Origin of the sequence: Sphingomonas lacunae, from assembly GCF_012979535.1 — a bacterium.
GTDB lineage: Bacteria > Pseudomonadota > Alphaproteobacteria > Sphingomonadales > Sphingomonadaceae > Sphingopyxis > Sphingopyxis lacunae.
Window position 1 is genome coordinate 1,484,173 of the sequence record NZ_CP053015.1, and the last position, 219,763, is coordinate 1,703,935.

The window sequence follows — 219,763 nt, forward strand, 5'->3', positions numbered from 1 at the left end:
GCGACGGGCAGATCGAAAATGTCTTCCCTGGCGGGCGCGACGGCAATTCGGTCGACAGCCTGCAAGGACGGGTGACACTGGTCGTCCAACCCAGCGACACCGTTGATGTGACGTTGCGTGCCTATGGCGGGCGTGACCGGGGGACGCAGGCGGCCCCGCATGGCATCCTCGCTTTCCGCACCGGGCTCGGCTTTTGGCAGACCAATGAAAGCCGGATGGGCGACAACAACACCGAAGCCTGGGGTTTTTCCGGAACGGTCGGTATCGATCTGTCTGACAGCCTGCGGATTACCTCAATAACCAGCTATGACGGCGGCAACCAGGATTTGCAGCAGGCTGCTGACGGCGCCCCGATCGATGTGCTCGATATCACTTGGCAGTCGCAATATCGCCAGTTCAGCCAGGAACTGCGTGCCAATTATGAAAGCGATGCGCTGAGCTTTGTCGGCGGGTTCTTCTATGGCTGGGACCGCAACATAACCGACAACCGCTTCAACCTGCCGCTGCCGCCAGCGGGCGGATTCTTCCAGCATTACCGGCAGGAGCGCAAATCCTACGCCATCTTTGGCCAGGCCGACATCGCCATTGCCGAGCGTTTGGTGCTGACGCTCGGCGCGCGCTACACGACCGACAAGTCGAGCTATGATGATGGCTTTGCCTATCTGTTCGTCGGTGCGGTTGGCACGCCGGACACACCGATTGCCACGACGGTGCCGTGCGTCACGCCGGCGGGGACCTGCGCCTATAATCCGGCGCTGCGCTATGCGATTGCCGACACCAATCATGCGCTGACCGGGCGGGTGGCGTTGAGCTATACCTTCGAGAATGATGTGCTGCTGTATGCCAGCTACAACCGGGGATATCGCGCCGGGGCGGTGAACGGCGGCGGTTACACCTCATCGGGCGGCATCAACTATATCGAGCCGGAACGGGTGAACGCCTATGAAATCGGGTTGAAGGGCAGGGCTGCGGACAATCGCATCACCTTTGCTGCCTCTGCGTTTTACTATGACTATTCAAACCAGCAGTTGCAGGACACGCGGCCGGGACCGGTCTCCTTCCTGGTCAACACACCGTCATCAACCGTATATGGCTTTGAGGTTGAATCGACCTTGCGGCTCGACCCGTCATTCCGGGTCAATGCCGCGCTTGGCCTGCTCCATTCGGAGTATAAGGGCTTGAACCTGCAAGGCGCCAACCTGTCGGGGAACCAGCTGCCCTTCGCGCCGACCGCGACGGTGCAGCTCGGCTTTGACTGGGACATGGCAGAGATTGGCGGCGGCGACCTGACCCTGTCGCCCAACTTGGCCTATTCAAGCCGGCAATATTTCTCGCCGTTCAATGACACCAATGTCGTCGGCTCGCCGCAGGTGAACAGCGAACTGCAACAGGGTGCCAATGCCAAGGTCAATGTCGCGCTCGGCTGGAGCAACGACAGCATCACGGTGCGCGCCTTTGCCAACAACCTGTTGGAGCGCAAGACCTATGCCTATGGTCTGGACTTGCGCGGGGCGGGTTTCCCGTACAACTTCCTCGTGCCGGCGCCGCCGCGCACCTATGGGGTGTCGGTCCGCTTCGGTTTCTGAGGCGGGGAGGATAGGGATGGGTGATGCGGCGCGCGAGGGCGGGTGCCTGTGCGGGGCGGTGCGGTACAGTATCAGCGGTGAGCCGCTGGTGACGGCGGTGTGCCACTGTACCCACTGCCAGAAGCAGGGCGGCAGCGCCTTTTCCGTGGTCGCGGTGGTGACGGATGCGCAGTATAGCCAAAGCGGCGAAACGCGCGTCTATGCTGACCGGGGCGACAGCGGCAAGGGCGTCGAGCGCCACTTTTGCGGCAATTGCGGCTCACCCATCGTCTCGCTGGTCGAGGCCATGCCGGGGCTGACGATGGTCAAGGCGGGGACGCTTGACGACCCCAGAGGTCTGACTCCGACACAGGAGGTGTGGTGCGGCAGCGCTTGGGATGCGGTTCCGCCCTTTGCCGGAACGACACGGGTTGTCGGGGCCAGCTGACAAACGTGGGGGAGGGGAAGTGATGACGCAGGTCTGGGACAACAAGGCGATCATCAGCGACGTGTTCGGTCGCCCGCCCGAGATAGAGTTGGAGTCCGTCGGGGACGGCTGGTCCCTGTGCCGTTGGCGGCAATTTGTCGGCAGCTATTCGGTGCCGGCGCTGCCCGACCCCATGTTCATCGTCCACATCGCCGGCAAGCCGCAGGTTAAAACGTGGATGCGCGACGGATGGAGCGAGACCAGTTCGATCCCCGGCTGTGCCACGGTGCATCCGGCGGGCACTGGGACAAGCTGGCTGGTCGATGGCGAGCTTGATGTGGTGACGCTGAGCGTCTCGTCCGACCTGTTGCGCAGCGGCAGCCAGCAGGAATTGTTCCGCCAGATGCGCTTTGCCTTTGCCGACCCGCTTGGCGTGGCGCTGACGCGGCAGATACTTGCCGAACTGTATGCGCCCGACAATGATGGCCGGCGCGATTATGTGGCAGCGATGGTCAATGCGTTAAAGGCGCATATCCTCGCCGGGCCGCCAGTGGGCGAAGCGGTCAGCGACATACCGACATCTGATTTCTCGGCTTATCGGCTGCACAAGGTTATCAACGCGGTCCAGGCCAAGCCCGAGGCGGACATGAGCCTGGAGGAGATGGCGGCGATGGCGGGGATCACCCCATCGCATTTCTGTCGCGTGTTCAAGAAAGCGACGGGCATCACCCCGCATCAATATGTGCTCAAGGCCCGACTGGATCGGGCGCAGCAGATGCTGGTGCAGAGCGAGATGAGCCTGGCGCAGGTCGCCGAGGCGATGGGTTTCACCAGCCAGAGCCATTTCAGCCGCGCCTTCCGCAGTTATGCCGGGACAAGTCCGCGCGAATATCGCCAGCGCCGTTGGGGCACGGCCTGATTGGCCGAAAGCTGGCGCGCTTTTTGACTGCATTTGATCGAGCCTTTGCCTGACAGACCGGGCGCGCAATGGTGAGGTAACGATAGGCCAAAGTTGCGGAGAGAAACAATGAACGCGCCGATAACCCCGACTGTCGATGCCCCGATGATCCCGCCCGAACTGGTGGCCCCCGCCTTTGCGCCATCAACCTTTGCGGATCGCGACGCGGTCCACGCGCTGTTCACCCGGTTGCGGCGCGACTATCCACTTAATCAGGTCGAGGTGCCGGGCTATGACCCGCACTGGATCGTCACCAAATATGCCGACCTGCGCGAGATCGCGCGGCAGGATGATATCTTCCATGGTGGCGACCGGTCAAAGACGCTGATCAGCCAGGCTGGTGAGGAACTGGTCAAACAGTATACCGGCGGCCAGTCGAACATCTTCCGCTCGCTGGTCCAGCTCGACCCGCCGGAGCACAAGAAGTATCGCGATGTTGCCGCTGACAGCTTTTCGCTGGCCAGCATGAAGGCATTGAAGCCAATGGTTGATGGCATCGCCCGCGATTATGCCGAGCGATTCTTTGCCCATGCGCCGGAAGTCGATTTTGCTGGCGAGATAGCCTTTCACTATCCGCTGAAAGTGGTGCTCGACCTGATCGGTGTGCCAGAGGCCGACCATCCCAAGATGCTCGAACTGACACAGTGGCTGTTCACCTGGGCCGACCCTGATCTCAGGCGGCCGGGGTCGAACCTTGAGGACCCGACCGAGATCACCAAGACCTGGGGTATCGTGTTCGACGAATTCGAGAAATATTACACGCCGATCATCGAGGACCGCCGGCGCTGCCCGGCGCATGACCTCGCCACGGTCCTCGCCAATGGCAAGGTCGATGGCGGGCCGCTGGAGCATCGGGCGCTCATTTCCTATTTCATCATCGCCTCGACCGCCGGGCATGACACGACGGCCGCGACGACCGGCACGGGTATGTGGCAATTGGCCGAACGGCCCGACATATTGGCGATGCTCAAGGCGGATCCGGCGCTGATCCCTGGCTTTGTCGAGGAGACCATCCGCTGGGCAACGCCGGTTCAGCAGTTCGTCCGTTCGGCAACGCAGGATTATCAGATCAAGGGCCGGACGATCAAAAAGGGGGATCTTGTGTATCTCTCCTACCTTTCGGCCAATCGTGATGAAGAGGCGTTCGAGGATCCCTTCACTTTCAACCCGCTGCGCTCGCCCAACCGGCATGTCGGTTTCGGCTTTGGCGGGCACACCTGCCTTGGCATTCACCTCGCACGGATGGAAATGATCAGTTTCTGGCAACAGGTGATCCCGCGGTTGAAGTCAGTGACGCTGACCGGCACACCGCGCATGGCCGAATCCGAATTTGTCTGCGGGCCGAAATCGGTGCCGATCCGATTTGAGGTCGAACCGGACTGACCTGACGCGGATAGCAATTGCGGGCAACGTCGCCGTGCACCAGCCTGTCGCCAGATGAGAGGGAGAATTGCCATGACCCAAGCCCGCGCCGCCATTGCCCATCAGCCCGGGGGCGACTTCACCGTCGAGCCGATCGAGGTCGACGCACCGCGCGCGGGGGAGGTGCGCGTGGCGATCAAGGGTGTCGGCCTGTGCCACACCGACCTGGTGTTCCGCGACCAGTTGGCTCCCTTTGCGCTGCCCGGCGTGCTCGGCCACGAGGGCGCGGGTATTGTCGAGGCGATTGGTGAAGGTGTCGAGGGGCTGGTGGTCGGCGACGAGGTGGTCGTCGGCTTTTCAAGTTGCGGTGCCTGCCCGCGCTGTGACGAGCATCTGCCCAGCTATTGCCAGAATTTTGTCCCGCTCAACTATGCCGGGATGCGGCTGGAGGATGGCTCGACCGCCTATGCCAAGGATGGTGAGCGGCTGACGTCGCACTTCTTTGGCCAGTCCTCCTTTTCGACCCTCACCGTCACACGCGCCAGCAATGTGGTGAAGGTCGATACGTCAAAGGTCGCGCTGGAATTGCTCGGGCCGCTGGGCTGCGGTTTTCAGACAGGCGCGGGCGGCGTCATGCGCTCGCTGAAGGCCCATGCCGGATCAAGCATCGCTGTGTTCGGCGGTGGCCCCGTCGGTCTGGCGGCGGTGATGGGTGCTGTTATCCAGGGCTGCTCGACGATCATCCTTGTCGAGCCGATTGCCGCACGGCGCGACATCGCGCTTGAACTGGGCGCAACGCATGTCATCGACCCGGCGGCGACGGCGGACCTGACCGCGGCGTTGCGCGAAATCGTGCCTCTCGGCCTCGACTTTGCCTTTGACACATCGGGCGTGGTGCCGGTGATCGAGGCCGGATTGGCTGCGCTGGGTGCGCATGGCGCGATCGGCCTGGTCGGCGTTCCGGCCAAGGCGGAAGCGGCGATCAGCGTCAACATTGCCGCCCTCATGACGCCCGGCCTCAGGATCATCGGCATCATCGAGGGCGACAGCGTGCCGCAGGATTTCATCCCCGAACTGATCGCCCATCATGCTGCCGGTCGTTTTCCCTTTGATCGCTTGATCAAGACGTTCCCGCTTGAGCGGATCAATGAGGCGATTGCTGCGCAGGCGCGGGGCGAATGCATCAAGGTGGTGCTGATCCCCTGATGCCGGATGGTGTGGCTTACTGATGGGCGAGCAACCATAGGGTGGGGGGCGTTGCGAGTGCAAGCAGAGTCCCCAGTGGTAAGCGCATCAGTCGCCAGTCGTGCGTCACGCCATGATCGCGATTGACCGAGCGGGTCACAGCGACTGCCAGTCCGGCCAGTGCGGCGAACAACAGCAGCATCGGCAAGGCGGCCCAGCCCAGCCATGCACCAAGCGCGGCAAGCATGGGCGCATCCCCGCCTCCCAGTCCATCACGTCCACGCAGCATCTTGTATCCCGCGCCGATCAGCCAGAGTAGAGCAAAGCCACTGGCGCAGCCAATCAGCCGGTCGGTCAACGCGGCGTCTATGCCGAGTGATGCCGTGGCAATGCCACCGAACAGCAGGCCGGCCAAGGCTGTGGTGGCGCTCAGCCTATGGGGCAACCAGAAATGGCGGGCGTCAAACAGGGCGAGTGTCAACAGCAGAAGACCGAGCAGAAAGAGGGCGGCGCCTCCTCCGTTCGGGGCGTGCCATAGGCAAAGGCCGCCGATGATCCCGGCCAAGGCCTCTGTCGCCGGATGAAGTGGATCAATCCGCCCCTGACATGTGCGGCAGCGCCCGCGCTGCATCGCCCAGCTGACCAACGGCACAAGATCGCCAATGGCGAGCGTCCGGCCACACCCGTCACAGGCGGAGCGTCCGGTCACGGATTGGGCCCGGCCAGCGCGAATGACCCAGGTCGCAATGAAGCTGCCCCAGACCGCACCCAACAAGGTGCCAGCCATGGCCGCTGTGACTGGAGCAAAGGCTGTCAGAACCGCCCCCGGAAGACACGATGCCAGCCTTCCGCCGTGCTGCTGAAACCAGCAGCGGATAAGGCTGTCGCTGTCATGGGGTCGCTGGCGGCGATACCGAAGCGGGCTTCATAGCGACCAGTGCCATCAATCGTCAGCGTAAGTCTCTCCATCCCTGACTGGCCAGCGAGCGGAATGACCAACGACCGGCCTTGGCAACGGGCACTGCCCGACAGGCCATTGCGCAGATCGAGGCCGGCAATGCGCCCCGCAAGCATCAATTGCACCTTGCCACTGGCAAGGCGGCAGTGGCCATCCCGGAAAAGCACGGAAAATTTATCAAGCTGCACTGATTCGACCGGGAGGCCTCCCAATGCTGTGCCAGTGATGCCGATGGTACCGCTGAGTTGGTCAATCGCGCGCCGCCCGGACGACAGTTCCAGGCTGCCCGCCAATGGCCCGGTGCCACCATTCCCTGCTCTCTCGACAACAAAGTGGGCCCGGCCAAGCAGCAGGGGCAAAGCAGAAAGGCCGGTGTCGACTGTTCCGAGGTGGAAAGGGCCGAGCCGTGACTGTTCGAGGCGGCCTGACCAAATCGTGCCGCTGGCCATTCGGGCCGTCAACCCTGCATCTTCCAGCCCGATGAGACTGACTGCCAAACGCAGCGGCAGGCACATGATGAACGCCAGGATCATTGCCGTGAGGGTCCATAGGTGGAGTCTGCTCATTGTGCCCGCCGGATGCTGGCTGTCATCGCCACGGTGCCGTCGGCATTAGGCCGCAGGGACAGGTCGGTGACTGTAAGGCCCATGCTTTCCAGTCGGGTCAACCATGTGACCAGCGACGATGACTGGGCACTGGCGATGGCGATGGTCGCCGCGGCGTCACCGGCGGGCTCGTTGCGGGACAACGTCAAGCCCTGCTCGGCAGCACCCTGAGCGAGCACGAGTGTCACGGAGATGGCATTGGCGGAGCTGTTGATGGGAGCGGCGCGCGGTCCGGCAGCTTGCAGTTTCCTGATTTCTTTAACCCGGGCTGCAATGACGGCATGTCGTTCAAGTGCAATGGCATGCGTTTCACGTGCGGCAACCAGGGCGGATGTGAGCGGTGCGTAAACGGCAATCCAGCCGACCACAGCCGCGGACAAAGCCAGGGCAATGCCTACCAGCCAGCGTTCGCGCAATGAAAGCCCGCCCCACCATTGGCGCAATCGGACCGTCATCGAACGCTCCTGATCGTTATATCCCCCATGGTGCGTCCATCGGTGCCACTGCGCGGGGTGGCAGTGATTGTGTATCCGGCGGCCTGAAGCGCGAGAAGCACGGTGTTGATATCCTCTGTTCGGGGTGCGGCCAATGTTGCTGACAATGTCCCGTCCGGGCTCCAGGCCAGATTGGTGAGTGCGACGGTGGGCGCTGGTTCCATTGCGGCGACCAAAGCAGCATAGGTGGCCGAGAAGCGCGCGGTGCCGCCACCGAGGTTCGCCAGTCGTTCATCAAGTTGCGGGATGGCCTGAGCCAGCGGAAGGGGTTCGGTCAGGACATTCGCGGCTTGAGCGGTGGCGCGGCGATCCAGAGCAGCGGTATCCCATTTTAGCCGCCCCAGCATCGCGAGGGGGATGGCAATGCTGGCGAGCAGGATGAGGCCAAACAACAGAATAGCCCGGCTTAATGTGAAAGCATCGATCAAGGCGGGCGGGGCCTTGGCCCATTTGCCGCAAAGCAGATCCAGAGGAATGGCCTCGGACAAGTCCTGCATGGCCCGTTCAATGGTGTCAGCGGGGGTATCAATGATCCGCGCGCTATCTTCCACGAGTTGGCTGACAAGCGCAGGATCCGCAACGAATGCTGTGTTATCTGACCGCAGAATTGGCTGATCACCGAGCGTCGCACGAACGAACGAGCCGGGTCGGTCCACCGGTGGTGATGGCAGCAGAAGGGCGGCGGGAACCACATGGTCTGCAACAAGACCGTAGCTTGCGAGCCAGTCCCGCCATCGCGACATGAGGCTGTGGCTGGTGATGGCGATGAGGTGGCTGTTTGCGGAAAAGGATGTGGTGTGGCTTGTGGCTATGTGCAGATCGACTGCCGGAGTTATGCTCTTTTCCGCGGCAAGGAGACGCGCGGTGGCGTCTGCCTGTCGTGCGGTGAGACCAGGAAAATTGGCGCCTTGGAGGGTGACATCAGCAACGGGCGCAAGTGCGACCAGCATGGTCTGGCCATTCGTTGAATCCCCAGTCGCAGCATGCAGGTCATCAAGCGTGTTGCCTGACGCAATCACCTGGCCATCAAGCATATGCCACCAATGGCTGCGGTGGTGCACAGGTTCACCCGGCGCGGCAAGGCTTGCTGCCGGTGGCAAGGTAACGATCAAGACATCTTGTGCGCTCACGGGCACTCCCACTTCATTGATCGATTCCTTCAAGGCGCCGGATGACTTTGGGCGGGGTCTCAGGGGCGCCCGCGTCGATCAGGCTTTCACTGACGGTCATGTTGTTGCCGATTCTGACCCGTGTTTGCAGGCGGAACCAGCGGGTAACGAGTTTGACCTGGGCGGCTGCTTCACCGCCCGGTTGTTGCCCGGCGAGAGCAGGGCCTGCCCAGAAACGATTGAGGCTGCCATAGCCGCCGGTCGGTCGGCTGGCGAGATGAGCGCGCGCCTGAGCCGGGGTCAGCCGTGTGGGCATCAGCATCATCAGCAGCGGTGCCTGTTCCGGCAACAGCGTGTTGACGTTGACCGGCGACAGCTCGCTGGTTGGCAATGCGCAGACCCACGGACGCAGGCGTGACCAGTTTTGTTTGGTCACGCCAGCAACGGCACGCAGTTCAGCCGCGTCGCTCATCGCACGGTCTGCCGTGCGATAAGGCGTGGCGCTGACAGCATAGGCGGCGTCTTCGGCGCCGAGAGCAACGGCGTTCTGATCGGCGTCGATCCAGTCGGCTGCGCTGGCGGCAATGCGGTCCGCCTGGGCGCGATCTATCGAGACGGCCTGCATCAGGGCGATGAACTGTTCAAGGGCAAGCGCGCGCTGGGCACTGCCGCCGACAGTGGAATCGGCGACAAGGCTGTTGAGGTTGAAGCAGTTGCCGCCATCAGTCAGCGTCAGTTCGGCACTGCCACCGCCTGGGAGAGGCAGGATGAAGGGCTTGCCGAGCCAGTCTCCCTCGAGTGTGACCTGTGACTTGCCCTTGACGAGTTGATCAATGCGCCTGAGTGCGAGGGCTTCGGCAGCGAGATGATAGTGGCGCGCCTGTTCGATAGCGCTGGCACTTGCAGCGAGGCGGGTGGCGAGGGTGAGGCGCTCGATCGCGGTGGCCGAGATGACGGCCATGACCGCGACCAGTAGCAGGACGGTGAGCAGGGCGGCGCCTTGCTCGCGGTGAGGCGCGGTGTGGCTCATGTCTGCCCTCCCGCAATCCCCTCTGGAGCGAGGCCATCGGGCGCGACGAGGAAGCGCATGGTGAGCGGTGCGGCATTGCTGCGCTGGACGGTCAGTTCGACCGCCAGCGGCAGGCGCGCGGCGTCACCCGCGGCCCAACTGTCTGACCAGCCGCCATCAGGCCCGCGATAGCGCAGGGCGAGGCTGGTGACGTTGCGCAGCAGCACGGCCGTTTCGCCTTCGCCGGCGCCGTCGAGGGCGGCGCTGGTGCGACGGACGAGGGTGTTTGTGTCGAGGGTGTAGCTGACGCGGGCGAGGGCGGGGCCGCTGTCATCGCCCGCGCTGGCTTGGACGAAGGCAAGGCTGGTGGCGGTACCGGCGAGGGCGGGGCGCAACTGGCCCTGCTCGTCACGGCTGGGGCGGGGCTGGGCAGTGGCGAGTTCGCGTCCGAGCAGGGCGCGCAGCCGGTTGAGGCCGCCGCTGTCATCGAGGCGCGTGCTGATGACCGACTGGGTGTCGATGCTGGCGCGCAGGAGGAGGACGCCGGCAGTTGAGAGCAGCGCGAAAATGGCGAGCGCGACGAGCATTTCGACGAGCGTGAAGCCCTGTTGTAGAGGGCGAGTTAGAGCCACTTTCCGGGGGGTGGGCATCAGCCGGTTACCCGGACGGTGGTGAGGCGGGCGGGGGTGCCGTCGGGGGCGGTGACGCGGATCTCGATGCGCAGGACCGAAGGGTCTGCTGTGGCCGTAACCTGTTGATTTATTGTCCAAACAATGCCGCCATTGGTGATACTGGAGCGGGACTGGCCGATGGTTGGCGGAGCCGGATCGGTGAGGGCGTCGGCGGCGGCGTTGGCGGCGACGATGCGCGCGATCAAGCGCGTGTCGAGATCGGTGGTCGAGCGTACGGTGAAGGCATCAAGCCGGACCAGGGCAAGCGCGGCGATCGACAATATGGCGAGCGCGACGAGCATTTCGAGCAGGGTGAAACCCGACTGGTCCGTGGCATGGTGGTTGGTCATCGCACACTGACCTCCCCGCTGGCACTGACGATGACGCTCGCGCTGGTGCCGCCACTGGTGAAATCAATGCGCAAGGGCGCACTGGGCAAGCCGACCCGGTCAAAGGCGAGGCGGCCCTGACTGGCGCCATTGATGCTGACCGCCGTGCCGCTGGCCCAGTCATCCCGGGCAAGACGGCCATCCTCTAGCGGTTGCCATTGGCCACCGCTGCGCCGTTCAAAGCCATAGCCCGAAGCGGTGACCCACAGGCCATGCGGGCGAGCATCAATGACCGCCGTGTCGCGCAGCGCCGCGATCCGGGCGGCAAAGCGCGTCGCCTGCCCCATCGCTCCGCCGCCTGACGGGGGCATCGACAGGATCACGGCGGTCGCGGCAAGACCAACCAGCGCCAGCACAACCATCAGCTCGACCAGCGTGAAGCCGGCTTCGCGGGTCAGGGGAAGGCGATCAGTTCGAGCCACCGTAAATGTCGGCCTTGTCATCGCTGCCACCCGGCGCGCCGTCGGCACCCAGCGAATAGATGCTGAACGGGGCACCATTCCGGCCCGGGACCTCAAGCTGATAGGGACGACCCCATGGGTCATCGGGGAGGTCGCGGACATAGCCGCCTGACCGGTAACGAGTGGGATCGGTGAGGCTGGCCGGCGGAGTGCGCAGCGCGGCGATGCCGTCGGCAGCGGTCGGGTAGCTGAGATTGTCGAGCCGGTACATCTCCATCGCCTGTTCGAGCGTGGCGATGTCCGCCTTGGCCTTGGTCACCATCGCCTTGTCCTGACTGGGCAGGACATTGATCAGCACGATGGTGGTGAGCAGGCCGAGGATGAACAGCACGACCATCAGTTCGGTGAGGGTGAAGCCCTGTTCATCGCGGGGCCGCTTTGGCAGCGGTCGGCGGGTGAGGAGGCGGATGAGGGAAGGCAGCATGGATCAGGGTCCGGTCATTTGCTGGAGTTGCAGGATGGGAAGCAGGATCGAGAGGATGATGAGCGCGACGATGACGCCCATGATGACGATGATCAGCGGTTCGAGAAGCGCCATCGCGGTCGAGGTGAAGCGGTCGAATTCGCGTTCAAGATAGTCGGCGGCGCGTTCGAGCATCGTGTCGAGCTGTCCCGCGCTCTCGCCACTGGCGGCAAGATAGACGAGCAGCGGCGGGAAGACATTCGCGCTGCGCATGGCGGCCGAAAGGCTGCCACCGCCGCGCACCTGTTCGACAATGTCGGCGGTGGCAGCGGCGAGGACGCTGTTGCGGATGGTCGGGATGGTCAGGCGCAGTCCCTCGATCAGCGGCAGGCGGCTGGCCACCATCGTCGAGAGCGTGCGGGCAAAGCGGGCGGCGTGCAGATCCCGCAGCAGCCGCCCGAGCAGGGGCAGGCGCAACAGCCAGCCGTCAAAGGCGCGACGCGGGCCAGGTTTCCGGAGCAAGGCCCAGCCGCCGGCAGCGACAAGGCCGAGAGCAATCAATACTGCCCACCACCAATTGGCGGCAAAGGACGAGAGGGCGATGACGATGCGGGTGAGCAGCGGGAGTTGCTGGCCGACCGTGTCAAACTGTTCGACCACCTTTGGCACCACCCAGATCATCAGCGCGGCGATGACCGACAGGGCGACGAGCGCAAGAACGACGGGATAGGCGAGCGCGGAGATCAGCTTTCCCCGCACTTCGGCCTGCCGTTCGAGCAGGGCGGAGAGGCGGGTGAGGATGGTCGGCAGCGAGCCCGAGCTTTCACCGGCGCTGACCATGGCGCGGTAGAGGGCGGGGAAGCTTTTGGGTTCTCGCGCCATGGCGTCGGCGAGGCGGCGTCCTTCGACAATGCCTGCATGGACATTGCCGATGATGGTGCGGACATGTGCCGTCTCGGACTGGCGCGAGGCGGTGCGCAGGGCTTCCTCAAGCGGAGTGACCTCGGTCAGGGTGGCGAGTTGGCGGGTGAACAGTGTCAGCTCACGCTGGCTGATGCGGTTGCGGGTCAGGGTGAGGAGGGACTGGCCCTTGATCGGAGCTGTGCCGGGGGTGCATTCGACGACGAACAGGCGGCGCTGGACCAGCTTGGCCTCGGCAGCGGCGCGATCCTCGGCGCTGATGTGGCCGCGTTTTTCCTTTCCAGCGGGGTCAATGGCGAGATAGCGGAAATCAGCCATGGCTCATCCCGCCTCGCCCTCTTCGCGGCGCGAAATGCGGATGGCTTCCTCGACCGTCGTTTCGCCCTGCTGCACAAGCGCGCGGGCGGCGCTGGTCAGCGTCGGGCCGGATAGAAAGGCGTGGGCGGCGATGGCGCTTTCGTCGGCGCTCTCGTTGATCAGGCGACGGATGGTCTCATCAACCTGCACCGCCTCATAGACGCCGATGCGGCCGCGATAGCCGCTGTTGGAGCAGGCGGGGCAGCCAGTGGCGGTGAAGATGGCGGTGCCGGGGGCGATGCCGACCATGCCGGCGATGCTGGCGTCGGCGGGCACGGCACGGCGGCAATCGGGACAGAGGCGGCGGACGAGGCGCTGGGCAACGACGGCGCGCAGCGAGGAGGCGATCAGGAAGGGCTCGACCTTCATGTCGCGCAGCCGGGTGATCGCGCCGACCGCGTCATTGGTGTGGACGGTCGACAGGACGAGGTGGCCGGTGAGCGAGGCCTGCACGGCGATGTCGGCCGTCTCCCGGTCGCGTATTTCGCCGACCATGACAACATCGGGGTCCTGCCGCAGGATGGCGCGCAGACCGGCGGCAAAGGTCAGGCCGACCTTTGGATTGACCTGTGTCTGGCCGATGCCGTCGACCGCATATTCGACCGGGTCCTCGACGGTGAGGATGTTGCGGCTGCCGTCGTTGAGCCGTTTCAGGGCGGCATAGAGGGTGGTTGTCTTGCCCGATCCGGTCGGGCCGGTGACGAGGATGATGCCATTGGGTTCGGCGAGCGCGGTGGTGAGGATGCGTTCTGCCTCGCCCGACAGGCCGAGCCGGTCAAAGTCGATGCCCGCCGTATCCTTGTCGAGCAGGCGCAGCACCACGCGCTCCCCTGCGCGGCTGGGCAGGGTGGAGACACGGACATCGAGGCTCTTGCCGCCCAGCGTCAGGCCGATGCGGCCGTCCTGCGGCACGCGGCGTTCGGCAATGTCGAGCCGGGCCATGACCTTGATACGGCTGACAACGACGGGTGCGACATGGGCCGGCATCCGCAGCACTTCGCGCAGCAGGCCGTCTATCCGCATGCGGACGACAAGGCCGCTTTCATAGGGTTCGATGTGAATGTCGCTGACGCCCTGACGCGCGGCGTCGGCGATGATGCCGTTGATCAGGCGGATGGCGGGGGCATCATCCGCGCTGTCGAGCAGATCCTCGGCGGTTGGCAGGTCGGTGGCGAGCAGATCAAGGCTGCCTTCCCCTGCGGCAATGGCTCCGGCCATGGCGGCGCGGCTGTCCATCGCATAATGATCGGCCAGCAATTCGTCGAAGCGGCTGGCGCTGACCAGATCGACGGCAAAGGCGTGGGTGAGGTGGCGGCGGACCTCAATCAGCACGCGTGGGTCGCTGCCCTCTCGCAGGGCGACGACAGGTGCACCGTCGCGTTCCCCGGCCAGCAGCACGCCCTGTTTCAAGGCAAAGGCATAAGGGATGGGTTCGACGACCATGGTCACTGTGCCCGTCACTGGCCCTGCGGTTCGGATGAGGGCTGAGGTGGGGGTGGTGCGAGGTCGCTCGGTGGAACGGCTGTGCTGGCCATTGGCGCATCGGGCGCGCGCCATTCGGTGAGCGGACCGCCGCTGACCGTGACATCGTCGGCGCGCGGTTGGACGGCGGGCGGGGTGGTGCCCAGATAGTCGCGAACGAGCAGGTCGATCTCCGGTTCCGCTTCCGGATCACGCGCCAATTGCTCGGCGCGGATGAAATTGTAGCGGCGCGCGGTCATCGCCGCATTGTCGGCAGCATTTTCAAGAATGGTCGGGCGGATGAAGACCATCAGATTGGTGCGGGCGTGGCTGCGCGAGCGGGAGCGGAACAGTTCACCGAGCAGCGGAATGTCCGAGAGCAGGGGAACCCGCTCAAGCGTGCGGCGCTCATCATCATTGAGCAGGCCGCCGATGGCGACAATCTGGCCATTGTCGGCTGTCATTACCGTGTCAAACCGCCGCTTGTTGAGGACGAGGTCACTCGAACGGCTGGAGACGGGCCCGGCGACACTGGACACTTCCTGAGAAATGTAGAGGGTGACCTCGCCGGAGGCGTTGATCTGGGGCGTGACCTCCAGCTTGATGCCGACTTCCTCACGCTGGACGGTGCGGAAGGCATTGTCGAAATTGTTGGACAGGCGCTCGCCGGTGGTCACCGGCACTTCCTGACCGACGAGGAAGCTCGCCGGGCTGTTGTCGAGGGTGACGATGTGCGGCGTGGCGAGCAGGTTTGAGGCAGTGTCCGACTGGACCGCGTTGATGATCGCGCCGAACACCGTGTTGCGGCCGACATCCCCGGCGAAGCCGGCAAAGCCGCCGGTCGCGGTGAGCAGGCTTTGCGCCGCTGCTTCGGAGACGGCGCTCCCGAACGGGTTGGTCGAGGTGGTGGTAACGACATTGCCGTTGATTGTCGTCGTGTCGCGGGAGAGTTCATAGCCGGCGACGGCAGCCCCGATGCTGAGGATATTGGGGTTGGCGTTGCTGTAGTTGGTCGCGACGAAGGGTGTGTTCTGGCCGCCAAGAAGGAATTGCACGCCAAGCTGGCGGGCGGCGTCATTGCCGATTTCGACGACGATGGCCTCCACCAGAACCTGGCGGCGGCGGATGTCGAGCTGGCGAATCAACTCGCCCAACTGCCGCTGCACATCGGCATTGGCAGCGACAATGATGGCATTGGCGCCTTCGTAGCGGGTGACGATGGCTGGCCCTCGCTGGACGATGCTGCCGCGACCGCCGGCGGTTGTGGTGGCCGGAGCCGAGGGGGCCGGGGCCGGGGCGGCGTTGCCATTGCCTTCACCTGCCGATGATGGTGCTGCGGGCGGAGGCACCGGGTCGCTGCCGCCGCCGACCAGTTGCTGGAGCGTCGGCAACAGACGGGCAGCATCGGCATGGTTGAGCCAATAGACGCGCACTTCAGCCGAGGAGGCGGAACGCTGGTCAAGCTCGTTGGCGAGGGCGGCAAAGCGTTCGACGGCGGCAGCGTCGCCACGGATCGCGATGCTGTTCGAACTGTCAAAGGCGGCGACAGTGACCGCGCCGGTAGCCGGAGCACCATTGGCGCCGGCCTGTCCCGCGCCAAGTTGCTGCAGCGAGGCGGCGATTTCCCGCGCGCCGGCATTGCGCAGGTGAACGAGGCGCGTGGCGCTGGCGTCGCGGTCAATCGAGGCGACGAGGGCGCGGATGCGGCGGACATTGTCGGCAAAATCGACGACCACCAGGCTGTTGGCGTTGCGGTTGGCGGTGACCGACCCTTGCGCGCTGACCAGCGGGCGCAGCGTTTCGATCGCTTGTGTCGCGTCGATATGACGCAGGCGGACGACTTCGGTCACCAGCTGGTTGGCGGCGGCGCCGGCGGTGCCGAGGCGGCTCGGCTGGGCAGCGGCGCCATCGACCGGCTGGATGCGATAGCTGCCGTTGGGCAGGGGTATGGCGATCATGCCATTGGCGCGCAGGGTGGAAAGGAAAATCTCGAAATATTCGGCGCGGTTGAGCGGGCGTTCGGTGACAACGGTGACGCGCCCCTGCACCCGGCCATCGACGACGAAGGTGCGGCCGGTGACGCGTGCTGCATCGGCAATGAAGGCGCGGATGTCGGCATCGCGGACGTTGAGGACATGCTGGGCAAGGACCGGTTGGGCCGCCATGAGGACAATGGCACTGCCGAACAGGGCGTGGCGAAGGAAGGCGTGGCCGGTCATGGGTTTCCGTTCGGGATGGTGATGGCGATGGGCACGGTGCCCGCGCCGCGTTCGACATCAAGGCTGAGGCGGGCGCCGGGGGCAAGCTGGGCGGAGATGGCGGAGATATCTGCCGCAGAGGTGATCGGGCGACCATTGACCGCGCGGATCACATCTCCGGCACGTAAACCGGCGGCGGCAAAGGTGGTGCCATCACCCTGTTGCGCGACGCTGATCCCGGTGACGCGGTTGCCGATGGTGCGCGGGCTGAGCGCGAGACCGGACCGCAGGGCAGCGGCGCTGAGCGGGGCCCCGGCTTGGGGCGCGGGGATGGCGGTGGTGGGTGTGCCTGCGGGACTGTCGGCGCTGGCGGGGGCAGAGGCTGTGGCTTGGCCCTGGTCGAGGTAGAGCAGCTCGATCTTGCCGCCATTGTCGATGGCGACATGGTCGAAATGCACGGACCTCAGGCGAACGCCGGGCTGGATGTCCTCGCCGACACCGATGCTTTTCTGAATCCCATCACCGCCGGCAATGATCGCCGATCCGCCCCCGCCGTCAATGCGGACGCCGAACAGTTGCAGTTGCAGCGAGGTGACGGTGGTGCTTCCCGCTTCGGTTGGTGCAACGCTGCGGTAAAAGGGGTCGACGCGGGCGAACAGGTCCGCCTTGGCATCGGCGGGCATGTCGACGGGCTGGCGGGGTTGCCATGCGCCGACAGGTGTCGCGGGGGTAATCAAGACAAAGACCAGACGCGCGCATTGGATAATCAGCACCAGCGACAGGGCCGCGATAAGCCAGCCGCCGGGGCTGGCCCGCAGCGAACCGAGCCGCTGGCGCAGGCGCTGGTTGATGGTCATCACCATGGCCGCCGTTCATTCCCCTTGAGAGCGCGGATACGTCATGCGAGTCGCCGCTATGACAGTCGCGTGACTATATGGTGACACTCACAATACGGAAATATGACAGGTCCCGGCGATTGGCACCAAAACAAGCCCCTTCCGGCACCGGCGTGACGGAAGGGGCAGGATTCCCTGGGGGAGGGGCCGGGAAGTTCAGAATTTGAGCGTGGCACCAAGGGAGACGCTTGTCCCGAGCCGGTAACGGTTGAACCAGATGCGGTTGGCGCCGGACTGTTGATATTCCTCATAGCGGCGGCCGGTCAGGTTGCGGGCCTCCAGCTTTACGTCGAGTTCGCGGCCGAACAGGGTGAAGCCCTGACGTGCGACAAAGTCGATCTGGATGCCGGGATGTTCCTGGATGTCCGGCTGACCCGAGGGACCGCGACTGGTGACGCGGGGACTCGAATAGGTGATCAGGATCGTCTGCTGCGAATTGGTTTCGGTGTCCTCAAGGCCAAATTGCAGGTTGACCAGATGGTCCGACTGGCCGGTGAGCGGGGAGCCGTCAAAGAAGAAATCCGAAGCATCCAGCGTCTGGCCGTTGATTACCGTGGTGTCATTGGCTGCAACGCTGATGTCTGATTGGGTATAGGTGTAGTTGGCGATGAGCACGGCCCGGCGATTGGCCCAGAAATCCCCACCCCATGTATCGAGCGGAAAATATTTCTGCAGTTCGAACTCGACACCATAGAGGCTGGCGGTGGGCGCGTTGGCATAGCTGGTGTTGACGGTGTTGCTGTCCTGCGAGGTGTAGGCCTCGATCGGATTATCGATCCGCTTCCAGAAGGCGGCGGCGGTGATGCGCTGTTCGCGGGCGAAATAATATTCGTAGCGCGCCTCTGCATTCCACAGCCGGCTGTCGGTCAACGAAGGGTTGCCGCGATAGAGGCGGTTCGATTCCGGGTCCTGATAGACTTGCGCGACCAGTTCGCGGAATTGGGGCCGGGCGATGGTGCGCGAGGCATTGACCCGCAATTGCATGTCCTCTGCCATTTCCCAGGTCAGGGTGACGGCAGGCAGCCAATAGTCGTTGGCGAGGTTGGTCGCGGCGATGGCGCTGCCGCCGCTGCCGAACAGGTCGATGGGCACGACTGTCTGGGTCGCGTCTTCGTAGCGGACGCCCAGATTGACGTTGAGGCTTTCGACGACCGGCGCCTGGATTTGCGCATAGCCGGCATGGGTGGTCAGGGCAGCGTCAAAGGCTGCGGTGCCGTCCTGCGCCGAGGTTTCGAGGAGGGTGATGCCGAACTGCTGGATGGTGGCATCCGACAAGAGATAGTCGGGACGCAATTGCTGGACGGCGACCGGCAGGTTGGCGGCGCGATACTGGAAGGCACGACGGATGGCGATGCGCTGGGTATCGCTGTAGCCATAGCCGACGCTGAGCGTGGTCTGGGGCGCCAGTTCATAAGAAAGGTCAATTCCGCCTGACCACAGGGTTTCATTGAGGTCGGAAAAGGCGATGGTCGCCCCGCCCTTGTTGCCGCCGAGGTCGTTGACAAAGCGGTCACCGGTCGGGTCCTGTGCCAACGGCAGGTTGGTGCGGACATAGGTGAAGGTCCGTTCATAGGGCGCCTCACGCTGCGATTTGGCATAGCTGCCGCGCAGATCGAGGCTGAACGGGCCGAATTCAAACTCACCGACAATCTGGCTGTCGATCAGCTGGCGCTCATACCAGGCAGTGTCCTGCACCATGATGTCGCGATCAACCTGGTTCTGGTCGGTGCCGGTGGCGAGACGAGCTTGTTTGAGCGTGTCGCGAATGTAGAGATTGGTCCAGCGCAGACGATGCTCGCCAAATTCCGCGCCCAATCCGAGCAGGCCGTTCACGACAACGCGATTGTCAGTGATGACCCGGCGATAATCGGTCTGCGGGTCGCCCGACAGGTCGAGTTCCAGCGAGGTTTGCTGAAGTGTGTCGCGGGTGCGCCACTTGTTCGAGATTCCGGCGGTGGCGATGATGCCAAAGCGGCTGTCGCCGATGTCGAACGAAGTGCCGCCCGTCAGCGTTCCCGACCAGTTGACCGGCATGTTGTTATTGGTCTGCAGCAGCGAGGTGCGGCTGTTGACTAGGCTCATGGCCAGGGTCTGGAGATCGGTCCGGCTGAAATCAGCGCCTTCGATGATCGGCTTGCCGCTGGCGAAAGCGGCGGCAAGGCCTGCGGGGACATCGCGCGTGCCATCGTCAAAGCCGGTCCAGTCGGTCGGGCTGCCATAATAGACATAGCCGAGCTGCCCGGTGGTTTCGCTGTCACCACCCAGGCTGCCGCCGATTGACAGGAAGCTTTCGTCGGGGATGGCACGGGTAGTGAGATTGACCACGCCACCGCCGAATTCGGCTGGGAAATTCACCGAGTAGCTTTTCTGGACCAGCGTCGAGGCGATAATGTTGGTCGGGAAAATGTCGAGCGGCACGACGCGCTTCAGCGGTTCGGGGCTGGGCAGCGGCGAACCGTTGAGCAGGGCCAGCGAATAGCGGTCACCCAAACCGCGGACATAGACATAGCCGCCACGGGCGACCGACAGGCCGGTTACCCGGCCGAGTGCGCCGGCAATGTCGCCTTCACCGGTACGGGCGATGTCTGCGGTCGACAGGACCGAGACAACTTCAGGTGTGGCGCGCAGTGGATTGGGGGTGAAGCGACCGCGCACGATAATGTCCGCGCCGTCAAAGCCCGGCACCGAGACGTCCGCTTCTTGGCCGCCTTCGCTGGATTCCGGCGCTGCGTCACCGTCCAAGGATTCGACGGGTGATTCCGTCGGCCCTGTCTGGGCATGGGCGGCGGGCGCCACCAGCGCGGTTGACAGCAGGAGCAGGTGCAGCAGGGATTGCGGCTTCATGGGATAGTCCCCCTTTGGACTGGAACAGATATGCAAAGGGGCGGAGGGCCGGACCGACCCTCCGCCTGATACGGGTCAGTGGCGGATCAGGTCGGGATCAGCGTGCAAGCGCGGCTGGCCGAGCCGAAGTTGGCCGTCGACGAGTTGCAGGTCCAACCGGTGTACCAGGTATCGTTGGCGTCCCTGACCGCACCGATATAGCTGGTGGTGTCAAAGAAGGCGTTCAGGGAACGGGCGTTGAACGGGGTGATGCCGGTTTCGGTTGCGCCGTTGATGAACAGGCTGACCAGCGACGGCGTGTAGCCGAAACTGTTGTTGGTGCCGGCGGTGAACAGCGTCTGCACATCGGCGTTGGTCACGCCGCCCGATCCGGTGAAGGGCGAGCTGCCGCACTGCATCTGGACCGAGTTGAATTTGGGCGCACCCAGTTCATCCAGAGCAGCGTCAACGGTCGCACGGGTTGTTGTGGCGCTGTTGAGGCGAAGGCAGCTGAGCCCCGGAGCGATGACAATACCGTTCGACATGTTGTAATCGGCGCCGCCACGGATCAGCATGGCGGTGGCGTTGGCACCAGAGGTCGAACGCTGGATGAAGGTGAAGTTGGACAGGTTGACGGCCTGACGCGGGACCGCTTCCTCATTACCGTTCGAGTCGGCTTCGATGATCGAGTCACCGACGGCACCGCCAGCGCGCTGAACGGCGATGACATACTGGATATTGCCCTTGTAACCGACATCGGTGTCGAGATTGTCATCCTCCGCACCGGTGATGACCAGCCGCTTCATGTTGACCCGGCCACCGAACACTTCGATGCCGTCGTCCGAGCTGTTGTGGATCTGGATATTGTCGATCTGGGTGCCGCTGCCGACGCCTGAGGGAGTCAGGCCTTGCAGTTCGGAGTTGGCTGAAAGGATGAAGCCCGAATAGCGGATCTGGACATAGCTCATGCGGCCCGAATTGTCGGCTGGCTGTGCACCGCCGTAGAGCGCGTTCGACGTGCCTTCTGTGTCGCGTTCGCACGCGACAGTGCCGGGAGCAGCCCCGGGCGCGAGGCAGTCGGTGATCGGCGCTCGGCCGAGCAGGACGACACCGCCCCACAGCTGGGACGTTTGGTCGTCGGCCGAGCCAACGACATTGCCGCGACCGGTAAAGACGATCGGCTGGGTCGGCGTGCCGACGGCGTCGATCCGGTTGCCGCGATTGACGACAAGATAGGAAACGCCGGTTGCGCCGAACACGGTAACACCCGGATCAATGGTCAGCGTGACGACAGTGTTGGTGCTGGACGCGCCCTGATCGGTGCCGACATCGACCCGGCCGGGCAGCGAGTAGATGACCCCGGCGACCTTGGGGATGGCGGTGGTGGCGGTGAATCGCGCCGGGAAGCCGCAATTGCGCCATTCGCCCTGCGGGCCGCTGATCGTGCCGAGGTTGGTGAGCTGATCGGGGCCGGCGATGGTGGGGCATGCGGCCGTCGGGGTGACGGTGGTCGGCGTTGGCGTGGGTGTCGGAGCCGGGGCTGGGGCCGGAGCCGGTGCCGGCAGAACGATGGTGCCTTCGCCCGGCGAGGCAATGTCGTCGGCACCGCAGGCGGTCAGCGTCAGCGCGGCGACACCGGCGAGCAGGGCGGCGCGTCCCCGGCTGGATGATATAAGGGCGAAGTGTGCCATGGGATGTCTTGCTCCGGACATGGGTTCTGGGAACCGGGACGAATGGATCGCGCCGAATCCGGAGCAGGAAAATGCACCCCCGATTCGCCGCCGGGGCAGCGTCTATGGGGCGGGCATGACAGGGCCGTGCCACTTTGGTGACAGATGCGCGTCACCGGTGTGACGACTGTGTGACAGGCCGGGCGTCTATGCCCGGTCGGGCGTGGATTCAGCCGTTGAGCTGGTTGCGGCCGTGATCGACGCTTTGCGTGACTTCACCGGCCATTGCGGCATCGGCGGTGCGCACACTGTCCCACAATCTGAAGGTCGAGGAGGCGCGATCGGGCGTCAGGCTGACCTTCATATAGCCGCGACGTGATGTATCGACCCATTTGAGGCTTGGGTTCGCATGCCGCAGCGCGTTCGCCACCCGGTCTGGCGAGACCGGGGTGTAGGATTCAAAGCCGCCCGAGGTCACGCTTTGCCCGGCGAATTCGACACCGGCCGGGCGTCCATCATGGGCGAGGTCGAACGCCCAGCCATTGTGGCTGTCGCCCGAAAGGGTGACGAGATTGGCCCCGGCGGATTGCGCCGCAGAGAGCAGGCGGGCGCGGGCTGCGGGATAGCCGTCCCACGCGTCGAGGTTGAAGGGCAAGCCAGCGGCGGCAGCGGCGGCGCCTGCTTCCACCCGGCGCAGGACATAGGCGGGGGCGTTGGCGGGGAACCAACTGGCGGTATCCTGTGGCTGATAGATACTGCCCATGATCACCTGTTGCGCCAGCACCTGCCAGCGGGTGCCGTTGCGGGCGGAATGGGCGAGGGTGCGGGCCAGCCAGGCTTCCTGTACCATGCCCAACAATGTCCGGTCCGCAGCATTCCACACCGTGTCCCGGAAGCGGGCAAGGGCGGCGCCCCGTTCCGCCTCGCTGAGCAGCTCGGGGTGCATTTCAAGCTGCTGCATCCGCCCGGTGACGCGGGTTTCGGGCATGGCGATGGTAGCGAGGGTGCCGATTTCGTAGCTGCGGTAAGGCGTGTCGCTGACCGGCATCCATTCGTGCCATGCCTGAAGCGCAGCGGCTTTGCGCGTCTGCCAGTCGCCCTCGCTGTCGGGACTGTGGTTTTCGGCACCGCCTGACCAGGCGTCATTGGCAAATTCATGGTCGTCGGGCTGGGCGAGCATCGGCAGGCATTGATGGATGCGTTGCAGCGCGGGGTCGGCGCGGTAGCTGGCATAGCGCAGGCGATAGTCGGCGAGCTGGATAATCTCGGTTTCGGGCAGGAACCCGCGCCCGGCCACATGGCGTTCGCGCAGCGGATAGGTGCCCATCGCATATTCGTAGAGATAGTCGCCAAGGTGGATGGCAAGATCAATGTCGCCCGCCATCGCGGCATGGGCATAGGCATTGAAGAAGCCGAAGCCGAGGTTGGAGCAGGAAAAGACGCCAAGGTTGAATTGCGCGACATCGCCCTCTGGCAGGGTGCGGGTGCGGCCGATGGCGCTGCTGCTGCCGTCCGGCGCAATGAAGCGGTAATAGTACCAGCGGCCGGGCGCCAGGCCGGTGACCGTCAGCTTCGCGGTATGATCGCGCGCCTCGCTGGCGGTGATGTTGCCGCCGGCGACGGGGCGGGTGAAGTCCTGCGTTTCGGACAGTTCGGCGATCAGGCGGCTTTCCGGGCCGCTGCCGATATAGCGTGTCCACAGCAGGATGGATGAGGACGTTGGCTCGCCACTGGCGACACCATGGGTGAAACCGCGCGCTTGGCGGAGCGATTGGGCCGCTCCGGGGACAGCGAGCGCGCCAAGGCCGAGCGTTGAGAATTGCAGCAGCAGACGGCGATCGGGGCGCCATGACTGCCCCCGGTTGGGGTTGCTCATCGTCTCTCTCCCTGTGTGATGACGCGCCCCTATAGTCGGGGTCTGTGTCCGTTCAATGTCTTAGCCCAATGCCCCCAGTGCCAGCAATCCTGCCATGAAGAGGATGAGATTGATGCCGGCAACGGTGACAAGAATGGTCGCGCGCACCAATGCGCCGATACGCGAGCTGCGATAGGTGCCGCGCAACTGCCGGTACATGTGGAACGGCGGATAGAGCAGCAGCAGGAAGGGGATGAACGGTGCCCCCACGCCCATTGCGCCCAGCACGCGGCTGAACACCAGCAGGAGCAGCATGAAGCTGAGCGAAAAGGTGACGAACACCAGATGATCATACATGCCGAAGCGGCGGCTGAACGGATAGAGCAGCCACAGGAAGGGAGCGGACAGCGGGATCAGCGCCCAGGCATATTTATAGGCGTTGCTTTGCAGCTTGTAGAGCATCAGCGCCGGATCGGCATTGGCCTGATCGATCATCTGGTCGATGAAAGGAGCGCCGGTCCTGATATCGGCAAAGGAGACGTTCTCTGGCCGTTGCGCCTCCCCTTTGGCATTGACGCCAAATCCGAAGGTTTGCGTCATCCCCTCGGCAACGCGTTTTTTCGCAGCAAGCTCGCGCTCCAGCTCATCGGTTGGCTGACCGGCGGAGCGGGCCTCGGCGAGGTGCCGTTCGCTGGAAGCAATCTCAGCCGCCATATTCTTGGTGACTTCGTACACGGCGCTCTGTCGCTGGGTGACGGTGAGGGTGCCCCCGTCTATAGCTGCTTCGTTGGGGTTGCCTAACCCGCTGCCCATTGCGCTGAAAATCGCAAAGGTCAGAAACACCGCGAACAGGAACAGCGCAAGCGGCGAGAAGAAACGGGCGCGCTCGCCATTGATGTAGCGGCGGGTCAGCTCACCGGGCCGCCAGAACAGTAGCGGCAGCGTGTGCCACAGCTTCCCCTCGAAATGGAGGACACCGTGGAGGACGTCATGGACGAAACCCATCGCCGTGCGGTGGACATGGCCGCGCTGGCCGCAGCGGTTGCAAAAGGGGCCGGTGAGGAAGGTGCCGCAGTTGAGGCAGCGTTCACCGCCGCCGCTGTCGGCCTCACCCCTATCCGGTTCGACCGCGCGCGCGGCGAGGCCGCCGGTCAACACATCCCCAATGGCTTCGATGTCCCCACTCATGCCCGTTTGATAGCATCGCGCGGCCAGCGGGCAAGCGGGCAAGCGGGCATCGGGGCGGGCTTTGCCCTTTGTCCGCACCAGTGGTATCGGCGCATCATCATGACGGATACGACCCAGCTGATCGCCGAAATGGGCCATGCCGCTCGCGCCGCCGCCCGGACATTGGCCGCCACGCCAACGCCGGCCAAGGCTGCCGCGCTGAGGGCCGCTGCCGCCGAACTGCGGGCGCGATCGGCGAAGATATTGGCCGCCAATGCCGAGGATATGGCGGCGGGCGCGGCGCGGGGACTGTCCGGCGCGATGCTCGACCGGCTGCGGCTCGACGAGGGGCGGTTGGCGGGCATTGCCGATGCGGTCGAGGCCGTGGCTGGGCTCACCGATCCGGTCGGACAGATGATTGATGAGACACGGCGGCCCAACGGCCTGACGCTGCAACGGGTGCGCGTGCCGCTGGGTGTTGTCGGCATCATCTACGAAAGCCGCCCCAATGTGACGGCGGATGCGGCAGCGCTCGGCCTGATGGCGGGCAATGCCGTGATCCTGCGCGGCGGCAGCGAGGCGGTGCACAGCAACCGCGCGATCCATGCGGCGATGGCCGATGGCATGCTCTCCGCCGGGCTGCCCGCCGATGCGGTGCAACTGGTGCCGACACAGGACCGGGGCGCGGTTGGCGCGATGCTGGGTGCGCAGGGCCTGATTGACATCATCATCCCGCGCGGCGGCAAGAGCCTTGTCGCCCGGGTGCAGGAGGAGGCGCGGGTGCCGGTGCTCGCCCACCTCGACGGGATCAACCACAGCTATGTCGACGGCGCAGCGGACCCGGCCAAGGCCGAGGCGCTGGTGGTCAACGCCAAGATGCGGCGCACGGGCGTGTGCGGCGCGACCGAGACGGTGCTGATCGACCGCGCCTACCCTGAGCCGCTGACCCTCGTCACCGCGCTGCTAAATGCCGGATGCGAAGTGCGTGGTGACACGCATGTACAGCGGCTCGACGCAAGGGTGCTGCCGGCCGATGATGCCGACTGGGACACGGAATATCTCGACGCCATTGTCTCCGCGAAGATTGTTGACGGGGTCGGCGGGGCCATCGACCATATCGCCACCCACGCCAGCCACCACACCGACGCGATCATCACCGAGGATGCGGACGCGGCCGAACGCTTCCTTGCCGAAGTCGATAGCGCCATCGTCATGTGGAACGCCTCCACCCAGTTTGCCGACGGCGGTGAGTTCGGATTGGGCGCGGAAATCGGCATCTCGACCGGGCGGATGCATGCGCGCGGGCCGGTCGCGCTCGAAGGGCTGACGACCTACAAATGGCTGGTGCGCGGGACCGGGCAGGTGCGGGGGTGATCCGCAACAGGGCTGGCAATTGAATCACATGTATACAAATGATACATTGCGTTCATGAGCTCGCCCGCACCCCGCAAACCGTCGAATAAATCGGTGGTCATCACCGCCCGTATCGATCCTGAAACCGCCGCCTTGCTGGACAAGGTGGGGGCGGCGCAGGGGCGGAGCCGGTCTTGGCTGGTGGCGCAGGCGGTCAAGAAGATGGCCGAGGAAGAAGCGGCCTATCTGGCGTTCATCCAGGAGGGGCTCGACGACATTGCTGCTGGGCGGACGGTGCCGCATGAAGAGGTGATGGCGTGGCTGCATGATCGTTATGGCGAGGCGCTTGAGCGGGCAGAACCCATGGGCAGCAAGGCGGCGTGAGGCGGCTGATCTGGTCGGAGGTTGCCCGTAAAGGACTGGCGACCATCCTTGACCCCTTTGTTGACGAACGGCCCGACCTGATCGCCAATGCGATTGTGCAGATTGGCCGGCTCGAAAAACTGTTGATCGATACGCCGGGAATTGGCGCGCCGCTGGATGAGGTGGGCTTGCGCAAATTGCGTGTCGGGCGGACATCCATCCTGCTGATCTATCGCATCGATGGCCCTGTCATCACCGTGGTTCAGGTCCACCACGCCGCCAGTGACTGGAAAGTGCCATGATCACCACGGGGCTTCTCGGCGGCAGTTTCAATCCGGCGCATGGCGGGCACCGCTCAATCAGCCTGCTCGCCATGGCGGCGCTGGGGCTCGACGAGCTTTGGTGGCTGGTATCCCCCGGCAATCCGCTGAAATCCAAGGCGGGAATGGCGCCACTGCCGGCGCGGCTGGCGTCGGCGCAGCGCATGGCGCGGGCGAGCCGGATACGGGCGACGGCGATCGAGCGCGAACTGGGCACGCGCTATACGGTCGATACGCTGAAGGCGCTGGTGCGTTGTTACCCCAACCGGCGGTTCATCTGGCTGATGGGGGCGGACAATCTGGTGCAGTTTCACCAGTGGCGGCAGTGGCGGGAGATCGCCCGGCTGATGCCGATTGCGGTTATCGCGCGTCCGGGCTATGATGGGGGTGCCCGCGCGGCTGTCGCGATGGGTTGGCTGCGGGCCCACGTCCGACCGCCAGGCCAGAAAAGACACTGGACGAAATGGAGCCCACCGGCGCTCGTGTTCCTGCGCTTTCCGCCTGATCCACGTTCTGCCACCCGGCTTCGTCTGGCTGACCCCGACTGGTTTTCAAAGGTGCCGACGCGCAGCCTGCGCGATTCGGTTACCCGCCATCCTGTCCTTTGAGGAATGACTTTGACTTCGACCACCCCGGCTTCGGCCACCGCTTCTGCCACAAGCCCTGAAAGTCAGGCATTGCACGCGCTGGTCATGCACCAGCTTGATGAGGATCAGGCACAAGAGGTCGTGTCGATCCCGCTTGCCGGTATCAGCAGCATTGCCGACCATATGGTGATCGCATCGGGCCGCTCGTCGCGGCATGTCGCGGCGATGGCGGAAAAGATCGTCACCCGCATCAAGCAGGAAGGGCTGGGCTTGCCCCGGCTCGAAGGGCTGCCGACTGCTGACTGGGTGCTGATCGACGCGGGCGATGTGATTGTCCACCTGTTCCGCCCGGAAGTGCGCAGCTTTTACAATCTTGAGCGGATGTGGGGCGGTGAGAGCCTGAACGCTCCGGCCGCGGCGCCCACTCCGCATTGATTTCCGCGCGGCCCTGACCCGCCATGCGCATCCGCCTGTTCGTGCGCGGCCGTATCGGCCAGAGCCCGGAGGCCGAGCTGGTGCAACGCTATCTTAAGCGTGTGCCATGGGACGTGGACGTCACCGAATGGCCCGACAAGGGTGGCCCTGGCTTTCCGCCGGCGGACGGGCATGTGCGGACCATATTGCTCGATGAAAAGGGCAAGGACATGGACAGCACCGCCTTTGCCGCGCGGATCGGCGGCTGGCGGGATGATGGGGTGCGCGAATTGCGCTTTGGTATCGGCGCGGCGGATGGTTTTGATGATGCCGAGCGAGCCTCGGCGGACCTGTTGATCGCCTTTGGCCGGATGACCTGGCCGCACATGATGGCGCGCGCCATGCTCGCCGAACAATTGTGGCGGGCGGCTTCCATTCTTTCCGGCCATCCCTATCACCGTGCAGGATGAGGATGCGCATGCGCCTTGGACTGATGCTGTTGCCGGTGGCGATTGCGGGCGGCCTGCTGGCGGCGCCGGCGCTGACCCGGCCGGCCGATGTTTTGGTCGATCAGGTGACTGCCGAGCGCAACGCTCTGGCAGAGGCGCAGCGGCAGGCGGCCGAGGCGGAAGCGCGGGCGGCCCGCATGAGCGCGCAGGCCGAGCAGGCCAAGAGTGAGGCTGAACGCGAACGGCTGGCGCTCGCCGCCCTGGGTTTGCGCATCCAGTCGGCTGAGGCGGATTTGGCGGCGGTCCGGTCACAGGTGGCGATCCTAGCCACCCTGGAACGGCGGCAGTCGGCGCGTCTGGCCGCCCAGCAAAGGCCGGTGGCGGAACTTGTCGCCTCGTTGCAATTGCTGACCCGCCGTCCCCCGGTCACTGTGTTCGCACAGCCGGGTGCCGCACGCGATCTGGTCCATATGCGTGCCCTGATTGACACGATGCTGCCTGAAATCAGGAGGCGCACCGCCGGACTTCGCAACGAGATTGCCCGGTCACGCCAGCTGAAGGTGGCACGGCAGCGGGCAGCGGAATCGCTGGCATCGGTGCAGGCGCGTCTGGCCGAACGGCGCACGGCGCTGGCCCGCAGCGAGGCGCAGCAGCGGATCAGGGCTACAACATTGGCAAGCAGCGCTGGCCTTGAAAGCGACCGGGCGCTGGCATTGGGCGATGAGGCCCGCGACATCGGCGATTTGCTGGGCCAGCTGGAGGACGCCGGCGATGTGCGCGACCGGCTGGTCCGGCTGCAAGGCCCCGTGCCCCGGCCCGGCACCGTGCGCAATGGTGGGACGACTGGCGGCGCCGTGCCAGCGGTGGCAGGCAACCCGGCCTATCGCTTGCCAGTGCTAGGCACGGTGGCCAGCGGGCTGGGCGAAGTATCAGCGGAGGGCACGCGTTCCCGCGGGCTGACCATAAGGACCGCGCCCGGCGCGCAAGTTGTTGCGCCTGCCGCAGGGCGGATTGCCTATGCCGGTGAATTCCGCAGCTATGGCCGGATTATCATCATCGATCATGGCGGTGGCTGGACCAGCCTGATCACCAACATGATCGCCCTGTCGGGACAGGTCGGGGAACGGGTCGAACAAGGCGCGCCGATTGGTCGTGCGGGGGTCAACCGGCCAACAATCACCGTCGAATTGCGCCGGTCAGGGCAACCGGTAGATATTGCCACTCTGGTATCCTGACCACGCGTTGCCCGATTGCCCACCGCGGGGCAGTCAGCGTTGCTTCATAAAAGCATGGTTAAGCGGCCTTTGCATTGATGGTCGATCCTCCTAATATCTTCGACAGCCGCCGGTTGAACCGGTGCCAGTTCGCCAAGCGAGACAATAGAGCCATGGTTGCAGCACGTCGTTCCACCACCGCCCGGCCAACCCTGTACCGGCTCGCCCGGCCGATTGCCGCCATGGGCCTGCTGATTGCCGTGCCGATGACGACATCGGCGATGGCGACAGTCGAAAGCCAGACCCGCAACGAGCTGGCCCGGTTCATGGGCGTGTTCCAGCAGGTGAAGGCCAATTATGTTGAGCCGGTGAGCGACGATGCGCTGATCGATGGCGCGATTTCTGGCATGTTGACCAGCCTGGACCCGCACTCGGGCTATCTGGATGTACGTGACTTTGCCAATTTGCGCACCCAGACAGATGGTGAATATGGTGGGCTGGGCCTGTCGGTGACGATGGAGGATGGCGCGGTCAAGGTTATCGCGCCAATGGCGGGGACGCCGGGTGACCGTGCGGGTATCAAGGCAGGCGATTACATCACCCATATCGACGGGGTGCTGATCGTGGGGTTCGAACTGGACGAGGCGGTGGAGAAAATGCGCGGCCGACCAGGCACCGACGTGCGCCTGACGGTGGTGCGCCCCGGTCGTGACGAGCCGATGCAACTGAACCTGACGCGCGAGGAAATCCAGGTCCGGCCTGTAACCTGGGAGGTGCGTGACAATGTCGGCGTTCTGACGCTGAGCACCTTTTCCGCGCGTGCCGCCGAGGAATTGCGCAGCGCCATGGTATCGGTCGAACGATCGCTCGGCCGCCGTCCGGCCGGCTGGATTCTCGACTTGCGGTCCAATCCTGGCGGTCTGCTGGATGAAGCGGTCAACGTCTCTGACCTGTTCCTCGAACGCGGGGAAATCGTCTCACAGCGCGGTCGTCGCGCGGGCGATGTCGAACGCTATTCCGCCCATGCCGGTGATGCGGCGGGTGGCTTGCCGGTGATTGTGCTGATTGATGCCGGTTCGGCATCGGCCAGCGAAATTGTCGCCGGTGCCTTGCAGGACCAGCATCGGGCGCTGATCATGGGTGAAACCAGTTTCGGCAAGGGATCGGTGCAGACGGTCGTGCCACTGAGCGATACCACGGCGCTGCGCCTGACTACCGCGCGCTATTACACGCCGTCGGGCCGGTCGGTGCAGGAAGGCGGCATAGTACCCGACATTCGTGTTCCCCAGATTTCGGATCCCGATTATCGCAGCCGTCCGGTGTTCCGGGAGGCGGACCTGCGCCGCCACCTGGTCAATGAAACGGCAATCGACAATCGCGCGGTAGAGGAAGATACCAACCCTGATCCGCGGTTCAGCCAGACCGCCGAACAGGTGCGGGCACAGGGCATCGAGGATTTTCAGCTGCACTATGCGCTGCAGACGGTGACGCGCCTTGCCAATAATCCGCGCTTGGCCGCCGGGATGCGTCGCTCTGCCGGCCCGGCTGGCCGTGGCACACCGGTTCGCACCAATCGCTGAACGGAATGGCTTTGCCGATGACCGCTTCTTCCCTGCGCCCAGCCGCTTTGCTCGCGTTTCTGATCCCGGCCATTGCACTGACAGGGGCATTGACCAGTCAATATGTCTTTGGCCTCTACCCGTGTGAAATGTGCCATTGGCAGCGATGGCCGCACTATGCCGCGCTGGTGCCCGCACTCGCGGCGATTTTGCTGCCGCTGCAGCCGGGCGCGAAGCGCGGACTGATCCTGATCGCTGCCCTGCTGATTGCGGCCAGTGGCGCCATTGGTGCCTATCACGCTGGTGTCGAATATGGATTCTGGCCGGGTTTTTCGACCTGCACCGCAGGCGTCGGCACCAGCCTGGAGGCGATCTGGAACGCGCCGGTCATTCGCTGCGATGTTCCCGCCTTTACCCTGTTCGGCATCTCGATGGCGGGCTATAACGCCATCGCGTCGCTGGGTGGCGCCGCTTTGGTGGCGGTGCTGCTCAAGCGGGCAAGCAGCCAAGGATGACTCCAATGCAAGCGCACCGTCCCCCTTCCGAACGTGCCCGTGCCGCCATGGTGCGGGTTGATCAGGCCGGGGAATTTGGCGCAACCCGTATCTATGCCGGGCAACTGGCGATATTGGGTGATCGGGGACCGGGGGCGCGGTCCATTGCCCATATGGCGGCGCAGGAAGAACGGCATCTGCAATGGTTCAACGAGGCGATGGCCCGCCGTGGCGTCCGCCCGACTGCCTTGCAGCCGGTTTGGAATGTCGCGGGTTTTGCTTTGGGCGCGGTGACCGCAGCGATCAGCCCTGAAGCGGCGATGGCCTGTACCGTCGCGGTCGAGACCGAAATTGACCGCCATTATGCACAGCAGTTGGAGGAACTGGGGGATTGTGACCCCGAACTGGCCGACGCGATCAGGGATTTCCAAGCCGAGGAACTGGAGCACAAGCAGCATGCTCTGGATGCGGGTGCAGAACGGGCGCCGGCCTATCCGCTGATGTCGGCGTTGATCCGCGCGGGATGCCGGGTTGCCATCGGCCTGTCGCAGCGTATTTGACTTTTTTCGATCGGCGGGCACCGTTCAGGCTCCCGCAATGTGGCCAAGGACAGAGGATGACCATGACCAAGCTTTTGTTCCTCGCCACCGCTGCGGGAATGTCGATCCTGTCGGCACCTGCCCTTGCCCAGAACAGCAGTGCCGGGCCCGCTGCCGGAGGCGGTGAGCGTGTCAATCAGGTGATTGTCTATGGCGATGACCCGTGCCCGCAGGCAGAGGGGGATGAGATCGTCGTCTGTGGCCGGATGGCCGAGGATGAACGCTATCGCATCCCCGAACCATTGCGCGGCAATCCCAATGATCCCCGCCGCGAAAGCTGGACTGCACGGGTCCAGTCGGTTGAGCGCATCGGTCGTACCGGCACCGACAGCTGCACGCCAGTCGGCCTCGGCGGCTTTACCGGCTGCGTTGACCAGATGGTGAACAATGCCATGGCGGAACGCCGACAGGCCGCCGGGATGGACTGGACCAACGCGGTGGCCGAGGAGCGTCGCCGCCGGATGGAAGGCTTTGACGCCGAAGCCAATGAGGTCGAGGCGCAGATTGCCCGCGACGAAGCGGCGCGCATAGCCCGTGAACAGGCCGCCGCCGAGGCAGCGGAACGCGCCGAGGAAGAGGCCGCTGGCGTTGACAATTCGCCACTGCCGATGCCGCAAAGCGCTCCCCGCCCGCCACAGGGATGAGGCCAGCGATCAGCCGGCCGGTGCTGCCTGCTGGCTGGCGATCCAGTCGTTGATCTGGGTTTCAAGCACGTCAAGCGGCACTGCACCCTGTCCCAGCAGGACATCATGGAAGGCGCGCTGGTCAAAGCGGGGACCGAGCTCCTGTTCAGCGCGGTCGCGCAAAGCACGGATGCGCAATTCGCCGACCTTGTAGCCCAGCGCCTGTCCCGGCCAGCTGATGTAGCGGTTCACCTCTGCATCAATGTTGGCGTTGGTCAGCGCGCTGTTGTCGCGCATGAAGGCGACCGCCTGTTCCTTGGTCCAACCGCGCGCATGAATGCCGGTGTCGACGACCAGGCGGCATGCGCGCCACATTTCATAGGACAGGCGGCCCATGTTGGTTTCCGGCGTGTCGTAGAGGCCCTGTTCAATCCCCAGCCGTTCGGCATAGAGCGCCCAGCCTTCGACAAAGGCGGTAAAACCGGTGAAATTGCGCCGCCACATCGGCAGGTCGAGTTCCTGCTGCAATGAAATCTGATGGTGGTGACCGGGTACCGCCTCGTGCATCGAAAGGGCGGGGATTTCCCAGAAGGGCCGTTGATCCAGTTTGGACGTGTTCACATAATAGGTGCCGGCAATGCCCGCCGCGGGTGACCCTTGCGAATAATAGGCCGTGGTCGTGCCCTCTGCCGTTTCCGCCGGGATCTGGCGCAATGTGTAGGGCAGTCTTGGCAAACGGCCGAACAGGCGGGGCATGAAACCGTCAATGCGGCGGGTGACGAGCGCGACGCGCATCATCAGTTCCTCCGGCGTGCGGGCAAACCAGCGCGGGTTGGTCCGCATGTCGGCGATCATCGCCTCTCGGCTGGCAAAACCGGCCTGGGCGGCAACCTGTTCCATCTCGCTGCGGATACGAGCCACTTCGGACAGACCCAACTGATGGATTTCATCCGCCGACATGTCGGTCGTGGTTTCCGCGCGGATCCGGAAAGCGTAATAGGCGCTGCCCCCAGGTTGGCTGGAAATGCTGGCCGAAGCTGTGCAGCGGGGCAGATAGTCATTGACGAAATAGTCGCGGTGATCGCGCAGTGCGGGGTTGATGCCGTCACTGATGATGGCGCGGGCTTCGGTTTGCAAGGCCGCCCAATCGGCCTCACTGATCGCTGCCGGCCGGTTCCCGGCAAAGGGCTGATAATAGCGCGACTGCACCGGGTCCGGGGCTATCAGCCCGCTGATCGACCGTTCGGTTGAGCCGAGCACGACGCAGGGGAGGACATGGCCTGCCGCCACTGCCTGTCGCGTGATCCGCAGCGCCTCCCGGTTGATCGCCGGATATTGGCGTAGCCGCGCGAGATAGCTGCGATAATCGGCAAGGGTGGCAAAAGGCATCGAATCGGAGAGGCTGGCAAAGCTTTGATGCCAGCCGGCATAGGTGGTGAACAGCATCATGCGTTGGCCGTGGCGATTGCCCTCGACCACTTCCGACAGCATCCGCCGCATGATCGCCTGATTGACCCGGTTCACCGGGGAAAGGCCTGGCGTGGCAATGGCATTAAGGCGGTCCAGCAGGGCCTGTGCCTCGGCCGCCCGCCGATCCGCGCCGGCAAGGCTGATGTCGGTCACCCGGTCATCGAACCTGCGATCACCCAGCACCGTTGCATATTCCGGATTTTCCCGGAGCAGCCAGTTTTCATAATCCTGCTGCAGCGCGGTGTAATCTTCGTCTGGCGCCGCAAATGCCGGTGCCGCGCCGAACAGCATCAGCGGGGCAATTGTGAAACTCAGCCGGCGGCTGAGCGACAAGGATGAACGGGCCATGTTTCTCTCTTTGCAAAATGCTCTGGCACAGGATGGTTCGGCCCGGGGGCCAGGATGACAGGTTAGCAGAGACAGGCTGGTCGGCAAGCATGGCGCGCTGATGGCCAGACCCGGCCCGAGCACCGGTTCGAGTGGTTGATTCGTGCCATTTTGCCAAGCCGCGACTCGGCGGTGAGATTAGCCTTGTTATTGGCAAGTAACGACCTGCGAAGAGGCTTTTGCAAAACAAATTGCCGTGGCGGCGTGAGTCAATTTTGTTACATCCAAGGCATTTGCGCTGAAACGTGCAATTTTAGAGGCGAAATGTGTACGGCGTTAAGGGAGTCAAATTGACCGCTGCGCCGCAACATGGATTCCTGTTGCAAAGGTCAGAACCGGTGAGGGGTCGCCACCATGGCAAGCGTTTTTCCGCATTCGCGGACACATATCGGCATGGAGCCGTTAGTCGGGGCGGATCGCCTGGCCAGACACATGTCGTGGCACGCTTCGGGCGCCCTTCTGACCTTTGCCGGACTGCAGATCTGGGGTGTGTTGCTGCTCATTGATGGCGCACTTGGTCGATTGTTGCCCTTTGCCGCGCTCGCTGTCCTGCTGCTGGTGGCAGTGCCTTTTTCGCGACGGATTGAGAAGCGCTGGCATCATTTTGCCAATACTGCGCTGCCCTGTTCCGGCCTGTTGCTCCGGTTCCGCAAGGATCGGTCGCGGCTCTGGCGGCTGGCGGTGCTTGTCCCGGTTCTGTGGCTGGGTGCCTTTGCCATGGTAACCCGCACCCTGATGGTCTGAGCTTCGCTTTGACCTTGGGCGGGGCTGGTCCTATCTGCCGGGCATGAACGCTCCAGATTCTGATCCCCGCGATACACTTCCCCATCTGATCGACCGTGCCGCCGATGCAGTCGCGCGTGCCCGCTCCGCTGGCGCCGATGCCGCCGAGGCGGTGGTCCGTTCGGTCCGGTCCAGCGGCGTTTCTGTCCGGCTCGGCGCGTTGGAGGATGTGGAGCGGTCGGAAGACAGCGACCTTTCGTTGCGCCTTTATGTGGGTCAAAAATCAGCAAGTGTTTCCACAGCCGATGTGAGCCCGGCTGCGCTTGATGCGCTGGTGGAGCGGGCGGTCGCCATGGCGCGGGCAGCACCGGACAATCCCTGGGCGGGCTTGGCACCCGACGAATTGTTGCTTCGCGACGATCCGCCGGATCTTGATCTGTTTGATCCGGCCGGTGAGCCTTCACCCGAGGGGATGCGGGCACTTGCACAGGAAGCGGAAGACGCCGCCCGATCCGTCCCCGGCGTCACCAATAGCGAGGGCGGTTCTGCCAGTGCCAATGTCGCGGTGCATGTGCTGGCCACCAGCCAGGGCTTTGCCCGCGGCTATGCTGCGACAGGATACAGCCTGTCAGCCAGCGTGCTGGCAGGCGACGGTGACATGATGCAGCGCGACTATGACTGGCATAGTGCCCGGCATTTCGCCGATTGCGAAGCGGCGGACATGATTGGCCGGCGTGCCGGTGAACGGGCGGTGGCCAGGATCAATCCCGGCAGCCTGCCAAGTGGCCGTATGCCAGTGCTGTTCGATCCCCGGGTGGCGGGCTCGTTGATCGGCCATCTGATCAGCGGCATGTCCGGCCCGGCCATCGCCCGGGGCAAGAGCTTCCTTATCGGTCGTGAGGGGGCGCAACTGTTCCCTGCCGGTATCATCGTGGAGGATGACCCGCTGCGTCCGCGTGGCTTGCGGTCCCACGCCTTTGACAGCGAAGGGCTGCCGACACGGTCGAGTCGGATGGTCGATGCCGGTGTGATCGCGCCCTGGCTGTGCGATACGGCATCTGCCCGCCAGCTGGGTCGACAGCCGACCGGCCATGCCGCCGGCCATGGTGGGGTGACAACCGGTAATCTCAGCCTGCTGCCCGGACCGCGCAGTCGCGCCGAGCTGATGGCGGACATCAAGGATGGCGTTCTCGTTACCGAATTGATCGGTCAGGGTGTCGACCTGATGACTGGCGATTACAGCCGGGGCGCGTCCGGCTGGCGGATCATCAATGGCGAGATTGCCACACCGGTGGCGGGATTCACAATCGCCGGCAATCTGATCGACATGTTCGCGGATCTGAGCGCGGCCAACGATGTCGACCGGCGTCATGCCACGCATGTGCCCACGTTGAGGACGGATAGTCTGACGGTGGCTGGTGACTGATAGGGGCGTTCCCGATCCCGCCATTCCGACAGAGGCGATCATTTCCGCCGCCCGCGAAGTGGGGGATGCGGCGCTCGGTCAATGGCGCCATCTGAGGGGTGGCGGCGATCTGGACCAGTGGAGCAAGGCTGATCAGAGCCTGGTGTGCGAGGTCGATATAGAAACCGACCGCCGGTTGAAGGCGATGCTCGGTGCCATTGATCCGGAGGCCGGCTGGCTCTCCGAAGAGACCGCCGACCGTTCCGACCGGCTGGCGCGGGACCGCATCTGGTGCGTCGACCCCATTGATGGCACGCGGGATTTCCTGCGCGGGCGTGAAGGATGGGCTGTATCGATTGCGCTGATCGACCGGGGTGCGCCGGTATTCGGTGTGCTGTATGCCCCGGCTCGCGACGAGCTTTGGATGGCGCAATCTGGCCGGGGGGCGAGCCGCAACGGCGCGCCGGTACAGGCGGGGGACCGGGCCATCCTGACGGGTGCGCGCGTGCCGGCCGCACAATTGCCCAAGGTCGATATGGACCTGACCATGGTGCACCAGCCAAACAGTATCGCGCTGCGCATGGCGATGGTCGCGGCGGACGAGGCTGATCTCGTGGCAACGCTGCGTTGGGGATTCGAGTGGGACATTGCCGCCGCAGCGCTGATTGTCCACGAAGCCGGGGCGCGGGTGACTGATGCATTCGGCCAGCATCTCCGCTTCAATACCCCGCGTGCCCAGGCCTTTGGTGTCATCGCCAGCACGCCGGGCATCCATGGTGCGGTCGTCGACCGGTTGAGCGAGCGGGCGCGTTCCTTGGCCGGTTAGCGTGTAACAGGCCTCCGTGAATGGTCATCATCTGGATGGCCGGCGACCATAACCAGCTTCCGTCAGATGGCGCCAGCCATGCCGGCCAGTTTGGCGATCGTGTTCATGTTCCTCGCAGTGCCTTCGGTCTCGGCGGGAATGCGCAAGCGGGAACGCGCCATTCCATCGGGGTAGGCAACAAAAATCTCCCGCTGTCCGAGACTGACCCTTTCTGTTCCGAGCCCGGTCACGCCGGCCAGCGGATCGGCAGGCAGCGGCCTGTCGACAAACAGCGCCACCACCTGGTTGGGCGGCATTTCCTGAAAGGGATTGCGCTTGACCACGGCTGCCATGTCAGCCGCCTCGCGCACCAGCACCCTAATCTCGTGCCCGGCATGCACATGGAGCCGTGCGGCCAAATCGAGCCGCACCTGGTCTTCGGTGCCGCCACTGCGAAACACCACATTGCCGCTGGCGATGTAGGTGCGGACATTGGTGAACCCCGCCGCCTCGCACAGGCTCTTGAGATCCGCCATGGCCAGCTTGCCTGTCCCGCCGACATTGACCGCGCGCAGCAGTGCGACATAGCTTGTCATCATTCATCCCCTGCTGAACCGCATCACCGTGACGTCGGATCTGGCGGTGACCCGTAAAAGGCAGGATGATAGACGACTTCCCCCCGCGGCGTTTCCCCTTGCCAGGTCAGATGCTGGAAATTGGGGTTGGCCTCTCCGGCATAGGTCAGGCCGGGGTCATGGGCAAAGCCGAACCGGCCATAATAGGACGGATAGCCTAGCAGGACGCAGCCATCAGCGCCCAGCGCCTGTAGTCGGGACAACCCCTCACGGATCAGCGCGCTGCCGATGCCAAGCGATTGCAGGGGCGGTTTGACCGATACGGGCCCAAGGTCAAACCAATTGCCGGGCTGGCCATCAATCCTGACCCTGGAAAAGGCGATGTGTCCGACAATTTCGTCGCCGCGTACCGCAACAAGCGACAGGAACAGCGCACCGTCCGCCCGCAGCGCGTTGATCAAGTCCTGCTCGTCCCCGGCGCTATAGGGCATGGTGGCAAAGGCATCGCGCGTCAGCGTATAAATGGCATCGACATCGCCGGGCTGCTCGTCTCTGATCCGCATTGTATGTCCCCATCCTCTTCGGGCGATGTACAGCATAACTGATTCCACTCAACCACAGCCCATCCGGGTTCCCCCTGCTTGACCGCAAACGCGCTTTGCCCTAACAGCAGCGCATCTCGGAACCACGGACCGGTCGACAGCAGGCTGAAAGCCACGCTGACGGCCCGTTTTTGCGTTACGGGCAGGGGCATTGTCGCCCCGAATCACTCGCTTTGAGATGGGATGGTTGCCAGCCGTCCCGTGGAGCAAGGAGAAGTTACCACATGGCACGTATCGCGGGCGTCAACCTGCCCACCAACAAGCGCGTTATCATCGCACTGCAATATATCCACGGTATCGGTCCCAAGTTCGCTGCTGACATCGTCGGCAAGGTCGGCATTGAATCGCACCGCCGCATTCAGGACCTGAGCGACGCCGAAGTGCTGCAGATCCGTGAGACCATCGACGCCACCTATACGGTGGAAGGCGATCTTCGTCGCGAAACCGCGATGAACATCAAGCGCCTGATGGATCTGGGCTGCTATCGCGGCCTGCGTCACCGCAAGGGCCTGCCGGTCCGCGGTCAGCGCACCCACACCAACGCCCGTACCCGCAAGGGCAAGGCCAAGCCGATCGCCGGCAAGAAGAAGTAAGCGTTAGCGCGCCTTCCGGCGCAGCACGCTTGCCCTTTCAACATTTCAGGCAGGGATATCCATCATGGCCCGCGAACCCCAGCGCATCCGTAGGCGCGAACGCAAGAACATCTCGTCGGGCGTTGCTCACGTCAACGCCACCTTCAACAACACCCTCGTCACCATCACCGACGCTCAGGGCAATGCCATCAGCTGGTCGTCGGCCGGCATGATGGGCTTCAAGGGATCGCGCAAGTCGACCCCTTATGCTGCCCAGGTCGCCGCCGAAGACGCCGGCCGCAAGGCTGCCGAACATGGCGTGCGCACCCTTGAAGTCGAAGTGAAGGGCCCGGGTGCCGGTCGTGAATCGGCGCTCCGCGCGCTGCAGGCTGCCGGTTTCCAGATCACCTCGATCCGTGACGTTACGCCGATCCCGCACAATGGTGTGCGTCCGGCCAAGCGTCGTCGCGTCTGACGTTTTCACGGCTCCGCGCGCGGCTGGCGGGCCGCGCGGTAACGGAGCCGGCGTGACCGGGGTGGGGCGATGCTCCTCCCGCGAAACGCCCGCTTCCGTCGATATTCGAACCCATAGGGGAATGCGATGACTGTCAACAGCAAGAACTGGCAGGAACTCAAGAAGCCGACCGGCCTCGAAGTGAAGCCCGGTTCGGACGCGCGCCGCAAGGCCACGTTCGTTGCCGAGCCGCTTGAGCGTGGTTTTGGCCTCACCCTCGGCAACGCGCTGCGTCGCGTTTTGCTCTCCTCGCTGCAGGGTGCAGCGATCACCTCGATCAAGATCGAGAACGTCCTCCACGAATTCTCCAGCCTCGCTGGCGTTCGGGAAGACGTGACTGATATCGTCCTCAACGTGAAGCAGATCGCGCTTAAGATGGAAGGTGAAGGCCCGAAGCGGCTTCAGCTTTCGGCTACCGGCCCGGCCACTGTCACGGCAGGTGACATTTCGGTCACCGGCGACATTTCGGTGATGAACCCGGAACTGGTCATCTGCCATCTCGACGATGGCGCGACGCTCAACATGGAACTGACTGCCGATACCGGCAAGGGTTATGTCCCGGCGTCGAACAACCGTCCGGCCGACGCGCCGATCGGCCTGATCCCGGTCGACTCGCTCTATTCGCCGGTCCGCCAGGTTGCCTACAAGGTCGACAATGCGCGTATCGGTCAGGAACTGGACTATGACAAGCTGTCGCTGACGGTGGAAACCGACGCGACCGTCAGCCCTGAAGATGCCGTCGCCTATGCCGCGCGTATCCTGCAGGACCAGCTGGCCGTGTTCGTCCACTTCACCGACGCTGCTGTCGAAAGCCCGCGCATCGGCCTTGCTGCGGCTCCGGCTTCTTCGGACGAAACCGATACCAACCAGCTCAACCGCTTCCTGCTCAAGAAGGTGGACGAACTGGAACTGTCGGTCCGTTCGGCCAACTGCCTCAAGAACGACAACATCATCTATATCGGCGATCTGGTGCAAAAGACCGAAGCCGAGATGCTGCGCACGCCGAACTTCGGCCGCAAGTCGCTCAACGAGATCAAGGAAGTTCTCTCCTCGATGGGTCTGCGCCTCGGCATGGACATCCCCGGCTGGCCGCCGGAGAACATTGAGGAAATGGCCAAGAAGCTCGAGCAGGAAATGCTGGGTTGATGAATCAGCGTTGCCCCGGATCCGATCCGGGGTAACGGCTCAGGGAAAGGGGCGGGCCCTTTAATCCGCCTGGACCGGGGTACCTTGCACGGCCCCCGTACGAACGAAGGATAGAATCATGCGTCATAAAGTAGGCGGCCGGAAGCTGCAGCGTACCTCGGCCCATCGCATTGCGATGTTCCGCAACATGTCGGCCTCGCTCATCAAGCATGAGCAGATCACCACAACCGTTGCCAAGGCCAAGGAACTGCGTCCCTATGTCGAGAAGCTGGTGACCCTTGCCAAGCGCGGTGGCCTCGCCAACCGTCGTCTTGCCATGGCCCGTCTGGGTGACGAGACGCAGCTCAAGAAGCTGTTTGACGTGCTGGCAGACCGTTATGCCGGTCGCAACGGCGGTTACACCCGCATCGTAAAGGCCGGTTTCCGCGCGTCGGACGCCGCTGCCATGGCGATCATCGAATTTGTCGACCGCGACGAAAGCGCCAAGGGTCAGGATTCGGGCCCGGTGCAGACCGAAGAGGATTTCGCTGACGCGGCCTGAGCCGGACAGCGTTTCGACCGAAACAGCAAGGGGTCGGACAGCAATGTCCGGCCCCTTTTGCTTGACGGTTTCTGATCACCGCGCCAGCAATGGCCCATGATCCCGATTGTCCTTCGCCTCGCGCCTATCACCCTTTTGGTCATGCCCCTGTCAGCAATGGCGCAACAGGCACCATCCGCGCCTAATGCATTACCCACGCCTACACCCCAACAGGAGAGTCTCGCCGCAGGCTATGTGGCCCTCACGACGTGTAGCGCCGTCTTCACCGCCCGGCGAATGGGAGCCGAAAGAACACTGGAGAGCATTCGCGAAAACGAGCTTCGGGGCGTTTACCCGGACATCGACAGAATCGTTCAAACACAATCCACCTTCGACGATGGAGTGTCCTTTTCGGCTGGATGGGACCGGAACATGCCAGCTCGCCGTGCCGTACTGGATCTTAGAACCGATGGCTGCACGCTGGAACCTGTCGGTTCTGGTGTTGCGAGCCGTGACCATGTTCACCACGCCCCAGGTAGGACTGAGGTTGTTTTTCGTCCGGTTCGCCTCCATGCCCCTTGGCCGTTGGGTGACCGCGATGCGCTTGCCCGACCCGCGCGCGGAGCCGAGACAGATCGGCTCGACGGCGCGATACGGGCTGCCTTTGATGGCGGCTTTGGCCAGTCAACGAACACCACCGCAGTGGTGATTGTGCAAAACGGGCGGATAATCAGGGAACAGTATAAAGACGGGTTCGGTATACATGTTCCCCAACGCACATGGTCCGTGGCGAAGAGTATCGCCGCGACCATAGTAGGCTCAGCGGCCCATCGAGGCGAGGCAGATGTTGCCGCGCCCGCTGCGATCGCAAATTGGCAGCGGGACAATGACCCTCGCCGCGCCATCACGCTTGACCAGTTGTTACGCATGGCCTCCGGCCTGACCAGCGATACCGCTGGCAACCGTACCGATGCCATTTATTTCGGCGGTACAACGGTCGATGAACAGGCGCCCGGATGGCCCCTGATCGCACCGCCGGGTTCGACCTTCCGCTATGCGAACAATGACACGTTGCTGGCCGTGCTGGCGATCAGCCCGACCTTTGCCCAACACCCGCCGCGGGTATTTTTTGAGAGCATCAACATGCATGCCACAGTCGCCGAGACGGATTGGCGCGGCAATTATGTGCTGTCGTCGCAGGTGTGGAGCACCGCGCGTGATCTGGCGCGCTTTGGCATGCTCTATCTGAATGATGGCGTGTGGAACGGCCAGCGCATCCTGCCCGAAGGGTGGCGGACCTATGTGACGACGCCGAGCGGGCCACAGCCGCCGGGTGAGTTCGGCTATGGCGCATCCTTCTGGCTGCTCAACCGCAGCGAGGGCGTGCCGCCGGACACGTTCGCTGCCTTTGGCAATCGCGGCCAATATGTGGTGATCGTGCCGAGCCGAAACATCGTCATCGTCCGGCGTGGCGAGGACCCTGCCGGCGCTCGGTTCGACATCGCCGCCTTCACCCGCGAGCTGTTGGCAGCCCTTGAATGAGGCAGTTGAAGCCCGTCCCAAGCCGGTGCTATCGCTCCGCCAAACATATAAGGGTCGGTGATGACGGAATTTTGCACCCAATGCGGCGCGGCTCGAATTGCGGGCAATCGTTTTTGTGCGCACTGTGGCAAGGCGTTCGCCACAGCGGCCACGCCTAGCCCCGCTGCGGCTTCGCCAGCGACTCCTGCCTCGCCCTATGTCCCGCCGCCCATCCCGTTCCAGGCTCAGCCTGTTCATCAGCCATCCCCGGTCAATCGAAACCAGTTGTTGATCGGTGGCGTGGCGCTGGCCGCGCTCTTGGTGGCCGGCATTGCCTGGTGGGCCTTTTCGGATCTGCAAGTCAATGGCATCCAGCCCAAGGCCAAGGCAGCGGTGGACAAGGGTGCGGTCGCAACAGCGCCGGTGGCTAGCGCCGAGGCGCCCTATGCCGATGATTTCCTCTCGCCCGCTGACGAGCCGATGGTGACGCGCGGGCCGGTTGCCCTGTTGCCTCTCCCCGGCCAGAGTGCCGGTGCGCCGCTGCGTTCCATGCCGGAAAATGCCGCGCTGACCGGTCGCTGGGTACGCGGCACTGACGGTACATCCCGCTGGTTCCGCGTCAATGGCGGTGGCTATTTGCCAGCGGCTGCTGTGGTGGCTGCGCCGGCGACAGCCCCTGTGGTCCGTCCGTTTGACATGAACGCAGCCTTTGGTGCGCCGCTACGCAGCTATTTTGAAGTGGCGGAACGCGAGCACCGCCGGGCGCTGGAAATCGCGCAGAAAAAGGGTGGCGATGAGACCGCTGCCAGCGGTTTTGCCACCGTGCCCTCTCGATCGCTTGTTGGCGTTACCGTGACCGGTGTCGGCGCGCACTGGGAAGCGTCCACCGTCATGTTCCGCGAAAATGTCGGCACGGTCGCCGCCGCGCTGCGCCGTGCCGGCTGGCAGGTCGCCCGCGACGGGACGATTAATGTTGGCCCTGATGTCGCAGAAAGCTGTTCGATCAGTTCCGCGTCGCAGTGGCCCGAATTCGCCACCTATGGCGCCACCGTTCTGAGTTGCGGCGTCTAGCGTCGCTGGGAACCGCGCGAACCATCCTGACTCCGTTCAAGTCCGCCGCTGTCGCCACCCTCGATGCTGGTGGGCGATGGTGACTTGACTTTGCGCCGTCCATGACAGATATTTCTGTTATGACAGAAATAACGGAACAAGAAGATCGAGTCGCGCCGATGCCGCCAGCGGTGGCGGAGTTTGTCCTCCAGTGGGGCGAACTCGGCAAGCAATGGGGCGTCAGCCGGTCGGTCGCGCAAATTCATGCGCTGCTGTATCTGGCCGACGCGCCGATGACGGCGGAGGCCATTGCCGCGCAACTGGCCATGGCGCGTTCCAATGTTTCGACATCCTTGAGGGAATTGCTCGACTGGAAGCTGATCCGCCGGGTGCCGGTGCTGGGCGACCGACGCGAGCATTTCGCGGCGGAGCAGGATATCTGGGCGATGGTCACCTGCATCGCTGCCGGCCGCAAGGCGCGGGAGATTGATCCAGCCGAGGCGGCGTTGAAGCAATGCACCGCGATGGCCGGAGACGATCCGGCGATCAGCGCGGGTGCGCGGGAGCGGCTCGACACGATGCTCGACTTCGTCACGACGATGAGCCGCTGGCACGATCAGATGCTGGGCGTGCCAAAGCCGGCGCTGATGGCGCTGATCAGGATGGGCGATGGTGTGACCCGCCTGCTGGGGCTGGCGGGGCGCAAAAAGGAGTAGGGACCATGGGCTGGGGCAGCGAAAGGGCTGTGGTGCTGGGCGAAGCGGGCGCGATGGTGGATGCCGAGGGCGTGCCGATCCATCCCCGCCCTGATCGTCATCCGTGTTTCGCCCGTTTCCCCGAGGCCCCCGGCCCACGCGACATCCGCTTTCGCATCCTTGTCGGCAGCGCCGGCTGGAGCCGATTGCCCGAGGCGGTGCGGCTGCGCTTTTCCAAACGGACGCGTGGCGGGCAGGTGGCGCTTTATCGCGGGAAGGTCATCGAAACGCGGCTGTCCCGCGCCGGCTGGTGGCTGGCGCAATTGCTCCGCCCGCTTGGTACCCCGCTGCCATTGCGACAGGAGTCCGGCGTCCCCGCAATGGTCTGCGTCAGCGAGGATGAACGCAGCGGTGGTCAGATCTGGTCCCGCCTCTATGGCAGCCATGACCGCCTGCCGCAGGTGATCCACAGCGTCAAAAGCTTTGCCGGACCTACGGGGCTTGAGGAACGGATCGGATGGGGCATCGCCATGGCGCTGACGGTCGAGGCGCGCGCCGATGGCCTTGTTTTCAGCAGCGATCATTATGCCTGGTACGGATTTGGCCGCCGCTGGCGCTTGCCGGCATGGGCGACGCCGGGGCAGACGGTGGTGACGCACCGCGACATGGGACAGGACAGCGAGGGCAGGGGCTGCTTTGCCTTTGACCTCGAGGTGCGCCATCCGCTCCTCGGCGAATTGCTCCACCAGCATGCGGTGTTTGCCGACCAGTGACGCCGCTCACCGTCCTCATCATTGGTGCGACAGGTGTGTTTGGCAGCCGGCTGGTCGAGCGGGCGGCGCGCGAGCCCGGTATCCGCTTGATCCTCGCCGGGCGGACGCGGTCCAGCCTTGAGGAACTGGCGCGGCGGGTTGCCCCCGGTGCGGCGATCCGCCCGCTCGACCGTGATGCCCTGACCGCCGCTGACCTTGCCGGCGCGGACGTCGTGGTCGATGCCGCCGGTCCCTTTCAAGCCTCGCACGACCGGGTGATCCGTGCCGCCATCGCCGCGCGCATCCCCTATGTCGACCTCGCCGACGGGCGGGACTTTGTTGCTGCCATCGGCGTGCATGATGCGGCGGCGCGCGCGGCGGGCATATCGGTGATCAGTGGGGCCAGCTCGGTCCCCGCCCTCTCGCATGCGGTAATCGACACGCTGACGGCGGGGTGGCAGGGGATCGAGGCGATCCGCGTCGGCATTTTCCCCGGCAATCGCGCGCCGCGTGGGCTGGCCGTGGTGCAGGCGATCCTCAGCTGGGCAGGCAAGCCGATGCGCGGCTGGCGCGATGGCCGTTGGCAGGCGCTGCCCGGCTGGGGGGAAACGCAGCGCTGGACCATGCCCGACGGCACGCGGCGCTGGGCGAGCCTGTGCGACACGCCCGATCAGGACCTGCTCGTCAGCCATTATGCGCCGCGCCGGACGGCTGACTTTTTCGCGGGGCTTGAACTCGCCGTGCTGCACCTCGGCCTCAGCGCGGCGAGCCTGCCCGTGCGCTGGCGCCTGATTGCCAGCCTGCGCCCGCTGGCCCGTCCGCTGCGCTGGTTTGCCGACTGGTTCGTGCCGCTGGGCAGCGACCGGGGGTATATGGACGTGCATGTCAGAGGAGAAGATGCGACGGGCACGTCCGTCACTGCGCGATGGACGTTGCGGGCAGAGGGCAATCGCGGGCCGTTTGTGCCGACGCTCGCGACGCTGGCCCTGCTGCGCCGTCACCGCGACGGCCAAGCGCCTGCACCGGGGGCACGCGCCTGCATCAACGAACTGGCGCTGAGCGATTTCACCGGGGATTTTGCCGAGCTGGGCATCGAAACGGCGGTTTCTGACCTTGCTTCACGCCAAACTGCTCCCTAGTTTCCCCGGCAACCAATGACTGTTTTCCCCGGAGATGATGATGCCTCGTTCGCGCCGCGCGCCTTTTCGCGCCCTGATGCTGCTTGCCGGTTCGGCGCTTGCGTTTGTGCCTTCGCTGACATTGGCTGAAGAGGTGAGTGGCACGCCGGCCAGCACCGCGCCGGACGTTCCGGTGGTGACCGGAGCGGTTGGCGACCCGACGGCCGCGGCAACGGCGACGATGACCGCGATCAACTATCCGCTGACTCGGCGGGAGGATTTGGTCGAGGAACAATTTGGTGTGCCGGTCGCTGATCCCTATCGCTGGCTGGAGGGCGATGTGCGGACCACGCCAGAAGTGGCGCAATGGGTCGAAGCACAGAATGCGACGACCGACGCCTATCTGGCAACGCTGCCTGGCCGTAGCGCTTTTGCCAGCCGCATGGCCCAGCTCTATCGCTATGACCGGCTCGGCCTGCCGGAAAAGCGGGGCGACCGCTATTTCTTCACCCGCAACAACGGGCAGCAAAACCAGTCGGTACTGATGGTGCGCGATGGCCGGGATGGCGTGGGCCGGGTGCTGATCGATCCGAACAGCTGGGCGGCGGATGGCGCCACGGCGCTTGCCGAATGGGAACCCAGCCCGGATGGGTCGCGCCTTATCTATACGGTGCAGGATGGCGGCACTGACTGGCGCATTGTCCGCGTGCTGGATGTCGCGACCGGCGAACAGCTGGGTGACGAACTGCGCTGGGTGAAGTTTTCAGGCCTTGCTTGGGCGCGCGACGGATCGGGATTTTATTATTCGCGCTTCCCCGCACCCGAAGGCGGCATTTTCCAGACGACCAACACCAACCAGGCGCTTTATTTCCACCGCATCGGCACGCCGCAGTCCGAAGACCGACTGGTCTATTCCACGCCTGATCACCCCAATTATGGCCACAGCGGTGAAGTGACTGATGATGGCCGCTATCTGGTTATCACCACGGCGGAGGGAACTGACGAACGCTATGAGATAACGCTGTTCGACCTCGCCCATCCTGACCGGCCGCCGGTCAAGCTGGTCAGCGGTCTGGAAAATGACTGGAGCTTGGTCGGCAATGACGGCAGCCGGCTGTTTTTCCGTACCAACAAGGATGCACCGCGCGGCCGCATCGTCGCGCTCGACGCCCAGGCGCGGATCGCACCGGTGGAAATTGTTGCCCAGCGGGATGCGACGCTGCAAAATGGTCGTCGCGTCGGCAATCGCATCATCCTGTCTTATCTGGGCGATGCCAGTTCACAGGCGGAGATGGTCGATCTGCAAGGTCGTCCGGTAGCGCGGCTGACGCTGGAGGCGATTGGCACCGCTTCGGGCTTTGGCGGAACCGCCAATGACAGCGAGACATTCTACGCCTTCACCAGCTTTGCGACACCAACGACCATCTATCGGCTCGATACCTCCACCGGCCGGACCGAGGTGTTTGCCCGTCCTGAGGTCAGCTTCAACCCGGCGGATTACAGCATTGAACAGCGCTTCTACACCTCGCGCGACGGCACCCGCGTACCGATGTTCGTGGTGATGAAGCGCGGGATCGACCGGACTGGCGGGTCACCCACCATCCTCTATGGCTATGGCGGCTTCAACAATGCTGTGACGCCCAATTTCTCCGCCACCCGCATGGCCTGGCTCGATGCGGGTGGTGTCTATGCCGTCGCCAATCTGCGCGGCGGCAGTGAATATGGTTCGGCCTGGCATGATGCGGGACGCCTGCTCAACAAGCAGAATGTGTTCGATGATTTTATCGCTGCGGGCGAATATCTGATCAGCGAAGGCATCACGGGTCGCGGGGAGCTGGCGATTGAGGGCCGTTCCAACGGCGGCCTGCTGGTCGGCGCGGTGGTCAACCAGCGGCCTGACCTGTTCGCCGCCGCGCTGCCGGGTGTCGGCGTGATGGACATGCTGCGCTTCGATCGCTTCACGGCTGGCCGCTATTGGGTGGATGATTATGGCTATCCCAACCGGGAGCCTGATTTCCGCAATCTCTATGGCTATTCGCCTTACCACAATGTGCGCAGTGGATTGGATTATCCGGCGATCCTTGTCACCACCGCCGACACCGATGATCGCGTCGTCCCCGGCCACAGCTTCAAATATACCGCGATGCTCCAAGCCAGCGACATTGGCGACCGTCCGCATCTGATCCGCATTGAAACCCGCGCCGGGCATGGGTCGGGCAAGCCGGTTGACAAGATTGTCGCCGAATTTGCTGACATGTACGCCTTTGTTGCCCATTGGACAGGGCTGGATACCGCTGGCCTGTCCGCATCTGCGCTCGCTGCCGCAGCCGCGAATCCGGCCGGGGAGACTGTCGCTCCGCCCAACCAGTGATTCCCACCTGTCATGTCTGATGCTTGAAATCGCGGCACAGAGCCGCGATGACGGCGCCACATGAGAGGGAGAATGTCATGACTGCCGCCGCCGCATCACCAGAGCGTCACCTCGAACAGCCGTTCGGGGACTATACGGCGATCATGGCCGAATGGGCGGCGATCAAGCCTGACGAGCCCGCATTGTCCGATGATCATGGCACGATCAGCTGGGCCGAGATGATGGACCGTGTCGATCGCATGGCGGCGGCGATGCAGCGCGATGGTCTGCAACGTGGACAAGCGGTGGCGATTCTTGGCACCACCGGCATTCCCTATGCGTTGGCCTATCTGGGGGCAATCCGCGCCGGAGGCTGTGCCGCGCCGCTGACCACCAGTGCGACGCCGACGCAACTCGCCGCGATGATGGCGGACTCCGGCGCGATGCACCTGTTCATTGACGCTGCCAAGGCGGATGATCTGGCTGATCAGCCGCTGCCCGCCATGACCCGCATCATGCTCGACGGCGCGCGCGACGGCGCGCCCGGCCTTGACGAGTGGATGGCGCCCGCAGGGTCGAAGCCTGCGCATCGCGCACCCGAAGAGCGCGACCCCTTCAACATCATCTATTCGAGCGGAACGACCGGCACGCCCAAGGGCATTGTCCACAGCCATATCATGCGCTGGCGACAGGCGGCGGGCGGGTTCAAATCCATCTATGGCCCGGAATCGCGCTCGCTGCTCTCCACCCCGCTCTATTCCAACACGACGCTGGCGGTGTTCCTGCCGACGATGGTGTGGGGCGGCCATGCCCGGCTGATGGGCAAATTTGACGCCAAGCGCTGGCTCGAACTCGCCTCGGCCAATCGCATCACCCACACCATGCTGGTGCCGGTGCAATATCAGCGCCTGCTGCGGCATGATGGTTTCGACAAACATGACTTGTCGTCGATGGAACAGAAATTCTGCACCAGCGCGCCTTTCTCGGCGGAGCTGAAGGGCGAAGCGGTGCGGCGCTTCCCCGGGACGCTCAACGAGATATACGGTATGACCGAGGGCGGCGTCGTCTGCATGCTGATGGCGCACAAATTCCCCGACAAGCTGCACACCGTCGGCCAGCCGTTGCCTGGGCATGAGCTGATCGTGTTGGGCGATGATGACCAGCCGGTGGCGCCGGGGGAAAAGGGCGTGCTGTGCGGCCGCTCGCCAACAATGATGCTTGGCTACAAGAACCAGCCGGAAAAAACGCGCGAGATGGAATGGCGTGATGCCGAGGGCAATTTGTGGCTCAAGACCGGCGACATCGGCATTGTCGATGCCGACGGCTTTGTCGAAATTGTCGGTCGCGCCAAAGACATGATCATCTCGGGCGGGTTCAACATCTATCCGGTCGACCTCGAAGCGGTGCTGCTGGAGGAGCCGGAGGTGGCTGAGGCCGCCGTGGTCGGGGTGCCGTCGGAGCAATGGGGTGAGACACCGGTCGGCTTCATCGTCACGGCGGCGGGACAAGAGGTGGATGCCAATGTAATCCTCGCCCGCGTCAACGCCCGCCTCGGCAAGACGCAGCGCCTGTCCGCGCTCCACCTTATCGACGAAATGCCGCGCAGCCACATCGGCAAATTGCTCAAGACCGAACTCAGGGAGCGATTGGGCTTTTAGGGCCGTCCCTTCCGGCCGACCGAAGAGCGAATTTCCTTAACCGCCGCTGTCAGCCCGGTTCAGCAACGCCCAAGAGCGAATCGTCTAGACCCTCAACCATGGAGCCGCCCCCCTTTCTGGCTCCATCCGAAATGAGGAGTAGAGACAATGGCGAACACTGTTGCAAAAACCGCGAAGGCAGCGATGGGTTCGCTGCTGGCTGGCTCGATCCTGCTGACGGCGGTGCCTGCTGCGGCCCAGTATCGCGGTCATGATCGCTATGACCGCCGCCATGATGGCATCAGCGCTGGCGAGGTGATTGCCGGGGCGGTTGTTCTTGGCGGGCTGGCCGCCATCCTGTCGTCTGGCAATGACCGTCGCCTGGGTGACCGTTATTATGACCGTGGCGGTGACCGCTATCAGGATGGCTATCACGGTGGTTATGACTGGCAGCGGACAGGTGGTTCGCGCGGTGCCATCGAACGCTGCGTCAGCGCAGTTGAACGGCGCGGCGGCCGGCGTGATGACATCGACGTCACCCGCATCACCGACGTTGACCGCATCCGTGGCGGCTATCGCATCGAAGGCCGCGTCGCGGTCGACTATCGCGATGGCTGGCGGGACCGGGGCCGTTGGGACCGTGACGGGCGCGGTGGCCGCTGGGATCGCGGCGGACGCTGGAACAACAATGGCTATGATGATCGCGGCAGCTTCGCCTGCACCGTCCGCTATGGCCGTGTCGATGATGTGAGGCTGCGCGGCATCTGACAGAGCAGCCACGCAGGCCAGCAAGAGGCCGCCGGAGGGAGAGCTCCGGCGGCCTTTCCTTGTGCCTCCCCTTTTCTTTTCGGGCGCGCTTCTTTATCGGCCCGTCATGAGCATCCAGCCGTCCGACTCCATCCTCATCGTCGATTTCGGGTCACAGGTGACCCAGCTGATTGCCCGGCGCGTTCGCGAAGCCGGTGTCTATTCCGAAATCGCTCCGTTCAACGCTGCCGAGGCCGCCTTTGAGCGGATGAAGCCCAAGGGCATCATCCTGTCCGGCTCGCCCGCCAGCGTTCCCGCCGAGGGCAGCCCGCGCGCGCCGCAATGCCTGTTTGACAGCGGCCTTCCGATCCTTGGCATCTGCTATGGCCAGCAGGTCATGAGCCACCAGCTCGGGGGCACCGTCCAGCCGGGTGACAGCGGCGAATTTGGCCGCGCCTTCATCGAAGTGTCGGATGATTGCCTATTGTTCGATGGGCTTTGGGACAAGGGGTCACGCCACCAGGTGTGGATGAGCCATGGCGACAAGGTCACCGCCTTCGCCCCCGGCTTCCGCGTCGTCGCGACGACCGAGGGCGCACCCTTCGCGATGATCGCCGATGATGATCGCAAATATTATGGCACCCAGTTTCACCCCGAAGTGGTCCACACGCCCGATGGCGCCAAGCTGATCGCCAATTTCGTGCACAAGGTCTGCGGCCTCGCCGGTGACTGGACCATGGCCGAATTTCGCGCGACCAAGGTCGCCGAAATCCGTGAGCAGGTCGGCTCGGGCCGCGTCATTTGCGGCCTGTCAGGCGGGGTCGACAGCTCGGTCGCCGCGATCCTCATCCATGAAGCGATCGGTGATCAGCTGACCTGCGTGTTCGTTGACCATGGACTGCTCCGCCTCAATGAGCGTGAGCAGGTCGAAAAGCTGTTCCGCGACCATTACAAGATCCCGCTGGTGGTGGTCGATGCCGAGGCGCGCTTCATGGCCGGCCTCGCCGGAGTCACTGACCCCGAGAAAAAGCGCAAGTTCATCGGTGGTGAATTCATCGCCGTGTTCGAGGAAGAGGCGAAGAAGCTTGGCGGCGCCGATTTCCTCGCGCAGGGCACCCTCTACCCTGATGTGATCGAGAGCGTCTCCTTCACCGGCGGCCCCAGCGTGACGATCAAGAGCCATCATAATGTCGGCGGCCTGCCCGAACGCATGAATATGAAGCTGGTCGAGCCACTGCGCGAACTGTTCAAGGATGAGGTCCGCCTGCTCGGCAAGGAACTCGGCCTCAACGACCTGTTCGTCGGCCGCCACCCCTTCCCCGGACCGGGTCTCGCCATCCGCATTCCGGGCGAAGTGACCAAGGAACGCTGCGACATCCTGCGCAAGGCCGATGCCGTCTATCTCGACGAAATCCGCAATGCGGGTCTCTATGACGCGATCTGGCAGGCATTCGCCGTGCTGCTCCCCGTCCGCACCGTTGGCGTGATGGGCGATGGCCGCACATATGACAGCGTCTGCGCGCTGCGCGCCGTCACCTCAACCGACGGCATGACCGCCGACATCTACCCCTTCGACGCCGCCTTCCTCTCCCGCTGCGCCACGCGCATCATCAACGAGGTCAAGGGCATCAACCGCGTGGTCTATGACTATACGTCAAAGCCGCCGGGGACGATTGAGTGGGAGTAGAATTTGTTTCTAAGTAACTGATATTCAACAGTTATTTAGTTACACAAAACTTCCGTGACGCAGAAAAAATCGTTGCTTTCCAGTCCCAGTCTCGCTCAACCTGCACAAAAACCTACACAAACGTGTCACTACTCTCAAACGTAGGCGACGTTGATGTTTGGCTGAATATGGCTGAGGCTGGCTTATGTCACATCGTGCAAAGGAAAATGACAATCGCATCTGGTTGTTCGACAAGGTCTTGATCGAACGACGGGGCGAATACTGGCACTTCAGAATGTGGCTCGACGGCGAAGGCAAATATGCCCGCGAGAGCTTGAAAACGAAAGTGCTGGAGACGGCAAAAAAGCGTGCAGAGGAACGCTACATTCAGCTTCGCGCTGATCAGATGGTCGGCAAACGCTACTTCTCGATCACGGCTGAAGAGGGCGTAAAGCTCTATCTGGAAAGCAAGCAGAAAGAGGTCGAGCTGAAGACGATCACGAAGGGTCGCTATGGCACGGTTTCAACGCATCTCAAGCACTGGCTCGATTACATCAAGCGGGACACGAGGCTCAAGGAGCTGGATGCAAACGCTGCGGAAGGCTACTTCGCATATCGCATGAAGAGCAGGAAAACGGGCGTCTCGCATACAACGCTGGCGAACGAGCAATGCACGATCAATTCGATGATGGCGTTTCTCTTCCGCAAGAAGGAATCTCTGGTCGAAGCTTTCGAGTTTCCCAAGCTCAGCAAGTATGAAATCGATAACGAGGCTGTCAGGCGCGCAACGCTGACGAACAAGGAATACAGCGCGCTTACGGTGAAAATGCGATCCTACGTTGATCGCAATGCCAACAATCTCGACGACGAAGAATATCTGACACGGGAACTGGCAAGGCACTATGTCTTGATCGCAGCAAACGCTGGGCTTCGCACAGGTGAGCAGCAGCAGCTACGCTGGTGCGATGTGAAACTGCTCGATCACGAGCAGGGCGTTGGCATGCAGTCAAAGCTCTTGGCTGAAATCTATGTTCGCAAGGAAACCAGCAAGGTTCGCAAGGATCGCAAGCTCTATTGCAGGGGCGGTTTCTACTTCCAAAGATGGAAAGAAATCGTGCAGCCGAAATCGGAAACCGATCTGATCTTCAGTCTCGATGGGAAAACGCGCATCTCAAACCGAACGATCCTCTACCACTTCCATCGCATGGTGAAGCTTGCGGGTATCGAGAATCACGAAGAGCGCGGCATCGTGCCATACAGCTTGCGGCACTTCATGATCACGCAGCGGGTATTGAGCGGGCTGTCGTTTCAGCAGGTGGCGGAAATGTGCGGCACGAGCGACACCGAGATCCGTAAAACCTACTACCATCTGATCGATGATCGTAGGCTTGCGAATGCTGTGGCTGACTACAAGCGCGACAAAGATGGACGCATCGTTCCGATCTAAATATGTCTCGGTTTAATCAAGTGAGATCGTACAAAATGCCAAAATTTTATGATCAGCAAAGGGAACTGCAATCAATATCATTTCTGTAGCATAAGCCACATCAAAGACCCCCGCAGCTCAGCCTCACAGATATTTTCGCTTATAACTTCCCCGACCAAATCAAAATCATCATTTCTGATATCATTGAAAAAGATATTGAAATAAATGTCCAACTCACGTTCGGCATCATAAAAATATCGATACGTAACAAAAAATTCGATGTTTAATTTTATCTTGTTTTCAAGATATGCATCAGCTTTGACGACATTGTTTTTTATATACTTCGCAATGAACATGTTTCCGTGATCATTATTGCTATATAGAAATGTCGATGCCAGTTTTGAATTCGAAATAATAATGAAACTATGGTGTGTAGTTCCTAAATCGTCATCTTCCGCCTCGAGGTCCTTTATAGTCTCGACGACATAATGCTTGATGTCTGGAAGTTTGTCCCGAATGCCAGACGCGTTCAGGATCCACAGGGCGAGATCGTCTCCCAAACTTTGAGTTTCAGCAGTCATGCCTTGAGTCCTCTCGTTGCATGCTGGGTTTCAGCACAAGGATAGGCCCCGATCAATCGACCACCCAACAGATAAAGTTGCATCGATTCGTAGCGCATTGTCAGACCAGTTCCAGCTCGGCTGCGTCAGCGTTTACGATCTCTTGGCATCGCTGGCTGAGTGCGAGAAACTGATCAGCGACATGGGCATGGGCTGGCGATTGACGGATGAACTGACTGGCTTGCTGTAATCTGCTGGCACAGATGGCAACGACACCCAGTGTCGGCTCTGTTTGCTTGAAACGCAGACCACGAAGATAGCTTTCGCATTGCCCAAGCCAGTCTATGCTGAAATCTGCTTCGGTGCTGACGATGCCCTTGTGCTTCAAAAAATCATAAATCTCCATAATTAGATGTTTTTTCATCGTTTTCCTCTTCCTGTGCTAAATAAACATGTCGATATGCTGCGAGAGAGGAATGCAGTGTATTTATCTGCACATAGGGGCCTCGTAAAAAGCGAGGAGATTGCCAGCTTGCTGTAGCCGTCGGATCTCGCTGCCCTTTCACGCTTTAGCAGAGGCTGTGACAAAAACAGTATCGAGCGCATCTCTCTGCGCAAGATGCAGGAGCAGGATCGGGGCTGTGGCGACATGGCGACCTGCATGTGTCATGATCGTAATTAGCTGGCGGTCATGACATTGCGTTGTGAAATCCATCGCGCGTTTGAGGTGACAGCATAACCCCACCTCCCAAACTCTGGTGCGCGCGCAGCTAGTGGCGACACCCATGCGAACGCTGGGGAGCTATGATGGGGCGTAAGCCCCATTGTGGCTCAACCAATCGAATGCCCCCAAACGAATATGAAGATAATTGCGATGAGGGTTGCGCAGAAACCCGAAATCGCAAGCGTTGATGCGACAGCAGAGACGCTGATCAGTGCCGATAAGAAATAGCTGAAAGTTTATGAAAAACAGTCAGGTCACTGGAAGCCAAAGATAATAATCTGGTACGAAATCGGTAGGACCAAGTCACTGATTAATTTATAGTTCTCTCGTCACATAAGTTTATGAGAGACAGGCAAAAATGGCAAAAGCGAAGGTTCTCACGAAGGACGAAATCAAGCGTGTGATGCGTATCGCGGAGACAGGGAATAACGGTCTTCGTGACCGTGTCGCATTGTCGCTCAGCATCATGGCGGGAATGCGTGTCGGGGAAATCGCTGCGCTGACGATCGGCGATGTGCGTGGTCTCGATGGTAAGGCTGTCTCAGTCATCAATCTCAGCAAGCATCAGACGAAGGGAAATCGTGCACGGCGCGTGTTCGTCTCTGACGAGCTGCGAAAGCTCCTGACCCAGTATCTTTCTGTCATTGTCGATCTGGACGACAGCAGGGCGCTCATTCGTAGCTCACGCACTGGTGGGCACTTCAGCAACGTCAGTTTGAGCCTTCGCTTCAAAGCGATCTACAAGGCAGCAGGCATCAAGACGAGCAGTCATTCAGGGCGCAGGACGTTTGCCACGAGGCTGAACGCAGCAGGTATCGGTATGCGCACGATTCAGAACGCTCTGGGACATGCCAGCATTCAGACCACGGCTCTCTACTGCGATGTCAGTGATGATCAGCTGGCGAATGCGGTCAACGCGATCTGACGGGGAGCATGGACATGTATCACAATCGGCAGTGGGTCGTGATGGTGCGCTACAAGGACGAGCCTGGGGCTGGCATCGCGAAGCAGATCATCACGGCATCGAGCGAGATTGAGGCGTTGGCGATGGCGAGGGGGATCTACGGGAACCTGCTCGTGCCGAATGCGGTCGTTCCTGCGGGAAGCCAAACCTGCTTGTCGTCACTGGGATGAAAACACCAGCATAGACGTGAGGGATGCCACCATAAGCCACAAGGGGGAGCGACCGCCACATTGTCCTTACCCCCTTCACCAGCTAAGAGACTTAGAAGTTGCTGCAAGCGATTGGAACATCGCTGGAGCTTAATGCATTGGATATATTGTGCAAAATATAAGCTTGATGTCTGGCGACCATCTAGGAAAGAGCCAAAATGCCCACCTTCTCGCTGAAGCGCGCGATGCAGCAAGTTCGCTTGAAGCAGATTTTAGCACGCGCCTTCAAGTGAACCGCGACTTAAAGCGATCCTTGGTCAGCTTTCAAGCAAACAAGGCGGAACCGATCTATCGGTGGTTCAAATATCGAGAGGGCTTTTCCAAGTCACTCATTGAATACATAATTGATCACTCAGGCTTAGAAAATCCAGCTCGGGTGCTGGATCCATTCGCAGGCACTGGTGCAACGTGCTTTGTTGCAACCCAATACGGATTTGATGCAATAGGGATTGAGCTACTCCCAGTTGGTAGTCATTTTATACGTTTGCGAAACGAAATTGATAAAATCCCAAGTGCAAAAATCATCGAATGGTTGGATGACATAAGTGAAGGAAAACCGTGGGATCAGCACAATGATGCGACGCCATTCGAACATTTAAACATTACTGCAGGTGCTTTTTCGAACGATACTGAGATTGAACTTTCAAAGTATCGCACATGGTGCGCGGCTCACAATCACCCTAAATCGCTTTTTCTCGATTTTATAGCTTACAGCTTACTTGAGGATATCAGCTATACGAGGAAGGACGGTCAATATCTTCGTTGGGATCACAGATCACCTCGCGTGAAATTGCGAGGGAATTTTGATAAAGGAAAGATATACGAATTCGCTGAGGCCATTCATAAGAAGGCTTCATCTATCCGCATGGACCTCACCGATGAATCCATGGACCTTTTTGATTTGCAAAGGGGCGATAATTTTCGCGGAAACTTCCATCTGTTTGAGGGTAGCAACTTTGAGGTCATGGAAAAGATCGACAAAGAATCGATTGATCTTGTTATTACCTCGCCGCCTTATTGCAATCGCTATGATTATACCCGCACATACGCACTCGAACTGGCATACCTTGGCTGTGACGAAGCTAAAGTCAGGCAGTTACGCCAACAACTGTTGAGCTGCACTGTTGAAAATCGCCCAAAAGATCTGAAAGGGGTTGTAAATAGCGAAGCGTTGGATCGCGCGACCAAAGCGTTTAATAGCAATTCTAGTCTGCAAAAAGCTTTAGCGTTTCTCGAAGCAGAGGCTGCCGTTGGCAATTTGAATAATAACGGAATCGTCAAGATGGTTCGTGGTTATTTTTTCGAAATGGCAGTCCACATTTCACAATTAGCGCAAGTGATGAAGCCGAGTGGCCTCGTTTACATGGTGAATGACAACGTTAGATATAATGGACTCGACATACCAGTCGACTGCATCCTTTCAGATTTTGCCGAAAAAATGGGGTTCATTTGCAAGAAGATTTGGGTTTTGCCAATGGGAAAGGGTAATAGCTCTCAGCAGATGAAAGCACACGGTCGGTCCGAATTGAGGAAATGCGTTTATATTTGGGAGCGGCAAGACTCATAACCCAACAAGGACTTGTGTTAGTTCATTAACCTGCATTTTGTTGTGTAAGTTTGCTGCAGCGGCGAGTGAGCCATCCTGCAGTTGGCCATAAATTTCATCAGCCATTGACTGCTCGATAGCGGCTCCGACAAAAAACAAAGCAGGTGCAGCGCATTTTCTTTCTGCAAATGCTTGGCGAACTCGCTCAAGTGCAGATCTTGCAGTCTTCCAATGCTCATCTGCCCCAGCGGGGTCGATACCACCCTTAAGTTCACCACACGCCAAGATCGATCGAGGTTGCTCCAGTACAGAAGGATCGAAGCGACCAGAGTTTAGCAAAATGAAGTCAATGTTTTTATTTATAAATTTTGGTTTTCGATCAAAAATGAGCGTCCTGGCTTCCCACATGATCGACGTGATTTTACCATTGCCGTTGCGATCTGCGTGCCAACGAATTTGAGCGCGCTCAAGGTAGCTGCAGATATGATCTGATAATTCATTTTGCGCGCGCTGCCCAATAACATTTCTCATTGAGCCACCGAGGGCGTCGCCGCAAGTTAGAAGGTAGCGACGCTCAAGTTCAGCGAGATATTCTGGTTCTTTTAATCGTGGCAATTCGATTGTCGCGCTGATTATTTGGGAGCACAAAGCGGGGCCAAGCTGGCGAGACCCCTTTGCAGAGAGAGCGCAAGCGCCAAGCGCAAACTGATAAAGCCGTTGGTCAGCCTCTATATCAGCCACAGAATTGATTCGATTGGCAAATCTCGAAAAATGATCGGCAATGGCGTGAAATTCGTTTGCCCTCCTACCTTTTTCTTGAGCTTGCCAACGGAAACCCTCGACTGTGTCGCGACGGGTCGTAACAAGCGACTGGGGATTGGGTACGGTTTGCACGATGCCTCCGCGAACGATGTTGGAGGCTTGATGCTGGCACAGTTCCTCTTGATGGTCCACAGGAAAGACCTAAGAAAGCAGTATGTTCGGCTTAGGCCTCTTACGTTTTCAGAAACGCGAGGAAATCGTCTATCACCGCTTCCGTCGGCCTGCATCCTGCAAGCTTCTCGTTCGTCACACCGACGATCTGCTCAGCATCTGGTGACATTGGCGTTGAAGGCCTTGCCCACTCATCAAACTCGTCATCCTCGTCCCAGCGATTCACAGCGTAAAAATGGATGATATCGCCCTTTTCAGGCGTGAGTGCGCTCATCTCGAAACGGATGATCATATCGCGTTCGATACCGCGAATGCCCTGCTTCACCAGATCTGAGCCACCGAGCATATACAGCTCGAATAAGCTGTCATGACGCCTGCGCCTGCTATCTTGAAGATCTGGCCTCATGACGTGAGCGCCTTCGCAGCCTGACGAAACCTTCGCTCTTCCGTGTCGCGTCCATAGATATGATGACGCAGCTGGTTCTTCTGGGACTTCAGGGGAAGCGACGTGTCGGGAAGTGGTCTTGCGACCTGCTTTGCCCCTGTCTGCCCCATTGAGCGCCCCTGTGTCGCCTGTTTGGATTTCTGAGTGCGATTGACACGAGGCTGCTTGGGACGCTTCACAGGGGCTTTAGAGGGGAGGCTCTGCGCTGCTGGCTGCGACACGTGACCTTTTTCCTGTCGCTGAGCCTGCATCCAGTTTCGGCCATCGAGCTGATCGGTCAGGTCAGACTGCGCTGACGATAACAGCTCGATGCCCTGCTTGATCGCTCCATTGCCTCCCTGCGCTGCCTGCTTTGTCACCATCGCAATCCAGCGCCTCATCTCTTCTCGTGCATCCATCGTGATAAATCCTCTTCCGAGTGTATTTATCACGATGGATCACAGGTCAGGCCTCTGACATTATGCTGCTTCGTCCTTCAGAACATTCATGGGAATCATGAACTTCTTCTGGGCGGCTCCATTATCGTTGGCGGCCTTACGATGATTGGTAAGCAGCATGTTGAGGCGCTTAGAGTTATAGACGTATGCCATTCCCTTGTCATGGGGATGGGGCAAAACTACGCCGAAGCCAAGCTCCTCATGAAACCGCTTCAAACGCTCAGCGCGCTCAGCAGTGACGTGGATGTAGGCAAGGTCGTGATAGTCGCGGAGATGCGCGATCAAGGCCGCGGCAGCGCCATTATGCCTATACTCCTTCTCGATCAGCATCTCCTCGAGCGAGCAAACACGGCAGTTCCTGATGCTCAGCACATTCCTTTCTTTAACCGCAATCCGTGCATATCCGACAGAAGCATCCTGATTTTCAATACGAATGTATTTTGAGCGATAACTACACATCATTTGGCGAACTTGGGCATCATAAGGCTGAATATTACCATCGTATTCCTCACGGAACCTGAGGTTCCAGTAGTCCTTCTCTTTTTGGCTGGTGATGATCTTAAATTCCCACTGCATGATATTTCTCCTCTGCCTGTCCGATTACGCCGCCAGCGCGATGCCGCTGACGATCACGTCAGCGACACGCTCACATTCTTCCGCAGTCTTGCAGCCTGCGAACTCACGCACATTCTCGATGTTGATCAGCGTGTAGATCGCGCCAGCATTGTCTTCGCGTTCGCTTGCGAACAGTTCGAAGATCGCATCGACCTGACCACAATGTGCGCAAACGTTGATGCCGATGAATGCGTCAGCATTGAAGCTATGAATGCCAAGATCACAGCACGAGAGCGTTGCGATCAAGTTATCCTCATGTTGCTCGCCGTAGTAAACAAACAGAGGGATTTGGGTATGATTATTAATATGAAACATTTTCATTGACTTTCTTCGTTATTTGGTTACGGTTGTTTTGCATTGCACGACTGCTTTGCTAAGTTCACACTATTCAAAAATCGCACTGGATTCATCAAACGTGTCGGCCTAGAGCGGTGTCGTTAAGGCGCTTGGAGGTCGCATGTTTGAGAAGATGCTCTACGGCGGTAAGTCGCTGTATTTCCGCTACGCTCCGCCACTGACCGATCTTGATGCGATCTCTGACGACGAGCTGCCCAATGCGCCGTACGTTGGTGCACCGAAGCACAAACGCAGCGTCTATTTCTATTGGTGGGCATTTCTGCGCGAGAACGAGGATTACATAGCTTGCTGTGATGCAGGCGGCACTGGCTCGATGCAGCAGCTTTACGCAGACTTCGGCGATGTTCGCGGTGACTCGTTCATGGACTGGTGGCGGGCGGGTGGACGGCTGCTGTTTTGCGAACCGCCAGAAGAGCCCATCTCCACCTACCTATCGCCGCCGACTGATCAGATTTCGCAAGATCGCGTTTTGCTCAGTGTCCCTGTCACGGGCGATTTGGAGCGCACGATGGCTGAAATGCGAAAGATTCTGAGGGAGGCGTTTGAATACGAAAGACGGCGCAGAATTAGGGAGGAAGGCGCCGTCGATGCATTCAGCCGAGCGAATTATCCCGTGTTTAAAAAGCCCGTTCTGACTGCGCTTCATGAGAGGTTGGTCGTGCATCAAGCGAGAAAAGAAAACCCGAATGCTTCGCTCTACGAGATTGGCAAAATGACAGGCGTTGCTCAAAGAACGGCGGGCGTTGAGGGCGGCGCGGAGCACAGGAACGTTGTGGGAGCAAGCGTAAGCCGCTCATTGAAAGAAGCCAAAGCTCTGATCTACAATGTCGGTAGCGGGCGGTTTCCCGATACGACGCCGCCGCCAAAGGTGAGCACGGAAAGCATGGCTAAATCGGCCTGATACTGCTGAGCTTCGGTGTGACACATTCAGACGAAAAGCGGCTCGAAAAATTACAAGGTTTGCTGGCGCGTCTGAGGCGTGGCGAAAACGTGCAAAACCGTCAGCTTCAAACATGGCTCGGTGAGCAAGGTTTCAAGGTATTCGAGGATACTTGGTCCAACGTGGTTGAGCTTCGCAACACGCTGACATCCAAGCCAGGTGAGTTGATCGAGTATGAGATGCTGCTGAAGAAGGCGATCATGCTCTACAATCGCGGCGAAGCGGCAAGTCTGAAAGGGCAAGCTTCAGCGCGCAGGTTTCATGCAAAGGCGCAGGCAGCGTTCGAGAAGGCACTGCTCAGGCTGGAAGAGATGATGGGTCAAGATCCGTCGTTGCAGATGTGGCTCGACAGGCACTGCGACTTCACCGCTCAGGGAACCTTGTCTCTCGACCCAATTGGAATGCCACGTGTGATCACCAGTCGCAGTCCAGATAATCAGAGCAGTGTTGGCTCGAAGCTGCGCAGCAAGCGCGATTGCAAGATCGCGGCAGTCGAAGCGGAAATTGAACGTATCAGGAATCCGCGAGAGGAATCAGATGACGAACTGATCGCGCAAAAACTACAGAGATTGCGGCAGATGGCAGGAAAACGGTAGGAATATCAATGTGAAGGATGCAGAATCGCGTTCTCGAAACAGGAGAACATTATGTCGGTTATCGCATCTCTCAAGCTTGTCGAGTTCAAGCCTGAAACCTCTCAAGGGCGCATCTTCATGCGTCGTCGCAAGCTCGCTGACAAAATCGACCAGCAGATCAATCTCGCATCTGATCCAGCCTATGCCCCCACGAAGATCGTCACCGTCACTGACAGTGAAGGCAATCAGCAACGCAAGGAAGTCGCTAAGCGCATCAAGCGTTGGTGGGTCGCAAACAGCGACGGCACGGTTCAGCTTACTGTGCGCTATGGCAGCAAGCCCCTTGAGCTTGCGAAGGGCAAGAACGCGATTCAGTGCAGCGATACCAACGAAATCAGCATGGTGCTGGGTAAGGTGAAAGAAGCTGTGCTGAACGGTGAGCTTGACGCTATGCTGGAGACTGTGACTGTGGTGGGACGTAAGGCTAAGAGGGCGTAGAGATTCGTTGGGATTGTGCAGGTTGAAACTGACGCAATGTGTAACGTAAGCGACCTCAAGCTCTGAATTATCCAAGATATTGAAATATAAAGATAAAAAGTCCTTGCACGCAGTTACACAAAAGACTGAAATCCTTATAAGTGATTGGTTGTAAATGGAAATATCGACGGCGCTCTATCGAGTGGGAGTGAGCGGGTTTTGAGCGGAAGCGGGCGAGCGGAGGCATTGTTTGGCATCCGGGCCGTTCTGCTCGGGCTTATCGCGGCCGCTCTGCTCGCCCTGCTGCTGATCTTTGCTATCGCGGGAGCATGTTCCGGTTGGGTTGCGTTCCGTGTTGCCAGCACCGCCGGACAGCGGGCACGGGACCCAAAGCCAAACTCTCTTGGTTGAACAGCCGCATTTTCAGCAGCGCGCGGATTAATCCACCTCCACAAACTTCCCCGCGTCCCGGTCCTTCCTCACCTTCAGCCCGTCGAACACCTCGCCGCTCATGGCGATCCACACGCCCGGCGCCGCAACCTGCGCCGTGGCAAAGGCTAGCCCCAGGTTGAAGCTGGCGTCGCTCTCGGCAAAGCGGGCGGGGGACAGGGCGCCGGTCAGGACGATGGTCTTGCCCGGCACCTCCTGCGCCAGCACTTTCGCCGTCTCTGTCATCGTGTCGGTGCCATGGGTGACGATGATCCGCGTCTCCGCCGCCTCACGCGCAGTCGCGGCGATCAGCGCACGGTCAGCGTCGGTCAGCTCCAGGCTGTCCTTGCGCATGAGCTCAACGATGCGGAAGGGCAGGGCGACCCGGGCTTCCTTGAGCAGGCTGCCGATGGCACTATCGGCAATCTGATATTCGGACAGCGCATCAAAATAGCTTTTGTCGATGGTGCCGCCGGTGGTCAGGATGAGGATCGATCGGGTCATGCCCCGCTCATAGCGGCTGGGCGGGGGGAGTGAAAGCAATGCAGCCAGAGATTGAGATGGCCACCGCCGCGGATGCGACGGATGTCATCGCCCTGTGGCACAGCTGCGGCCTGACCCGCCCTTGGAATGATCCGCAGGCCGATTTCGATCTCGCCCTGACAACGCCGACCAGTACCATTCTGACTGCCCGCAACCCAATGGCGATTGTCGGCACAGTCATGGTCGGCTTCGATGGCCACAGGGGTTGGGTCTATTATCTGGCAGTGGACCCTTCGCTGCGCCGTTCCGGTCTGGGCCGGCACCTGATGGCCGCAGCGGAGGCATGGTTGCGCCGGGCCGGCTCCCCCAAGATCCAGTTGATGGTCCGTGGCGACAATCAGGCTGCCGTCGGATTCTATCAGGCGCTTGGCTATCAGATACAGGATGTTCTCACCATTGGACGACGACTGGATGGTGGCAACAACTGATGTAGCGTCAATCATACCATGTTGATCGAGCGTGTTTTGGTTCGTTAAGCTGGCATTATTCATGTCAATTGGCGGGTAGGGCGATGAATACATCCATTTTGGACTGATTAATCCAATACAGTCGTTATGAACTCAACTTTGCATTTATCTGCATTTTGCCTTAATTGTCGTTGCGGTCGCACAATAACGGCAGGCAAGGCAGTATATCTTGGACCATTTGGCTCATGTCCATGAAGAAGGGGCGGCGGACATCCCAATTGAGGATGCCCGCAGGGCGGCGTTGATTCGCCGCTTCATGGCCTTCCGTCGACAGCGCAATACTGTCTTTCCCGAAGCATCGGGGACGGATGCCAACTGGCTGATCCTGGTCGAACTCTATCTGGCGGCGCTGGAACGGCGGCGGGAGAGTATTTCCAGCCTGTGCGTGGCCTCGGGGGCACCGGCAACCACGGCATTGCGCTATATCCGGACGCTCACCGACGCTGGCATTGTTGTGCGTGATCCCGATCCGGAGGATGGCCGGCGTGTCTTTGTCAACATGCAGCCGGCCAGTGTCGCACAGATGAAGCAGCTGTTTGACGGCCTCGAACAGCAACTGGTGGCTCTTCTTTCGGCATGATGGGTTTGGATGTGATGCGCGCTGACTGGTCTTGTCGGGATGAATGACGCATAACGCAGTCTCTTGTGCCAAAGGGGCTGACATGACGCTGATGCTTTTCGGAATTCCCAATTGTGACACTGTTAAAAAGGCGCGTATCTGGCTGGATGCCAAGGGCAGCGCTTATCAGTTCCACGACTATAAAAAGGCCGGGATTGATGCCGCCACGCTCACCGGCTGGGCCCGTGAAGCGGGATGGGAGGTGCTCCTGAATCGGGCCGGGACCACGTTCCGCAAATTGCCCGATGAAGCGAAGGCTGGTCTGGATGAGGCCAAGGCAATTGCCCTGATGGTCGAACAGCCGAGCATGATCAAACGACCGGTCGTCACCGGGGCGGGACGCTTGCTGGTCGGCTTCAAACCGGCCGAATGGGAGGCAGTACTTGGTTGATGCGCAGCCCTGTCATCGTCAGGTCACAGGGCGGCGGCATGCAGCATTTCATGCGCCATGCCATCTTTCTCCTTGCCGCTCTGCTGTTTGGACTGCCTGCCATGGCTGATGCCCATGCCACACGGTCGGGTGAGCCACCGATCATCATCGCCCATCGCGGTGCCTCGGGCGAGCGGCCCGAACATACGCTGGCTGCCTATGACCGCGCGATCGAACAGGGCGCCGACTATGTCGAGCCCGATCTGGTGCTGACCCGCGACGGGGTGCTTGTGGCGCGCCACGAGAATGAGATCAGCGGTACCACCGATGTCGCCGACCATCCCGAATTCGCCGGTCGCCGCATGACCAAGATCATCGATGGCATAGAGGTGACCGGCTGGTTCACCGAGGATTTCACCCTCGCCGAACTGCGCACCCTTCGCGCCCGCGAACGCCTGCCGCAATTGCGCGACGCGAACACCGCCTTTGACGGTCTCTACCCGATCCCGACCTTTGAGGAGGTCATCCGCCTCGTCCGCGCGCGGGAGGTGGAGATGGGGCGCACCATCGGCATCTATCCCGAGACCAAGCACCCCAGCTATTTCGCCAGCATTGGCCTTCCGCATGAGGCGCCATTGCTCGAACTCCTGGCCCGTTATGGCTATGACAGCGCCGATGATGCGCTGTTCATCCAAAGCTTTGAGGTGGGGAATCTGATCGCGCTCAATGGCAAGACCAATGTCCGGCTGATCCAGCTGGTCGATGCCAGCGGCCACCCGGCAGACCGGCCTGACATGAGCTACGAGCGGATGATGACGGCGGATGGCCTGACAGTCGTTGCCGCCTATGCCGATGGTATCGGTCCGCCCAAGGACATGCTGATTGCCCGCAATGCTGATGGCTCGCTGGGTGCTTCAACCGGACTGGTTGCGCGCGCGCATGCCGCGGGGCTCGACGTCCATCCCTGGACCTTCCGCCGCGAGAATTATTTCCTGCCCGCGAATTTGCGCAGTGGGGAAGATCCGCGTGCCGCTGGGGACCTCGCTGCCGAAATTCGCGCCTTCATTGCCGAAGGGGTCGATGGCCTGTTCACTGACAATCCGCTGGTGGGAGCGGCGGTAGTCCGCCCGGATGCTGGCGGATTGCATTGATCTTGTCGGACCCTGCTGACACAGTGGGGCCACTGCACAGCGAGGAACCGCAAACATGACACAGCTTCGCCCTCTTGGCTCCAGCGGTTTTTCGACGCCTGCACTTGTGCTCGGCGGCAATGTCTTTGGCTGGACAGCGGATGAGGATGCGAGCTTTGCCGTGCTCGACGCGTTCATGGCCGCTGGTGGCCGGATGGTCGACACCGCTGATGTCTATTCAGCCTGGGTGCCGGGCCACAAGGGGGGCGAATCCGAAGGGGTGATCGGCCGCTGGATTGCGGCGCGCGGCAGGCACCCCAATCTGCTGATCTCGACCAAGGTCGGCCTGTTGCCGGGCAAGGGAGGCAAGGGGCTGGCGCCCGAAAGGATCGCCGCTGCCTGTGAGGAATCGCTCAACCGGCTCGGGGTCGATTGCATCGACCTCTATTTCTCGCACAAGGATGACCCCGACACGCCGCTCGACGAGGTGATGGGTGCCTTTGCCGAACTGGTCAGCGCCGGCAAGGTCAAGGCGCTCGGTGCGTCCCAGATCGGCGCCGAACGGTTGAGTGAGGCACTGGCCGCGTCGGACCGGCTTGGCCTGCCACGCTACAGCGTCATCCAGCCCGAACTGAACTTGATCCGCCGCGCGGATTATGAGGGGCCTTTGCAGGCACTGGCGATGGAGCAGAACCTCGGCGTCATTCCCTACTACGGCCTCGCCTCCGGATTCCTTACCGGCAAATATCGCTCGCCCGACGACTTGGGCAAAAGCCCGCGTGGCGGAGGCATGGCCAAGTTGCTCGAAGGCAAGGGCGCGACGGTGCTTGCGGCGATGGATGCGGTCGCCGCCGAAACCGGTGCCACGCTCGCCCAGATTGCTCTGGCGTGGAACGCCGCCCAGCCGGGCGTCACCGCGCCGATCGCCAGCGCGACATCGGTAGCGCAGTTGACCGAGCTGCTGGGCAGCCTGTCGCTGACCTTGACAGATGAGCAGCTCGCCAGCCTCGACGCTGCGTCGCGCTAATCGCCTTCCCACCGGAACACCTCTTCGAGCGGCTTGCCGAAGACGTGGGCGATGCGGAACGCAACTTCCAGACTGGGGGAATATTTGCCCTGTTCGATGGCGGCGATGGTCTGGCGGGTGACGCCGACCCGGTCCCCCAGATCGCCCTGCGTCATTTCGCCTGCCAGGAAGCGCAGCGTGCGAATGTCGTTGGTGAAGGGCAGCGCCATGCTCAGCCTCTCCTGTACAGCCAGAGCTGCGCGCCGACGCGCACCAGCTCGGCCGAGACCACGACGGCCAGCACCAGATTGAGCAACAATGCCCCGCTCCAGCCCCAGAAGACGGCGACCAGCAGGCCATAGACGCCCAGCACCAGCGGATAATAGGCCGCATGGGTGCCGCGGCGGTGGATGTCGCGCTCGCGCTCATCCTCTTTGAGGCTCGCTTCACGCGGGAAACGGATCGCCAGAAAGGCGGCCACCGCGCTCATGATCGCAATGATGATGATCGTCACGGGCACCAACATTCCCGCCACCGCGCCGATGCCTGCCCGGCTGTTCACAAGGCCCCATGGGTAGCTCAGGAAATACCAGCCAAAGGCACCGGCAATGCCGATGAACGCGGCCCAGTGGATCTTTTCGCGGAAGGACATATCAGACTCCATGTTCGATTTGCTCATCAGTATGTAAAATATATTTTACATTGAGTCAAGTACAACGGACATTGCCTCTCCGCCGCTTGCGGCAAATCCCTCGCGGGCTTGGGCTTTTGCGCCTGAGCCGCTATGCCTCTTGTCCATGTCCACGACCTATACGCTCGATACCTCGACCAGCCGCGCCAACCCGACACCGGCGCCGATGAAGCGGCTCACCGTGCCCGCCATCCAGCGGCGCAAGGCCGATGGCGTCACGGCCGAACCGCTGGTGATGCTCACCGCCTACACCGTGCGCATGGCGCAGCTGCTCGATCCGCACTGTGATTTGCTGCTGGTCGGTGATTCGCTGGGGCAGGTGATCTATGGCTTGCCGTCGACCGTGCCGGTCAGTCTCGACATGATGTGCGCCCATGGTGCTGCGGTGGTGCGCGGCAGTTATCACAGCGTGGTCGTCGTCGACATGCCCTTCGGCAGCTATGAGGCGAGCCCGGAAAAGGCGTTCGAGAGCGCCGCGCGTATCCTCAAGGAAACCGGTTGCGCCGCGGTCAAGCTCGAGGGTGGACAGGCGATGGCGCCGACCATCCGCTTCCTCACCGAACGCGGCATCCCGGTGATGGCGCATGTCGGCCTGACGCCACAGGCGGTCAATGCACTGGGAGGCTATGGCGCGCGGGGCCGCAACGATGCCGAAAAGGACAAGATTCTTGCCGATGCCCATGCCGTCGCCGATGCGGGTGCCTTTGCCGTGGTGGCTGAGGGCGTGCTCGAACCCATCGCCATCGCGATGACACAGGCGGTTGCCATCCCCGTCATTGGCATTGGCGCCTCGGCGCAATGCGATGGCCAGGTGTTGGTGACCGAGGACATGCTCGGCCTGTTTGACCGGGTGCCCCGCTTCGTCAAACGCTTTGCCGACATGGCCTCTTTTGTTGATGCGGCGGTGCAGGATTATGCCGCCGGAGTCAGGGACCGTTCATTCCCGACAGCCGATCAAACCTATCAGCCCAAGGGTTGAGCCGAAAGGCTTGGCCTTTGTGGCGGGCGCGGCTAAGGAAATTTGCCCGCCCTTACCCCAAGAGCGAATGAAGAGGACGCACCGTGGCGCTGCCGCCCAGCAATCCCGACACTTTCATGCAGGAAGTCGATGACGCGGTCCGCGCGGACCGGCTGCAAAGCTTTGTCCGCAGCTATGGGCGCGGGCTGATCGCGCTCGTCATCGTCGCGTTTCTGGCTCTTGCCGGTTGGCTCTGGTGGCAAAATGATCAGGCAAGCAAGGCAGGCGAAACCGGCCGCAATTTCTCCATGGCCCTCGAAACATTGGGGCAGGGTCGGCCCAAGGCGGCTGCGGAGCAGTTCCAGCCGATCGTCAATGATGGCTCGCCGACCTATCGCGCGCTGGCCCTGATGGCGCAGGCCAATGCCGCGCTGGCCGAAAATGATGCCCGCACCGCTGCGGCCAAGTTCGGGCTGGTCGCCAACGACAGTGGCATTGACCAGCCGATCCGCGATGCCGCGCTGTTGCGTCAGACGCTGGTTGAATTTGACCAGATGGATCCAGCTGCGGTTGTTGCCCGCCTGCGCAATCTCGTCTCGCAGCCCGGTCCTGCCTTTGCAAGCGCCGCTGAACTCACCGCGCTGGCCGAAATGAAGCGCGGCAATGACCGTGCGGCCGGCCAGCTCTACAAGCGTATCACCGAAGCACCCGATGTGCCGGAATCGCTCAAATCGCGCGCGCTTCAGATGGTCAGCCTGCTCGGAGCGGACGCAGCCCGCCCGGCAGCCGCGACACCTGCCGCCGCCGCTGCCACTACCAAGACCGGGGAATGACAATGCAGACCAAGGCATGGAAAATCGCCGGAACGGCCGCGTTCACCGCCGTGATGCTCAGCGGTTGCAGCATATTTGAAGGCGATGGCGGGCCGACCACGCCGACCGTCGGCAATCGTGTGCCGATTCTCGCCAACCAGTCCGACCTCGCGGTCGATCCGACGATTGCCGGGTTGCAGATCATCCTGCCCGCGCCGGTGCCCAATGCTGACTGGACCCAGCCCGGCGGCAATTCTGCCAAGGCCATGAGCCATGTCGCGCTGCCTGCCGAACTCACCACCGCCTGGACGGCCCAGATCCGTGGCGGCAATCTGCGTGCGCGTCTGGCGGCGGCGCCAGTGGTTGCCGGTGGCACCTTGTTCGCCATTGATACCGAAGCGACCGTGCATGCGTTCAATGCCGCCACCGGTCAGCGCCTCTGGTCGACCCAGGTCGGTGATACTGAACGGGATGGCCAGCGTGCCCGTTTTGGTGGCGGTGTCAGCGCCGAAGCCGGCACGGTCTACGCCGCCAGCGGTCTGGGCGATGTCGCGGCCATTGATGCCGCCACCGGCGCCGTCCGCTGGACAGTGCATCCCGCTGGTCCGCTGCGCGGCGCCCCGACTGTCGCCTTTGGCAACATCTATGTGATGGGCCAGGATAATCAGCTGTTTGCCCTGCGCACCAGCGACGGTAACGTCGAATGGCAGGAAGCTGGATCGCTCGCCCCCGGCAGCGTGTTTGGCGTTGCCGCACCGGCAGCGGGTCAGGGGACCATCGTCGCTGGCTATTCGTCGGGCGAACTCAATGCGTACCGGTATGAAAATGGCCGCTCCCTGTGGGGTGATGCACTGGCCCGCACCAGCATTTCCATGTCGGTGTCGACCCTGACCGATATTGATGCCGATCCGGTGATTGATCGCGGCAGGGTTTTCGCCATTGGTCAGGGCGGTCGCATGGCCGCTTATGAACTGGTCACCGGCCAGCGCATCTGGGAAATGAACCTCACCGGCATCTCGACCCCTTGGGTGGCGGGTGAATGGGTGTTCGTGTTGACCGATGATTCCCGCATTTTCGCCATTACCCGGGCGACTGGCAAGGTTCGCTGGATTGGCCAGCTGCCCCGCTGGCGTGATGAGGAAGACCGGGAAGGGATGATCCGCTGGACCGGCCCGGTCCTGGCTGGCGGCCGCCTGATCGCCGTTTCGACCGACGGCCGCATGGCCCAGATCAATCCCGAGGACGGCAGCGTCCAGTCGCTGACTGACATCAGCGGCCCGACCCGTCTGGCCCCGGTTGTCGCCAATGGCATGCTCTATGTGATGGACGATAATGGTCGCATCACCGCCATGCGATGAACGCGCCGGCTGACCTGCCTGTCGTTGTCATCGTCGGGCGGCCCAATGTGGGCAAATCGACCCTGTTCAACCGGCTGGTCGGCAAAAAGCTGGCGCTGGTGGATGACCGTCCCGGTGTGACGCGGGACCGGCGCGAAGGCGTCGGCCATCTGCTGGGCTTGCAATTCCGGATTGTCGATACCGCGGGTTTCGAGGAGGATGATCCGGCAAGTCTGCCCGGTCGGATGCGCGCCCAGACAGAGGCGGCGGTGCATATGGCCGATGTCGCCCTGTTCCTGATTGACGCCCGTGTCGGGGTGACCCCGGTCGATGCCGAAATCGCCCGCTGGCTGCGTGACAGTGATACGCCGATTGTCGTTGTCGCCAACAAGGCTGAGGGCAAGGTTGGCGCGGCAGGCGTGAGCGAGGCCTATAGCCTGGGGCTGGGCGAACCATTTGGCCTGTCCGCTGAACATGGTGAGGGCATCGTCGACCTGTTCGACGCCCTTCGACCCCATGTCGAACAGCCCGAAGAGGAAAGCGATGTCCCCGCCGGCAAGCGGCGCGGCAAGTCGCAACGCGCTACGACCAAGGCGAAACAGGTCGCGGCCGACCTCGCCGGAGAGGCCTTGCGGGCTGATCTGGTCATTCCCGATGGCGAGGATGATGGCGAGGAAATCGTCTGGCAGGGTGAGGAGCTGGACCCGGAATCGCCGCTCAAACTGGCGATTGTCGGTCGTCCCAACGCCGGCAAGTCGACTCTGGTCAACCGTATCCTCGGCGAGGAGCGGATGATCACCGGCCCCGAAGCGGGGCTGACTCGCGATTCCATCTCGATCGACTGGATGTGGACCGCGCCCGATGGTGCGCGTCGCCCGGTCCGCCTGATTGATACGGCCGGTCTGCGCAAGCGGGCCAAGGTGCAGGACAAGCTGGAAAAACTGTCGGTCGCCGATACGCTGCATTCGGTCGCCTTTGCTGAAGTTGTCGTGCTGATGCTCGACGCCACGCTGGGGCTGGAGGCGCAGGACCTGCGTATCGCTGACCGGGTGATCGACGAAGGGCGTGCGCTGATCATCGCGCTCAACAAATGGGACGTGGCAGAGGATGGCAGCGCCCTCTATCAGGGTATCCGCGCCGCGCTCGACGAGGGACTGGCCCAGGTCAAGGGCGTCCCCCTGATCACTGTTTCCGCCGCGACCGGCAAGGGGCTCGACCAGTTGCTCGCCATTGCCTTTGACATTCGCGAACAATGGTCGCGGCGCGTGCCGACCGGTGAACTCAACCGCTGGTTCGAACGGGCGACAGAGGCCAATCCTCCGCCCGCGCACAAGGGTCAGCGGATCAAGCTGCGCTATATCACCCAGGCCCGCAACCGCCCGCCCAGCTTTGTGGCCTTTGGCAGCAGGGTCGACATGCTTCCGGAAAGCTATCGCCGCTATTTGGTCAACGGGATCCGCCGCGAACTTGGCTTCGGCGCGGTGCCGGTCCGGCTGACGCTGCGCGCCTCGCGCAATCCCTTTGGTGCGGCATTGCGCAAATCGGCTCATAGCGCCCCGCGCAAGGCCGAAACGAGAGGGGCAGGGGGTGGCACCGGCAAATCGGGTCGCGCCGCGGCTCCCCGGGCAGCTCCCGGCCTGCGTGCTGTGACACCTATCGGCCAGGTCCGCCGTCCCGCCAGGCCAGGGGGTAAACCTGGTGGCAAGCCGGGTCGCAAGGGCTGACGGACATCTGTTCCATTTTGACGCCACTTGACCGCTTTCCGGCCTGTTTGGACCGGTTTGGCGGCATTGGGTAACATTGTCTTTACCCGGTGACTCCTACGGTTGTGACAGGGACCGATGCAGTCTGCCGGAAATCCGGGGCTGGCAGACGATTGTCAAAGAGACTGACATGGCCAACATGGATTTGCACATTGTCGACTGGGCATCGCTCGCCGAAACCCGCGCGCAGCTCGGCGCCTCTTTCATCCGCATCCTCGGATATTTCCGGGAAGATGGACTGCGCTCAATCGAACTGATTGAATCCGCGATGCGCGCCTCTGATGCTCCGGCGATGGTGATGCCATCGCACAAGCTCAAAAGCGAAGCGCGCCAATTTGGCGGGGAACGGCTTGGCCAGTTGGCCGAGGACATTGAAATGTTCGCCCGCCAATGCGTCGAAACCCACGAAACGCCAGAGGATTATGTTGACCGTGTGGTGCTGCTGCGCCCGTTGTTCAACAGCATGATGGACGCGATCGACGCGGAAACCAGTCCGTTGGTGCAACGCCACAAAGGCTTTGGCACCGCTCGCCGCGTCGCCTGACTTCATCCTTGGTCGGGCAGGACTAATGTGTCCGCCGCAATGGCTGCACCTTCCCGCGGGCCAGGGTGCGCCACAGCCACTCCATCGGTCCAAACCGGAAATGGTCGAGCCAGGGCTTGGACCACAGCAGCATGATCACCCAGACGGCGATCACCGCGCCATAGGTCTGAACCCGTGACCATTCACCAAATTGGCCGAGGCCCCAGCCGTAAAACAATGCTGTCATCAACAAGGATGTGCCCAGATAGTTGGTGAAGGCGGCCCGCCCGGCAGCGGCCACGCGGATGATGAGGGGCGAAGAGGCAAAGCGTTGCGCCAGCGCCATGAACAGAGCGGCATAGCCAATGCTCATCGGCACATCGAATGGCACGGAAAAACCGAAGGTTGTGCCCATGACAATGGCCGGCTCAAGGTCTACGGAAAATTGCAGTGCGAGCAGTGCGATCCCCCCGATCATGCCGATGCTCAGGCCCACAGTTGCCCATTTGGTCAGCCGTTCGATCGACCATTGGCCCTGCAGCAGGCCGTTTTTGAATAGGGCCATACCAATCAGCATCAGCCCCAATGTCTCTGCAAAATACATCGGCATCAGGATCAGTGGCTGAAACAGCATCTCATCCAGCTTTACGGCGAGGATGGTGGCATAGTCGCTGCGATAGAGCTCATAATCTTCGCGACCAAAGGCGCTATAGGGCGCGAAATCCGCAGCAAATTTTCCATAGGCGGTAGCTAGATCGGCCGGAGCACCGGGCCACGACCCCATGTGCAGCATGATCATCGCGATCGACATCATGATGCTGTTGAGCGCGATCAACAGGATGCCCCAGATGGTCAACGCCTTCACCGACAGGTCGCGGAAAAGATAAAGCACCAGGCCGCAACAGGCATAAAGGAACAGGATGTCGCCGACCCACAGGAAAAAGAAATGGGCTAGGCCAAAAAGTGCCAGCACCACCATGCGGGCATAATGGGTCTGGGCCGCGCTGCGTCCGCCAGCTTCGGCCGCCTGGATCACCAACAGCGTCGACGCGCCAAACATGATCGAGAACAGGCCGCGCATCTTGCTGTCAAACAGGACGAAGGCGATGGCCCAACTCCACAGGTCCGCCCCGGAATCGCCGCCCCAGTGGCGCGGCGTGATATAGGCGTTTTCCGGCATGGCAAAACTGATGATGTTCATCAGCAAAATGCCCATCACCGCGAATCCGCGTGTCGCGTCCAGTCCGGCGATACGGCTGGCCGGCGGACTGTCTGCAAATACGGCCGCCGTATCCGTTGCTGTCGTCATGCCCCACCCCTTCCAGCTGTATCAGTGGAATAATGCACCAAATCAGGGGGGATGCCAACACTCTATCGTGATGCGGGTCTCAGTGCGACGATCAGTCCTGCCATGGCGAGGATCGCGCCGGCAACAGACAGGCCGGACCAGACATACCCCTCGGCCAGTGTCGACAGGCCCATGGCGATGACCGGGATGAGCACGCTTGACCAGGCCGCCGGGCCGGCGCCGACATCGCGGATGATGCCGAAATACAGCGGAAAGCAGATGACGCTGCCGAACAGGCCCAGATAGAGAATGCCCGCGCTGTAGGTCCAGCGCGGGTCGAACGTCGGTGCGCCGACCGTCGCTATGGCAAACAGGCCGTTGGCCAGCGTGCCCCACAGCATCGCCCAGGCTATCAGCGCAAAGGAGGACTGCGCCTTGGCGAGCGGGGTTGCCTGCATCACATTGGCGGCGGAAGCGCTCATCACACCGGCAAGGGTCAGGACGGTGCCCAGGATGACGGTGCCGGTGTCCGCCTTGATCGCACTCGCTTCATGCACCAGCAACAGGATGATGCCGACCACGGCAATCGCCCCTCCGGTCAGGAAGCGCCGGTCGACTTCGGTCTTGAGGAACAGGCGGGAGAGGATGGTGTTGGGCACGATCAGAAGGGCAAAGATCACCGCCACGACGCCTGATGTCAGATAATGTTCGGCGCGATAGACGAAATTGAAATTGAGCATGAACTGCGCGAAGCCGACTGCCGCCGCGAACAGCATTGCCTTGGGCTCCAGTCCCATCCGTTCCCGCCGGATGGCGAGCAACAGGAACATGGCGATGCTCGCCACGGCAAAGCGGTAGGTGACCGACCAGCTCGCCGGCACCGTGCCCAGCTGGTCGCGGATGACCAGCCAGGTCGATCCCCAGATCAGCGTGACGATGGTGAAGGGGATCAGAACGCGCGGGGACAGCAAGGTCAGCGGCGCGGGCTGGGCCGGCGCGTCTTCGGCAGGGGCCATGGTCACAGCGCGCGGATCGCGTCAGCCAGCGGCTGGACGTCGCCGACGGCATGCTGCCAGCTTGTCACCAGTCGCGCCGCCCCTTCACCCCAGTCATAGAAATCAAAGCCGGCGGCGCGCAAAGTCGCTGCCTCTTCAGCGGTCAGTCGGAGGAATATCTCGTTGGCTTCAACCGGGTGCAGCAGCCGCTCCCCCGCCGCCTGCGCGATGATCGCCGCGGCGCGGTTGGCACTGCGCGCATTGTCGAGCCACAGCCCACCCTCGATCATCGCCAATATCTGTGCCGCCAGATAGCGACCCTTGGACTGGAGGTGCCCGGACCGCTTGCGCATTTCCTTGACGCCCGCCGGCATGCCATTGAAAAACACCAGCGCCTCGGCGTTCATCCCGCCATTTTTGACGCAACCGAACGACAGCACATCAACGCCCGCGCGCCATGTGACATCGGCCGGCGTGCAGCCAACATGTGCCACCGCATTGGCAAAGCGGGCCCCGTCCATGTGCAGCGCCAGCCCATGCCGCCGCGCGCATTCGCCCACAGTCGCAACCTCGTCCGGCGTCCAGGCGAGGCCATATTCACTCGCATTGGTGATGCTGATCGCCGCCGGTTGCACCTGGTGCACGTCCTTGCGGATCGCCCCCATGCGCGCATCGATGGTGGCGGCGTCGATCTTCGCGCCAGCACCGGGCAACAGCATCAGCTTGGCGCCGCCATTGAACAGCGCCGGCGCGCCGCACTCGTCAACCTCGATATGCGCTTCCTCATGGCACAGCACCGCCTGCCAGGGCCGCACATGGGCGGCGAGCGCGATGCTGTTGGCCGCCGTCCCCGTCGCCACCCACATCGCCTCGACCGGCTTGCCGAACAGGTCGGAAAATGCCGAATCGAGCCGCGCCGACAGCGCATCGCCGTCATAGGCGGTGTCGACCGCGTTGGCCGCTGCCAGCGCCTCCATCACCTGCGGGTGAACGGGCGCGGCATTGTCAGAGAAGAAGCGCTGGATCGTCACCGGTCCCGCGCAGCCAGCAGCCGCAAGCGCAGCGCATTCAATCGGATGAAGCCCGCCGCGTCCTTCTGGTCATAGGCGCCGGCATCATCCTCGAACGTCACATGGCGCTCCGAATAGAGGCTGTTGGGGGACTTGCGGCCGACCACGCTGGCGCTGCCCTTGTAGAGCTTGAGCCGCACCGTGCCGCTGACCTTCTCCTGGCTGAGGTCGATGGCGGCCTGCAGCATTTCGCGCTCGGGCGCGAACCAAAAGCCATTGTAGATCAGCTCGGCATATTTGGGCATCAGCTCGTCCTTGAGGTGCGCCGCACCCCGGTCGAGCGTGATCTGTTCAATGCCGCGATGCGCGCGGGCGTAAATCTCCCCGCCCGGCGTCTCGTACATGCCGCGCGACTTCATGCCGACAAAGCGGTTCTCGACGAGGTCGAGCCGGCCGATGCCATGCTTGCGGCCCAGCTCGTTGAGCGCCGCCAGCAGCGTGGCGGGCGACATGGCGACGCCGTTCAGCGCGACGCCGTCACCACGCTCGAAATCGATGGTGATATATTCGGGCGCGTCGGGCGCATCCTCGGGGTTGACCGTGCGCGAATAGACATAGTCGGGCGTTTCTTCCCACGGATCCTCAAGCACCTTGCCCTCGGACGAGGTGTGCAACAGGTTCGCGTCGGTCGAGAAGGGGCTTTCGCCACGCTTGTCCTTGGGCACGGGGATCTGGTGCTTTTCCGCCCAGTCGATCAGCGCGGTGCGGCTGGTCAAATCCCATTCGCGCCAGGGGGCGATGACCTTGATGTCGGGCGCGAGCGCGGCCACGCCCAGCTCGAAACGCACCTGGTCATTGCCCTTTCCGGTCGCGCCATGCGCCACGGCATCGGCGCCGGTTTCGCGGGCGATCTCGACCAGACGCTTGGAAATCAGAGGACGGGCGATTGACGTGCCGAGCAGATAATCGCCCTCATAACGGGCATTGGCGCGCATCATCGGAAAGACGAAATCGCGGACAAACTCCTCGCGCACATCGTCGATATAGATGTGCTCGGGCTTCACGCCCATCATCACCGCCTTCTCGCGCGCCGGTTCCAGTTCCCCTTCCTGGCCCAGGTCGGCGGTAAAGGTGACGACCTCGCAACCATAGGTCACCTGCAACCATTTCAGGATCACGCTCGTGTCGAGCCCCCCCGAATAGGCCAATACCACCCGCTTCACGTCGCTCATCGTCTTCATCCACCCCGAAAGGAAAGTCGCGCGCCGCCTATCAGGCGAGCGCGCGGCGGGCAAGGCACAGCTTGACCTGCGGCTGCCATCGCCGCATCCTCTTGCCACCTGCCATCATGGGGTGCAGCGATCATGGCCAACAAGACTGCCAAAACCCTGCCGACCGCTGCTGACGTGTCGGCGTTCATTGCCGCAGTCCCGGATGAGCGCCGCCGTTCGGAAGCCGGTGTGATCGACACATTGCTGCGCCGGATCACCGGGGAGGCGCCCTCGATGTGGGGGCCGACGATCATCGGCTATGGCAGCTATGATTACACCTATGACAGCGGCCATTCCGGTACCTCGTGCCGCATCGGCTTTTCGCCGCGCAAGGCCCAGCTGGTCGTCTATCTCATCCCCGTGTTCGAGGGATCGGACAAGGCCGAAGCCGACAGGCTGCTGGACTGCTTGGGCCCGCACAGCATGGGCAAGTCCTGCCTCTATATCCGTCGTCTCGACAAGATCGACCTGACGGCTCTGGAACAGCTGCTCGCCCTCAGCTGGCGGCTGATGGGCGAGCGCTATCCGACCAGACCGGCTTAGCCTTCCGCGGCGAACTTCGCCTGATAGGTCTTGCGCAGGCCGACCCGGTCGAGCTTGCCCGTGCCGAGCACCGGCAGCGGCTCATCGACCAGCCAGATGCGGGCCGGCACCTTGAACGCTGCAAGGGTGGCGTTCAGATGCTCGCGCAGCGCCTCTTCGGTTGATGGCTCGTCGGGCTTGAAGCGGACGACCGCGCCGACAATCTCGCCGAACCGCTCGTCGGGCAGGCCGAACACCGAACATTCGGCGACCGGCGCATGGGCATAGATGGCGCTTTCCACTTCCGGGCAGCTGATATTCTCGCCGCCACGGATGATAATGTCCTTCTTGCGATCAACGATGAACAGATAACCGTCCTCGTCAAGATAACCCAGGTCGCCGGTGCGGAAGCGGCCGTCATCGGTAAAGGCGGCCTTGGTCGCCGCCTCATTGTTCCAATAGCCTTCGAAATTGGCGATGGTGCGGATCGACACCTCACCGACCTGTCCCTGCGGCAGGACATTGCCGGCATCATCGATGATGGCAAGGTCCACCAGCGGCAGGCTGGCGGGGCCGGTGCTGTCGGGCTTGGCGATATAATTGTCGTTGAGGTTGCCGCAGCCGACGCCATTGGTCTCGGTCAGACCATAGCCGAGCAGCGGCATGCCGCCACCCATGCCATCGGCCAGCCGCTTGACGTGATCGCGCGGGCGTGGCGCACCACCAGCGGCAAAGCTTTTGCAGCTCGACAGGTCATATTTGTCGCGGTTGGGGTGGATCAGCATTTCATAGCTCATCAGCGGCACGCCGACGAAATAGGTGATCTTTTCCTTTTCGATCAGCCGCATCGCCTCTTCGGCATCCCATTTGGGCATCATCACCAGCTTGCGGCCAATGGCAAAGCTCTGGAGGAATACCGGCACCTCGCCCGTCACATGGAACAGGGGAACGTTGAGCAGCGTGGAGGCTTGACCCTCGGGTGCGTTGCCGACCGATGTCAGTACATGGACGATGGTGGCGGTCTGCACGATATAGTTGAACGTGCCCTGCACCACCGCCTGATGGGTTGACCAGGCTCCCTTCGACTGGCCGGTCGAGCCCGACGTGAACAATATGGTGGCGACATCATCGCCCATCACCATTGGTAGCTGGGTCGCGTCCGATCCGCCTTTGGCGGTCAGCGGGGCAATGGCCTCGGCAATTGGCTTGCCAATGTCGAGCGTCACCACCTGGGCACCATGCGCGATTCCGCTCTCGGCGAGGCGGCGCGCGCGCGGCTCATCCGCCAGAACCAGCGAACAACCGACATCGGTGACCCCGGCGGCCAACTCGCCGCCCTGCCACCAGCCGTTGAGCAGCGTGGCGACACCGCCCGCCATCACAACGCCCATATAGGTCACGACCCAGGATGGCGCGTTGCGCATGGCAATGCCGATGCGGTCGCCTTTCTTGACGCCAAAGCCATCTACCAGCGCGCGGGCGACATCGGTCGCGCGGGCATAGGTTTCGGCAAAGCTAAGCCGCTCCTCGCCATCGACCAGAAAGTCTGCGCTGCCATGCAGGTTACAGAAATAGGCAAAGTAAAAGGGCAGGCTTGGCGGCGCATTGCTGATCACCGGCATGGTGACACCGCGTTTTTCCACGGTGCCGAGCTGGAACATTTTTCCGTCACCAACGACGGCGTCCAGTCCGGCGGCGATCATCTGGTCCAGGGGGGTTGGCATGATAGAATCTCTCCGCTTGGTCTAGTTGTATCCGCCGTATATGAGGATCAAAACCACTGGGGAAAAGACCTTGCTCGTTTCGCTTGCAGCTGACGCTACGGCTTATGTGAATTTTGCCGATCTTGGCCTGTCACCGGTCGCCTTTTCGCCGTTCGGGCTGGACATTCGCTGGTACAGCCTCGCCTATATCGTCGGGATATTTGCCGGTTATTGGCTGGTTCGCAAAATGTGCCGGCAACCCGGTGCACCGATGACCGACCGGCATATCGACGACCTGCTGTTCTACGCCATGCTCGGCGTGATTGTCGGCGGGCGGATAGGCTATGTGCTGTTCTACAACCTGTCCGAATATCTTGCCGACCCGCTCGCCGTGTTCCGCCTCTGGGATGGCGGCATGTCGTTCCACGGCGGCGCTGCCGGCGTCACGCTGGCGATCTGGTGGATCGCCCGCCGCGACCGGCTCAGCTTCCTGCGCGTCTGCGACTATGTCGCGGTGGTCGTGCCGATTGGCATGTTGCTTGGCCGGCTCGCGAACTTCGTCAATGGCGAACTGTGGGGCCGGGTAAGCGATGTGCCCTGGGCGATGATCTTCCCTGATGCCCTGACCGCTGATCCGCGTCACCCCAGCCAGCTCTATCAGGCGGGGCTGGAAGGGCTGTTGATGCTGGTGATCCTCAGCTATCTCTTCTGGCGCACCCATGCCCGCTATTATCCCGGTCGTTTGGTCGGTGTCTTTGCCGTTGGCCTTGGTCTGGCGCGCTTCATCGTCGAATTCGTCCGTGAACCCGATGCGCAATTGGCCGAATTCACGGCCACCACTGGCCTTTCTATGGGCCAGTGGCTGACCATTCCGCTGATCCTGCTTGGCCTCTGGCTGGTCTGGACGTCAAAGGGCCGCCGTCAGCGCATCGAACCCATTGCCGGTCCTGACAGCGTCGCCTGATCCATGGTTGCGGCAACGCACGCGGCGCGCGGGCCCCTATCCCGCCGCCTCGAAAGGCTGATTGCCCAAGGCGGATCGATCCCGGTCAGCCTGTTCATGGCCTATGCCAACGCCCATTATTATGCGACGCGCGATCCTCTCGGCGCCGACGGGGACTTCATCACCGCGCCGGAAATCAGCCAGATGTTCGGCGAACTCATCGGCCTTTGGTGCGCTGATCTGTGGATGCGCGCCGGCCAGCCCGATGCCGCTTGGGTCGAGCTGGGGCCGGGACGCGGCACGCTGGCCAGCGACGCCTTGCGTTCAATGCGTCGCTTCGGGCTCGACCCGGCGGTGCATCTGGTCGAAACCAGCCCGGTGCTGCGCGATCAACAGGCGGCAAGGGTGCCGGCAGCGGTTTTTCACGATGATGTGTCGAGCTTGCCGGCTGACCGGCCGTTGATCATCGTCGCCAATGAATTTTTCGATGCCTTGCCGATCCGGCAGCTGGTGCGCTCGCGCGAGGGCTGGCGCGAGCGGGTGGTAACGATGGACGGCGGGCGCTTTGTTCCCGCCATCGGCCAGCAGCCGATGGACGCTGCCGTGCCGTCGCTGCTCCGCATGCAGCCGCCGGGGACGATCCTTGAAAGCTGCCCTGCCGGGTCTGCGATCATGGCGGACCTTGCCGGGACACTGGCGCGGCAGGGTGGGGCCTTGCTGGTCATCGACTATGGTTATCCCGCCACTGCGCCCGGCGACACATTACAGGCGGTCAAGGGGCACAATCATGTCGATCCCTTCGCCGATCTGGGGGAGGTCGATCTGACGGCTCATGTCGATTTCGGCGCATTGGCTGCCGTGGCGCGCGGGGTTGGCCTGCGGGTGTCCGGGCCGGTGGGGCAGGGGCCATTCCTGCGTGCGCTTGGGCTGGATCAGCGCGCCAATGCGTTGATGGCTGGACAGCCGGACCGGCGCGATGCCATTGCGTCCCAGCGCGACAGGCTGGCGGAGGATGAACAAATGGGTCAATTGTTCAAGGTGATGGCAGCCGCTGCTCCCGGCTGGCCGGTGCCGGAGGGGTTTGCCGGATGACGATGGTTGCGGATTTTTCGGTTGCCGAACCGGTGCTGGCTGATGCGGAGGCACTGTCCGCCATGGCGCAGGCCAGCTTTTGCGATACTTTTGCCTATCGCAATTATCCGGCGGATGATCTTGCCGGATTTCTCGCCACGGCGATGGGGCCGGAGCGTTATGCGGCACAAATCGCCGATCCTGCCTACGGCTTGCGGATTGTCCGCAATTTATCCAATGAAATCATTGGCTTCATCAAAATGGGGCCGAATGACCTGCCCCTGGTCGATGGTGATCAAAATGATGCGGTCCGCGAACTCCACCAACTTTACCTTCTGCCTGCGGCAAAAGGTACGGGAATGGCTGATTTCCTCATGAATTGGGGTGTTGAATGGGCCCGGGCAGAGGGCGCAAGGTCGCTCTATCTCAGCGTCTACTTCGAAAATATCCGCGCCCAGAAATTCTACGCCCGCCACGGCTTTGTCGAAATCGGAAAAAATCCCTTCTGGGTTGGCCAAACCTGCGATGACGACCGCGTCTGGCGCCGCCCGCTATGACCGAATCCGTCCCCCTCTGGCGCTCCGCCGCGCTCGATGGCATCCCCCACGGCTTCGCAGGTCGCCGAGGCGGCATCTCGACCGGTGCCTTCGCCAGTCTCAATGTGGGCACCGGGTCCGGTGAGGATGAGGCCATCGTGATGGAAAACCGCCGCCGCGCCGCCGCCGCTGTGCTCCCCGGCGCCGACCTCGCCACCGTTTATCAGGTGCATGGCCGCACCTGCATCACCACCGATCACGCCTGGCCGATGGACGAGCGTCCGCACGCGGATGCGCTCGTCACCGCCACGCCCGGCCTCATCCTCGGCATATTGACCGCCGACTGCGTCCCGGTGCTTTTCGCCGATCGCACCGCGCGCGTCGTCGGTGCGGCCCACGCCGGCTGGAAGGGCGCGCTGGCTGGCGTCACCGACGCTACAATCGACGCCATGGAGGCGTTGGGAGCGGATCCGAGCTACATCATCGCGGCAATCGGCCCCAGTATCGCACGTGCCTCTTATGAGGTCGACGTACCGCTACGCGATGCCGTCTGCGCTGACGATCCGTCGAATGAACGATTCTTCACCGACGGACTCCGCCCCGATCGCTGGCAGTTCGATTTGCCTGCCTATGTGGCATCACGCCTTGCCAACCGCGGTATTCGCCGGGTCGACATGCTCGGGCTGGATACTTATGCAGGGAACACTGATTTCTTCAGCTTCCGCCGCGCAACCCATGGCGGAGAGCCGGCGTACGGACGTCAGCTCAGCATGATTGGGCTAGCAGGATGAACGCCAAACTCGCGGGCTTGCTGGGCGGTATTGCGGTCTTTGCATCGATGCTGCTGCTGCCAGCGCCGGACGGCATGTCGGCCACTGCATGGATGGTGGCTGCGCTGACGATTTTGATGGCGATATGGTGGATGACAGAAGCTGTGCCGCTGACAGTCACTGCTTTGCTGCCTTTCCTCATGGTGCCGCTGTTCGGGATTATGCCGGCTGGCGCAATAGCCAAGGAATATTACTCACCAATCCTCTTTCTTATCCTGGGTGGGGCTTTCATCGCCCTGGCAATTGAAAGGGTCGGACTGCATCGCCGCTTGGCGCTGGCGTTGCTTGCGCGCGCCGGTGGCACGGCATGGGGTCTTTTGTTTGCGTTCATGATGGCTACCGCCATTCTGTCTATGTTCATTTCGAATACGTCGACCGCGCTGATCATGATGCCTATTGCCATTGCGGTGCTGGCGGCGGCGAAGACAGCTGAGGGCGAGACCTCTGGCATGGCTGGCGCCTTGGCCATGGGCATTGCCTTTGCCGCGTCGATTGGCGGATTGGGCACCTTGGTCGGATCACCCACCAATGCCATCGCCGCTGGACTCATCGAAAAGGCTCTTAACCTCCAGATCAACTTTGCCTTGTGGGCGGCCTATGGTGTCCCGATCGTTCTGTTGGCGATCCCGCTTGCCATGGTGATACTGATCCGCGTCCAACGATTGCCAAGGGATGGTTTCGATGTCGCAAGTGCCAAGGCAGCCATTGGTCATGCCGGCACATGGACTGTCGCGGAAAAGCGATTGGTGCCCGTCTTCCTTCTCGTCTTTACTTCCTGGGTTGCGCAGCCCTGGGTCGAGCCTCTTCTGCCCGCAGGGGCATTGACCGACGGTACGATTGCAGTTGCGGGAGCGATGCTGCTCTTTGTGGTGCCCGATGGAACCGGCCGTCCGCTTCTGGTTTGGAAGGAAGCTGATCGAGCCCCGTGGGGAGTGATCATGATGTTCGGTGGCGGTTTGGCTCTGGCTGCGGCCATTACCGAGTCTGGTCTGGCGGCGTGGCTGGGAGACGTGCTGGCCCCCCTCCGCCATGTTAATCCTATCGTGATAGCCTTGATCTTGTGCGGTTTGGTTGTGCTTATCACCGAATTTGCTTCCAATGTGGCGACGGCCAGTGGCGTCATGCCAGTGGTTGCGGCCCTGATCGGAGCGACAGGCGTAGATCCTCTTGTTCTTGCAATGCCCGCAGCATTGGCTGCCAGCTGGGGCTTCATGCTGCCGTCGGGCACGGGGCCAAACGCCATCGCTTGGGCGAGTGGCCACATAGCTTTGCCACGGATGTTGAAAGCTGGCTTGTGGCTTGATTTTGCTGGCATCCCCCTCATCGTTGGCGTCTGCTGGGCAGTTACCGCTATCCTGCGTTGATTCCATTGTGTGCATGCACGATGGTTTCGCATTAGCTGGCTCGGCAGGGCTTTCGAATCCCGACGCGATTTCATTCTTGGCGCTGTCCTTCACAGTGGTAACCGACGAGCGATCGGTGACCCTTGGCATGAGCGGACATCGGGTTATCAGGGCCGGTCCTGACGATCTGACCGTTGGCTTCGCCCCGCCAAACGATCATGTCTGCCACACAATAAGCGCTTGCCGAGAGCTGCCATTTTCCCCACTCTGGCTGTGGCATGACGATGGTGGCAGACTTTGCTGTAGAAAAAGCTGAAGGCCGAACAACCTTGCGTTTGTTCGGTCGCTACACGCTTGCGCGAATTGGTGGCGTCCATGACCGTCTGATGGCTGATGTCGGCGGAGATCGCAGCATAGCGGAAATCGACCTTTCGGCGATTGAGCGTATCGATACGGTTGGCGCCTGGGTTGTGGGCCGACTGGTTGCCTCGACAGGTGCCCGAGTTGTGGGCGCCAGTCCCGAGGCCAGGCTGCTGATCGAAGCAGTGGAGAGAGCCGACCAACCGGTTACGATCAGGCCTGATAGGGTGCATCCCTTTGTCCGAGTTGTTTCCGACATAGGCGGTAGCGTTCGTGGCAATTTGGCTGAGTTGGCTGGTTTGCTGGCACTCTTTGGCGGAACAATTTTGTCAGGCCTTGCTCTGCTGCGGCATCCTGGCCGTATTCGCTGGAGCGCTGTTGTTACCCGCTTCGAGGCTGTAGGGCTGCATGCCCTCGGCATTGTCGGATTGATGAGTTTTCTGATCGGCATCGTCATTGCGCAACAGGGGGCAACCCAGTTGCGCCAGTTCGGCATGGAGATATTCACCATCAATCTGGTGGGTCGTGCCTCGATCAGGGAGCTTGGTCTTTTGATGACCGCTATCATGGTTGCCGGACGTTCTGGCTCAGCCTTTGCTGCCCAGATTGGTACCATGAAGCTCACCGAAGAAGTCGATGCAATGCGCACCATCGGCGTTTCGCCAATGGAAGCTCTGGTGCTGCCGAGAGTGATTGCAACAACTCTGATGATGCCATTGCTGGGCTTTTATGCCTCAATCGCCGCGATATTGGGCGGCGGGTTGTTCTGCTGGATCGGTCTCGAGATTCCACCGCTTACATATGTGCAGCGCCTGCGTGAGATCATTCCCATGACAGATTTGTGGGCGATGCTGATCAAGGCTCCTGTGTTCGGGATGATCGTGGCTGTGACGGGTTGCTATCATGGACTTCAGGTCAAAGGAAATGCGGAGCAGGTTGGGCGGCGGACTACAGCCGCTGTTGTTCAAGGCATATTCCTAGTCATCGTACTTGATGCCTTCTTCGCTGTGTTTTTCACTTCGATCGGTTGGGAATGATGACTGGCCTCCATAGAGTTTCGGAAGCTGCCCCTGATGTGACGAATCAGGATGGCTTGCATGCTCCGGAAACGGATGACGGTCTGGCTATTAAAGTGCGTGGTCTTCGCAACGCCTTTGGCGCGCAGGTCATTCATGATCAGCTCGATTTGGACGTACGTAGAGGCGAGATTTTGGGGGTCGTTGGTGGCTCGGGTACCGGCAAATCGGTTTTGATGCGCTCGATCATCGGACTGCAAGTGCCCGAACACGGTGAGATTACGGTTTTCGGAACGTCGACACTCGATTTGTCGGACGATGCCGCGACAAGGGACGTCAGAAGGCGATGGGGAGTGTTGTTTCAAGGCGGCGCTCTTTTTTCAACTCTGACCGTTGCGGAGAATGTTCAGGTTCCGATCCGGGAATTTTATCCCGAACTCGGTCAGCAGTTGCTGGATGACATTTCTGCTTACAAGGTGGTTCTGGCCGGCCTACCTGCTAATGCCGGTCCAAAATATCCTTCGGAGCTCTCTGGAGGCATGGTCAAGCGCGCGGCGCTTGCAAGGGCGCTCGCCCTCGATCCGGCCTTGCTTTTCCTTGATGAACCGACGGCCGGTCTGGATCCCATCAGTGCCGCGGCTTTTGATGAACTGATCCGCGACTTGGCGGACACATTGGGACTGACGGTTCTGCTCATTACCCATGATCTGGATACCTTGCACAGCGTGTGCGACAGGGTCGCCGTCCTTGCTGATCGCCGGGTGATCGCGATCGGCACGATTGACCAGTTGGTTGCCACCGATCATCCTTGGATACAGGAGTATTTCATGGGGCCGCGCGGCAGGGCAGCGCAATTGGCGGACACCAGAAGGTCTGCCGGCAATTCGCCGGATATTCAGGCGAGCGGAGGCTGACACCAATGGAAACACGTTCGAACAATTTCCTTGTTGGCGTCGTCACGCTGATCCTGTTGCTGGCCGTCGCAGGTTTTACCGTGTGGTTGGCCAATGCTGGCGGGCGTGACCGCGTCGAGTATGACATTTTTTTCAAGCAGTCGGTTGAGGGCCTCAACAAGGGTTCCGCTGTACTCTTTTCTGGTGTGCCGGCGGGGCAGGTGACGGAGATAGCCCTCTGGCAGCCCGATCCGCAATTTGTCCGGGTGCGCATAGAAGTTGATGACAAGATTCCGATCTTACAGGGTACCACCGCCTCGATCAGTGGCGTTGGCTTCACAGGTGTTTCCCAAATTGCCCTTGATGGTGCTGTCAAGGATGCGCCACCAATTACCGAGGATGGGCCGGCGGGGCGACCGGTCATCCCGACCAAGTTGGCGGGGCTGGGCGAATTATTGAATTCGGCGCCTATGCTGTTGCAGCGCCTGTCGACGCTGACCGAACGGCTTACAGAACTGGCCGATGACCGAAACCAACAGAGTTTGGCGAATATTCTCGACAATATCGAAGCCGCGTCGGGAACCTTGGCACGCAATGGCCCGCAACTCGAGCAGGCGCTGGCGGAAGCGCGGCTTGCGGTGCAGCAGGCCGGCATAGCTGCGCAGCAAGTCGGGCAACTGGCCGCCACGACGGATGGTTTGTTGAATGAGCAAGGACGACCGATGATTGCGGACTTGCGGCGTGCTGTGACCGCTGCCGAACGCTCGATCACCACACTTGACGCTGCGATCAATGACGCTCGGCCAGGTTTGCAGGCGTTCAGCAGCCGGACCATTCCGGAAGCCAATGCGCTGATCCGCGATCTGCGGCGCAGTGCGACGACATTGTCTGCCGTGGCCGATCGGCTCGACCAGCAAGGCGCTGGAGGCATCCTCTCGCCGCAGCTGCCTGATTATGAAGAAGGGGATGATCGCCCATGAGTCATTTTGCCAAAAGCCTGATCGTGCTGCCCGGAGCGGCGCTGTTGCTGGCGGGATGCCTGAACCTGGGTGGCAATGTTCCTCCGCGATTGCTGAACCTGACCGCTACTTCGGCACCGGCCAACGACGCGGCGCGGAGCGGGACGGCGCAGTCGGCACTCACGGTTGTCATTCCGGCGGTGCCGCAAAAGCTGAGGACGGCGCGAGTGCCAGTCGAGACGGGCGGGTCGGCCGTGGCGTATCTCAAGGATGCGCAATGGGTCGAGCCGCCGGCGCGGTTGTTCCAGCGGCTGTTGTCGGAGACGCTGTCGGCGACGCAGAACCGGCTGGTGCTGACCGAGACTGAACTGATCAGTGCACCGGGGGAGTTGCTGAGCGGCGACCTGCTCAACTTTGGTGTGGATGCGGACCGCAATGAGGCGGTGGTGACCTATCAGGCGCTGCGGTTGACCAATGACGGTGCGACCATCTCGCAAAGGCGATTTGAGGCGCGGGAGTCGGTGGGGGAATTGACGCCGGGTAATGCCGGAGCGGCGCTCAACCGGGCGGCGAACCGGGTCGCGGGTGACGTAGCGGTTTGGATGGCGCAGTAGAGGGCGAGATAGAGCGACCAATCGCCATCGATGAAAATATAAGTCATTGAAATATAAACAATAAAGTCCGCGCACTGGAAACGCGCACGCGCCGGAAAGCGGGGTTGCCTTTGGTGCCGCATGCAGGGAATTTTGAGGGAGTTGGTCATGGATTTGAACGGTCGCATCGCCTGGGTCACCGGCGCGTCTTCGGGCATTGGCAAGGCACTGGCGGTGGCGCTGGCCGCGGAAGGGGCGTCGCTGATCCTCTCGGGCCGACGTGCCGACGCGCTGGAGGACACGGCCAACGCGGTGCGCGACGCGGGCGGCGGCGAGAGCCTGATCCTGCCGTTCGACACGACCGATCTTGCCGCGCTGCCCGCTGTGGTCGCCAAGGCGGCGGGGTGGCGCGGCGGCATCGACGTGCTGGTCAACAATGCCGGGATCAGCCAGCGCAGCCTGGCGGTCGATACCGAGACGGGCGTCTATGACAAGGTGATCGCCACCGATTTGATGGCGCCGATCCACCTGACCCAGCATTGCCTGCCACACCTGACCGCCCAGCGCGAAGGTGGGGCAGGGGCGATGGTCGTGGCGATCTCCTCGGTCGCCGGGAGGGCCGGCGTGCCGTTGCGTACCGCCTATTGCGCGGCGAAGCATGGCATCATCGGTTATATGGACGCACTCAGGGCCGAAGCGGAGATCGCGCATGGCCTGAGGGTGCTCAACGTGTTGCCGGGCTCGATTGCCACCGATGTCGCCCGCAACGCGCTGACCGCCGGGGGCGACAAGCAGGGCCATAGCGACCCGCAGATCGACAATGGCATTCCGGCGGAAGAGTGCGCCGCGGCGATTGTTGCCGCGATGAAGGCCGATCAGCGCGAACTGATCTTTGCCCAGGGCGTTGAGGCAGAGATTGCCCGATTGCGCCACGATGACCCGGAGACGCTGTTTGGCATGACGGCGAAACTGGGCGCACGGATTGCCGGGGTTGAGGGGTAAGGCAACACGGCCCTGACGGAGACAAACATGGCGCAGCGTGTCGTCCGTATGGGAACGGTCTTGCTGGCATTAGCCGTTGCCGGTTGCGCCGATGATTCCGCGCCAAAGGGTTATGAAGCATTCGAACGCGACGTCTCGCAGAACCGCCTTGGCAGCCAGCCGGACACATGGATAGAGATAAAGAACCTCTCAGGCGAATGGGAGAAAACCGGCCTGATTTTTGGATATGTGAATGATTACGAGGAATGCCAAAAGGCCATCGCGGGGTTGAAGGCGGAGAATTACGCCCGGGAGTATCGTTGTAGTCCTGCGAACTAAGGCCCCTCCGCCAGTCACTGCGTGCCTGCCACCTCCCCATCGCAAGTCGATGGGGAGAATAACGCTTTAGGGGTTTGGAACCGGCGCGACCGCGCGGCTGAAGTGGCGGTAGATGGCTTCGGGCTTGCGGCTGGCCGCGTTGCGCCATGTAGGCGCGTCTTCAAGATTGGTGGCTGTGCCCTGGGGGGTCAGGATGAGGACGGTCGGTGTCCCTTCGAGCGGGGGCAGGCCAAAGCGGCGGGCGATGTCGAGGTTGCGGTCCCGGTGGCCGACATCGACCCAGACCAGTTCATACCGGGCATCAAGCATGGTGGCGAAGCGAGGCGTGTCGAACAGGTCCCACAGCGCCATGCTGTCATGGCACCAGTCACCGCCCATGATCAGGAGGACATGCCTGCCCGACGCCCGCGCCGCGGCGAGAGCGGCGTTGACGTCGGCTGTGGCAGCGCGGCTGGGGTCATAAGCCGGGGCACCACCCACAGCTTCGGCAGGGTCTATAGCAGCAGCCTCCACAGCGGCCTGTTCAGGTGCGCTCGGCGTGGCGCCGGCACTGGCAGGGGCGGCGAGTGCAAAAAGCGTTGTCGCCGTCCACTGCCGCAGCTTCACTTTTTGAAGCCTCCGCCAGAGCCATCGATGCTGAGCATCTGGCCCGAGCAATAGGGGTTTGCGGGGGAAACGAACCAGAGCACGGCGGCGGCGACATCATCGGGCGTGGGCACCCGGCCAAAGGGGAAGCCCTTGTCGAGTTCGTGAATGTCGGCGACGCCGGTGACCGCGCGGGCGAGCCGTTCACCCATGTCGGTGACGGTCAGCGCCGGTTTGACGATGTTGACGCGAACGCCGTTGGGCATTTCCTCCTTCGCCAGCGTGAGGGCGAGCGATTCCATCGCCGCCTTGCCCATATTATAGGGCGCGCCATTGGCGGCATGACCATCCGTGGCGACCGAAGAGATCATGATGATGTCTGACCGCGCCGCCTTGCGCAGGTGCGGCAGGGCATAGTGACTGACATAATGCGGGGCGAGGGCGTGGACCGCCATGACGCGTTGCAATTCGGCAGGGTCGGTATCGGCAACACTGCGGCCCGATGAGGCAATGCCGGCATTGTTGACGAGAATGTCGAGCACGCCAAAATCCCGGATGACCTCTCCGATCATCGCTTCGCAGGCCTCGGCCTCACCGACGCTGGCCGAATAGATTTCGGCCTTGCGGCCCATGCCGCGGATCTCGGCGGCGACCGCCTGGGCGGCATCCTCGTCACGGCGATAGTTGATCGCGACGTCGGCGCCGGCGCGGGCGAGGGCAAGCGCGATGCCACGGCCAATGCCGCGTGATCCGCCGGTGACAAGGGCAGTGCGCCCGGAGAGGTCAATGCTGTTCATGGGCGTGAGTTTTGGCGCGGGGGTGGGCTTTGTCCAGCGTGAAGTGGGGGCAGCTGGCGGGAGTGACAGGGTGCCCCTCCATCACCCTCCGGTAGGCCCCCTTCCCATCGCACGTCGATGGCGACGGTTGCGCCCGTCCACCCACCCCGCTGCGACTAATTCGTTTCGCTCATAAGTCTCGCGCCCCTCCCGCCAGCGGGAGGGGGGAAGGAGGAGGGAGGTCTTTGCGCATCTTCGGCCAGCGGGAGGGGGCATTCCTTTCCCGCTGGCGGGAGAGGATAGGGGAGGTTGGCGGTTTGCCGCCTACCGGACCTAGGTGAGGGTGGCAGAGCGACGCTGGAGTTCCGCGAGCAGCACCGTCAGCACCCCCTCGATATTGCCCATGACCTCATTGTTCCAGAAGCGCACGACACGATAGCCTTGGTCCTCCAACCAGGCCGTGCGGGCTGCGTCGGTTTCCTCTGTGTGCTGGCCACCATCGACCTCGACGATAAGTCTGGCAGAGATGCAGAGGAAATCAGCGATATAGGGGCCTATGCTGGCCTGCCTTCTGAATTTGTAGCCTGACAATTGCCGGTTGCTGATGGACCGCCAGAGGCACCGCTCAGCCTCGGTGCTGTCGCGGCGGAAGCGAGCGGCATGAGGGTTGGTCTGACGGGTGATGGGCATGGCGCGATGATGTCTTTGGGGGACGACAGGTCAAGCCGAGGTTGGTTCATTGTGGTGACGGTTGCGCCCGTCCACCCACCCCGCTGCGACTAATTCGTTTCGCTCATAAGTCTCGCCCCCCTCCCGCCAGCGGGAGGGGGGAAGGAGGGGGAGGCCTTGCGCGTCTCCCGCCAGCGGGAGGGGCGGCTCCCCCACCATTATCAGCTTGCGCGCACAGGCTGTGCCAATAGGTTGGCGGGCATGACTGACTGGACACCGGAAATCGAGGAACTCCACCTGCGCCAGCAAATGGCCGAGCGCATGGGCGGGGAGGAGAAGGTTGCGCGACAGCACAGCCGGGGCAAGATGGATGCGCGGGCGCGGCTGGCCGCCATCGTCGATCCGGGCAGTTTTCGCGAGATTGGCAAGATTGCCGGGCGGGGCAGCTATGATGCCGATGGCAATCTGGTGGACCTCGCCGCGTCGAACTTCATCTTTGGCCGGGCCAATGTGAACGGTCGCCCGGTGGTGGCGTCGGCCGATGACTTCACCGTGCGCGGCGGGGCGGCGGATGCGGCGTTGCACCGCAAATTCATCCAGTGTGAGGCGATGGCGCATGAAATGGGCCTGCCGCTGATCCGCATGATCGATGGCACGGGTGGCGGCGGATCGGTCAAGACGCTCGAGGAAACGGGCTATACCTATGTCCCCGCCGTGCCGGGCTGGGGTGACATCATCGCCAATCTCGACACGGTGCCGGTGGTGGCGCTTGCACTGGGGCCGACCGCCGGGCTGGGCGCGGCGCGGGTGGTCGCGAGCCATTATTCGATCATGGTCAAGGGCCTGTCGCAACTGTTTGCCGCCGGGCCTGCAGTGGCGGCGGCGATTGGCGACACGCTCGACCGCGAGCAGCTTGGCGGGGTCGAAGTCCATGCGCGCAATGGCGTGGTGGACGAGGAAGTCGCCAGTGAGGCCGAAGCGTTCGCGGCGGCGCGGCGGTTCCTCTCCTACCTGCCCGACAATGTGAACCGGTTGGCACAGCGGACCCAGCCGACCGACCGGGTCGGGCGGCGCGACCAGTCCTTGCTCGCCGCCGTGCCGCGCGATGCCAAGCAGGTCTATTCGATGCGGCGCATATTGGAGAGCGTTGTCGACAAGGGATCGCTGTTCATCATGGGCGCGCGCTGGGGGCGGGCGGCGATCACCGCCTTTGCCCGGCTCGATGGCTGGCCGGTGGCGGTGCTGGCGAGCGACCCGAGCTATCTCGGCGGATCATGGGATGCGCGGACCAGCGAGAAGGCCGAACGCTTCGTCAAGCTGGCCGACCAGTTCCGCCTGCCCATCGTCCATCTGGTCGACAATCCCGGTTTCATGATCGGCGGGGAGGCCGAGCGGACGGGGACGATCCGCTATGGCGTTCAGGCGATGAACGCGATTTACCGGGCAAAAGTGCCGCTGGCGTCGGTCATCATCCGCCGCGCCTATGGCATCGCCGGCAGCGCGATGAGCAATGCCGAACGGTTCCAGTACCGCTTTGCCTGGCCGAGCGGGGACTGGGGCAGCCTGCCGATCGAGGGTGGGGTCGAGGTCGCCTACAAGAGCGAGCTGGCAGCGGCCGAGGACCCGGCGGCGCATCTGGAGGCTATCCGCGCGCGATTGAACAAGGTGCGCAGCCCGTTCCGCACGGCCGAGAAGTTCGGCGTCGAGGACATCATCGACCCGCGCGACACGCGGCCCTTGCTGTGCGAATTTGCCGAGCTGGCGTGGCGCAAGCTGGGGGCGTGACGCCCTCTTGCCTCAGGCGGCGGCGAGGCCGGTGAGGGCATCCCCGTCAACGCGCATGACCGTCCATTCGTCCATCAGCCGGGCGCCGAGTTTCTTGTAAAAGCCGATGGCGGGTTCGTTCCAGTCGAGCACGCTCCATTCGAGGCGGGCGCAATCGCGCTCGACCGCGATGGCAGCGAGTCGGCTGAGCAGCGCCTTGCCGAGGCCCGAGCCGCGCGCGGCAGGGCGAACGAACAGATCCTCGAGATAGACGCCCGGCTTCCCCTCAAAGGTCGAGAAATTGTGGAAGAAGAGGGCGAACCCCTGCGGCTCTCCGTCAATCTCCCCGATGATGACTTCGGCATAGGGGCGGGCACCGAACAGCTTCTCCCCCATCACCGCTTCATCAAAGCGTACCTCGTCGGCCAGCTTCTCATAGTCGGCGAGGTCGCGGATGAATTGCGCGATGAGCGACAGGTCGGCGCGGCTTGCGGGGCGGATCGAGAGGGTCATGCGCTGATCAGCTGTGCTTGCCGTGGGTCACGTCCATGCTGACGGCGCGGCCAGCGTCGATCTCCGCCGCCTTGGCTTCGACGAGGCTGACGATATGGGCGATCATGTCGTCATCCTGGACATGATGGTCGGTCACGCCTGACAGATAGACCATATGCTTGCCATTGCCGCCGCCGGTGATGCCGATGTCGGTCTCCCGCGCCTCGCCGGGTCCATTGACAACGCAGCCAAGGACCGAGAGCGACATGGGGGTGCGGATGTGGCTGAGCGCGTCTTCAAGCTTTTCGACCGTGCGGATCACGTCAAAACCCTGTCGCGCGCAGCTGGGGCAGGAGACAATGCGGACACCGCGGGTACGCAGGCCGAGGGCCTTGAGGATGTCGTAACCGACGCGCACTTCCTGTTCGGGCTCTGCCGAGAGGGAGACTCGGATGGTATCGCCGATGCCGAACCACAACAGGCTGCCGAGGCCGATGGCCGACTTGACCGTGCCCGAGATCAGCCCGCCGGCTTCGGTGATGCCAAGGTGCAGCGGGCAATCGACCGCTTCGGCAAGCTGTTGGTAAGCGGCGACGGCGAGGAAGACGTCCGACGCCTTTACCGCGACCTTGTACTCGTGAAAATCATGGTCCTGCAGCAGCTTGATATGGTCGAGCGCGGATTCGACCAGCGCCTCGGGGCAAGGCTCGCCATATTTTTCGAGCAGGTCCTTTTCGAGGCTGCCGGCGTTGACACCGATGCGGATGGCGCAACCATTCGCCTTGGCCGCGCGGACGACTTCGGCGACACGCTCGCTGCTGCCGATATTGCCGGGATTGATGCGGAGACAGGCGGCACCAGCGTCGGCAGCCTCAAGCGCACGCTTGTAGTGGAAATGGATGTCGGCGACGATCGGAACGGTCGATGCGCGGACAATCTGTTTGAAGCCGGCGGTCGCTTCCTCGGTCGGGCAGGAGACACGGATGATATCCGCCCCGGCTTCCTCACAGCGGCGAATCTGCTCGACGGTGGCCTTGACGTCCTCGGTCGGCGTGTTGGTCATCGTCTGCACCGTGATCGGCGCATTGCCGCCAACGGGCACATTGCCAACCATGATCTGGCGCGAGGGACGGCGGATGATATCGCGCCAGGGACGAATGGACATGAGGCCTCTCTGAGCAGGGTGGCAACCGGGGGGAATGATGGCGCCGCTATACCGCCCCCTGTTGCGCCGATGCAACATGATGCGCCGCTTTGACACGCATGAACTGCTTTTTTCCTTGTGCGCCGCAGCATGGCTGTGCACAAAGCCGTTGACGCGAATGACTTTCCGGCGGGGCGCAGCCCGGCGACAGAGAAAAGCGGCGCGCGCAGGTGGGACGGAACGCAACAACCTGAAGGGGTTCAATAATGCGCACGTCCATGAAGGGTCTGGTGGCCCTCGCTCTCCTTTCGTCTTCCGTTCCTGCTTTCGCGCAGGACGAAGCTCCGCCCAGCGACATCACCGTTACCGGCAGCGTCACTGTTGTCAGCGACTATCGTTTCCGCGGCATCTCCCAGACTGACGAGGATTTTGCCGTGCAGGGCGGCATCACCGTCTCGCACGCGTCGGGCGTCTATGCCGGTATCTGGGGTTCGAGCATCAGCGATTATGTGGCCGCCGGCGGCGATCAGGAAATCGACTTCTCGCTGGGTTACAGCACCGAAGTGGCTCCCGGCACGGTGATCGATGTCGGTGCCATCTATTATTACTATCCCGGCGCCGAATCGGTGATTCCGGGATACAACTCGGACTTCCTGGAAACCTATGCCAGCGTGAAGCACAGCTTCGGTCCGGCATCGGCCAAGCTGCTGGTCGCCTATGCCCCCAAGCAGAGCGCGCTTAGCATCGGCGCCGGCAAGGAAGATAATCTGTACATCGGTACCGACCTGTCGATCGGCATTCCCGATACGCCGGTCAGCCTGTCGGCCCACTTTGGCCACAGCTTTGGCCCCAGCTATCTGACCATCGGTAGCGAGTATAGCGACTGGAGCATCGGCGCATCCTATGCGGCCGGGCCGGTGACCTTCGGTGTCAGCTATGTTGATGCCAGCGGTGGTGCCTTTGTCTCCCCGTCAGGTCGCGACATCGCCGATGGCGCGCTGTTGTTCAGCGTCGGCGCCAGCTTCTGAGCTGAACGGGACCAGACCCGCCGCGGCTAACCGCGGCGGTCATGCGGCAGGCGGCGCTTCCGGGGGGATGCGCTGCCTGTTGTGTTTGCAAACATCAGCACTCACCCATAGGCCCGGACAAAGAACACCGCTGTCGTCGCCGCCGTCACCGCCAGCGTCCACCAGCGGATGGCAAGCGCGGGCAGGCGGTTGCCGATCTTGGCCCCTGCCCAGCCGCCGATCAGCGCGCCGAGCAGCATCGGCACGCACCAGCGCCAGTCCACCATGCCGAGCCCGATGAAGATCAGCGCGGCGGCGGTGTTGGCGATGCCGAGCATCAGCGTGCGCGGCGCCATCAGCCGGTGCGGCGGCAGATGGGCGAGCAGACCATAGGTCGCCGTCGTCATGATGCCGACCCCGCCGCCGAAATAGCCGCCATAAAGGCCGAGCAGCGCCTGCGCGACGAGCAGCGTCCGCGCGCCGATGCTGACCCGCTCATGCAGCCATCCCGCAACCGACTTGCCAAAGGCGATGGCGAGAAAGGCGATCAGCAACAGCCAGGGGATAATGATGTCAAAAGTGTGCGTCGGCGTCGCCACCAGCAACAACGACCCGCCCAGCCCACCGGCAAAGGTGATCAGCCCCAGCGTGCGGATCGACACGCCGCCCAGCGGCTTCAGATCATGGCGAAACCCCCAGGCAGCGGAAAGCGCCCCCGGCTGCAACGCGACATTGCTGGTCGCATTGGCCGTGGTCGACGGCAGCCCCAGCGCAATCAGCGCCGGTAGTGTCGCAAAGGTCCCACCCCCTGCCAAGGCATTCATCGCCCCGCCCAGAAATCCGGCGCCCGCAGCGAGGGCAAGCGTGGCAGGGGTGAGCGCGGCAAAGTCCATCGCGCGGCGTTAGGGGATTTTGGGTGGTGTGGCGAGGGGGTGCTAACCAACTGGCAAGGCGCGTGAGGCTATTGATGGCGAGACGGCGGATGTGATGGGGCGCATGTGGACAAGATGATGGATCATGGCGGACTGCGCCTGTCGGGCAGGGTACTGCTGCTGTCTGCCACGCCTTTTGTCCTGCCGCTGCTGCTGACCTTTGCCCTGGCCCTGACCATCGGCGAAAGCTGGCCACGTCAGATCGCGCCGGGATCTGGCCTCAAACTGGCGGGGCTGCTGGCAACGGCGGGGGTAACGGCGCTGGTCGCGCTGTGGGTGGGCCGGGGATTGCCGACACCGATGCGGCGCTTTGTCGCGCTGTTCGCGATGGTCACCGGCCTGATGGGCTGGCCGGTGTGGAGCGTCGGAATCCTGCCCAGCCTCAACGGCGCACAACTCGGCCCGCGCCAGACGGTGACAATGGCCGTGGAAGGGCTTGAAACCTCGCGCCGCACCAAATCCAACGTGATCGATCATTGGGCCAGATTGCGCCCGATCGAACCCGATGCGCCAGTGGCGGCGGGCCGTTACTTCATTGACGAGGCAAGCCACGTACGCTGGACAGCGACACGCGCCACCACGGTGAAGTTGGAGGTGGCAAGCGGTGCCTTGGGCGCGGTGGTGGTGACGGGGACGGAGTGAAGATCGGCGTTGGGGCTTCTATCGTTCAGCCCAGCGCGGCCTGTTTTTCCTCGGCGAGGCGGTCGAGTTCGGCGCGGCTCATCTTTTGCGCCTGCGTTTTCAACTGGCCGCAGGCGGCGGCAATGTCCCGCCCGCGCGGGGTGCGGACCGGGGCGCTGATGCCGGCGTTGAATATGATGTCGCTGAACCGCTGGATGCGCTCGGGCGTCGAGCATTCGTACAGCGCGCCGGGCCAGGGGTTGAAGGGGATCAGGTTGACCTTGGCCGGCAGGCGGTACTGGCGGATCAGGCGGACCAGTTCCTGTGCATCCTCGTCGCTGTCATTCTTGTCCTTGAGCATGACATATTCGAAGGTGATGCGCCGGGCATTGTTGGCGCCGGGGTAGGCGGCACAGGCGCCGAGCAACTCGTCGATGCCATATTTGCGGTTGATCGGCACGATCTCGTCGCGAATCTCCTTGCTCACCGCGTGCAGGCTGACGGCGAGGTTGACGCCGATTTCCTCGCCCGCGCGGGCCATCATCGGCACGACGCCGCTGGTCGACAGGGTGATGCGCCGCTTGGACAGGGCGAGGCCGTCGCCGTCCATGACGATCTTCATCGCGTCACGCACATTGTCGAAATTGTAGAGCGGTTCGCCCATGCCCATCAGCACGATATTGGTCAGCAGGCGGCCATCGGGGGTATAGTGGGGGGCGTCGTCATCCTCGGCCTCGTCAGCCTCCGGGCTGGCGCTGGCCATGCTGCCCTTGGGCCATTCGCCGAGCGAATCGCGGGCGAGCATCACCTGCCCAACTATCTCCCCGGCGGTGAGATTACGGACGAGGCGCATCGTGCCGGTGTGACAGAAACGGCAGTTCAGGGTGCAGCCGACCTGGCTGGAGATGCACAGCGTGCCACGATCGGCATCAGGGATGAACACCATCTCGAACTCATGCCCGTCGGCAGTGGCGAGCAGCCATTTGCGGGTGCCGTCGGACGAGACCTGAGCGGTGACGATGTCGGGACGGCCGACAACGAAGCGCTCGGCAAGCCAGGGACGCATCGCCTTGGCAATGTCGGTCATCGCGTCAAAGCTGTCGACGCCGCGATGATATATCCAGTGCCAGATCTGCTTGGCGCGCAGTTTCGCCTGTTTGGTATCGAGCCCCGCATCGGCCAGCACCTGGCGGATCGTGTCCCGCGGCAGGCCGACGAGGTCGATGCGGCCGTCCGGGCGGACAGGCACATCGCGGGCGACGGGGACAGGATCAATGGCGCCGGCGATCGGCATCAGGGGCGTGGCAATGGTGGACATGCGCCGCCACATAGCGTGAAATGCGGCAACTTGCCATCCATCTGCGCAGCCTATCTGGCCGCGCCATCACGCCACCCCGGAGTTTCCGCATGATCGACCGACTGTTTACCCGAATCGCCAGCCGCACCGCCCAATTTGCCGGGCAACCGCTGGCGTTCATCGTCGCGCTCAGCGTGATCATCCTGTGGGGGGTGACCGGTCCGCTGTTCGGCTATTCCGATACCTGGCAGCTGGTGATCAACACATCGACGACGATCATCACCTTTCTGATGGTATTTGTTATCCAGAACAGCCAGAATCGGGATGCGGCGGCATTGCAGGCGAAGCTGGACGAGTTGATCCGCGCGGTTGCCCATGCGCGCAACGAGTTCATAGGAATCGAGCATTTGTCCGATCATGAGGTGGAGGGCATTCGTGCCGCGCTGGAAAAGGAGGTGGCAGTGGCGGCTGACCAGATAGACCAGCGCCACCGTCGCCGGTCGACCTTGCAACGTCTGGCAAAGCGGCTGTGACCGCTGACGATCCGGGAAGGAAAGGGCCAAACCATGTGTGATGATCTGACAGAGAGCGACAACAGCCTGTTTTTTGCGCGGCGCGATGTCGCCAAGCTGGGGGCCGGAGCCGGACTCGCCGCGATGCTTGGCAGCTATGCGACGGCGGCCATGGGTGCGGAGACGACTCCTGTTGTCGCAGAAACGCCGGCGCTGCCGGTGACATCCGCCATGGTCGAGATTCCGACCCTCGATGGCACCGCAGACGCCTTTTTCGTCCACCCGGACAGCGGGCGGCATCCGGCCGTCATTCTGTGGCCGGATATTGCCGGGTTGCGTCCCGCCTATCAACAGATGGCTAATCGACTGGCGTCGGCTGGCTATGCCGTACTGGCGGTCAACCAATATTATCGTCGCGCCCGTTCACCGGTTTTGTCGAGCTTTGCCGAATGGCGTTCAGAGGCCGGACGTGCCCGGTTGCAACCGATGATCAATGACCTGATCCCGTGGGCGACGATGCGCGACGCCGACAGCTTTGTCAGCTGGCTCGATGCCCAGCCCAGCGTTGATGTGCGACGCGAAATCGGCAGTGCCGGCTATTGCATGGGTGGACCACATGCTTTTCGTACCGCTGCCGCAAGTGCCGGCCGGGTCGGGGCCATCGCGTCCTTCCATGGCGGTGGGCTGGTGACCGATGCTGGCGACAGTCCGCACCGGCTGATGGACCGGTTCACGGCTATCATGCTGATCGCCATTGCCCAGAATGACCATGACCGACGGCCTGGCGACAAGGACGCGCTGATCGCCGCGATGGAAGCGAATGACCGCCCCGGCGAGGTAGAGGTCTATCCCGCGCAGCATGGCTGGTGCACCATCGATTCACCGGTGTTTGATCCGGTTCAGGCCGAGCGGGCGTGGAGCCGCATGCTGGCGATGTTCGGCGAACGGTTGCAGGGACGAACCGAAGCAGCCTGAAGAGCGGAACGGCAGCTCAGGCGGGCGTCAGCAAACTAGCGACGGGCGCAGCCGAGCGCGGCGGCGTCGATCGCGGTGGCGGCGCCGCGCAGGCGCCAACTGGCGGTCATGGTTCCGCCGCGCTGGCCAATGGCGGTGACAGACATGGCGGTCGAGCTGCGCATCGCGGCGACGATGGCGGCGTCCATGCGGGCGTCGCGCGCCCAGGCACCTGCGCCGCGCGGGCTGAGCAGGAATCGCTGGCTGCCGATGGTCAGCGCGGGGGCGCGGCGGGTGTCGAGCGGGCGAGGGAAACGCAGGAAAATCTGGCTGCGGACGCGGTCGGCGGGCCAAAAGCCGATGGTGGCATAGCCGCCGGCTATGGTGGCGGATTCGGGCTCGGCAATGGCGTAGCAGCGCGGCGTTTCGGGATCGCGGAAGGCGCCCCAGTCGCCGAAGACGCCGAGTGAATCGCGGGCGAGGGCGGGGGTGGCGGGGAGCGCGGCGGTGAGGGTGGTGAGGGCGGCGAAAGTGAAGGCGAGATAGAGCCTCATTCCACCTCTCCATGGGGGTCCAGCCGGATCAGGGTTTCGCCGACATTACCGTTGTTATTCAATGCGTTACAGTCAATCAGAACGAAGCTGCCCTGCGGAATCCCCGGCGCCGCGGGCGCACCGAACCGTGCGTCGGTTTCCCGCCCCAAAAGCAGGCCGCGCAGCACCCGGCTCGACATGCCGTGCATGACGACGAGCCGGTCAACATCATCGCCGCCCACCGCGCCCAGCCAGTCGCTGAGCCGCGCCGCGACATCGCCATAGCTTTCCCCACCGGGCCCGACCCGGGTGAACAGGCCGGTGTCGGGACAGATGAAACTGCCATGCTCCACCGCCAGATCGGGGTAGTAGAGGCCCGACCAGTCCCCCACGTCAATTTCCTCCAGCCGCCGGTCGGCGCGGACGCTGTGCCAATCGGCGCCGGGCAGATGTTCGGCCATCACCGCGAGGGTTTGCAGCGCGCGGCCGGCGCTCGACGCGTGCAGCTCAAGCGGGGCATCGGCGGCGCGGCGGCCGGCGGCGGCTTCCTCTGCCAGCCAGCGGGCGAGCGCGGCGCCCATCGCATCCGCCTGGGCAAAGCCGGTGCGGGTCAGCGGCGTGTGCACCTGTCCCTGCCCCTGCATCCGCCGGGCCGCGTTGAACACGGTTTCACCATGGCGGGCGATGAACAGGCGGCCGCGCACAGGCGGCAAAGACGGGAGGGCATGGGGCGGCGCGCTGGTCATCGAGAGGTTCATCCGCGCGACTTATCCCCCAAAATCGGCCCCGCACAACAAAATCCGTTCCACCATGGTGACGGATAGTCCCGCGCGCCTTGCGACTCGCGCGCGAGCCGTTAAGGATAGTCCGCCACGGATGGGGGGAATCGGCCACGCGCCGGACGGCATTCGGCACCATCGCCGGAACCGCTTTCTCCCCGCACACACAGGTGACGGGTCGCACCCGTCAGGCATGAAGAGACGGACACAAACGGCATGCAGGCGAAAATTGAACGGGCGGTCTTGTTGCGGTGCCTGGGCCACATCCAGTCAGTGGTCGAACGGCGCAACACCATCCCCATCCTGTCCAACGTGCTGATCGAGGCGATCGGCACTTCGGTCATCCGGGTGATGGCGACCGACCTCGACATGCAGATTGTCGAAACGATCGATGCCAAGGTGGAAGTGCCCGGCGCGACGACCGTGTCGGCCCACCTGCTGTTCGAAATCGCCCGCAAGCTGCCCGAAGGCAGCGAAGTCGCGCTGAGCGCCGCCGACGGCGAAATGCTGGTCCGCGCCGGCCGTTACCAGTCCAAGCTGAAGACGCTGCCGCGCGATGACTTCCCGGTTATTGCCGAAGGCGACCTGCCGACCAGTTTCGAACTGGACGCCAAGGATATCGTCAGGATCATCGAAAAGACGCGCTTTGCCATCTCGACCGAGGAAACGCGTTATTATCTCAACGGCATTTTCCTGCATGTCTCGGACGAGGGCGAGGGCCTGCTGCGCGCCGCAGCGACCGATGGCCACCGCCTCGCCCGCTATACGCTGCCCCGGCCCGCCGGTGCGGAATCCATGCCCGACGTGATCGTGCCGCGCAAATGCGTGGGTGAGCTGCACAAGCTGCTCCAGGAAGTGGGCGATGCGCGGGTGCAGGTGGAACTTTCCCCCAGCAAGATCCGCTTCACGCTGGGCAGCGCGGTGCTGACCAGCAAGCTGATCGACGGCACCTTCCCCGATTACAGCCGCGTCATCCCGACGCAGAATGACAAGATACTGAAGGTGGATCCCAAGGCGTTCGGCCAGGGCGTTGACCGTGTGGCGACCATCGCCACCGACAAGACGCGCGCGGTGAAAATGGCGCTCGACAATGACCGCGTCACCCTCTCCGTCACCAGCCCCGAAAATGGCACGGCGAGCGAGGAAGTCTCCGGCGGATACAGCAGCGCGCCGATCGAAATCGGCTTCAACGCCCGTTACCTCAAAGACATCATCGACCAGATCGACGGCGACAGCGTGGAACTCCACCTGGCCGACGCCAGCGCGCCGACGCTGATCAAGGAAAATGACAAGTCACCGGCACTGTATGTACTGATGCCGATGCGGGTTTGATCCAAACTAAACTGTGCAATTGTTTGGCCCGGCGAGGTTGCTCGCCGGGCCGTTTTTTTTTGCCGAAACTGGTCCGGTCCGTCCACTCTTGCCTAATACATAACACAACGATATTGTTGTGTTATGTCGCCGCTGATCCTATCGCCATCTGGAGCCCCCCAACACATACTTCCCCCGGGCCTACACCGAATGGCGCTCCGGGAATTCAGAGCCCAGTTCGTTACAAATGCTTGTAGATCATGGATTTACGATGGTTTTATAAATGCTTGCCGCTCTCTCCACCAAGCTGGATGCAAGCGCATTTTTGTCGGAGGGAGTTTCGTGACAAGCAAGGAAGAGCCGGGGGATTTTGACGCCTGTTGGGATCCCGTCGGGGTTCTGCCTAGCTTAGATCGGATCATCTATGACGAGTCCTGCAGGGTAGAGCGTCGGCAAATATACAGAGGGGACTTGCTGATCGGCGGCGTGGATAGTGTCCACTATAAATTTTTGGCGCGAGACAAAATAACAGGAGAGGAGCGAGGAATGGTAGGCATTCAGCTACGAGCAGTGGATTTGCTAAACTCATGATAAGGAACGAGCGGGAATATAAAATATCTAAGTCTGCCATGAGCATGTATCAGCAGGCTCTGGATGATTTTGATTTAATAAAATCCATTCAAGAGGGTATTTCTCCAGTTATTGTCAAGGCTCAACGGGATTCATATATACAGCAAATCGAAGAACTCAGCAAGGAATTGAATGAGTACGAACAACTCAAGTCTCGTCATTTCAATGAATTGGAGTTCGAATCGATCTATGATATTGGTAAGGCGCTCATTCAAGCGCGCATTTCCAAGCGCTTCACGCAAAGTGCTCTAGCCAATGCTGCAGGTCTTCGAGAGCAACAAATACAAAAATACGAAAAAGAATTTTACGAGTCGGCTAGTTTACGCCGTCTTTCGGAAATCGCTGTTGCATTGGGACTTTCTGTTAACGGGAAATTCCAGTTATCCTCTGTATATGACCAAAGAGCGATGCTGCCTGAAGGGTTGAGCCTTGAGGATTTTCCCATTGCAGAAATGAATAGCAAGGGATGGTTCAACGAAAAGCTAAATTTACGCCGCCTAGATAAGCAAGAGCGACAGCAGGCGATATCTGAATTTATTCAGTCTGCACCGAGAGAGATGACAGCTGTTTTGCATCGCAAGACTAGCGGAAGAATGACGACAGAACGATTGGCAGCTCTGCTGGCATGGCAAGCTCGTATTCTGACACTGGCTCGTGCGCGGGTGCATCTTGCGAATCGATTCACCGTACTGCCCGCAGATATATGCGGCCGGATTGCGCAATTAAGCAGTCAAAACAATGGGATAATTGATGCTATAGAATTGCTTCTCAGCTATGGCATCATCGTAGTTTTTGCGCCTCATCTTCAAAAAACCAAAATAGACGGCGCCGCTATGTCACTCGATGGTCAGTATGGTGTCATCGGTATGAGTCTCCGTCATGACCGCGTTGATAATTTCTGGTTCGTGTTGTTGCATGAGCTTGGACATTTGGTGAGACATTGGGATAAGGTTATTGCTGAGGCGATGATCGATGAGTCATCAGCTTCTGGATCAGAAGATCGACTTGAAAAGGAAGCAGATGAATTTGCTGAGAATGCCATTTTACCAACAGTAATTTGGCGTTCATCACTAGTAAGATTCACGACAAAGGTGGCGGACGTTAAGAGTTTCGCAGCACGACACAATTTGCATCCTGCTCTAATTGCCGGCCGGATACGTAGGGAGCGAGGATACAATGAGTTTTCCGGACTTTTAGGTTCCGGAGAAGTTAGAGCGGTATTGGCGCAACATCAACTTTGGGATAGCTGAAATGAGAGTCGCAAGCGCTGTCTATATGCCCCAGCTGAAGTGGAAAGCAGGTGAACGCTGGAGTTTGGCATCGCTTCCTGAGCGACGCAGAGAATTTGTGATACCTGCTTTCACGATACCGCCTGCTGGGAGCTTCGACATAGAAGCGAAGAAGGTTGAGACTGTAACTGAGTATATATGCGGTTTCGGTAAGAAACTTTTTGAGGCTTGGGGTAAGAGATTAGTATTTATCGATGCGTCGTTGATCGATGATGATCGCCATTGCGAAGGGTTTCATGTTCATCCTTTGACCGAGTTAATCAATCGTGCGGCGCTATTTGGCGCAAGGGCTGCACCTATATTTTCACTTAATAGCACTCCTGCCTATATGGCTGCAGTTTCCCGTTTCGTTAAGCAAAACGAGATTTCGATAGTATGTCTAAAGGTTTCACTTTTTGATTTAGAGACCATAGAGACCAGCTCAGCTCTAGAGCAAATTGTAGAGAATATTGGAAGTGTATCGGCTAATTCCATTCTTTTAATAGATGCATCGTCTTTGGCACAGATAGATTCAAGTGACCTACAAGATATAGCTTCCTATCACCTAGCTCGTCTCGTTGATGAAAAGAAGTGGGCGAAAGTTTTTTGGGGAGCCACTTCATTCCCGGATCAACTAAAATTGAAGGCAGGGGAGACGGGCGTATTTCCTAGGAGTGATTGGCGATTATATAGAGAGATGCAGGACACTTTGCTCAATCATGGGTTGGAGCTTGGGTTTTCTGACTATGCGTTGGAATTTCCTGGTCAATACGGGCCATCCAAAGGGCGAACGGTCGCCCATTTGCGTTACTCGGATGAGAATAATTATTATGTTTTCAAAGGCCCTCGTGTTGCCGATGAAAGTTATAAGGCCATTTTTGGAGTGGCACAGAGATTGGTTAAGTCTGATATCTTTAAGGGCGAGGATTTCAGTCTCGGTGACGCATATATTGCTGAACTTGCGAAAGCGAGCGGGCGCACTGGTGGTGCTAGCAACTGGAGATGGTGTGCCACGGATCATCATTTCAAGATGATCCTTGATGAGTTAGTTGGATCTGATCGGTTGGCGGCGGTTCCTGAGGAAGACGCTCAGTTGGCATTGTTTCCAGTTTGATTACCGCCGCACAACCCGCCAGATCACATTCCCCACATCATCCGCGACCAGCAGCGCGCCGTCCCTGGCGGGCTGGGCGTCGGCGGGGCGACCCATGGCTTCGCCCTGGGCGTTGAGGAAGCCGGTGAGGATATCGATGGGCAGGGCGTCCATCGGCTTGTTGTCGGGGCCAAAGGCGACGAACACCACCTTGTACCCCGCCGCGGGGACGCGGTTCCAGCTGCCGTGGAGCGCGGCGAAGGTGCCGTTGCCATAGCGGGCGCCCAGGCGGGTGGCGGTGGCGGGGGTGGCAAAGCTGATCCCCAGCGGGGCGACGTGGGTGCCGAGCGCATAGTCCGGGCGGCGGACATATTGGCGGCGATCATCGATATCGGCTTCCTTCACCCGATCATCGACAAAGCCGCCCCAATAATACCAGGGCCAGCCATAGAAATCGCCCAGATCGACGCGGGTCAGATAATCGGGCACCATGTCCGACCCCAGCATGTCGCGTTCATTGACCGAGGCCCACAGTTGCCCCGTGCCGGGCTGTATGGCGAGGCCGGAGGGATTGCGCAGGCCGGTGGCAAAGGGCCGCTTATATTTGATGCGAGGCCGCACTTCGAGCACGGCGGCGCGATTTTGCTCCCACGCCATGCCGCCTTCGGCGATATTGCTGTTCGATCCGACGCCGACATAGAGGATGCCATCGGGCCCGGCGACCAGCGTCTTGGTCCAGTGGCTGTTGGACCCGGCAGCGGGCAGATCAACGATCTTTTCCCCCGGCGCGGTGATGCTGGTGGCGCCGGGCGTATAGGGATAGGCCATCAACGCATCGGTATTGGCGACGTAGAGCGTGCTCCCCACCAGCGCCATGCCATAGGGCGAATTGAGCCCGGTGAGGAAGGCGGTGCGCACTTCGGCCACGCCATCGCCATCCGCATCACGGAGCAGGGTGATGCGGTTGGCCGAGGGGACGCCCGCGCCCGCCTTGCCCATGATCTGTTTTCCGATCCAGCCGGCGATGCCGCCCTGTTTGCGGCGGGTGATGTTGGTTTCCGCCACCAGCACATCGCCATTGGGCAGGACATAGATGTTGCGCGGATGTTCAAGATCGCGCGCAAAGGCGGCGACGCTGAGGCCGGGGGCGGCGACCGGGGTCTTGCCCGCGGGCCAGCCGACGGCGGTCGCGATCCTTACCGTGGGGAAGGCCTCTGGCCGGGGTGTCGAGAGGGTCGGCACGCGCCCGGTCAGCTCCGCATTGGACAGGCGGGCCTGATCGGGCCGGCTCATCACCCACAGGGTGACACCGGCGAGGAGCAGGAGGGCGAGCAGGGTGAGGAGGATCTTGCGCAACATGAGGCGACGGTAAGGGCGCGCGGCGCGCTGTGCAATGGGGGAGTGTGGTGGGGTGGCGAAGGGCACCTCCGTCCGCCCGCAGGGTGCCGGGTTTTTCAGGGTTAGCCGGGCGTTTACCCTGCCTCTTGGCGGGATCGTTCATCCCCTCGCGCTAGGAGGGGGCATGGACGCACCCACCTTTGCCAGTCGCCAGCAGCCCATTGATGTTGCTGGACATTCCCCCATCCTCAGCGGCCGAAAGGCGGTCGAGGCGGCGCAGGCGCTGACCCGCGAATTCGGCGAGGATGCGGCGATGGCTGCGGCGCTGAGGGCGGCACAGAGCCGGGCGCGCGACAATGCCGTCACCTATTGCCACTGGCGCGAGGTCGAGCGGCTGCTCGGCTGGATGAACGGTGACGACAGCGCCGTCCGGGGCGCGACCCGCCACTGACGGCGGTCGGGGCGCGGCAGGTGGCAGGCTGCGCGCGACCTCTCCCGTCAGGCGGGAGAGGGGCGGCGCCGGTCAGTTGCCGCCGCTGGCGACAATATCCACATCGACGATGCCGCCGGCTTCATTGCGCAGCATGATGACATAGGCGAAATCGCCCTTGGTCCCGCCGAGATAATGTTCGCTGCCCCGCAACAGATGTTCGGCGCTGTACCCGTCACGCGTGGCGCGGGTGTAATAATAATCGAGCACCGCCTGCATCGGCACGCGGGTGCGGAAATTGACGACGCGGACGTTGCAGGTGCCGTTGGCGACACCGGCCGCTTCGACCAGATTGGCGCGCGGATAGACGGGGAAGGTCGCCGGCATGCGGTTGGCCCATTCGGCGCCATAGCGGATGTCGGCAGCGCAGCCATTGCCCGCCTGTTCACGGGCGAGGCCGCCCAGCGTGGCGGGGCGGGCGGCGGCGCGGCTGCAATTGGTGTCGCACGTATCCTCCCACCGGCCCGGCGCCGGGGTGGACAGCAAGGTGCCGACCTGGGTGCGGACGTCGTTGACCGCGTCCTGCGGCGACCCGCCAGCCCGCGCGGCAGGCACGCCGCCGGTCACAGGCTGTGCACCGACGGTGGCAGCAGCGGCATTGGACCGGCCGGCCAGCGCGGGATCGACCATGATCTGGTCTTCGATCGCACCGCGCACGGCGGGATCATTCGAGGTCAGGCCATCATCCTGCACCGCAAGCTGTGCGCGCTCGGCATTGTCGCGGCAGGCGCCGAGGGAAAGGCTCAACAGGACGGCGGTACCGGCCAGCATGAGGCGAGGTGACATGGCTAACACTCCCAGAACGGTCCCCATGACGGGGGAGCGTGGGCGGACTCTGACCCATCTGCCATGCCCAAAACAAGGTGAAAGACTGGTTAAGGGCGGCGGATTTCTGTGCAGTTTCGGGACTCATGCCACAGTCAGACGTGCCAGCTTGCCAAGCAGGCGGTGCGCAGCCATGATGCCGCCATGCTCAACATCATTTCGATCATCATCGGCTCCATCGCCCTCTTGCTGGGGATCTTGGCCTTTTTTCCGTTCCTTGGCTGGGCCTATTGGCTGATCATCCCGCTGGCACTTGTCGGCCTGGCGTTCGGTCAATTGTCGAGCAGCCGCGGCGGCCGCAACCTCAACCTGATTGTCGTCATCATCGGCGTGGTCCGCCTGTTCATGGGCGGCGGCATCATCTGATCAGGCCATGACGCCATCAGCCGCGCCGGATGCGCAGCGCGGCTTTTGGGCTGCGTTAGGCGCCTATGCCTGGTGGGGGAGCCTGCCGCTCTATTTCCGGTCGCTGCATGGCGTGCCGTCGATGGAAGTGGTGGCGCACCGGGTGGTCTGGTCGTTGCTGCTGGTGATGGGTATATTGCTGATCCGCCGCAGCCTCTCCGAACTGATCACCGTGTTCCGCAGCCGCACGCTGTTGCTGCCGCTGGTGGCGAGCGCCCTGCTGATCGCGGGCAATTGGCTGATCTATGTCTGGGCGGTCAATGCCGGGCATGTCGTGGCGGCGAGCCTGGGCTATTATCTGATCCCGATGCTCAATGTGCTGATGGGCTATGCGTTGCTCGGCGAACGGCTGAGCCGGGTGCAGTGGCTTGCGGTTGCGTTTGCCGGAGCCGGGGTGGCGGTGCTGGCCGCGGGGGCGCTCACGTCGCTGTGGATCGGCGTAAGCCTGGCACTGACCTTTGGCATTTACGGGTTGATCCGCAAGCTGATCCCTACGGGGCCGTTGGTCGGTCTGGCGGCGGAAACGGTGCTCTTGGCGCCTGTGGCCCTTGCCGCGCTGTTGTGGTGGCAATGGCAGGGCAATCTTGCCTTTGGTCAGGCCGGCCCCGCGACAAACTGGCTGTTGGTGGCGAGCGGGATCATCACCACCGTGCCCTTGCTGATGTTCGCCTATGGCGCGCAGCGGCTGACGCTGGTGACACTGGGTCTGCTGCAATATGTCGGGCCAACGATCCAGCTGGCGATCGGCCTGTTTCTGTTCAACGAGCCATTGACGCTCGCCCACACAATCGCCTTTCCGCTTATCTGGTGCGGTCTGGCGCTCTATAGCTGGGCCTCGTTGCGCCAACGCCGTCCCGCCCAGCCGGCCTGAGCGCCGGGCGTGCGCCGGGTCAGGCCGGATGCCGGCAGCGCCGCGGCGCGAAAAACGATGCAATGTTTACTTTTCGTTCCCCTGCCTGCCGCTGCTTGTGCTAGAGGGATTTGATCATGCCCCCGTTGAGCAATTGCCCCCATCCCCGCTGTTTCGCCTGTCTCCATGGCTGAGCCATTGCCCTATCCCGCGCTCCACGCGAGCCATGCCGGCATCTGGCTGGCGAGCCCCGATGGGGAGACGCGGACATTGGGCCGGGGCGAGGCGATCCGGCTGGTTGCCGACACGCCCGCCATAGTGCTCGGCGCGCCGATTGTCGGACAGCGATTGGGCTATCCCGACCTTTCGGGGCTCGATCTGCTTGAACTTTTTGCCTTTGTGCATCCCGCCCGCTTTGCCGTGCCGACGCCACGCGGGCTGGCGACGGCGTTGCAGATTGGCGTGGCCGAAGTACGTGATCCTGATGTGCCGCGCCTGTTGCTGGCCTGTGCCGGTAAATTACTGGCGATGCTGACCGACCCTGACTGGCCGGAACGGGGCGGCGCATGGGATGTGGCGCAGGGACTGGCGCGGGCCCGCTGGCCATGGTCGGCCGAGGTCAGCGCGCGGCTGCCGACGCCGAAGGCGGCAGAGCCAGGTCTGTTTGCCCGGCTGCCCGAATGGGAAGAGAGCGCGCCCCGCCCTCAGCCACGCCCCATTGTCATCCCGCCCGCTGCAGCCGCCGAGCGGCTGGCCGACCTGACGGGGCATGGCGCGGAACAGCGGCCCGGCCAGCGGGCCATGGCCGAAGCTGTGGCCGACATTTTCAAACCGCGTGCCAAGGGCGGATCGCCGGCGATGCTTTTGGCCGAGGCGGGGACCGGCATCGGCAAGACGCTGGCCTATCTGGCACCCGCGGCCGAATGGAGCGAGGCGTCGGGCGGCGCCGTTCATATTTCCACCTATACCAAGGCATTGCAGCGCCAACTCGCGCGCGAGACGCGGCGGCTCTACGCCAGCGATAAGGAACATCGTGCCAAGGTGGCGGTGCGCAAGGGGCGGGAAAACTACCTGTGCCTGCTCAATCTGGAAGATGCGCTGCAAGGCGGATTTTCCGGGCGCGCGGCGATTTTTGCACGGCTGGCCTCTCGCTGGGCCGCCTATACGCGCGACGGCGACATGGTTGGGGGTGATCTGCCCGGCTGGCTGCCCACTCTGTTCCGCAGGGCAGGCGCAACCGCGCTGACCGACCGGCGCGGCGAATGTGTCTATGCCGGATGTCCGCACTGGCGCCGATGCTTCATCGAGCGATCGGCGCGGGCGGCACGCGAGGCCGACATTGTCATCGCCAACCATGCGCTGGTGATGGTCAACGCCGCACGGGGACGGGAAGGGGAGAGCCCGCCGACGCGGATCATCTTTGACGAAGGCCATCATGTGTTTGATGCGGCGGATTCCATCTTTGCTGCCGCGTTGACTGGGCAGGAAGCGATCGAGCTGAGGCGATGGGTGATCGGGCCGGAGGGCAAGACCAAGGGCCGTCGCCGCGGTCTCGCCGCGCGGCTGGGCGATGTCGCCAGCTATGATGACGCCGGCGGTGAGGCGATTGAGGCGGCCCGGCTGGCGGCACTGGCACTGCCGGGAGAGGGCTGGCTGCAACGGCTGACCGAAGGGTGCCCGGAGGGGCCGGTCGAGCATTTGCTCGCGGCCGTCAGGGCGCTGGTATACGCCCGCGATGCAGCCAGTGACAGTAGCGGTGCCGATGCCGGCTATGGTCTGGAGACCGAACTGGCGGAACCTGATGGGCCATTGGTGGCGGCCGCGGCAGAGGCGGCACTGGCGCTGGACCGATTGCTGCGCCCGCTGACCTTGCTGGGTCAGCGGATGGAGGCTTTGCTCGATGAACCGCCAGACTGGCTTGATGGCCAGGCACGCGCGCGGGTCGAGGGTGCGCTGTCGAGTCTGGGTTGGCGGCGTGACACGGTGCGCGCCTGGATGCAGTTGGTCGCGCGGATCGGCGGACCGGCTGATCCGGCCTTTATCGACTGGCTGGCGGTTGACAGGATTGACGGGCGCGAGGTGGACATTGGCCTGCATCGGCGGTGGCTGGACCCGAGCCGGCCACTGGCGGAGACGGTGCTGGCGCCGGCTCATGGTGTTCTGGTGACGTCAGCGACGCTGGCCCTTGGCGATTGGGACCGAGCCGACCAGCGCAGCGGTGCGTTGCATCTGCCGCAACCGCCACAGCATTTCCTCGCCGAAAGTCCGTTCGATTATGCCCGTTCTGCGGAGGTGCTGATTGTCACCGACATAAAGCGGGGCGACATGGCGGCGCTGGCCAACGCCTATGCCCGGCTGATCAGTGCGTCACAGGGCGGGACATTGGGCCTGTTCACCGCGATCCGACGGCTGCGTGCCGTGCATGCTCGCATCGCCGACCATCTTGCCCGGTCGGGCCTGCCCATCCATGCCCAGCATGTCGACCCGATCGATACGGGCACATTGGTCGATATTTTCCGTGACGATCCGCGCGCCTCGCTGCTCGGCACCGATGCGTTGCGCGATGGTGTGGACGTGCCGGGAGACTCGTTGCGGCTGGTGGTGATGGAGGGCGTACCCTGGGTCAAGCCATCTGTGCTGCACGCCGCGCGGCGCATGGCACATCAGGCGGTAACCGGGAGGGGAACGCTGTATGACGATGATCTGGTCCGCACCCGACTGGCGCAGGCTTTTGGCCGTCTGATCCGGCGGGCTGGTGATCGCGGTCAATTTGTCCTCTTGTCCGGGGCTGTGCCATCCCGCTTCCTCAGCGCCTTTCCCAGCGGTACGCCGATCCACCGGGTCACGCTGGATGATGCGATCCGTCGGGTTGCCGCTTCGCGCGCCGGTGATGCCAGTGCCGCCTTTTCCCGGCAGCCGCTTTCGGGCATGAGCAATCAGCAGGACGCCTGAATTTGAGTCGGCGCCTGATCGGGAGAGCAACAGAGTGCAACAGGACCAGCAGCCCCAATGAAAACGCTCAGCCTGTTGCGCCATGCCAAATCCGGATGGGATGACCCGGTAGCCCGCGATTTCGACCGTCCGCTCAACGAACGCGGCCGCCGAGCCGCCGAAGCCATTGGCGTCCATGCCCGTCGGCTGGGACTGGCGGTGGATGCCATTGTTGCCTCGCCTGCGGTGCGGGTGGTGGAGACGCTGGACGTGTTCATCCCGGTAGCCGGGCTCGACGATGTCGAGCCGCACTGGGACCGGCGGATTTATCTGGCGTCATCAGTGACGCTGATCGACTGTTTGCGCGATTGCCCGGTCGAGGCGCAGCATGTGCTGATGGCGGGGCATAACCCAGGCCTGGAGGATCTGATCCTCGATCTGGTGCCCGATAATGGCACGTCGCCGTTGCGTGACGAGGTGGAAATCAAGTTTCCAACCGCCGCGCTGGCGACGATCGAACTCGACATTGATGATTGGTCGTCGGTCGACAGCCGCTGTGGCCGGCTGGTGCATTTGTGCCGCCCGCGCGATCTCGATCCCGCATTGGGTCCTGAAGAGGATTGAGCAGCCGCTGGCCGGAGCCAGCGACCAGTCAGGCGTTGCGTTCCAGCGAATCGTGCAGCCGGTCGCGAATGTCGCGCAATCGGGCCAGCGAAATGGCGCCGTCGCCCCGCGCCCCGTTGGCCATGCTGGCATAGACGGGATCGGAGGCAGGGGCCACTTTTGTGCCGGTAGTGCGCTTGCGGCCCGTTGCCGCACGGGCAGCTCCGTCGAGCGTATAGCCCTCATCATTGATCAGCCGAGCCATTTCGCTGATCAGCGCCACATCTTCTGCGCGGTAATAGCGGCGGTCTCCGGCCCGCCGCACTGGCCGCAGCGCGGAAACCTGACGCTCCCAGTAGCGCAGGACATGGGCGGCAATCCCGGTTTCCTCTACCACTTCGCCAATGGTGCGCAGCGCGTTCGCCGCCTTGCGTCTGGAATTTGTTGTCCCATTCATGGCCGGCTCAGGACTGTCGGGCGATACGGTCGCGTACTGACTGACTCGCTCGGAAGCCCAGCACCCGGCGTGGAGTTATCGGCACTTCGACCCCGGTCTTGGGATTGCGGCCAATGCGTTCGCGTTTGTCGCGCAGGACAAAGGTGCCGAAGCCGGTCAACTTGACCTGCTCTCCGTTTGCCAATGCAGCGGTGATATGCTCAAGGATCGATTCCACCATGCGTGAAGAATCCGCACGGGAAAGCCCAACACCACGATTGATGGCATCAGCCAATTCGGCCCTGGTCAGTGTCGATAAAGTCATATGCGCCCGGTCCCCATTTTTGGCAATTCTGGTATGACAGAGCGAATGGCTAATGACATCTTGACCATTCTGCAAGATGATTGCGTGATGACGCCGCAAATTGCGGTGTTTTTGGATAAAATCGACATGTTAGGGCAACTGATCCGTCAATTCAGCTCAGGTTAAGCGCCAAGACATGCAGTTGATTTGAACTATTGCTGGGGATGGTGCCGGGATAGTCAAAGACCATTGTTCCCGCTCACTTTTTTCAAAGGCGGATGACGCTGGCACCCCAAGTGAAACCGCCGCCCATTGCTTCCAGCACGATCAGTTGACCGGGACGGATACGCCCGTCGCGCACCGCGCAATCGAGAGCGAGGGGGACCGAGGCCGCTGACGTATTGGCGTGCTGGTCAACGGTCATGACAACGCGGTCCGGTGACAGGCCCAATTTCTTTGCCGTGGCATCAATGATGCGCCGATTGGCCTGATGCGGCACCACCCAGTCGACATCATCAGGCGCAACACCGGCGGCATCGAGCGTTTCGGTCAGGACGCTGGCAAGGTTGGTCACCGCATGGCGGAACACTTCGCGCCCCTGCATCCGGATGAAGCCAACGGTCTGGGTGGTCGACGGACCGCCGTCAACATAGAGCATGGGGCCGTGGCGGCCATCAGCATGGAGTTTCGAGGCAAGCACACCCTTGCTTCCGTCACCTTCCTCGGCAGACAGGACAATCGCGCCGGCGCCATCGCCGAACAGGACGCAGGTGGTGCGATCCTCCCAGTCGAGGATGCGGCTCATCGTTTCCGCACCGATCACCAGCGCGTGGCGGGCAACACCATTTTTGATCATGCTGTCGGCAACGCTGACGGCATAGAGAAAGCCGGAACAAACCGCTGCAACGTCAAACGCGACGCAATCGTCGATGCCAAGCAGGGCCTGAACCTTGGTGGCAGTGGCGGGAAAAGTGTTGTCGGGCGTTGTCGTTGCCAGCACGATCAGGCCGATATCACCGGCGGCGATGCCAGCGGCAGACAGGGCGGCCCGGGCGGCGTCGGTCGCCAAGGTGGCAGTGGTTTCCCCCTGTCCGGCAATATGACGTTGGCGGATGCCGGTGCGTTCAATGATCCATTCGTCGGTTGTGTCGACTTTCTGGGCGAGGTCGGCATTGGTTACACAGCGCGCCGGCAGGGCGCTGCCGGTTCCCTTTATCACCGACTGAAGAGTCATTGGGCATCCTCTATGGACGCGGCCGGGGCTGCGCTGTCCGCCTTTGTGGCCGATTCAAGCTTGCGCAGCTCGGCAAGGTCAGCCTGCACCTGGCCGACAATATCCTGTTCGACCAGTTCGGCGCAGACGTGGATGGCATTGGCGACACCCACCGCATTGGCGCTGCCATGGCTTTTCAGCACCACGCCATTGAGCCCGAGGAAGACCGCTCCATTATGGTTGTTGGGATCAAGATGATGCTTGAGCAGCTCGGTCGCAGGGCGGGAGATGAGGAAGCCGAATTTGGAACGCAGAGAGCTGGTGAATGCCCGGCGCAGCAGATCGGTGACAAAACGGGCCGTGCCTTCGATCGTCTTGAGAGCGATATTGCCTGAAAAGCCGTCGTGCACGACCACATCGACATCACCACGCGACAGCTTGTCGCCTTCGATATACCCTTTGAACTCCAGCGGGAGCCCCTGGGTGGCGCGAAGGATCGCCGCGGCCTCGCGGACCGATTCGATGCCCTTTTGATCTTCGGTGCCGATGTTGAGCAGGGCAACCCGGGGGCGCTGGACGCCCAGGGCGGTGCGCGAATAGGCTGCGCCCATCAGGGCGAACTGGACAAGGTTATTGGCGTCGCATTCGGTGTTGGCGCCCAGATCGAGCATCACCACATCATTGTCACCGAGGGAGGGCAGCATCGCCGCGAGTGCCGGACGGTCTATCCCGGGCATGGTGCGCAGCGCCAGCTTCGCCATCGCCATCAGCGCGCCGGTATTGCCCGAGGACACAGCGCCGCCGGCCCGGCCCTGTTTCACCGCGTCAATCGCCAATCCCATAGAGCTGCCGCGCGCCTTGCGCAGTGCCTGGCTGGGCTTGTCGTCACCGGAAACGACCTGATCGGTATGAATGATCTCACTGATCGGGCGCAGTTCGGGGTGTTCGTCAATGCGACGCGCGATGCGCTCTTCGTCGCCGACAAACAGAAAACGCAGGTGCGGATGGCGCTGAAAAGCGATGGCCGCACCGGCGACCATTACGCGCACACCTTCATCCCCGCCCATCGCATCTATGGCGATCCGCGGTTCAGTTGCCACCTTTGCGGTCCTTTCGCTTCAGGCTGACCGGCAGGGCGCCAGTCTCAGGCGCCGACCGCGACCACTTCGCGGCCATTATAATGGCCACATGCCGTGCACAGATGGTGCGGACGCTTCAGTTCACCGCAGTTCGAGCATTCCTGGAAAGCCTCAACGGCGATCGAGTCGTGGCTGCGGCGCATGCCGCGCTTCGACGGAGAGGTCTTTCGCTTGGGGACGGCCATGGGATTACCTGTCTAGAATCTGTTCAAATAAGGTCGGCGGCCCTTAACGTGCCCAAGCCTACTTGGCAAATCCGCCGTCACCGTCTCCCCGTCTCTATCGGGGGCGGCGCCGGTCATTGTTGCGCAACAGGAGGGAATCGCAAAAGCCGATTGCCCGCTCCATTACCGATTTCCCGCGACTTTGCAAGTGCGGAGCCGAGGCGGTCGTTGACCATTGCCGGCCGTGGCCGGGTAACACAGGGCCCTTGGACAGGCATTGCCTCCCTCCGCACTTTGCCCCATGATCGCTGAAACAAAAGGCAGACAGGGGGAGAGACATCATGACATTACCTGCGATCACGCTGATTTTCGCCGCTGCGGCGGTGCTCGTCAATTTCTGGCTGGGCATGCGCTGTGGCCAGGTCCGCATGGCGGAAAAGATCAATCATGGCGATGGCGGCAATACCCTGTTGCATCGACGGATGCGGGCCCAGCTCAATTTCGCCGAAAACACGCCCGGAATCCTGATCCTGTTCGCGGCGCTGGAACTGTGCGGTGCCAACACCACCGTGCTGATGGTCGTTGCCCCGCTCTATATCGTTGCGCGCATCTGTCATGGGCTCGGCATGGATGCTGACAGCAGCAAACTCAGGACGATCGGAGTTGTCGTCACCATGCTCGTGGCGCTGGGTCTTGCCGGCTATGGTGTCTATCTCGGCTATGGATTGCTCAATGCCGGTGACATGCCCGCCGCTATGGGCGCTGCTGTCTGAGCCGACAGCCTCAGCTCAGTGCATAATCGCTCACGAACGCATTGACCTTTCGTTCGTGGGCGAATGTGCTGGTCGGGCCATGACCGGGAATGAAGGTCGTGTCGCCGCCGAGCGGCCACAGCCGTTGGGTGATGGCGTCGATCAGCTGCTGATGGTTACCCATCGGGAAATCGGTCCGGCCGATCGACCCCTGGAACAGCACATCGCCGACAATCGCCAGCTTTGAAGGGCCATGGTAAAACACAACATGGCCCGGCGTGTGGCCGGGGCAATGGATGACGTCGAGCACCAGATCGCCGACGGTCACCGTATCACCCTGATCCAGCCAGCGGTCGGGTTCAAAGACGGCGCCATTGACGCCATAGCGTTGCCCGTCCTCATCCAGCCGGGCGATCCAGAAACGGTCGGCCTCGTGCGGGCCCTCGATCGGCACGCCCATTTCCTTGGCCAAGGTCCCGGCTTCGCCGCAATGGTCGATATGGCCGTGGGTGATTAGGATTTTTTCCAGCTCGACCCCGGTCTTGGCCAGTGCGTCCTTCAAACGGAACAGATCGCCGCCCGGATCAACCAGCGCCGCCTTGTTGGTTTTGGTGCACCACAACAGGGTGCAATTCTGTTGCAGCGGCGTCACCGGAATCATAACGGCGCGCATCGGCGGCAGGGGCTGGGCGGTTTGGTTCTGATCAGTCATGCCAGACAAATGGCGCGGCCCGGCCCGCCATGCAAGCTGTCGATCAGCGCAGGCGCATCACATCATCGCGGATTGTTACTTCGGACAATTGCGCGAGATAGCTTTGCCCGAGCAGCGACTGGCCGAGCAGGCCCGCCGGCACGACGGCACCGGCAATATTGCGCCTTTCTATGCCATTGACCGACAGGCGGTCGATGGTCACTGGTGCCATCTTGACCTCGCCACCCGCGGTTCGGGCGGTGGCGGTGAAATCGGACGGGGACAGGTAGATGCCGACGGTGCGTGCATCGGCCTCTGTCAAGACGACCAGACTGGCCCCCGAATCGACCAGCATCGTCAAAGGTCGGCCGTTGACCGTCGCATTGGCACGGAAATGCGAGTCAGCATCGCGCCGCAATTCTACCAGTGCCAGTGGTGTTGTCGACGCCCTGTCCGGCCTTGCTGGATGAGCGGCGCCTCCGCTGGAGACGGTTCGGGCATCACCGTCATCGTTCATTAGTGCAGCGACATGGGTCGCATCCTGGCGGGCCAGCAGCTGCACAGCCCAAAGGGCCGCCGAAAAGCCGAAAAAGGCAATGAGGAACGCGCGCGTGACCATGGCGCTGCATAGCATCGGCGCCCTACCATCGGGTTAAGTGTCAGGGTTCGTCGGCGCCGGATTGCGATTGGAAGGTGCCAAAGCTGGCGCGTGCATCTTCACCCCGTCCGTTCAGGTGGATGCGGGTGCAGGCATAGGGACGACCGGCCATATTGTCGGCATCCTTGCTGTCGATCGGCCACAGCCCTGTGGCGCCGGGGCGCGCTGAAAAACAGGCGATGGCGTCCGCACCGGTTGCCCGCGTTTGTTGATCGTGCCAGCCAGCATCGGCCCACAGGGGCGGTTTCCAGCCGAATATTTCCATGCTGATCGTCCCGGCACCGGCACCGGCACCGGCACCGGCGCGAAACGGCGCGAAAGGGCTGTTTTCCGTGTCGAGGATCAGCGCCAGCGACGCATCGACACTGCGTGCAGCGAGGCGACCATCGGGGCCGCCGCCATGCATAGCGACAAGCAACGGTCTGTTTCCGGAGCGGATTGCATCGAGGAACCGGTTGGCTTCTGCTGTCATCCGTGATCGAACCTCGCCTTCACCCAATGGGGCAAGGTTGCCGAGGTCTTCACCCGCGCTGGCCGGCAGCAGTCGGCGCAGACGCGCCGGGCCCAGCGGTTCGACCGCCGTTGCCGTCAGAAAACGTCCAAGGGCATAGTGGCAATATCCTGTCATCATGACGATGACATTGCTGTCCCGCGCCTGAAGCGCCGCCTGCGCGCTCGCGCAATCGCCGATGCGCCCGGTCACCCGCACGCGTGTGGGTTCTGCAAAGTCTGCTGAGGCGTAGAAACCCAGAGCGGCGCCGCTGCTTGTCGGATCATTGGCAATCCGTTCCAGCCGGTATCGTGCGCGGTCATCCTCCACCAGCACGCGGCCAATGGCGATACCTTCCATCGTGACACACGCACCATCAAGCGAGCCGGAGGTGGCTTCGGCAAAGGTTGCTGCCTGTGTCGACGACGCGTCACAACCGGCCGGAGAAGCGGCCTGGGCCGTGGCGAGCGTGGCGAAGAGCAGCAACGACATGCAGCAAGGCTAAGCCCGGCTTCATTGCCTGTCGATGAATGGGATGGAGCGGGCGGTCGGGCCTAAACCTCCACCTCCCCCATCCATTCACGGCGGCCATGGGCGGGAATGTCGGTCACGCGCCAATGCTCGACGCTCAGGCCAAGTTCGGGATAGGCCGCCATTTGACGCTTGGGGTCGGTATCGACCAGTGGCAGGACAACGATCCGCCGGTTGACCTTTTGCCGCCAGTTCATCCGCGCTGTATTTTCCTGCCCGACATAGCAACCCTTGGAAAAACTGACGCCATGCAGTTCGGCGGCATTGCATTCGAGCCACAATGTCTCGCCGCTGCCCAGTTCGGCGACACCCTCTGCCACTCCAAGCGCCAGACGATGGGCGCGCCAGCCTTGCGACGCGTCGTCGCCGGCGGGCTCGGCCAGCCAGCGCTTGCCCAGGGCGGCGAGGCGCGGGTCTGCGGTGCCAGCATCCCCGGTTGCCGACCAATGCACGGCAAGACGCGGTTCGGGTGACAGGGCGATCGGGCGGCGCAGGCGATAAAGGGTCAGCCGCTTCATCAGCGGTTCTGCCGCCGCGGCTTCGCAATCTATCAACAGGTCATCGCCGCCTGCGGGGTCGGACCAGACAAGGAAATCGAACAGGCATTTGCCCTGGGGGGTCAACAGCGCGGTCCAGACGGGGAGCGGTCCGGTGACATCATTGGTCACCAAAGCCTGCAAAAATCCGCGCACATCCTCCCCCGACAGGCGGATCAGGGCGCGGTCCAGGAGCATGGTCTCGGTCATCCGCAACAGATAGGATGGAAACCGCCCCATGTCATCGGGTAGCGAGCGCCAAAGCATTCGGCCCAAGCTTGTCGAAGGACCGCTTTTCCTCCTAGGGGGGAGGTGACTTCATCCCGTGACGAAAGCCCAGCCATGAACCGCCTGACGATCCGCCGCCCCGATGACTGGCATGTCCATTTGCGCGATGGGGCGATGCTTGCCTCGGTCGCGCCGGCCACCGCCCGCCAGTTTGGGCGGGCAATTGTCATGCCCAACCTGTCGCCGCCGGTGACGACGGCCGCTGCCGCTGCCGCCTATCGGACCCGTATCCTGGCCGCTGTGCCCGAAGGGGTCAGCTTCATGCCGCTGATGACCTGTTACCTCGTCGATCATATCGACCCGGAGGAACTGGCGCAGGGCCATGGTGAGGGGATTTTCACCGCCGCCAAACTCTATCCTGCCCATGCCACTACGGGCAGCGCGCATGGCGTGACCAACGTTGCGCACATTTACCCTGCGCTCGAACGGATGCAGGCGATCGGCATGCCTTTGCTGATCCATGGTGAGGTGACAGACAATCATGTCGATATTTTCGACCGGGAAGCCGTGTTCATCGAACGGACGCTGAAGGGCATAGTCCGCGACTTTCCCGAGCTGCGCATCGTCTTTGAACATATCACCACGGCGGAAGCGGTGGATTTTGTCGATGCTGCCGGGCCGAACATCGCCGCGACGATCACGCCGCAGCATCTCCATATCAACCGCAATGCGATGTTTGCAGGAGGACTTCGTCCGCATGCCTATTGCCTGCCGGTTGCCAAGCGTGAGAAACACCGGCTGGCGCTGCGCAAGGCGGCGACGTCGGGCAGTGGCAAATATTTCCTCGGCACCGACAGCGCGCCGCATGCCCAATCGGCGAAGGAAAGTGCCTGTGGCTGCGCCGGTATCTATAACGCCCCCTTTGCGCTCGAAAGTTACCTGGCAGTGTTCGAGGAGGAAGGGGCAATTGACCGGTTCGAAGGCTTTGCCAGCCTCAACGGCCCGGCCTTTTACCGCCTGCCACTCAACGAGGGCACGGTCACGCTGGTGCGTGAGGATCATGTCGTGCCTGACGCGCTGGAGGCAGGGGGACAGCCGATCATCCCGTTCCATGCCGGAGAGACTTTGCACTGGCGCATGGTGGAGTGAGCCCGCCAGCCGGCAGGTTGGGCCGGGCGCGATGATTTTCTTGCAATGCAGCATGAACGGCGCAAAGGACGCGGCATGACTGATACTGCCGCACTGCAAGCCGCCGCCCTCAAGTCCAAGGCCTGGCCTTTCGAGGAAGCCCGCAAGATTGCCAAGCGTTACCCGAACGGGAAACGCGATGCATCCGGCGCGCTGGTGCCGGTGCTGTTCGAAACCGGCTATGGCCCGTCGGGTCTGCCGCATATCGGCACGTTCAACGAAGTGCTGCGCACAACCATGGTGCGCCGCGCCTATGAGGCGCTGACCGGCGGGCATCCAACGCGGCTGGTGGCGTTCAGCGACGACATGGACGGCCTCAGGAAGGTGCCCGACAATGTACCGCAGCAGGATGTTCTTGCCGCGCAACTGGGCAAGCCGCTGACCGCGATCAGCGATCCGTTCGGCGAGTATCAGAGCTTCGCGCACCACAACAACGCCATGCTGTGCCGCTTCCTCGACCAGTTCGGTTTCGAGTATGAGTTTGTCAGCTCGACCGAGCAGTATAGGTCCGGGGCGTTCGACCAGGCGCTGAAGGGCGTGTTGCGCCATTATCAGGCAATCATGGACATCATGCTGCCAACACTGCGCGCTGAGCGGGCGGCGACCTATTCTCCTGTCCTGCCGATCAGCCCGACCAGCGGCATCGTGCTGCAGGTGCCGGTGGAGGTGGTCGATGCAGAGGCGGGTATCGTCCGTTTCGAGGATGAGGGGCGGACCATCGAACATTGCATCCTCTCGGGCGGCGCCAAGCTGCAATGGAAAGTCGACTGGGCGATGCGCTGGGTCGCGCTCGGTGTCGATTATGAAATGTATGGCAAGGACCTGACCGACAGCGGCGTCCAGTCTGGCAAGATTGCCCGCGTGCTCGGCGGGCAAAAGCCCGAGGGGCTGATCTATGAGATGTTCCTCGACGAAAAGGGCGAGAAAATCTCAAAGTCCAAGGGCAATGGCCTCTCGCTTGAGCAGTGGCTGACCTATGGCACGCAGGAGAGCCTGGCTTTCTATGCGTTCCGCGAGCCCAAGTCGGCCAAGCAGTTGCACGTCGGCGTGATCCCCCGCGCGGTCGATGAATATGAGCAGTTCCGCGCCAGCTATGCCGCGCAGGATCTCGACAAGCAGCTCGGCAATCCGGTGCACCATATCCACAATGGCGCGGTGCCGGATGTCGCGCCACCAGTGACATTCGGCCTGTTGCTCAATCTGGTCGGCGTGCTCGGCGGTGATGCCACGGCGGAACAGGTTTGGGCCTATCTCGGCAACTATGTCGAAGGAGCCAGCGCGGCGACACATCCGGCGCTCAATGCGTTGATCGGCCACGCGCTTGCCTATAACCGCGACTATGTCGCCCCGACGCTCAAGCGGCGCGCACCGGCAGGTGGCGAGGTCGGCGCATTGCAGGCACTCGACGCCGCGCTCGGGCAGCTGGGCGAAGGCGCCAACGCCGAGGACATCCAGAATGCCGTCTATGAGATTGGCAAGGATGAGGCGCATGGCTTTGCGTCTTTGCGCGACTGGTTCAAGGCGCTCTATGAAATCCTGCTCGGCAGTGAACAGGGCCCGCGCATGGGCAGTTTTATTGCGCTTTACGGTGTTGCCAATACGCGCAAGCTGATTGCGGAAGCGCTGGGCTGATGGAGGCTAGTGCGCCGTCACCACACGGCGCATGACTTGCGCATAGCCATCAGCCAGCGTCATCCTCTCCCCATAGCCACGATCGATGAGAAGCTGGTGGACGCGAGGGAGGTTGTAACAGGGCACGCCCATGAACAGGTGATGTTCGGCGTGGAAGTTGACGTAATAAGGCGCGACCAGCGCCCGCTCGGTCCAGCTCGCCAAGGTGGTGCGGGCGTGGGTGAAGGGGTCGGCGCTGCCGGTCGTGGTGCAGGCATGTTCGGCGATATTGCGGATGCGCAGGGCAAGCTGGAATGTCGTCGCCAGTGCCGCTAGCCACAACAGGAACGGCGTCCAGCCCCACAGGGCGAGTGACAGGGCGAGCAGGATCGCCTGCACGACGAGGAAGCGCCCGACGGTTTTGGTCACCGCCATCGCGCCCGCCGCGCTTGCCTCGGCAGGACCGTTGATCCCGGCCGCACCCTGGCGGTTGAAGGGCGTGCCGGCGGTGGCATCTTTTTTGGCGGCCGTCTCGCCACCTTCGCCGCGCAGCATTGCCTTAAGGCCGATGATCGCGATGCCGAATTGCGCCATACGCTGCTTGAAAAAGGTTTGCCCGGTCATGTCGCGCAGCACCTTGCGCCAAAGGCTGGCAGCGGTGGTCGGGAAAGGCTTGCTGAGCCCGAGATCGGGGTCCTCGGGCTGTTGGGTGTAGCGGTGGTGGGTGAGGTGATAGGCGCGATAGCTTTTGAGGTCGCTGCCAACCGCGGCACCTGTCAGCCATTCGCCAGCGAAATTGTTGAGCCGGCGATTGGGATGGGTGCATCCATGCGCCGCATCATGCATCAATATGGCAAGGCCGAGCTGCCGGCCGCCAAGGAGAAAGATGGCGGGAATGAAGGCGAGCCAGTGGCCCACCCACAGCGTCGCGGCAATAATCAGCGCGACACAGATCCAGCCGTGAGCGATCAGCGCAAGACCGCGCCACCGGGACACATGGGTGAGCGCGCGCCATTCCTGGGCTGAGAAAATGTCGGTTGGTCTGACAGCGGCAACAGCGGGCATGGCAGGATGCTAGCCGGGAGGTCGCCATGAAGCAATTGCACAGATGCGACATTGACCACGCGTTGTTGTTGCGGTTTGCAGGCAAAGTGGCATGATATGGCAAGGCTAATGGGGTCAGCTACATGTCATCTCTCGGGAACGAAACGGCGGTGGCGCCGCCAATCGCTGCCGCGTCGCGTCACTTTGCCGCCTTTATAAGCTATTCCCATGATGATGAGGCGATCGCCCGCTGGCTACAGGGCAAGCTGGAAACCTATCGCTTGCCGCGCGGGCTGCGGCCGTCGGGCAGTGCGGATGTGGGTCAGCCCATGGGCAGGGACGGCGACCGGCTGGGCGCCATCTTTCGCGACCGGGAGGATTTTGCCGCCGCCACCAGCCTGTCCGACGCGATCCGGCAGGCGCTGGCGGATTCGCAGGCACTGATCGTCCTGTGTTCACCGGCTGCTCGGGCATCGGCCTGGGTCAATGCGGAGATCGAGCTGTTCCGGCAAGTGCATCCTGACCGGCCAGTGCTGGCGGCAATTGTTGATGGCGAACCAGATGAAGCGATGCCGGCCGCCCTGTTGGCCGATGGGCGTGAGCCATTGGCAGCCGATTTGCGCAAGGTTGGCGATGGACGACGGGTGGGCCTGCTGAAGATTGTGGCGGCGCTGTGGAGCTTGCCGCTCGGTGCGCTGATCGACCGGGATTCGCGACGACGGCTGCGCACCGTGATAGCGGTCACGGTCGCCGGCGTGATCGCCATGGCAAGCATGGCAACTATGACCGCCTTTGCCATCCAGTCCCGAAACGATGCCCAGCGCCAGCGCGCTGAGGCAGAGGGGCTGGTCGAATATATGCTGACCGATCTGCGCACCCGGTTGCGCGGGGTGGGCAGCTTGTCGGTGATGAGCGCGGTCAATGATCGGGCGCTGGATTATTATCGCAACCAGGGGGATCTGGACGCCCTGCCTGACGATAGCCTGGAACGGCGTGCCCGCGTGTTGCAGGCGATGGGCGAGGACGAGATGCGCCGAGACCGGCTGGATGTGGCGCAAGAGAGGGTGCAGGCTGCCTTTGCCTCGACCGAGGCGCTGATGCGGCGTGATCCCAGCAATCCCGACCGGGTTTTTGCCCATGCGCAGAGCGAGTTCTGGATGGGGGAACTGGCCCGGCGACAGGGTGACGAGGCGGAGGGTGCGCGCCGGATGCGCAACTATGCCGTTCTGGCAGGTCGGCTGCGCGCCATTGATCCAGACCATGTGCGGGCCTTGCGCGAAGTCGGCTATGCCAACGGTAATCTGTGTTCACTGGCCGTGCGCTCGCCCGAGCCGGTGGTCAGCAACAATTGCGCCATAGCGCTGGAAGCCATGCGGGAGGTGCGGGCGCTGCGCACCGAAGATCCGCAGGCGCAGGTTGACCTCATCAACCGGCTGACCTGGCATGGCGAATATGAGCATCGGGCCGGCCGGATCGAGCGCGCCAATGGTGCCTGGGCCGAAGCGCTGACCCTTTCGCGGCAGCTTGTTGAGCGCAATCCGGGAAATCGCGATTCGCTGGATATGCTGGTCGCTGTGTTGCTGACGTCCAGCAAATTCAGACTGGAAAGCGACCCGGCTGAATCGCGGCAGCAGCTCGCCGAAGCCGAATCCATCATCAATGATCTGAGCCGGTTCGACCCTAGCAATGAACGCTGGCGCCGGCTGCGCAAGGATGTTGCAGAGCTGCGGTCCCGGTAGGGCGCGCAGAAATTATGGGGAACAGAGCATGAGCAGGATGTCTGTCGAGTTGACCAAACAATGGCCCGGTGCCCAGCCGCAGCTTGCATGGATTTTCAGCGTGGGTGAAACTGCGGGAAAGGCGCTGAACATCGTCTATAAAAATGCCCGCAGCGTGACCGGCGCAATCAATATGCCAGCCGAACTGGCTGCGGGCGCCGGCAACAAGGCGCCTGTCTATGCGAGTTCCCCAAACCGCAATCCGACACCGACCGCGCTCAGCCTCAAGGCCAATCAGGACCTTATTCTGGGTTTTGTGCTGGATGCGAAAATGGGCGCGATATTTGCCGATGCGCCATTTTCCGGCGGCTACAGGGGGGCTGAGAACGATTATTATTCTGTCACCCGTGTGTCGGATACGACGGCCTATCTGGTGATCAAGGGATCGTCATTTGGTGCAGGTGACTATAGCAAGCCGTTCAATATTCACCTGGTGGCAAAGGGGACCCAGGGCAACAATGTCGCCTATGTGACTCCTTTGATCATTGATCCTGACACGCGTTGGCCGGATGGTTGGGGTCCGCCGTGATCCCGCAGGCCCGTTCCAGACTCATGACCATAGCCATTGTCCGTGTTGCATGACTGACCTGTCCCTTATCCGCCGACTGGCCCGCGTTGGTGCGGTCGAGCGGGCGTGGGCGCTGTTGGTCGATGCGGGACTGGACAGGGTGTTGGGTGATGCGCGTGTGTTGACCTTGAAGGGTCGCCTGCTCAAGGACCGGGCAATGGCCATGTCCGCGCCTGAAGAACGGCATGAACGCGATGAATTGTTGCGCGCGGCCGCCGAAGCTTATGCCGCCGCCGCTGCCTTGACCGGGGACAGCTACCCCCGGATCAATGCGGCGGCGCTGGCCCATCTGCGCGGGGACAGGGCCGGTGCTGCGGGGCAGGCGACTGAGTTGCTGGGCCTGATCGATACCGGCCACCATGGCGGCGAGACACCCTATTGGCTGGAGGCTACACGCGCCGAAGCCTATTTGCTGAGTGGCCAAGTGCCAGCAGCCGAGGCAAGTCTGGCCAAAGCGGTTGCGCTGGCCCCGCGGGCGCGGGAGGACCGCGCCATAACCCTGCGTCAATTCCGCCGGCTGTTACAGGCAGGGGGTGGCGATTGCAGCTGGCTGGACCGGTTTGCCCTGCCGCCGGTGATGCATTTCCGCGGGCCAATGGCGGTTGCGGACGATCCGGGCGCTGCCGATGTGGCGGCAGCGGTGGCCGACATAGGTCCGGGCGTGGCGATCGGCGCGCTGGCCGCGGGCACGGACATTATCGCTGCGGAAGCGGCGGTCGCGGAAGGCGCGGAGCTGCATATCGTCCTGCCCAGTGAGATTGAGGCGTTTCGCCATGGATCGGTTCTGCCGTTTGACGGCGATTGGAATGCGCGGTTCGATGCTCTGCTCGATCAGGCGGCCAGTATCGAATGGCTGGAAGAAGAAGGCGGATTGACCGACGCCGCCGTGCGCATGGCCGATGATATGGCGATGGGCCTCGCAGGGATTGAGGCGCAGGCGGCCGATGACGAGCCCGTATTGTTGCGGGCCAGATGGGCCGGTGCGGATGCTGTTCCCAATCTGGGTGCCCCACATCGTCAGGTTCTCGTCGACCTGCCTCGTCCAGACAACATGCCGACATGCGCATTGCCGCCGCCGATGGAGCCGGTTGTAGCAGTGGCACGGGCAGGTGATGGCATGATCGAGTCCCGTTCCATCAACGATTTGGCCCAATTGCGTGGTGAATTGGCGGCAGGCGATAGCATTGATGTTGTCGTGACCACTGCCTTGCCCCTCGATCCCGCGCCGCCACGCATCGCGGCGATGCAGCAGTTGGACAATGACATGACCGTGCTGGCTTCGCGCCCGGCAGCCCTGTTGCTGTGGGCCCATTGTCCCGGCAGCCGCCCGGTCCTGGCGGGCAGCGCCATGGCGACGACTGGCGCATTCGAACTTTACGACATGCTGGTTTGATGCGTCAGGTGGCGGTTTGGCGCTTCGTCAGACAACCAGTTCTTCGAGCATCCGGGGGGACTGAATGACCAGCCGTCCGGCTTCGCGCCGGATGATGCCGCGACGTTCAAGGTTGGAAATGGCGCGGGACGCAGTTTCGCGGGTGGTTTGCACGCTGACCGCCAGAGCCGCGACAATCGGTGCGGGCTCAATGACATGGTCCGGACCAGCCATTTCGAGCAGTCGGGCATGGATACGCCCGACCGCCGTCAGGCTGATGCGTGCCGCGAGCCTGTCGAGCAATGTGCCCGACTGTCGGGCATAACTGCGAGCCACGGCCAGCGCGAAGTCACTGTCCGCCAGACCCAACCTTTCGATCTGACTCGTCCCGACCGTGAGCAGGCGGGTTATGCCATGAGTGGTCAATGATGCGCTCATCGCCCGTGGACGGCGTCCGAAATGGCCGATCAGATCGCCAGGCGGGTGGGTCGCCACGACGGTGTTGCGCCCTTCCGGAGACAGGACCTCACACCGGACATTACCATCGAGAATCAACCAGTTGCTGTCGGCCTCGTCCCCCTGGTGAACCAAGGTCACAGCATGGGGGGCAATGCGGGGCTGACCCATGGCATAGAGTGATTGCGCGGCGCGCAGACTGCATTCCAGCGCGCTTGCTATCGCGGCGATGTCATCGCCGGTCTCTGTATGCGGTCCCTGCATGGCCGCCATGCTAAACGGTCGGCGGATGCGTGCAAGCTGCTATTATGTGCATCCGCCGCTTGTCTCCGACTGCGGTCAGGCGGGGTTGCCCGCCTTTACCTCAGCAATCCAACGGTCGATCTTTTCTTCCAGGATCGGCAGCGGCAACGAACCGGTCATCAACACCTGGGCATGGAATGCACGGATGTCAAAACGGTCACCCAGTTCGGTTTCCGCCTTGCGCCGCAAACGCTGGATGGTCAGCGCGCCGACCTTGTAGGCCAAGGCCTGGCTGGGGATGGCGATATAGCGTTCCACCTCTGCTGTCGCATCGGTGCGGCCCATGTCACTGTTGGCGAGCATGTAGTCGATGGCCTGTTCGCGGGTCCAACCCTTGGCATGGATGCCGGTGTCGACAACCAGACGCATGGCGCGCAGCATTTCATCCGACAGGGTGCCAAAACGCTGATAGGGGTCATCATAAAGGCCCATGTCGAAACCCAGCGTTTCGGCATAGAGGGCCCAGCCTTCGACATAGGCGGTATTGCCGCCGAAGCGCATGAAGGGCGGCAGGGCTTCATTCTCTTGCGCTAGGCTGATCTGGAAATGGTGACCGGGCGCACCTTCGTGGAGATAGAGGGTGGTGATACCCGGCGTGGTCCGGCTCGGCAGGTCATAGGCGTTGAAGTAGAAAATTCCGGGACGGCTGCCATCAGGGGTTCCGGACTGATAGCTGCCGCCCGCTTCGAACCGCTCGCGGAACGGCTCATAAGGACGGATTTCGAGGCCGGCGCGCGGCAGGCTAGAGAAGAAACGGCCAATCTGGGCGTCGACCAGGCGGCCAACATCATAATAGCGCTGGGTCAGCGATTCGCGGGAGGATTCCTTGAACTGCGGATCGGTGCGCAGATGCTGGAAAAATTCCTGGAGCGTGCCAGTGAAGCCGACCTGCGCGCGGATACGCTCCATTTCGCCATGGATACGGGCGACTTCGCTGAGACCGAGCTGGTGGACCTCCTCCGGTTCAAGCGGCAGGGTGGTGGTCTGTTCGATCATCTGGCGATAGAGCGCCTCCCCACCGCGCATCGAGCTGAGGCCCACTTCGGTCCGCGCCTGAGCGACATAATCGTCCCGGAGGAAGTCGCGGAGGCGAGTCAGCGCCGGAAAAATCTCGGTGGTCAGTGAACGGCGCAGCTTTTCAGTCTGTTCGGCGCGCTGTTCGGGCGTGAAACTTTCCGGGAAATTGGTCGCCGGTCCCCAATAGGGGGATTCTTCGAGCGGCTGCTCCAACTGTGTATTGAGCTGGCTGATGACATTGTCGATGGTCATGCGCGTTTCCACGACGCCCGACGCCAGACCTTCACGGAAGCGACCGACCGACCGGTCAATAAGCGTCGCGAATTGGGTGTGGCGCTTCAGATTATTCTCATAATCCTCGACGGTGCGAAACGGCGCCGCGCCGCGTCCGCTGGCAAAGGTCGGATAGAAAGTGTGGAAACCGAAGAAGTGGTTGATCGGCCGGACCACATTGAGCGCCAATATCTCCGGCTGGAGGCTGCGCAATGTGTCGCGCTGTGTATAGGCGAACACGTCATAGGCCAGCTGGTCGGTCGGGTTGAGCGCCGCCCGGTCAATCCTCTGCAAGGCCGCAAGGTCCGCCTCTGCCGCTGCCCGTTCGCCGTTGAAATAGGCGTCGGTGATATTGTCGCCCAACTGGTCGGCATAGCGCATGTCACCGCGGAACAGCGCGCCCAGCGGGTTGCGGCGCATGCTGGCCTCATCGCTGTCGCGGAACAATTGCCACAAGGCGTCATGCGCCGGATTCGGTGCTTCGGCCGTTGCAGCAGCCGGTGCGGGCGTCCCGGCCGGCGTGGTCGAATGTGCGAGCGCGGGTGAGGTAAAGGCCAGGGCAATCAGCGGGAGAGAGGCAGCGATACGGCGCATTGGGAAGGACTCCATCGATTGTGTATTGTTACAATAATACAGTAAGGGCGGTTCGCGCAAGGACCAATTGACCGGCCTGAGGATCAGGGAATCACGCGGCCGCGCACCATCACCCAGCGCACTTGTTCCAGAGTGCGCACGTCCGTCAGCGGATTGCCGTCGACCGCAATCATGTCCGCCGAAAAGCCGCGGGCGATGCGACCGATCTCTCGTTCCATGCGCAAGGTCCGGGCGGCAACGGTGGTGGCGCTGGCCAATGCTTCACGCGGGGTCATGCCGGCATCGACCATCAGCTGGAATTCCTGAGCATTCTGGCCATGCGGAAAGACCCCGGCATCGGTGCCAAAGGCGATCGGCACATTATACCGGCGGGCGAGCCGGACATTGTCGCCCAGATGATCGAGGGTCTCACGGATCTTGGACTCGACGACCGGTGTATAGATGCCGCGACCCAGACCATCGCGAACGCCGGTCAAGGCGCGCAGCGTCGGGACCAGCGCCGTGCCGCGCTGTTGCATGACGCGGATTGCGGCTTCATCAACAAATGTGCCATGGTCGATCGTGTCGATCCCAGCCGCTGCCGCTGCTTCCACACCGCGCGCGCCATGGGCATGGGCCATGACTTGCAGGCCCAGGCTGTGCGCTGTGGTGGCAATCGAGGTCATTTCCTCGGTGGTAAAATGGGCTTCGAGCCCACGGGCCTGTTGCGACAGGACGCCGCCCGTCGCGGTGATCTTGATCACGTCCGATCCTGCGCGCGACGCTTCCCGCACCCGCTCGGCGCATTCGACCGCGCCGGTGCAGGTGAAGTTGGTGGCAAGCGCGTGCAGCACTTCCTCGCGAAAGCCGGTGACGTCGCCATGCCCGCCGACGATTGACAGGGCCGGGCCGGCAGCGACGATGCGTGGTCCCGGAATCACCCCTTCGGCGGTACCCCGCCGCAGGACGAAACCGACGTTGGCGGCCGATCCGGCCTCGCGCACGGTGGTGAAGCCGGCGCGGACCGTGGTCAGCGCATTGCGGGTGCCGACAACCACGCCCCATTCATCCGGATCGACCGCTTCGCGCCAGAATTCGCCACCCGGATCGCTCGACAGATGGACGTGCATGTCAATCAGGCCGGGCAACACCGTCTTGTCGAGCAGGTTAATCACCGTCGCCCCTTCGGGTGCCGGGCGGACACCGGGAACAATATCGGTAATGCGGCCATCGACGACAGTGATGGTCGCCGGGCCGAACATGTCGGATTCCGCCGTGGCAATTAGTCGGCCGGCATGGATGACCTGTGTGTCGGCGAGGGCGGGAGCGGCAAGAAACAGGGCGACTGCTGTGAGGGCGGCGCGAAGCTGGCGCATGAAAGGATCTTTCCCGGTTGATCAACTGGCTGCGGACGTTGCAGTGGTAACCAGCCGTACGCAAGGCCGATTTGGGCCAGAGAGGCTGTTGAGCCACAAAAAGACGGGGCGGGCCCTTGCCGGACCCGCCCCGCCTGGTGCCCTGCCGTGATCAGGGGTTCACCAGAAGAAATTTTCGATCACATCAACGACCTGTCCGGTGGTGATATCGACCAGCAGCGCGTCGTCATAATAGCGCACCCAGCGATAGGGCCCGTAAACGTCAGGCAGGCGATAATACCAGGGATCGTTGATCCAAAATTGTTCGGCATAAAACAGCGGCCACAGGTTGAATCCTATGTGCAGTCGGCGGTAGCTCCAGTCCCGATAGGGCGAATAATAGCGGGGCAGCCGGTAGAAGCTGGAATAGCGCGTGCGGTGCGATTGCCAGTCGTAGCGGCGGTCATTGCGCCAGCTGCGATCCCAGTTGCCATGGCCCCGGTTGCCATAGCGCCCGGCATAGCGATCATTGTCGCGGCGGTCCCAGCGGCGGTTGTTGTCATAGCGGTTGCCGTCGCGGCGGTCCCAGCGGTTGCGATCCCAACGGTCGTCATTCCGCCGGTCCCAGCGGTTATCGTCATAGCGCCGGCCATTGTCATAGCGATTGCCGCCATTGGTGCGTTCGGCATTGCGGATCACTCGCTGCCCATAACCAGTGCTGGTCGTTTCGGTGCGGCGGTTGGAATTCCAGTCCCCGGCGCGGTTGCCGCCGCGGCGCTCATAACCTCGGGTGGCATCACCCTGGCGATAGCGATCACGGCCCTGCCAGCGGCCACTGTCTGCCGGGGCGGGGCTTGCCGTGGTCGTCGTTGAGCTCACTGGCGGCTGCCAGCGGTTACCGTCACCACGGCGACCGCCCCAGTCACCGCGCGTCGCGGGGCGCTCGGTGCTGCGCTCGACAGGGCGTTCCGCGCGCGGCTGGCGCCAGCCGCCCGCATCATTGTTGACCCGGGCGCGGTAGCCGCCGCCGCGGGCATCGCCGGCGCTTTCGGCGCGACCGCGCCAGCCACCGCCATTGCCGTCCCCCCTGCCGCGCCAACCGCCGGCTGACGGCGCGCTCGGAGTCGGCGAGGGTGTGGGAGACGCGGTCGGGCCGCCCCAGCCACCGCCATCATTGGAGCGGCCGCCGCCACCGCCGCGACCACCCCAGCCGCCGCCGTCACCGCGACCTCGACGCTGGAAATCGCCGCTGTTGGTGGATGGCATGGCTGGCGTGCTGCGCACGGTGGATGCGGGCAGGTCGACGGAATGGATGCCACCGGAAGTAGCGGCAATGGCTGCTGCCCTTGCCTGGGCGCGAACCTGATCACCAAGGCTGTCCTGCGCCTGGACAGCGGAAAGGGGCGTAAGGGCAGTGGCTACGATGAGCAGGGTGCCGAACCAGCGACTCGTCATCTTTTCAATCCTCCGCCGGACTGCTCGACGCGAATCATGCGCGGCTCTGCCGGATCATGAGGAAGGGTTTACGAGTCGTTATCTGACACTGGGCTGAACCGTTTCGGCAGCAGACAGTCAGCTTTGCCGGATCCGCCTCAAAGCCTGAGTCCTGCGGTTTCGGGCAGGCCGGCCATGATGTTGAGATTTTGCACACATGCGCCACTTGCGCCCTTGCCAAGGTTGTCGAGCAAGGCGACGAGGCGCAACTGGCTGCCGTCGGCAGAGGTGAAGACGCGCAGGTCCAGACGGTCCGTCGGGTTGCTGCCCTGACGCAACAGCAATTCGCCGTCGGGTGCATCGGTGCCGACGCTGACCAGCGGTGACCCGGCATAATGGGCGCAGAGCGCGGCCATAATTTCATCCGCCGGGGCGATACGCGGGTCGGCGGCGCGCGAAAGCGGCAGTTCGACGGCCATGCCGCGATGCGCCGGAATTACGGCTGGAGCAAAGACTGGCGCGTGGGTCAGACCGGCATGCTGGGTCATTTCGGGGACATGTTTGTGGCCCATGGCAAAGCCATAGCCACGCCAGGCAATGCCCTGATCCTCCTCAAAGCGGGCGATCAGCGCCTTGCCTCCACCCGAATACCCCGACACGGCGTGAACGACATAGGGATAGTCGGCCGGCAACAGGCCAGCGGCGATCAACGGCGCGGCAAAGGCGAGAAAGCCGGTGGGGTAGCAACCCGGGTTGCTGACATATTTGGCTGCTGCGATGGCCTCCCGCTGACCGGTCGCCATTTCGGCAAAGCCATATGTCCAGCCCGCCGCAACACGATGCGCGCTTGACGCGTCAATCAGGCGCACGGCGCTGCCTTCGGCAAGGGCCGCCGCTTCCCTGGCAGCATCATCGGGCAGGCAAAGGATGGCGAAGTCAGCACCGCGCAGCGCATCGGCGCGGGCCGTGCTATCCTTGCGCCGATCTTCGGCGAGGGTGATCAATTCAATGTCGGCCCGACCGCCAAGCCTTTCCGCTATTTCCAGCCCGGTGGTGCCGACCGCCCCGTCAATGAACAGACTGACGCTCATGCCCGGTCACGCCCGGCAGGGGAAAGTTCGGCCGCTTCGACATAGCCGACGACATGACCATCGACGGCATAGCCCCATGCCCAACCGCCGGTAATGTCGAGCAGGGCAAAGCGATCCCCCGCCTTCAGCCGCTGGCGTTCTTCCGCATCGCTGTCGGCGGACGCGCGCAGGATAGTGTCGGCCGAAGCCAGCCAGTCAGCAGGCTTGGCATAATGGGGCGCAAAATGATGCTCGGCCTCAGCCAGATCGGCGAGGTCGGGACGGATGGCCTGGCGGGTCGGATCGTAGGGGCGGGAATGGCCCGACAGGTGGAAGCGGACGCGCTCAGCCGGTTTGGGCGTGTTGGTCGGCCTCTCCGAGCAGTTGGTTGAATCGTTCAAGAAATTCTGTCCCCACCGGCGTGATCTCAACGAAGATATTGCGACCGTCACGCCGGTCACGTTTGCGCTGCAGATAGCCGAGGGCAGTGAGTTTGTTCAAGGCGCGAGTGACAACCGGTTTGGAGACGCCCATCCGCTCCGCCAAACCGCGCACCGTGTGGGGACCGGGTGCCAGTCCGACGCTTAGCATGATGCCCATCTGGCGATTCGTGAGATCAGGCAATTCCGACCTGACAATACCAATCAGGCAAGACATCCATGCAACGCTGTTCATAACCTGCGACTTTCCCGGATTGCTCATTTTAGCGGGCGGCATAGCGCCACCCAACCGCCCTAACGCTTGAACGGGCGGCTGGTTGCATCACCGAGATGAAAATTTGTCTTTGTGAATCAATTCACTTTGAAGCGCTGTTCGAGCATGCCCCATGCTGCGCGAAGGCCCAGTGCCGCGCCGCCCTTGGCCCTGCCCGGTTTGGCGGAGGGCCGCCAGGCGAATGTGTCGAAGTGCGCCCAGGCGATGTCCTTTGGCACGAAACGGCGCAGGAACAGCGCGGCTGTGATGCTTCCGGCAAAGCCGCCTGCGGGCGAATTGGTCATGTCGGCCGTGTCGGATTTCAGCATTTCGTCATAACCGTCCCAAAGCGGCAGGCGCCACAGTGGGTCGTCGCGCTCCTTGCCCGCTGAAATCATGGCATCGGCCAGAGCATCGTCATTGGCGAACAGGGCGGGCAGATCAGGGCCGAGCGCAACCCGGGCCGCACCGGTCAAGGTGGCAAAATCGATGATCAGTTCGGGGTTGCCCTCGACCGCCTTGGTAAGGGCATCGCCCAATATCAGCCGCCCTTCGGCATCGGTATTGTCAATCTCGACGGTCAGGCCCTTGCGGCTGGTGAGAATGTCGCCGGGTCGCATGGCATCGCCGGCGATACTGTTTTCAACAGCCGCCACCAGCAGGTGCAACCGGACCGGCAGACCGGTTTCCATGACCAGGCTGGCGAGCGCGAGGGCGTGGGCGGCGCCCCCCATGTCCTTTTTCATCAGCGCCATGCTGTTGCCCGGCTTGATGTTGAGTCCGCCGCTGTCAAACGTCACGCCCTTGCCAACGATGGCAACAGGCGGGTGGGCGGGATTGCCCCAGACCAGTTCAATCAGACGGGGCGCGCGGTTGCGCCCCGCAGCGCGACCGACCGCGGCGATCATGGGATAGCCTTGTTCGAGGGCATCGCCCTTGGTGACGGTCAGGTCTGCCTTGTGCTTGCGGGCGAGATCGGCGCTGGCCTGTTCCAGTTCGGCGGGGCCCAGATCAGCGGCGGTCGTGTTCACCAGATCGCGAACCATGCACACTGCCGTTGCTTCCCGCAGCGCGGCGGCCATGCGCACCGGGTCGGTCGTCAACAGGACACGGGGGGCCTCGGCTTCGGTCTTGGGCTTGTAGCGGATGTAGCGATACTGGCCGGTCAACCAGCCGAACATGGCGACGCCCGGGTCGCCGCTGGCGAGGCGATAGGTGCCCGCCGGCAGGACAGCCGCCAGTTTGGCAAGGCACCAGCTGGAGAAATTGCCGGCGTTGGCGGTTACGGTAACGACCGACCAGTCGTCAGCGCCGTCCCCCGGCAGTATCGCGTGGGCATAGCCTTCCAGCTTCATGCCCTGTGCGCTGATGGCGGTGCGCGCCCGCTCAGGCTGTGCGGCGAGCCAGCTTTCATAGCTGTGCTTGTCGACGACATGGATGGTGCGGGCTGGCTGCCCCTTGTCGGGTTGCAGCATGGGAGAGAAATCAGTCATGCCACAGCTTTAGGCGTGGATGGCAGGGCGGGAAAGGGGGTACGCGCCCCTATTCCGCCGCCTCCGCCATGGCCGGAGCCGCTGCGACACTGGCCTTGCGAAATGTTAGGAACCCGTCCGTGATCGAGCTGGTGCGCATGTCGATCCTGTCAGCCAGATAATCCTGATTGAGCCGCCAGGGGAGCTGGTCGGCATTTTTCGGCATGATCGAAAGCGAGCGCTGGATATAGCCTGATGAGAAATCAAAGACATTGTCCTCGATCAGCTGTTCGGGATGGTCGAGTACCGGCAGGGCAATGTCGCTGCCCGTCGCCGACATGTGGTTGAGCACACGGCACACCCATTCGGACACAATATCCGCACGCAGGGTCCAGCTGGCATTGAGATAGCCGAACACCGCCGCATAATTGGGAATGTTCGAGAACATGCAGCTCTTGTAATAGAAATGCTGGTTCCATTGCACCGGTTCACCGTCGACGCTGACAGCGATCTTGCCAGCCAGGGTCAGGTTGAGGCCTGTGGCGGTGATGATGACATCGGCATCAAGATGCTTGCCCGATTTGAGCAGGATGCCCGTTTCGTCAAAGCAGTCGATATGGTCGGTGACCACCGCCGCCTTGTCGTCGCGGATGGCATTGAAGAAATCGCCATCGGGTACCAGGCACAACCGCTGGTCCCAAGGGTCATACGGAGGGGTGAAGGCGGCTTCGTCATATTTCTCGCCCAGCGCTTCCTTCAGCTTGCCGGTCAGGAAATCCTTGACCTTTTGCGGCTGGGTCTGGGCGCGCTTGAACACGATGTTCTGCATGTGGATGTTCTTGAAGCGGGTGAGCGCATAGGCCCAGCTTTCCGGCAGTATCTTGCGCAGGAAATTGGCGATGCCGTCGCGTGCCGGGCGTATGGCGTACCAGGTCGGTGTGCGCTGCAACATTGTCACATGGGCGGCGGCACCTGGGTCCCCCGGCTTGACCATTGACGGAACGATGGTGACCGCGGTCGCGCCCGAACCGATGACGACAACCTTTTTGCCCGCATAGTCAAAATCCTTGGGCCAGAATTGCGGGTGGATGATCTCTCCCTTGAATGTCTCGCGTCCCTTGAAACCGGCGTCATAGGGATTGTCATAATCATAATAGCCCGAACCCTGGTAGAGGAAGCGGGCGCGCATCACCTGCCGTTCGCCGGTCGCGCTTTCGGTGGTCACGGTCCACATCGCATCGGCACTGTTCCAGTCGGCGGTCAGCACCTTCCGGTTCAGGCGGATGTGGCGGCGGATATCCCGTTCATCGACAATGCGGTTGAGATAGTCGAGAATCGCTGGACCGTCGGCAATCGACTTTTCATGCTTCCATGGTTCGAAAATGAAGCCGAGTGTGTGCATGTCGCTGTCCGAACGGATACCGGGATAGCGGAACAAATCCCATGTGCCGCCCAGATTTTCCCGCCGGTCAACCAGTGCAAAGCTGCGGTCAGGGCACTTTTGCTGCAAATGCACGGCCATGCCGATGCCGGAAATCCCCGCGCCGACGATCAGCACGTCGACGTCGGCGGCGTTGGTGGATGCTGGCGCAATCGGCGTCACAGCGTTCATTGCAGACTCTCCCGGCTCTGATTTAGGGGGCACACACTAGTGACAGCGATGTAAATTGCAACGGGGCTGCGATCCTCGACTTTCCTTCATTGGCGTGTCCCTTCATCTGGGCTAAGGGGCGTGTCACAAAAGAGTCACGCAATTGTCATCTGCGCTCATCGGCGGCAGGCAAGGGCGCCGGAAAGGACAGTGTCATTCGCCAGATCGCCGCCTTGCCCTATCGCACCGAGGGGACCGGAATCGATGCGCCGGTCAGCATCCTGCTCGTCACGTCGCGCGGAACAGGTCGCTGGGTGATTCCCAAAGGGAACAGCATTGCCGGACTGGCGCCGCACGTCGCCGCTGCCCAGGAGGCCGAGGAGGAAGCAGGGGTGATCGGGTCGGCTTGCCCGACACCGATCGGCACCTATCGCTATCGCAAACAGCGCGGCAATGGCGCATCGCTGTGGGTGGATGTCAGCGTCTTTCCCTTTGCCGTCACGCGGGAGCTCGACACATGGAAAGAAGCGCATGAACGTGAACGGCGCTGGTTCAAGCTGTCCGAAGCCGCTTCCAAGGTGGACGAGGACGACCTCAAGGACCTGATCCGCTCATTCGGGGCATCGGAATTCAATGCTGCGGCGCGACGCACGGGGGTGCTTGACCGCGTGGCCAAAAATACGGGGGTAAGTGGGATGTTCGCATGGTTTCAGCGGCTGTTGCCAGCGCAGGGCAATTTTTTCGAGCTGTTCGAGGCGCATGCCGTTACCCTGGTCACCGGTTCAGATGCCCTCGCGCGGCTGTTGCAGGGCGGTGGCGGGATGGGCGACCATATCCGCGAAATTGTCGAGCGTGAGCATGAGGCCGACAATATCACCCGTGAAGTGTTGCAGGCTGTGCGCCGTACCTTTCTGACCCCGTTTGACCGCAGCGCCATCATCAGCCTGATCAGCGCGATGGACGACGCCATCGACCAGATGCAGCAAACCGCCGGAGCGGTGGATCTTTACGAGGTCAAGGAATTTGACCAGGAAATGAAGGATATGGCGGCGATCATCCGCGATGCCGCGCGTCTGACCGCAGAGGCGATGCCGCTATTGCGTTCGATCGCCAAAAATGGCCCGCGCCTGCATGAACTGACCGAACGGCTGGTCCGCATGGAGGGGCATGCCGACGAAATTCATGCCGCCGGTCTCAAGCGCCTGTTCAGGGAACATGGAGAGAGCAACACGCTGACTTTCATCATCAAGCGGGAGATCTACCAGCATCTCGAACGGGTTGTTGACCGGCTGGAGGATGTTGCCAACGAAATTGACGGCCTCGTCATCGACCACGCCTGATCCGGCGGGAGACGATCCATGCATGAACTCGCTTTTCCGCTGCTCGTCGGGCTGATCATCCTCGCCCTGATGTTCGATTTTCTCAACGGTTTGCATGACGCTGCCAATTCGATTGCCACCGTGGTCGCAACCCGGCTGCTGTCGCCCGTATGGGCGGTCATCTTTGCCGCCTTTTTCAATTTTGCCGCCTATTTCCTGTCGATCATCTTCCCCAGCCTGCACAAGGTTGCCGAGACCATTGGCAAGGGGATCATCGACAAGGATCTGGTAACCCCGGCGGTTGTGTTCGGTGCGCTGGTGGGGGCGATGTTCTGGAACATCGTCACCTGGCTGAAAGGTATTCCTTCTTCTTCGAGTCATGCGCTGATTGGCGGAATCGTTGGTGCCGGCGTTGCCCATGCCGGGCTCAGCGGCATCCAGTGGACCGGCCTCAACAAGACGGTTGTCGCCATCTTCCTCTCACCAATGCTTGGCATGATGCTGGCAATGCTGGTCATGCTGTTGTCGAGCTGGGCGCTCAAGCGGGCGACGGCGCGCGGAGCGGAACGCAGCTTCCGCTTCATGCACCTCTTTTCCTCCGCCGCCTATTCGCTGAGCCACGGCCTCAATGATGCGCAGAAGACGATGGGGATCATCACTGTGCTGCTCTATTCGACCGGCTATCTGGCGGGCGAATTCCATGTGCCGCACTGGGTGGCGATCAGCTGTTACATCGCCATTGCGTTGGGAACACTGTCCGGCGGGTGGAAGATCATTGAAACCATGGGCAGCCGCATCACCAAGCTGTCCCACCATCAGGGCTTTGCTGCATCGACCGGCGGCTCGATCATGGTGTTCACGGCCTCTTTGCTGGGCATTCCCGTGTCAACGACCCACACTATCACCGGCAGCATTATCGGCGCCGGAGCCGCCCGTCGTGCCAGCGCGGTGCGCTGGGGCGTCGCGGGCAATGTCGTGACCGCATGGTTCATCACCCTGCCGGCCAGCGCCACGGTTGGCGCGCTATTCTACTGGCTCACGACCTTTTTCTGACGAACGACTCTGAGGATGATCAGCGGCGCGGGCTGATGATCGGGCTAATATTGGTCAGTTCGAACGTGCCGTCGAGCTTTTTCCAAACGGTGGCACGAACCCGGCTGTTGTCGGACAGGGTCAGGTCGATCCTGTAGTTGATGCCCGCCACTACCTGTTGCTGGACCGCGTCTATACTGGTCAGCGTGACGCCAGGCTGGTTCATCGCAGTCACGGCAAATTGGGCAGCTTCGCGGGCATCTGGCGTGACCTCCCCGGTGGACCATCCACCCACTACGGCAGGCCCCTGTGGTTCCGGCTGGCCTGGAGTGCCTGCGGCATTGCCGTCCGCGCTGGCGGTGCAGGCGCCCAACAGTGTCGCAGCGGCGGCGGTGATCAGGATGGAGATGTTTCTCATGGCCGTGGTCCTTCGTCCATCAACGGGTTCAGTTGGTTTCGGGGGGCGCGAAAATTTCGTCACCAGGCTGGATCGGAAGATCGATGGGCGCCTCAACCTCCGGGCGGACGACCGATTCCTCTTCGCTGATCCGCCGGTTGCGTGAAACCACCCCGCTGCCACCGCCGACATAGCGATAATGCCAGGGTTCGAAGGAAACGCCCTGCGGGTTTCCTTCGGGGAAGGAGAGGTGGAAACCAAAGCGTCGTGCATTTTCCTTCAGCCAGCGGCCAACCGGATCATTTTTGAAACATTGTTCCAGGTTGCAGTTGCCATTGCGGCTGCCAAAATCGATCGCGAGACCGGTGGAATGCTCGCTGAAACCGGGCGGCGCGACCCAGCGCGCCTGCCCGGCATAGCCGCGCGAGGCGATGCGGTCAGCATTGCAGAACAGGGCAGCCTGTCGCTCGATCGAGCGATAACAGGAAATGCCCATCATGGCCCGCGCCACCGCCGGGTCATCGGCGCGCGCCGCCGCCAGCATCCGCGAGAGCGCACCCGCCGCAGAGGCGTGGATCAAGGAACAATTGCCGCCACCAAAGCCTGCTGGCGTCGCCACCAGAGAACTGCGGGGCGCTTCATCGCTGCGCAAATGACCGAACAATGTGCCGCCTGACGGCAGCTGGTCGCGCAAAGTGGCATAGTTGGATCGGCACAGTTTGACGGCATCAGCCTCCCCCCCGTCGGTCAGCGCCAACAGGCCATCAGCTGAAGACGGCGCCTCCCCGCCGGGTTTACCGGCAAGATCGCCGTTTACGCCATCACCGATGGGCACGGCAGCGACAGTGCCGTCCGGCAGATAATCTTGTGCATCGACGACGATCGCCGGTCCGGGCTGCCAACGTTCGGCAAGCAGCAGATAAGCCGCCGTGCCCAATCCTGAGATGAGGGCAACGACTAACAGGATTTTGAATGCGCGCATGGTTGGCCTTGCAACAGGGGTGTTCGGGGCGCCCTGTCCCGGGTGCTGGTCCGCCTGAATGGTTTAGCAGGAGATATAGCTGCTCAACACCCACCCAATGGGATAACGACCATCGATCGGTTGGATGTGGACCCAGATATAGCCCGCACGGTCATATTGCTGGTCAAACGCCTGGAAACGCGAACCACGCGGCATGGCACCGATAACTGCGCCGGCTGGCGCATTGCGGATGCGGAGATTGCCGGAATTGGTGATGACTGAACAATATGTGCCATTGGGCAGCGGCGGCCGCACTGATGCTGTCGCTGCGGTTTCCGGTCCGGGCGGGCCGTCGCTCAGATTGATCGCGCTGACATAGCCGCGGCCATCGGCCAGTTTGAACCAGTAGCTGTCGCCGCTGAGGCCACGATGCATGGTGCCGCGTACTTGCTGGCCCCGGCTCAACGTGCCGACGACCCGGCTGTCCGGGCCCTGGGCCGTGGCAATGTTGCGGATATTGGTCTGGCTGGTGACATATTTCAGCACCTCTGCGCCCACAGCCTCGGTAGCTACGGCCTCGGCGGGTGCCCCCGCGGCTGTGGCCTCCGGTGCAGCCTCCGCCTTGTCACGGGTCATGAACAGATAGGCGACGGCCACGCCGAGCAACAGCACAACCGCCCCGGCAATGATCCATGGCAGGTTGGTCCCGCCGGGTGGTGCAACACCAGCGGCGGGATATTGCACGGGCGGAACATAGGGTGAGGGCGCGGGGCCAGCAGCGGGAGGAGGCGCGACTTGTGCCACCGAAGCACCGCAGCTGCCACAAAACTGTGCATTGGCTGCAAGTGCAGCGCCACAGCCGTTACAGAATTTCGCCATCCTTATTCCCCCCGGAGATCAAGAGAGCCTTGCCATGCCCTGCGTACAAGGCATGCCCTCGATAGCACCGCTATGCGGAGGGGCAAGAGGCTGGAAGGGCTTTTGCTCGCAATTTGGCGTCATCCGGCTCGCATCGGCCCGGTCAGTAGTTGACCTTGATGTCAAGGTAGCGGCCGGTGCTGCCGCTGCCATAAATGGACACTTCGACCAGACTGCCTCCGGTGACAATGGCCCGCGCGGCCGCCGGACTGATACGGCCCTGCATCACCATGCGCTCCATGGTTGCCCGGTTGTTGGCACTGGCAAAGAAGCTGTCCCCGCTGTCGCCAGAATGGCGAATACCAAAGCGGTGCACATTGGCGCGATCCTGGCGAAGAATCTGCCAGGGCTGGCTGAGCCGCACACCATCGCTGGCAAACAGGTCCTCGCGACCGATATAGGCGGTATAGCTGCCGATCAGGCGGTCTGCGCCGCTGTTGGTCGTGCCCGAGCTGATTGTTGCGGCGACCGGTGCGGGGGCCGGCAACGGGGCGGAGGAAAGTGGCGGGCTCACCTCGGTCGCTGGCACCGCAGGAGGTGCTGCGGATGCAGTCTGTGGTGCGGCGGCAGCAGGGGCGGACGGTGCGTCGGCTGCAACTTGTGCAGGTGTGGAAGCTTCTTCACCTTGTTTCAGCATCAATATGTAGCCGCTGGCAATACCAAGCAGCAGCACGGCGAGAATGGCGATGACCCAGGGGAGAGATGATCCGCGTCCGCCGGGCACGGCCCCGCTGCTGCTTTGCGCCGAACCGCAGCCACCGCAAAAACCCGCGCCATCCTGAATCGCCGCGCCGCAATTCCGGCAAAATCCTGTCATCTGGCGTCCCCCCTGAAGAATGTCCGTTTGGGATAAAATGCGCCGCGTTATCGGCCAATGATTTTATTGCGCTGGTCCTGCTGCCACTTGCGGTTAACGCTTCCCTAATCGCTATAATGCTATAGCATTGATTTATGGAGCGGAACGAACGATCGACCATATTCCGCCTGATTGTGACAGGTATTCTCGTCGTCGGCGGATCGGTCGCCGCGTCAACGGCGGCAACGCATTTCAGCTTCGCCATCAACGGGACCATTACCTATCGCGACTCGATGCTCGTGTCGCTGATCGTTCCCTTGCTCGTCGCCCCGCCAGCCTATTGCTATGTGGCCTGGCTCAGCTGGAAACTCCAGAGGGCCAACCTCGCACTCGACCATCTGGCGCGGCGGGACGTACTGACCAGCCTGCTTAATCGGCGGGCCTTTGTCGAGATGGCCGAAGCGCGACTGGCGGACGGCTTAAGCCATATGCTGGTTATGGCTGATATCGACCATTTCAAGCGGATCAATGACAGCATGGGCCATGCCGCTGGGGACCTTGCCCTGCAGCACACTGCCAAGTTGCTCGACAGCATGGCGCCAAAGGGTTCGCTTGTTGCCCGACTCGGCGGAGAAGAGTTTGCCATCCTCTTGCCCCATGGAGCGGGCGATGACGCAGCGATGCTGGTGATTGTCGAGGCGATCCGCGAGAGGCTGGAACAGGTGCCGTTCATCGCCGCTGGCGGGCTCACCCGGATAACCGCCAGTTTCGGCGTGGCCAGGTCAAGGCCGGATGAGCGGCTCGACGGCATTTTGTGCCGGGCTGACAAGGCGCTGTATGACGCCAAAAATGCCGGCCGCAACAGGCTGGCCATGGCTGGCTAGTCAGACCGCCGCAGTCTCAGCAAAAGGGCGGCGAAGCCGATGGTGAACAGCGCGTCCCCCGCCAGTATGGGGATCGTCCCGGCCGGGGTGACGCCCGCTGCAAGATCGGGTCCGAGCAGGGCGATGATGCCCAGCTTGCCCACCATGCCGGCCCACAGCATTGGTGCGAACCGGCGCGGGTCCGTAGCGGTGATGGCATAGACCAGGCCGAAACAGGCGACCAACAGGCTGACGATCCGGTCGTTCACCGCCGCGCTCATGACCAGGCCGGGCACGCCGATCAACAGGTTATAGGCAGCCGCAGCGGCCAGCATCCATTGCCAGCCGCGCGCCGGGCCCGGTCTGCTGGCGTCGTTCATGGCACGCCTCCGCCCGGTGTCTCCGCAGTGGCCGGCGCATGGGCAAAGAACATCAGCATCACCAGACGTGCGGTTTCCGGGTCGGTGCCGAACCCAGGCGCCGCATCATGGAACAGCCAGGGGCTGAACAACAGCAACCGATTGTAACGCATCGGAATGGTGAACAGCTTTTCCCACGCAGAACGGCGATTGGTGTCGCGGTTGACAACATCCTCGATCAGCCGGTTGATATCGCCATATCCCGCTGCGCGGATGCCCGGCATGTCCATCGGCACCCGGTCCAGTCCGGTGCGCTTGTGGCGGAAAAAATCCGTCCCGCCGGCACAATGTTCGGGCTTGGTAAGATAGAGGATGCCGGAATAGGCGGCCGGGTCGATGTGCACGCCGGTCTGGCCGCGATCCCCCTTCATCGTCACCCGGCATTGCGCATGGTTGGTACCCGGCGCGGGGACAAGCGGCATTCCCGCCAGCGTCGAAACCTGCGCCTCCAGCCCCGGGATAGTGAGCGGCCGGTCGGACAGGATGCCGGGATAATTGCCATGCTTGGTCGCCGGGTCATAGGCGAGCTTCAGCGCGGCGGCACGGGCAACATCGGGGTTGGCCAGAAAGTCGTCGATGATGATCAGGCTGGGCGGCATGGAGGCCTTGTGGCCTTGAAGCCCGTTTCAGGCAAGCGGTCGCAACGGTCAGTCAGTGCAGGCCTGCTGTCCGCAAGCCATCATCCCCCAGCATATCGGGCGCAATTTTCCGGCGACATGGTCAGCGCAACGGCTGTGCCGCCGCCAGGCAACATGTAACGGACGCTGACGGCAATGCCGTTCCGTTCGATGTCGGTATTGGAATAGGTGCTGCACACCTGCTCCATCATCTGGTCGCGTGTCGCCGTCCCGATGGAGATTTTTTCCCCGCCGGATGTCACATTGACGACGACATCAATGGTCTTGGCCTCCGCGTCGGTGCGGGTAGGGCCCATTTCTGCGTAAAAGCCGTTGCTGCCACGCGGAAGCGTTTTTTCCAGGCCGCTGGCCATGCCCTTGGCTGTCGCATCGAGCCAGACTTGCCGCTCCTCGGGAGAGGCGGCGGCATAGTCAAACGGGGCGCAGGCGCCGAGCATCAGCAATATGAGTGCGAGCGGCACCGCCAGGGGTTTGGCGAGGGCGGACTTGCCTCCGGTCAGGATACCGCCGGCAATTGTATTTCGCACCGGTACAATCTGATCAGATGGCATGGCTTTGGTACCTGGGGTTGTTCAGCGGGACAGCTTTTCGCAAAACATGGTTAATAATTGGCTGGGGCGCTGCCGGAGGCATGACGGATGATGGCATGAAGGCGCCCGCCACCGTTGCAGTCCGGCGACGTTCCATCTTGCATCGTTCAGCCGGATTATTGCCCGTTGCAATGGGAACGGTGATTTGCTGGCTCTGCGCACGTGCTGATTGGGACTGCCCAGCGGTGAGCGTCGCTGCTAGACGACGGGGCGCATGACACAGTTCGCCTCGCTGCCCTGGGCAGCCATCCTTTTCTCCGCGCTGGCGATGACGCTCATCGTCGCGTTGCGCTATCTCGCCACGTCGGGCCTGTTTGCCTGGATCACGGGGCGGGTGCGGCCAGGCCTGTATGCCGGGCAGGACGCGCAGATCAGGAATGAAGTGCGCTGGAGCCTTGCTTCGGCCGCCATCTATGGCCTGCCCGCCGGTGTGGTCGCTTGGGGGTGGCAGAACCGGGGTTGGACCCGTATCTACACCGACTGGTCGGATTGGCCGCTGTGGTATGCACCGCTGTCGCTGATGCTCTATCTTTTGCTGCACGACACATGGTTTTACTGGACGCACCGCTGGATGCACGGACCGCGCGGCCTGCGCTGGGGCCATGCGTTGCATCATGCCAGCAAGCCTCCGACCGCCTGGGCTGCGATGAGCTTTCATCCTTGGGAGGCGCTGTCGGGCGCGCTGGTCATCCCGTTGCTGACCTTTGTCATTCCCATTCATGTCGGCATTCTCGGCCTCGTACTTACCATCATGACGGTGATGGGCATCGCCAATCATATGGGCTGGGAAATGTTCTCCCGGCGTATCGTTCATGGACCGTTGGGGAAGTGGCTGATAACAGCAAGCCATCATGAACGGCATCACCGGGAGTATCGCTGCAATTATGGGCTCTATTTCCGCCATTGGGACCGGTTGTGCGGCACTGATCGCGATCCTGTCGATTTCAGCCCCCGTCCATAGCCAGCCTGCGGCAGCGGCAGGGACCGTGGAAATCAGCATCACCAACCTGCGCTCGACGCGCGGCAATGTGCTGATCTGCCTGACCACCAACGCCCGCCGTTTTCCGGATTGCCGGGGTGATGCGGGCGCACGATCGGTGACGATACCGGCCAGTGTGCCCACCGCGCGGGTCACAGGTCTGGCTCCGGGCACATGGGCGATTGCCGTCATTCATGATGAGAATGCCAATGGCCGCATTGACACCACGCTGGGGATACCGCGCGAAGGTGTGGGATCGTCGCGCAATGCCCCTATCCGCATGGGGCCGCCACGCTTTGCCGATGCTTCCTTCGCCATAACGACCGGCAGTGTCAGCCAGTCAATCCGGATGCGCTATTTGCTCTGATCCCTGCTGCCGGTTTCGGCAGCCTCTCGCGCCTTGTCCAGTTCGCGGTAAATGCCACGGACGAGCGCCACATTGACGATGCACAATAGCCCCAACAGCCCCAGCACGGCGGCGGCCGATATGGCGGCTACGTGGGCTGCTTCGGGACCGAAGCGCGCCAGCACCATCGCTCCCACGCTCAGCACCAACATCATCCAGCCGGCCCTGCGTGCCCGTTCGATCAGAGGTGGTTCGGGCTTGCGCGGTCCACGATGGGCAGGGGGCAATTCAGCGGTCATGTCCAAGCCATAGCCGCTCGAACCCGCTTGGCAAATGGCGGCGCTGCCCGGATCGGGCCGGCCAGCGATTCTTCGTCCTTGCTTTGATTAGGGTCAAAGACCTAATCTCTGCTCCAAGCCCAAAAGGGCAGGAAAGGACTATTGGAGAGGATGAGTCGAAATGGCGGAAGTTATGGAAAGGGCTGCGGCTGAATCGGCGGGCGGCGTTACCCATGTCGATGTGTTGATTGTCGGAGCCGGCATATCCGGCATCGGTTCGGCCTATCATCTCCAGGACCAGTGCCCCGGCAAAAGCTATGCCATCATTGAATGCAAGGACACGTTCGGCGGCACGTGGGAAACCCACAAATATCCCGGCGTCCGTTCGGATTCTGACCTCTACACCTTTGGATACCGCTTCAAACCCTGGGTTGGCACGCCAATCGCCTCGGCGGAAGAGATCCTCAGATATATGGGGGAGGTGATCGAGGAAAATGGCATCGGTCAGCACATCCGCTACGGCCATCTGATCACCGCCTGCAAATGGTCCAGCGCCGACAATCTTTGGACAGTCGAGGCCACCCGCAAGGCCGATGGCGCCAAGACACTGTTCACTGCCAACTTCCTGTGGATGTGCCAGGGCTATTATGACCATGAAAAGCCCTACATTCCCGACTGGGCCGGCCTGTCGGATTACAAGGGCCTGTTCGTCCACGCCCAGAAATGGGACCCGGCGACCGATTACACGGGCAAGCGTGTGCTGGTGATCGGCTCGGGCGCCACCGCTGCCACGGTCGTCCCCGCTTTTGCCGAAAAGGCGGCGCATGTGACGATGCTGCAACGTTCGCCCACCTATTTCTTCTGCTCGGAAAACAAGAATGAGCTCGCTGACAAGCTGCGCGCCGGCGGCATCGACGAACCAACGATCCACCGCGTCGTCCGCGCCCAGATCATGCATGATCAGGCGGCGATGACCCAACGCTGCATAGACGAGCCTGATCAGGTGTTCGAGGAGCTGAAGGAGTTGGTGCGCGCCTTTACCGGCAAGCCCGATTTCCAGTTTGAACCACACTTCACACCCAGATACCGCCCTTGGCAACAGCGCCTCGCCTTCTGTCCCAATGGCGACATTTTCCAGGCCGCGGTTGCTGGCAAGCTGACCGTGGTGACCGATACCATCGACCGCTTCACCGAAACCGGCGTGTTGACCAGCTCCGGCGAATTGCTTGAAGCCGACATCATCGTCGCCTGTACCGGCTTCCGCCTTTCGGTGATGGGAGACATTCCGTTCAGCGTCGATGGCAAGCCGGTCAATTGGGCCGATACCGTTACCTATCGCGGCATGATGTTTACCGGTGTGCCCAACATGGCCTGGGTGATGGGCTATTTCCGCGCCAGCTGGACACTGCGGGTCGATATGCAGGGCGATTTCATCTGTGCGTTGCTTAACGCCATGGATGCCAAGGGTGCCAAGCGGATCGACGTGCGCTTGCGGCCCGAGGATGAAGGTATGGAAATCCTGCCCTGGATCGAAGCCGACAACTTCAACCCCGGCTATCTGATGCGCGGGATCGACCAGATGCCCCGGCGTGGCGACAAGCCTGAATGGCGGCACAATCAGGATTATTGGAAGGAACGTGGCGAGTTCCCCAACATTGACCTCAACGGCAGTGAATTTGTCTATGATGGCAAGGTCGCCAACGAAGTGAGAGTGGCAGAGGCAGCCGAATAGGACGGCCTGATTGGTCCCGTTGTTTGTTCAACGGGACCGCGGGTCATTATCGACAAGCGCTGCGGTTCAGCTGCCCGGCCACCATGGATTGGCGGGCATATCGCTCGACGCCTTGCCCGGAAACCGGGGGAGGCGCTTTTCGAGGAAGGCAGCGACGCCTTCGTGCACGTCTGCACCCTGACCCAGCGCGATGTTCATCGCTGCATCGACGCCCAACGCGCCGGCTGCGGTCTGCTGTGCCGAAAACTCCCACAACATCCGCCGGGTCAGGGCGGTTGCCACCGGGGCGGTGTTCTCGGCAATCTCCGTCGCCAGCGCACGTGCCCGCTCCTCAAGTTGCTCGACCGGCACCAATTCGCTGACCAGCCCGGCTGCCAGCGCCTCGCTTGCCGGGACCAGCGCGCCGGTCAGGCACCATCGCAGAGCGGTCGGCAGGCCGACAATCCGCGGCAGGAACCATGCCGATCCCGCCTCCGGCACCAGCCCGCGACGGGTAAAGACACAGCCGAACTTGGCCGTGTCCGCTGCAATACGTATGTCGCACGGCAGTGTCAGCGTGAGGCCGACGCCTGCCGCTGAGCCGTTGAATGCAACGATTGACGGCTTGCGGCATCGCTGCATTGCGCCGATGAAATCACTGTCGGCGCGGTCGCCGTCGCGTGAACCGAAATTCTTTGCGCCTTCGCCGCTTTGTGTGTCAAACGCCCCTGCTCCCGCCGAAACATCGGCCCCGGCGCAAAAGACGCGACCCTTGGCTGTCAGGATCACCACCCGGATGCCATCGTCCTGATCGGCCAGTGCGAAACCGCGCACCAGTTCGGCACCCATTTGCGCCGTATAGGCGTTCATCGCTTCAGGTCGGTGGATGCGCAGCCACAGGATCGGTCCGTCGGCCTCGACCTCCAGTTGCTCAAAACCTGACATGGTCATGCCGCCACCATGCGCACCGGCATATGGACAAATCCGTGCAGGAAGGGGCTGGGCAGCCGCTCGGGCGGGCCTTGCATCTCCACCCGAATGCCGCGCTCGACAATCTCCTCGATCAATGTCGCCAACTGGATTTCCGCCAGCCGCGCGCCCACGCAGCGGTGAATGCCATGACCAAAGGCAACATGTCGCCGGGCATTGTCCCGACCAACGTCGAACCGTTCAGCATCGGCAAAAACCCGTTCGTCCCGGTTGCCGGAAATGTACCACATGATTACCTTCTCCCCCTTGGCGATGGGCTGTCCGCCCAGCACCGTATCGGAGACGGCGGTGCGCCGCATGTGCGTGACCGGCGACTGCCAGCGGATGATTTCCTGCGCGGCATTGGGGATCAGTGACCGGTCGGCACGCAGTCGGTCCAGTTCAGCAGGATACAGGTTGGTCGCCTCAACAAAGCCGCTCATCGAATTGCGCGTCGTGTCGTTACCGCCCACAATCAACAGCGCAATGTTGGCGAGCCGTTCCATCGGGTTGAGATTGCCCATGGCCTGACTGTGTACCATGCGCGAAAGCAGATCGTCGGTGGGCGGCATTGCCCGCCGCTTGGCAAACTCCTCGTCAAACCGGGCCAGCATCTGCCCCATTTGTGCCATCCATTCGGCGCGATATTCCTCTGTCGCTGTTTCCGGTGAAACATTGCTGCCATAGTCCGACCAGCGTTTCAGGTCGTGGCGTTCTTCCCAAGGGAAATCAAACAGGATGCACAGCATGCCGATGGTGAGCGGTATCGAAACCTGTTCAACCCAGTCGAACGTCTCACCCGCCGGCAATGCGTCGAACAGCTCGCGCGTCCGCTGTTTCACCACCTTTTCCTGTGCCGCCATCTGGCTGGGGTTGAAAGCGGGCGCGATCACTTTGCGCTGATCGGTATGCACCGGCGGGTCGGCGGCGATGAAGTTGGGAAGGTTTGATTGCGGCGGTGGATCGGCAATGACGATGTTGCCATTGTCCCAGGATGAGGAAAACACGGCGTGGTTCAGCTCCACTTCCTGGATCAGATCATGCGTGACCACCGACCAATAGCCGCCATAAGGACTGTCGGGGCACCAGCTGACCGGCATGTCCTGCCGCAACATGGCAAAGGGTTCCCGCCACCTGTCCTCGGTGTAGAGGGCAATATCACTCACATCCACCGGGCTGATCGCCCGCTCTGCAGTTCTCGCCATCGTCATTCTCCCCGATTTCAGGCCGCTTCACTTTGGCGCGACGGAACGGGCAATCTGTTGCCTTGCGCTGCCGCTCGTTTCGCTCCCTTGACCAGTTCCTTTTTCAGGGCGCGCACATAGTGGTCAAAATCCAACTGGATCGTATGACGTCGGGCGGCATAATAATGGCCGGTGTAATAGTCTTCGTCAGCGACAATGACCCGTTCCATTTCCGCGGTTGAAGGCGGAGCATATTGGCCGGTCAGATAGGCGGCCACCAGTTTGGATTGTTGTTCGGCAAAGTTGACCAGCGTGGGCAGAGGCTGGGCCAGCCCCATGTAAAACAGGTCAGGCACTCCCGGCTTCATGATCCGTTTGAACAGCGCCGGAGGACGATTGTCCTCGTCAGCACAGAAGGATGGCTCGTCAAAGAAGGGGAATTTGATGTCATAGCCTGTCGCCCAGACGATGACGTCAATCTCTTCGCGGCTGCCGTCAGTGAACACAACGCCATTGCCGTCGAGCCGTTCGATCCCTGGTTTCATGGTGAGGTCGCCTGATCCCGCGCGCAGCAGGAATTCGCCCGAGACGGTGCCATGACTTTCGAATGGACCGATTTCGGGTTCGGGCAGGCCATAGTCGCTCATCTTGCCAACCAGATTTTTGACCATCCGCGCGCCGAGCCACTGGCGCAATCCTTTAGGCATCCAGGCGGGGGCGGGATTCTTGTCGAGCGGCTGGCCGCGATAATATTTGGGGAAAATCCAGACGCCGCGCCGGGTCGAGACGAACAGTTTTTGCGCCATGGGCCGCTGCGACAGTTCGGACGCGATGTCCATCGCGCTGTTGCCCATGCCTACGACCAACACCCGCTTGCCGATGCAGTCGACCGGTTCGAACGGGCTGCGATAATGGTGGCTGTGCAGCTGAGGGCCATCGAATGTTCCGGGATAGTCCGGAATGCGGGCCGCCCAGTGATGACCATTGGCGACAGCGAGCGCATCATAGAAGAGCGTCTCTCCGCTTGAGAGCGTTACATCCCAGCCACCGCCATCGCGTCGTTGAGCCTTCTCGACCCTTGTGTTGAAGCGGATGCTTTCACGAAGTCCGAAATGGTCGACATAATCATGGAAATACTGGAGCAACTGTGCGTGGTGCGGGTAATCCGGCCACTCTGCCGGAACCGGATAGTCCTCGAACGCGAGCCGCCATTTCGATGTGTCGATGTGCAGGCTCTGGTAACAGGATGAGAGGCCGTTGGGGTTGTTGTAATACCAGTTGCCTCCGATGTTGTCCGACGCCTCATAGACGTCGAAGGGGATGCCATGATCCTTGAGTCTTTTGGCGGTGGTGAAACCGGAACAGCCTGCGCCAATGATGCAAACGCGTGGCAAACCCATGCTCGCTCTCTCCTTTATTCCGTTTCTCTTCTCCAAACGGATAAGGCCATGGATGCGGCCCCGAGTCCAGCGCGGCTGAACGGGCCTCTCACGGTTGACAGGAACCCGCGGGAGCAGCCGCCTCGCCGCTCTTGCATTCAGCGAAACAATCGTCACAACCGTGACAGCGCACCGGGGCAAGGGAGAACGGAGCGATGCTGTCACTGATCTATGTCAGCCGCATGATGATGCGGTCGAACGAACAGGCTGTCGCCGAACTCGCCCGGCGGGCAGAGCTCGCCAACAGCCGCCTTGGCATCACCGGCCTGCTGCTCTGGAACAGCTTGCATTTCATGCAGTTGCTGGAGGGTGAGGGGCAGCATGTCATGGATGTGATGACCCGGATTGCCAACGATCCACGCCATACGGACATCGTCTATCTGCGCACTGAGGAGCGCGCGACTCGCGAATGCCCGGACTGGGGCATGCAGGCGCAGTTAAGCCCGCTGACCGGCGCCGGGGCGCTGAGCGGATTTGCCGAGGCTCTGCCTGCAACGCTGGCGACCGACACGCGGATATTGTTCACCAGCTTTGCCAGCGCGTTGCGACCCGCCATGGCCTAGTGCCCTCTTGCCCCGCTGATGGTGCAGGCCTATCTCTGCCCCATCCCCGGGGAGCGAGCTTTCGCTGAGAGGGGCGGTTAGCATCGCCCGACCCGTAGAACCTGAACCCGTTAGCACGGGCGGAGGGAGTGGTCTGGTCCGGCGCGCAGCGCCCGTTCCCCGCCATCCACCCCTCGCCCATCGAGGAGAGACATGATGGCCGACGCACCCGCCCGCACCGAGATTGACCGCAAGGCTGGCGATCAGCGCGGCACCACGCCGGGCATTACCACCGGCCCAATCCGCGGCAGCCGCAAGATCCATGTGCCCGCACCCGGCAACCCGGCGGTCAAGGTCGCCATGCGCGAGATCATGCTCGAGCCGTCCTGCGGCGAGCCACCGCTGCGCGTGTATGACCCGTCGGGGCCGTACACCGACGCCAACGCCACGATCGACATTCGCGCCGGCCTGCCCGAACTGCGGCGCGACTGGATTCGGAGCCGTGGTGACGTCGAGGAAGTCGACCAGCGCGAGGTGCGCCCCGAGGACAATGGCCAGCTTGGCCCGGACCGGTCGGGCGGTGTGGATCCTTTCCCCAATGTCCGCAAGAAGGTGCTGCGCGCCAAGCCGGGGATGAATGTCAGCCAGATGCATTATGCGCGGCGCGGGATCATCACGCCGGAGATGGAATATGTCGCGGTGCGCGAAAATCTCGGTCGCGAAATGCTCCGCGAATATGCCCGCGACGGCGAAAGTTTTGGCGCATCGATCCCCGATTATGTGACCCCCGAATTTGTCCGTGACGAAATCGCGCGCGGCCGTGCGATCATCCCCAACAACATCAACCACCCAGAAAGCGAGCCGATGGCGATCGGTCGCAATTTCCTCGTCAAGATTAACGCGAACATCGGCAACAGCGCTGTGGCGTCCGATGTGGCGAACGAGGTCGACAAGATGGTCTGGGCGATCCGCTGGGGCGCCGACACGGTGATGGACCTTTCCACCGGCCGCAACATCCATGACACGCGCGAATGGATCGTCCGCAACTCGCCCGTCCCCATCGGCACTGTCCCCATCTATCAGGCACTGGAAAAGGTTGGCGGCATTGCCGAGGAACTGACCTGGGAAATTTTCCGCGACACGCTGATCGAACAGGCCGAGCAGGGCGTCGATTATTTCACCATCCACGCCGGTGTCCGCCTGCCTTATGTGCCGCTCGCGGCGAAGCGGGTAACCGGCATTGTCAGCCGCGGCGGCAGCATCATGGCGAAATGGTGCCTGGCGCATCACAAGGAATCGTTCCTCTATGAACGGTTCGACGAAATCACCGAGATCATGAAGGCCTATGACATCGCCTATTCGCTGGGCGATGGCCTGCGCCCCGGATCGATTGCCGATGCCAATGACGAGGCGCAATTTGCCGAGCTCTACACGCTGGGCGAGCTGACCCACCGCGCGTGGAAGGAAGATGTGCAGGTGATGATCGAAGGGCCGGGGCATGTGCCCATGCACAAGATCAAGGAGAATATGGACAAGCAGCTCGAAGTCTGTGGCGAGGCACCTTTCTATACATTGGGGCCGCTGACCACCGACATTGCGCCGGGCTATGACCATATCACCAGCGGAATCGGCGCGGCGATGATCGGCTGGTACGGCACGGCCATGCTTTGCTATGTCACGCCCAAGGAGCATCTGGGCCTGCCCGACCGGGATGACGTCAAGGTCGGCGTCGTCACGTACAAGCTCGCTGCCCACGCGGCGGACCTTGCCAAGGGCCACCCGGCGGCGAAAATGCGCGACGACGCCCTGTCCCGCGCCCGGTTCGAATTCCGCTGGCGCGACCAGTTCAACCTGAGCCTCGACCCCGATACGGCTGAGCAGTACCACGACCAGACGTTGCCGGCGGAAGGCGCGAAGAGCGCGCATTTCTGTTCCATGTGCGGCCCCAAATTCTGTTCGATGAAGATCAGCCAGGAAGTGCGCGACTTTGCCAAGTTGCAGAACCAGAGCGCCGACCAGTTCGTCGCGGCGGACGAAGCGGAAAAGGGCATGGCGGAAATGAGCAAGGCCTATGACGAGGCAGGACGCGAACTCTATCTCGGCGCCGGTGGCCGGGAGCATGACTGAGGGCACGAGCAGACCGGGCGGGCCGTCCGTTCCCCCGCCCGGCACCCCGCGCCGTATCCCGCGCTATCCGCTGATCCTTGGCGGAGCAGGGCTGTTGCCGCAATTCGCCGCAGTGCTGGCGGCGGTGTTCGGCGGGGCGGACTGGCGATATGCCGCGCTTGCCATCGGTTATGGCTATGCCGCGCTGATCTTCAGCTTCCTTGGCGGGCTGTGGTGGGGCATTGCCGCGACCGCCCAGGCGCGCGGAGAAACAGCGCCCGGCTGGCTGTGGGTCGCCGCCGTTGCTCCCAGCCTGATCGCGCTTCTGACCTATCTGCCATGGGTGTTTGGCGACCCCTGGCCGGGACCGTCGCTGATCGTGCTGGGCATCGCCATCGCCGCCAGCGCGATGATCGACCGCGCATTGGTGGCCCGCCACCCTGGCTGGTGCCCGCCATGGTGGATGCCACTGCGTTACAACCTGTCGTTCGGACTGGGTTCGGCCACGCTGGCGCTCGGCGCGGTCGCGCACAGTTGACCCGCCAAAGGTAACACAGGGTAACACCCACGTCGGCGCAAAAGCTCCCGCCGACAGGTTGACACTGGTTGACACTCCAGCGGGAGGATTCAACGGCCGCCTGCGGGTTTCAGGGCCTGTTTCGGACTGTAAACTTAATGGAGTGAGGTGAAGGATCCCTACACGTCTGGGAGCTGGGAACAACGGCCCAGCGTGTTCCCCATCACGCGGTCCGCGCTGACGGCAGTGCATAATGTCCGCCTCCAGCAGGGAGTAACTGACATGTTGCAAGGATGTGTATTGGCCGCGCTTTCCGCCGTGGGAATTGTGGTGACTTGGGCAATCGCCATCGCAATCGGAATGATAATGCTGCCCACGACTGGGCCAGCAACGTTGATCGCCGCGCTGATCGCGGCGGGAATTATCACCGCCTTTACAGTGCCCCAGTTGATGCGCGGCCTTCGCGATTGCCCGCGGCGGCAGCGGCGCTGAATTCGTCGTTGCTGGGCGCGGCACGACGAGAGCGGCCCCAGATCAAGTCCGGGGCGACGCTGCGCCTTAGAGGGGGATTACCCCCTCACCACCCCCACGGCGTGGGCGGTGTCGCTACCTCCCGGCTCAGATCAAACTCTACCCGGAACAGGCGGGCGTTGGGGCCGGCGGGGCGGCTGAGCTCGTAGACGAAACGGGGGTTGGGATCAGTCGGGGCGCTGACTTCCACCGCCCAGACATTGGTCACGGATCGATCTAGCCCGTTGGCGCGGAAACTGGAGATGCTTTCTGCATCGACCGGGAAGGCCTGGCGGGTTGGGCTGCCCGGTGTGGCGGTGTCTCCGCCATAGAGGGTCACGGCGTCGCTGCTGCCATCCTGGTGCCGGTGATCATGCTTGAGCCGTAGCCCGGTGGCTGTGCGGGTGATGATCCAGGTACGGCTGTGATCAGTGCCGACGTGAAAGGGGATTTCGACGCGGGTCCCGGTACAGCTGCGCACATGCATGACCATCGGCTGGCCGGCCATGTCATCATCTGCGCCGGCGGGCGCGCTGCCGACGATCCGTCCGGCAAAGGATTTGCCACAGAGCACATTGAGCCGCGCCATGAAGGCGGCCTGTGGATCGGCCGCCGTTTCTGCGGCGGGGGTGGCCGGCGTGGGGATGATGGCGCAGCCGGCGAGCAACAAAGCGAGCGGGGCGGCGAGCAGGGTGATGCGCGTGTGGGTGCGGTTCATCCGCCGGGCATAGCGCGCTGTGCGGTGGCTGGCAAAGGGGAGGGAGAAAGGGGGGAGCGGGCGCTCCCTTTGCCCATGGGCCAGACAAGACTGCCCCCTCCCCATCGCTGATGGACGGGGAGGGGGCAGGGAGGTCTTTGCTATGCGTGGGTTACGCCAGCGCGGCCTTGAGGTCCTCCACCAGATCGGTCTTTTCCCAGGGGAAGAGATCGGCTTCAGGCTTGCGACCGAAGTGGCCGTAGGCAGCGGTCTTGCGGTAGATCGGCTTGTTGAGGCCGAGGTGGGTGCGGATGCCGCGCGGCGTGAGGCCGCCAAGCTTTTCAATGCGCATGATCGCCGCTTCGATGAGGTCATCACCGACGGTGCCGGTTTCATGCGTATCGACATAGAGCGACAGCGGCTTGGACACGCCGATGGCATAGGCCAGCTGGATCGTGCAGCGGGTGGCGAGACCGGCGGCGACGATATTCTTGGCGAGATAGCGGGTGATGTAGGCCGCCGAGCGGTCAACCTTGGTCGGGTCCTTGCCCGAGAAGGCGCCGCCGCCGTGCGGAGCCGCGCCGCCGTAGGTATCAACGATGATCTTGCGCCCGGTCAGGCCTGCGTCGCCATCAGGCCCGCCGATTTCAAAGCTCCCGGTCGGGTTGATGTGATATTCGGTTTCACGCAGAAGCACTGGCGGAATGACGTCGGCAACGACGCGCTTCACATAGGCGTGCAGTTCGGCTTCCTTGGCGCCCTCGTCATAGCCCGGAGCGTGCTGGGTCGAGACGACGACAGCGGTCGCGGCGACCGGCAGGCTGCCTTCGTAACGCAGGGTCACCTGGCTCTTGGCATCGGGCTCAAGGAACGGTGCCGCGCCCGAGTGGCGGTCAGCCGCCATGCGCTCAAGGATCTTGTGGCTGTAATAAAGGGTGGCGGGCATCAGGTCCGGGGTTTCGTCGGTGGCGTAACCGAACATGATCCCCTGGTCCCCGGCGCCTTCATCCTTGTTGTCGCCGGCATCGACGCCCTGGGCGATATGTTCCGACTGGCCGTGCAGGCGGTTGATGAATTCGAACTTTTCCCAGTGGAAGCCGTCCTGCTCATAACCGATTTCCTTGACCGTGCGGCGGACGGTGGCTTCGATTTCTTCCTGCGCGCCGGATGCCCACTGGCCATTTTCATAGACGCCCTTGCAGCGGATTTCGCCGGCGAGGACGACCAGCTGGGTCGTGGTGAGGGTTTCGCAGGCGATGCGGGCTTCCGGATCCTTGGAGAGGAACAGGTCGACGATGGCGTCGCTGATCTGGTCCGAGACCTTGTCAGGATGGCCTTCGGAGACGGATTCGGAGGTGAAGAGATAGTTTGAACGCATGGTTTTCCCAGTCAATGTTGCTGTGTCTGCGTATAAAGAAATCTTTATGTGCGGTTTCGCACTAGCGTTTTGCAGGGCGGCGGGCAAGCGGCATGAGACCAAATGCGAGCAGGAGCGCGGCAAAGGCGAGCGGCAGGGCATTGCCCCAGCGGGCGAAGGGCGTTGGGCGGTGCGCGGCGGGCACAAAGCCGTCGATACGGCCGGCGCGGTGCATCGGGATGGAGTCGATGATGCGGCCATCGGCGTCGATGATCGCGCTGATGCCGGTGGGAGTTGAGCGGATGACCGGCAGCCCTTCCTCTATGGCGCGCATGCGGGCCTGCGCCAGATGCTGTGGCGGGCCCCAGCTGCCGAACCAGGCGTCGTTGGACGGGTTGAACAGGAAGGCAGGGCGGTTGGCGCGATCCACCACCTGGCCGGAGAAGATGATTTCGTAGCAGATTTGCACCCCGACCTTGCCGAAGCGGCCCAGATCAAGCGTGCGGGGGCCGGGGCCGGGCCAGAAATCGACCGCGCCGGGGGCAAGGCGGGAGAGGCCGAGCGGTTCGAGGATGCTCCGCATCGGCAGATATTCGCCATAGGGGACGAGGTGCGCCTTGTCATAGCGCGGGCCAAGCTGTTGCCGGGCATTGAGGGTGAAGACGCTGTTGCGTGCACCGGCGACATCGGTGCGGGCGGCGTTGCTTTCCAGCCGGACGGCGCCGGTCAGCAGCAGATCATCGGGGCCGAGCAGCGCCGCGAGGCGGGCGCGCACGAAGCTGGCAGGCTCTATATACCAGTCGAGCGGATAGCCGCTTTCGAGATAATCGGGGACGGCTGCTTCGGGCCAGAGCAGGAGGCGCGGCGCGGCATCGGCGGATTGCGGAGGGGAGAGGCCGGCGAGTTTGGTGAAATTGGCGCGGCGTTGCTCCATGTCCCACTTGTCGCCCTGATCAATGTTGGGCTGGACGATGGTGATGGGTGGGCCGTCCAAGTTGGGGGTCGAGTCGGCTGGACGGCCGACATCCAGATAGACGAGCAGGCCAACACCTGTAATCAGGACAGCAACACCCACCTGTGCGGCCAATTGCTGGCGAACGGGCGGTTCAGGAAGCGGATTGCGCCTGTTCCATGGGAACTCCAAAAACTGCGCCCGCAGTCCACCCGCAATGAGAATAACTATTCCGGACCAACCATAGCTGCCAAGCAGGGGTAGAATTAGTTCAGAAAAGTGGGCGTGGTTATCCGACAGCCAGATCGCACTCAGCGGGTTCCACGCAAAGCCGGTGAAGACCCAGCTGCGCAGCCATTCGGTGATGATCCATGTGGCGGCGAAGAGGAGGGTGAGGGTTAGGGTGGCGTTGTGGGCAGCGCTGCGGCGCTCCACCAATTTGACTAGCCACCATGCGCTGGCGGCGGCGAGGGCGGGGTAAACCGCGAGATACAGTGACAGCAGGATGACCGCGATCCAGCCGAGCCAGGCGGGCATCGCGGCCTGATAGGTGAAGGCGGTGGCGATCCAGTTGTTGCCCAGCGCGAAATGGCCGACGCCAAACAACCAGCCGAGCAGCAAGGCGCGGCGGGTGGTGGTGGCGCCGCTGATCAAGTGGAGGAGCAACGCCAGCGCGATCAATGTCACCGGCCACAGGCCAAGCGGGGCAAAGCCGGTGGCGCTGGCGAGACCGGCGAGGAGCGCGGCAAGGCGGGGGAAGCGGGTGAGGGTGCTGGCCATCGGCCGCGGGAATAGCAAAGCGGGTGGGGGTGCGCTATCGGGGATTGAGTATCCCATGGAGTTGCCCCGATGACCCTGCGTCCGTTTCACCTTGCCATCCCTGTGACCGATCTTGCCGCAGCGCGGCGATTTTACGGCGAGGTACTGGGGTGCCCCGAGGGGCGGTCGTCAGACCATTGGGTGGATTTTGACTTTCAGGGACATCAGCTTGTTGTCCACTATGTGGAAGGCGCAGGTGATGCCGGCAGCAATCCGGTCGACGGCCACGACATTCCGGTGCCGCATTTCGGTATTGTCCTGACGATGGCGGGGTTTGACGCGCTGGCGGGCCGGATTGCGGCGGCGGGGGTGGCCTTTGTCCATCCGCCGATGCTGCGTTTTGCCGGATTGCCGGGTGAACAAAAGACGATGTTCCTGCGCGATCCTTCGGGCAATGCCCTGGAGTTCAAGGCCTTTGCCGACGACGCGATGCTGTTTGCGGTGTGAGTTTGGGCGGCGCTTGGCGGGACTCACCTGCTCCAAGCTGCAGTAGCGGGCAGGTCCGTAACCATCGTTATCCTCTCCCGCAGGCGGGAGAGGAGGGTTAGACGCGCAGATCAGCGTGGGTGGCGGAGCTGCACTGGTCGGAGGTGGCGGCGCCGGTGCCCGACAGGGCGGCAAAGGCTATGAATCCGCCGACGACCGCAACGGCAAAGGCCGCCGACAGCCAGGCCAGATATTTTTCAATGAACGCCTTGATCGGGGCGCCAAATTTCCAGAACAGGAAGCCGACCAGCATGAACTGGAAGGCGCGGCTGGCGATGCTGGCGAGGATGAAGGTGACGAGGTTCATCTGGATGAACCCGGCGGTCAGCGTCAGCAGCTTGAACGGGATGGGGGTCGCACCCTTGAGCAGGATGATTTCTGCGCCATAGGCGTTGAGATAACAGGCGGCCCTGGGGAAACTGTCCCACAGGCCGAGTGCCTGGAGCAGGGCAACGCCGATGGTTTCGTAAGCAAAATAGCCGATGGCATAGCCGAACAGGCCACCAAGCACCGAGGCGAGTGTGCAGATCACGCCGAAGCGCAGCGCCCGCTGTGGCTGGGCAAGGCACATCAGGCCAAGCAGCGGGTGCGGCGGTATGGGAAAGAAGCTCGATTCCATGAAGGAAAAGGCGAACAACCAGCGGGTCGCGTGGGGATGCGCGGCCTTGGCCATCATCCAGTCATAGAGACGTCTGAGCATGGGCGCGGGGCGTAGCGGCTGCGGCGGGTGAGGGCAAGGGTGGGGGCCATCGCCTGCAAGGGCAGGGGGTTTGGGTCGAGGCATGATTGCGCGGGCACCACCCCCATCCAGCGGTGACAGAGGCAGCGCGCTTCCAAGTCTCCGCGTCCTTCCTCCATCCAAGGGGGAGGAGACGTAGAACCAAATAGGTAAAAACATATTGACATCGTAACGCTGATGTGGCACATTGTGGTCATAGTCGAAAAATGCGAGTCGCGAAGCAGGCCGGTTCCCGAAGGGGAGGCGGTCTTTTTTGCGTGCGGTGGCAGGAGGTGGCGATGGTGGGCGGCAAGCGGGTCAAGGCGGCGAAGGGCAGGAACAAGCGAGGCACGGGCCAGGAGCCGGCGACGATCCTGGTCGGTGGCAAGCCCGGCCAGACAGCGCAATTGCGCGCGGCGCGTGGTGACCGGTTTGACGAGGACAAGCAGGCCGCCTTTTTCGCCCATCTGACTGAGACATGCAATGTGACCGGGGCGACCAAGGCGGCGGGCGTCTGTTTGCAGACAGTCTATGCCAAGCGGCGGCGGGACCCGGATTTCGCGCGACGATGGGACCAGGCCAAGGCTGATGCGGTGGCCGATCTGGAAATGCGGGCGCTGGCGCAGGGGCGGTTCGGGCGTGAGGTGGTGGTCGAGCAGCGGGCGTCGGAGGACGGGCAAGTGCTGACCCGGCGGACACGGCATGACGAAGCATCGCTGACGCTGCAACGCATAGGCCGAAGCGGGCTGGTGCGGATTGGCAGTGAGGATGCCGAGCGCGAAGCGGAAGCCATGGCTGAACGGCAAGCGCGGGTTGAGGCGGCGGTGCAGCTGTTGTCCGCAGGGGTGCGTGAGATTTTGAAAGAGGCGGATCGTGACTGACCTGTCGAGCCGATATGGTTCGCAATCCAGTGTCAAGGCCCGGCTCGACGCCTTGTCAAACCGCCAGCGTGAGCGGTTGCGCACGCTGATCGGCGAGGATGCCTGGGCGATGGTCGAGCGCCATTGGGATGTGGTGTCCCGCCGCGAGCAGCGACCGCCGGAGGGCGATTGGAGTATCTGGCTGATCATGGCCGGACGCGGATTTGGCAAGACTCGGGCTGGGGCGGAATGGATTGACGGACTGGCGCGCGCCTATCCCGGTTGCCAGATCGCACTGGTCGGGGCGACGCAGCAGGATGTGCGTGATGTGATGATCGAGGGCCCGGCGGGCCTGCTCAACATTGCCGAGCGCGGCGAGCGGCCGCTGTGGCAACCGGGGCTGAAGCGGCTGGTGTGGCCGGGCGGGAGCCTGGCGCGCTGCTTTTCGGCCGCCGAACCCGAAGGTCTGCGGGGACCGCAGCATCATTTTGGCTGGGCCGATGAAGTGGCGCGGTGGGGAACGACGGTCGGCGATGGCGGTGACCGGGCGGTGAAGGCGTGGAGCAATCTGATGCTCGGTCTGCGCATGGGCGAGCGACCAAGGGTGGTGGCGACGACCACGCCGCGCATGGTGCCGGTGTTGCAGACGATATTGAACAGCGCGGGGTTGGTGACAAGCGGCGGGGCGACGCATGATAATGCAGCGAACCTGTCCGCCGACTGGCTGAGGGCGATGGACGAAGCCTATGGCGAGACGGCGCTGGGCCGGCAGGAGCTGGGCGGCGAACTGATCGAGGCGGTGGCCGGTGCGCTGTGGGACCGGCGGCAGATAGAGGAGGCGCGTGGTTCGGCCATCCGGCCGGGCGATGCAGAGGCGCTGGCGGCGGTGGATGTGGTGCGCATTGTCATCGGCGTCGATCCGCCGGCGGGCAGCCGGGGCGATGCCTGTGGCATCATCGTAGCGGGGCGCTGTGGCGACGGGCGCTGTGTGGTGTTTGATGACCGCAGTGTCGAAAATCTGCCGCCCGATGGCTGGGCAGGTGCGGTGGCAGAGGCGGCGCGTGACTGGGGCGCCGACCGGGTGGTCGCCGAGGCGAACAATGGCGGCGAGATGGTGCGCAGCGTGTTGCAGGCGGCGGACGCGGGGCTGCCGGTGCAGCTGGTCCACGCCAGCCGCAACAAGGCGGCGCGGGCCGAGCCGGTGGCGGTGCATTATGCCAATGGCCGGGTGCGGCACCTGGGGCGCTTCCCCAAGCTGGAGGACGAGATGTGCGCGCTGGGCGCCGGCGGCGATTATGCCGGGCCGGGCCGATCCCCCGACCGGGCGGATGCGCTGGTCTGGGCGCTGTGGGCGCTGATGGGCAGCGCAGAGCCGCGGGTGCGTGGGGTGTGAGGGCCGCCCCTCCGTTACGGGCCTTCTCCGGCTTCCCCTATCGCAAGCGATAGCGCAGGCGCGCCACCTCCCCATCGCAGGTCGATAGGGAGGATCGTTTGAAGTGCGCGGGCCCATCGCAAGTCGATGGTGAGGAGAAGCTTTTTTATCCGCCATGTACCCGGCTTGACCGGGAACCCATGGCCGGGGCTCGCCTTATGCCGCCCGCGTCGATTGCGGAGAAACGCGTTGGACCATGGGCCCCCGGTCAAGCCGGGGGCACGGAGTGTCGGGGCCGTGTGCATTTGTCTGAAACTGCATGATTTGGTTCTTTCGGAGATAGATCATGAACCTTTTTGGTATCAAGTCCCGCCGGACTCCGGCGCGGGCGGTTTTGGCGCGGACGGCTTCCTGGATCGGCGGGGCGGGTGTGGGTGCCTTGCCGCGCAGTTGGGAGGAGCAGGTGCGCGCCGCCTATTGCGCCAATCCGGTGGCGCAGCGGGTGTGCCGGATCGTCGCCGAAGCTGTCGGCGGGGCGCCGCTGGTGGCGGATGATACGCCGGGGGGCGCTGCGGCGCTGGCGCTGATCGGTGCGCAAAGCGGCGGGCAGGCGTTGCTGGCAACGGTGGCGACGCAGATGCTGCTGCATGGCAATGCCTATATCCAGCTGATCGCCAGTGACGAAAGTGGGCCGCTGAGTGAGCTGTTCGCGCTGCGGCCCGAGCGGGTGGTGGTCGAGACCGATGGGCGCGGCTGGCCGCTGGCCTTTGCCTATCGCGCCGGATCGCAGACGATACGCCTTCCGGCCGAAGACGGGCGGGGACGAGTGCTGGTGGCGCATGTGAAGGCGGTTCACCCGCTCGACGACCATTATGGGCTGGGCAATCTGAGCGCGGCGGCGCGGGCGGTGGCGGTGCATAATGCGGCGGCGGTATGGAACCAGGCGCTGCTCGACAATGCGGCGCGGCCATCAGGTGCGCTGGTCTATGATCCGGGTGAGCGGGGCGCGGCTTTGTCACCTGAGCAGTTTGACCGGCTGAAGGCCGAGATGGAGGCGCAGTTCCAGGGCAGCGCCAATGCGGGGCGGCCAATGCTGCTTGAAGGCGGATTGAGCTGGCAGGCGATGAGCCTGTCCCCCGCCGACATGGACTTCATCGCGCTGAAAGACAGTGCGGCGCGCGACATCGCGCTGGCCTTTGGCGTGCCGCCGATGCTCGCCGGGCTGAGCGGTGATGCGACCTATGCCAATTATCGCGAAGCGAGCCGGGCGCTGTGGCGGCTGACGGTGCTGCCGCTGGCTGGGACGATCCTCGGCGCGATCAATCAGGCGCTGGCGAGCTGGGGCATGGACGCGGGGCTGCGGGTCGATCCCGACCGGGTGACCGCCCTGTCAGAGGACCGCGAGCGGCTGTGGGCGCGGGTGAGCGCCGCGGATTTCCTAAACGATGCGGAGAAGCGGGCGATGCTGGGCCTGAGCGCCGTGACAGATGATCGAGGAGCAGCGGCATGAGCGGTGACGAGGATGTGCTGGCGCGGCTGGTGCGGCTGGCTGACGAACGTGGCGGTGACCTGACCAACGTCCGCGCGCTGATCGAGCAGGCGAGCGAGGCCGGGGCGGAACGGGCGATGATGCGCATCGGCCTGTCGGACGAAAGCGCGCGCGACGACATTGCCGAGCTGCGGCAGCTGTTGGCGGCCTGGCGCGACGCCAAGCGCAGCGCCTGGAAAGCGGTGGTTGATTGGGTGGTGCGCGGATTCCTTGCCATCCTGTTGATCGGCATCGCGGTCAAGATGGGTTTTGGCGCGTGGCTCAAATGAGCGGCACATATGAACCATTTCGGTTTGCGGGCTATGCCGCGCTGTTTGGCGTGCGCGACCGGGGCGGCGATGTGATCCGCCCGGGGGCCTTTGCCAGCCTGGGATCAGGGGCGGTGCCACTGTTGTGGCAGCATGACCCGGCGCGGCGGATTGGCACGGTCGAGACGCTGGCCGAGGATGCCCGGGGCCTCCGCGTGGTGGCGCGGATCGAGGGTGAGGGAGCGACGGCGCGCGAAGTGGCGGCGATGCTGCGCGAAGGCGCGGTGGACGGGCTGTCGTTCGGATACCGGGTCAAGGCGTCGCGGGCAGGACTGCCGGGGCGCGACGGGCTGGCGACGCGGGTGCTGGAGGCGATTGAGCTGGTCGAGGTGAGTGTGGTGGCGCAGCCGATGCAGCCGGGGGCGCGGGTGATAGCTGTGGGGTGATTGGTGTGAGCCGGCGGCGCGGCTCGCTGTCGCTCGCACCCACCCCAACCCCTCCCTTGGAAGGGAGGGACTGTTGGCAGGGCGGTCCTTTGGGCCGCCTTTTTCGTTTCAACCGAGGAGTATGGGCATGTTGGAAGTGAAAGCGGACGGATTTGACGCGGCCTTTGAGGCGGCGGAAACCGGAGATGCGCTGGCGGCGCTGACGGCGGAGGTCGCGGGGCTCAAGGCGCGGGTCGAGGCGGGGGCGTTGCGGGCGGCGCGCTTGCCGCTTGATGGCGTGAAGGGCGCGGCGGACGCAGTGGATCCGGCGCGCACGGCCTTTGTCGAGCGCTATCTGCGGCGCGGGTTGGAGGCCGGGGTCGAGATGAAGAGCGTGACCGGTACGCCGAACAGCGATGGCGGCTTTGCCGTACCGCGCGAGATTGACGCGATGATCGACCGGACGCTGAAGAGCGTGTCGCCGATCCGTGCCATCGCCAATGTGGTGACGACGGGCACGGCGGGCTATCGCAAGCTGATCGCGGTGGGTGGCACGCCTTCGGGCTGGGTGGCCGAAACAGCGGCGCGGCCGATGACCAATACGCCGGCGTTCAACGAGGTGGTGCCGCCTTCGGGCCATCTCTATGCCAATCCGGCGGCGAGCCAGGCGATGCTCGACGATGCGATGTTCGATGTCGAGGCCTGGTTGGCTGATGAGGTGGCGCGCGAATTCGCCCGCGCCGAGGGTGCGGCGTTCGTCACCGGCAATGGCACCAACCAGCCCAAGGGTTTCACCACCTATCCGGTGACGGCAGAGGCTGACGCGGTGCGCGCCTATGGCACGGTGCAATATGTCGCGGCGGGTGCGGCGGGCAATTTTGCCGCGGCGAGCCCGCAGGACCGGCTGGTCGACCTCGTCCATGCGCTGAGGGCGCCCTATCGCCAGGGCGCGGTGTTCGTCATGGCGAGCGACACGCTGGCGCGCATCCGCAAGATGAAGACGAGCGACGGGGCTTTCATCTGGTCCCCCGGCCTGACGGTTGGCCAGCCGGGGACGCTGCTCGGTTTCCCCGTGGTCGAGGCCGAGGACATGCCGGCGGTGGCGGCGGACAGCCTGTCGATCGCCTTTGGCAATTTCCAGGCGGCCTATGTGATCGCCGATCGCGGCGAAACATCGGTTCTGCGCGACCCCTATTCGAACAAGCCGTTCGTGCATTTCTATGCGACGAAGCGGGTCGGCGGCGCGCTGGTCAATTCGGAAGCGATCAAGCTGATGCGGTTCAGCGCGACGTAATTGTCCGGCCTTGCCGTCCGAAGTCGGACGCGCGTTCTTAGGCCCTTTGGGCCGGGTGCGCTTTCCCGTCCGCAGGCGAACGCGCGGGCTTGTGCACGATGGACAGCATTGTTCGGGGCGTGGTCTGGCGACCGCGCCCTTTTTCTTTGGATGATGAGCAAGAGGAGGGGGCTGTGGCGGTTCCGCAATATGTCTTTGCTGATCTGGTGCGTGAAAGCTGCACGGCGACGGGAACGGGCCCGCTGGTGCTCGGCGGAGCCTTGCCGGGACACCGCCGCTTTGCCGATGCGGTGCCGGTGGGTGCCAGCTTTTGTTACGCCGTGGCGGGGATCACCGACCCGGCGCAATGGGAAAATGGCATTGGCCAGATCGACGGGCAGGGGCGGCTGGTTCGGCTGACCATATCCGCTTCGTCGGCAGGCGGGGCGCGGGTGGATTTTGCCGCAGGACTGAAGAGCGTGGCACTGACCGTGGGCGCCAACTGGTTTGCCGAGGCCAGCGTACCGCCGGAGATTGGGGAGGTGACAGGCCTTCAGGCGGCGCTCAATGGCAAGCAGGCGGCGGGCAATTATGCGCTGAGTGCACATAGCCACGTTTTGGGCGATGTGACGGGATTGCAAGCCGCGCTCGACAGCCGGCAGCCGGTTTCAACCGGGCACGGCAGCGCTACGTTGATCGACGCGGCGGACCAGATCACGGTGCGACGCGGAAGCGGCTGGGTCAATGTGCCGGGATCGGCGGTGCTGGCGCGGGACGCCAATGGCAATGTCGCGCTGGGCACTGGAGGAGCTGCGGCACAATCGCGGATCGATGTGCAGTCCGCGGCTGGTATCTGGCACCAGATACGCCTGAGCGCCGGCCAGCCGTCAAGTGCCTGCTACATGGGCGCGGTCAACATGGCTGTCGGGTCTTGGATGTTCGACGCGGCCTATTATGGCACCAGCTTGCAATGGATGCCGGTTCATACGGTCGCTTCGGGGATCCGCATGGTCGCCGGTGAAGTGCTGTTATGCGGCAACAGTGGCCTGACTGTGGGCGCATTATATGTGCCGACAACGCTGATGGCGGCAGGGGCCGCTTCGGTCAGGCCGGGGACCGACAACGTCCGGTCACTCGGGACGGCGGGAGCGCGCTGGACACAGTTGTTTGCTGCCACGGGGACGATCGCGACATCGGATCGCGAAACCAAGCGGGATATCGAGGCCATCCCTGACGACTGGCTCGACGCATGGAGCGGGGTCGATTGGCGGCGGTTCCGCTTTGTCGATGGGCAACGCTGGCACACCGGACTGGTAGCGCAGGAGGTCCATGAAGCGTTTGCCCGGCTTGGGTTGGATGCCACGGGCATCGGCCTGATCTGCATTGATGAGGATGGCGAAGGCGGGCGCATCTGGGGCCTGCGCTATAATGAATGTTTTGCCATCGAGGCGGCTTGGCAGCGGCGCGAACTGGCGAGGGTGCATGCGGCCATCCAAGCGCCGCGTCGCCGCCGCCATGCTGTCAGGGCGAAGCGGGATTCCGCCGCCGGAACGGAGACCGGCGCATGATCGGCAGCGGGGCAATCGGGTCGCGCAGTATCGGCCAGGCGGCATTGCCCGATTTCGCAACCGAATGGGGAGGTCCCCGACCGGCCGGGGCCGGGACGCGGGCAGGTGGCCGCCGCGGGATCAGGCGGGAGACCGCCGTTGTGCGACCGCGCCGCTGACACCGCCGGTCAGGGTGGAACAGTGCACGATATGAGGAGCAGGGTATGAGCCTGATGATCAAGGATCCGGGCGGCCGGATCGACTATGCCTTTGACTGGGCAGCGGCCTATCTCGACGGGCAGGTGATCGCCGCGAGCAGTTGGAGTGTCGAACCGGTCGAGGATGGCGGGGTGACTGTGGAGGCCCATGCGTTCGATGCGGTTCGGACCAGTGCCCGCTTGTCCGGCGGACGCGAAGGCGTCTGTTACCGGGTGACCAACCGGGTGACCTTGTCCGACGGCCAGGCCGACGAGCGCAGCATGACATTGCGGGTGGAGCAACGCTGATGGCGGTGGTGGAGACAGAGCCGCTGCCGCTGGCGGCGGGGCTCGACGAGGCGCGCGAATTTGCGCGGCTCGGCGCGGGCATTGATGATGTGGTGCTGGCGGCACTGCTGCGTAGTGCGACGGGCATTTGCGAGCAGTTCACCGGCGTGGCGCTGGTCAGCCGGGCGGTGAACGAGACAGTGAATATCCGGGTGGGCGAGTGGCAAAGATTGGCGCGGGCGCCGGTCAGCGCGATCACCGCGGTGGTTGGCGTGCCGGCGGAGGGTGCGGCCTTTGCCCTGCCGGTGGGCAACCATGCCATCGACATCGATCCGCAGGGAGATGGCTGGGTGCGGGTGAGCGAACCCGGCATCGCCGGGCGGATGCGCGTGACCTATCAGGCCGGGCTGGCGGCGAATGCGGGGCTGGTGCCCGAGCCGTTGCGGCAGGGCATTGTCATGCTCGCCGCCCATCTGATGCGCGAACGGGACAGGGACGTGCCGGGCGAACCGCCGGCGGCGGTGGCGGCGTTGTGGCGCCCCTGGCGGCGGATGCGCCTGTCATGAGCGGGCGGCTGTGGGACCAGATCAAGGCCAGAGCCTTGCGTCTGGCAGCGCGCGCGGCCGAGCGCGAGGCGCGGCGGATCGCGAGGCGGTTGGAGCAGCGGTGGAGGCAGGGAATTCCGCCGGTCGAGATCGACGTGACGCCGGAGCCCGAAGGTGCCGCCGTGACGGTGAGCGGCCCCGGACTGGCGCTTCAGGCCGAGAGCGATCCGGCGCTGCGCTTTGCCGGGCGCGATGGCGCGGGAGGGGCAGGCGATGAGCATTGAGGCGGCATGGCGCGAGGCGGTGCGGGCGGCTTTGGCGGCGGATACCCTCTGGGCGGCGACGGTCAACCGGATCGGCGACGGAGAGAGCGAGGGCGCGCCGGTGCCGAGCGCATGGATTGGCGACTGTATCGGGAGTGATTGGGGCGCCAAGGCATTGCCGGGGCGTGAACTGCGGCTGGGCCTGACCATCCTTGATCGCGGTGAAGGTGAGCGGATCGCCGCGCTGTCGGCAGCGGCAGAGGCGGCTCTGATGGCAATGCCGCGCGGGTTGACCGGGAGCGATGGCGGGGCGTGGGACAGCAGCGGGCCGTTGGTGACGCGGGTGCGGATGACCCGGCGGCGCGATGGCACGCGGGTGGCGATGATCGACGTGCGGCTGAGGGCCTGGAGGGTGTGAATTGGGCCGCCCCTTAGTTGCCCCCGACTTGATCGGGGGCCCATGGCCCGATGCCGGCGCTTGGCTTGTCGGTTGGTGGTGTGGATTTCCCTGACGTTTGTTCGGGTGGTTGGGGCGGACCATGGGTTCCCGGTCGAGCCGGGGACAGCAGAGCTTTTGAGTCTGATCCTCGCCATTTCGGGGAGGAATTGATCCTCGGATGACTTTCAAAAAGGAGACCAATGATGCCGATGGAAAAGGGCAGTGCCTTTCTGTTGAAGATTGGCAATGGGGCGACCCCGGTCGTCTATGCGACGGTGGCCGGCCTCAGGACGACGCAGCTTTCAATCAATGGCGATGCGGTGAACATCACCAGCAAGGACTCAGGCGGCTGGCGCGAACTGTTGTCGGGCGCGGGGACGCGATCGGTCAGCGTTGCGGCAGCGGGGATATTCACCGGGTCGTCGGCTGAAGTGCGGGTGCAGGCCAATGCGCTGGCCGGGCTGATTGACGATTATGAACTGGCGTTCGAGAGCGGGACGCGGATGCGCGGCAAGTTCCTCGTCACGCGGCTCGACCATGCCGGCGATTATAATGGCGAGCGCAACTATACGCTGAGCCTGGAATCGAGCGGGCCGGTGGTGGCGCTGTGAGTGCGAATGAAGCGCGTGGCGAGGCGGCGATTGGTGGCTTTGTCCTGCGACCAAGCTTTGCCGCGCTGGTGGCGGCAGAGCAGGAATTGGGACCATTGTTCGCGCTGGTCGAGCGGGCGGCCGAGGGGCGGCTGACGCTGGGCGAGACGGTCGCGTTGTTTTGGCATTGCCTCAGCGACCGGCCCGAAGCCTTGAGCCGGGAAGCCTTTGGTGAGGCGATGGCGGCAGCGGGGTTGGCGGCAATGGCACCGGTGCTGCGTGTCCTGCTCGGGCAGATATTGAAGGGGCGGTGAGCATGGCGCGCTTTGCCGAGGTGGCGGCGCGGTTGGCTGGTGTGGTGGCGGTGCTGCTTGGCTGGCGGCCGGAGGAGTTCTGGCGGGCCACCCCTGAGGAACTGGCGGGCGTGCTGGCAGCGCTGGCAGGGGATGAGGCTGCGCCGGTGGATGGCGCGGTGGTCGAGCGACTGAGGGGGATGTTTCCGGACGGGTGATTGCCCCTCCGTCACGGACTTCGTCTGGCTTCTCCTATCGCAAGCGATAGCGCAGGCGCGCCACCTCCCCATCGCAAGTCGATGGGGAGGATCAGCAAGGAACAGCAAGGATCAGGACATGGCTGATGAGATTGACACGCTGGTGATCGGCGTGCGGGCGGATGTGCGGGCTTTTTCGGCCGATGTGGCGGCGATGCGGGCGGGGCTGGACGGGCCGCTCGCCGATGGTGCGGAGCGGGCCGGGCGGGCGATCGAGGGGGCGCTGTTGAGGGCGGTCAGGACCGGCAAGTTCGGTTTCGACGACCTGAGGCGGGTGGCGCTGTCAACAATGGCGGAGATTGCGCGCAGCGCGCTGAGTGCAGGCGTTGGTTCGTTGTTCGGTGGCGGTGACGGCAAGGCGGGCGGCGGCTTGCTCAACCTGGCGTCGAGCCTGATCCCCGCGCTCTTGGGGGCGCCGGGGCGGGCGACCGGTGGACCGGTGGCACCGGGCCAGGCCTATCGCGTCGGCGAGCGCGGGCCGGAATGGTTCGTGCCGACATCGGCAGGTCGGGTCGAGACGGGCGCGGTCGGCGGGGATCGGCATGTCAGGATCACTGTCAATGTTGGTGGCGGCGCGGGTGCCGACCCGCAGCGGATGGCGGCGAGCGGCCGGCAGATCGCGCAGGCGGTGCGGCGCGCGATCGAAGCGGCGGGAGACTGAGCATGGGCTGGTGTCTTTCGCCGCCGCTTGGCGGACATGAGGAGCATCGCGAGCGTTCGACGATCAAGCGGTTCGATGCGCGCTTCTGGACCGTCGATTTCCCGCGACCGATGATGGGATCTGTGGTCAGCGATGGCGCGGAGGCGCTGCGCGTTGATCTGGCGTTTACCGGAAAGGACAATCTGGCGGGGCTGATCTGGGAGGCGGAGGACCGCTGGGATCATCCGCTTTTGGCCTATGAAACGCGGCGCGATTTCCGGCGGTGCGTTCTCCGGTTCCGTTGGCGGTCGGGTGGGGTCAAGCCGCTCGATGCAGTGTGGGGGCCGGTGCTGACCATCGAAGGGCGCGACGAGAGCGGCGCGGCCCGGGCCTGGTTTGTGCGGCTTTGGAATTATGCGGTGGGCTCGCCGGGCGATGCGGTGGTGACGCTCGACTTCGGTGCGATCAATGGCGGATTCCTGTTGCCGGGCGAGGCAGACCCGGTGTGGGCGGGCGATGTCGACCGGATGATGATCTCGCTCGTGCCGCCCGATTATGACGGCAGCGCCGGCGATTATGCAGCGATGGCGGATGGCTGGGTCGAACTGACCGGGATGCAGTGCGATGGTTCCGGATCGGTGCTGGCGATCGGCGATGCGATGTTGCCCGAACATAGCCTGTCGATGGCGACGGCCTATGACGACGCCTATAACCAGACGCCCGCGCGGCTGCTGCGGCAGGTCGAGGCGCTGGGGTACAGGGGGCCGCTGTTGCACTATGTCGGCATGAGCCATTTCATGCGGCTGACGCAGGTGGGCGGCGACTGGTTGGTGAGCGTCAGCGGCGGGGCGCTGTGCGGGCCGGCACTGGCCTGGCATGAGGCTCTGGTGGCCGAGGCGCTGGCGCAGGGGCGAGCGGTCATCTGGTCACTCTCCTATGAGCTGTTCGCTGACTATTGCCCACAGGCGTGGATGCAACGGGCGGCGGACGGCGGTCCGGCGCTGACAGGGTGGGTGCCACCATCGGCGCTGCTGTCCCCCGCCAATGCCGAGGCGATGGGCTGGCTGGCACTGGTGGCGCGGGTGCTGGTCGGCATTGCCAAGGGCGCGGGCATGGCGGTGCATTTTCAGGTGGGTGAACCCTGGTGGTGGGTGACGGCGGACCGGCGGCCTTGCCTCTATGACAGCGCGGCGACGAGTGCGCTGGGCAGCGCTAGTGTGGCGATCCCCGATCTGGGGGCAGCGCTGAACGCGGCGCAGAAGGCGATGCTCGACGCGGCTGGGGCGTTGCTGGCTCAGTCGACCGCGGCGCTGTGCGCCGCGGTGCGTGACGAGGCGGGGGACGATGGTGCGACGACTTATCTTCTCGCCTATCTGCCGACATTACTCGACCCGATGATGCCCGAAGCGCGGCGGATGATGATGCCGACGGGGTGGGCCAAGCCGGCGTTCGATGTACTGCAGTTGGAGGATTATGACTGGGCATCACGCGGGCAAGTGGGGGCGAGCGTGGCCGGGATCGCGCTGGCCGAGGCGCGGCTGGGCTATCCTGCGGCGGAGCAGCACTATCTGGCGGGATTTGTCCTGACTGCGGCGGACCGTGCGCAGTGGGAAGCGATTGATGCCGCCGCGATGCGCAGCGTTGCGCGGGGCGTGGCTGCGACCTTCATCTGGGCGCTGCCGCAGGTGGCGCGCGACGGATTTCTGCATTTTGAGGAAGGAGAAGGCGCGGTGGACGCTTTCGATGATGTCGATTTCCCTCTGGCGCTGGGCCGCGAGGCAAGCGTGGTGGCGGAATTTTCCACCGCCATCGTGACGGGCCAGTCGGGCGCGGAACAGCGGGCGCCCGACTGGGACAACGCGCGGCTGCGCTATGATGCCGGGCCGGGGATCCGCAGCGAGGCGGATGTAAGGGTGCTGGTTGATTTCTATCGTGCCCGCCGGGGGCCGGCGGTGGGATTCCGTTTCCGCGATCCGTTTGACGCCAGTTCGGCGGTCGACGGCGGGGCTCCGGGCATGGCGGACCAGACGATCGGGACGGGCGACGGGGTGCGGACCGATTTTCCGTTGACCAAAAGCTATGGCAACGGAGCGGGTGCAGCCCGGCGGCGGATTACCCGGCCAGTCGTGGACAGTGTGCTGGTGAGCGTCAATGGCGTTGCGGCGAGCGGCTGGACGCTGGGGCCATTGGGGATGGTGAGCTTTGCCGTGCCGCCAGCCAGTGGCGCCGAGATCCGCGCGGGCTTCCTCTTTGATGTGCCGGTTCGCTTTGCCGAGGACCGACTGGAAGTCTCCCGCGCAACATGGCTGGCCGGAGAGATTGCCACTGTGCCCCTGATAGAGGTGCGTGAGGGATGAGCCGGGCGATAGTGGCCGCGCCGGACTGGCTGACTGGCGAGGTGGCGACCATTGCCTGGCTATGGCGGATTGTCCGGCGCGATGGTGTGATGCTGGGCCTGACGACGCACGATTCGCCAATCCGCCGGGATGGCCTGACTTATCAGCCGTCACCGGGGATTCGGCCATCTGCGATCCGGCAGCGTCGCGGCCTGGCGGCAGACAGTTTCACGATTGAGGGTGCGCTGAACAGTGCGGCGATCAGTGAGGCGACGCTGGCCAGCGGGCGATGGGATGGCGCGCGGCTGACGCTGGCCGTTGTGGATTGGCAGAAGCCGGCAGTCGCAGAGAGTGTTGTTGCCGAAGGCATGTTGGGCAGCGTGACCAGTGATGGCGCACGATTCAGCGCGGAGCTGGGCGCGCGCGACATCTGGCTCGATGGCCCGCTGGTACCTGAAACCAGTGCAGAGTGCCGCGCCGAACTGGGCGATGTCCAATGCCGGGTGGCGCTGGCCCCGCGTACCCACAGGGCGGTAGTGACGGCGCGCAGCGGTGATTTGGTGACGCTGGCAGACGCGGTCGGTGGCTGGAACTGGGCCAACGGCCTTTTTCCCTTTGGCTGGTTGCGCTGGCTGGATGGACCGGGGCGCGGATTGTGGTCGGCGATCATCGACCAGAACGGGGCAGTGCTGACCGTGGCGGAGGTGCCAGACGGGGCGGGACAGGCGGGGCAGCAGGTCGAACTGACCGAGGGTTGCGACAAGCGGGCAGCGACTTGTGCCGCGCGTTTTGCCAATATCGCCAATTTCCGCGGCGAACCTCATCTGCCTGGGATGGATCTGCTGACGCGCTTTCCAGGAGGTTGAGATGGAGAGTGCAGCGCAGCGCGGCGAGCGCATCTGGGCCGAGGCTTTGGCGCTGGTCGGCACAGGATTTCGCTTGCATGGCCGCGACCCGGCATCAGGCGTGGACTGTGTGGGGCTGGCTGTGCTGGCATTTGGACGTGCGGCTGTGCCGACCGGGCCGGTACCAGACCGTTACGGACTGAGAGGCGGGGACGCGAAGGTCCTGCATGAATGGCTGAAGTCGGCGGGGCTTGAGGAGGTCGCGGCCTGGACCACCGGCGACCTGTTGCTGAGCGCGATGGGTCCCGATCAATGGCATGTGATGATTGGCGGACGCGGCAAGCTGGATGGCGGTGACGCGGTGATCCACGCGCATGCCGGTTTACGGCGGGTGGTGATGATGCCGGGTAACCCGCCTGGCAGGCTGACCGGATGCTGGCGGGCGCGGGATTGAAAACAGGAGCGGGACAATGGCGACTTTGGTGCTGACGACCGTGGGCACGATGATCGGCGGCCCAATTGGCGGAACGATCGGTGCATTGATTGGCCAGGCCGTTGACGGGCGACTGCTGGCCCCAAAGGGTCTACAAGGCCCAAGATTGAGCGATTTGCGGGTGCAGACGTCAAGCTATGGTACACCGATTCCGCGCCTTTACGGCCGGATGCGGGTGGCCGGGACAGTGATCTGGGCGACCGACCTGGTCGAGCATCGCCATCGCCAGGGTGGCAAGGGACGCCCGACCACAACCAGCTATAGTTACAGTGCTTCTTTTGCTGTGGCGCTGTCTTCACGCCCTGTGCGCACCGTCGGGCGGATATGGGCTGAGGGCACGATATTCCGGGGCGCAGCGGGTGATTTCAAATCCGGCTGCACTTTCCGCCTGTACAATGGCGACGAGGATCAGGCGGTCGATCCACTGATCGCTGCAGCCGAAGGAGCCGGACAATGCCCGGCCTTTCGCGGCATTGCCTATGTGGTGTTCGAGGACATGGACCTTTCTCCCTTTGGCAACCGTATACCGTCGCTGAATTTCGAGGTTGAGGCAGATGAGGGTGACAGCCAGGCCCTTTCGCTTGCTGGGCCGTTGGCCGATGTGCTCTCCCAGACCGAGGCGGTTGCAACGCTGCCGCCGATTGGCGGGGCTGTCCTGTCCGCGCAGAGCAGGCGCGCCGCAATCGAGCCACTTGCCAGGCTTGCGCAGGTGGACCGGTCTTTGGCCGGCCAGGGCTGGCTGCTGGGTGAGCGGGCGGACGCGCCCTTGTTGCAGCTTGGTCAGGCGGCCAGCGAACGGGGGCAGGCGCGGGCAACGCGCACACTGGGTGACGGCGGGGTGATGCCGCGTCAAATCGGCTTGTCGGTGTTTGACCCTTTGCGTGACTGGCAATTGGGAATGCAGATGACGCGCGTTCCGGGAGGGCTGGGCCCAGCGGAGACAATGGGGTTGCCTTTGGCGATGGAGGCGCCGTTGGCCAAGGCGCTGAACGCGAGGTTGGCGCGTGATGCAGCACGGCAAGTGCGGCAATCCGAGTGGCCGGGTGGCTTTGCGGCTCTGGTGGCGCAGCCGGGCGCGGCCGTTGTCACGGAAGATGGTGTGCAAGGCAGGGTGGCCGAACGGCACATTGAGGGTGCAGGCGTGCGCCTGACGATCGAGACCGAACGCAGTGATGGCGCCGGGTCCATGGCGGCAGATGGCGGCCGGGTGCTGGCGTCTCCGGACCTGTTGATTGGTGCAAGCCGGGCTTGGTTGTTCGACCTGCCTCTGATCGATGGAATGCCGAGCGATGCGGCGAGCCGAACAGTGGTCGCCGCAGCCGGTGAAGGACCAGGCTGGCGACAGGCAGCGGTGAGCCTGGCACCGGCCGCTGCAGCCCCGCCCGAACCACTGGGTAGCGTGGTGGCGATGCGTGTGCTGGGCGAGGTGGTGATGATCAGCGGCGTCGGGCAGCCTTGGCTGTTCGATCGCGCGGGTTCGGTGACGGTGACGCTTCTGCGTGATGACATGGTTCTGAACAATGCCGATGATGCCGCGATGCTGGCTGGCGCCAATCTGGCCGTGGCAGGCAACGAGGTCTTCCAGTTCGGACGGGCCGAACCCTTGGGCGAGCGGCAGTGGCGATTGAGCCATTTGCTGCGCGGGCGCTGGGGCACGGAAGATGCCATGGCCGAAGCATCAGTGGGGCGGGGCTTTGCCTTGCTTGCCGACCCGGCCTTGCTGCCATTGCCGGCGCTCACGCAGTCGGGCGGCCATGTTCTGGTTGAAGGACAGGGTGACCCACAGCCCCTGATGCTGCCGATTGGCCGGGTCGGCCGATCGTTGCGGCCGCTTTCTCCCGTACACGTCGTGGCACGGTGGCAGGGCGACGGACAATTGTTGCTGAGTTGGACAAGAAGAAGCCGCGCTGGATCAGCGTGGATCGACCTGATCGATACAGCGATGGATGAGCCCACCGAGCGCTATCGCGTGACGGTAACGCCGGCACAGGGCGACGCGATGGTGCGGGAATGCTTTGCCGCCAGCCTGATGGTCGATGCTTCGACTGTGGCCAATTGGCGAGCTGTATCGGGAGGGGAATCCTGTCTGACGGTGACGATCATGCAGGTCGGAGCGGTTGGCCTTTCCCCGCCGCTGGTGGCGGTGGTGCCACTGTAGGCGGATGGGCGAGCCGTCCGGGACAATGAGGAGCGAATCGATGAACGAAGCCAGCGTACGACTGGGGCTGCCGTTGATGGCTGCGGGCCAGGCGCAGAAGGAAGTGACTCACAATGAGGCGCTGATGCTGATCGACAGTCTCATTGCCCCTGTCAGTGAGGCGCCGCCGCAGAATGAACCACCAGTTTCTCCCAATGCGGGACAATGCTGGCTAGTCGGCGGGGCGCCGACAGGTGAGTGGACCGGGCAGGCACACCGGCTTGCAGCATGGAGCCAATCGGGGTGGCGATTCGCGGACCTGCCGGTGGGCGCGCAGGTGCGATTGGCCGCAAATGGCCAAAGTTGGGTACGGATTCCAGCAGGTTGGCAATCGCCGCCGACTGTTACGCTTGGCAATAGTGGCAATGTTGTCGACAACGAGTGCCGCGCAGCAACAAGTGCAATCCTCGCCGCACTTGTTTCAGCCGGGCTGATTGTTGGCGGATAATTGCTGCAAGCCGATAAAATTTCAGGGCGTTCCTTTTGTGTTGCGCAAGTGCAACAGGCCGAAAAAACCCGGCTTGCACGGCAACCTTTGAGGCGGTAAGGCTTTTTGAGAGCGTTCTACCGTTCATTTGAGAAGGGGATTACCAATGAGGAAGCTTGCCGTAGCTATGGCACTCGCTTCTACCGCCTTGGCTTCGCCCGCGCTGGCGCGCGACGATGCCTGGTACGTGGGAGTTGAAGGCGGCGTTATGATTGTCGAAGACGTTGCTCTCGACATCGGCGCCACCGAAAATGCAGGTCAGATCAACCACGACATCGGTTATGATTTTGGCGGCGTCGTTGGCTATGATTTTGGCGGTTTCCGCGCTGAAGTCGAAGTCAGCTACCGCTCGGCCGATGCCGATTCGATCGAAGTCGGCGCACCTGGCATTCCGGGACCTCGCGCTGCCTTCTTCACCGGTCTTTCGCCGAACGACGGTGAAGCATCGGCTCTGAGCTTCATGGTCAACGGCCTGTTTGACATGGGCGATGACGATGGCCTGCAGGGCTTTGTCGGTGGTGGCGTCGGCGTGGCCCGCACCAAGATCATGAATCTCTATGCCAACCCCGCCTGGTTGAACGATTCGGATACCGGGTTCGCCTGGCAGGCTCTGGCCGGTGTTCGCACGCCGTTGACCAACAACATCGACGTTGGCGTCACCTATCGCTATTTCAATGCTGACGGCGTTGATCTGGTTGATAGCCGTGGCCGCGACATCAACACGCGTCTGCGCACCCACTCGCTGCTCGGCACGCTGACCTACAACTTCGGCGAACCGGCTGCACCGCCGCCTCCGCCGCCGCCGCCGCCCCCGCCTCCCCCGCCTCCGCCTCCGCCTCCGCCTCCGCCTCCGCCGCCTCCGGCGCCGGTGTGCAACGCGGGTCCGTACATTGTCTTCTTCGACTGGGATCGGGACAATATCACGGCTGAAGCGGCTCAGACGCTGGACAACGCTGTATCGGCTTATGCCAACTGCGGTAACACGCAGGTCATGGTTGCCGGTCACGCTGACCGTTCGGGTGCTGCCACCTACAACGTCGGCCTGTCGAACCGTCGCGCCACCAACGTCGGCAACTATCTTGCTGCTCGTGGCGTCCCGGCTTCGGCAATTTCGACCCGCGCCTTCGGTGAAACGCAGAACCGCGTTCCGACCCCGGACGGCGTTCGCAACGACCAGAATCGTCGCGTCGAAATCAACTATGGTCCTGGCGCTGGCCGCTGATCGACCACAGGTTGACATGAAAGGGGGCGGTGCCGCGAGGCGCCGCCCCTCTTCTTTTGCGCTCGGCATGCGTGACCGGACAGGCCGATCCATGCGACGAACCGAGGTAATGCCGTGACTTGCATCACGCCAACTTTAGAGGCCGGAGTTTAGCCTTGCTGCATAGCCCGCGAGTCGGGTGCAGGAGGCACCAGTGAACCGGATCGATTGCGTCAACATGGTGGAAGCCGCGGCCCCCTGGGACCGGATCACTCGCTTGAGCGGGACGCATGACACCGATGGTCAGCGCTGGTCATGCACCCAGACGCAATGCATCGCCTATATCGAACAGGGTTATCAATTTTACGTCGAGCAGGTGCCCGGCCAACGCCTCTATCTGGAAGTGGCGACGACCATGTTCGGTCGCAAATATGTCCGCACAATGATCGACAAAGAGACCCCCGACCAGTTGCTGAGACTGGCGGTGGCCTGAACCGCGCGGCGGGGTGGTTCTTCCCTCCCGCCCTGTATCGCGCGACAGGAAAGAGGGCGACACGGTTGCATGTCCGTGTCGCCCTTTTGCCCTACCCAACCGGCCCAGGCAGCGAACAAGGCGCTATGCGGCCCATGCACTTCTCTGAGCGATCGATCAGAGCGAAAGAGCGGCCAGACCAATGATCTCGCGCAGACCTCAACCGCGCAAGTCAGGGTCCACGGAGCCTTCTTCCAACTGGACGCCAAAGCTGTTCAGCATCATCGATACCTGGGTATATTGGCCGACAGTATAGACCAGATCCATCCGGCCCTGATCGCCCAGTTCCGCGAGGGCGGCCCATGTCGCGTCGCTGATGTGATGACTGTTTACCAGCTCGTCGGTGGCGCGGAGCATGGCGCTTTCGAGCGGGGTCCAGCCGGCCGCGTCAGCGCCTGCCTTGATCCGCTCAATTTCCCCGGCTGTCAGGCCGCTGTCGAGGCCAATGCGGTGGTGCTGCATCCACTCATAGCCTGACTTGCACAGGTAACCGGTACGCAGGATGACCAGTTCCCGCTCACGTGGCGGCAGGCTGTTGCGGCGTGAAAGTATGTGGCCGCCCCAGACAAGGAAGGCCGTGGCTGCGTCGGGAGTCTGTGCCAGCGTGCGGAAGATGTTGAGCACCTGTCCGCCACCGACCTTGCCGCCGCCGGTCTCCAGCAGAGGGGTCAGCGCATCAAGCTGGGCGGTATCGAGCCGGTCGAGATCGACCGGCTCGATGCGAGGGCTGTCGAGGCGCATCGCCTGCCGCCTTCGTCAGAAGACTTCGAACAGGCCGGCGGCACCCTGACCACCGCCGATGCACATGGTCACGACAGCATATTTGGCGCCGCGGCGCTTGCCTTCGATCAGAGCGTGGCCGGTGCAGCGGGCACCAGTCATGCCGAAGGGGTGGCCGATCGAGATCGAGCCGCCGTTGACGTTGAGCAGTTCGTCGGGAATGCCCAGCTTGTCGCGGCAGTAGAGCACCTGCACGGCAAAGGCTTCGTTGAGTTCCCAAAGGCCGATATCGTCCATCTTGAGGTTGAAGCGCTCAAGCAGCTTGGGGATGGCGAAGACCGGGCCGATACCCATTTCGTCAGGTTCGGTGCCAGCGACGGCCATTCCGACATAGCGGCCAAGCGGGGTCAGGCCCCGTTTTTCGGCGACCTTGGCTTCCATCACCACACAGGCCGACGAACCGTCGGACAGCTGGCTGGCGTTGCCGGCGGTGATGGTGTGGCCTTCACCCATCACCGGCTTGAGGCTGGCGAGCCCTTCGAGGGTAGTGTCAGGGCGGTTGCAATCGTCCTTGCTGGCGGTGACATCCTGATAGGAGACTTCCTTGGTCTCCTTGTTGACCACGGCCATGGTGGTTTGGCAGGCGATGATCTCATCGTCGAACTTGCCAGCCGCCTGGGCCGCGGCGGTGCGCTGTTGCGATTGGAGCGAATATTCGTCCTGATATTCCCGGCTGATGTTATAGCGCTTCGCTACGACTTCGGCCGTGCCGATCATCGGCATGTAGATGTGCGGGTGCATTTCGAGCAGCTCGCGGTCAGGCTCCATGAAGGTCTTGCCGCTGCCGACTACCTTGGAAATGCTTTCGACGCCGCCAGCGACGCAGATGTCCATATTGTCGACGATGATCTGCTTGGCTGCGGTGGCGATGGTCATCAGGCCCGACGAGCACTGGCGGTCAATCGTCATGGCGGGAACGCTGACCGGCAGGCCGGCGCGCAGCGCGGCGAGGCGGGCGACGTTGCCGCCGGTCGAACCCTGCTGCACGGCGGTGCCCATGATCACATCGTCGATCTCGGCACCGGCTAGGCCAGCGCGCTCGACAGCGGCGCGGATCGAGAAGGCACCGAGCGTGGCGCCGGTGGTGTTGTTGAACGCGCCGCGTGCCGCCTTGGTCAGCGGCGTGCGGGCAGTGGAAACGATGACAGCATCACGCATGGGACAACTCCGGATAATGCCCGGCCCGGAACATGCCGGGCGGAGGGAAGAGGGTGAAAGGGGCCGGGCGCTTATCGACAGCCGGCCCGGTCAATCCCGGGGAGGGAAATCACAGGAAGAACTGGGTGATCCATTCGGCGAGCAGGGCGGGCTTTTCCTCGCCTTCGATCTCGACTGACATCTCGATCGTTTGCTGCCACTGGCCGGGCCGCTTTTCTTCAAGCTCGAGCAGCTTGAAGTGGCCGCGCACGCGCTTGCCCGAGCGGACCGGGGCGAGGAAGCGCACCTTGTTGCCGCCATAGTTGACGCCCATCTTGACGCCGTCGATGCGCGGCACATCGGACTTGGCCATCAGCACTGGCAGCAAGGACAGGGTGAGGAAGCCGTGGGCGATGGTGCCACCGAACGGGGTCAGCTTGGCCTTTTCGGCGTCAATGTGGATGAACTGATGGTCGCCGGTGGCATCGGCGAATTTATTGATCGTTTCCTGATCGACCAGATACCATTCCGACGAGCCTATGGTCTGGCCAACCATTTCCTTCATCTGCTGCGGGGTAATTCCTGCCATCTCCACTCTCCCTGACATTGCGCCCAGACAGGCCGTCTGGCGCCGCTATGCCGGGCCACCCACTGTCCGACAAGACAATTCGGTTGGCCCGTTTGCCCACGATCATAGCGGGTTCGGGAGGCTTTTCAAATCGCGGGTTTGCTCCCAGCACGCCGTAGCGGCACATGGTTCAAGCGGCGGAAGGACGATCGGTTTCGACCGCAAAAGGCATGACGAGACTGCCATCGGGTGCGGCAGTATAGCTGACCTGAGTCGGGTAGGCGAAACGAATCCCCTCCCTTGTCAATCGTTCGACAATGTCGAGGATGATGGCGGTTCGCCGGTCGAACGCTTCCCCATATGTTTCCGCAGTATCGTCATAATGAAGCTCGCCGTCGATCGATGACGCTGCAAAGGCTACCAGCCCGCATTGGGCAACCTGAGCGCCGTTGCGTTCGACTATTTCGCGGATCAGCGGAACAATGCGCTGCAGGCGGTCCGGTGGGGTTTCATAGGTTACGCTGAACAGCAATTTGAACCTTCGCCGCGGGACGGTGGCGAAATTGTGCAGCTCCTTGTTGAGCAAGTTGGTGTTGGAGACGACCACCTCCTCACCGCTCAACGCGCGCATTCTGGTTGATTTCAGGCCGATCCGTTCAACAGTCATCGTCTTGCCGTCAAAGCCGACGGTTTCGCCCTGACGAAAGGGCCGGTCAAAGATGATCGACAGTGCGGCGAACAGATCTTCGAATATGCCCTTGGCAGCCAGACCGATGGCAATGCCGCCAATGCCCAAGCCGGCGACAAGGCCGGTGACATTGACCCCGACATTGTCGAGCACAACGATCGCCGCAATGAAGAAGACGGCGACCGACACCAGAACATTGATCAGCGAAAGGGCATTGCCGAGCGTTTCCGAAGCACCTTGCTGTGCACGTTGGCGCACAATGCTCATCACCACTTCCCGTGCCCAAATGGCGACCTGAAGGGCAATGGCGACAAGGAACAGCAGCCGGACCAATTCAGACACAATCTGCGGTGGATTGGCATAGCCAACGACCAGCCGGAGCGCGACCATGACGAGGAAGAAGTGGCTGGTACGCGCCAGAACGCGCAGTGTCGTCGCGCCCACACCGTCAGCATTGGCATGGCGAGCGGCCAGACGCCTTATGGTGCGGCGGACAAAGCGCAGGACCAGATATACCAATGCGCCGGCAATGGCGGCCAAGGCTATGTCGCCGCTGTGCGCGACCAGCCAGCGCCAGAGATAGTCGGCGGCATCCTGCACCTGGGTGAAGGCGCCGGGGCTCTCTACAATGGCTTCGGTCGTCGTTGGCCGGGCCGGTGGCGGACCTGAAGCCGCCGGGGCTGCTGGCACTACTGGCGTTGAAACAGAAGGGGCTGTCATGGGTGGGCCTGTCAATCCGTCCGTCGGGGCGCCAGAAGCCGGATTGCAGTCACCACTGGCGGGACGGCAACCGGTTCAGACGCTGTGCGCCCCGACTTTAGGGGTGGCCGCTTGGCAAATCCAGTGCGTGGGCACGCGGCGGGATGGCACAGGGCCGATCAGCGCGGCTGCGGGGCCCAGCCTGTTGCCGATGCATGGCCGTGCTCAATCGCCACAGGCACCACGCCGACACCATCCGGCCCTGCCGGCGCATTGCCGAGCTGAACCGCGAGTGGCCGCCAGCGTGCTTCCTGTTCGCGCCGCTTGACATAGGTGTGGAACCCGATTTGCAGCGATATGATCATCCAGATGAATGGCTGGAAGGCGATGCCGACGAACATGGCACCCATCAGATAGACGAGGTGCCCACCCTGCAATGCCGTCGCCAATGGACGGATCCAAGCATGGTCCGGATCGGTGGATGCCTTGTAACGCCGCCGCAGGCTCTCCATCCGTATGAAGCAGGCAATGTGGAGATAGAGCCACAGCGCCAGGCCCGGGAAGCCCTGTTCACCCAACATCTCGAAATAGCTGTTGTGGAATGCGCGGGCCTTGTCGGTGTAGGGCACTTCTTCACGCGTGATCTGTCCGCCACTGTTTTTGACAATGACCTTGGTCACTTGCAGCTCATTCTGGCGATAGACATCGAAACCGCCGCCGAGCGGATGATCGAGGGCATAATCCCAGGTCCATTTCCACACCGCGACACGGGTCGATGCGGATTCATCCGCCTGGTGATTGGTGATCGTACTCATCCGTTCGGCAAAGGCGGAGGGGACGAGGGGCAGGGCGATGATGCCCAGCGCGACCACCCCGGTCAGGTAGCGCATCTTGTACTTGCTGTCGCGCAGGCCGAAAATGAACAGAAAGGCAGCGCAGACAAGGCCGGTGCGCGCCTGGGTTCCCACCGGGATCAACAGGCAGGCGAACACCAGACAGATGGCAAAGCCCCACACCAGCTTGTGATGCAGATTGTCAGCGCGGGCGTTGAAGATGGTGCCGTGGCGGGCCAGCCAGAGGATCAGCGGGATGATGGAAATGGCCACAGTCGAAAAGATTGACCCTTCAAAAAGGCCGCTGTTGTCGTCAAGCAGCAGTTGCAGCGAGCCATAGCCTGATCCGCCAGTCGCCGTTTTCAGTCCCCCGGTTATGGCCAGCGCCGAGGCGCTGAGCACCATGGTCAGCGCCATGGCTTCCAGCCGCAAGCGTGTGCGCAGCACCAGCGGCAGGAACATTGACCACAGCATCGCTTTCCACACCCAGGACCATTTGTCCTGCGCTTCGACCGGGAAATCGGCGTAAATGGTGGAAATGCCGCAATAGAGCAGCAGGATGCCGAGGACGATCTGCAAATGATCGCCACGCATCCCCTTTTTGCTGTCCCCCACCAGCCAGCCAATGATGGCCAGCCCGAACATGATCAGCGACAGCGGTACCTGGTTGAGCAGGAAAAAGCTCAGCCGCTGGGGCGCGACAATATCGACATAGCAATAAACGAGGATGAACAGGAACGGCCGCTTGATCGCCAGAAACAGGCTGGCGAAGAGAAAAGCGACAAAGAAAAGGTCACGCATCGGCGGTTACCCCTCGTCGCTCTGGCGCGCGAAACCGCGGGCGCGGTGGGCCATGCCGGGTTCTGCCTCGTCATCCAGATCGTCACGGCTGCGCAGCCGCCAAAAGGCCAGCAGCAACAGGCTGTGCGACAGGAGCAGGGAGAACATATCTATCATGCTGGGACCGCCCATAACCACTCGGGGTTGACGGGGACTTAATCTTTCCGTGCCATTAGCCACATTCATGACCCGTGTACTCCACATCCTCGACCACAGTCTGCCGGCGCAGAGCGGCTACACATTTCGCACCCGGGCCATCATGAAGGCCCAACAGGCGATGGGGTGGGAGGTTGCCGGCGTTACCAGCCTGCGTCACCCATTGCCCGGTCCTGATGAGCATGTGGTCGATGGCCTGACCTTTTTCCGCACACCCGGCGTCGCCAACGGCCGCTCTCCCTGGCGCGAATTGGGGGAGGTCCGTGCTCTGGCGGAACGGATCGGTGAACTGGCCGAAAGCTGGAAGCCGGACATACTCCATGCCCATTCTCCCGTATTGACTGCCCTGGCGGCCGACCGGGTGGCCAAGCGGCTGTCCATCCCGCTGCTCTATGAGATTCGCGCTTTCTGGGAAGATGCGGCGGTCGGCAACGGAACCGGCACCGAAGGTAGTCTGAAATACCGGTTGACCCGGATGCTTGAAACCCGGGCGGTGCGCCGCGCGGATGCGGTCGCGGTCATCTGTGAAGGGCTGCGGGCCGATCTGGTCCGGCGCGGCATTGATCCGGCCAAGATCATGGTCTCTCCCAATGGGGTTGACCTTGAGCTGTTTGGCACGCCGCCGGCCCGTGATGGCGCCCTGGCCGGCGATCTGGGTCTCGACGAGGCCGATGTGATCGGCTTCATCGGCAGTTTTTACGATTATGAGGGGCTGGACGACCTGATAGAGGCCATGCCTCGGCTCGTCGCCCTATCTCCCAAGGTGCATCTGCTCCTGGTTGGTGGCGGGCCGATGGAGGCACAGTGGCGGGCGATGGCCCATGCCTCGCCAGTGGCGGAACGAATCCATTTCGTCGGCCGCGTGCCCCATCAGGAGGTCGAGCGCTATTACAGCCTGATCGACATCCTGGCCTATCCGCGCAAGGCAATGCGACTCACCGAACTGGTGACGCCGCTCAAGCCGCTTGAAGCCATGGCGCAGCGGCGACTGGTGGCGGCTTCGGACATCGGCGGACACCGGGAATTGATCCAGCATGGAGTCACCGGTACATTGTTCCCGCCCGATGATCCGGCTGGTCTGGCCAAATCACTGGCGGATTTGCTGGCAGACAGGGCCGGATGGGAAGAACGGCGCACTGTCGCCCGCCGCTATGTCGAGGAACAGCGTAACTGGTTCTCAAACATTCGTCATTACGAACCGGTTTACCAGCGATTGCTGTCCGGTTCAGGCTATGATGCCTATCGGGTCCAGGACAGGCAGCGCACGTCACAGGTGAAGACAGCATGAAGTCGTCAGAGACGAACAGGGATCATCAGCGTTACGGGCAGGCCGACAGGTCTGGCCGTCCGGCGCGTGCCACCAGCGGATCGGCGTTGCGCCTCCCCTTTGGTGTGGCGGGGGTTGCCGCCCTTTGCGGTCTGGCGTTGGGCCTGTTTGGCCTGTTCATGCCTCGCGCATGGCTGGAAACCATCGCCTTCCAGATGTATCTTGACCGAATTACCAGCGCCGCCCTGCCGCCGTTGGGGACGACCGCACAGATCATGGCGGCGGCCGCATTTGCCCTTGGTGGTGCCCTTTTCGGCTGGCTGATTGCTCGTCTGTTCGGCGTGCAGCCCAGCAGCTTGTCATTCGATTCGCTGATTAACCGCTTGCGCGGCGTCGGTGCCGGTGACGAGGCTGATGCCCCGTCCCTGCGCGCGGCGGACAGGCACCCCGATGCCCCCGCCCGCCGGCCGTTCTCGGCCGCACGCGACATTGCCCGTCCCGATGATGCGATGGACGACGATGATGACGCGCTGTTGCTCGACACACAATTTGCCTCAGAGCATGATGCGCCGCCGCCGCCACCGCTGGGTGCGACCAGCGGCACGTCATTCGATGATCATTGGCGCCAGGCCAACAATGTGCCGCAGTCCCCGGAGATGCCGCAATCGTCGGGCCTGGTTGACGAGGATTGGTCGGTCACCCTGCCCGCACCGTCGCTTGACGACTGGGAGAGGCAGCCTGCCCAGCAACCGGCCCCGGCTCCTGTCGCGGCCTTTCCTCCGGTCGCGCCTGTCGCTCAGCCGGCTATCACCCCCCGCCCGCCTTTGGTGAATGCTGGTCCGGTCGTTGATCCTTTTGCCCCGCCGTCGCCGGTGGCCGCGGTGCAAAGCCCCGCTTTGCCCCCTGCAATGGCCGCGCCGCCAATAGCCTCACCCGCGCCCACGCCCACACCTGTTCCGATCGCAGACGTTCCGGCTTCACCAGTTCGCGCCAGCCTGCCGCCGGTCGAGCCGCTTGATCTTTCGGCAGCCCGGCTTGATGATCTTCTTGCCCGGCTGGAAACTGGTCTTGGGCGTCGCCAAGGTCTGGCGCCGACCGCGCCCCCGGCGGCCGCGGTAGCGGGATTGGATGTGGCAGCTTCGACCAATGCTGCGGAGCGGGTTGATCCGGTGCAGCCCTTTGCGCCACAGGTCGCCCATGCTGTTCCGAGCCAATCCTTCGCGACATCCCGGCCGGCGCCGCGTGACGAGCCCCAGGATCCAGCCTATCCCCAAGATCCGGCGCTGGCCGCCGCGCTCAGGACGTTGCGCCGGATGAACCAGCAAGCCACCGCCTGAGTCAGGGCAGGGGCGCCGTCAATCGGCGGTCACCGTCAATATTTCGATCGTCAGCGGTAGCCATGACTGTCCGCTGTCATCACTTTGGCGCGGCCGGATGGCCAATGTACAATCGGCCACAATTTCCCCCCGCAAGGAGAATTCATGGTCGGGCAGCGCCGCCAGTGTCGCCGGCATCGGCGCGTCACGGCTTGGCAATGGCAGGCGGAAATCGATGCTGTGCCGCGCCCCGGCAAAGGTCGCGCTGGCCCACTCGCGTTCCCGGCAGCTTCCCGGTTGTGCGCCTGGCCCCAACAGGTCGGCCAATTGCCTGAGCAGGCGCATGGCCGTGCCATTGTTGCGTTCTGTCGACTGTGTGCTCATTCCCTTGTGGCTCCTGAGGTTTCGGCGCGAACAGGATCAGGTCCCCGACTGCGCACAATGTTCATGAAATGTTCCGCACGACATCGCACCCGGAGGCCCGGTTCACGGCCCTGCCGCAGGTCAAAGACAAAGCGGGGGTCGCCCATGGCACGACGCCCGAAGGTGGTGGCCGCCATACCGTTTTCGCGCAGGAAGCGCTCAACAGTCATGATCAGTGGTCGGTCTATGCCCACGGATGGTTCCTCCTTTTACGACAAGCACAGGGCGAGTCGCCCGTCTGCTTACTGACTGCTCGTTGATTTCCTACTTGTCTAGGAAAAATCCTATTGCTATTGATCCGCCATGGAGCAATCGCTTTCACCCGATGATCCGCGTGCGGTTCTGGACCGGCTGGTCAGTGACCGTGGGGAGGATTATGCGCGCCTTTCCCGGCTGATTGGCCGCAACCCCGCTTATATCCAGCAGTTCATCAAGCGGGGCTCGCCACGGCGCCTGTCCGAGAGTGATCGCGCGACGCTGGCCGCCTATTTCCGGATTGATGAGGTTCTGCTCGGAGGACCTCAGCGAGCATCCGGACCCGCCGGTGGCGCCGGACAGGTGCTGGTGGCGGTACCCCATCTCGATGTTGGCGCATCGGCCGGACCAGGGTCTGTCGCCGAGGATGAACGCGCGTCGGCACTTTTTGGCTTTGATCCCCGATGGTTGCGCAAAGTGTCGGCACAACCACAACAATTGGCGATTATCCGCGTCGAAGGGGATTCAATGGTGCCAACCCTTTCGCATGGCGACGACATCATGGTCGATCCGTCAGACGCGGCGGAACGTTTGCGGGACGGTATCTATGTCCTGCGCCGTGATGGCGTCTTGATGGTCAAACGTATTGCTTGCCCGGTGGCACAGCGCACTGGCCGGGTGAGCATCATCAGCGATAATGGTGCCTATCCGCGCGAAGATGGTGTGGCGGTGGAGGGGCTGACGATTGTTGGGCGGGTCGTGTGGGCAGGGCGGCGCATCAGTTGAGCCGGCTCTGGTTCATTCAACGTCGCAATAGACTTCGCGGATCACGCCGCTCTGCAAATAGCGGGTAAAGCGATCAAGCGCGTGTTGCGCGTTCCTGATGCTGACAGGTGTCATGCGGCGCGGTGCGACCCGGCCAGCGGCAATGATGGATGTCAGCGCATCTGGTGCAACAGTGAGGATGCGGCCACGACGCGGAGTCGAGGCCGAAATGACTCCGACTACCTCACCATTGGCGGATACAACGGGTCCGCCGCTGGCACCGCCCAGCTCTCCGTCAAATTCGGGCATCCGTCGTCCTTCGGCCCAGACCAGTTGCGATTCATTGTGATTCTGGTGCCGGATTACCGTCGAACCAAGATATTGGGATGTGATGACTGCCGGTTCACCTTCGGGAAACCCCATGTGATAGGCAATAGTGCCGGGTCCGGGTTCTGCCGTGCTTACCGGCAATGCGTCGGGCGCGTTCAGGGCGCCGGACAACAGTGTCACATCATCGCGCAAGCTCTGTGTAACTCGACGAACGGGGCGGACATCGCCGTCTTGAATCAGGCCAACGCGCAGGCACCGCCTCGTCACATGGGCCGCCGTCAACCAGATCCCGCTGGTGTCGATGGCAAAGCCGGTTCCCATGCGACTGCCCTCAGGCTCGCTGTCGTCAATGACAAAGGTCTCGTTCAGTTGTGGCGTGCGTTGCGGCATCGGCCTGCGGTCCGATCGCAATTCGGCGCGCTGCTGGACGTCAACATTGATGCTGACGCTCACCTGGAAAGCATCACGAAGGATCAGGGCCAGGACAAAAAGTGTCAGTGCCCCCCCGATCAGAATGGCGGAGTATCCGCGCATGATCAGCCCGCAATGGCTGCGGTGACAAGGAAGGAACTGCCCAGACGGATCATCAGCAAATAAATGGCTGCAGCGATGTCATTGTTCTGCAATCGGGTCGGCATGTCGCCAAGCACCCGGTTGAGCATCAGGAATGTGAGGAACTGGACGCCGAGGATCGGTATGCTCCAGATGATGATGTCCCACAGGCTGACAGAGCCGGCGAGGCAAAAGGCCAGCGGCAGGGCAAGGCCCATGGCAACCCCGCCTGACGATATGGCCGTGGCGATATTGCCTTCGCGAATGAGCTTCAGCTCATTGTGCGGCGTCACCCAGTAATAGAGTGACATGGTCAGCAGCCAGAGGATCAGCGTCACAACGAAATGCAACAGCAGGACAGGAAATCCCGCGATCAATGTCTGTAAGACGATGAGACCGTTATCCATGGCACCAAGCTGCCGCAGCGGCACGCAGGTCTCAAGCGAATTCTATCAACAAATGACCGTAAATAGTTCCATTTTGGCAGTTTTCCCGCGATCGACGAAAAACGGTCTGAATCAGCGGAACTTTTGGCCTTAATGCCGGTTTTACCCGGTCACACCTTCCGGCCTAGCGGCAGACACAACGGGCCGCTGGCCGGGGTGCGGGGGCCCGCCGTGCGGCGCGACGCGCCGGAGTCGCACGACGAACGGCCGGGCGAGAAGCGGGTACCGCGACCGTTTCATACCAGGTCTCGGTTTCCTCGATGATGATCGGGGCGCTGTAAGTCACACCAATCGGCTGCACATAGGCCACGCCGCTCTCCGCATAGGCAGTTGCCGGAGCGGTCGCATAGCCACCGGCCGCATAGTCGGTCGCCGCGCCATAGCCTCCGGTTTCCGATGCCCATGTATCACACAGGCGGGATTCGGTCGCGGCGTTGCGGGCGCCGGTGACGCACAATTCGGCCAATTCCTCCGATGTGTAAACGCGGTCAGATCCCGGCAACACCCATCCGCGGGTGATGCCGTCGGCTGCGGTCGAACGGTAACGGACCGGAGTGCCACGATAACCGGCAACCGGGTAGGTCCCTACCGGATAGCCATAAGCGACCGGCGCCGAACGATATTCAACAGAACGTGACCGCAACCATTCATCACAGGCCCGCCGGTCTTCGTTGCGGTCAATTACCGCGCCGGCAATGGCACCGGCACCTGCGCCCAGCAGGGTGCCTGCCGTGCGGTTCCCGCGACCAGCCACACGATTGCCGACGACGCCGCCAACCACGCCGCCGATGGCCGCGCCGCCCAGGCCGTTGTCGGGTCGGCACAGACGGGCCATGTCGGCATCGCTGTAGCGGCGCACGGTGTTGCTGCGGCGTGCTGTGGTGCGGCTGCGATTGCTGCTGCGTTCGCGCACCCGGGTCGGGGCGGGGACGTCGTACCCTGCGCCGCGATTGTCATAGGTTCCTTCGTAGCGACCTTCGTAGGCACGCGGATCACCGTCGATCCAGCGGCCATTCCATTCGCCCTGCCAGCGGCCGCGATAATCATATTCGGTTGGCACGCGGTCATCACCGCTGACATAGACGACCTCATCCTGCGGCAGATCGCTGTTGATGATCGTTACCCGTCGCTCGACGCGGCTCTCGCCATAGTGATTCGCCATCGCGGCATCAGCGTGCCAAGCAGCAAATCCAGCAATTCCAACGAGCAACAGGGTGCGCATGTTCAACACTCCGGGCTGATTAATCAGCCGCAAATGACTATGGTTGACGTACTGTTAGCATTTCCGCCGCAGACACGCCTACTGGCAGAATGGTGCCCTTGTCCTGAATTGGGGCGGAAATTAACTGTCGGTTCGGATCGATAGTGTCGGAATCAGCGCCGTTCGGCCAGTCGCGCGCCAATCCGGGCCATCATGGCTTCGGCACCCAGCGCGTCATCAGGGGTGAAACGGCCGGGGCTTGGGCTGTCGAGATCAAGCACGCCGATGAGCCTGCCGTCACACAGGATGGGCACCACCAGTTCGGACCGGCTGGCCGCGTCACAGGCTATATGGCCGGGAAAGGCATGCACATCCTCTACCAGCTGGGTCGAACGTGTCCGTGCGGCCGCGCCGCACACGCCGCGATCGAGGCTGATTCGGATACAAGCCGATTTGCCCTGGAACGGCCCCAGCACCAACTCGGTCCCGTCAAAGCGGTAAAATCCCGCCCAGTTCAGATCAGGGATGGCCTGCCAAATCAGGGCCGCGACATTGGCCATATTGGCAATGGCATCGACCTCATCCGCCGTGATTGCGTCGGCGGCATCGGCAAGCTCCGCCCACAGGGTGGCGGGGTCGGCGGCGGTGAAGTCAAAAGCAAACATGCCGCGTCCCATAATCCGCGCTGCGCCAATTGTCGAAGGCATCAGTCAAGGATGATCCGCCCGCGACCGGCCTTGATGCCGCTGCGTGCCTTTTTGGCGTCAACCCGCCGCGCCTTGGCCGCCTTGCTCGGCTTGGTCGCCTTGCGCGCCTTGGGCACAAAGGTGGCGGCGCGGATCATCGCGAACAGGCGCTCCCGCACCTCCTGCCGGTTCATCGCCTGTGACCGGGACCCTTCTGACCGCAGGATGAGGACGCCGTCTGCCGTCATCCGCCGTCCGGCAATGGCGGCAAGGCGGTGCTTGACCGCTTCGGGCAGGTTGGGGCTGTTGCCGACGTCGAACCTCAGCTGCACCGCGCTGTCAGTGGTGTTGACATGCTGTCCGCCGGCCCCGGTCGACCGGACAAAGCTTTCCTCCAGCTCGTCGCTGTCGATGCTGATGGACCGGGTGACGGGGATGAGCGGCATGGCACGTCAATCCGCATCCGGATCGGCAAAACCCAGCGCGGCAAAGCGGGCAGGGAAGGGGGCGTGGGCATTGATCAGCGTCTTGCCCTCGCGCGCCAGGCTGAGGTCGGCGGCATGCAGCATGAGCCCGGCTTCATGCGTGGTGCCATAGATGGGGTCGCCAACGATAGCATGGCCCAGCCCCGATGCGGCATGCACCCGCAGCTGGTGCGTTCGGCCGGTTTCGGGGTGAAAGGCGATCAGCGCACGGCCAGCGGCGATGCTCATCACTTCCCACCTGGTCCGTGCGGATTTGGCGCCCTTGCTGTCCCCTGCGGCAGCAACGATGCGCCAGCCGTCTTCCTTGGTCGAAACCTTGGTCAGCGGCATGTCGATCAGCCCGCCTTCGCCCTCCGGCACGCCGTCGAGAATGGCGAGATAGCGTTTCGCCACCAGCCCCTGTTCAAAGGCGAGACTGAGGCGCTTGTGCGCTTTGGCGCTGCGGCCCAGCATCAGGCAACCCGAAGTGTCGCGGTCGAGCCTGTGCACCGGGCGGGGCCATTCGCGATAGCCAAGCATCAGCGACTGGAGATGGTTTTCGACCGACAGGCTGCCGTCGCGTGGCGCATCGACCGGCAGGCCGGCCGGTTTGTCGACGATCAGCGCCTCGCTGTCGATATGGAGGACATGATCCGCAAGCATGGCCCGCCCATAGGGCAATAGCGTCCGCTTAGCGAGAGAAGAGCGCCGCTGCAAAACAGTCCGGAACTTTACCGAAAATTTCCCCATCATGCGCTAAGGCGGGATCGACGTTCATCCCCCCCCCGCATTGGACACGCTGACGGCCATGACCAGTACCACCGCCCGCACCCTCCCTCGCAATCGCCTTTTCACCTCGGCAATGGCGCCGCTCTGCCTGCTGGCAGTGCTTGCCGGCTGCTCGCGTGAGGCGGATGATGCCCAGGCCTTTGCCCGCGGACAGGCCGCGATGGCCAAGGGCGATTATCACGTCGCCCGCGTTGAATTGATGAGTGCGGCGCGGCTCCATCCGGATGATCCGAAGGTGGCGACCGCTCTGGCGCGGACCCTGCTTGAACTGGGAGATTGGCTCGGTGCGCGCGCAGCCGTCGCAGATGCACGCCGGTTGGGTTCAACTGACCCCCAGCTTGCCGTGCTCGAAGGGGAAGCGGCGGTGCTGGCGGGCGACCAGGAAGCGCTTCGTGCGGTGTTGCCGACATTGGCCGCGACACCTGCCGACAAGGCGCGGCTGGCTGCCGCCCTTGCCATGATGGGTGATGACAAGGCCGGCGGACTGGCGGCCTATCGCGCCGCCGCTGCCAGTTTTCCCGATGATGGCCGCGTGCATATCGAAGCGGGGCTTGCCGAATTGACGGCGGGCAATGTCAATGGTGCGGCTGGTCATGCCAGCCGAGCGCTGGCCCTGTCCCCCAAATTGCCGGGCAGCCACATACTGGCTGGTCGTGTGGCCGAAGCGCAAGGACGGCGGGAGGCGGCACTGACCGCCTATGATCGCGCCGTGGCGGTCAGCCCTTCCAATGTCGCCGCCAATCTGGGTCGTGCCGCCGCCTTGGGCGATCTGCAACGATTTGACGAGATGGAGGACGTACTCGACCGCGTCGATGTGCTTCAGGCCGGCAATCCGATCGCCGCCTATATGCGGGCCAAATTGCTGGCAACGCAGAACAAGACCGGTGAGGCGCTGAGCCTGCTCAATGCGACAGGGCAAAAGCTTGAAAATCACCTGCCCGCGCTTGTGCTGTCGGCCCAGTTGGCAGATCGCGAAGGGTTCGGCTCGCTTGCGATCAGCCGTATGCGGAGGGCCGTGTTGATGGCGCCGGGCGAGTTGCACCTGTCCTACCTGCTGGCGGAAATGCTGTTCCGCAACGGCGAGCGCGATGCCGCACTTGCTGCACTCGCGCCGTTTGACAGCCTGTCCGAACAGCCGGTCGAAGTGGCACAGTTGCGCCGACAGATCAGCAGCCGCTGATCCGGCCTGCACCCGCAAGCCAAAAAGGGAGGGGGAGTGGTCCGGGCGCGGACCACTCCCCCCTTTTGTCTGAAACCCCGGGCGAACAGCCCGGCGGCGAGATCAGGCTTCCTTGCGACGGCGACGCATGCGGGCCGCAGCAACGCCCAGAAGGCCAAGACCGAACAGGCCGACCATGCCCGGACCCGGTACCGGCGTTGCGCCACCCGAGGAACCACCCGACGAACCGCCGCTGCTGGTCGACGACGTGCTGCCACCGGTCGATGTCGATGTGCTGCCACCGGTCGAGCTGGTGACGCCGCTGCTGGTGCCGCCCGACGAGGTGCTGCTCCAGCCGCCCGAGGTGCTGCTGGTCGAGCTCGAACCACCCGATGATGTGCTGGTTGATGTGGTCGCGCATGAGCCGGCGTGGCCACAGTTGCAGTAATGCTTGTGGCTGGACGAATAATTGCCCCAGCCGCTCCAGCTGCCAAAGCCACCCCAGTTGCCAAAGCTGAATGTTGCCGCTGCTGGCGCGGTCACCAGTGCCACAGCCAAAGCAGTCATACCCAGAGCGATCCTGTTTCCCTTAACCATTGTACACCCCATTTTCTGATCTGATTGGGGTAAAGCAGGATTCGTGCCAAAATGGCGATTCAAACGCTTACATGGTTAACGGATCACCGACCGTAAGAGTTTTCGACAGGACTCATGGTTAATCGCGACCGCTCCGGTGTCTACGGCAGGCGCCCGTCACGCTCCTTGACCCATATGGCACCGCGCCCGGTTAGCCGGGTTGGCCCCTTCCCTGGGTGGGGGAAGGGAAGGGGCCGGGGGGGGGGGAGACTTTATGGTTCAGAGGCTGTCGACGAGCACCAGTTCGGCATCATCAATCGCCTCTATCCGAATTTTCGGTTCGTCCTTGATGGCGATGCCATCGCGCGGCTCGGCTTCGATACCGTTGATGCGGATGCGCCCTTTGGCTGACACGAGATAGGCGTGGCGGCCGGGCGCCAGGTCATAGCTGATGGTTGCGCCTGCTGGCACGGTTGCGCCTGCTACCCGGGCATTGGCCCGGATGGGCAGGGCGCTGTCGCCGGGGATGCCGCTGGCCAGCGTGACGAACTGTCCGCTGCGGTCGGACTTGGGGAATTTGCGCTGACCCCATCCCGGCGGCCCACCGGCGGCATCGGGCAGGATCCAGATCTGGAACAGCGTCGTCGTCCCGTTTTCCAGATTCATTTCGCTGTGCTGCACGCCGGTGCCTGCGCTCATGACCTGGACGTCGCCGGCTTCGGTGCGACCGACATTGCCCATGCTGTCGCGATGAGTGATCGCGCCGGTCCGGACATAGGTGATGATTTCCATGTCGCGATGGGGGTGCGGGGGAAAGCCGCTCTGTCCGGCGATCGCATCATCATTCCACACACGCAGCGCACCCCAGCCCATGCGGGCGGGATCATGATAGCCGGCAAAGCTGAAATGATGGGCGGCATCGAGCCAGCCATGCTGCGCATGACCGAGGCTGGCAAAGGGACGATGGTCAATCATCAACACGGTCCTCTGGGCGATCGATGCGCGGGACGGCACGACAGCGGCGGATGAACGGGTTATGACATCGTCATATGCATGACAAAATAGTAATGATAGAAAGACATTGTTTCCATTTATTGGGCCTTGAAAATGCAACTTCCCGATTTCGAGGCATGGGCTCTTTTCGCCGCGGTGGCTGATCATGGCAGTTTCCGGGCTGCTGCGTCGGCGAATGCGGTGTCCGTTCCGACGGTTTCCAAGGCGATTGCCCGGCTGGAAGCGCGGCTTGGCGTCGCGCTGTTCCATCGCACATCGCGCCGTGTGGCTCTGACGGCGGCTGGACAGGCATTGGCCGATCATGCGCGGACGATTGTAGCCAGCGGCATGGCTGCCGAAGAAGCGGCGCGCAGCGACGCTGCCCAGCTGGCAGGGCAGGTGCGACTGACCGCGCCGATGAGTCTGGGCCTTGCCTGTCTGGGGGATGTCCTTGCGTCCTTCCTTGGCCAGCACCCGCGCGTGACCATCGACGTGCTACTCAACGATGCCCGCAGTGATCTGGTTGCGGAGGGGATTGACCTGGCTCTCAGGATCGGCACCCTGGATGACAGCAGTCTTCTGGCACAGGCGATTGCCCCGGTACCGATTCTGCTCGCGGCCAGTCCAGCCTATCTTGCGGAGCATGGTGTGCCGGATCATCCCCACCAGCTTTCAGCCCACCGCTTGCTGGGCTATGGACATGATCGGCGCGATGCACCTGTCCGCTTTGTCCACCGGGAGGGCGACCGCGTGTCAGTGGCACCGACCGGCCCCCTGTTTGTCAACAATGGCGAACTGATGGTGCCATTGCTGCTGGCCGGTCAGGCCATGGCCTTGCTGCCGCGGTTCATCGTGGCCCAGCCACTGGCACATGGCGCGCTCGTGCCTCTGCTTGATGAATGGACTGCACAAGCAATGACGCTTTTTCTGGTCAGCCCGCCATCGCGCCTGCGGCCGCGACGCGTGGTCGCTCTGGCGGAGCATCTGGTGACCGCACTGCGGTCCCATCCGCTGTTTGCTGTTAATTCCTCAACCGGTCCGGACATCTGAAACCGTTGCGCGGCTCATCCGATCTTTACGATTTTCTGCCAGAAAGCGTGGGTTTTCGGGCTGTCGCGCAATCATTTCCTAACGGTTAGTCAAAAATTAACCTTTTTCCTTGATAGACGATAAGGTTAATGGACTATGTGGCCATCGCCGATGCGAAGGCGACATAGGGGAATGTCACTGCCGAGGGGAACAGCCGCATGCGCGTGCTCTTGATCGAAGACGAACCGACGACGGCCAAGGCCATCGAAACGATGCTCACTGTCGAAGGTTTCAATGTCTATACAACGGACCTGGGCGAAGAGGGCTTGGACCTCGGCAAGCTCTATGACTATGACATCATTTTGCTCGACCTCAATCTGCCGGACATGCACGGCTATGACGTGCTGAAAAAGCTCCGTACCGCCAAGGTGCAGACCCCGGTACTGATCCTGTCGGGCATTTCCGAAATGGACAGCAAGGTGCGCTCGTTCGGCTTTGGCGCTGACGATTATGTCACCAAGCCGTTCCATCGCGAAGAATTGGTGGCCCGCATCCAGGCGGTTGTCCGCCGGTCCAAGGGCCACTCGCAATCGATCATCCGCACCGGCAAGCTGGCGGTCAACCTTGATGCCAAGACGGTCGAAGTCGATGGCAACCGCGTTCATCTGACCGGCAAGGAATATCAGATGCTCGAGCTGCTCTCGCTCCGCAAGGGTACGACCCTGACCAAGGAAATGTTCCTCAACCACCTTTATGGCGGCATGGACGAACCCGAACTCAAGATCATCGACGTCTTTATCTGCAAGCTGCGCAAGAAATTGAGCCTGGCCTGCGAAGGTGAAAATTACATCGAAACGGTGTGGGGCCGCGGCTATGTGCTGCGTGATCTCGACGAAAATGGTGAGGCAGTGCGCGAAGTCGCCTGACAGGACGCCATTGACGGAAACTCCAAAGGGTCGGGACGCCACGGCGTTCCGGCCCTTTTGCCTGTGCGGGTGCGCGCGACCGGACACATGCGGCTGACGCCCATCGCAGATGCGGGACAGCCTTCAGGTGCGGCCGTGCGAGGCGCAGGATCAGGATGTTTTGGAGACCCGTCAGGTCAACCGGCGGCAATGCTCAGTTTTCGGTCCAAATGCTGTTGCGCAGAACCTCATCGCGGTGCGAGCGCTGAAAGCCACTGCGCGGCGCGGCGTCCGTATTGTGTCGCAGGCGATGAAAGCCTACTTCGGCGTCGCGGGTTATGAGACCGGCGCTCGCTTTCGCCGTGGGCTGGACGGCTGTGGCATCGATCCGCTCGTCGAGGGACAGGCCAAATGTGCCCTTTCTTACCCAGCGGACCGTTGCGGCGACACAGCGGTCACCCGGCAGGTGCAGCGTGACCCTCTCACAGGGCAGCAGATCGATCTCGCCGCGAGCGCCAATCCCGTGCGGAGACAGGTTGCGCACCACGATTTTGGTGCGCTGGTGACGGTCGCTGCTGAGTTCCAGAGAGACAAGTTTCGATACCCGCGGTTCGCGCGCGGTATCATTGTCCGGGCGGGAAGGTGTCCAACTCATTTCCATGACCGGTCAGTAGCCCGATTTGGGTAAATTTTTGGTGCATGATTTGGCCGCAGGCCGTCGCGGATCGTGAACAGCAGGCCAATTTTTTGTCGTCGACACCCGCAACTTCCTGCTTGGTTGTCCGTCAATGGATGCGGAGGCCGGCCAGACCTCGAAAAAGGACCAGATAATGACAGATATTGACGCGTCGTTGACGCATGCGAACCCTTGGCCTTCGCCTGGGGCTATCGCGCTCGACCGAATTGCCCGACTGCGAGAGCGGATCAGCACCGGGCGCTATGCCGTCCAGCCGCTGCTTGTGGCTGAGGCGATTCTGGCGAAGGGTGCCCAAGCCGGCGTCAATGATTTGACGCCTGATGGGTCGGCTGCGTCAAGAGATTGACCCGCCAATCGACGATGAAACAGCCAAATATCTGACATACCAGATAAAAAACTCCGCCGCGCGACTGGCACCGGGCTTGCAATGCCAGCGGTTGGACGTGCGGCGGATCCAGAATCGCTGGCCTGCGCGTCCAACCGCTGACGTTGCAAGGAGCCGCCACTTCATGGGCAAACATTGGACCCCGTCCCCGACCTGCACCCCGCAAGCCGGTGCTGAAACGCATAGTGACACAGGCCGGTTTGCCCGGCGCATCGTCGATCATATCCCATTGGTCCGGCGCATCGCCTGGCAGTTGCATCGCCGTGCGCCGGGGGTGAATGATCTGGAGGAATTGGTCCAGACCGGCATGGTGGCTCTGGTGGAGGCCGCAAGCCATTGGCAGGATCGCGGCCACGCTTTTGCCACCTATGCCCAGACGCGGATCCGCGGCGCGATGATCGACGCCTTGCGGCGCGATGCCACGTTGTCACGGACAGCCATTGCGCGAAAGCGCCAGGTTGAGCAGGTGCGCATCCGCCTGATGGGGCAATTGCTGCGCACGCCCACCGATGCCGAAATGGCCTGTGCGCTGGGCCTCGATGCACAGGGCTGGTGCCAGCTGCAACAGGCTATTGAGCCGCTGGCCTTTGAACCGCTCGACCTGTTTGGTGATGCTCAGGCTGCGCTATTGTCAGATCCTGCCGAAGCGGCGGAGGCCGCGATGATCCGGGCCGAGGGCGCGGACCTGCTCGCCCGCGCCATTTCCGCCTTGCCCGAACGGCAGGCGTTGGTGTTGCAACTCTATTTCGTCGAGGAATTGCCGCTGGAGGATATTGGCGCTGTGCTTGGCGTCGGCGCCGCACGCGTGTGCCAGATCAAGAAGGCCGCGCTTGATGCGCTTCGGGTGGCGATGTTGGCGTCCGGAGAGGAGTGAGCGGTCGGGGCGGGACGTTCCGCCGGGTCAGGTGCGCGGCCGCCAGCGGATGACCCGCCACGCATAGGCACCGACCACAGCCACTATGGTGAGAATCGCGAGCGGCCCGACAAATTTGTCGACCTCTTCCTGGAAGCGCGTGCCGAGAAATATCCCCGCGCCGATCAACAGGATGTTCCAGATGGTCGTCCCCGCGAGCGTATAGACCAGAAAGCGCACCCTGTTCATCCGCGCCAGGCCGGCGGGCAGGGAAATCATCGTCCTCAACAGTGGCGAGAAGCGCAGGACAAAGACGATCCAGTGGCCGTGCCGCTGGAAAAAGGCGATCATGTCTTCGACGTCGTGCCAATCCAGGGTCAGCCAGCGGCCCCAGCGGTCGATGAACGGCCGGAGACGCTCATAGCCCATTTTGCGGCCCGCCATGTACCAGATATAATTGCCCAGCGTCGAGCCGAGAGACCCCGCCACGAGCAGCGGGATGAACGACATTTGTCCCGACGCGACATTGATTCCGCCCATGCCCATGATCAGTTCGGACGGAATGGGCGGAAAAATATTCTCCACGGTCATCAGGAAGAAGATGCCCCAGTAACCGCCAGCTGCAATTGTATCGAGAATCCATTGGGTCATGCGCGGTCAATGCAGGCCAGAGGTAAAGGGAACATGAGCGTTCAGCCCAGAGCGGCGAGACGTGCTTCAACCGCGTCCCAGATCATCCCCGGGATGTTGCTGTCGTTGAAACCGTCGATGGCGACAATGCCGGTCGGCGACGTGACATTGATTTCTGTCAGCCATTGCCCGCCAATGACATCAATACCGACGAACAACAGTCCGCGCCTTTTCAGCTCAGGGCCAAGTTCGGCGCAGATACGCTGTTCGGTTTCGGTCAATCCGGTCTTGTGCGCCGATCCCCCGGCAGCGAGGTTGGAGCGTATCTCTCCCTTGCCGGGCAGCCGGTTGATAGCGCCGGCAACTTCCCCATCGACCAGCACGATGCGCTTGTCGCCCTGTGCCACTTCGGGGAGGAATGCCTGCACCATGAAGGGTTCGCGCCAAACCTTGCCGAACAGTTCGGCGAGCGCGCCCATGTTGCTGCCAGACGCGTCAATCCTGAACACCGCCGCCCCGGCATTGCCGTGCAGCGGCTTGACCACGACTTCCCCATGTTCAGCATGAAACCGGCGCAACTCAGCCAGATCGCGGGTGATCATCGTCGGCGGCATATACTGCGCGAAGTCAAGGACATAGAGCTTTTCCGGGGCGTTGCGCACGCTCACCGGATCATTGACCACCAATGTCTTGTCCGCGATCCTCTCGAGCAGATGGGTGGCGGTGATATAGCCCAGGTCAAAGGGCGGGTCCTGCCGCATCCAGATGACATCGACGTCCTGCGCCAGATCGAGCCGCCTGGTCTCACCCACTCGCACATGGTCGCCGGCGACGCGCTGGACATGCTCTATGGCTCGCGCCGGTGCCGTCAGCCTGTCGCGGTCAAGCGTCAGATCTTCGGCAAGATAATGCCAGATCTGATGGCCGCGCGCCTGCGCCTCGATCATCAGAGCAAAGGAAGAGTCCCCACCAATCGCAATCCCCTCGATCGGGTCCATCTGGAAAGCAACACGCAAACTCATTCCTTCGGGTCCCTTTATCGCCTCACGCAAGGGGGCCTCAGGCCATCAGCCCGTCGTGCCACACGTTTGCCAGATGGTGCGGCCATCGCCGCGGTGCAAGCAGCATTACGTCAATTCGCATGTCATCGCCCTTTTTCAAGTAGCGCGGGGCGAGCTGCCGTGCGGCTTCTACCACCCGCCGCAGCCGTCGCGCATCAATGGCCAGGTCCAGGTCCTCGACGCGGTCACGCCATTTCACCTCGACAAAGGCGACCATCCGGCCGCGCCGCGCGATCAGGTCAACCTCGCCGCCCGCCGCCCGCACGCGCTGGTCCAGGATACGCCAGCCTTTCAGCCGCAAGGCCCATGCTGCCCAGCGTTCAGCCCGCCGTCCGCGCGATTCCGCGGCAGCCCGGCGTCGGTCCGCCATCTCAGCGCTTGCTCGCCAGTTCGATGGCCCGGGCGTAGGCAGCTTCCCGCGCGATGCCGAGTTGCTTGGCCACTGCCTTGGCCGCCTTGGCTGCCGGTGCATCGGCCAATGCGGCGATCAGCGCGGCGTCGATGCTTTCTTCGCTGGCCTCCTCGATCACGGGCGCACCCGGCGGCGCGATGACGATGACAATCTCTCCCTTCGGCGGCGTTGCATAATGGCTGGCAAGGCTGGACAGCGTACCGGTGACGCATTCCTCGTGCAGCTTGGTCAGTTCGCGGCACACCGCCGCCTCGCGGTCTCCCAGCCCCTCGGCCAGCGCCAGCAGCGCGGTGGGCAGGCGGGGCCCGCTCTCGTAAAAAACCAGTGTCGCCGGCACTGCCGCCAGTTCGGCAATCACCCCGGCCCGCGCGCCTGCCTTGGCGGGCAGAAAACCGGCAAACAGGAAACGGTCGGTCGGCAGCCCCGCCATGGTCAAGGCGGTAACCGCGGCACAGGCACCGGGAATGCTGGTCACCATCCGCCCCGCTGCCCGCGCGTCACGCACCAGCCGGTATCCGGGGTCGGAGATAAGCGGGGTGCCGGCATCCGACACCAACACCACCACCTGGCTGCCCATCCGTTCAATCAACGCGGCTCGCGCCCGGTCGTCTGCATGGTCATCGTGGCGCAACAGGGGACGCTTTATTCCCGACAGGTGCAACAATTTGCCGGTGACGCGCGTATCTTCACAGGCAACGACATCTGCTGCCGATAAAATCGCGCGCGCGCGGTCGCTTAGGTCGCCGAGGTTGCCGATGGGCGTCGCGACGATGTAAAGGCCGGGTAAGGGAGATGACGACATGACGGCATACATGGCAGAGCGGACCGGCCTGCGGCAAGCGGCACGCAGCGGATGGCGGGCTTTGGCGATCGGCGCGATGGCGCTGCTCGTGTCGGCCTGCCAGACGATTGTTCCGCGGACCGACGGGCCTGCCACCACCACCCCGGTCGATACTGGCGTCGCCACGCCTGGCCTGCCGGTCGATACCGAACGGCACCGCGTCGCCCTGCTCGTCCCCCAGACCGGACCTGATGCGCCGGTCGGCACATCCATTGCCAATGCCACCACACTGGCGTTGCTTGATTCGCGCAGCGACCGGATCCGCATTACCATTTACGATACGGGCGCAGGTGCCGCGGCCGCCGCGCAGCAAGCGATAGAAGAGGGTAACAAGCTGATTCTTGGGCCTTTGCTCGCTGATGACGTGCGTGCCGTGCAACCCATCGCCCGCGCCGCCAATGTGCCCCTGATCAGCTTTTCCAACGACAGCAGCGTTGCCGGCAACGGCACCTATCTGCTTGGGTTCGAACCCGGACAAGCGGTCAATCGCGTCGTCGCCCATGCACGGGCGCAGGGCATGAACCGGTTTGGCGCGCTTGTCCCGCGCAGCATTTATGGAGAGCGTGCCCTCGCCTCGCTTCGCACCGCAGTGACAGCCGCTGGCGGCACCCTTGTCGCTTCGGAATCCTATGATCGTTCGGCGACCGGCATCTCGGGGGCGGCGCGCCGCCTGTCTTCGGCTGGCGCGATGGATGCGGTGCTGATAGCCGATTCCGGCCAGACCGCGATTCGCGCCGTGCCGCTGCTGCGCACGGGCGGCACGACCGGTGCCCGCATTCTCGGCACTGAATTGTGGAACACCGAAAGCGCGCTGGCCGCCTCGACGCCGATGCGTGGCGCATGGTTCGCCAGCGTATCGGACGGTCTGTTCAGCCAGATGGCGACCCGCTACCGCGAACGCTATGGCAATGCGCCCTACCGCCTGGCCTCGATGGGCTATGACGCGGTGCTGCTCACCGTCCGCATGACGCGCGACTGGCGCCCCGGCACCGCCTTCCCGCAAAACCGCCTGTTCGCGGCGGATGGCTTCGGCGGCATCGACGGCATTTTCCGCTTCGACCAGCGCGGCATCGCCCAGCGCGCCCTCGAAGTCAGCGAAGTGCGCGCCGGCGGCTTTACCGTGGTGGATCCCGCGCCGACGCAGTGGTGACGTGAGGGGGCTTCCCCGACTTCAGTGATCCTGAGCTTGCGGGTAATTCGGCCCGGTCTTTGGGCCGGGTCAAAGTCTGGCCTGTTAGCGCCGGTACACCTCGCGCCGGTTGCCCAACCGCACCACGGTGATCAGCATCACGCCGTCATCAAGGTCGGCGATGATGCGATAATCACCCACGCGATATTTCCAGAAGCTCCCCAATTCCTTGCCGCGCAAGGCCTCGCCAATGCTGCGCGGATCGTCGAGGCGCGCCAACCGGTCGCGGACAAAGGTCAGGATGCGCGTCGCGGTTTGGGGGTCGAACTTGCGAAGCTGTTTGGCGGCGCTGTCAGCGAATTCAATCCGCCAGGCCATAATCGGCCAACAGATCGTTCAGGGGAATGCGTGCCTCGGTCCCGGCGCGCACCCGCGCCAGCACCTCGGCGGACAGATGCGCGTCCTCCAGATCATCAATATGCTCGATGATCGCTTCGGTGGCGTAAAAAGTCTTTGACCGGCCAGTCAGCGTGGAAAGGGCGGCAAGGCGATTTTCGACATCGGCGGGCAGGCGCAACGAGATGGGCATACCGACATCATAGCATTGCGATACATGTATCGCAAGCCTGATTGAGGCCTGCTCACCCGATGCTCTGGCCGGTCTTTGCCCAGTCGGCCATGAAGCCTTCGATGCCCTTGTCGGTCAGCACATGCTTGACCAGACCCTTGATGACCGCGGGCGGGGCGGTCATCACATCGGCGCCGATCTTGGCGGCTTCGAGCACATGGATGCCGTGACGGACTGATGCGACAAGGATTTCGGTCGCAAAGTCATAATTGTCGTAGATCAGGCGGATGTCGGCGATCAGCTGCATCCCGTCAAAGCCATTATCGTCATGCCGGCCGACGAAGGGTGAAATGAAGGTCGCGCCAGCCTTGGCAGCGAGCAGCGCCTGGCTCGCCGAAAAGCAGAGCGTGACGTTGACCATGGTGCCATCGCTGGTCAGCGCCTTGCAGGTCTTCAGCCCGTCGATGGTCAGCGGCACCTTGATGCAGACATTGTCGGCGATCTTGCGCAGCACTTCGGCCTCACGCATCATGCCCTCATGGTCGAGCGCGACCACTTCGGCGGAGACCGGGCCGTCAACAATCCCGCAAATCTCGCGCGTCACTTCCATGAAATCGCGGCCGGACTTGGCGATCAGTGACGGATTGGTGGTCACGCCATCCAGCAGGCCGGTCGCGGCCAGATCACGGATGTCGGCGATTTCGGCGGTGTCGGCAAAGAATTTCATGGCGCTTGTGCTTCCCTATGTGCCGCGCCAAGGCGCAAGCGGATGATTCGTGCAAAGGCTATAGCGCGGCGACTGCCAGCGCGGTAGCACAGCGGACATGGCAGGGGGGCTGGGGACATGAGGCTGAGCTACCGGTGGCTTGTGGCGCTGTCTTGCCAGCTTTTGATGCCGACCGCGGCCCTTGCTGACAGTGATGTGCAGGGCTGGCTGGTAATCGCAGCAGATGCCAAAGTTGCGGATCAGACCGCAGTGACCGCTGACCTCATCCTGCGGTCACGGTCGAACAGTGTCGATGTGGCCCAGTCGATTGGCCGCATCGGCGTGCGCCAGACACTGGCAGAAGGGTGGTCGGTGCAACTCACCTATGGCCTTGTCGACAGCTTTGTTGATGGCGGCAGCGACCGGATCGAACATCGTGTCGGGCAAAATCTTGCCTTTCCCGTGGCGCAAATCGGCAATTGGCGCATCGATGGCCGGACCGGATTGGAACAACGGCTCCAGCCCGGTGGCGGCGAATGGGGCTGGCGCACCCGTGGGCGCCTGCGCGCCAGTTACCCGCTCAGCGATGCGGCCAATCTGAACCTGAGCGAGGAACTGATTGCCTCACTCAATGACACGCAATGGGGCCAGCGCGCCGGCCTGACCGCCAGTCGCACATCGGCCGCTGTCCGCTTCAGATTGAGTGACAGCCTGGGCATAGCCCCCAGCTATAATTGGCAGCACATCTTCGTCCCAGGTGCCCGCCTGACCGACAGTCATATTGCTACGCTGACCATCGACGCGCATTTTTGAGGCTGCCTCTTCCTCCCCATCGACTTGCGATGGAGAGGAAGCGCAGCAAAGCGATGACGGAGGGCTATGGCCCTCCGAAATCCTACCGCGCCAGCGCCAGCACCGCGATCAGCAGCGGGTCGTTGGTCGCCTGCGGATTGGCGCGAATATTGGCCTCCTCCGCAGCAATCGCCCGCCAGATACCACGATTGGCCCCGTCGCTGACATCGCGGGCAAGGCTCGCCACATCATAACCGGTCGCGGCCCGCAGCGCCCTCGCCACCACATCGTCCGAAGCGATGCGCAGCGCGTCACCCACGGCCGGGAACATCTGGTTGATCAGCCCGCCGGCCAGCGATTGTTCCAATAGTGCCGTCGCCGCTCCCGGGCCGCCTCGCAGCACGCTCATCGCGTCGGCGACGGTGATGGAACTGATTGCCTGGGTGATGACTGGCGCCGCCCGTTCCGCGCCGCGTTCCGCCGCGCTGTTGAGTGATCGCGCCAGCCGGTCGCGCACCACCTGTGTCGTCAGCACCTGGCGCAACACCCCGCCACTGCTCGCCAATTGCTGCGGCAGCTCGATCCGCGCGACCTGGCTGTCGTAAAATCCATTGGGTTGCAGCAACAGCGCAAAGGCCCGCTGCGACGACAGGGTCAACAGCCGGCGGATCGCCTCGGTCAGATTGAAGCCGCCCGGCCCTGTGGCGCATCCAGCCAGCAACGGCATGGTGAGCAGCGGGGCAAGAGCCCCGATTCGTATCAGTGACCGGCGATTCACGCCTGATTGCAAGGATATGTCGGTCACCGCTGATCTCCCCATGCTCTGCTTGCCGTTCGGCAGCATCCCACGGCTTGCGCGCCGATGAAAGCCCTACTGGCGTTCCCTTCCTGTTCCCGCTATGCAGCTGCCATGGCCAAGCCCAAACGCACCTTTGTCTGCCAGGCGTGCGGCAGCTCGCAAAACCGCTGGCAAGGGCAATGCCCCGACTGCGGCGAATGGAACACGCTCGCCGAAGAAGCCCCTGCCACTGTCTTCTCGCAAAAGCATGACCTGTCGGCCGGTGGCCGCCCGATTGAGCTGGAAAGCCTCTCGGGCGCGGACACCATGCCGGCGCGCATGCACAGCGGTGTCGGCGAATTTGACCGTGCGGTTGGCGGTGGACTGGTTGCCGGCTCCGCGACGCTGATCGGCGGTGATCCCGGCATAGGCAAGTCGACGTTGTTGTTGCAGGTCGCGGCCCGCCTCGCGCTGGCTGGCAAGTCGGTGGCCTATGTCTCGGGAGAGGAAGCCGCCGGGCAGGTTCGCCTGCGCGCCGCCCGGCTGGGCTATGCCAATGCGCCGGTCAGCCTCGCCTCGGCCACGTCTGTGCGCGACATTTTGACCACGATGGGGCAGGGCGCTGCCCCTGACCTCCTCATCATCGATTCGATCCAGACGATGCATTCGGACCTGATCGAGGGTGCGCCCGGCACCGTCAGCCAGGTCCGCGCCTCGGCGCAGGAGTTGATACGCTTTGCCAAGGATCGCGGCACCGCCGTCATCCTCGTCGGCCATGTCACCAAGGACGGCAGCCTCGCCGGCCCGCGCGTGCTCGAACATATGGTCGACACAGTTCTGGCGTTCGAGGGGGAACGCAGCCACCAGTATCGCATCCTCCGCGCGGTCAAAAACCGCTTTGGCGGCACCGACGAGATCGGCGTGTTCGCCATGGCGCAGGAGGGGTTGCAGGAAGTCACCAATCCCTCCGCCCTGTTCCTCACCGACCGGCACGGGGAGGTCGCGCCGGGCACCGCTGTCTTCCCGGCGCTGGAGGGCACGCGCCCTGTCCTCGTCGAGATACAGGCGCTGACCCTGCGCCTCGCCAGCGGGGCCACCCCGCGCCGTGCCGTCGTCGGCTGGGATTCGGGCCGCCTCGCGATGATCCTTGCGGTGCTGGAGGCGCGCTGCGGCCTCTCGCTCTCTTCGGCGGAGGTCTATCTCAACGTTGCCGGTGGCTATCGCCTGACCGATCCGGCGGCGGATATGGCGGTAGCGGCGGCGATCATTTCGGCCTTTGCCGAACGGCCCATCCCCGCCGATGCCGTCATTTTCGGGGAGATTGCGCTGTCGGGCGAATTGCGCCCGGTCGCCCACGCACCGCTCCGGCTCAAGGAAGCGGGCAAGCTCGGTTTCGCCCGGGCGATCATTCCCGCCCATGCCGCGCCCGATGCCGGCGTCCGCCTGCAAACGCATGATCGCCTCGCCGATTTCGTTGACCATCTGCTGGGCAGGGGATAGCGACGGCGGCATGTACGGATTGACCGCGCTCGACATCATCATCCTGCTCGCCCTTGCCGGGGGAGCCATTACCGGCCTCATGCGCGGCTTTGTGCAAGAGGTGCTGTCGCTTGGCGCGTTGATCGTCGCCCTGTTCGCGCTGCGCATCCTCCACCAACCGGCGACTGAGTGGCTGACACCGACCATCGGCACCGAAACCGGATCGTCGGTGCTCGCCTTTGCCCTGATCATGGGCATCATCTGGGGCGGGGGCAAATTCGCGGCGGTCCAGATCGGCAGCCGCACCCGCTCGAGCCTGATCGGCCCGGTCGACCGTTTGCTCGGTGGCGGTTTCGGCCTGCTCAAGGCGCTGTTGATCGCTTCAGCGCTCTTCATGTTGGTCAATCTCGCTTATGATCTCGTCTTTGGCGCGTCGTCCGAACGCCCTGGCTGGATGAGCGAAGGTCGCACCTATCCGCTGATGCGCGCGACCAGCGCGCTCCTTTCCGACGTGGCGGCAGAGCGTATCCGGGACCGGGCCGATCCCCCGCCCGCCGCGCCGTTGCCCGACGCGCCGGGCGGCTGAGGCTGTGGCCTCCGCCCTCTATACCACCAAGCTTCTGCGGCTTGCCGTCGAAGCGGCCAGCCACCCCCGTCTGAGCCAGCCTGACGCCAGCGAGGAGGCGCGCGCGCCCCTGTGCGGCAGCCGCATCGCCCTTGATCTGACGGTTGATGACCAGGGCCGCGTCAGTGCGATCGGGTTCGATGTCAACGCCTGCGCCGTGGGACAGGCCTCTGCTGCCATCCTTGCCGATGTGGCGCGGGGCCGCAGCGTCGAGGAATTGCGCGCCGCCGCCGATTCCCTGACCCTGTGGCTGAATGATCGCGCCGCTCCGATGCCGGACTGGCCGCGCCTCGTTGAACTGGCCGAAGCCCGCGCCTATCCCGCCCGGCATGGTGCGATCCTCTTGCCCTGGCGTGCCGCCGCGACGGCTGCCCATCGCGCCGCAGCCTGCAAGGCCGGCGCATGAATCTCGCCCTCACCGAATTTGTCATCCTGCTCGGCGCAGCGCTGCTCTGTGTGATCCTGTTCCGCCGCATCGGTCTTGGCGCGGTGCTGGGCTATCTGGTCGCGGGCGCGCTTGTCGGTCCGCACGGCCTCGCGCTCGTCGGTGGGGGAGAAGCAAAGCTGCAATTTGCCGAACTGGGTATCGCCCTTTTGTTGTTCCTCGTCGGGCTGGAACTCAATCCGCGTCGCCTCTGGCATCTGCGCCGCGAAATCTTCGGTCTCGGCCTGTCGCAGGTGCTGGTCTCTGGCGCGGCGCTTTTCGCCTTCCTGCTCGCGGTCAGCGGCTTCACCTGGCAGGCGGTGCTGGCCCTCGCCCTGCCGCTGGCCCTGTCCTCGACGGCACAGGTGCTGCCCGGCCTCAAATCCTCGGGCCGCATCAACTCGCCCTTTGGTGAAAAGGCCTTTTCGATCCTGCTGCTGCAGGATCTGTCGATTGTTCCCTTCATCACGATCATCGCCGCCCTTTCACGCGCGCCGGTGGATCCAGCCGCCCCATCGGGCTGGCAAATGGCGCTCTATACCGTCGGCGCGGTTGCCGGTCTGGTGCTGGCCGGACGCTTCATCCTCCACCCGCTGCTGAAAATCGTCGGCCGCATCGGTGAACGCGAATTGTTCGTTGTCGTCGGCCTGTTCACCGTGCTTGCCGCTGCTGGCCTGATGCACGCGCTGCATCTGTCCATCGCGCTCGGTGCCTTTGTGGCAGGGGTCATGCTCGCCGATTCACCCTACCGCCATGAACTGGAAGCGGATGTCGAACCCTTCCGTTCGATCCTGCTCGGCCTTTTCTTCCTTGCGGTCGGCATGGTGCTCGATGTCGGCGTGGTGATGGAACGGCCGCTCACTGTCATCGGCCTTGCCGCTGGCCTGATCCTGATCAAGACCGCCGTTCTGTGGGGTGTCGCCCGCCTGTTCGGCATGGCCTGGCGCCCTGCGCTGGCGCTCGCCCTGCTGCTCAGCCAGGGCGGAGAATTCGGCTTTGTCCTCTTCACCCAGGCCCAGCAGGCTCAATTGATCCTGCCAGAGGCGGCCAGCCTGTTCACCGCCGTCGTCACCCTGTCGATGGCCGCCACCCCTTTCCTCATGCTGTTCACCCGCTTTCTTGAATATAGCAGGGAAGCGGACGGATCGGACCTTGATGGCCCGGAAGCCGCAGCCAATGGTCGCGCCATTGTCGTGGGTTATGGGCGCTTTGGCCAGATGGTCGCGCAGATGCTCCATGCCGCCGACATTTCGGTGACGCTGATCGACAAGCGCCCGTCACAGATCGAACTGTCGGGGCGCTTTGATACAAAGGTCTATTATGGTGACGGTCTCCGGCTTGATGTGCTGCACCACGCCGGGGCTGACGAAGCGCAGCTGATTGCCCTGTGCATCGATGATGCTGCCATGGGTGCTGATCAGATTGGCGCGATAAAACATGCCTTTCCCAACGCCCGCCTGCTGGTCCGCGCCTTTGACCGGCGACAGGCCATGGCCATAGCACCGGCTGAGCCCCACGCCATCGTCCGGGAGGTGTTTGAAAGCGCCCTCGCGATGGGCATCCAGGCGCTCGAGGCGCTTGACGTCGCTCCGGACGAGATTGTCGATGCCGAACGCGCCTTGCGCCATCTCGATGCCGCCCGCTTTGACATGCAGATGGAAAGCGGAGACCTGCGCGCCGGAGCCCATTTGCGCTTCCGTGCGGGGGACGGTCCGCGCCCGCGCGAAATTCTCGATCAACTGGCTGACAGGTTGCGCGGCGATGGACGCTGACCCACGCTTTCCCCGCGCCCTTTGGCTCGCTGCGGCTTTGTCCGCCGCACTTGCCGTCGCGGCCGGTGCCTTTGGTGCCCATGGCGCGGCGACGCCCAAGGCCGCCGAATGGCTGCGCACCGGCGGCTTATACCAGCTGACCCACGCCATCGCCGCGCTGACCATCGCCGCCCGCTTTCCGCGCAGCGCCGCGACGATGCTCGCGGGTGCCGCCATCTTTGCTCTGACCCTCTACGCCATGGCGCTGGGCGCCCCCCGCTGGCTCGGCGCCGTCACCCCCATCGGCGGCACGCTGATGATTGCCGGTTGGCTGGCGGTGGGGTGGACGGCCATGCGCCAACGCTAGTCCGCCTTCCCCCGCTGGCGGGGGAAGGATGCGAAGCCTTATGAGCGGAGCGAATTAGGCGAAGCGGTATGGGGGTGGCAGGCATTGCCCCGGTCAGGCCGACCCGAGCGCATCGCCAGCCACCCTCACCAAGGTCCGCTAGCTGGCAAGCCAGCAAGCAGACCCATCCTCTCCCGCCTGCGGGAGAGGGAAAGACGCAATCCGCCCAAAACAGTGCCCCTGCGAAGGCAGGGGCCCATCTCCAGCCCTGTCGGAAGCTGGTCTTGTGGCAGTGTCGGGTGCTCCCCCTACTTCCCCGTCCGTCGGCAGCGTTCGGAACAATAGACGACATTGTCCCAGTCGCGTTCCCACTTCTTGCGCCAGACAAAGGGCCGCTCGCATACCGGGCACATCTTGCTCGGCAAATTGGCCTTGGCGACGCCGCGTGGCATGGTCAGGGCCGCGCCTCGCCGTCGAGGAAGCGGGCCACCTCGTCGAGGTTCACATCCTTGGCGAGGAAGGTTTCGCCAATACCGCGTGCGAGGAGAAAGGGCACCTTTCCGCCGCTGGCCTTTTTGTCATGTGCCATGTGCGCCGCGAGCGTTGCACCATCGGCGGAGACGCCTGCCGCCGCCAACCCGTCTGGCAGACCGACAGACCGGAGATGCGCCGCCACCCGCTCGGCATCCTGCTCGCTGCACAGGCCGCGTGCGGCCGAAAAGCGAAAGGCAAGCGCCATGCCCGCCGCCACCGCCTCGCCGTGCAACAGGCGGTCGGAATAGCCTGTCTCCGCCTCCAGCGCGTGGCCAAAGGTATGACCGAGGTTGAGCAGGGCGCGGCGGCCGCTGGTTTCGCGCTCGTCATCGGCGACGATTGCCGCCTTGGCCGCGACGCTGGTGGCAATGGCTTGCAGCCGGGCAGCACCGTCGCCAGCCAGCAGCGCGTTGCCATTGGCCTCACACCATTCAAAAAAGGCGCGATTGTCGATCAGCCCATATTTGACCACTTCGGCATAGCCCGCCGCCACTTCGCGCACCGGCAGCGTGTCGAGCGTGTCGGGGTCGATCAGGACAAGGCTCGGCTGGTGGAACGCACCAACCAGATTCTTGCCAGCGGCTGTGTTGATCGCGGTCTTGCCGCCGACCGAGGAATCGACCTGCGCCAACAGGGTGGTGGGGATCTGGATGAAATGACATCCGCGCTTGATGATCGACGCGGCAAAACCGGTCAGGTCACCGATCACGCCGCCGCCCAGCGCCACGATATTGTCGCTGCGCTCGACCTCCAGCCGCAACAGCTCATCGCACAGGCCCGACAGGTGCGGCCAGCTCTTGGTTGCCTCCCCGGCCGGCAGGATGATCGGGTGACAGGCAATGCCTGCGGCTTCGAGCGATGCGGTCAGCACCGGCAATTGGGTTTGGGCGACATGGGCATCGGTGACGATGACCGCGCGCCCCCGCGGGAACCAGGCGGCCATATGGTCGGCGGCGCGGTGCAGGCTGCCGGGCTCTACCCTCACTTCATAGCTGCGCTCGCCCAGCGCGACGGGGATGGTAGTGCCTGTCATGCCAAATACTCTTTCAACAGTGCGATGATCGCCTCGACCGCCCGGGCGTGGGGCGTCTGGTCGGTTTTGACCTTCAGATGCGCCTCGGCATAGGCCGGTCCCCGCTCCTTGAGCAGGCGCGTCAAAATCTCGCGCGGGTTGCCCTGGTTCAGCAGCGGGCGGTGGCTGCGCCGGGCGGTCCGTTCGACCAGGATGTTGACCGGCACGTCGAGCCAGATGGCAATGCCCTTGTCGAGGATGCGCTGGCGCGTATCAGGCTGGACAAAGGCGCCGCCGCCTGTCGCCAGCACACAGGGGCCAGCCTCCATCAGCCGCTGGATCACCCGCCGTTCGCCATCGCGGAAATAGGGTTCGCCATAGCGTTCGAAAATCTCTGCGATTTTCAGCCCGGCAGCCGATTCAATCTCGTCATCGGCGTCGTAAAAAGGCAGCGACAGGCGCGCGGCGAGCCGCTTGCCGACGCTCGACTTGCCCGACCCCATCATGCCGACAAGCACGATCGGCCGGTCGATCGTCAGATCGGGGGCGCGGGGCGGGCCGCCGGGAGGCGTGTCAGAGATCATGCACCAAGCGCCTATCCTGCCAGTCGCCCGGAGGCAAACGGCTTCGTCGGAACGGCGAAGATCAACGCGCCATTGCCCATTGCACCGCGTCACCGCTAAAGGGGGAGACATGGTCGTTGCTGCGGCCGGCAGAATGATGGGAGAGCGCGCGTGGCGCTGGGTTCAAAACGTCCGGTCTGGCTGTTGGGGGGTGTCGCCATCGCGGCGGTGGCTGCATGGCCTGTGCTGGGACAGGAATCACTGCTGCCGCCGGGCTTTGACCAGCCTCCCGCCAACCGTCCGGCCCCTGCGCCCTCGCCGAGCCCCGCTCCCGCCCCAAGGCCGGCAGAAAGGCCAGCTAATTCAAATAATTCCACCCCTGCCAGACCCCCGGCACAGAGCGTCCCTCCCCCTGGCAATAGTGGCTCTACCTCGCCCTCTGCCTCCACTCCCGCGCCCCCTCGCACCGCTGACGGGGAACAGCAACTCGACGATTCGGAAGGGGCGCTCGAAGAAGGCGACATCGAAACCGCTGCCCCGCGCTATGACCTGCCGCCAGGTGCCCGCCGCTCGCTCGCGCGCATCGGCCCGCTCTCGGCCGAAACCGGCGGACTGCCAGCCAATGCCTTTGGCAACCGTGGCATCTACGCCTCGCGCCTGATGGACAATCTGCGCCAGCCGCTCGTCTCTCGCTGGTCGTTTATCCTGTTGCGCCGCGCCATGCTGTCGGGAGTTGACACGCCGCCGAGGATCAACGGCGCCGATTTTATCGCTTCGCGCGCCAATCTTCTGTTCCGCCAGGGCGATGCCGCCAGTGCACGCTTGCTCGTTCAGTCGGTCGATGTGGACAAGGCCAGCCCGCGTCTGCGCCAGGCGGTCCTTCCCATCTATCTCGCCAATGCCGATCCCGCCGGCCTGTGCCCCTATGTACCAACAATGGCGGGCACGGACGAAAGCTGGCGCCTGGTGCAGGCAATGTGCGCGGCGATGGTCGGGGAATCGGGCACGGCAACGGCCATCGTCGATCGCGTCCAACGCGGCGGTCGCTTGCCTGCGATCGATGTAAAGCTCGCAGAGAAGATCGTTGGCGCCGGGCTTGCGAGCCGTCGTTCTGTGACGATCCGCTGGGACAATGTCGAGGAATTGACCCCTTGGCGGCTGGGGCTGGCGACGGCGGCAGGTGTCGAGATTCCGTCTGAGCTTTGGCAAACCGCGACGCCGGCCATGCGGCGATGGGCTGTACAAATGCCCATGATCCCCGTTGAACAGCGTTTTCGTTTTTTGGCGGATGCATCGGCCTATGGCACATTGTCGTCGCGGGGTTATGTTGATCTGGTCAGCTTGACAGCTGATGCCGACGAACCGGGCGACACCATCTCCGCAAAGGGGGCGGAACTGCGCGCGGCGTTCGTGCTTGCCGACCTTTCCGCCCGCGTTTCGGCGATATTGGGCCTGAGTGAAGGTAGCGCTGGCTACAGCGGCCATGTGCTTGCGGCACGCGCTGCAGCGCGCGTTGGCCCGGTTGATCTGTCCGATGAGGAAAATTATGGCTTGCTCTCGGCCATGCTCGCGGGCGGGTTGGATCGTAATGCCATGCTTTGGGCGCCCAAGGTTGCAGTCGGCTCATCAGGGTGGGGCCTTCTGGCGGTTGGGTCTCCCACGCCTCTTGTTGGCGTGTCGGCGGCTCAGGTTGCGGACTTTGCTTCGGATGACGATAGCGAGGGTCAATTGCGGACCCGCATGCTCGCAGCCGCTTTGATTGGGCTGGAGAGGGTGAGTGGCGACGATGTGGCAACCTTGTCACGGGACCATGCGCTTGAACTGGGCAAGCAGACCAGCTGGACGCGGGCGATTGATGAGGCAGCGCGGCGCAATGAAGCCGGTACTGTTGCGGTGTTGGCCGCAATAGGTTTGCAGGGGCGCAATTGGCAGGGCGTGCCTCCACGTCACATCTATCACATAACCCGCGCCTTGCGCATGGTTGGGCTCGGCGCAGAAGCACGCATGATCGCGGCAGAAGCCATCACCCGCAGTTGAACATGGCCAAGCAGCGCCGGACTGTTGAACTTGCCGATCAAGATCGGTCGTTGATTGACCGTTATTTGGAGATGCTGGCGGTTGACCGAGGTGCGGCCAAAAACACTCTTCAGGCCTATCGCCGCGACCTGCAACAGGCATCACTCTATTTGGCCGGCAGCGGTGGATTGGCCAGCGCCGACGCTGTGAAGCTCTCCGGATTGGCAACAAACTGGCAAGACCAGTCTGTCGCTACGCTTGCCAGAAAGCTGTCTGCGGTCACGGGTTTCTTCAAATTTTGTGAAGAGGAGCGATTGCTGCCTGACAATCCCGCAACAGGCCTTGCAAGGCCTGTGTCGCGAAGGCCTTTGCCTCGATTGCTGGATCATCAGGATATCGAAACCCTGTTCTGCTCCCTCGAAGAGACTGCATCGAGGGAAGGGGCGCCAGACGCCGCGATACGCTTGTTATGTCTGGTCGAGCTCCTTTACGGTTCGGGGCTGCGGGCTAGCGAGCTCGTCAGCCTGACCCGGCGGGCGTGGTCTATTGATCGTCCTTATCTCATTGTCCGTGGCAAGGGCGACAAGGAACGCATGGTGCCCGTTTCGGAACGGGCGCGCGTCGTTCTGTCAGCATGGATCGCCCGTTTACCAGCTGATAGCGCGTGGCTGTTTCCGGTCCGTGGCAAGCCAATGTCCCGCGTTCGGTTGTTCCAGTTGATCAAGCAGGCGGCGGCAGCCGCCGGGATCGACCCGGCGCGGGTCAGCCCGCATGTCTTGCGCCATGCCTTTGCCACGCACTTGCTTGAGGGGGGTGCGGATTTGCGGGTTTTGCAGTCGCTGTTGGGCCATGCTGACATAGCCACGACTGAAATTTACACGCATGTTGACAGCCGGCGGCTTATCGAACTGGTCAATCAGCGGCATCCGCTTGCCCGCATGGCGCACGGCAAAATGCGGCCGCGGATGGTTACGGCAGGTAATGGCGATTGTTGACGTCGGCCGACCATCCGCCTAACCGGCATTTGCCCATGATGACATATCTCGAATTCGAAAAGCCCGTCGCGGCATTGCAGGATCAGATTGATGACCTGCGCAAGGCGGCTGACGATCAGAATCTGGATGTAGACGCCGAGATAGAGCGGCTTGAGGCCAAGGCGGCTGCCCAGTTGCGGGACCTGTATGCCAAATTGACTCCTTGGCAGAAGACAGCGGTGGCGCGGCATCCGGACCGACCCCATTTCAACCAGTTGGTAGCTGGTTTGTTCGATGATTTCCTCCCGCTTGCGGGTGATCGGGCCTTTGGCGATGATCAGGCTATTCTGGGCGGGCTGGCCACTTTGGGCAGTCGCCGGGTAGTCGTCATCGGCCATGAGAAGGGGCACGATACAGCGACGCGGCTCAAGCATAATTTCGGCATGGGCAAGCCCGAAGGCTATCGCAAGGCGATCCGCTTGATGCAGCTCGCCGACCGGTTCGGTCTGCCGGTGGTCACGCTGGTTGACACATCGGG

239 protein-coding genes and 1 riboswitch (2 of these 240 running past the window's edge) are annotated in these 219,763 nt (G+C 62.9%); of the genes, 133 read left to right on the forward strand and 106 right to left on the reverse strand.

Annotated features, from left to right (window positions below):
• The 5 genes from GV829_RS07010 to GV829_RS07030 form a co-directional block, all read left to right on the forward strand.
• Positions 1–1,586, forward strand: the 3' portion of a protein-coding gene (locus tag GV829_RS07010) for a TonB-dependent receptor (RefSeq protein WP_169945268.1). The gene continues 625 nt to the left of window position 1, outside the view; 1,586 of the gene's 2,211 nt are visible here — the last part of the coding sequence; its start codon lies beyond the left edge, outside the window; the stop codon is at positions 1,584–1,586.
• A 16-nt stretch (positions 1,587–1,602) separates the two neighbouring features.
• The gene (locus tag GV829_RS07015) at positions 1,603–2,013 is read left to right on the forward strand and encodes a GFA family protein (RefSeq protein ID WP_169945270.1); all 411 of its coding nucleotides are present in this window, start codon (positions 1,603–1,605) and stop codon (positions 2,011–2,013) included.
• 22 nt (positions 2,014–2,035) lie between these two features.
• On the forward strand, positions 2,036–2,911 hold the full coding sequence (locus GV829_RS07020; protein WP_169945272.1) for a helix-turn-helix domain-containing protein: 876 nt from the start codon (positions 2,036–2,038) through the stop codon (positions 2,909–2,911).
• A 108-nt stretch (positions 2,912–3,019) separates the two neighbouring features.
• Positions 3,020–4,333 (forward strand): cytochrome P450, encoded by a 1,314-nt coding sequence (locus GV829_RS07025; protein ID WP_169945274.1) that lies wholly within the window; start codon positions 3,020–3,022, stop codon positions 4,331–4,333.
• A gap of 72 nt (positions 4,334–4,405) precedes the next feature.
• Positions 4,406–5,518: an NAD(P)-dependent alcohol dehydrogenase gene (locus GV829_RS07030; RefSeq protein ID WP_169945276.1), complete on the forward strand. Its 1,113-nt coding sequence runs from the start codon at positions 4,406–4,408 to the stop codon at positions 5,516–5,518.
• A 16-nt stretch (positions 5,519–5,534) separates the two neighbouring features.
• Here the strand turns inward: GV829_RS07030 and GV829_RS07035 are convergent, their stop codons facing one another.
• The 17 genes from GV829_RS07035 to GV829_RS07115 form a co-directional block, all read right to left on the reverse strand.
• Entirely contained in the window at positions 5,535–6,284 is a 750-nt protein-coding gene (locus GV829_RS07035; RefSeq protein WP_169945278.1) for a prepilin peptidase, read from the reverse strand.
• 26 nt (positions 6,285–6,310) lie between these two features.
• Positions 6,311–7,021 carry a type II secretion system protein N gene (gspN, locus tag GV829_RS07040; RefSeq protein ID WP_169945280.1) on the reverse strand — a complete coding sequence of 237 codons (711 nt, stop codon included), beginning with the start codon at positions 7,019–7,021 and terminating at the stop codon, positions 6,311–6,313.
• The gene (gene gspM / locus GV829_RS07045; RefSeq protein WP_169945282.1) at positions 7,018–7,515 is read right to left on the reverse strand and encodes a type II secretion system protein GspM; all 498 of its coding nucleotides are present in this window, start codon (positions 7,513–7,515) and stop codon (positions 7,018–7,020) included. The genes gspN and gspM overlap by 4 nt, the downstream gene beginning before the upstream one ends.
• On the reverse strand, positions 7,512–8,684 hold the full coding sequence (gene gspL, locus GV829_RS07050) for a type II secretion system protein GspL (RefSeq protein WP_169945284.1): 1,173 nt from the start codon (positions 8,682–8,684) through the stop codon (positions 7,512–7,514). The genes gspM and gspL overlap by 4 nt, the downstream gene beginning before the upstream one ends.
• A gap of 13 nt (positions 8,685–8,697) precedes the next feature.
• The gene (gene gspK, locus GV829_RS07055; protein ID WP_169945286.1) at positions 8,698–9,693 is read right to left on the reverse strand and encodes a type II secretion system minor pseudopilin GspK; all 996 of its coding nucleotides are present in this window, start codon (positions 9,691–9,693) and stop codon (positions 8,698–8,700) included.
• Positions 9,690–10,304 (reverse strand): type II secretion system minor pseudopilin GspJ, encoded by a 615-nt coding sequence (gene gspJ, locus GV829_RS07060; protein ID WP_169945288.1) that lies wholly within the window; start codon positions 10,302–10,304, stop codon positions 9,690–9,692. Before gspJ ends, gspK begins: the two co-directional genes overlap by 4 nt.
• Before the next feature lie 17 nt (positions 10,305–10,321).
• Positions 10,322–10,693, reverse strand: a complete 372-nt coding sequence (gene gspI / locus GV829_RS07065) for a type II secretion system minor pseudopilin GspI (RefSeq protein ID WP_169945290.1) — start codon at positions 10,691–10,693, stop codon at positions 10,322–10,324.
• On the reverse strand, positions 10,690–11,175 hold the full coding sequence (locus GV829_RS07070; protein ID WP_169945292.1) for a GspH/FimT family pseudopilin: 486 nt from the start codon (positions 11,173–11,175) through the stop codon (positions 10,690–10,692). The genes gspI and GV829_RS07070 overlap by 4 nt, the downstream gene beginning before the upstream one ends.
• Entirely contained in the window at positions 11,141–11,617 is a 477-nt protein-coding gene (gene gspG, locus GV829_RS07075) for a type II secretion system major pseudopilin GspG (protein WP_169945294.1), read from the reverse strand. Before gspG ends, GV829_RS07070 begins: the two co-directional genes overlap by 35 nt.
• A 3-nt stretch (positions 11,618–11,620) precedes the next feature.
• A complete protein-coding gene (gspF, locus tag GV829_RS07080; RefSeq protein ID WP_169945296.1) occupies positions 11,621–12,835 on the reverse strand; it encodes a type II secretion system inner membrane protein GspF in 1,215 nt (404 codons plus the stop codon).
• A gap of 3 nt (positions 12,836–12,838) precedes the next feature.
• Positions 12,839–14,317: a type II secretion system ATPase GspE gene (gspE, locus tag GV829_RS07085; protein ID WP_169948056.1), complete on the reverse strand. Its 1,479-nt coding sequence runs from the start codon at positions 14,315–14,317 to the stop codon at positions 12,839–12,841.
• A 14-nt stretch (positions 14,318–14,331) separates the two neighbouring features.
• Positions 14,332–16,554, reverse strand: coding sequence for a type II secretion system secretin GspD (gspD, locus tag GV829_RS07090; protein ID WP_169945298.1), 2,223 nt, complete (start codon positions 16,552–16,554; stop codon positions 14,332–14,334).
• A complete protein-coding gene (locus tag GV829_RS07095) occupies positions 16,551–17,396 on the reverse strand; it encodes a type II secretion system protein N (protein WP_169945300.1) in 846 nt (281 codons plus the stop codon). The genes gspD and GV829_RS07095 overlap by 4 nt, the downstream gene beginning before the upstream one ends.
• A 189-nt stretch (positions 17,397–17,585) precedes the next feature.
• Positions 17,586–20,273 (reverse strand): TonB-dependent receptor domain-containing protein, encoded by a 2,688-nt coding sequence (locus tag GV829_RS07100; protein ID WP_169945302.1) that lies wholly within the window; start codon positions 20,271–20,273, stop codon positions 17,586–17,588.
• An 86-nt stretch (positions 20,274–20,359) separates the two neighbouring features.
• Positions 20,360–21,943 carry a hypothetical protein gene (locus GV829_RS07105; protein ID WP_169945304.1) on the reverse strand — a complete coding sequence of 528 codons (1,584 nt, stop codon included), beginning with the start codon at positions 21,941–21,943 and terminating at the stop codon, positions 20,360–20,362.
• Between the two features lie 208 nt (positions 21,944–22,151).
• Positions 22,152–23,798, reverse strand: coding sequence for an alkaline phosphatase D family protein (locus GV829_RS07110; RefSeq protein WP_169945306.1), 1,647 nt, complete (start codon positions 23,796–23,798; stop codon positions 22,152–22,154).
• 60 nt (positions 23,799–23,858) lie between these two features.
• Entirely contained in the window at positions 23,859–24,965 is a 1,107-nt protein-coding gene (locus tag GV829_RS07115; RefSeq protein ID WP_169945308.1) for a DUF3667 domain-containing protein, read from the reverse strand.
• 99 nt (positions 24,966–25,064) lie between these two features.
• Here GV829_RS07115 and GV829_RS07120 point away from each other — a divergent pair, with 99 nt between their 5' ends.
• The 11 genes from GV829_RS07120 (at position 25,065) to GV829_RS07170 (ending at position 32,940) form a co-directional block, all read left to right on the forward strand.
• Positions 25,065–26,318, forward strand: coding sequence for a glutamate-5-semialdehyde dehydrogenase (locus tag GV829_RS07120; RefSeq protein ID WP_169945310.1), 1,254 nt, complete (start codon positions 25,065–25,067; stop codon positions 26,316–26,318).
• A 54-nt stretch (positions 26,319–26,372) separates the two neighbouring features.
• Positions 26,373–26,681, forward strand: coding sequence for a CopG family ribbon-helix-helix protein (locus tag GV829_RS07125; RefSeq protein ID WP_169945312.1), 309 nt, complete (start codon positions 26,373–26,375; stop codon positions 26,679–26,681).
• The gene (locus GV829_RS07130) at positions 26,678–26,962 is read left to right on the forward strand and encodes a type II toxin-antitoxin system RelE/ParE family toxin (RefSeq protein ID WP_169945314.1); all 285 of its coding nucleotides are present in this window, start codon (positions 26,678–26,680) and stop codon (positions 26,960–26,962) included. Before GV829_RS07125 ends, GV829_RS07130 begins: the two co-directional genes overlap by 4 nt.
• Entirely contained in the window at positions 26,959–27,588 is a 630-nt protein-coding gene (locus tag GV829_RS07135) for a nicotinate-nucleotide adenylyltransferase (protein ID WP_169945316.1), read from the forward strand. Before GV829_RS07130 ends, GV829_RS07135 begins: the two co-directional genes overlap by 4 nt.
• A 3-nt stretch (positions 27,589–27,591) precedes the next feature.
• A complete protein-coding gene (rsfS, locus tag GV829_RS07140; RefSeq protein ID WP_169945318.1) occupies positions 27,592–28,002 on the forward strand; it encodes a ribosome silencing factor in 411 nt (136 codons plus the stop codon).
• Positions 28,003–28,025: 23 nt separating this feature from the next.
• The gene (locus GV829_RS07145) at positions 28,026–28,451 is read left to right on the forward strand and encodes a 23S rRNA (pseudouridine(1915)-N(3))-methyltransferase RlmH (protein ID WP_169945320.1); all 426 of its coding nucleotides are present in this window, start codon (positions 28,026–28,028) and stop codon (positions 28,449–28,451) included.
• A gap of 2 nt (positions 28,452–28,453) precedes the next feature.
• Positions 28,454–29,665, forward strand: coding sequence for a murein hydrolase activator EnvC family protein (locus GV829_RS07150; protein ID WP_246202750.1), 1,212 nt, complete (start codon positions 28,454–28,456; stop codon positions 29,663–29,665).
• A 221-nt stretch (positions 29,666–29,886) separates the two neighbouring features.
• On the forward strand, positions 29,887–31,224 hold the full coding sequence (locus GV829_RS07155; RefSeq protein ID WP_246203109.1) for a S41 family peptidase: 1,338 nt from the start codon (positions 29,887–29,889) through the stop codon (positions 31,222–31,224).
• Between the two features lie 17 nt (positions 31,225–31,241).
• Positions 31,242–31,718 carry a disulfide bond formation protein B gene (locus GV829_RS07160; RefSeq protein ID WP_246202751.1) on the forward strand — a complete coding sequence of 159 codons (477 nt, stop codon included), beginning with the start codon at positions 31,242–31,244 and terminating at the stop codon, positions 31,716–31,718.
• Between the two features lie 5 nt (positions 31,719–31,723).
• On the forward strand, positions 31,724–32,257 hold the full coding sequence (locus GV829_RS07165; RefSeq protein WP_246202752.1) for a demethoxyubiquinone hydroxylase family protein: 534 nt from the start codon (positions 31,724–31,726) through the stop codon (positions 32,255–32,257).
• A gap of 62 nt (positions 32,258–32,319) precedes the next feature.
• Entirely contained in the window at positions 32,320–32,940 is a 621-nt protein-coding gene (locus tag GV829_RS07170) for a hypothetical protein (RefSeq protein ID WP_212612110.1), read from the forward strand.
• Positions 32,941–32,949: 9 nt separating this feature from the next.
• Here the strand turns inward: GV829_RS07170 and GV829_RS07175 are convergent, their stop codons facing one another.
• Entirely contained in the window at positions 32,950–34,737 is a 1,788-nt protein-coding gene (locus tag GV829_RS07175) for a DUF885 domain-containing protein (protein ID WP_246202753.1), read from the reverse strand.
• Between the two features lie 471 nt (positions 34,738–35,208).
• On the opposite strand from GV829_RS07175, the gene GV829_RS07180 reads away from it, so the two are divergent.
• The 3 genes from GV829_RS07180 to GV829_RS07190 are packed head-to-tail and all read left to right on the forward strand — an operon-like array spanning position 35,209 to position 37,730.
• Entirely contained in the window at positions 35,209–35,520 is a 312-nt protein-coding gene (locus GV829_RS07180; protein ID WP_169945326.1) for a hypothetical protein, read from the forward strand.
• A gap of 43 nt (positions 35,521–35,563) precedes the next feature.
• Positions 35,564–36,925, forward strand: coding sequence for a TldD/PmbA family protein (locus tag GV829_RS07185; protein ID WP_169945328.1), 1,362 nt, complete (start codon positions 35,564–35,566; stop codon positions 36,923–36,925).
• On the forward strand, positions 36,918–37,730 hold the full coding sequence (locus GV829_RS07190; RefSeq protein WP_246202755.1) for a 3'(2'),5'-bisphosphate nucleotidase CysQ: 813 nt from the start codon (positions 36,918–36,920) through the stop codon (positions 37,728–37,730). Before GV829_RS07185 ends, GV829_RS07190 begins: the two co-directional genes overlap by 8 nt.
• Positions 37,731–37,792: 62 nt before the next feature.
• Here GV829_RS07190 and GV829_RS07195 read toward each other — a convergent pair whose 3' ends face one another.
• Both GV829_RS07195 and GV829_RS07200 read right to left on the reverse strand, forming a co-directional pair.
• Positions 37,793–38,308: a DUF1697 domain-containing protein gene (locus GV829_RS07195; protein ID WP_212612111.1), complete on the reverse strand. Its 516-nt coding sequence runs from the start codon at positions 38,306–38,308 to the stop codon at positions 37,793–37,795.
• 20 nt (positions 38,309–38,328) lie between these two features.
• Positions 38,329–38,847 (reverse strand): GNAT family N-acetyltransferase, encoded by a 519-nt coding sequence (locus GV829_RS07200; protein WP_169945330.1) that lies wholly within the window; start codon positions 38,845–38,847, stop codon positions 38,329–38,331.
• A gap of 263 nt (positions 38,848–39,110) precedes the next feature.
• On the opposite strand from GV829_RS07200, the gene rpsM reads away from it, so the two are divergent.
• The 14 genes from rpsM to GV829_RS07270 all read left to right on the forward strand — a co-directional run bounded on the left by rpsM (position 39,111) and on the right by GV829_RS07270 (position 54,621).
• Positions 39,111–39,479, forward strand: a complete 369-nt coding sequence (gene rpsM, locus GV829_RS07205; protein WP_169945333.1) for a 30S ribosomal protein S13 — start codon at positions 39,111–39,113, stop codon at positions 39,477–39,479.
• A gap of 64 nt (positions 39,480–39,543) precedes the next feature.
• Positions 39,544–39,933 (forward strand): 30S ribosomal protein S11, encoded by a 390-nt coding sequence (gene rpsK / locus GV829_RS07210; RefSeq protein WP_169945335.1) that lies wholly within the window; start codon positions 39,544–39,546, stop codon positions 39,931–39,933.
• 126 nt (positions 39,934–40,059) lie between these two features.
• Positions 40,060–41,118, forward strand: coding sequence for a DNA-directed RNA polymerase subunit alpha (locus tag GV829_RS07215; RefSeq protein ID WP_169945338.1), 1,059 nt, complete (start codon positions 40,060–40,062; stop codon positions 41,116–41,118).
• Between the two features lie 118 nt (positions 41,119–41,236).
• A complete protein-coding gene (rplQ, locus tag GV829_RS07220; RefSeq protein WP_169945339.1) occupies positions 41,237–41,659 on the forward strand; it encodes a 50S ribosomal protein L17 in 423 nt (140 codons plus the stop codon).
• A 564-nt stretch (positions 41,660–42,223) separates the two neighbouring features.
• Positions 42,224–43,180 carry a serine hydrolase domain-containing protein gene (locus tag GV829_RS07225; RefSeq protein ID WP_246202757.1) on the forward strand — a complete coding sequence of 319 codons (957 nt, stop codon included), beginning with the start codon at positions 42,224–42,226 and terminating at the stop codon, positions 43,178–43,180.
• Positions 43,181–43,240: 60 nt separating this feature from the next.
• The gene (locus GV829_RS07230) at positions 43,241–44,230 is read left to right on the forward strand and encodes a zinc ribbon domain-containing protein (protein ID WP_169945342.1); all 990 of its coding nucleotides are present in this window, start codon (positions 43,241–43,243) and stop codon (positions 44,228–44,230) included.
• 119 nt (positions 44,231–44,349) lie between these two features.
• Entirely contained in the window at positions 44,350–44,925 is a 576-nt protein-coding gene (locus GV829_RS07235) for a GbsR/MarR family transcriptional regulator (RefSeq protein ID WP_169945344.1), read from the forward strand.
• A gap of 5 nt (positions 44,926–44,930) precedes the next feature.
• Positions 44,931–45,677: a DUF4166 domain-containing protein gene (locus GV829_RS07240; RefSeq protein ID WP_246202759.1), complete on the forward strand. Its 747-nt coding sequence runs from the start codon at positions 44,931–44,933 to the stop codon at positions 45,675–45,677.
• Positions 45,674–46,795, forward strand: a complete 1,122-nt coding sequence (locus GV829_RS07245) for a saccharopine dehydrogenase family protein (RefSeq protein WP_169945346.1) — start codon at positions 45,674–45,676, stop codon at positions 46,793–46,795. Before GV829_RS07240 ends, GV829_RS07245 begins: the two co-directional genes overlap by 4 nt.
• Positions 46,796–47,015: 220 nt before the next feature.
• The gene (locus tag GV829_RS07250) at positions 47,016–49,145 is read left to right on the forward strand and encodes a prolyl oligopeptidase family serine peptidase (RefSeq protein WP_169948072.1); all 2,130 of its coding nucleotides are present in this window, start codon (positions 47,016–47,018) and stop codon (positions 49,143–49,145) included.
• Positions 49,146–49,222: 77 nt separating this feature from the next.
• Positions 49,223–50,782 (forward strand): class I adenylate-forming enzyme family protein, encoded by a 1,560-nt coding sequence (locus tag GV829_RS07255; RefSeq protein WP_169945349.1) that lies wholly within the window; start codon positions 49,223–49,225, stop codon positions 50,780–50,782.
• Between the two features lie 147 nt (positions 50,783–50,929).
• Complete coding sequence (locus GV829_RS07260; protein WP_169945352.1) at positions 50,930–51,529, forward strand: hypothetical protein; 600 nt, start codon at positions 50,930–50,932, stop codon at positions 51,527–51,529.
• 106 nt (positions 51,530–51,635) lie between these two features.
• On the forward strand, positions 51,636–53,195 hold the full coding sequence (gene guaA / locus GV829_RS07265) for a glutamine-hydrolyzing GMP synthase (RefSeq protein ID WP_169945354.1): 1,560 nt from the start codon (positions 51,636–51,638) through the stop codon (positions 53,193–53,195).
• 184 nt (positions 53,196–53,379) lie between these two features.
• On the forward strand, positions 53,380–54,621 hold the full coding sequence (locus GV829_RS07270) for a tyrosine-type recombinase/integrase (protein ID WP_169945357.1): 1,242 nt from the start codon (positions 53,380–53,382) through the stop codon (positions 54,619–54,621).
• Positions 54,622–54,698: 77 nt separating this feature from the next.
• Here GV829_RS07270 and GV829_RS07275 read toward each other — a convergent pair whose 3' ends face one another.
• Together GV829_RS07275 and GV829_RS07280 are read right to left on the reverse strand one after the other, a co-directional pair.
• Positions 54,699–55,181: a hypothetical protein gene (locus GV829_RS07275; RefSeq protein ID WP_169945359.1), complete on the reverse strand. Its 483-nt coding sequence runs from the start codon at positions 55,179–55,181 to the stop codon at positions 54,699–54,701.
• A gap of 100 nt (positions 55,182–55,281) precedes the next feature.
• Positions 55,282–55,584: a DUF6626 family protein gene (locus GV829_RS07280; protein WP_169945361.1), complete on the reverse strand. Its 303-nt coding sequence runs from the start codon at positions 55,582–55,584 to the stop codon at positions 55,282–55,284.
• Between the two features lie 658 nt (positions 55,585–56,242).
• Here GV829_RS07280 and GV829_RS07285 point away from each other — a divergent pair.
• The 3 genes from GV829_RS07285 (at position 56,243) to GV829_RS07295 (ending at position 58,624) form a co-directional block, all read left to right on the forward strand.
• A complete protein-coding gene (locus GV829_RS07285; RefSeq protein ID WP_169945364.1) occupies positions 56,243–56,809 on the forward strand; it encodes a tyrosine-type recombinase/integrase in 567 nt (188 codons plus the stop codon).
• A gap of 8 nt (positions 56,810–56,817) precedes the next feature.
• The gene (locus tag GV829_RS07290) at positions 56,818–57,018 is read left to right on the forward strand and encodes a hypothetical protein (protein WP_169945366.1); all 201 of its coding nucleotides are present in this window, start codon (positions 56,818–56,820) and stop codon (positions 57,016–57,018) included.
• A 166-nt stretch (positions 57,019–57,184) separates the two neighbouring features.
• Positions 57,185–58,624, forward strand: coding sequence for a DNA methyltransferase (locus tag GV829_RS07295; protein WP_169945368.1), 1,440 nt, complete (start codon positions 57,185–57,187; stop codon positions 58,622–58,624).
• Here the strand turns inward: GV829_RS07295 and GV829_RS07300 are convergent.
• The 5 genes from GV829_RS07300 to GV829_RS07320 are packed head-to-tail and all read right to left on the reverse strand — an operon-like array spanning position 58,619 to position 61,354.
• On the reverse strand, positions 58,619–59,557 hold the full coding sequence (locus tag GV829_RS07300; protein WP_169945370.1) for an AvaI/BsoBI family type II restriction endonuclease: 939 nt from the start codon (positions 59,555–59,557) through the stop codon (positions 58,619–58,621). The two genes, GV829_RS07295 and GV829_RS07300, sit on opposite strands and share 6 nt — an antisense overlap.
• Before the next feature lie 40 nt (positions 59,558–59,597).
• Entirely contained in the window at positions 59,598–59,942 is a 345-nt protein-coding gene (locus tag GV829_RS07305) for a 3'-5' exonuclease family protein (RefSeq protein ID WP_169945373.1), read from the reverse strand.
• The gene (locus GV829_RS07310; protein ID WP_169945375.1) at positions 59,939–60,379 is read right to left on the reverse strand and encodes a hypothetical protein; all 441 of its coding nucleotides are present in this window, start codon (positions 60,377–60,379) and stop codon (positions 59,939–59,941) included. The genes GV829_RS07305 and GV829_RS07310 overlap by 4 nt, the downstream gene beginning before the upstream one ends.
• Positions 60,380–60,439: 60 nt before the next feature.
• Complete coding sequence (locus GV829_RS07315; protein WP_169945377.1) at positions 60,440–60,994, reverse strand: GNAT family N-acetyltransferase; 555 nt, start codon at positions 60,992–60,994, stop codon at positions 60,440–60,442.
• 24 nt (positions 60,995–61,018) lie between these two features.
• Positions 61,019–61,354 carry a hypothetical protein gene (locus GV829_RS07320; protein WP_169945379.1) on the reverse strand — a complete coding sequence of 112 codons (336 nt, stop codon included), beginning with the start codon at positions 61,352–61,354 and terminating at the stop codon, positions 61,019–61,021.
• Between the two features lie 136 nt (positions 61,355–61,490).
• On the opposite strand from GV829_RS07320, the gene GV829_RS07325 reads away from it, so the two are divergent.
• The 3 genes from GV829_RS07325 to GV829_RS07335 are packed head-to-tail and all read left to right on the forward strand — an operon-like array spanning position 61,491 to position 63,403.
• The gene (locus GV829_RS07325) at positions 61,491–62,291 is read left to right on the forward strand and encodes a hypothetical protein (RefSeq protein ID WP_169945381.1); all 801 of its coding nucleotides are present in this window, start codon (positions 61,491–61,493) and stop codon (positions 62,289–62,291) included.
• A 17-nt stretch (positions 62,292–62,308) separates the two neighbouring features.
• Positions 62,309–62,926, forward strand: coding sequence for a hypothetical protein (locus tag GV829_RS07330; RefSeq protein ID WP_169945383.1), 618 nt, complete (start codon positions 62,309–62,311; stop codon positions 62,924–62,926).
• A gap of 51 nt (positions 62,927–62,977) precedes the next feature.
• A complete protein-coding gene (locus GV829_RS07335) occupies positions 62,978–63,403 on the forward strand; it encodes a DUF6641 family protein (RefSeq protein ID WP_169945385.1) in 426 nt (141 codons plus the stop codon).
• Between the two features lie 417 nt (positions 63,404–63,820).
• Here GV829_RS07335 and GV829_RS07340 read toward each other — a convergent pair whose 3' ends face one another.
• A complete protein-coding gene (locus GV829_RS07340; RefSeq protein WP_169945387.1) occupies positions 63,821–64,315 on the reverse strand; it encodes an asparaginase domain-containing protein in 495 nt (164 codons plus the stop codon).
• A 38-nt stretch (positions 64,316–64,353) separates the two neighbouring features.
• On the opposite strand from GV829_RS07340, the gene GV829_RS07345 reads away from it, so the two are divergent.
• The 5 genes from GV829_RS07345 (at position 64,354) to GV829_RS07365 (ending at position 67,967) form a co-directional block, all read left to right on the forward strand.
• On the forward strand, positions 64,354–64,782 hold the full coding sequence (locus GV829_RS07345) for a GNAT family acetyltransferase (protein WP_169945389.1): 429 nt from the start codon (positions 64,354–64,356) through the stop codon (positions 64,780–64,782).
• 208 nt (positions 64,783–64,990) lie between these two features.
• On the forward strand, positions 64,991–65,401 hold the full coding sequence (locus tag GV829_RS07350; RefSeq protein ID WP_169945390.1) for a winged helix DNA-binding protein: 411 nt from the start codon (positions 64,991–64,993) through the stop codon (positions 65,399–65,401).
• A gap of 82 nt (positions 65,402–65,483) precedes the next feature.
• On the forward strand, positions 65,484–65,831 hold the full coding sequence (locus GV829_RS07355) for an ArsC family reductase (protein WP_169945392.1): 348 nt from the start codon (positions 65,484–65,486) through the stop codon (positions 65,829–65,831).
• A gap of 101 nt (positions 65,832–65,932) precedes the next feature.
• Positions 65,933–66,961 carry a glycerophosphodiester phosphodiesterase gene (locus GV829_RS07360; protein ID WP_246203110.1) on the forward strand — a complete coding sequence of 343 codons (1,029 nt, stop codon included), beginning with the start codon at positions 65,933–65,935 and terminating at the stop codon, positions 66,959–66,961.
• Between the two features lie 55 nt (positions 66,962–67,016).
• Positions 67,017–67,967 (forward strand): aldo/keto reductase, encoded by a 951-nt coding sequence (locus tag GV829_RS07365; RefSeq protein WP_169945394.1) that lies wholly within the window; start codon positions 67,017–67,019, stop codon positions 67,965–67,967.
• Here the strand turns inward: GV829_RS07365 and GV829_RS07370 are convergent.
• Both GV829_RS07370 and GV829_RS07375 read right to left on the reverse strand, forming a co-directional pair.
• Entirely contained in the window at positions 67,964–68,176 is a 213-nt protein-coding gene (locus tag GV829_RS07370; protein WP_169945396.1) for a helix-turn-helix transcriptional regulator, read from the reverse strand. The two genes, GV829_RS07365 and GV829_RS07370, sit on opposite strands and share 4 nt — an antisense overlap.
• A 2-nt stretch (positions 68,177–68,178) precedes the next feature.
• The gene (locus GV829_RS07375; protein WP_246202760.1) at positions 68,179–68,625 is read right to left on the reverse strand and encodes a hypothetical protein; all 447 of its coding nucleotides are present in this window, start codon (positions 68,623–68,625) and stop codon (positions 68,179–68,181) included.
• Positions 68,626–68,743: 118 nt separating this feature from the next.
• Between GV829_RS07375 and panB the strand changes: the two genes are divergently transcribed.
• The 5 genes from panB (at position 68,744) to GV829_RS07400 (ending at position 74,051) form a co-directional block, all read left to right on the forward strand.
• On the forward strand, positions 68,744–69,616 hold the full coding sequence (gene panB, locus GV829_RS07380; protein WP_169945398.1) for a 3-methyl-2-oxobutanoate hydroxymethyltransferase: 873 nt from the start codon (positions 68,744–68,746) through the stop codon (positions 69,614–69,616).
• 83 nt (positions 69,617–69,699) lie between these two features.
• A complete protein-coding gene (locus tag GV829_RS07385; protein ID WP_169945400.1) occupies positions 69,700–70,428 on the forward strand; it encodes a tetratricopeptide repeat protein in 729 nt (242 codons plus the stop codon).
• The gene (locus GV829_RS07390) at positions 70,425–71,765 is read left to right on the forward strand and encodes an outer membrane protein assembly factor BamB family protein (RefSeq protein WP_343042794.1); all 1,341 of its coding nucleotides are present in this window, start codon (positions 70,425–70,427) and stop codon (positions 71,763–71,765) included. The genes GV829_RS07385 and GV829_RS07390 overlap by 4 nt, the downstream gene beginning before the upstream one ends.
• Complete coding sequence (der, locus tag GV829_RS07395; RefSeq protein WP_169945402.1) at positions 71,762–73,468, forward strand: ribosome biogenesis GTPase Der; 1,707 nt, start codon at positions 71,762–71,764, stop codon at positions 73,466–73,468. Before GV829_RS07390 ends, der begins: the two co-directional genes overlap by 4 nt.
• Positions 73,469–73,637: 169 nt before the next feature.
• Positions 73,638–74,051, forward strand: coding sequence for an Hpt domain-containing protein (locus tag GV829_RS07400; RefSeq protein ID WP_343042795.1), 414 nt, complete (start codon positions 73,638–73,640; stop codon positions 74,049–74,051).
• Between the two features lie 22 nt (positions 74,052–74,073).
• Here GV829_RS07400 and GV829_RS07405 read toward each other — a convergent pair whose 3' ends face one another.
• From GV829_RS07405 to GV829_RS07420, 4 genes are all read right to left on the reverse strand, one after another.
• Positions 74,074–75,339, reverse strand: coding sequence for a DUF418 domain-containing protein (locus GV829_RS07405; protein WP_169945404.1), 1,266 nt, complete (start codon positions 75,337–75,339; stop codon positions 74,074–74,076).
• 62 nt (positions 75,340–75,401) lie between these two features.
• Complete coding sequence (locus GV829_RS07410) at positions 75,402–76,334, reverse strand: DMT family transporter (RefSeq protein WP_169948081.1); 933 nt, start codon at positions 76,332–76,334, stop codon at positions 75,402–75,404.
• A 2-nt stretch (positions 76,335–76,336) separates the two neighbouring features.
• On the reverse strand, positions 76,337–77,290 hold the full coding sequence (locus GV829_RS07415; protein ID WP_246203111.1) for a threonine aldolase family protein: 954 nt from the start codon (positions 77,288–77,290) through the stop codon (positions 76,337–76,339).
• A gap of 50 nt (positions 77,291–77,340) precedes the next feature.
• Positions 77,341–78,555, reverse strand: coding sequence for an argininosuccinate synthase (locus GV829_RS07420; protein WP_169945411.1), 1,215 nt, complete (start codon positions 78,553–78,555; stop codon positions 77,341–77,343).
• A gap of 132 nt (positions 78,556–78,687) precedes the next feature.
• Here GV829_RS07420 and GV829_RS07425 point away from each other — a divergent pair, with 132 nt between their 5' ends.
• On the forward strand, positions 78,688–79,137 hold the full coding sequence (locus GV829_RS07425) for a DUF1801 domain-containing protein (RefSeq protein ID WP_169945413.1): 450 nt from the start codon (positions 78,688–78,690) through the stop codon (positions 79,135–79,137).
• On the opposite strand, the gene GV829_RS07430 is transcribed toward GV829_RS07425, so the two are convergent.
• Entirely contained in the window at positions 79,134–80,840 is a 1,707-nt protein-coding gene (locus GV829_RS07430) for a class I adenylate-forming enzyme family protein (protein WP_169945415.1), read from the reverse strand. The two genes, GV829_RS07425 and GV829_RS07430, sit on opposite strands and share 4 nt — an antisense overlap.
• Positions 80,841–80,880: 40 nt before the next feature.
• Here GV829_RS07430 and lgt point away from each other — a divergent pair, with 40 nt between their 5' ends.
• The 11 genes from lgt (at position 80,881) to GV829_RS07485 (ending at position 90,683) form a co-directional block, all read left to right on the forward strand.
• Positions 80,881–81,783 (forward strand): prolipoprotein diacylglyceryl transferase, encoded by a 903-nt coding sequence (gene lgt, locus GV829_RS07435; RefSeq protein ID WP_169945417.1) that lies wholly within the window; start codon positions 80,881–80,883, stop codon positions 81,781–81,783.
• A gap of 3 nt (positions 81,784–81,786) precedes the next feature.
• On the forward strand, positions 81,787–82,854 hold the full coding sequence (locus GV829_RS07440; protein ID WP_246202761.1) for a class I SAM-dependent methyltransferase: 1,068 nt from the start codon (positions 81,787–81,789) through the stop codon (positions 82,852–82,854).
• Entirely contained in the window at positions 82,851–83,390 is a 540-nt protein-coding gene (locus GV829_RS07445; RefSeq protein WP_246202762.1) for a GNAT family N-acetyltransferase, read from the forward strand. Before GV829_RS07440 ends, GV829_RS07445 begins: the two co-directional genes overlap by 4 nt.
• Positions 83,387–84,160 (forward strand): peptidoglycan editing factor PgeF, encoded by a 774-nt coding sequence (gene pgeF / locus GV829_RS07450; RefSeq protein WP_169945419.1) that lies wholly within the window; start codon positions 83,387–83,389, stop codon positions 84,158–84,160. The genes GV829_RS07445 and pgeF overlap by 4 nt, the downstream gene beginning before the upstream one ends.
• Complete coding sequence (locus GV829_RS07455; RefSeq protein WP_169945421.1) at positions 84,157–85,563, forward strand: SLC13 family permease; 1,407 nt, start codon at positions 84,157–84,159, stop codon at positions 85,561–85,563. Before pgeF ends, GV829_RS07455 begins: the two co-directional genes overlap by 4 nt.
• 257 nt (positions 85,564–85,820) lie before the next feature.
• On the forward strand, positions 85,821–86,939 hold the full coding sequence (locus GV829_RS07460) for an ABC transporter permease (protein WP_169945423.1): 1,119 nt from the start codon (positions 85,821–85,823) through the stop codon (positions 86,937–86,939).
• Complete coding sequence (locus GV829_RS07465) at positions 86,936–87,832, forward strand: ABC transporter ATP-binding protein (protein WP_425505406.1); 897 nt, start codon at positions 86,936–86,938, stop codon at positions 87,830–87,832. Before GV829_RS07460 ends, GV829_RS07465 begins: the two co-directional genes overlap by 4 nt.
• Before the next feature lie 5 nt (positions 87,833–87,837).
• The gene (locus GV829_RS07470; RefSeq protein ID WP_169945425.1) at positions 87,838–88,791 is read left to right on the forward strand and encodes an MlaD family protein; all 954 of its coding nucleotides are present in this window, start codon (positions 87,838–87,840) and stop codon (positions 88,789–88,791) included.
• The gene (locus tag GV829_RS07475; protein WP_169945428.1) at positions 88,788–89,384 is read left to right on the forward strand and encodes an ABC-type transport auxiliary lipoprotein family protein; all 597 of its coding nucleotides are present in this window, start codon (positions 88,788–88,790) and stop codon (positions 89,382–89,384) included. Before GV829_RS07470 ends, GV829_RS07475 begins: the two co-directional genes overlap by 4 nt.
• 147 nt (positions 89,385–89,531) lie before the next feature.
• Positions 89,532–90,365: an SDR family NAD(P)-dependent oxidoreductase gene (locus GV829_RS07480; protein ID WP_169945431.1), complete on the forward strand. Its 834-nt coding sequence runs from the start codon at positions 89,532–89,534 to the stop codon at positions 90,363–90,365.
• A gap of 27 nt (positions 90,366–90,392) precedes the next feature.
• Complete coding sequence (locus tag GV829_RS07485; protein WP_169945435.1) at positions 90,393–90,683, forward strand: hypothetical protein; 291 nt, start codon at positions 90,393–90,395, stop codon at positions 90,681–90,683.
• Between the two features lie 66 nt (positions 90,684–90,749).
• Here GV829_RS07485 and GV829_RS07490 read toward each other — a convergent pair whose 3' ends face one another.
• From GV829_RS07490 to GV829_RS07500, 3 genes are all read right to left on the reverse strand, one after another.
• On the reverse strand, positions 90,750–91,289 hold the full coding sequence (locus GV829_RS07490) for a thioredoxin family protein (RefSeq protein WP_169945439.1): 540 nt from the start codon (positions 91,287–91,289) through the stop codon (positions 90,750–90,752).
• Complete coding sequence (locus GV829_RS07495; RefSeq protein WP_169945442.1) at positions 91,286–92,065, reverse strand: SDR family NAD(P)-dependent oxidoreductase; 780 nt, start codon at positions 92,063–92,065, stop codon at positions 91,286–91,288. Before GV829_RS07495 ends, GV829_RS07490 begins: the two co-directional genes overlap by 4 nt.
• Positions 92,066–92,377: 312 nt before the next feature.
• Positions 92,378–92,734 carry an endonuclease domain-containing protein gene (locus tag GV829_RS07500; protein WP_169945446.1) on the reverse strand — a complete coding sequence of 119 codons (357 nt, stop codon included), beginning with the start codon at positions 92,732–92,734 and terminating at the stop codon, positions 92,378–92,380.
• Between the two features lie 240 nt (positions 92,735–92,974).
• Here GV829_RS07500 and GV829_RS07505 point away from each other — a divergent pair, with 240 nt between their 5' ends.
• The gene (locus tag GV829_RS07505; protein WP_169945449.1) at positions 92,975–94,498 is read left to right on the forward strand and encodes an acyl-CoA carboxylase subunit beta; all 1,524 of its coding nucleotides are present in this window, start codon (positions 92,975–92,977) and stop codon (positions 94,496–94,498) included.
• Positions 94,499–94,510: 12 nt separating this feature from the next.
• Here GV829_RS07505 and GV829_RS07510 read toward each other — a convergent pair whose 3' ends face one another.
• Together GV829_RS07510 and ispG are read right to left on the reverse strand one after the other, a co-directional pair.
• Complete coding sequence (locus tag GV829_RS07510) at positions 94,511–94,990, reverse strand: GNAT family N-acetyltransferase (RefSeq protein WP_169945452.1); 480 nt, start codon at positions 94,988–94,990, stop codon at positions 94,511–94,513.
• A gap of 7 nt (positions 94,991–94,997) precedes the next feature.
• The gene (ispG, locus tag GV829_RS07515; protein ID WP_169945454.1) at positions 94,998–96,134 is read right to left on the reverse strand and encodes a flavodoxin-dependent (E)-4-hydroxy-3-methylbut-2-enyl-diphosphate synthase; all 1,137 of its coding nucleotides are present in this window, start codon (positions 96,132–96,134) and stop codon (positions 94,998–95,000) included.
• A 245-nt stretch (positions 96,135–96,379) separates the two neighbouring features.
• Here ispG and GV829_RS07520 point away from each other — a divergent pair, with 245 nt between their 5' ends.
• Positions 96,380–97,141: a TorF family putative porin gene (locus GV829_RS07520; RefSeq protein WP_169945456.1), complete on the forward strand. Its 762-nt coding sequence runs from the start codon at positions 96,380–96,382 to the stop codon at positions 97,139–97,141.
• A gap of 101 nt (positions 97,142–97,242) precedes the next feature.
• Here the strand turns inward: GV829_RS07520 and GV829_RS07525 are convergent, their stop codons facing one another.
• Positions 97,243–98,013, reverse strand: coding sequence for a sulfite exporter TauE/SafE family protein (locus GV829_RS07525; protein WP_169945458.1), 771 nt, complete (start codon positions 98,011–98,013; stop codon positions 97,243–97,245).
• A 105-nt stretch (positions 98,014–98,118) separates the two neighbouring features.
• On the opposite strand from GV829_RS07525, the gene GV829_RS07530 reads away from it, so the two are divergent.
• Positions 98,119–98,694: a hypothetical protein gene (locus GV829_RS07530; protein ID WP_169945460.1), complete on the forward strand. Its 576-nt coding sequence runs from the start codon at positions 98,119–98,121 to the stop codon at positions 98,692–98,694.
• Positions 98,695–98,719: 25 nt separating this feature from the next.
• Here the strand turns inward: GV829_RS07530 and rlmN are convergent, their stop codons facing one another.
• On the reverse strand, positions 98,720–99,991 hold the full coding sequence (gene rlmN, locus GV829_RS07535; protein ID WP_169945463.1) for a 23S rRNA (adenine(2503)-C(2))-methyltransferase RlmN: 1,272 nt from the start codon (positions 99,989–99,991) through the stop codon (positions 98,720–98,722).
• A gap of 92 nt (positions 99,992–100,083) precedes the next feature.
• Here rlmN and GV829_RS07540 point away from each other — a divergent pair, with 92 nt between their 5' ends.
• Both GV829_RS07540 and GV829_RS07545 read left to right on the forward strand, forming a co-directional pair.
• Positions 100,084–100,503, forward strand: a complete 420-nt coding sequence (locus tag GV829_RS07540) for a low affinity iron permease family protein (RefSeq protein WP_169948089.1) — start codon at positions 100,084–100,086, stop codon at positions 100,501–100,503.
• A 33-nt stretch (positions 100,504–100,536) separates the two neighbouring features.
• Positions 100,537–101,457 (forward strand): dienelactone hydrolase family protein, encoded by a 921-nt coding sequence (locus GV829_RS07545; protein WP_169945465.1) that lies wholly within the window; start codon positions 100,537–100,539, stop codon positions 101,455–101,457.
• A gap of 35 nt (positions 101,458–101,492) precedes the next feature.
• Here the strand turns inward: GV829_RS07545 and GV829_RS07550 are convergent, their stop codons facing one another.
• Complete coding sequence (locus GV829_RS07550; RefSeq protein ID WP_169945467.1) at positions 101,493–101,990, reverse strand: hypothetical protein; 498 nt, start codon at positions 101,988–101,990, stop codon at positions 101,493–101,495.
• Complete coding sequence (locus GV829_RS07555) at positions 101,987–102,715, reverse strand: histidine phosphatase family protein (protein ID WP_169945469.1); 729 nt, start codon at positions 102,713–102,715, stop codon at positions 101,987–101,989. Before GV829_RS07555 ends, GV829_RS07550 begins: the two co-directional genes overlap by 4 nt.
• 249 nt (positions 102,716–102,964) lie before the next feature.
• Between GV829_RS07555 and dnaN the strand changes: the two genes are divergently transcribed.
• The 4 genes from dnaN to GV829_RS07570 all read left to right on the forward strand — a co-directional run bounded on the left by dnaN (position 102,965) and on the right by GV829_RS07570 (position 107,071).
• Complete coding sequence (gene dnaN / locus GV829_RS07560) at positions 102,965–104,080, forward strand: DNA polymerase III subunit beta (RefSeq protein WP_169945471.1); 1,116 nt, start codon at positions 102,965–102,967, stop codon at positions 104,078–104,080.
• A 123-nt stretch (positions 104,081–104,203) separates the two neighbouring features.
• Complete coding sequence (locus tag GV829_RS14440) at positions 104,204–104,650, forward strand: DUF6932 family protein (RefSeq protein ID WP_425505407.1); 447 nt, start codon at positions 104,204–104,206, stop codon at positions 104,648–104,650.
• Positions 104,651–104,688: 38 nt separating this feature from the next.
• Positions 104,689–105,939 (forward strand): helix-turn-helix domain-containing protein, encoded by a 1,251-nt coding sequence (locus GV829_RS07565; protein ID WP_169945473.1) that lies wholly within the window; start codon positions 104,689–104,691, stop codon positions 105,937–105,939.
• Positions 105,940–105,964: 25 nt separating this feature from the next.
• Positions 105,965–107,071 carry a beta family protein gene (locus GV829_RS07570; protein ID WP_169945475.1) on the forward strand — a complete coding sequence of 369 codons (1,107 nt, stop codon included), beginning with the start codon at positions 105,965–105,967 and terminating at the stop codon, positions 107,069–107,071.
• On the opposite strand, the gene GV829_RS07575 is transcribed toward GV829_RS07570, so the two are convergent.
• Positions 107,072–108,409, reverse strand: a complete 1,338-nt coding sequence (locus tag GV829_RS07575) for a PQQ-dependent sugar dehydrogenase (RefSeq protein ID WP_169945477.1) — start codon at positions 108,407–108,409, stop codon at positions 107,072–107,074.
• A gap of 163 nt (positions 108,410–108,572) precedes the next feature.
• Between GV829_RS07575 and GV829_RS07580 the strand changes: the two genes are divergently transcribed.
• The gene (locus tag GV829_RS07580) at positions 108,573–108,839 is read left to right on the forward strand and encodes a hypothetical protein (RefSeq protein WP_169945479.1); all 267 of its coding nucleotides are present in this window, start codon (positions 108,573–108,575) and stop codon (positions 108,837–108,839) included.
• A gap of 72 nt (positions 108,840–108,911) precedes the next feature.
• Here GV829_RS07580 and GV829_RS07585 read toward each other — a convergent pair whose 3' ends face one another.
• Positions 108,912–109,664 (reverse strand): hypothetical protein, encoded by a 753-nt coding sequence (locus GV829_RS07585; RefSeq protein WP_246202763.1) that lies wholly within the window; start codon positions 109,662–109,664, stop codon positions 108,912–108,914.
• 183 nt (positions 109,665–109,847) lie between these two features.
• On the opposite strand from GV829_RS07585, the gene GV829_RS07590 reads away from it, so the two are divergent.
• From GV829_RS07590 to GV829_RS07605, 4 genes are all read left to right on the forward strand, one after another.
• Positions 109,848–110,069: a hypothetical protein gene (locus GV829_RS07590; RefSeq protein WP_169945481.1), complete on the forward strand. Its 222-nt coding sequence runs from the start codon at positions 109,848–109,850 to the stop codon at positions 110,067–110,069.
• 7 nt (positions 110,070–110,076) lie between these two features.
• A complete protein-coding gene (rarD, locus tag GV829_RS07595; RefSeq protein WP_169945483.1) occupies positions 110,077–110,979 on the forward strand; it encodes an EamA family transporter RarD in 903 nt (300 codons plus the stop codon).
• Between the two features lie 165 nt (positions 110,980–111,144).
• On the forward strand, positions 111,145–113,910 hold the full coding sequence (locus tag GV829_RS07600) for an ATP-dependent DNA helicase (protein WP_169945485.1): 2,766 nt from the start codon (positions 111,145–111,147) through the stop codon (positions 113,908–113,910).
• Between the two features lie 57 nt (positions 113,911–113,967).
• The gene (locus tag GV829_RS07605; RefSeq protein WP_169945486.1) at positions 113,968–114,513 is read left to right on the forward strand and encodes a SixA phosphatase family protein; all 546 of its coding nucleotides are present in this window, start codon (positions 113,968–113,970) and stop codon (positions 114,511–114,513) included.
• Positions 114,514–114,541: 28 nt separating this feature from the next.
• Here the strand turns inward: GV829_RS07605 and GV829_RS07610 are convergent, their stop codons facing one another.
• From GV829_RS07610 to rpmF, 5 genes are all read right to left on the reverse strand, one after another.
• A complete protein-coding gene (locus tag GV829_RS07610; RefSeq protein WP_169945488.1) occupies positions 114,542–114,949 on the reverse strand; it encodes a MerR family transcriptional regulator in 408 nt (135 codons plus the stop codon).
• 7 nt (positions 114,950–114,956) lie between these two features.
• Positions 114,957–115,253, reverse strand: coding sequence for an integration host factor subunit alpha (locus tag GV829_RS07615; protein ID WP_169945490.1), 297 nt, complete (start codon positions 115,251–115,253; stop codon positions 114,957–114,959).
• A gap of 247 nt (positions 115,254–115,500) precedes the next feature.
• On the reverse strand, positions 115,501–116,466 hold the full coding sequence (locus GV829_RS07620; protein ID WP_169945492.1) for a beta-ketoacyl-ACP synthase III: 966 nt from the start codon (positions 116,464–116,466) through the stop codon (positions 115,501–115,503).
• On the reverse strand, positions 116,463–117,545 hold the full coding sequence (gene plsX, locus GV829_RS07625; RefSeq protein WP_169945494.1) for a phosphate acyltransferase PlsX: 1,083 nt from the start codon (positions 117,543–117,545) through the stop codon (positions 116,463–116,465). The genes GV829_RS07620 and plsX overlap by 4 nt, the downstream gene beginning before the upstream one ends.
• 44 nt (positions 117,546–117,589) lie before the next feature.
• Positions 117,590–117,769 (reverse strand): 50S ribosomal protein L32, encoded by a 180-nt coding sequence (gene rpmF, locus GV829_RS07630; protein WP_169945496.1) that lies wholly within the window; start codon positions 117,767–117,769, stop codon positions 117,590–117,592.
• A gap of 320 nt (positions 117,770–118,089) precedes the next feature.
• On the opposite strand from rpmF, the gene GV829_RS07635 reads away from it, so the two are divergent.
• Positions 118,090–118,521 carry an MAPEG family protein gene (locus GV829_RS07635; protein WP_169945497.1) on the forward strand — a complete coding sequence of 144 codons (432 nt, stop codon included), beginning with the start codon at positions 118,090–118,092 and terminating at the stop codon, positions 118,519–118,521.
• A 10-nt stretch (positions 118,522–118,531) separates the two neighbouring features.
• On the opposite strand, the gene GV829_RS07640 is transcribed toward GV829_RS07635, so the two are convergent.
• The 4 genes from GV829_RS07640 to ygfZ all read right to left on the reverse strand — a co-directional run bounded on the left by GV829_RS07640 (position 118,532) and on the right by ygfZ (position 121,616).
• A complete protein-coding gene (locus tag GV829_RS07640) occupies positions 118,532–119,212 on the reverse strand; it encodes an MBL fold metallo-hydrolase (protein WP_425505408.1) in 681 nt (226 codons plus the stop codon).
• Between the two features lie 43 nt (positions 119,213–119,255).
• Positions 119,256–119,810 (reverse strand): retropepsin-like aspartic protease family protein, encoded by a 555-nt coding sequence (locus GV829_RS07645; protein WP_169945499.1) that lies wholly within the window; start codon positions 119,808–119,810, stop codon positions 119,256–119,258.
• A 40-nt stretch (positions 119,811–119,850) separates the two neighbouring features.
• Positions 119,851–120,831: a hypothetical protein gene (locus GV829_RS07650; RefSeq protein WP_169945501.1), complete on the reverse strand. Its 981-nt coding sequence runs from the start codon at positions 120,829–120,831 to the stop codon at positions 119,851–119,853.
• 62 nt (positions 120,832–120,893) lie between these two features.
• A complete protein-coding gene (gene ygfZ / locus GV829_RS07655) occupies positions 120,894–121,616 on the reverse strand; it encodes a CAF17-like 4Fe-4S cluster assembly/insertion protein YgfZ (RefSeq protein ID WP_169945503.1) in 723 nt (240 codons plus the stop codon).
• 132 nt (positions 121,617–121,748) lie between these two features.
• Between ygfZ and pyrC the strand changes: the two genes are divergently transcribed.
• Positions 121,749–122,783, forward strand: a complete 1,035-nt coding sequence (gene pyrC / locus GV829_RS07660) for a dihydroorotase (RefSeq protein WP_169948095.1) — start codon at positions 121,749–121,751, stop codon at positions 122,781–122,783.
• A 75-nt stretch (positions 122,784–122,858) separates the two neighbouring features.
• The gene (locus GV829_RS07665; protein ID WP_169945505.1) at positions 122,859–124,454 is read left to right on the forward strand and encodes a lysine--tRNA ligase; all 1,596 of its coding nucleotides are present in this window, start codon (positions 122,859–122,861) and stop codon (positions 124,452–124,454) included.
• Positions 124,455–124,460: 6 nt separating this feature from the next.
• Here GV829_RS07665 and GV829_RS07670 read toward each other — a convergent pair whose 3' ends face one another.
• Positions 124,461–125,498 carry a fatty acid desaturase family protein gene (locus tag GV829_RS07670; RefSeq protein ID WP_169945507.1) on the reverse strand — a complete coding sequence of 346 codons (1,038 nt, stop codon included), beginning with the start codon at positions 125,496–125,498 and terminating at the stop codon, positions 124,461–124,463.
• Positions 125,499–125,620: 122 nt separating this feature from the next.
• On the opposite strand from GV829_RS07670, the gene GV829_RS07675 reads away from it, so the two are divergent.
• From GV829_RS07675 to GV829_RS07685, 3 genes are read left to right on the forward strand one after another with little or no spacing between them, the layout of a single operon-like run.
• Positions 125,621–127,216: a toll/interleukin-1 receptor domain-containing protein gene (locus GV829_RS07675; RefSeq protein WP_169945509.1), complete on the forward strand. Its 1,596-nt coding sequence runs from the start codon at positions 125,621–125,623 to the stop codon at positions 127,214–127,216.
• A gap of 28 nt (positions 127,217–127,244) precedes the next feature.
• Positions 127,245–127,784, forward strand: a complete 540-nt coding sequence (locus GV829_RS07680; protein ID WP_169945511.1) for a hypothetical protein — start codon at positions 127,245–127,247, stop codon at positions 127,782–127,784.
• Positions 127,785–127,833: 49 nt separating this feature from the next.
• Entirely contained in the window at positions 127,834–129,216 is a 1,383-nt protein-coding gene (locus tag GV829_RS07685) for a tetratricopeptide repeat-containing protein (protein WP_169945513.1), read from the forward strand.
• Between the two features lie 27 nt (positions 129,217–129,243).
• Here GV829_RS07685 and GV829_RS07690 read toward each other — a convergent pair whose 3' ends face one another.
• The 9 genes from GV829_RS07690 to GV829_RS07730 all read right to left on the reverse strand — a co-directional run bounded on the left by GV829_RS07690 (position 129,244) and on the right by GV829_RS07730 (position 139,453).
• Positions 129,244–129,915 carry a Crp/Fnr family transcriptional regulator gene (locus tag GV829_RS07690; protein ID WP_169945515.1) on the reverse strand — a complete coding sequence of 224 codons (672 nt, stop codon included), beginning with the start codon at positions 129,913–129,915 and terminating at the stop codon, positions 129,244–129,246.
• Between the two features lie 75 nt (positions 129,916–129,990).
• Positions 129,991–131,838, reverse strand: a complete 1,848-nt coding sequence (locus tag GV829_RS07695; protein ID WP_212612113.1) for a DUF885 domain-containing protein — start codon at positions 131,836–131,838, stop codon at positions 129,991–129,993.
• An 83-nt stretch (positions 131,839–131,921) separates the two neighbouring features.
• Positions 131,922–133,193 carry a metal-dependent hydrolase family protein gene (locus GV829_RS07700; protein WP_169945519.1) on the reverse strand — a complete coding sequence of 424 codons (1,272 nt, stop codon included), beginning with the start codon at positions 133,191–133,193 and terminating at the stop codon, positions 131,922–131,924.
• Positions 133,194–133,352: 159 nt separating this feature from the next.
• Positions 133,353–134,627, reverse strand: a complete 1,275-nt coding sequence (locus GV829_RS07705) for an RcnB family protein (RefSeq protein ID WP_169945521.1) — start codon at positions 134,625–134,627, stop codon at positions 133,353–133,355.
• A gap of 137 nt (positions 134,628–134,764) precedes the next feature.
• Positions 134,765–135,697 carry an N-acetyl-gamma-glutamyl-phosphate reductase gene (gene argC, locus GV829_RS07710; protein WP_169945523.1) on the reverse strand — a complete coding sequence of 311 codons (933 nt, stop codon included), beginning with the start codon at positions 135,695–135,697 and terminating at the stop codon, positions 134,765–134,767.
• Positions 135,694–136,077: an SH3 domain-containing protein gene (locus tag GV829_RS07715; RefSeq protein ID WP_169945525.1), complete on the reverse strand. Its 384-nt coding sequence runs from the start codon at positions 136,075–136,077 to the stop codon at positions 135,694–135,696. The genes argC and GV829_RS07715 overlap by 4 nt, the downstream gene beginning before the upstream one ends.
• Entirely contained in the window at positions 136,022–136,351 is a 330-nt protein-coding gene (locus GV829_RS07720) for a MarR family transcriptional regulator (protein ID WP_343042800.1), read from the reverse strand. Before GV829_RS07720 ends, GV829_RS07715 begins: the two co-directional genes overlap by 56 nt.
• A gap of 116 nt (positions 136,352–136,467) precedes the next feature.
• Positions 136,468–137,862, reverse strand: coding sequence for a leucyl aminopeptidase family protein (locus GV829_RS07725; RefSeq protein WP_169945527.1), 1,395 nt, complete (start codon positions 137,860–137,862; stop codon positions 136,468–136,470).
• A 49-nt stretch (positions 137,863–137,911) separates the two neighbouring features.
• The gene (locus GV829_RS07730; protein ID WP_169945529.1) at positions 137,912–139,453 is read right to left on the reverse strand and encodes a flavin-containing monooxygenase; all 1,542 of its coding nucleotides are present in this window, start codon (positions 139,451–139,453) and stop codon (positions 137,912–137,914) included.
• Between the two features lie 194 nt (positions 139,454–139,647).
• On the opposite strand from GV829_RS07730, the gene GV829_RS07735 reads away from it, so the two are divergent.
• Together GV829_RS07735 and GV829_RS07740 are read left to right on the forward strand one after the other, a co-directional pair.
• Positions 139,648–140,772 carry a DUF47 family protein gene (locus GV829_RS07735; RefSeq protein WP_169948099.1) on the forward strand — a complete coding sequence of 375 codons (1,125 nt, stop codon included), beginning with the start codon at positions 139,648–139,650 and terminating at the stop codon, positions 140,770–140,772.
• A gap of 18 nt (positions 140,773–140,790) precedes the next feature.
• A complete protein-coding gene (locus tag GV829_RS07740; RefSeq protein WP_169945531.1) occupies positions 140,791–141,804 on the forward strand; it encodes an inorganic phosphate transporter in 1,014 nt (337 codons plus the stop codon).
• A gap of 19 nt (positions 141,805–141,823) precedes the next feature.
• On the opposite strand, the gene GV829_RS07745 is transcribed toward GV829_RS07740, so the two are convergent.
• From GV829_RS07745 to GV829_RS14255, 4 genes are all read right to left on the reverse strand, one after another.
• Positions 141,824–142,201, reverse strand: a complete 378-nt coding sequence (locus GV829_RS07745) for a cystatin domain-containing protein (protein WP_169945533.1) — start codon at positions 142,199–142,201, stop codon at positions 141,824–141,826.
• A gap of 28 nt (positions 142,202–142,229) precedes the next feature.
• Positions 142,230–143,162 carry a M15 family metallopeptidase gene (locus GV829_RS07750; RefSeq protein WP_169945535.1) on the reverse strand — a complete coding sequence of 311 codons (933 nt, stop codon included), beginning with the start codon at positions 143,160–143,162 and terminating at the stop codon, positions 142,230–142,232.
• Between the two features lie 63 nt (positions 143,163–143,225).
• A complete protein-coding gene (locus tag GV829_RS07755; RefSeq protein ID WP_169945537.1) occupies positions 143,226–144,020 on the reverse strand; it encodes an SH3 domain-containing protein in 795 nt (264 codons plus the stop codon).
• 142 nt (positions 144,021–144,162) lie between these two features.
• Positions 144,163–144,876: a zinc ribbon domain-containing protein gene (locus GV829_RS14255; RefSeq protein WP_212612114.1), complete on the reverse strand. Its 714-nt coding sequence runs from the start codon at positions 144,874–144,876 to the stop codon at positions 144,163–144,165.
• Between the two features lie 134 nt (positions 144,877–145,010).
• Between GV829_RS14255 and GV829_RS07765 the strand changes: the two genes are divergently transcribed.
• Entirely contained in the window at positions 145,011–145,739 is a 729-nt protein-coding gene (locus tag GV829_RS07765) for a GGDEF domain-containing protein (RefSeq protein WP_169945539.1), read from the forward strand.
• On the opposite strand, the gene GV829_RS07770 is transcribed toward GV829_RS07765, so the two are convergent.
• The 3 genes from GV829_RS07770 to GV829_RS07780 form a co-directional block, all read right to left on the reverse strand.
• Positions 145,736–146,098, reverse strand: a complete 363-nt coding sequence (locus GV829_RS07770) for a hypothetical protein (protein WP_169945541.1) — start codon at positions 146,096–146,098, stop codon at positions 145,736–145,738. The two genes, GV829_RS07765 and GV829_RS07770, sit on opposite strands and share 4 nt — an antisense overlap.
• The gene (locus GV829_RS07775) at positions 146,095–146,736 is read right to left on the reverse strand and encodes a DUF6445 family protein (protein ID WP_169945543.1); all 642 of its coding nucleotides are present in this window, start codon (positions 146,734–146,736) and stop codon (positions 146,095–146,097) included. Before GV829_RS07775 ends, GV829_RS07770 begins: the two co-directional genes overlap by 4 nt.
• 80 nt (positions 146,737–146,816) lie before the next feature.
• Positions 146,817–147,326: a hypothetical protein gene (locus GV829_RS07780; protein WP_169945545.1), complete on the reverse strand. Its 510-nt coding sequence runs from the start codon at positions 147,324–147,326 to the stop codon at positions 146,817–146,819.
• Between the two features lie 253 nt (positions 147,327–147,579).
• On the opposite strand from GV829_RS07780, the gene GV829_RS07785 reads away from it, so the two are divergent.
• Entirely contained in the window at positions 147,580–148,326 is a 747-nt protein-coding gene (locus GV829_RS07785) for a sterol desaturase family protein (protein WP_169945547.1), read from the forward strand.
• A gap of 25 nt (positions 148,327–148,351) precedes the next feature.
• Complete coding sequence (locus tag GV829_RS07790) at positions 148,352–148,711, forward strand: DUF2141 domain-containing protein (protein WP_246202766.1); 360 nt, start codon at positions 148,352–148,354, stop codon at positions 148,709–148,711.
• Here the strand turns inward: GV829_RS07790 and GV829_RS07795 are convergent.
• On the reverse strand, positions 148,699–148,989 hold the full coding sequence (locus GV829_RS07795) for a hypothetical protein (RefSeq protein ID WP_169945551.1): 291 nt from the start codon (positions 148,987–148,989) through the stop codon (positions 148,699–148,701). The two genes, GV829_RS07790 and GV829_RS07795, sit on opposite strands and share 13 nt — an antisense overlap.
• A gap of 160 nt (positions 148,990–149,149) precedes the next feature.
• Here GV829_RS07795 and GV829_RS07800 point away from each other — a divergent pair, with 160 nt between their 5' ends.
• Entirely contained in the window at positions 149,150–150,700 is a 1,551-nt protein-coding gene (locus tag GV829_RS07800) for a flavin-containing monooxygenase (RefSeq protein ID WP_246202768.1), read from the forward strand.
• A 66-nt stretch (positions 150,701–150,766) separates the two neighbouring features.
• Here the strand turns inward: GV829_RS07800 and GV829_RS07805 are convergent, their stop codons facing one another.
• The 3 genes from GV829_RS07805 to GV829_RS07815 are packed head-to-tail and all read right to left on the reverse strand — an operon-like array spanning position 150,767 to position 154,232.
• Positions 150,767–151,630: an enoyl-CoA hydratase-related protein gene (locus GV829_RS07805; protein ID WP_246202769.1), complete on the reverse strand. Its 864-nt coding sequence runs from the start codon at positions 151,628–151,630 to the stop codon at positions 150,767–150,769.
• Complete coding sequence (locus GV829_RS07810) at positions 151,627–152,853, reverse strand: cytochrome P450 (RefSeq protein ID WP_246202771.1); 1,227 nt, start codon at positions 152,851–152,853, stop codon at positions 151,627–151,629. The genes GV829_RS07805 and GV829_RS07810 overlap by 4 nt, the downstream gene beginning before the upstream one ends.
• Positions 152,854–152,870: 17 nt before the next feature.
• Positions 152,871–154,232, reverse strand: coding sequence for a flavin-containing monooxygenase (locus GV829_RS07815; protein ID WP_169945555.1), 1,362 nt, complete (start codon positions 154,230–154,232; stop codon positions 152,871–152,873).
• 194 nt (positions 154,233–154,426) lie between these two features.
• Between GV829_RS07815 and GV829_RS07820 the strand changes: the two genes are divergently transcribed.
• The 4 genes from GV829_RS07820 (at position 154,427) to GV829_RS14380 (ending at position 157,928) form a co-directional block, all read left to right on the forward strand.
• Complete coding sequence (locus GV829_RS07820) at positions 154,427–154,834, forward strand: BLUF domain-containing protein (RefSeq protein ID WP_169945557.1); 408 nt, start codon at positions 154,427–154,429, stop codon at positions 154,832–154,834.
• Between the two features lie 37 nt (positions 154,835–154,871).
• A riboswitch (TPP riboswitch) is annotated at positions 154,872–154,979 on the forward strand.
• A gap of 50 nt (positions 154,980–155,029) precedes the next feature.
• Entirely contained in the window at positions 155,030–156,940 is a 1,911-nt protein-coding gene (gene thiC, locus GV829_RS07825; RefSeq protein ID WP_425505447.1) for a phosphomethylpyrimidine synthase ThiC, read from the forward strand.
• On the forward strand, positions 156,933–157,457 hold the full coding sequence (locus GV829_RS07830; protein WP_169945559.1) for a DUF3429 domain-containing protein: 525 nt from the start codon (positions 156,933–156,935) through the stop codon (positions 157,455–157,457). The genes thiC and GV829_RS07830 overlap by 8 nt, the downstream gene beginning before the upstream one ends.
• A gap of 339 nt (positions 157,458–157,796) precedes the next feature.
• Entirely contained in the window at positions 157,797–157,928 is a 132-nt protein-coding gene (locus GV829_RS14380; protein ID WP_281356108.1) for a hypothetical protein, read from the forward strand.
• Between the two features lie 85 nt (positions 157,929–158,013).
• Here the strand turns inward: GV829_RS14380 and GV829_RS07835 are convergent, their stop codons facing one another.
• The 3 genes from GV829_RS07835 to lnt all read right to left on the reverse strand — a co-directional run bounded on the left by GV829_RS07835 (position 158,014) and on the right by lnt (position 161,732).
• Complete coding sequence (locus tag GV829_RS07835) at positions 158,014–158,664, reverse strand: hypothetical protein (protein WP_169945561.1); 651 nt, start codon at positions 158,662–158,664, stop codon at positions 158,014–158,016.
• 151 nt (positions 158,665–158,815) lie between these two features.
• On the reverse strand, positions 158,816–160,021 hold the full coding sequence (gene metK, locus GV829_RS07840) for a methionine adenosyltransferase (RefSeq protein WP_169945563.1): 1,206 nt from the start codon (positions 160,019–160,021) through the stop codon (positions 158,816–158,818).
• 61 nt (positions 160,022–160,082) lie between these two features.
• Positions 160,083–161,732 carry an apolipoprotein N-acyltransferase gene (gene lnt / locus GV829_RS07845; RefSeq protein WP_169945565.1) on the reverse strand — a complete coding sequence of 550 codons (1,650 nt, stop codon included), beginning with the start codon at positions 161,730–161,732 and terminating at the stop codon, positions 160,083–160,085.
• A gap of 69 nt (positions 161,733–161,801) precedes the next feature.
• Between lnt and GV829_RS07850 the strand changes: the two genes are divergently transcribed.
• Entirely contained in the window at positions 161,802–162,218 is a 417-nt protein-coding gene (locus GV829_RS07850; protein ID WP_169945567.1) for a VOC family protein, read from the forward strand.
• A 97-nt stretch (positions 162,219–162,315) separates the two neighbouring features.
• On the opposite strand, the gene GV829_RS07855 is transcribed toward GV829_RS07850, so the two are convergent.
• Positions 162,316–162,957: a YqaA family protein gene (locus GV829_RS07855; protein ID WP_169945569.1), complete on the reverse strand. Its 642-nt coding sequence runs from the start codon at positions 162,955–162,957 to the stop codon at positions 162,316–162,318.
• A 317-nt stretch (positions 162,958–163,274) separates the two neighbouring features.
• On the opposite strand from GV829_RS07855, the gene GV829_RS07860 reads away from it, so the two are divergent.
• The 22 genes from GV829_RS07860 (at position 163,275) to GV829_RS07965 (ending at position 181,813) form a co-directional block, all read left to right on the forward strand.
• The gene (locus tag GV829_RS07860; protein WP_169945571.1) at positions 163,275–163,856 is read left to right on the forward strand and encodes a hypothetical protein; all 582 of its coding nucleotides are present in this window, start codon (positions 163,275–163,277) and stop codon (positions 163,854–163,856) included.
• Positions 163,849–165,228, forward strand: a complete 1,380-nt coding sequence (locus GV829_RS07865) for a DNA-packaging protein (protein ID WP_246202775.1) — start codon at positions 163,849–163,851, stop codon at positions 165,226–165,228. Before GV829_RS07860 ends, GV829_RS07865 begins: the two co-directional genes overlap by 8 nt.
• 325 nt (positions 165,229–165,553) lie before the next feature.
• Positions 165,554–166,717 (forward strand): phage portal protein, encoded by a 1,164-nt coding sequence (locus GV829_RS07870; RefSeq protein WP_169945573.1) that lies wholly within the window; start codon positions 165,554–165,556, stop codon positions 166,715–166,717.
• On the forward strand, positions 166,714–167,025 hold the full coding sequence (locus tag GV829_RS07875) for a DUF6127 family protein (protein ID WP_169945575.1): 312 nt from the start codon (positions 166,714–166,716) through the stop codon (positions 167,023–167,025). Before GV829_RS07870 ends, GV829_RS07875 begins: the two co-directional genes overlap by 4 nt.
• Complete coding sequence (locus tag GV829_RS07880) at positions 167,022–167,450, forward strand: HK97 family phage prohead protease (protein WP_169945577.1); 429 nt, start codon at positions 167,022–167,024, stop codon at positions 167,448–167,450. Before GV829_RS07875 ends, GV829_RS07880 begins: the two co-directional genes overlap by 4 nt.
• Before the next feature lie 127 nt (positions 167,451–167,577).
• Positions 167,578–168,723: a phage major capsid protein gene (locus GV829_RS07885; RefSeq protein WP_169945579.1), complete on the forward strand. Its 1,146-nt coding sequence runs from the start codon at positions 167,578–167,580 to the stop codon at positions 168,721–168,723.
• A gap of 98 nt (positions 168,724–168,821) precedes the next feature.
• On the forward strand, positions 168,822–170,270 hold the full coding sequence (locus tag GV829_RS07890) for a tail fiber domain-containing protein (RefSeq protein ID WP_169945581.1): 1,449 nt from the start codon (positions 168,822–168,824) through the stop codon (positions 170,268–170,270).
• Between the two features lie 203 nt (positions 170,271–170,473).
• On the forward strand, positions 170,474–170,755 hold the full coding sequence (locus tag GV829_RS07895) for a phage fiber-tail adaptor protein (RefSeq protein WP_169945583.1): 282 nt from the start codon (positions 170,474–170,476) through the stop codon (positions 170,753–170,755).
• A complete protein-coding gene (locus GV829_RS07900) occupies positions 170,755–171,300 on the forward strand; it encodes a head-tail connector protein (protein WP_169945585.1) in 546 nt (181 codons plus the stop codon). Before GV829_RS07895 ends, GV829_RS07900 begins: the two co-directional genes overlap by 1 nt.
• Positions 171,297–171,563, forward strand: coding sequence for a hypothetical protein (locus tag GV829_RS07905; protein ID WP_169945587.1), 267 nt, complete (start codon positions 171,297–171,299; stop codon positions 171,561–171,563). The genes GV829_RS07900 and GV829_RS07905 overlap by 4 nt, the downstream gene beginning before the upstream one ends.
• On the forward strand, positions 171,553–171,960 hold the full coding sequence (locus tag GV829_RS07910) for a tail completion protein gp17 (protein ID WP_169945589.1): 408 nt from the start codon (positions 171,553–171,555) through the stop codon (positions 171,958–171,960). Before GV829_RS07905 ends, GV829_RS07910 begins: the two co-directional genes overlap by 11 nt.
• Before the next feature lie 224 nt (positions 171,961–172,184).
• Positions 172,185–172,592: a phage tail tube protein gene (locus tag GV829_RS07915; protein WP_169948111.1), complete on the forward strand. Its 408-nt coding sequence runs from the start codon at positions 172,185–172,187 to the stop codon at positions 172,590–172,592.
• Positions 172,589–172,885: a GTA-gp10 family protein gene (locus GV829_RS07920; protein ID WP_169945591.1), complete on the forward strand. Its 297-nt coding sequence runs from the start codon at positions 172,589–172,591 to the stop codon at positions 172,883–172,885. Before GV829_RS07915 ends, GV829_RS07920 begins: the two co-directional genes overlap by 4 nt.
• Positions 172,886–172,887: 2 nt before the next feature.
• Positions 172,888–173,082, forward strand: coding sequence for a phage tail assembly chaperone (locus GV829_RS07925; protein ID WP_169945594.1), 195 nt, complete (start codon positions 172,888–172,890; stop codon positions 173,080–173,082).
• Positions 173,083–173,200: 118 nt separating this feature from the next.
• Positions 173,201–173,782 (forward strand): tail tape measure protein, encoded by a 582-nt coding sequence (locus GV829_RS07930; RefSeq protein ID WP_169945596.1) that lies wholly within the window; start codon positions 173,201–173,203, stop codon positions 173,780–173,782.
• Positions 173,783–173,784: 2 nt separating this feature from the next.
• Positions 173,785–176,118 carry a DUF2460 domain-containing protein gene (locus GV829_RS07935; protein ID WP_169945598.1) on the forward strand — a complete coding sequence of 778 codons (2,334 nt, stop codon included), beginning with the start codon at positions 173,785–173,787 and terminating at the stop codon, positions 176,116–176,118.
• Positions 176,115–176,963 (forward strand): DUF2163 domain-containing protein, encoded by an 849-nt coding sequence (locus tag GV829_RS07940; protein ID WP_169945600.1) that lies wholly within the window; start codon positions 176,115–176,117, stop codon positions 176,961–176,963. The genes GV829_RS07935 and GV829_RS07940 overlap by 4 nt, the downstream gene beginning before the upstream one ends.
• A gap of 1 nt (position 176,964) precedes the next feature.
• A complete protein-coding gene (locus GV829_RS07945) occupies positions 176,965–177,396 on the forward strand; it encodes a peptidoglycan endopeptidase (protein ID WP_169945602.1) in 432 nt (143 codons plus the stop codon).
• A gap of 16 nt (positions 177,397–177,412) precedes the next feature.
• On the forward strand, positions 177,413–179,593 hold the full coding sequence (locus GV829_RS07950; protein ID WP_169945604.1) for a GTA baseplate fiber-binding domain-containing protein: 2,181 nt from the start codon (positions 177,413–177,415) through the stop codon (positions 179,591–179,593).
• A gap of 40 nt (positions 179,594–179,633) precedes the next feature.
• Positions 179,634–180,080 (forward strand): DUF2793 domain-containing protein, encoded by a 447-nt coding sequence (locus GV829_RS07955; RefSeq protein ID WP_169945606.1) that lies wholly within the window; start codon positions 179,634–179,636, stop codon positions 180,078–180,080.
• Between the two features lie 145 nt (positions 180,081–180,225).
• Positions 180,226–181,341, forward strand: a complete 1,116-nt coding sequence (locus GV829_RS07960) for an OmpA family protein (protein ID WP_169945608.1) — start codon at positions 180,226–180,228, stop codon at positions 181,339–181,341.
• A gap of 193 nt (positions 181,342–181,534) precedes the next feature.
• Positions 181,535–181,813 carry a DUF3892 domain-containing protein gene (locus GV829_RS07965; protein WP_169945610.1) on the forward strand — a complete coding sequence of 93 codons (279 nt, stop codon included), beginning with the start codon at positions 181,535–181,537 and terminating at the stop codon, positions 181,811–181,813.
• Positions 181,814–182,011: 198 nt separating this feature from the next.
• Here GV829_RS07965 and GV829_RS07970 read toward each other — a convergent pair whose 3' ends face one another.
• The 6 genes from GV829_RS07970 to GV829_RS07995 all read right to left on the reverse strand — a co-directional run bounded on the left by GV829_RS07970 (position 182,012) and on the right by GV829_RS07995 (position 187,514).
• Complete coding sequence (locus GV829_RS07970) at positions 182,012–182,593, reverse strand: carboxymuconolactone decarboxylase family protein (RefSeq protein ID WP_169945612.1); 582 nt, start codon at positions 182,591–182,593, stop codon at positions 182,012–182,014.
• 15 nt (positions 182,594–182,608) lie between these two features.
• Complete coding sequence (locus GV829_RS07975; protein WP_169945614.1) at positions 182,609–183,790, reverse strand: acetyl-CoA C-acyltransferase; 1,182 nt, start codon at positions 183,788–183,790, stop codon at positions 182,609–182,611.
• Between the two features lie 109 nt (positions 183,791–183,899).
• Positions 183,900–184,358 (reverse strand): MaoC family dehydratase, encoded by a 459-nt coding sequence (locus tag GV829_RS07980; RefSeq protein ID WP_169945616.1) that lies wholly within the window; start codon positions 184,356–184,358, stop codon positions 183,900–183,902.
• Positions 184,359–184,527: 169 nt separating this feature from the next.
• Positions 184,528–185,745, reverse strand: a complete 1,218-nt coding sequence (locus GV829_RS07985; RefSeq protein ID WP_169945618.1) for a mechanosensitive ion channel family protein — start codon at positions 185,743–185,745, stop codon at positions 184,528–184,530.
• Positions 185,746–185,903: 158 nt separating this feature from the next.
• Positions 185,904–187,358, reverse strand: a complete 1,455-nt coding sequence (locus GV829_RS07990) for a putative O-glycosylation ligase, exosortase A system-associated (protein ID WP_169945621.1) — start codon at positions 187,356–187,358, stop codon at positions 185,904–185,906.
• A 6-nt stretch (positions 187,359–187,364) separates the two neighbouring features.
• Positions 187,365–187,514 (reverse strand): hypothetical protein, encoded by a 150-nt coding sequence (locus GV829_RS07995; protein WP_169945623.1) that lies wholly within the window; start codon positions 187,512–187,514, stop codon positions 187,365–187,367.
• A gap of 67 nt (positions 187,515–187,581) precedes the next feature.
• Here GV829_RS07995 and GV829_RS08000 point away from each other — a divergent pair, with 67 nt between their 5' ends.
• Both GV829_RS08000 and GV829_RS08005 read left to right on the forward strand, forming a co-directional pair.
• On the forward strand, positions 187,582–188,841 hold the full coding sequence (locus GV829_RS08000; RefSeq protein ID WP_169945625.1) for a TIGR04063 family PEP-CTERM/XrtA system glycosyltransferase: 1,260 nt from the start codon (positions 187,582–187,584) through the stop codon (positions 188,839–188,841).
• Entirely contained in the window at positions 188,838–190,157 is a 1,320-nt protein-coding gene (locus GV829_RS08005; RefSeq protein WP_169945627.1) for a hypothetical protein, read from the forward strand. Before GV829_RS08000 ends, GV829_RS08005 begins: the two co-directional genes overlap by 4 nt.
• 18 nt (positions 190,158–190,175) lie before the next feature.
• Here GV829_RS08005 and GV829_RS08010 read toward each other — a convergent pair whose 3' ends face one another.
• The gene (locus GV829_RS08010) at positions 190,176–190,520 is read right to left on the reverse strand and encodes a hypothetical protein (protein WP_169945629.1); all 345 of its coding nucleotides are present in this window, start codon (positions 190,518–190,520) and stop codon (positions 190,176–190,178) included.
• 342 nt (positions 190,521–190,862) lie between these two features.
• Here GV829_RS08010 and GV829_RS08015 point away from each other — a divergent pair, with 342 nt between their 5' ends.
• Positions 190,863–191,540: a S24 family peptidase gene (locus GV829_RS08015; RefSeq protein ID WP_169945631.1), complete on the forward strand. Its 678-nt coding sequence runs from the start codon at positions 190,863–190,865 to the stop codon at positions 191,538–191,540.
• 12 nt (positions 191,541–191,552) lie between these two features.
• Here the strand turns inward: GV829_RS08015 and GV829_RS08020 are convergent, their stop codons facing one another.
• From GV829_RS08020 to GV829_RS08045, 6 genes are all read right to left on the reverse strand, one after another.
• A complete protein-coding gene (locus tag GV829_RS08020; protein ID WP_169945633.1) occupies positions 191,553–192,302 on the reverse strand; it encodes a S1 family peptidase in 750 nt (249 codons plus the stop codon).
• 83 nt (positions 192,303–192,385) lie between these two features.
• Positions 192,386–192,808: a DUF350 domain-containing protein gene (locus GV829_RS08025; RefSeq protein ID WP_169945635.1), complete on the reverse strand. Its 423-nt coding sequence runs from the start codon at positions 192,806–192,808 to the stop codon at positions 192,386–192,388.
• Positions 192,809–192,971: 163 nt separating this feature from the next.
• Positions 192,972–194,069, reverse strand: a complete 1,098-nt coding sequence (locus GV829_RS14315) for a glycine zipper 2TM domain-containing protein (protein WP_246202778.1) — start codon at positions 194,067–194,069, stop codon at positions 192,972–192,974.
• A gap of 152 nt (positions 194,070–194,221) precedes the next feature.
• Positions 194,222–194,713 (reverse strand): GAF domain-containing protein, encoded by a 492-nt coding sequence (locus GV829_RS08035; RefSeq protein WP_169945637.1) that lies wholly within the window; start codon positions 194,711–194,713, stop codon positions 194,222–194,224.
• A 41-nt stretch (positions 194,714–194,754) separates the two neighbouring features.
• Entirely contained in the window at positions 194,755–195,180 is a 426-nt protein-coding gene (arfB, locus tag GV829_RS08040) for an alternative ribosome rescue aminoacyl-tRNA hydrolase ArfB (protein WP_169945639.1), read from the reverse strand.
• Between the two features lie 6 nt (positions 195,181–195,186).
• Positions 195,187–195,861, reverse strand: coding sequence for an RluA family pseudouridine synthase (locus GV829_RS08045; protein ID WP_169945641.1), 675 nt, complete (start codon positions 195,859–195,861; stop codon positions 195,187–195,189).
• Between the two features lie 145 nt (positions 195,862–196,006).
• Between GV829_RS08045 and GV829_RS08050 the strand changes: the two genes are divergently transcribed.
• Both GV829_RS08050 and GV829_RS08055 read left to right on the forward strand, forming a co-directional pair.
• Entirely contained in the window at positions 196,007–197,167 is a 1,161-nt protein-coding gene (locus tag GV829_RS08050; protein ID WP_169945642.1) for a tetratricopeptide repeat protein, read from the forward strand.
• A 175-nt stretch (positions 197,168–197,342) separates the two neighbouring features.
• Entirely contained in the window at positions 197,343–197,594 is a 252-nt protein-coding gene (locus GV829_RS08055; RefSeq protein WP_169945644.1) for a hypothetical protein, read from the forward strand.
• 407 nt (positions 197,595–198,001) lie between these two features.
• On the opposite strand, the gene GV829_RS08060 is transcribed toward GV829_RS08055, so the two are convergent.
• The gene (locus tag GV829_RS08060; protein ID WP_169945645.1) at positions 198,002–198,697 is read right to left on the reverse strand and encodes a pirin family protein; all 696 of its coding nucleotides are present in this window, start codon (positions 198,695–198,697) and stop codon (positions 198,002–198,004) included.
• Positions 198,698–198,829: 132 nt separating this feature from the next.
• Here GV829_RS08060 and GV829_RS08065 point away from each other — a divergent pair, with 132 nt between their 5' ends.
• Together GV829_RS08065 and ctrA are read left to right on the forward strand one after the other, a co-directional pair.
• Positions 198,830–199,765, forward strand: a complete 936-nt coding sequence (locus GV829_RS08065) for a LysR family transcriptional regulator (RefSeq protein ID WP_169948113.1) — start codon at positions 198,830–198,832, stop codon at positions 199,763–199,765.
• Positions 199,766–199,962: 197 nt separating this feature from the next.
• Positions 199,963–200,670, forward strand: coding sequence for a response regulator transcription factor CtrA (gene ctrA, locus GV829_RS08070; protein WP_169945646.1), 708 nt, complete (start codon positions 199,963–199,965; stop codon positions 200,668–200,670).
• Between the two features lie 193 nt (positions 200,671–200,863).
• Here the strand turns inward: ctrA and GV829_RS08075 are convergent, their stop codons facing one another.
• Positions 200,864–201,304 (reverse strand): hypothetical protein, encoded by a 441-nt coding sequence (locus tag GV829_RS08075; RefSeq protein WP_169945647.1) that lies wholly within the window; start codon positions 201,302–201,304, stop codon positions 200,864–200,866.
• A 175-nt stretch (positions 201,305–201,479) separates the two neighbouring features.
• On the opposite strand from GV829_RS08075, the gene GV829_RS08080 reads away from it, so the two are divergent.
• Both GV829_RS08080 and GV829_RS08085 read left to right on the forward strand, forming a co-directional pair.
• Entirely contained in the window at positions 201,480–201,692 is a 213-nt protein-coding gene (locus GV829_RS08080; RefSeq protein ID WP_169945648.1) for a flagellar biosynthesis anti-sigma factor FlgM, read from the forward strand.
• Positions 201,693–201,855: 163 nt separating this feature from the next.
• Positions 201,856–202,605 (forward strand): sigma-70 family RNA polymerase sigma factor, encoded by a 750-nt coding sequence (locus GV829_RS08085; RefSeq protein ID WP_169945650.1) that lies wholly within the window; start codon positions 201,856–201,858, stop codon positions 202,603–202,605.
• A gap of 27 nt (positions 202,606–202,632) precedes the next feature.
• Here GV829_RS08085 and GV829_RS08090 read toward each other — a convergent pair whose 3' ends face one another.
• The 4 genes from GV829_RS08090 to rsmI are packed head-to-tail and all read right to left on the reverse strand — an operon-like array spanning position 202,633 to position 205,489.
• Positions 202,633–203,235 carry a DedA family protein gene (locus GV829_RS08090; protein ID WP_169945652.1) on the reverse strand — a complete coding sequence of 201 codons (603 nt, stop codon included), beginning with the start codon at positions 203,233–203,235 and terminating at the stop codon, positions 202,633–202,635.
• A 41-nt stretch (positions 203,236–203,276) separates the two neighbouring features.
• The gene (gene gshB, locus GV829_RS08095; RefSeq protein ID WP_169945654.1) at positions 203,277–204,236 is read right to left on the reverse strand and encodes a glutathione synthase; all 960 of its coding nucleotides are present in this window, start codon (positions 204,234–204,236) and stop codon (positions 203,277–203,279) included.
• Positions 204,237–204,273: 37 nt separating this feature from the next.
• Positions 204,274–204,645 carry a YraN family protein gene (locus tag GV829_RS08100; protein WP_169945656.1) on the reverse strand — a complete coding sequence of 124 codons (372 nt, stop codon included), beginning with the start codon at positions 204,643–204,645 and terminating at the stop codon, positions 204,274–204,276.
• Between the two features lies 1 nt (position 204,646).
• Positions 204,647–205,489: a 16S rRNA (cytidine(1402)-2'-O)-methyltransferase gene (gene rsmI / locus GV829_RS08105; protein ID WP_169945658.1), complete on the reverse strand. Its 843-nt coding sequence runs from the start codon at positions 205,487–205,489 to the stop codon at positions 204,647–204,649.
• On the opposite strand from rsmI, the gene GV829_RS08110 reads away from it, so the two are divergent.
• A complete protein-coding gene (locus GV829_RS08110) occupies positions 205,488–206,678 on the forward strand; it encodes a penicillin-binding protein activator (RefSeq protein WP_246202780.1) in 1,191 nt (396 codons plus the stop codon). The two genes, rsmI and GV829_RS08110, sit on opposite strands and share 2 nt — an antisense overlap.
• A gap of 84 nt (positions 206,679–206,762) precedes the next feature.
• Here GV829_RS08110 and GV829_RS08115 read toward each other — a convergent pair whose 3' ends face one another.
• Genes GV829_RS08115 through fsa form a run of 3 tightly spaced genes read right to left on the reverse strand, consistent with a single transcriptional unit; the run spans position 206,763 to position 207,952 of the window.
• Positions 206,763–207,035 (reverse strand): type II toxin-antitoxin system RelE family toxin, encoded by a 273-nt coding sequence (locus GV829_RS08115; RefSeq protein ID WP_169945660.1) that lies wholly within the window; start codon positions 207,033–207,035, stop codon positions 206,763–206,765.
• Positions 207,019–207,246, reverse strand: a complete 228-nt coding sequence (gene relB, locus GV829_RS08120) for a type II toxin-antitoxin system RelB family antitoxin (protein ID WP_169945662.1) — start codon at positions 207,244–207,246, stop codon at positions 207,019–207,021. The genes GV829_RS08115 and relB overlap by 17 nt, the downstream gene beginning before the upstream one ends.
• A 52-nt stretch (positions 207,247–207,298) precedes the next feature.
• Positions 207,299–207,952: a fructose-6-phosphate aldolase gene (gene fsa / locus GV829_RS08125; RefSeq protein WP_169945664.1), complete on the reverse strand. Its 654-nt coding sequence runs from the start codon at positions 207,950–207,952 to the stop codon at positions 207,299–207,301.
• A 165-nt stretch (positions 207,953–208,117) separates the two neighbouring features.
• On the opposite strand from fsa, the gene GV829_RS08130 reads away from it, so the two are divergent.
• The gene (locus GV829_RS08130) at positions 208,118–208,744 is read left to right on the forward strand and encodes a DUF2490 domain-containing protein (RefSeq protein ID WP_169945666.1); all 627 of its coding nucleotides are present in this window, start codon (positions 208,118–208,120) and stop codon (positions 208,742–208,744) included.
• An 82-nt stretch (positions 208,745–208,826) separates the two neighbouring features.
• On the opposite strand, the gene GV829_RS08135 is transcribed toward GV829_RS08130, so the two are convergent.
• Entirely contained in the window at positions 208,827–209,528 is a 702-nt protein-coding gene (locus GV829_RS08135; protein ID WP_169945668.1) for a DUF4197 domain-containing protein, read from the reverse strand.
• A gap of 105 nt (positions 209,529–209,633) precedes the next feature.
• Here GV829_RS08135 and radA point away from each other — a divergent pair, with 105 nt between their 5' ends.
• From radA to GV829_RS08160, 5 genes are read left to right on the forward strand one after another with little or no spacing between them, the layout of a single operon-like run.
• A complete protein-coding gene (gene radA / locus GV829_RS08140) occupies positions 209,634–211,001 on the forward strand; it encodes a DNA repair protein RadA (protein ID WP_169948118.1) in 1,368 nt (455 codons plus the stop codon).
• The gene (locus GV829_RS08145; protein ID WP_246202781.1) at positions 210,955–211,566 is read left to right on the forward strand and encodes a CvpA family protein; all 612 of its coding nucleotides are present in this window, start codon (positions 210,955–210,957) and stop codon (positions 211,564–211,566) included. The genes radA and GV829_RS08145 overlap by 47 nt, the downstream gene beginning before the upstream one ends.
• 4 nt (positions 211,567–211,570) lie before the next feature.
• On the forward strand, positions 211,571–212,011 hold the full coding sequence (locus GV829_RS08150; protein WP_169945670.1) for an iron-sulfur cluster assembly scaffold protein: 441 nt from the start codon (positions 211,571–211,573) through the stop codon (positions 212,009–212,011).
• Positions 212,008–213,801, forward strand: coding sequence for a cation:proton antiporter domain-containing protein (locus GV829_RS08155; RefSeq protein WP_169945672.1), 1,794 nt, complete (start codon positions 212,008–212,010; stop codon positions 213,799–213,801). The genes GV829_RS08150 and GV829_RS08155 overlap by 4 nt, the downstream gene beginning before the upstream one ends.
• On the forward strand, positions 213,791–214,147 hold the full coding sequence (locus tag GV829_RS08160) for a DUF423 domain-containing protein (protein ID WP_169945674.1): 357 nt from the start codon (positions 213,791–213,793) through the stop codon (positions 214,145–214,147). Before GV829_RS08155 ends, GV829_RS08160 begins: the two co-directional genes overlap by 11 nt.
• A 287-nt stretch (positions 214,148–214,434) precedes the next feature.
• Here GV829_RS08160 and GV829_RS08165 read toward each other — a convergent pair whose 3' ends face one another.
• From GV829_RS08165 to GV829_RS08175, 3 genes are read right to left on the reverse strand one after another with little or no spacing between them, the layout of a single operon-like run.
• Positions 214,435–214,578: a DUF2256 domain-containing protein gene (locus GV829_RS08165; protein WP_169945676.1), complete on the reverse strand. Its 144-nt coding sequence runs from the start codon at positions 214,576–214,578 to the stop codon at positions 214,435–214,437.
• A 2-nt stretch (positions 214,579–214,580) separates the two neighbouring features.
• Positions 214,581–215,693 carry a 3-dehydroquinate synthase gene (aroB, locus tag GV829_RS08170; protein ID WP_169945678.1) on the reverse strand — a complete coding sequence of 371 codons (1,113 nt, stop codon included), beginning with the start codon at positions 215,691–215,693 and terminating at the stop codon, positions 214,581–214,583.
• Positions 215,690–216,256 carry a shikimate kinase gene (locus GV829_RS08175; RefSeq protein ID WP_169945680.1) on the reverse strand — a complete coding sequence of 189 codons (567 nt, stop codon included), beginning with the start codon at positions 216,254–216,256 and terminating at the stop codon, positions 215,690–215,692. The genes aroB and GV829_RS08175 overlap by 4 nt, the downstream gene beginning before the upstream one ends.
• Before the next feature lie 150 nt (positions 216,257–216,406).
• On the opposite strand from GV829_RS08175, the gene GV829_RS08180 reads away from it, so the two are divergent.
• The 3 genes in view from GV829_RS08180 to GV829_RS08190 are tightly spaced (at most 35 nt apart) and all read left to right on the forward strand, a layout consistent with a single transcriptional unit that may run on beyond the window.
• The gene (locus GV829_RS08180) at positions 216,407–218,272 is read left to right on the forward strand and encodes a hypothetical protein (RefSeq protein ID WP_169945682.1); all 1,866 of its coding nucleotides are present in this window, start codon (positions 216,407–216,409) and stop codon (positions 218,270–218,272) included.
• Positions 218,273–218,274: 2 nt separating this feature from the next.
• On the forward strand, positions 218,275–219,246 hold the full coding sequence (locus GV829_RS08185; protein WP_169945684.1) for a tyrosine recombinase: 972 nt from the start codon (positions 218,275–218,277) through the stop codon (positions 219,244–219,246).
• 35 nt (positions 219,247–219,281) lie between these two features.
• Positions 219,282–219,763: the 5' portion of an acetyl-CoA carboxylase carboxyltransferase subunit alpha gene (locus GV829_RS08190; RefSeq protein ID WP_169945686.1), read on the forward strand. The gene runs 466 nt beyond the window's last position; the window shows 482 of its 948 coding nt (coding positions 1–482); its start codon is at positions 219,282–219,284; the stop codon falls past the right edge of the window.

What these genes read in the sequence shown, in the direction of transcription:
- GV829_RS07015 (WP_169945270.1), top strand. Translation starts at nt 1,603, where the DNA reads ATGGGTGATGCGGCGCGCGAGGGCGGGTGCCTGTGCGGGGCGGTGCGG.
- GV829_RS07020 (WP_169945272.1), top strand. Translation starts at nt 2,036, where the DNA reads ATGACGCAGGTCTGGGACAACAAGGCGATCATCAGCGACGTGTTCGGT.
- GV829_RS07025 (WP_169945274.1), top strand. Translation starts at nt 3,020, where the DNA reads ATGAACGCGCCGATAACCCCGACTGTCGATGCCCCGATGATCCCGCCC.
- GV829_RS07030 (WP_169945276.1), top strand. Translation starts at nt 4,406, where the DNA reads ATGACCCAAGCCCGCGCCGCCATTGCCCATCAGCCCGGGGGCGACTTC.
- GV829_RS07035 (WP_169945278.1), bottom strand. Translation starts at nt 6,284, where the DNA reads ATGGCTGGCACCTTGTTGGGTGCGGTCTGGGGCAGCTTCATTGCGACC.
- gspN (WP_169945280.1), bottom strand. Translation starts at nt 7,021, where the DNA reads ATGAGCAGACTCCACCTATGGACCCTCACGGCAATGATCCTGGCGTTC.
- gspM (WP_169945282.1), bottom strand. Translation starts at nt 7,515, where the DNA reads ATGACGGTCCGATTGCGCCAATGGTGGGGCGGGCTTTCATTGCGCGAA.
- gspK (WP_169945286.1), bottom strand. Translation starts at nt 9,693, where the DNA reads ATGAGCCACACCGCGCCTCACCGCGAGCAAGGCGCCGCCCTGCTCACC.
- gspI (WP_169945290.1), bottom strand. Translation starts at nt 10,693, where the DNA reads ATGACCAACCACCATGCCACGGACCAGTCGGGTTTCACCCTGCTCGAA.
- GV829_RS07070 (WP_169945292.1), bottom strand. Translation starts at nt 11,175, where the DNA reads ATGACAAGGCCGACATTTACGGTGGCTCGAACTGATCGCCTTCCCCTG.
- gspG (WP_169945294.1), bottom strand. Translation starts at nt 11,617, where the DNA reads ATGCTGCCTTCCCTCATCCGCCTCCTCACCCGCCGACCGCTGCCAAAG.
- gspF (WP_169945296.1), bottom strand. Translation starts at nt 12,835, where the DNA reads ATGGCTGATTTCCGCTATCTCGCCATTGACCCCGCTGGAAAGGAAAAA.
- gspE (WP_169948056.1), bottom strand. Translation starts at nt 14,317, where the DNA reads ATGGTCGTCGAACCCATCCCTTATGCCTTTGCCTTGAAACAGGGCGTG.
- gspD (WP_169945298.1), bottom strand. Translation starts at nt 16,554, where the DNA reads ATGACCGGCCACGCCTTCCTTCGCCACGCCCTGTTCGGCAGTGCCATT.
- GV829_RS07095 (WP_169945300.1), bottom strand. Translation starts at nt 17,396, where the DNA reads ATGGTGATGACCATCAACCAGCGCCTGCGCCAGCGGCTCGGTTCGCTG.
- GV829_RS07100 (WP_169945302.1), bottom strand. Translation starts at nt 20,273, where the DNA reads ATGAAGCCGCAATCCCTGCTGCACCTGCTCCTGCTGTCAACCGCGCTG.
- GV829_RS07105 (WP_169945304.1), bottom strand. Translation starts at nt 21,943, where the DNA reads ATGGCACACTTCGCCCTTATATCATCCAGCCGGGGACGCGCCGCCCTG.
- GV829_RS07110 (WP_169945306.1), bottom strand. Translation starts at nt 23,798, where the DNA reads ATGAGCAACCCCAACCGGGGGCAGTCATGGCGCCCCGATCGCCGTCTG.
- GV829_RS07115 (WP_169945308.1), bottom strand. Translation starts at nt 24,965, where the DNA reads ATGAGTGGGGACATCGAAGCCATTGGGGATGTGTTGACCGGCGGCCTC.
- GV829_RS07120 (WP_169945310.1), top strand. Translation starts at nt 25,065, where the DNA reads ATGACGGATACGACCCAGCTGATCGCCGAAATGGGCCATGCCGCTCGC.
- GV829_RS07125 (WP_169945312.1), top strand. Translation starts at nt 26,373, where the DNA reads ATGAGCTCGCCCGCACCCCGCAAACCGTCGAATAAATCGGTGGTCATC.
- GV829_RS07135 (WP_169945316.1), top strand. Translation starts at nt 26,959, where the DNA reads ATGATCACCACGGGGCTTCTCGGCGGCAGTTTCAATCCGGCGCATGGC.
- rsfS (WP_169945318.1), top strand. Translation starts at nt 27,592, where the DNA reads ATGACTTTGACTTCGACCACCCCGGCTTCGGCCACCGCTTCTGCCACA.
- GV829_RS07145 (WP_169945320.1), top strand. Translation starts at nt 28,026, where the DNA reads ATGCGCATCCGCCTGTTCGTGCGCGGCCGTATCGGCCAGAGCCCGGAG.
- GV829_RS07150 (WP_246202750.1), top strand. Translation starts at nt 28,454, where the DNA reads ATGCGCATGCGCCTTGGACTGATGCTGTTGCCGGTGGCGATTGCGGGC.
- GV829_RS07155 (WP_246203109.1), top strand. Translation starts at nt 29,887, where the DNA reads ATGGGCCTGCTGATTGCCGTGCCGATGACGACATCGGCGATGGCGACA.
- GV829_RS07160 (WP_246202751.1), top strand. Translation starts at nt 31,242, where the DNA reads ATGACCGCTTCTTCCCTGCGCCCAGCCGCTTTGCTCGCGTTTCTGATC.
- GV829_RS07165 (WP_246202752.1), top strand. Translation starts at nt 31,724, where the DNA reads ATGCAAGCGCACCGTCCCCCTTCCGAACGTGCCCGTGCCGCCATGGTG.
- GV829_RS07170 (WP_212612110.1), top strand. Translation starts at nt 32,320, where the DNA reads ATGACCAAGCTTTTGTTCCTCGCCACCGCTGCGGGAATGTCGATCCTG.
- GV829_RS07175 (WP_246202753.1), bottom strand. Translation starts at nt 34,737, where the DNA reads ATGGCCCGTTCATCCTTGTCGCTCAGCCGCCGGCTGAGTTTCACAATT.
- GV829_RS07180 (WP_169945326.1), top strand. Translation starts at nt 35,209, where the DNA reads ATGTCGTGGCACGCTTCGGGCGCCCTTCTGACCTTTGCCGGACTGCAG.
- GV829_RS07185 (WP_169945328.1), top strand. Translation starts at nt 35,564, where the DNA reads ATGAACGCTCCAGATTCTGATCCCCGCGATACACTTCCCCATCTGATC.
- GV829_RS07195 (WP_212612111.1), bottom strand. Translation starts at nt 38,308, where the DNA reads ATGATGACAAGCTATGTCGCACTGCTGCGCGCGGTCAATGTCGGCGGG.
- GV829_RS07200 (WP_169945330.1), bottom strand. Translation starts at nt 38,847, where the DNA reads ATGCGGATCAGAGACGAGCAGCCCGGCGATGTCGATGCCATTTATACG.
- rpsM (WP_169945333.1), top strand. Translation starts at nt 39,111, where the DNA reads ATGGCACGTATCGCGGGCGTCAACCTGCCCACCAACAAGCGCGTTATC.
- rpsK (WP_169945335.1), top strand. Translation starts at nt 39,544, where the DNA reads ATGGCCCGCGAACCCCAGCGCATCCGTAGGCGCGAACGCAAGAACATC.
- GV829_RS07215 (WP_169945338.1), top strand. Translation starts at nt 40,060, where the DNA reads ATGACTGTCAACAGCAAGAACTGGCAGGAACTCAAGAAGCCGACCGGC.
- rplQ (WP_169945339.1), top strand. Translation starts at nt 41,237, where the DNA reads ATGCGTCATAAAGTAGGCGGCCGGAAGCTGCAGCGTACCTCGGCCCAT.
- GV829_RS07230 (WP_169945342.1), top strand. Translation starts at nt 43,241, where the DNA reads ATGACGGAATTTTGCACCCAATGCGGCGCGGCTCGAATTGCGGGCAAT.
- GV829_RS07235 (WP_169945344.1), top strand. Translation starts at nt 44,350, where the DNA reads ATGACAGAAATAACGGAACAAGAAGATCGAGTCGCGCCGATGCCGCCA.
- GV829_RS07240 (WP_246202759.1), top strand. Translation starts at nt 44,931, where the DNA reads ATGGGCTGGGGCAGCGAAAGGGCTGTGGTGCTGGGCGAAGCGGGCGCG.
- GV829_RS07250 (WP_169948072.1), top strand. Translation starts at nt 47,016, where the DNA reads ATGACCGCGATCAACTATCCGCTGACTCGGCGGGAGGATTTGGTCGAG.
- GV829_RS07255 (WP_169945349.1), top strand. Translation starts at nt 49,223, where the DNA reads ATGACTGCCGCCGCCGCATCACCAGAGCGTCACCTCGAACAGCCGTTC.
- GV829_RS07260 (WP_169945352.1), top strand. Translation starts at nt 50,930, where the DNA reads ATGGCGAACACTGTTGCAAAAACCGCGAAGGCAGCGATGGGTTCGCTG.
- guaA (WP_169945354.1), top strand. Translation starts at nt 51,636, where the DNA reads ATGAGCATCCAGCCGTCCGACTCCATCCTCATCGTCGATTTCGGGTCA.
- GV829_RS07270 (WP_169945357.1), top strand. Translation starts at nt 53,380, where the DNA reads ATGTCACATCGTGCAAAGGAAAATGACAATCGCATCTGGTTGTTCGAC.
- GV829_RS07275 (WP_169945359.1), bottom strand. Translation starts at nt 55,181, where the DNA reads ATGACTGCTGAAACTCAAAGTTTGGGAGACGATCTCGCCCTGTGGATC.
- GV829_RS07280 (WP_169945361.1), bottom strand. Translation starts at nt 55,584, where the DNA reads ATGAAAAAACATCTAATTATGGAGATTTATGATTTTTTGAAGCACAAG.
- GV829_RS07285 (WP_169945364.1), top strand. Translation starts at nt 56,243, where the DNA reads ATGGCAAAAGCGAAGGTTCTCACGAAGGACGAAATCAAGCGTGTGATG.
- GV829_RS07290 (WP_169945366.1), top strand. Translation starts at nt 56,818, where the DNA reads ATGGACATGTATCACAATCGGCAGTGGGTCGTGATGGTGCGCTACAAG.
- GV829_RS07295 (WP_169945368.1), top strand. Translation starts at nt 57,185, where the DNA reads ATGTCTGGCGACCATCTAGGAAAGAGCCAAAATGCCCACCTTCTCGCT.
- GV829_RS07305 (WP_169945373.1), bottom strand. Translation starts at nt 59,942, where the DNA reads ATGAGGCCAGATCTTCAAGATAGCAGGCGCAGGCGTCATGACAGCTTA.
- GV829_RS07310 (WP_169945375.1), bottom strand. Translation starts at nt 60,379, where the DNA reads ATGGATGCACGAGAAGAGATGAGGCGCTGGATTGCGATGGTGACAAAG.
- GV829_RS07315 (WP_169945377.1), bottom strand. Translation starts at nt 60,994, where the DNA reads ATGCAGTGGGAATTTAAGATCATCACCAGCCAAAAAGAGAAGGACTAC.
- GV829_RS07320 (WP_169945379.1), bottom strand. Translation starts at nt 61,354, where the DNA reads ATGAAAATGTTTCATATTAATAATCATACCCAAATCCCTCTGTTTGTT.
- GV829_RS07325 (WP_169945381.1), top strand. Translation starts at nt 61,491, where the DNA reads ATGTTTGAGAAGATGCTCTACGGCGGTAAGTCGCTGTATTTCCGCTAC.
- GV829_RS07335 (WP_169945385.1), top strand. Translation starts at nt 62,978, where the DNA reads ATGTCGGTTATCGCATCTCTCAAGCTTGTCGAGTTCAAGCCTGAAACC.
- GV829_RS07340 (WP_169945387.1), bottom strand. Translation starts at nt 64,315, where the DNA reads ATGACCCGATCGATCCTCATCCTGACCACCGGCGGCACCATCGACAAA.
- GV829_RS07345 (WP_169945389.1), top strand. Translation starts at nt 64,354, where the DNA reads ATGCAGCCAGAGATTGAGATGGCCACCGCCGCGGATGCGACGGATGTC.
- GV829_RS07355 (WP_169945392.1), top strand. Translation starts at nt 65,484, where the DNA reads ATGACGCTGATGCTTTTCGGAATTCCCAATTGTGACACTGTTAAAAAG.
- GV829_RS07360 (WP_246203110.1), top strand. Translation starts at nt 65,933, where the DNA reads ATGGCTGATGCCCATGCCACACGGTCGGGTGAGCCACCGATCATCATC.
- GV829_RS07365 (WP_169945394.1), top strand. Translation starts at nt 67,017, where the DNA reads ATGACACAGCTTCGCCCTCTTGGCTCCAGCGGTTTTTCGACGCCTGCA.
- GV829_RS07370 (WP_169945396.1), bottom strand. Translation starts at nt 68,176, where the DNA reads ATGGCGCTGCCCTTCACCAACGACATTCGCACGCTGCGCTTCCTGGCA.
- GV829_RS07375 (WP_246202760.1), bottom strand. Translation starts at nt 68,625, where the DNA reads ATGAGCAAATCGAACATGGAGTCTGATATGTCCTTCCGCGAAAAGATC.
- panB (WP_169945398.1), top strand. Translation starts at nt 68,744, where the DNA reads ATGTCCACGACCTATACGCTCGATACCTCGACCAGCCGCGCCAACCCG.
- GV829_RS07390 (WP_343042794.1), top strand. Translation starts at nt 70,425, where the DNA reads ATGACAATGCAGACCAAGGCATGGAAAATCGCCGGAACGGCCGCGTTC.
- der (WP_169945402.1), top strand. Translation starts at nt 71,762, where the DNA reads ATGAACGCGCCGGCTGACCTGCCTGTCGTTGTCATCGTCGGGCGGCCC.
- GV829_RS07400 (WP_343042795.1), top strand. Translation starts at nt 73,638, where the DNA reads ATGGCCAACATGGATTTGCACATTGTCGACTGGGCATCGCTCGCCGAA.
- GV829_RS07405 (WP_169945404.1), bottom strand. Translation starts at nt 75,339, where the DNA reads ATGACGACAGCAACGGATACGGCGGCCGTATTTGCAGACAGTCCGCCG.
- GV829_RS07410 (WP_169948081.1), bottom strand. Translation starts at nt 76,334, where the DNA reads ATGGCCCCTGCCGAAGACGCGCCGGCCCAGCCCGCGCCGCTGACCTTG.
- GV829_RS07415 (WP_246203111.1), bottom strand. Translation starts at nt 77,290, where the DNA reads ATGGAGGCGCTGGCAGCGGCCAACGCGGTCGACACCGCCTATGACGGC.
- GV829_RS07420 (WP_169945411.1), bottom strand. Translation starts at nt 78,555, where the DNA reads ATGAGCGACGTGAAGCGGGTGGTATTGGCCTATTCGGGGGGGCTCGAC.
- GV829_RS07425 (WP_169945413.1), top strand. Translation starts at nt 78,688, where the DNA reads ATGGCCAACAAGACTGCCAAAACCCTGCCGACCGCTGCTGACGTGTCG.
- GV829_RS07430 (WP_169945415.1), bottom strand. Translation starts at nt 80,840, where the DNA reads ATGCCAACCCCCCTGGACCAGATGATCGCCGCCGGACTGGACGCCGTC.
- lgt (WP_169945417.1), top strand. Translation starts at nt 80,881, where the DNA reads ATGAGGATCAAAACCACTGGGGAAAAGACCTTGCTCGTTTCGCTTGCA.
- GV829_RS07440 (WP_246202761.1), top strand. Translation starts at nt 81,787, where the DNA reads ATGGTTGCGGCAACGCACGCGGCGCGCGGGCCCCTATCCCGCCGCCTC.
- GV829_RS07445 (WP_246202762.1), top strand. Translation starts at nt 82,851, where the DNA reads ATGACGATGGTTGCGGATTTTTCGGTTGCCGAACCGGTGCTGGCTGAT.
- pgeF (WP_169945419.1), top strand. Translation starts at nt 83,387, where the DNA reads ATGACCGAATCCGTCCCCCTCTGGCGCTCCGCCGCGCTCGATGGCATC.
- GV829_RS07455 (WP_169945421.1), top strand. Translation starts at nt 84,157, where the DNA reads ATGAACGCCAAACTCGCGGGCTTGCTGGGCGGTATTGCGGTCTTTGCA.
- GV829_RS07460 (WP_169945423.1), top strand. Translation starts at nt 85,821, where the DNA reads ATGACGATGGTGGCAGACTTTGCTGTAGAAAAAGCTGAAGGCCGAACA.
- GV829_RS07465 (WP_425505406.1), top strand. Translation starts at nt 86,936, where the DNA reads ATGATGACTGGCCTCCATAGAGTTTCGGAAGCTGCCCCTGATGTGACG.
- GV829_RS07470 (WP_169945425.1), top strand. Translation starts at nt 87,838, where the DNA reads ATGGAAACACGTTCGAACAATTTCCTTGTTGGCGTCGTCACGCTGATC.
- GV829_RS07475 (WP_169945428.1), top strand. Translation starts at nt 88,788, where the DNA reads ATGAGTCATTTTGCCAAAAGCCTGATCGTGCTGCCCGGAGCGGCGCTG.
- GV829_RS07480 (WP_169945431.1), top strand. Translation starts at nt 89,532, where the DNA reads ATGGATTTGAACGGTCGCATCGCCTGGGTCACCGGCGCGTCTTCGGGC.
- GV829_RS07485 (WP_169945435.1), top strand. Translation starts at nt 90,393, where the DNA reads ATGGCGCAGCGTGTCGTCCGTATGGGAACGGTCTTGCTGGCATTAGCC.
- GV829_RS07495 (WP_169945442.1), bottom strand. Translation starts at nt 92,065, where the DNA reads ATGAACAGCATTGACCTCTCCGGGCGCACTGCCCTTGTCACCGGCGGA.
- GV829_RS07500 (WP_169945446.1), bottom strand. Translation starts at nt 92,734, where the DNA reads ATGCCCATCACCCGTCAGACCAACCCTCATGCCGCTCGCTTCCGCCGC.
- GV829_RS07505 (WP_169945449.1), top strand. Translation starts at nt 92,975, where the DNA reads ATGACTGACTGGACACCGGAAATCGAGGAACTCCACCTGCGCCAGCAA.
- GV829_RS07510 (WP_169945452.1), bottom strand. Translation starts at nt 94,990, where the DNA reads ATGACCCTCTCGATCCGCCCCGCAAGCCGCGCCGACCTGTCGCTCATC.
- ispG (WP_169945454.1), bottom strand. Translation starts at nt 96,134, where the DNA reads ATGTCCATTCGTCCCTGGCGCGATATCATCCGCCGTCCCTCGCGCCAG.
- GV829_RS07520 (WP_169945456.1), top strand. Translation starts at nt 96,380, where the DNA reads ATGCGCACGTCCATGAAGGGTCTGGTGGCCCTCGCTCTCCTTTCGTCT.
- GV829_RS07525 (WP_169945458.1), bottom strand. Translation starts at nt 98,013, where the DNA reads ATGGACTTTGCCGCGCTCACCCCTGCCACGCTTGCCCTCGCTGCGGGC.
- rlmN (WP_169945463.1), bottom strand. Translation starts at nt 99,991, where the DNA reads ATGTCCACCATTGCCACGCCCCTGATGCCGATCGCCGGCGCCATTGAT.
- GV829_RS07545 (WP_169945465.1), top strand. Translation starts at nt 100,537, where the DNA reads ATGTGTGATGATCTGACAGAGAGCGACAACAGCCTGTTTTTTGCGCGG.
- GV829_RS07550 (WP_169945467.1), bottom strand. Translation starts at nt 101,990, where the DNA reads ATGAGGCTCTATCTCGCCTTCACTTTCGCCGCCCTCACCACCCTCACC.
- GV829_RS07555 (WP_169945469.1), bottom strand. Translation starts at nt 102,715, where the DNA reads ATGACCAGCGCGCCGCCCCATGCCCTCCCGTCTTTGCCGCCTGTGCGC.
- dnaN (WP_169945471.1), top strand. Translation starts at nt 102,965, where the DNA reads ATGCAGGCGAAAATTGAACGGGCGGTCTTGTTGCGGTGCCTGGGCCAC.
- GV829_RS14440 (WP_425505407.1), top strand. Translation starts at nt 104,204, where the DNA reads ATGTCGCCGCTGATCCTATCGCCATCTGGAGCCCCCCAACACATACTT.
- GV829_RS07565 (WP_169945473.1), top strand. Translation starts at nt 104,689, where the DNA reads ATGAGCATGTATCAGCAGGCTCTGGATGATTTTGATTTAATAAAATCC.
- GV829_RS07570 (WP_169945475.1), top strand. Translation starts at nt 105,965, where the DNA reads ATGCCCCAGCTGAAGTGGAAAGCAGGTGAACGCTGGAGTTTGGCATCG.
- GV829_RS07575 (WP_169945477.1), bottom strand. Translation starts at nt 108,409, where the DNA reads ATGTTGCGCAAGATCCTCCTCACCCTGCTCGCCCTCCTGCTCCTCGCC.
- GV829_RS07580 (WP_169945479.1), top strand. Translation starts at nt 108,573, where the DNA reads ATGGACGCACCCACCTTTGCCAGTCGCCAGCAGCCCATTGATGTTGCT.
- GV829_RS07585 (WP_246202763.1), bottom strand. Translation starts at nt 109,664, where the DNA reads ATGTCACCTCGCCTCATGCTGGCCGGTACCGCCGTCCTGTTGAGCCTT.
- GV829_RS07590 (WP_169945481.1), top strand. Translation starts at nt 109,848, where the DNA reads ATGCTCAACATCATTTCGATCATCATCGGCTCCATCGCCCTCTTGCTG.
- rarD (WP_169945483.1), top strand. Translation starts at nt 110,077, where the DNA reads ATGACGCCATCAGCCGCGCCGGATGCGCAGCGCGGCTTTTGGGCTGCG.
- GV829_RS07600 (WP_169945485.1), top strand. Translation starts at nt 111,145, where the DNA reads ATGGCTGAGCCATTGCCCTATCCCGCGCTCCACGCGAGCCATGCCGGC.
- GV829_RS07605 (WP_169945486.1), top strand. Translation starts at nt 113,968, where the DNA reads ATGAAAACGCTCAGCCTGTTGCGCCATGCCAAATCCGGATGGGATGAC.
- GV829_RS07610 (WP_169945488.1), bottom strand. Translation starts at nt 114,949, where the DNA reads ATGAATGGGACAACAAATTCCAGACGCAAGGCGGCGAACGCGCTGCGC.
- GV829_RS07615 (WP_169945490.1), bottom strand. Translation starts at nt 115,253, where the DNA reads ATGACTTTATCGACACTGACCAGGGCCGAATTGGCTGATGCCATCAAT.
- GV829_RS07620 (WP_169945492.1), bottom strand. Translation starts at nt 116,466, where the DNA reads ATGACTCTTCAGTCGGTGATAAAGGGAACCGGCAGCGCCCTGCCGGCG.
- rpmF (WP_169945496.1), bottom strand. Translation starts at nt 117,769, where the DNA reads ATGGCCGTCCCCAAGCGAAAGACCTCTCCGTCGAAGCGCGGCATGCGC.
- GV829_RS07635 (WP_169945497.1), top strand. Translation starts at nt 118,090, where the DNA reads ATGACATTACCTGCGATCACGCTGATTTTCGCCGCTGCGGCGGTGCTC.
- GV829_RS07640 (WP_425505408.1), bottom strand. Translation starts at nt 119,212, where the DNA reads ATGACTGATCAGAACCAAACCGCCCAGCCCCTGCCGCCGATGCGCGCC.
- GV829_RS07645 (WP_169945499.1), bottom strand. Translation starts at nt 119,810, where the DNA reads ATGGTCACGCGCGCGTTCCTCATTGCCTTTTTCGGCTTTTCGGCGGCC.
- GV829_RS07650 (WP_169945501.1), bottom strand. Translation starts at nt 120,831, where the DNA reads ATGTCGTTGCTGCTCTTCGCCACGCTCGCCACGGCCCAGGCCGCTTCT.
- ygfZ (WP_169945503.1), bottom strand. Translation starts at nt 121,616, where the DNA reads ATGACCGAGACCATGCTCCTGGACCGCGCCCTGATCCGCCTGTCGGGG.
- pyrC (WP_169948095.1), top strand. Translation starts at nt 121,749, where the DNA reads ATGAACCGCCTGACGATCCGCCGCCCCGATGACTGGCATGTCCATTTG.
- GV829_RS07665 (WP_169945505.1), top strand. Translation starts at nt 122,859, where the DNA reads ATGACTGATACTGCCGCACTGCAAGCCGCCGCCCTCAAGTCCAAGGCC.
- GV829_RS07670 (WP_169945507.1), bottom strand. Translation starts at nt 125,498, where the DNA reads ATGCCCGCTGTTGCCGCTGTCAGACCAACCGACATTTTCTCAGCCCAG.
- GV829_RS07675 (WP_169945509.1), top strand. Translation starts at nt 125,621, where the DNA reads ATGTCATCTCTCGGGAACGAAACGGCGGTGGCGCCGCCAATCGCTGCC.
- GV829_RS07680 (WP_169945511.1), top strand. Translation starts at nt 127,245, where the DNA reads ATGAGCAGGATGTCTGTCGAGTTGACCAAACAATGGCCCGGTGCCCAG.
- GV829_RS07685 (WP_169945513.1), top strand. Translation starts at nt 127,834, where the DNA reads ATGACTGACCTGTCCCTTATCCGCCGACTGGCCCGCGTTGGTGCGGTC.
- GV829_RS07690 (WP_169945515.1), bottom strand. Translation starts at nt 129,915, where the DNA reads ATGCAGGGACCGCATACAGAGACCGGCGATGACATCGCCGCGATAGCA.
- GV829_RS07695 (WP_212612113.1), bottom strand. Translation starts at nt 131,838, where the DNA reads ATGCGCCGTATCGCTGCCTCTCTCCCGCTGATTGCCCTGGCCTTTACC.
- GV829_RS07700 (WP_169945519.1), bottom strand. Translation starts at nt 133,193, where the DNA reads ATGCGCCAGCTTCGCGCCGCCCTCACAGCAGTCGCCCTGTTTCTTGCC.
- GV829_RS07705 (WP_169945521.1), bottom strand. Translation starts at nt 134,627, where the DNA reads ATGACGAGTCGCTGGTTCGGCACCCTGCTCATCGTAGCCACTGCCCTT.
- argC (WP_169945523.1), bottom strand. Translation starts at nt 135,697, where the DNA reads ATGAGCGTCAGTCTGTTCATTGACGGGGCGGTCGGCACCACCGGGCTG.
- GV829_RS07720 (WP_343042800.1), bottom strand. Translation starts at nt 136,351, where the DNA reads ATGAACAGCGTTGCATGGATGTCTTGCCTGATTGGTATTGTCAGGTCG.
- GV829_RS07725 (WP_169945527.1), bottom strand. Translation starts at nt 137,862, where the DNA reads ATGACTGATTTCTCTCCCATGCTGCAACCCGACAAGGGGCAGCCAGCC.
- GV829_RS07730 (WP_169945529.1), bottom strand. Translation starts at nt 139,453, where the DNA reads ATGAACGCTGTGACGCCGATTGCGCCAGCATCCACCAACGCCGCCGAC.
- GV829_RS07740 (WP_169945531.1), top strand. Translation starts at nt 140,791, where the DNA reads ATGCATGAACTCGCTTTTCCGCTGCTCGTCGGGCTGATCATCCTCGCC.
- GV829_RS07745 (WP_169945533.1), bottom strand. Translation starts at nt 142,201, where the DNA reads ATGAGAAACATCTCCATCCTGATCACCGCCGCCGCTGCGACACTGTTG.
- GV829_RS07750 (WP_169945535.1), bottom strand. Translation starts at nt 143,162, where the DNA reads ATGCGCGCATTCAAAATCCTGTTAGTCGTTGCCCTCATCTCAGGATTG.
- GV829_RS07755 (WP_169945537.1), bottom strand. Translation starts at nt 144,020, where the DNA reads ATGGCGAAATTCTGTAACGGCTGTGGCGCTGCACTTGCAGCCAATGCA.
- GV829_RS14255 (WP_212612114.1), bottom strand. Translation starts at nt 144,876, where the DNA reads ATGACAGGATTTTGCCGGAATTGCGGCGCGGCGATTCAGGATGGCGCG.
- GV829_RS07765 (WP_169945539.1), top strand. Translation starts at nt 145,011, where the DNA reads ATGGAGCGGAACGAACGATCGACCATATTCCGCCTGATTGTGACAGGT.
- GV829_RS07770 (WP_169945541.1), bottom strand. Translation starts at nt 146,098, where the DNA reads ATGAACGACGCCAGCAGACCGGGCCCGGCGCGCGGCTGGCAATGGATG.
- GV829_RS07775 (WP_169945543.1), bottom strand. Translation starts at nt 146,736, where the DNA reads ATGCCGCCCAGCCTGATCATCATCGACGACTTTCTGGCCAACCCCGAT.
- GV829_RS07780 (WP_169945545.1), bottom strand. Translation starts at nt 147,326, where the DNA reads ATGCCATCTGATCAGATTGTACCGGTGCGAAATACAATTGCCGGCGGT.
- GV829_RS07785 (WP_169945547.1), top strand. Translation starts at nt 147,580, where the DNA reads ATGACACAGTTCGCCTCGCTGCCCTGGGCAGCCATCCTTTTCTCCGCG.
- GV829_RS07795 (WP_169945551.1), bottom strand. Translation starts at nt 148,989, where the DNA reads ATGACCGCTGAATTGCCCCCTGCCCATCGTGGACCGCGCAAGCCCGAA.
- GV829_RS07800 (WP_246202768.1), top strand. Translation starts at nt 149,150, where the DNA reads ATGGCGGAAGTTATGGAAAGGGCTGCGGCTGAATCGGCGGGCGGCGTT.
- GV829_RS07805 (WP_246202769.1), bottom strand. Translation starts at nt 151,630, where the DNA reads ATGACCATGTCAGGTTTTGAGCAACTGGAGGTCGAGGCCGACGGACCG.
- GV829_RS07810 (WP_246202771.1), bottom strand. Translation starts at nt 152,853, where the DNA reads ATGGCGAGAACTGCAGAGCGGGCGATCAGCCCGGTGGATGTGAGTGAT.
- GV829_RS07815 (WP_169945555.1), bottom strand. Translation starts at nt 154,232, where the DNA reads ATGGGTTTGCCACGCGTTTGCATCATTGGCGCAGGCTGTTCCGGTTTC.
- GV829_RS07820 (WP_169945557.1), top strand. Translation starts at nt 154,427, where the DNA reads ATGCTGTCACTGATCTATGTCAGCCGCATGATGATGCGGTCGAACGAA.
- thiC (WP_425505447.1), top strand. Translation starts at nt 155,030, where the DNA reads ATGGCCGACGCACCCGCCCGCACCGAGATTGACCGCAAGGCTGGCGAT.
- GV829_RS07830 (WP_169945559.1), top strand. Translation starts at nt 156,933, where the DNA reads ATGACTGAGGGCACGAGCAGACCGGGCGGGCCGTCCGTTCCCCCGCCC.
- GV829_RS14380 (WP_281356108.1), top strand. Translation starts at nt 157,797, where the DNA reads ATGATAATGCTGCCCACGACTGGGCCAGCAACGTTGATCGCCGCGCTG.
- GV829_RS07835 (WP_169945561.1), bottom strand. Translation starts at nt 158,664, where the DNA reads ATGAACCGCACCCACACGCGCATCACCCTGCTCGCCGCCCCGCTCGCT.
- metK (WP_169945563.1), bottom strand. Translation starts at nt 160,021, where the DNA reads ATGCGTTCAAACTATCTCTTCACCTCCGAATCCGTCTCCGAAGGCCAT.
- lnt (WP_169945565.1), bottom strand. Translation starts at nt 161,732, where the DNA reads ATGGCCAGCACCCTCACCCGCTTCCCCCGCCTTGCCGCGCTCCTCGCC.
- GV829_RS07850 (WP_169945567.1), top strand. Translation starts at nt 161,802, where the DNA reads ATGACCCTGCGTCCGTTTCACCTTGCCATCCCTGTGACCGATCTTGCC.
- GV829_RS07855 (WP_169945569.1), bottom strand. Translation starts at nt 162,957, where the DNA reads ATGCTCAGACGTCTCTATGACTGGATGATGGCCAAGGCCGCGCATCCC.
- GV829_RS07860 (WP_169945571.1), top strand. Translation starts at nt 163,275, where the DNA reads ATGGTGGGCGGCAAGCGGGTCAAGGCGGCGAAGGGCAGGAACAAGCGA.
- GV829_RS07870 (WP_169945573.1), top strand. Translation starts at nt 165,554, where the DNA reads ATGAACCTTTTTGGTATCAAGTCCCGCCGGACTCCGGCGCGGGCGGTT.
- GV829_RS07875 (WP_169945575.1), top strand. Translation starts at nt 166,714, where the DNA reads ATGAGCGGTGACGAGGATGTGCTGGCGCGGCTGGTGCGGCTGGCTGAC.
- GV829_RS07880 (WP_169945577.1), top strand. Translation starts at nt 167,022, where the DNA reads ATGAGCGGCACATATGAACCATTTCGGTTTGCGGGCTATGCCGCGCTG.
- GV829_RS07885 (WP_169945579.1), top strand. Translation starts at nt 167,578, where the DNA reads ATGTTGGAAGTGAAAGCGGACGGATTTGACGCGGCCTTTGAGGCGGCG.
- GV829_RS07890 (WP_169945581.1), top strand. Translation starts at nt 168,822, where the DNA reads ATGGACAGCATTGTTCGGGGCGTGGTCTGGCGACCGCGCCCTTTTTCT.
- GV829_RS07895 (WP_169945583.1), top strand. Translation starts at nt 170,474, where the DNA reads ATGAGCCTGATGATCAAGGATCCGGGCGGCCGGATCGACTATGCCTTT.
- GV829_RS07900 (WP_169945585.1), top strand. Translation starts at nt 170,755, where the DNA reads ATGGCGGTGGTGGAGACAGAGCCGCTGCCGCTGGCGGCGGGGCTCGAC.
- GV829_RS07905 (WP_169945587.1), top strand. Translation starts at nt 171,297, where the DNA reads ATGAGCGGGCGGCTGTGGGACCAGATCAAGGCCAGAGCCTTGCGTCTG.
- GV829_RS07910 (WP_169945589.1), top strand. Translation starts at nt 171,553, where the DNA reads ATGAGCATTGAGGCGGCATGGCGCGAGGCGGTGCGGGCGGCTTTGGCG.
- GV829_RS07915 (WP_169948111.1), top strand. Translation starts at nt 172,185, where the DNA reads ATGCCGATGGAAAAGGGCAGTGCCTTTCTGTTGAAGATTGGCAATGGG.
- GV829_RS07925 (WP_169945594.1), top strand. Translation starts at nt 172,888, where the DNA reads ATGGCGCGCTTTGCCGAGGTGGCGGCGCGGTTGGCTGGTGTGGTGGCG.
- GV829_RS07930 (WP_169945596.1), top strand. Translation starts at nt 173,201, where the DNA reads ATGGCTGATGAGATTGACACGCTGGTGATCGGCGTGCGGGCGGATGTG.
- GV829_RS07935 (WP_169945598.1), top strand. Translation starts at nt 173,785, where the DNA reads ATGGGCTGGTGTCTTTCGCCGCCGCTTGGCGGACATGAGGAGCATCGC.
- GV829_RS07940 (WP_169945600.1), top strand. Translation starts at nt 176,115, where the DNA reads ATGAGCCGGGCGATAGTGGCCGCGCCGGACTGGCTGACTGGCGAGGTG.
- GV829_RS07945 (WP_169945602.1), top strand. Translation starts at nt 176,965, where the DNA reads ATGGAGAGTGCAGCGCAGCGCGGCGAGCGCATCTGGGCCGAGGCTTTG.
- GV829_RS07950 (WP_169945604.1), top strand. Translation starts at nt 177,413, where the DNA reads ATGGCGACTTTGGTGCTGACGACCGTGGGCACGATGATCGGCGGCCCA.
- GV829_RS07955 (WP_169945606.1), top strand. Translation starts at nt 179,634, where the DNA reads ATGAACGAAGCCAGCGTACGACTGGGGCTGCCGTTGATGGCTGCGGGC.
- GV829_RS07960 (WP_169945608.1), top strand. Translation starts at nt 180,226, where the DNA reads ATGAGGAAGCTTGCCGTAGCTATGGCACTCGCTTCTACCGCCTTGGCT.
- GV829_RS07970 (WP_169945612.1), bottom strand. Translation starts at nt 182,593, where the DNA reads ATGCGCCTCGACAGCCCTCGCATCGAGCCGGTCGATCTCGACCGGCTC.
- GV829_RS07975 (WP_169945614.1), bottom strand. Translation starts at nt 183,790, where the DNA reads ATGCGTGATGCTGTCATCGTTTCCACTGCCCGCACGCCGCTGACCAAG.
- GV829_RS07980 (WP_169945616.1), bottom strand. Translation starts at nt 184,358, where the DNA reads ATGGCAGGAATTACCCCGCAGCAGATGAAGGAAATGGTTGGCCAGACC.
- GV829_RS07985 (WP_169945618.1), bottom strand. Translation starts at nt 185,745, where the DNA reads ATGACAGCCCCTTCTGTTTCAACGCCAGTAGTGCCAGCAGCCCCGGCG.
- GV829_RS07990 (WP_169945621.1), bottom strand. Translation starts at nt 187,358, where the DNA reads ATGCGTGACCTTTTCTTTGTCGCTTTTCTCTTCGCCAGCCTGTTTCTG.
- GV829_RS07995 (WP_169945623.1), bottom strand. Translation starts at nt 187,514, where the DNA reads ATGATAGATATGTTCTCCCTGCTCCTGTCGCACAGCCTGTTGCTGCTG.
- GV829_RS08000 (WP_169945625.1), top strand. Translation starts at nt 187,582, where the DNA reads ATGACCCGTGTACTCCACATCCTCGACCACAGTCTGCCGGCGCAGAGC.
- GV829_RS08005 (WP_169945627.1), top strand. Translation starts at nt 188,838, where the DNA reads ATGAAGTCGTCAGAGACGAACAGGGATCATCAGCGTTACGGGCAGGCC.
- GV829_RS08010 (WP_169945629.1), bottom strand. Translation starts at nt 190,520, where the DNA reads ATGAGCACACAGTCGACAGAACGCAACAATGGCACGGCCATGCGCCTG.
- GV829_RS08015 (WP_169945631.1), top strand. Translation starts at nt 190,863, where the DNA reads ATGGAGCAATCGCTTTCACCCGATGATCCGCGTGCGGTTCTGGACCGG.
- GV829_RS08025 (WP_169945635.1), bottom strand. Translation starts at nt 192,808, where the DNA reads ATGGATAACGGTCTCATCGTCTTACAGACATTGATCGCGGGATTTCCT.
- GV829_RS14315 (WP_246202778.1), bottom strand. Translation starts at nt 194,069, where the DNA reads ATGCGCACCCTGTTGCTCGTTGGAATTGCTGGATTTGCTGCTTGGCAC.
- GV829_RS08035 (WP_169945637.1), bottom strand. Translation starts at nt 194,713, where the DNA reads ATGTTTGCTTTTGACTTCACCGCCGCCGACCCCGCCACCCTGTGGGCG.
- arfB (WP_169945639.1), bottom strand. Translation starts at nt 195,180, where the DNA reads ATGCCGCTCATCCCCGTCACCCGGTCCATCAGCATCGACAGCGACGAG.
- GV829_RS08045 (WP_169945641.1), bottom strand. Translation starts at nt 195,861, where the DNA reads ATGCTTGCGGATCATGTCCTCCATATCGACAGCGAGGCGCTGATCGTC.
- GV829_RS08050 (WP_169945642.1), top strand. Translation starts at nt 196,007, where the DNA reads ATGACCAGTACCACCGCCCGCACCCTCCCTCGCAATCGCCTTTTCACC.
- GV829_RS08055 (WP_169945644.1), top strand. Translation starts at nt 197,343, where the DNA reads ATGCCCGGACCCGGTACCGGCGTTGCGCCACCCGAGGAACCACCCGAC.
- GV829_RS08060 (WP_169945645.1), bottom strand. Translation starts at nt 198,697, where the DNA reads ATGATTGACCATCGTCCCTTTGCCAGCCTCGGTCATGCGCAGCATGGC.
- GV829_RS08065 (WP_169948113.1), top strand. Translation starts at nt 198,830, where the DNA reads ATGCAACTTCCCGATTTCGAGGCATGGGCTCTTTTCGCCGCGGTGGCT.
- ctrA (WP_169945646.1), top strand. Translation starts at nt 199,963, where the DNA reads ATGCGCGTGCTCTTGATCGAAGACGAACCGACGACGGCCAAGGCCATC.
- GV829_RS08075 (WP_169945647.1), bottom strand. Translation starts at nt 201,304, where the DNA reads ATGAGTTGGACACCTTCCCGCCCGGACAATGATACCGCGCGCGAACCG.
- GV829_RS08080 (WP_169945648.1), top strand. Translation starts at nt 201,480, where the DNA reads ATGACAGATATTGACGCGTCGTTGACGCATGCGAACCCTTGGCCTTCG.
- GV829_RS08085 (WP_169945650.1), top strand. Translation starts at nt 201,856, where the DNA reads ATGGGCAAACATTGGACCCCGTCCCCGACCTGCACCCCGCAAGCCGGT.
- GV829_RS08090 (WP_169945652.1), bottom strand. Translation starts at nt 203,235, where the DNA reads ATGACCCAATGGATTCTCGATACAATTGCAGCTGGCGGTTACTGGGGC.
- gshB (WP_169945654.1), bottom strand. Translation starts at nt 204,236, where the DNA reads ATGAGTTTGCGTGTTGCTTTCCAGATGGACCCGATCGAGGGGATTGCG.
- GV829_RS08100 (WP_169945656.1), bottom strand. Translation starts at nt 204,645, where the DNA reads ATGGCGGACCGACGCCGGGCTGCCGCGGAATCGCGCGGACGGCGGGCT.
- GV829_RS08110 (WP_246202780.1), top strand. Translation starts at nt 205,488, where the DNA reads ATGACGGCATACATGGCAGAGCGGACCGGCCTGCGGCAAGCGGCACGC.
- rsmI (WP_169945658.1), bottom strand. Translation starts at nt 205,489, where the DNA reads ATGTCGTCATCTCCCTTACCCGGCCTTTACATCGTCGCGACGCCCATC.
- GV829_RS08115 (WP_169945660.1), bottom strand. Translation starts at nt 207,035, where the DNA reads ATGGCCTGGCGGATTGAATTCGCTGACAGCGCCGCCAAACAGCTTCGC.
- relB (WP_169945662.1), bottom strand. Translation starts at nt 207,246, where the DNA reads ATGCCCATCTCGTTGCGCCTGCCCGCCGATGTCGAAAATCGCCTTGCC.
- fsa (WP_169945664.1), bottom strand. Translation starts at nt 207,952, where the DNA reads ATGAAATTCTTTGCCGACACCGCCGAAATCGCCGACATCCGTGATCTG.
- GV829_RS08130 (WP_169945666.1), top strand. Translation starts at nt 208,118, where the DNA reads ATGCCGACCGCGGCCCTTGCTGACAGTGATGTGCAGGGCTGGCTGGTA.
- radA (WP_169948118.1), top strand. Translation starts at nt 209,634, where the DNA reads ATGGCCAAGCCCAAACGCACCTTTGTCTGCCAGGCGTGCGGCAGCTCG.
- GV829_RS08145 (WP_246202781.1), top strand. Translation starts at nt 210,955, where the DNA reads ATGATCGCCTCGCCGATTTCGTTGACCATCTGCTGGGCAGGGGATAGC.
- GV829_RS08155 (WP_169945672.1), top strand. Translation starts at nt 212,008, where the DNA reads ATGAATCTCGCCCTCACCGAATTTGTCATCCTGCTCGGCGCAGCGCTG.
- GV829_RS08160 (WP_169945674.1), top strand. Translation starts at nt 213,791, where the DNA reads ATGGACGCTGACCCACGCTTTCCCCGCGCCCTTTGGCTCGCTGCGGCT.
- GV829_RS08165 (WP_169945676.1), bottom strand. Translation starts at nt 214,578, where the DNA reads ATGCCACGCGGCGTCGCCAAGGCCAATTTGCCGAGCAAGATGTGCCCG.
- aroB (WP_169945678.1), bottom strand. Translation starts at nt 215,693, where the DNA reads ATGACAGGCACTACCATCCCCGTCGCGCTGGGCGAGCGCAGCTATGAA.
- GV829_RS08175 (WP_169945680.1), bottom strand. Translation starts at nt 216,256, where the DNA reads ATGATCTCTGACACGCCTCCCGGCGGCCCGCCCCGCGCCCCCGATCTG.
- GV829_RS08185 (WP_169945684.1), top strand. Translation starts at nt 218,275, where the DNA reads ATGGCCAAGCAGCGCCGGACTGTTGAACTTGCCGATCAAGATCGGTCG.